220 protein-coding genes, 4 tRNA genes and 2 pseudogenes (2 of these 226 cut by a window edge) are annotated in these 229,624 nt (G+C 55.8%); 80 read left to right on the top strand and 146 right to left on the bottom strand.

Annotated features, from left to right (window positions below):
- The 6 genes from tolB to JOE34_RS24625 all read left to right on the top strand — a co-directional run.
- Positions 1–195, top strand: partial view of a Tol-Pal system beta propeller repeat protein TolB gene (tolB, locus tag JOE34_RS24650; RefSeq protein WP_210434907.1) — the final stretch only. It extends 1,056 nt beyond the left edge of the window; the window shows 195 of its 1,251 coding nt (coding positions 1,057–1,251); the start codon falls outside the window, past its left edge; it ends in the stop codon at positions 193–195.
- Between the two features lie 52 nt (positions 196–247).
- Positions 248–751 carry a peptidoglycan-associated lipoprotein Pal gene (gene pal / locus JOE34_RS24645; protein ID WP_003314369.1) on the top strand — a complete coding sequence of 168 codons (504 nt, stop codon included), beginning with the start codon at positions 248–250 and terminating at the stop codon, positions 749–751.
- A gap of 6 nt (positions 752–757) precedes the next feature.
- Positions 758–1,576 carry a tol-pal system protein YbgF gene (gene ybgF, locus JOE34_RS24640; RefSeq protein ID WP_004418664.1) on the top strand — a complete coding sequence of 273 codons (819 nt, stop codon included), beginning with the start codon at positions 758–760 and terminating at the stop codon, positions 1,574–1,576.
- Between the two features lie 171 nt (positions 1,577–1,747).
- The gene (gene queE / locus JOE34_RS24635) at positions 1,748–2,395 is read left to right on the top strand and encodes a 7-carboxy-7-deazaguanine synthase QueE (protein WP_011267001.1); all 648 of its coding nucleotides are present in this window, start codon (positions 1,748–1,750) and stop codon (positions 2,393–2,395) included.
- A gap of 1 nt (position 2,396) precedes the next feature.
- Positions 2,397–3,086, top strand: a complete 690-nt coding sequence (gene queC / locus JOE34_RS24630) for a 7-cyano-7-deazaguanine synthase QueC (RefSeq protein WP_003422119.1) — start codon at positions 2,397–2,399, stop codon at positions 3,084–3,086.
- Positions 3,087–3,149: 63 nt separating this feature from the next.
- Positions 3,150–3,225: transfer RNA gene (locus JOE34_RS24625), tRNA-Lys, on the top strand.
- 407 nt (positions 3,226–3,632) lie between these two features.
- On the opposite strand, the gene JOE34_RS24620 is transcribed toward JOE34_RS24625, so the two are convergent.
- From JOE34_RS24620 to JOE34_RS24610, 3 genes are all read right to left on the bottom strand, one after another.
- The gene (locus tag JOE34_RS24620) at positions 3,633–5,054 is read right to left on the bottom strand and encodes a site-specific integrase (RefSeq protein ID WP_046266426.1); all 1,422 of its coding nucleotides are present in this window, start codon (positions 5,052–5,054) and stop codon (positions 3,633–3,635) included.
- The gene (mobH, locus tag JOE34_RS24615; RefSeq protein ID WP_183132968.1) at positions 5,051–6,967 is read right to left on the bottom strand and encodes a MobH family relaxase; all 1,917 of its coding nucleotides are present in this window, start codon (positions 6,965–6,967) and stop codon (positions 5,051–5,053) included. Before mobH ends, JOE34_RS24620 begins: the two co-directional genes overlap by 4 nt.
- Before the next feature lie 417 nt (positions 6,968–7,384).
- The gene (locus tag JOE34_RS24610) at positions 7,385–8,077 is read right to left on the bottom strand and encodes an SOS response-associated peptidase family protein (RefSeq protein ID WP_046266428.1); all 693 of its coding nucleotides are present in this window, start codon (positions 8,075–8,077) and stop codon (positions 7,385–7,387) included.
- 113 nt (positions 8,078–8,190) lie between these two features.
- On the opposite strand from JOE34_RS24610, the gene JOE34_RS24605 reads away from it, so the two are divergent.
- A complete protein-coding gene (locus tag JOE34_RS24605; protein WP_046266429.1) occupies positions 8,191–8,625 on the top strand; it encodes a S24 family peptidase in 435 nt (144 codons plus the stop codon).
- Positions 8,612–9,892 (top strand): translesion error-prone DNA polymerase V subunit UmuC, encoded by a 1,281-nt coding sequence (umuC, locus tag JOE34_RS24600; protein ID WP_046266430.1) that lies wholly within the window; start codon positions 8,612–8,614, stop codon positions 9,890–9,892. Before JOE34_RS24605 ends, umuC begins: the two co-directional genes overlap by 14 nt.
- A gap of 160 nt (positions 9,893–10,052) precedes the next feature.
- Here the strand turns inward: umuC and JOE34_RS24595 are convergent, their stop codons facing one another.
- The 6 genes from JOE34_RS24595 to JOE34_RS24570 form a co-directional block, all read right to left on the bottom strand.
- On the bottom strand, positions 10,053–11,783 hold the full coding sequence (locus JOE34_RS24595; RefSeq protein WP_046266431.1) for a hypothetical protein: 1,731 nt from the start codon (positions 11,781–11,783) through the stop codon (positions 10,053–10,055).
- A complete protein-coding gene (locus JOE34_RS24590; RefSeq protein ID WP_046266432.1) occupies positions 11,780–13,633 on the bottom strand; it encodes a hypothetical protein in 1,854 nt (617 codons plus the stop codon). Before JOE34_RS24590 ends, JOE34_RS24595 begins: the two co-directional genes overlap by 4 nt.
- 532 nt (positions 13,634–14,165) lie before the next feature.
- Positions 14,166–16,202 (bottom strand): methyl-accepting chemotaxis protein, encoded by a 2,037-nt coding sequence (locus JOE34_RS24585; protein ID WP_007247619.1) that lies wholly within the window; start codon positions 16,200–16,202, stop codon positions 14,166–14,168.
- Between the two features lie 286 nt (positions 16,203–16,488).
- A complete protein-coding gene (locus JOE34_RS24580) occupies positions 16,489–18,015 on the bottom strand; it encodes an IS66-like element ISPsy43 family transposase (RefSeq protein WP_003317542.1) in 1,527 nt (508 codons plus the stop codon).
- 83 nt (positions 18,016–18,098) lie between these two features.
- Positions 18,099–18,434 carry an IS66 family insertion sequence element accessory protein TnpB gene (gene tnpB / locus JOE34_RS26020; RefSeq protein ID WP_004409766.1) on the bottom strand — a complete coding sequence of 112 codons (336 nt, stop codon included), beginning with the start codon at positions 18,432–18,434 and terminating at the stop codon, positions 18,099–18,101.
- On the bottom strand, positions 18,431–18,763 hold the full coding sequence (locus JOE34_RS24570) for a transposase (RefSeq protein ID WP_003317539.1): 333 nt from the start codon (positions 18,761–18,763) through the stop codon (positions 18,431–18,433). The genes tnpB and JOE34_RS24570 overlap by 4 nt, the downstream gene beginning before the upstream one ends.
- A 453-nt stretch (positions 18,764–19,216) precedes the next feature.
- Between JOE34_RS24570 and JOE34_RS24565 the strand changes: the two genes are divergently transcribed.
- A complete protein-coding gene (locus JOE34_RS24565) occupies positions 19,217–20,647 on the top strand; it encodes an IS1182 family transposase (protein ID WP_024665188.1) in 1,431 nt (476 codons plus the stop codon).
- Positions 20,648–20,974: 327 nt separating this feature from the next.
- Here JOE34_RS24565 and JOE34_RS24560 read toward each other — a convergent pair whose 3' ends face one another.
- A complete protein-coding gene (locus JOE34_RS24560; RefSeq protein WP_209996776.1) occupies positions 20,975–26,050 on the bottom strand; it encodes a hypothetical protein in 5,076 nt (1,691 codons plus the stop codon).
- Positions 26,051–26,696: 646 nt separating this feature from the next.
- Positions 26,697–27,245, bottom strand: coding sequence for a hypothetical protein (locus JOE34_RS24555; protein WP_046267054.1), 549 nt, complete (start codon positions 27,243–27,245; stop codon positions 26,697–26,699).
- A gap of 556 nt (positions 27,246–27,801) precedes the next feature.
- Here JOE34_RS24555 and JOE34_RS24550 point away from each other — a divergent pair.
- Complete coding sequence (locus JOE34_RS24550) at positions 27,802–28,749, top strand: site-specific integrase (RefSeq protein ID WP_046267055.1); 948 nt, start codon at positions 27,802–27,804, stop codon at positions 28,747–28,749.
- A gap of 705 nt (positions 28,750–29,454) precedes the next feature.
- Here JOE34_RS24550 and JOE34_RS24545 read toward each other — a convergent pair.
- Positions 29,455–30,693 carry a hypothetical protein gene (locus JOE34_RS24545; protein ID WP_209996775.1) on the bottom strand — a complete coding sequence of 413 codons (1,239 nt, stop codon included), beginning with the start codon at positions 30,691–30,693 and terminating at the stop codon, positions 29,455–29,457.
- A gap of 100 nt (positions 30,694–30,793) precedes the next feature.
- Between JOE34_RS24545 and JOE34_RS24540 the strand changes: the two genes are divergently transcribed.
- The gene (locus JOE34_RS24540; protein ID WP_046267058.1) at positions 30,794–31,051 is read left to right on the top strand and encodes a hypothetical protein; all 258 of its coding nucleotides are present in this window, start codon (positions 30,794–30,796) and stop codon (positions 31,049–31,051) included.
- Between the two features lie 160 nt (positions 31,052–31,211).
- Here JOE34_RS24540 and JOE34_RS24535 read toward each other — a convergent pair whose 3' ends face one another.
- The gene (locus JOE34_RS24535; RefSeq protein ID WP_046267059.1) at positions 31,212–31,832 is read right to left on the bottom strand and encodes a tyrosine-type recombinase/integrase; all 621 of its coding nucleotides are present in this window, start codon (positions 31,830–31,832) and stop codon (positions 31,212–31,214) included.
- A 465-nt stretch (positions 31,833–32,297) separates the two neighbouring features.
- The gene (locus JOE34_RS24530) at positions 32,298–33,182 is read right to left on the bottom strand and encodes a PhzF family phenazine biosynthesis isomerase (RefSeq protein ID WP_046267060.1); all 885 of its coding nucleotides are present in this window, start codon (positions 33,180–33,182) and stop codon (positions 32,298–32,300) included.
- Between the two features lie 528 nt (positions 33,183–33,710).
- Here JOE34_RS24530 and JOE34_RS24525 point away from each other — a divergent pair.
- On the top strand, positions 33,711–34,118 hold the full coding sequence (locus JOE34_RS24525; RefSeq protein ID WP_046267061.1) for a DUF3742 family protein: 408 nt from the start codon (positions 33,711–33,713) through the stop codon (positions 34,116–34,118).
- A gap of 59 nt (positions 34,119–34,177) precedes the next feature.
- Here JOE34_RS24525 and JOE34_RS24520 read toward each other — a convergent pair whose 3' ends face one another.
- The 6 genes from JOE34_RS24520 to JOE34_RS24495 all read right to left on the bottom strand — a co-directional run bounded on the left by JOE34_RS24520 (position 34,178) and on the right by JOE34_RS24495 (position 40,636).
- The gene (locus tag JOE34_RS24520) at positions 34,178–35,710 is read right to left on the bottom strand and encodes a conjugal transfer protein TraG N-terminal domain-containing protein (protein WP_046267062.1); all 1,533 of its coding nucleotides are present in this window, start codon (positions 35,708–35,710) and stop codon (positions 34,178–34,180) included.
- Positions 35,707–36,081, bottom strand: a complete 375-nt coding sequence (locus JOE34_RS24515) for a hypothetical protein (protein WP_004409749.1) — start codon at positions 36,079–36,081, stop codon at positions 35,707–35,709. The genes JOE34_RS24520 and JOE34_RS24515 overlap by 4 nt, the downstream gene beginning before the upstream one ends.
- Before the next feature lie 2 nt (positions 36,082–36,083).
- Positions 36,084–37,475 carry an integrating conjugative element protein gene (locus JOE34_RS24510; RefSeq protein WP_046267063.1) on the bottom strand — a complete coding sequence of 464 codons (1,392 nt, stop codon included), beginning with the start codon at positions 37,473–37,475 and terminating at the stop codon, positions 36,084–36,086.
- Entirely contained in the window at positions 37,472–38,410 is a 939-nt protein-coding gene (locus JOE34_RS24505; RefSeq protein WP_046267064.1) for a TIGR03756 family integrating conjugative element protein, read from the bottom strand. The genes JOE34_RS24510 and JOE34_RS24505 overlap by 4 nt, the downstream gene beginning before the upstream one ends.
- Positions 38,407–38,880, bottom strand: a complete 474-nt coding sequence (locus tag JOE34_RS24500) for a TIGR03757 family integrating conjugative element protein (RefSeq protein ID WP_011267009.1) — start codon at positions 38,878–38,880, stop codon at positions 38,407–38,409. Before JOE34_RS24500 ends, JOE34_RS24505 begins: the two co-directional genes overlap by 4 nt.
- An 808-nt stretch (positions 38,881–39,688) precedes the next feature.
- A complete protein-coding gene (locus tag JOE34_RS24495; protein WP_024648291.1) occupies positions 39,689–40,636 on the bottom strand; it encodes an AraC family transcriptional regulator in 948 nt (315 codons plus the stop codon).
- Between the two features lie 306 nt (positions 40,637–40,942).
- Between JOE34_RS24495 and JOE34_RS24490 the strand changes: the two genes are divergently transcribed.
- Together JOE34_RS24490 and JOE34_RS24485 are read left to right on the top strand one after the other, a co-directional pair.
- Entirely contained in the window at positions 40,943–41,338 is a 396-nt protein-coding gene (locus JOE34_RS24490) for a hypothetical protein (RefSeq protein ID WP_198708954.1), read from the top strand.
- 144 nt (positions 41,339–41,482) lie between these two features.
- Positions 41,483–42,202, top strand: a complete 720-nt coding sequence (locus JOE34_RS24485) for an autoinducer binding domain-containing protein (RefSeq protein WP_052738601.1) — start codon at positions 41,483–41,485, stop codon at positions 42,200–42,202.
- 6 nt (positions 42,203–42,208) lie between these two features.
- Here JOE34_RS24485 and JOE34_RS24480 read toward each other — a convergent pair whose 3' ends face one another.
- The 9 genes from JOE34_RS24480 to JOE34_RS24440 form a co-directional block, all read right to left on the bottom strand.
- Entirely contained in the window at positions 42,209–43,129 is a 921-nt protein-coding gene (locus JOE34_RS24480; protein WP_046265917.1) for a metal-dependent hydrolase, read from the bottom strand.
- A gap of 66 nt (positions 43,130–43,195) precedes the next feature.
- Positions 43,196–44,104 (bottom strand): acyl-ACP desaturase, encoded by a 909-nt coding sequence (locus JOE34_RS24475; RefSeq protein WP_003345778.1) that lies wholly within the window; start codon positions 44,102–44,104, stop codon positions 43,196–43,198.
- Positions 44,105–44,149: 45 nt separating this feature from the next.
- Positions 44,150–44,884, bottom strand: coding sequence for an SDR family oxidoreductase (locus tag JOE34_RS24470; RefSeq protein ID WP_046265916.1), 735 nt, complete (start codon positions 44,882–44,884; stop codon positions 44,150–44,152).
- On the bottom strand, positions 44,881–45,675 hold the full coding sequence (locus JOE34_RS24465) for a MaoC/PaaZ C-terminal domain-containing protein (RefSeq protein WP_046265915.1): 795 nt from the start codon (positions 45,673–45,675) through the stop codon (positions 44,881–44,883). Before JOE34_RS24465 ends, JOE34_RS24470 begins: the two co-directional genes overlap by 4 nt.
- Position 45,676: 1 nt before the next feature.
- Positions 45,677–46,948: a beta-ketoacyl-[acyl-carrier-protein] synthase family protein gene (locus tag JOE34_RS24460; RefSeq protein ID WP_024648295.1), complete on the bottom strand. Its 1,272-nt coding sequence runs from the start codon at positions 46,946–46,948 to the stop codon at positions 45,677–45,679.
- A 31-nt stretch (positions 46,949–46,979) separates the two neighbouring features.
- Entirely contained in the window at positions 46,980–47,216 is a 237-nt protein-coding gene (locus tag JOE34_RS24455) for a phosphopantetheine-binding protein (protein WP_003345784.1), read from the bottom strand.
- Complete coding sequence (locus tag JOE34_RS24450) at positions 47,213–47,905, bottom strand: flavin reductase family protein (RefSeq protein ID WP_024648296.1); 693 nt, start codon at positions 47,903–47,905, stop codon at positions 47,213–47,215. Before JOE34_RS24450 ends, JOE34_RS24455 begins: the two co-directional genes overlap by 4 nt.
- Before the next feature lie 624 nt (positions 47,906–48,529).
- The gene (gene fabF, locus JOE34_RS24445) at positions 48,530–49,789 is read right to left on the bottom strand and encodes a beta-ketoacyl-ACP synthase II (protein WP_024648297.1); all 1,260 of its coding nucleotides are present in this window, start codon (positions 49,787–49,789) and stop codon (positions 48,530–48,532) included.
- A gap of 436 nt (positions 49,790–50,225) precedes the next feature.
- Positions 50,226–50,882, bottom strand: a complete 657-nt coding sequence (locus JOE34_RS24440) for an acyl-homoserine-lactone synthase (RefSeq protein WP_024648298.1) — start codon at positions 50,880–50,882, stop codon at positions 50,226–50,228.
- A gap of 204 nt (positions 50,883–51,086) precedes the next feature.
- Here JOE34_RS24440 and JOE34_RS24435 point away from each other — a divergent pair, with 204 nt between their 5' ends.
- The gene (locus JOE34_RS24435) at positions 51,087–51,884 is read left to right on the top strand and encodes a thioesterase family protein (protein WP_046265914.1); all 798 of its coding nucleotides are present in this window, start codon (positions 51,087–51,089) and stop codon (positions 51,882–51,884) included.
- A gap of 167 nt (positions 51,885–52,051) precedes the next feature.
- On the top strand, positions 52,052–52,372 hold the full coding sequence (locus JOE34_RS24430) for a hypothetical protein (protein WP_032631769.1): 321 nt from the start codon (positions 52,052–52,054) through the stop codon (positions 52,370–52,372).
- Here JOE34_RS24430 and JOE34_RS24425 read toward each other — a convergent pair.
- The 11 genes and pseudogenes from JOE34_RS24425 to JOE34_RS24375 form a co-directional block, all read right to left on the bottom strand.
- Positions 52,284–52,981, bottom strand: a pseudogene (locus JOE34_RS24425) (thioredoxin domain-containing protein). The gene JOE34_RS24430 and the pseudogene JOE34_RS24425 overlap by 89 nt on opposite strands.
- Positions 52,978–53,277 (bottom strand): hypothetical protein, encoded by a 300-nt coding sequence (locus JOE34_RS24420; protein ID WP_020342652.1) that lies wholly within the window; start codon positions 53,275–53,277, stop codon positions 52,978–52,980. Before JOE34_RS24420 ends, JOE34_RS24425 begins: the two are co-directional and overlap by 4 nt.
- Positions 53,274–56,282, bottom strand: a complete 3,009-nt coding sequence (locus tag JOE34_RS24415) for a conjugative transfer ATPase (protein ID WP_046265912.1) — start codon at positions 56,280–56,282, stop codon at positions 53,274–53,276. The genes JOE34_RS24420 and JOE34_RS24415 overlap by 4 nt, the downstream gene beginning before the upstream one ends.
- Positions 56,282–56,737: a TIGR03751 family conjugal transfer lipoprotein gene (locus JOE34_RS24410; RefSeq protein WP_209996773.1), complete on the bottom strand. Its 456-nt coding sequence runs from the start codon at positions 56,735–56,737 to the stop codon at positions 56,282–56,284. Before JOE34_RS24410 ends, JOE34_RS24415 begins: the two co-directional genes overlap by 1 nt.
- The gene (locus tag JOE34_RS24405; protein WP_003425118.1) at positions 56,715–58,199 is read right to left on the bottom strand and encodes a TIGR03752 family integrating conjugative element protein; all 1,485 of its coding nucleotides are present in this window, start codon (positions 58,197–58,199) and stop codon (positions 56,715–56,717) included. Before JOE34_RS24405 ends, JOE34_RS24410 begins: the two co-directional genes overlap by 23 nt.
- Positions 58,189–59,112, bottom strand: a complete 924-nt coding sequence (locus tag JOE34_RS24400; protein ID WP_003425117.1) for a TIGR03749 family integrating conjugative element protein — start codon at positions 59,110–59,112, stop codon at positions 58,189–58,191. The genes JOE34_RS24405 and JOE34_RS24400 overlap by 11 nt, the downstream gene beginning before the upstream one ends.
- Positions 59,109–59,777, bottom strand: a complete 669-nt coding sequence (locus JOE34_RS24395; RefSeq protein WP_016567465.1) for a PFL_4703 family integrating conjugative element protein — start codon at positions 59,775–59,777, stop codon at positions 59,109–59,111. Before JOE34_RS24395 ends, JOE34_RS24400 begins: the two co-directional genes overlap by 4 nt.
- Positions 59,774–60,166, bottom strand: coding sequence for a TIGR03750 family conjugal transfer protein (locus JOE34_RS24390; RefSeq protein WP_003425113.1), 393 nt, complete (start codon positions 60,164–60,166; stop codon positions 59,774–59,776). Before JOE34_RS24390 ends, JOE34_RS24395 begins: the two co-directional genes overlap by 4 nt.
- Before the next feature lie 15 nt (positions 60,167–60,181).
- The gene (locus tag JOE34_RS24385) at positions 60,182–60,550 is read right to left on the bottom strand and encodes a TIGR03745 family integrating conjugative element membrane protein (protein ID WP_003392802.1); all 369 of its coding nucleotides are present in this window, start codon (positions 60,548–60,550) and stop codon (positions 60,182–60,184) included.
- Positions 60,551–60,569: 19 nt separating this feature from the next.
- Complete coding sequence (locus tag JOE34_RS24380) at positions 60,570–60,809, bottom strand: TIGR03758 family integrating conjugative element protein (protein ID WP_003425111.1); 240 nt, start codon at positions 60,807–60,809, stop codon at positions 60,570–60,572.
- Positions 60,806–61,168, bottom strand: coding sequence for an RAQPRD family integrative conjugative element protein (locus JOE34_RS24375; protein WP_025987077.1), 363 nt, complete (start codon positions 61,166–61,168; stop codon positions 60,806–60,808). The genes JOE34_RS24380 and JOE34_RS24375 overlap by 4 nt, the downstream gene beginning before the upstream one ends.
- 250 nt (positions 61,169–61,418) lie before the next feature.
- Here JOE34_RS24375 and JOE34_RS24370 point away from each other — a divergent pair, with 250 nt between their 5' ends.
- The gene (locus JOE34_RS24370) at positions 61,419–62,366 is read left to right on the top strand and encodes a DUF2971 domain-containing protein (protein ID WP_020314312.1); all 948 of its coding nucleotides are present in this window, start codon (positions 61,419–61,421) and stop codon (positions 62,364–62,366) included.
- 57 nt (positions 62,367–62,423) lie between these two features.
- On the opposite strand, the gene JOE34_RS24365 is transcribed toward JOE34_RS24370, so the two are convergent.
- Positions 62,424–62,738 (bottom strand): DUF4177 domain-containing protein, encoded by a 315-nt coding sequence (locus tag JOE34_RS24365; protein ID WP_004409778.1) that lies wholly within the window; start codon positions 62,736–62,738, stop codon positions 62,424–62,426.
- A gap of 167 nt (positions 62,739–62,905) precedes the next feature.
- Between JOE34_RS24365 and JOE34_RS24360 the strand changes: the two genes are divergently transcribed.
- Positions 62,906–63,337, top strand: coding sequence for a hypothetical protein (locus JOE34_RS24360; protein ID WP_017699417.1), 432 nt, complete (start codon positions 62,906–62,908; stop codon positions 63,335–63,337).
- A gap of 23 nt (positions 63,338–63,360) precedes the next feature.
- Here JOE34_RS24360 and JOE34_RS24355 read toward each other — a convergent pair whose 3' ends face one another.
- Genes JOE34_RS24355 through JOE34_RS24325 form a run of 7 tightly spaced genes read right to left on the bottom strand, consistent with a single transcriptional unit; the run spans position 63,361 to position 70,298 of the window.
- Positions 63,361–64,818 carry a UvrD-helicase domain-containing protein gene (locus JOE34_RS24355; protein ID WP_004409781.1) on the bottom strand — a complete coding sequence of 486 codons (1,458 nt, stop codon included), beginning with the start codon at positions 64,816–64,818 and terminating at the stop codon, positions 63,361–63,363.
- A 9-nt stretch (positions 64,819–64,827) separates the two neighbouring features.
- Entirely contained in the window at positions 64,828–65,577 is a 750-nt protein-coding gene (locus tag JOE34_RS24350; RefSeq protein ID WP_003317503.1) for a TIGR03747 family integrating conjugative element membrane protein, read from the bottom strand.
- 39 nt (positions 65,578–65,616) lie between these two features.
- The gene (traD, locus tag JOE34_RS24345; RefSeq protein ID WP_044311789.1) at positions 65,617–67,776 is read right to left on the bottom strand and encodes a type IV conjugative transfer system coupling protein TraD; all 2,160 of its coding nucleotides are present in this window, start codon (positions 67,774–67,776) and stop codon (positions 65,617–65,619) included.
- A gap of 11 nt (positions 67,777–67,787) precedes the next feature.
- On the bottom strand, positions 67,788–68,294 hold the full coding sequence (locus JOE34_RS24340; protein ID WP_011267028.1) for an integrating conjugative element protein: 507 nt from the start codon (positions 68,292–68,294) through the stop codon (positions 67,788–67,790).
- A complete protein-coding gene (locus JOE34_RS24335; RefSeq protein ID WP_011267029.1) occupies positions 68,291–68,848 on the bottom strand; it encodes a transglycosylase SLT domain-containing protein in 558 nt (185 codons plus the stop codon). The genes JOE34_RS24340 and JOE34_RS24335 overlap by 4 nt, the downstream gene beginning before the upstream one ends.
- Positions 68,833–69,579 (bottom strand): TIGR03759 family integrating conjugative element protein, encoded by a 747-nt coding sequence (locus tag JOE34_RS24330; RefSeq protein ID WP_011267030.1) that lies wholly within the window; start codon positions 69,577–69,579, stop codon positions 68,833–68,835. The genes JOE34_RS24335 and JOE34_RS24330 overlap by 16 nt, the downstream gene beginning before the upstream one ends.
- Before the next feature lie 8 nt (positions 69,580–69,587).
- The gene (locus JOE34_RS24325) at positions 69,588–70,298 is read right to left on the bottom strand and encodes a hypothetical protein (protein ID WP_044311788.1); all 711 of its coding nucleotides are present in this window, start codon (positions 70,296–70,298) and stop codon (positions 69,588–69,590) included.
- A 459-nt stretch (positions 70,299–70,757) separates the two neighbouring features.
- Here JOE34_RS24325 and JOE34_RS24320 point away from each other — a divergent pair, with 459 nt between their 5' ends.
- Genes JOE34_RS24320 through JOE34_RS24300 form a run of 5 tightly spaced genes read left to right on the top strand, consistent with a single transcriptional unit; the run spans position 70,758 to position 74,273 of the window.
- On the top strand, positions 70,758–70,934 hold the full coding sequence (locus tag JOE34_RS24320; protein ID WP_154292353.1) for a hypothetical protein: 177 nt from the start codon (positions 70,758–70,760) through the stop codon (positions 70,932–70,934).
- Between the two features lie 49 nt (positions 70,935–70,983).
- Positions 70,984–71,757, top strand: coding sequence for a nucleotidyltransferase domain-containing protein (locus tag JOE34_RS24315; protein ID WP_044311787.1), 774 nt, complete (start codon positions 70,984–70,986; stop codon positions 71,755–71,757).
- 2 nt (positions 71,758–71,759) lie between these two features.
- Positions 71,760–72,389 carry a cupin domain-containing protein gene (locus JOE34_RS24310; RefSeq protein WP_011267033.1) on the top strand — a complete coding sequence of 210 codons (630 nt, stop codon included), beginning with the start codon at positions 71,760–71,762 and terminating at the stop codon, positions 72,387–72,389.
- Positions 72,376–73,731: a hypothetical protein gene (locus tag JOE34_RS24305; protein WP_161937020.1), complete on the top strand. Its 1,356-nt coding sequence runs from the start codon at positions 72,376–72,378 to the stop codon at positions 73,729–73,731. Before JOE34_RS24310 ends, JOE34_RS24305 begins: the two co-directional genes overlap by 14 nt.
- Before the next feature lie 2 nt (positions 73,732–73,733).
- The gene (locus JOE34_RS24300) at positions 73,734–74,273 is read left to right on the top strand and encodes a GNAT family N-acetyltransferase (protein ID WP_044311785.1); all 540 of its coding nucleotides are present in this window, start codon (positions 73,734–73,736) and stop codon (positions 74,271–74,273) included.
- A gap of 218 nt (positions 74,274–74,491) precedes the next feature.
- On the opposite strand, the gene JOE34_RS24295 is transcribed toward JOE34_RS24300, so the two are convergent.
- The 13 genes from JOE34_RS24295 to JOE34_RS24235 form a co-directional block, all read right to left on the bottom strand.
- Entirely contained in the window at positions 74,492–76,750 is a 2,259-nt protein-coding gene (locus tag JOE34_RS24295) for a DEAD/DEAH box helicase (protein ID WP_044311784.1), read from the bottom strand.
- 106 nt (positions 76,751–76,856) lie between these two features.
- Entirely contained in the window at positions 76,857–78,308 is a 1,452-nt protein-coding gene (locus tag JOE34_RS24290) for a DUF6094 domain-containing protein (RefSeq protein ID WP_209996771.1), read from the bottom strand.
- A 29-nt stretch (positions 78,309–78,337) separates the two neighbouring features.
- Positions 78,338–78,937, bottom strand: coding sequence for a hypothetical protein (locus tag JOE34_RS24285; protein WP_011267038.1), 600 nt, complete (start codon positions 78,935–78,937; stop codon positions 78,338–78,340).
- A 66-nt stretch (positions 78,938–79,003) separates the two neighbouring features.
- Complete coding sequence (locus tag JOE34_RS24280; protein WP_074908139.1) at positions 79,004–79,528, bottom strand: hypothetical protein; 525 nt, start codon at positions 79,526–79,528, stop codon at positions 79,004–79,006.
- Positions 79,529–79,616: 88 nt separating this feature from the next.
- On the bottom strand, positions 79,617–80,228 hold the full coding sequence (locus tag JOE34_RS24275) for a DUF3275 family protein (RefSeq protein WP_074908140.1): 612 nt from the start codon (positions 80,226–80,228) through the stop codon (positions 79,617–79,619).
- Between the two features lie 95 nt (positions 80,229–80,323).
- Positions 80,324–80,659: a hypothetical protein gene (locus JOE34_RS24270; RefSeq protein ID WP_209996769.1), complete on the bottom strand. Its 336-nt coding sequence runs from the start codon at positions 80,657–80,659 to the stop codon at positions 80,324–80,326.
- Between the two features lie 476 nt (positions 80,660–81,135).
- Positions 81,136–81,291, bottom strand: a complete 156-nt coding sequence (locus JOE34_RS24265) for a hypothetical protein (RefSeq protein WP_005895444.1) — start codon at positions 81,289–81,291, stop codon at positions 81,136–81,138.
- A 70-nt stretch (positions 81,292–81,361) separates the two neighbouring features.
- Complete coding sequence (locus JOE34_RS24260; protein ID WP_080278512.1) at positions 81,362–81,934, bottom strand: STY4534 family ICE replication protein; 573 nt, start codon at positions 81,932–81,934, stop codon at positions 81,362–81,364.
- A 96-nt stretch (positions 81,935–82,030) separates the two neighbouring features.
- Positions 82,031–82,261 (bottom strand): hypothetical protein, encoded by a 231-nt coding sequence (locus tag JOE34_RS24255; RefSeq protein ID WP_003425076.1) that lies wholly within the window; start codon positions 82,259–82,261, stop codon positions 82,031–82,033.
- Positions 82,262–82,565: 304 nt separating this feature from the next.
- Positions 82,566–82,931 (bottom strand): hypothetical protein, encoded by a 366-nt coding sequence (locus JOE34_RS24250; RefSeq protein WP_074294742.1) that lies wholly within the window; start codon positions 82,929–82,931, stop codon positions 82,566–82,568.
- A gap of 184 nt (positions 82,932–83,115) precedes the next feature.
- Positions 83,116–83,664: a hypothetical protein gene (locus JOE34_RS24245; protein WP_003425071.1), complete on the bottom strand. Its 549-nt coding sequence runs from the start codon at positions 83,662–83,664 to the stop codon at positions 83,116–83,118.
- Positions 83,665–84,012: 348 nt separating this feature from the next.
- Complete coding sequence (locus JOE34_RS24240) at positions 84,013–84,279, bottom strand: hypothetical protein (RefSeq protein ID WP_017699420.1); 267 nt, start codon at positions 84,277–84,279, stop codon at positions 84,013–84,015.
- Positions 84,280–85,098: 819 nt separating this feature from the next.
- Positions 85,099–87,120 carry a DNA topoisomerase III gene (locus JOE34_RS24235; protein WP_020342662.1) on the bottom strand — a complete coding sequence of 674 codons (2,022 nt, stop codon included), beginning with the start codon at positions 87,118–87,120 and terminating at the stop codon, positions 85,099–85,101.
- 788 nt (positions 87,121–87,908) lie between these two features.
- On the opposite strand from JOE34_RS24235, the gene JOE34_RS24230 reads away from it, so the two are divergent.
- Positions 87,909–88,694: a hypothetical protein gene (locus JOE34_RS24230; RefSeq protein ID WP_003317526.1), complete on the top strand. Its 786-nt coding sequence runs from the start codon at positions 87,909–87,911 to the stop codon at positions 88,692–88,694.
- A 239-nt stretch (positions 88,695–88,933) separates the two neighbouring features.
- On the top strand, positions 88,934–89,896 hold the full coding sequence (locus tag JOE34_RS24225) for a tyrosine-type recombinase/integrase (protein WP_053932410.1): 963 nt from the start codon (positions 88,934–88,936) through the stop codon (positions 89,894–89,896).
- Between the two features lie 550 nt (positions 89,897–90,446).
- Here JOE34_RS24225 and JOE34_RS24220 read toward each other — a convergent pair.
- From JOE34_RS24220 to JOE34_RS24205, 4 genes and pseudogenes are all read right to left on the bottom strand, one after another.
- Positions 90,447–90,599: pseudogene (locus JOE34_RS24220) on the bottom strand (IS5/IS1182 family transposase); the annotation flags it as partial.
- Between the two features lie 377 nt (positions 90,600–90,976).
- The gene (locus JOE34_RS24215) at positions 90,977–91,222 is read right to left on the bottom strand and encodes a hypothetical protein (RefSeq protein ID WP_055007287.1); all 246 of its coding nucleotides are present in this window, start codon (positions 91,220–91,222) and stop codon (positions 90,977–90,979) included.
- A 993-nt stretch (positions 91,223–92,215) separates the two neighbouring features.
- On the bottom strand, positions 92,216–93,103 hold the full coding sequence (locus JOE34_RS24210; protein ID WP_003368156.1) for a GntR family transcriptional regulator: 888 nt from the start codon (positions 93,101–93,103) through the stop codon (positions 92,216–92,218).
- 111 nt (positions 93,104–93,214) lie between these two features.
- On the bottom strand, positions 93,215–94,531 hold the full coding sequence (locus JOE34_RS24205) for a CitMHS family transporter (protein WP_053932420.1): 1,317 nt from the start codon (positions 94,529–94,531) through the stop codon (positions 93,215–93,217).
- Positions 94,532–94,879: 348 nt separating this feature from the next.
- Between JOE34_RS24205 and JOE34_RS24200 the strand changes: the two genes are divergently transcribed.
- The 5 genes from JOE34_RS24200 (at position 94,880) to JOE34_RS24180 (ending at position 100,935) form a co-directional block, all read left to right on the top strand.
- Positions 94,880–97,486, top strand: a complete 2,607-nt coding sequence (locus JOE34_RS24200) for an aconitate hydratase (RefSeq protein WP_053932405.1) — start codon at positions 94,880–94,882, stop codon at positions 97,484–97,486.
- A gap of 31 nt (positions 97,487–97,517) precedes the next feature.
- Complete coding sequence (prpF, locus tag JOE34_RS24195; protein ID WP_003368160.1) at positions 97,518–98,666, top strand: 2-methylaconitate cis-trans isomerase PrpF; 1,149 nt, start codon at positions 97,518–97,520, stop codon at positions 98,664–98,666.
- A gap of 33 nt (positions 98,667–98,699) precedes the next feature.
- Entirely contained in the window at positions 98,700–99,113 is a 414-nt protein-coding gene (locus JOE34_RS24190; RefSeq protein ID WP_230855658.1) for a hypothetical protein, read from the top strand.
- Positions 99,110–99,844 carry a transporter substrate-binding domain-containing protein gene (locus tag JOE34_RS24185; protein WP_053932403.1) on the top strand — a complete coding sequence of 245 codons (735 nt, stop codon included), beginning with the start codon at positions 99,110–99,112 and terminating at the stop codon, positions 99,842–99,844. Before JOE34_RS24190 ends, JOE34_RS24185 begins: the two co-directional genes overlap by 4 nt.
- 179 nt (positions 99,845–100,023) lie before the next feature.
- Positions 100,024–100,935: an alpha/beta hydrolase gene (locus JOE34_RS24180; protein ID WP_053932402.1), complete on the top strand. Its 912-nt coding sequence runs from the start codon at positions 100,024–100,026 to the stop codon at positions 100,933–100,935.
- 184 nt (positions 100,936–101,119) lie between these two features.
- Here the strand turns inward: JOE34_RS24180 and JOE34_RS24175 are convergent, their stop codons facing one another.
- Positions 101,120–101,314, bottom strand: a complete 195-nt coding sequence (locus JOE34_RS24175) for a transposase (RefSeq protein ID WP_081004358.1) — start codon at positions 101,312–101,314, stop codon at positions 101,120–101,122.
- A 281-nt stretch (positions 101,315–101,595) separates the two neighbouring features.
- Positions 101,596–102,222, bottom strand: a complete 627-nt coding sequence (locus tag JOE34_RS24170; protein WP_053932401.1) for a hypothetical protein — start codon at positions 102,220–102,222, stop codon at positions 101,596–101,598.
- A 299-nt stretch (positions 102,223–102,521) separates the two neighbouring features.
- On the opposite strand from JOE34_RS24170, the gene JOE34_RS24165 reads away from it, so the two are divergent.
- Positions 102,522–103,484 (top strand): tyrosine-type recombinase/integrase, encoded by a 963-nt coding sequence (locus tag JOE34_RS24165; RefSeq protein ID WP_004415744.1) that lies wholly within the window; start codon positions 102,522–102,524, stop codon positions 103,482–103,484.
- Between the two features lie 125 nt (positions 103,485–103,609).
- Here the strand turns inward: JOE34_RS24165 and JOE34_RS24160 are convergent, their stop codons facing one another.
- The 3 genes from JOE34_RS24160 to JOE34_RS24150 form a co-directional block, all read right to left on the bottom strand.
- Positions 103,610–103,870 carry a hypothetical protein gene (locus JOE34_RS24160; RefSeq protein ID WP_003316225.1) on the bottom strand — a complete coding sequence of 87 codons (261 nt, stop codon included), beginning with the start codon at positions 103,868–103,870 and terminating at the stop codon, positions 103,610–103,612.
- A 258-nt stretch (positions 103,871–104,128) separates the two neighbouring features.
- Entirely contained in the window at positions 104,129–104,344 is a 216-nt protein-coding gene (locus tag JOE34_RS24155) for a hypothetical protein (RefSeq protein ID WP_003316224.1), read from the bottom strand.
- 192 nt (positions 104,345–104,536) lie between these two features.
- Entirely contained in the window at positions 104,537–104,995 is a 459-nt protein-coding gene (locus JOE34_RS24150) for a helix-turn-helix domain-containing protein (RefSeq protein WP_037008973.1), read from the bottom strand.
- A 96-nt stretch (positions 104,996–105,091) separates the two neighbouring features.
- Here JOE34_RS24150 and JOE34_RS24145 point away from each other — a divergent pair, with 96 nt between their 5' ends.
- On the top strand, positions 105,092–106,039 hold the full coding sequence (locus tag JOE34_RS24145; RefSeq protein WP_003173940.1) for an aromatic alcohol reductase: 948 nt from the start codon (positions 105,092–105,094) through the stop codon (positions 106,037–106,039).
- Positions 106,040–106,232: 193 nt separating this feature from the next.
- Here the strand turns inward: JOE34_RS24145 and JOE34_RS24140 are convergent, their stop codons facing one another.
- The 22 genes from JOE34_RS24140 to JOE34_RS24040 all read right to left on the bottom strand — a co-directional run bounded on the left by JOE34_RS24140 (position 106,233) and on the right by JOE34_RS24040 (position 126,532).
- Positions 106,233–107,000: a competence protein CoiA family protein gene (locus JOE34_RS24140; RefSeq protein WP_245227063.1), complete on the bottom strand. Its 768-nt coding sequence runs from the start codon at positions 106,998–107,000 to the stop codon at positions 106,233–106,235.
- A gap of 10 nt (positions 107,001–107,010) precedes the next feature.
- Positions 107,011–107,376 (bottom strand): hypothetical protein, encoded by a 366-nt coding sequence (locus JOE34_RS24135; RefSeq protein ID WP_024420428.1) that lies wholly within the window; start codon positions 107,374–107,376, stop codon positions 107,011–107,013.
- 162 nt (positions 107,377–107,538) lie between these two features.
- Positions 107,539–107,667, bottom strand: a complete 129-nt coding sequence (locus JOE34_RS26080; protein WP_255300967.1) for a hypothetical protein — start codon at positions 107,665–107,667, stop codon at positions 107,539–107,541.
- 109 nt (positions 107,668–107,776) lie between these two features.
- Entirely contained in the window at positions 107,777–108,457 is a 681-nt protein-coding gene (locus JOE34_RS24130) for a site-specific integrase (protein ID WP_209996767.1), read from the bottom strand.
- A gap of 166 nt (positions 108,458–108,623) precedes the next feature.
- Positions 108,624–109,064 (bottom strand): type IV pilus biogenesis protein PilM, encoded by a 441-nt coding sequence (locus JOE34_RS24125; protein WP_122255498.1) that lies wholly within the window; start codon positions 109,062–109,064, stop codon positions 108,624–108,626.
- 31 nt (positions 109,065–109,095) lie between these two features.
- A complete protein-coding gene (gene pilV, locus JOE34_RS24120) occupies positions 109,096–110,502 on the bottom strand; it encodes a shufflon system plasmid conjugative transfer pilus tip adhesin PilV (protein WP_209996764.1) in 1,407 nt (468 codons plus the stop codon).
- Positions 110,499–111,431, bottom strand: a complete 933-nt coding sequence (locus tag JOE34_RS24115) for an ATPase, T2SS/T4P/T4SS family (RefSeq protein ID WP_122255500.1) — start codon at positions 111,429–111,431, stop codon at positions 110,499–110,501. Before JOE34_RS24115 ends, pilV begins: the two co-directional genes overlap by 4 nt.
- Positions 111,432–111,433: 2 nt before the next feature.
- Positions 111,434–111,958, bottom strand: coding sequence for a type 4 pilus major pilin (locus JOE34_RS24110; RefSeq protein ID WP_054072906.1), 525 nt, complete (start codon positions 111,956–111,958; stop codon positions 111,434–111,436).
- Positions 111,959–111,995: 37 nt separating this feature from the next.
- Positions 111,996–113,087, bottom strand: a complete 1,092-nt coding sequence (locus tag JOE34_RS24105) for a type II secretion system F family protein (RefSeq protein ID WP_209996762.1) — start codon at positions 113,085–113,087, stop codon at positions 111,996–111,998.
- On the bottom strand, positions 113,077–114,708 hold the full coding sequence (locus JOE34_RS24100) for an ATPase, T2SS/T4P/T4SS family (RefSeq protein WP_122255502.1): 1,632 nt from the start codon (positions 114,706–114,708) through the stop codon (positions 113,077–113,079). The genes JOE34_RS24105 and JOE34_RS24100 overlap by 11 nt, the downstream gene beginning before the upstream one ends.
- Complete coding sequence (gene pilP, locus JOE34_RS24095; RefSeq protein WP_122255503.1) at positions 114,705–115,307, bottom strand: type IV pilus biogenesis protein PilP; 603 nt, start codon at positions 115,305–115,307, stop codon at positions 114,705–114,707. Before pilP ends, JOE34_RS24100 begins: the two co-directional genes overlap by 4 nt.
- Entirely contained in the window at positions 115,297–116,655 is a 1,359-nt protein-coding gene (gene pilO2, locus JOE34_RS24090; RefSeq protein WP_122255504.1) for a type 4b pilus protein PilO2, read from the bottom strand. The genes pilP and pilO2 overlap by 11 nt, the downstream gene beginning before the upstream one ends.
- 1 nt (position 116,656) lies before the next feature.
- The gene (locus JOE34_RS24085; RefSeq protein ID WP_209996760.1) at positions 116,657–118,393 is read right to left on the bottom strand and encodes a PilN family type IVB pilus formation outer membrane protein; all 1,737 of its coding nucleotides are present in this window, start codon (positions 118,391–118,393) and stop codon (positions 116,657–116,659) included.
- A complete protein-coding gene (locus JOE34_RS24080; protein ID WP_122255506.1) occupies positions 118,390–119,523 on the bottom strand; it encodes a TcpQ domain-containing protein in 1,134 nt (377 codons plus the stop codon). Before JOE34_RS24080 ends, JOE34_RS24085 begins: the two co-directional genes overlap by 4 nt.
- 151 nt (positions 119,524–119,674) lie before the next feature.
- Positions 119,675–119,965, bottom strand: a complete 291-nt coding sequence (locus JOE34_RS24075) for a hypothetical protein (protein WP_057426104.1) — start codon at positions 119,963–119,965, stop codon at positions 119,675–119,677.
- 82 nt (positions 119,966–120,047) lie between these two features.
- Complete coding sequence (locus tag JOE34_RS24070; RefSeq protein ID WP_099266530.1) at positions 120,048–122,000, bottom strand: DEAD/DEAH box helicase; 1,953 nt, start codon at positions 121,998–122,000, stop codon at positions 120,048–120,050.
- Positions 122,001–122,002: 2 nt separating this feature from the next.
- A complete protein-coding gene (locus tag JOE34_RS24065; protein ID WP_209996759.1) occupies positions 122,003–123,889 on the bottom strand; it encodes a hypothetical protein in 1,887 nt (628 codons plus the stop codon).
- Between the two features lie 103 nt (positions 123,890–123,992).
- On the bottom strand, positions 123,993–124,193 hold the full coding sequence (locus tag JOE34_RS24060) for a CrpP family ICE-associated protein (protein ID WP_122255508.1): 201 nt from the start codon (positions 124,191–124,193) through the stop codon (positions 123,993–123,995).
- A gap of 62 nt (positions 124,194–124,255) precedes the next feature.
- Positions 124,256–124,501 (bottom strand): hypothetical protein, encoded by a 246-nt coding sequence (locus JOE34_RS24055; protein ID WP_053932414.1) that lies wholly within the window; start codon positions 124,499–124,501, stop codon positions 124,256–124,258.
- Positions 124,502–124,705: 204 nt separating this feature from the next.
- On the bottom strand, positions 124,706–125,170 hold the full coding sequence (locus JOE34_RS24050; protein ID WP_024960749.1) for a single-stranded DNA-binding protein: 465 nt from the start codon (positions 125,168–125,170) through the stop codon (positions 124,706–124,708).
- Position 125,171: 1 nt separating this feature from the next.
- A complete protein-coding gene (locus tag JOE34_RS24045) occupies positions 125,172–125,756 on the bottom strand; it encodes a DUF3158 family protein (RefSeq protein ID WP_122255509.1) in 585 nt (194 codons plus the stop codon).
- Complete coding sequence (locus JOE34_RS24040; protein WP_003424989.1) at positions 125,753–126,532, bottom strand: PFL_4669 family integrating conjugative element protein; 780 nt, start codon at positions 126,530–126,532, stop codon at positions 125,753–125,755. Before JOE34_RS24040 ends, JOE34_RS24045 begins: the two co-directional genes overlap by 4 nt.
- Positions 126,533–126,716: 184 nt before the next feature.
- On the opposite strand from JOE34_RS24040, the gene JOE34_RS24035 reads away from it, so the two are divergent.
- Positions 126,717–126,863, top strand: coding sequence for a hypothetical protein (locus JOE34_RS24035; protein WP_175473349.1), 147 nt, complete (start codon positions 126,717–126,719; stop codon positions 126,861–126,863).
- A 176-nt stretch (positions 126,864–127,039) separates the two neighbouring features.
- Here JOE34_RS24035 and JOE34_RS24030 read toward each other — a convergent pair whose 3' ends face one another.
- Genes JOE34_RS24030 through JOE34_RS23985 form a run of 11 tightly spaced genes read right to left on the bottom strand, consistent with a single transcriptional unit; the run spans position 127,040 to position 135,844 of the window.
- A complete protein-coding gene (locus tag JOE34_RS24030) occupies positions 127,040–128,404 on the bottom strand; it encodes an STY4528 family pathogenicity island replication protein (RefSeq protein ID WP_209996757.1) in 1,365 nt (454 codons plus the stop codon).
- Positions 128,405–128,409: 5 nt separating this feature from the next.
- Positions 128,410–129,147, bottom strand: a complete 738-nt coding sequence (locus JOE34_RS24025; protein ID WP_003424986.1) for a DUF2857 domain-containing protein — start codon at positions 129,145–129,147, stop codon at positions 128,410–128,412.
- Positions 129,148–129,183: 36 nt separating this feature from the next.
- Positions 129,184–130,938, bottom strand: a complete 1,755-nt coding sequence (locus tag JOE34_RS24020; protein WP_122255513.1) for a ParB family protein — start codon at positions 130,936–130,938, stop codon at positions 129,184–129,186.
- Between the two features lie 2 nt (positions 130,939–130,940).
- On the bottom strand, positions 130,941–131,258 hold the full coding sequence (locus JOE34_RS24015) for an Arc family DNA-binding protein (protein WP_003317584.1): 318 nt from the start codon (positions 131,256–131,258) through the stop codon (positions 130,941–130,943).
- Positions 131,194–131,439 carry a hypothetical protein gene (locus JOE34_RS26015; RefSeq protein WP_122255514.1) on the bottom strand — a complete coding sequence of 82 codons (246 nt, stop codon included), beginning with the start codon at positions 131,437–131,439 and terminating at the stop codon, positions 131,194–131,196. Before JOE34_RS26015 ends, JOE34_RS24015 begins: the two co-directional genes overlap by 65 nt.
- A complete protein-coding gene (locus JOE34_RS24010; RefSeq protein ID WP_209996755.1) occupies positions 131,436–131,843 on the bottom strand; it encodes a hypothetical protein in 408 nt (135 codons plus the stop codon). Before JOE34_RS24010 ends, JOE34_RS26015 begins: the two co-directional genes overlap by 4 nt.
- Before the next feature lies 1 nt (position 131,844).
- Positions 131,845–132,186 carry a hypothetical protein gene (locus tag JOE34_RS24005; protein WP_122255516.1) on the bottom strand — a complete coding sequence of 114 codons (342 nt, stop codon included), beginning with the start codon at positions 132,184–132,186 and terminating at the stop codon, positions 131,845–131,847.
- A complete protein-coding gene (gene dnaB, locus JOE34_RS24000) occupies positions 132,183–133,529 on the bottom strand; it encodes a replicative DNA helicase (RefSeq protein WP_122255517.1) in 1,347 nt (448 codons plus the stop codon). The genes JOE34_RS24005 and dnaB overlap by 4 nt, the downstream gene beginning before the upstream one ends.
- Complete coding sequence (locus JOE34_RS23995) at positions 133,529–134,230, bottom strand: DUF2786 domain-containing protein (RefSeq protein ID WP_122255518.1); 702 nt, start codon at positions 134,228–134,230, stop codon at positions 133,529–133,531. Before JOE34_RS23995 ends, dnaB begins: the two co-directional genes overlap by 1 nt.
- The gene (locus JOE34_RS23990; protein WP_122255519.1) at positions 134,227–134,982 is read right to left on the bottom strand and encodes a hypothetical protein; all 756 of its coding nucleotides are present in this window, start codon (positions 134,980–134,982) and stop codon (positions 134,227–134,229) included. The genes JOE34_RS23995 and JOE34_RS23990 overlap by 4 nt, the downstream gene beginning before the upstream one ends.
- Before the next feature lies 1 nt (position 134,983).
- On the bottom strand, positions 134,984–135,844 hold the full coding sequence (locus tag JOE34_RS23985; RefSeq protein WP_122255520.1) for a ParA family protein: 861 nt from the start codon (positions 135,842–135,844) through the stop codon (positions 134,984–134,986).
- Positions 135,845–136,833: 989 nt separating this feature from the next.
- Between JOE34_RS23985 and JOE34_RS23980 the strand changes: the two genes are divergently transcribed.
- The 4 genes from JOE34_RS23980 to JOE34_RS23965 all read left to right on the top strand — a co-directional run bounded on the left by JOE34_RS23980 (position 136,834) and on the right by JOE34_RS23965 (position 141,476).
- Entirely contained in the window at positions 136,834–138,747 is a 1,914-nt protein-coding gene (locus JOE34_RS23980) for a methyl-accepting chemotaxis protein (protein WP_245227060.1), read from the top strand.
- Between the two features lie 385 nt (positions 138,748–139,132).
- Positions 139,133–139,399, top strand: a complete 267-nt coding sequence (locus JOE34_RS23975) for a hypothetical protein (RefSeq protein ID WP_010415193.1) — start codon at positions 139,133–139,135, stop codon at positions 139,397–139,399.
- A gap of 54 nt (positions 139,400–139,453) precedes the next feature.
- On the top strand, positions 139,454–140,035 hold the full coding sequence (locus JOE34_RS23970; RefSeq protein ID WP_024664582.1) for a DedA family protein: 582 nt from the start codon (positions 139,454–139,456) through the stop codon (positions 140,033–140,035).
- 115 nt (positions 140,036–140,150) lie between these two features.
- Entirely contained in the window at positions 140,151–141,476 is a 1,326-nt protein-coding gene (locus tag JOE34_RS23965) for a hypothetical protein (protein WP_046265895.1), read from the top strand.
- Positions 141,477–141,545: 69 nt separating this feature from the next.
- On the opposite strand, the gene JOE34_RS23960 is transcribed toward JOE34_RS23965, so the two are convergent.
- Positions 141,546–142,400, bottom strand: coding sequence for an oxidoreductase (locus JOE34_RS23960; RefSeq protein WP_044311757.1), 855 nt, complete (start codon positions 142,398–142,400; stop codon positions 141,546–141,548).
- Positions 142,401–142,723: 323 nt separating this feature from the next.
- Between JOE34_RS23960 and nadA the strand changes: the two genes are divergently transcribed.
- On the top strand, positions 142,724–143,782 hold the full coding sequence (gene nadA, locus JOE34_RS23955; protein WP_003345534.1) for a quinolinate synthase NadA: 1,059 nt from the start codon (positions 142,724–142,726) through the stop codon (positions 143,780–143,782).
- Between the two features lie 80 nt (positions 143,783–143,862).
- On the opposite strand, the gene JOE34_RS23950 is transcribed toward nadA, so the two are convergent.
- Positions 143,863–145,296: a M48 family metalloprotease gene (locus tag JOE34_RS23950; RefSeq protein WP_003409438.1), complete on the bottom strand. Its 1,434-nt coding sequence runs from the start codon at positions 145,294–145,296 to the stop codon at positions 143,863–143,865.
- A gap of 140 nt (positions 145,297–145,436) precedes the next feature.
- On the opposite strand from JOE34_RS23950, the gene JOE34_RS23945 reads away from it, so the two are divergent.
- Both JOE34_RS23945 and JOE34_RS23940 read left to right on the top strand, forming a co-directional pair.
- On the top strand, positions 145,437–145,688 hold the full coding sequence (locus tag JOE34_RS23945) for a sulfurtransferase TusA family protein (RefSeq protein ID WP_032658501.1): 252 nt from the start codon (positions 145,437–145,439) through the stop codon (positions 145,686–145,688).
- A gap of 35 nt (positions 145,689–145,723) precedes the next feature.
- Entirely contained in the window at positions 145,724–146,794 is a 1,071-nt protein-coding gene (locus tag JOE34_RS23940) for an AI-2E family transporter (protein WP_004406094.1), read from the top strand.
- A gap of 66 nt (positions 146,795–146,860) precedes the next feature.
- Here JOE34_RS23940 and JOE34_RS23935 read toward each other — a convergent pair whose 3' ends face one another.
- Positions 146,861–147,334, bottom strand: a complete 474-nt coding sequence (locus JOE34_RS23935) for a peroxiredoxin (protein WP_003317382.1) — start codon at positions 147,332–147,334, stop codon at positions 146,861–146,863.
- 9 nt (positions 147,335–147,343) lie between these two features.
- Entirely contained in the window at positions 147,344–147,907 is a 564-nt protein-coding gene (locus JOE34_RS23930) for a glycine cleavage system protein R (protein WP_003368263.1), read from the bottom strand.
- 325 nt (positions 147,908–148,232) lie between these two features.
- Between JOE34_RS23930 and dapA the strand changes: the two genes are divergently transcribed.
- The 7 genes from dapA to JOE34_RS23895 all read left to right on the top strand — a co-directional run bounded on the left by dapA (position 148,233) and on the right by JOE34_RS23895 (position 154,859).
- Positions 148,233–149,111 carry a 4-hydroxy-tetrahydrodipicolinate synthase gene (gene dapA / locus JOE34_RS23925; protein ID WP_003317384.1) on the top strand — a complete coding sequence of 293 codons (879 nt, stop codon included), beginning with the start codon at positions 148,233–148,235 and terminating at the stop codon, positions 149,109–149,111.
- Positions 149,112–149,129: 18 nt separating this feature from the next.
- Positions 149,130–150,248 carry an outer membrane protein assembly factor BamC gene (gene bamC / locus JOE34_RS23920; protein ID WP_003421238.1) on the top strand — a complete coding sequence of 373 codons (1,119 nt, stop codon included), beginning with the start codon at positions 149,130–149,132 and terminating at the stop codon, positions 150,246–150,248.
- Entirely contained in the window at positions 150,249–151,007 is a 759-nt protein-coding gene (locus JOE34_RS23915; RefSeq protein WP_011267088.1) for an MBL fold metallo-hydrolase, read from the top strand.
- A gap of 28 nt (positions 151,008–151,035) precedes the next feature.
- On the top strand, positions 151,036–151,746 hold the full coding sequence (gene purC, locus JOE34_RS23910; protein ID WP_003430849.1) for a phosphoribosylaminoimidazolesuccinocarboxamide synthase: 711 nt from the start codon (positions 151,036–151,038) through the stop codon (positions 151,744–151,746).
- 92 nt (positions 151,747–151,838) lie between these two features.
- Positions 151,839–151,928 (top strand) — tRNA-Ser (locus tag JOE34_RS23905).
- Between the two features lie 369 nt (positions 151,929–152,297).
- A complete protein-coding gene (locus JOE34_RS23900; RefSeq protein WP_209996753.1) occupies positions 152,298–153,029 on the top strand; it encodes a nucleoid-associated protein in 732 nt (243 codons plus the stop codon).
- A 360-nt stretch (positions 153,030–153,389) separates the two neighbouring features.
- Complete coding sequence (locus JOE34_RS23895; RefSeq protein ID WP_103712920.1) at positions 153,390–154,859, top strand: hypothetical protein; 1,470 nt, start codon at positions 153,390–153,392, stop codon at positions 154,857–154,859.
- 141 nt (positions 154,860–155,000) lie between these two features.
- Here JOE34_RS23895 and JOE34_RS26010 read toward each other — a convergent pair whose 3' ends face one another.
- The 6 genes from JOE34_RS26010 to JOE34_RS23870 all read right to left on the bottom strand — a co-directional run bounded on the left by JOE34_RS26010 (position 155,001) and on the right by JOE34_RS23870 (position 158,832).
- Entirely contained in the window at positions 155,001–155,291 is a 291-nt protein-coding gene (locus JOE34_RS26010; RefSeq protein WP_245227058.1) for a hypothetical protein, read from the bottom strand.
- On the bottom strand, positions 155,288–155,815 hold the full coding sequence (locus JOE34_RS23890; protein ID WP_209996750.1) for a DUF2778 domain-containing protein: 528 nt from the start codon (positions 155,813–155,815) through the stop codon (positions 155,288–155,290). The genes JOE34_RS26010 and JOE34_RS23890 overlap by 4 nt, the downstream gene beginning before the upstream one ends.
- A 19-nt stretch (positions 155,816–155,834) precedes the next feature.
- Positions 155,835–156,335, bottom strand: a complete 501-nt coding sequence (locus JOE34_RS23885; RefSeq protein ID WP_209996748.1) for a type VI secretion system tube protein Hcp — start codon at positions 156,333–156,335, stop codon at positions 155,835–155,837.
- 506 nt (positions 156,336–156,841) lie between these two features.
- Positions 156,842–157,153: a type II toxin-antitoxin system RelE/ParE family toxin gene (locus JOE34_RS23880; RefSeq protein WP_209996746.1), complete on the bottom strand. Its 312-nt coding sequence runs from the start codon at positions 157,151–157,153 to the stop codon at positions 156,842–156,844.
- Complete coding sequence (locus tag JOE34_RS23875) at positions 157,131–157,379, bottom strand: ribbon-helix-helix protein, CopG family (protein WP_209996744.1); 249 nt, start codon at positions 157,377–157,379, stop codon at positions 157,131–157,133. Before JOE34_RS23875 ends, JOE34_RS23880 begins: the two co-directional genes overlap by 23 nt.
- A gap of 331 nt (positions 157,380–157,710) precedes the next feature.
- Positions 157,711–158,832, bottom strand: coding sequence for an alkene reductase (locus tag JOE34_RS23870; protein ID WP_122242375.1), 1,122 nt, complete (start codon positions 158,830–158,832; stop codon positions 157,711–157,713).
- Positions 158,833–159,164: 332 nt separating this feature from the next.
- Here JOE34_RS23870 and JOE34_RS23865 point away from each other — a divergent pair, with 332 nt between their 5' ends.
- Entirely contained in the window at positions 159,165–160,094 is a 930-nt protein-coding gene (locus JOE34_RS23865; protein WP_161420776.1) for a LysR substrate-binding domain-containing protein, read from the top strand.
- Positions 160,095–160,163: 69 nt separating this feature from the next.
- On the opposite strand, the gene JOE34_RS23860 is transcribed toward JOE34_RS23865, so the two are convergent.
- Positions 160,164–161,132, bottom strand: a complete 969-nt coding sequence (locus tag JOE34_RS23860) for an LLM class oxidoreductase (protein WP_209996742.1) — start codon at positions 161,130–161,132, stop codon at positions 160,164–160,166.
- 297 nt (positions 161,133–161,429) lie between these two features.
- Between JOE34_RS23860 and gvpU the strand changes: the two genes are divergently transcribed.
- The 6 genes from gvpU (at position 161,430) to JOE34_RS23830 (ending at position 168,404) form a co-directional block, all read left to right on the top strand.
- Entirely contained in the window at positions 161,430–161,912 is a 483-nt protein-coding gene (gene gvpU, locus JOE34_RS23855; protein WP_003345567.1) for a gas vesicle accessory protein GvpU, read from the top strand.
- A 312-nt stretch (positions 161,913–162,224) separates the two neighbouring features.
- Positions 162,225–163,916 carry an NAD-dependent malic enzyme gene (locus tag JOE34_RS23850; RefSeq protein ID WP_209996740.1) on the top strand — a complete coding sequence of 564 codons (1,692 nt, stop codon included), beginning with the start codon at positions 162,225–162,227 and terminating at the stop codon, positions 163,914–163,916.
- Positions 163,917–164,147: 231 nt separating this feature from the next.
- The gene (locus tag JOE34_RS23845; protein ID WP_024664569.1) at positions 164,148–165,788 is read left to right on the top strand and encodes a phosphoethanolamine--lipid A transferase; all 1,641 of its coding nucleotides are present in this window, start codon (positions 164,148–164,150) and stop codon (positions 165,786–165,788) included.
- Positions 165,789–165,977: 189 nt separating this feature from the next.
- Positions 165,978–167,111 (top strand): ribonuclease D, encoded by a 1,134-nt coding sequence (gene rnd, locus JOE34_RS23840; RefSeq protein WP_003390935.1) that lies wholly within the window; start codon positions 165,978–165,980, stop codon positions 167,109–167,111.
- On the top strand, positions 167,108–167,401 hold the full coding sequence (locus JOE34_RS23835) for a YcgL domain-containing protein (protein ID WP_003317401.1): 294 nt from the start codon (positions 167,108–167,110) through the stop codon (positions 167,399–167,401). The genes rnd and JOE34_RS23835 overlap by 4 nt, the downstream gene beginning before the upstream one ends.
- 70 nt (positions 167,402–167,471) lie before the next feature.
- Positions 167,472–168,404 (top strand): D-2-hydroxyacid dehydrogenase, encoded by a 933-nt coding sequence (locus tag JOE34_RS23830; protein ID WP_003390934.1) that lies wholly within the window; start codon positions 167,472–167,474, stop codon positions 168,402–168,404.
- A 66-nt stretch (positions 168,405–168,470) separates the two neighbouring features.
- On the opposite strand, the gene JOE34_RS23825 is transcribed toward JOE34_RS23830, so the two are convergent.
- A complete protein-coding gene (locus JOE34_RS23825; RefSeq protein WP_003317403.1) occupies positions 168,471–169,064 on the bottom strand; it encodes a nitroreductase family protein in 594 nt (197 codons plus the stop codon).
- A gap of 210 nt (positions 169,065–169,274) precedes the next feature.
- Between JOE34_RS23825 and JOE34_RS23820 the strand changes: the two genes are divergently transcribed.
- Complete coding sequence (locus JOE34_RS23820) at positions 169,275–169,724, top strand: YcgN family cysteine cluster protein (RefSeq protein ID WP_003368281.1); 450 nt, start codon at positions 169,275–169,277, stop codon at positions 169,722–169,724.
- Positions 169,725–169,728: 4 nt separating this feature from the next.
- On the opposite strand, the gene JOE34_RS23815 is transcribed toward JOE34_RS23820, so the two are convergent.
- The 7 genes from JOE34_RS23815 to JOE34_RS23785 all read right to left on the bottom strand — a co-directional run bounded on the left by JOE34_RS23815 (position 169,729) and on the right by JOE34_RS23785 (position 176,606).
- Positions 169,729–170,109, bottom strand: coding sequence for a DUF2892 domain-containing protein (locus tag JOE34_RS23815; protein WP_003390932.1), 381 nt, complete (start codon positions 170,107–170,109; stop codon positions 169,729–169,731).
- A gap of 105 nt (positions 170,110–170,214) precedes the next feature.
- Positions 170,215–170,715, bottom strand: a complete 501-nt coding sequence (locus tag JOE34_RS23810; RefSeq protein ID WP_003317406.1) for an RNA methyltransferase — start codon at positions 170,713–170,715, stop codon at positions 170,215–170,217.
- Positions 170,716–170,781: 66 nt separating this feature from the next.
- On the bottom strand, positions 170,782–171,675 hold the full coding sequence (locus JOE34_RS23805; protein ID WP_280922947.1) for a copper resistance protein B: 894 nt from the start codon (positions 171,673–171,675) through the stop codon (positions 170,782–170,784).
- 11 nt (positions 171,676–171,686) lie between these two features.
- Positions 171,687–173,465: a copper resistance system multicopper oxidase gene (locus tag JOE34_RS23800; protein WP_032658531.1), complete on the bottom strand. Its 1,779-nt coding sequence runs from the start codon at positions 173,463–173,465 to the stop codon at positions 171,687–171,689.
- 86 nt (positions 173,466–173,551) lie between these two features.
- On the bottom strand, positions 173,552–173,926 hold the full coding sequence (locus JOE34_RS23795; protein WP_003317410.1) for a YajD family HNH nuclease: 375 nt from the start codon (positions 173,924–173,926) through the stop codon (positions 173,552–173,554).
- A gap of 66 nt (positions 173,927–173,992) precedes the next feature.
- Positions 173,993–174,469 (bottom strand): cyclic nucleotide-binding domain-containing protein, encoded by a 477-nt coding sequence (locus JOE34_RS23790; protein WP_003345583.1) that lies wholly within the window; start codon positions 174,467–174,469, stop codon positions 173,993–173,995.
- Positions 174,470–174,545: 76 nt separating this feature from the next.
- Complete coding sequence (locus tag JOE34_RS23785) at positions 174,546–176,606, bottom strand: S9 family peptidase (RefSeq protein WP_209996733.1); 2,061 nt, start codon at positions 176,604–176,606, stop codon at positions 174,546–174,548.
- A 132-nt stretch (positions 176,607–176,738) separates the two neighbouring features.
- Between JOE34_RS23785 and JOE34_RS23780 the strand changes: the two genes are divergently transcribed.
- From JOE34_RS23780 to JOE34_RS23770, 3 genes are all read left to right on the top strand, one after another.
- The gene (locus JOE34_RS23780) at positions 176,739–177,215 is read left to right on the top strand and encodes a hypothetical protein (RefSeq protein WP_010420532.1); all 477 of its coding nucleotides are present in this window, start codon (positions 176,739–176,741) and stop codon (positions 177,213–177,215) included.
- 76 nt (positions 177,216–177,291) lie between these two features.
- Positions 177,292–178,092 carry a class II glutamine amidotransferase gene (locus JOE34_RS23775; protein ID WP_024683809.1) on the top strand — a complete coding sequence of 267 codons (801 nt, stop codon included), beginning with the start codon at positions 177,292–177,294 and terminating at the stop codon, positions 178,090–178,092.
- A gap of 46 nt (positions 178,093–178,138) precedes the next feature.
- Positions 178,139–178,663 (top strand): DUF2937 family protein, encoded by a 525-nt coding sequence (locus tag JOE34_RS23770; RefSeq protein WP_003390926.1) that lies wholly within the window; start codon positions 178,139–178,141, stop codon positions 178,661–178,663.
- A gap of 37 nt (positions 178,664–178,700) precedes the next feature.
- Here the strand turns inward: JOE34_RS23770 and JOE34_RS23765 are convergent, their stop codons facing one another.
- From JOE34_RS23765 to JOE34_RS23755, 3 genes are all read right to left on the bottom strand, one after another.
- Positions 178,701–179,417 (bottom strand): WbqC family protein, encoded by a 717-nt coding sequence (locus tag JOE34_RS23765; RefSeq protein ID WP_032658539.1) that lies wholly within the window; start codon positions 179,415–179,417, stop codon positions 178,701–178,703.
- A gap of 201 nt (positions 179,418–179,618) precedes the next feature.
- Complete coding sequence (locus JOE34_RS23760) at positions 179,619–180,797, bottom strand: VWA domain-containing protein (RefSeq protein ID WP_003317418.1); 1,179 nt, start codon at positions 180,795–180,797, stop codon at positions 179,619–179,621.
- Positions 180,798–180,836: 39 nt separating this feature from the next.
- Positions 180,837–181,682 carry a MoxR family ATPase gene (locus JOE34_RS23755; RefSeq protein ID WP_024664563.1) on the bottom strand — a complete coding sequence of 282 codons (846 nt, stop codon included), beginning with the start codon at positions 181,680–181,682 and terminating at the stop codon, positions 180,837–180,839.
- 206 nt (positions 181,683–181,888) lie between these two features.
- Between JOE34_RS23755 and JOE34_RS23750 the strand changes: the two genes are divergently transcribed.
- Together JOE34_RS23750 and JOE34_RS23745 are read left to right on the top strand one after the other, a co-directional pair.
- Positions 181,889–182,119 (top strand): DUF4160 domain-containing protein, encoded by a 231-nt coding sequence (locus tag JOE34_RS23750; protein WP_074952281.1) that lies wholly within the window; start codon positions 181,889–181,891, stop codon positions 182,117–182,119.
- A complete protein-coding gene (locus JOE34_RS23745; protein WP_032658565.1) occupies positions 182,116–182,604 on the top strand; it encodes a DUF2442 domain-containing protein in 489 nt (162 codons plus the stop codon). Before JOE34_RS23750 ends, JOE34_RS23745 begins: the two co-directional genes overlap by 4 nt.
- Here the strand turns inward: JOE34_RS23745 and JOE34_RS23740 are convergent.
- A complete protein-coding gene (locus JOE34_RS23740; RefSeq protein WP_024683812.1) occupies positions 182,601–183,668 on the bottom strand; it encodes a DUF748 domain-containing protein in 1,068 nt (355 codons plus the stop codon). The two genes, JOE34_RS23745 and JOE34_RS23740, sit on opposite strands and share 4 nt — an antisense overlap.
- Before the next feature lie 126 nt (positions 183,669–183,794).
- Between JOE34_RS23740 and cysK the strand changes: the two genes are divergently transcribed.
- A complete protein-coding gene (gene cysK / locus JOE34_RS23735; protein ID WP_209996731.1) occupies positions 183,795–184,769 on the top strand; it encodes a cysteine synthase A in 975 nt (324 codons plus the stop codon).
- A gap of 175 nt (positions 184,770–184,944) precedes the next feature.
- Positions 184,945–185,883 (top strand): aspartyl/asparaginyl beta-hydroxylase domain-containing protein, encoded by a 939-nt coding sequence (locus tag JOE34_RS23730; protein ID WP_003317423.1) that lies wholly within the window; start codon positions 184,945–184,947, stop codon positions 185,881–185,883.
- A 66-nt stretch (positions 185,884–185,949) separates the two neighbouring features.
- Here JOE34_RS23730 and JOE34_RS23725 read toward each other — a convergent pair whose 3' ends face one another.
- Entirely contained in the window at positions 185,950–189,426 is a 3,477-nt protein-coding gene (locus tag JOE34_RS23725; RefSeq protein ID WP_032658544.1) for a PAS domain-containing hybrid sensor histidine kinase/response regulator, read from the bottom strand.
- A 242-nt stretch (positions 189,427–189,668) separates the two neighbouring features.
- Between JOE34_RS23725 and JOE34_RS23720 the strand changes: the two genes are divergently transcribed.
- Positions 189,669–191,543: an MFS transporter gene (locus JOE34_RS23720; RefSeq protein WP_003415632.1), complete on the top strand. Its 1,875-nt coding sequence runs from the start codon at positions 189,669–189,671 to the stop codon at positions 191,541–191,543.
- A 217-nt stretch (positions 191,544–191,760) separates the two neighbouring features.
- On the opposite strand, the gene JOE34_RS23715 is transcribed toward JOE34_RS23720, so the two are convergent.
- Positions 191,761–192,708, bottom strand: coding sequence for a bile acid:sodium symporter family protein (locus tag JOE34_RS23715; protein WP_003345603.1), 948 nt, complete (start codon positions 192,706–192,708; stop codon positions 191,761–191,763).
- Between the two features lie 96 nt (positions 192,709–192,804).
- Positions 192,805–193,725 (bottom strand): recombination-associated protein RdgC, encoded by a 921-nt coding sequence (gene rdgC / locus JOE34_RS23710; RefSeq protein ID WP_003317427.1) that lies wholly within the window; start codon positions 193,723–193,725, stop codon positions 192,805–192,807.
- A 171-nt stretch (positions 193,726–193,896) separates the two neighbouring features.
- On the opposite strand from rdgC, the gene JOE34_RS23705 reads away from it, so the two are divergent.
- The 5 genes from JOE34_RS23705 to JOE34_RS23685 all read left to right on the top strand — a co-directional run bounded on the left by JOE34_RS23705 (position 193,897) and on the right by JOE34_RS23685 (position 196,604).
- Positions 193,897–193,972, top strand: a tRNA-Val gene (locus JOE34_RS23705).
- A 21-nt stretch (positions 193,973–193,993) separates the two neighbouring features.
- Positions 193,994–194,070 (top strand) — tRNA-Asp (locus JOE34_RS23700).
- 374 nt (positions 194,071–194,444) lie between these two features.
- Entirely contained in the window at positions 194,445–194,840 is a 396-nt protein-coding gene (locus tag JOE34_RS23695) for a hypothetical protein (protein ID WP_209996729.1), read from the top strand.
- 125 nt (positions 194,841–194,965) lie between these two features.
- Positions 194,966–196,156: a CoA transferase gene (locus JOE34_RS23690; RefSeq protein WP_046266659.1), complete on the top strand. Its 1,191-nt coding sequence runs from the start codon at positions 194,966–194,968 to the stop codon at positions 196,154–196,156.
- Positions 196,157–196,211: 55 nt separating this feature from the next.
- Positions 196,212–196,604 carry a VOC family protein gene (locus JOE34_RS23685; RefSeq protein WP_046266660.1) on the top strand — a complete coding sequence of 131 codons (393 nt, stop codon included), beginning with the start codon at positions 196,212–196,214 and terminating at the stop codon, positions 196,602–196,604.
- 32 nt (positions 196,605–196,636) lie between these two features.
- Here the strand turns inward: JOE34_RS23685 and JOE34_RS23680 are convergent, their stop codons facing one another.
- Positions 196,637–197,155: a hypothetical protein gene (locus tag JOE34_RS23680; protein WP_046266661.1), complete on the bottom strand. Its 519-nt coding sequence runs from the start codon at positions 197,153–197,155 to the stop codon at positions 196,637–196,639.
- Between the two features lie 246 nt (positions 197,156–197,401).
- On the opposite strand from JOE34_RS23680, the gene JOE34_RS23675 reads away from it, so the two are divergent.
- The 5 genes from JOE34_RS23675 to JOE34_RS23655 all read left to right on the top strand — a co-directional run bounded on the left by JOE34_RS23675 (position 197,402) and on the right by JOE34_RS23655 (position 201,416).
- Entirely contained in the window at positions 197,402–198,811 is a 1,410-nt protein-coding gene (locus JOE34_RS23675) for a DUF4329 domain-containing protein (protein ID WP_046266662.1), read from the top strand.
- 206 nt (positions 198,812–199,017) lie between these two features.
- Positions 199,018–199,788 (top strand): FKBP-type peptidyl-prolyl cis-trans isomerase, encoded by a 771-nt coding sequence (locus tag JOE34_RS23670; RefSeq protein WP_003346532.1) that lies wholly within the window; start codon positions 199,018–199,020, stop codon positions 199,786–199,788.
- Positions 199,789–200,153: 365 nt separating this feature from the next.
- Positions 200,154–200,606 (top strand): YkvA family protein, encoded by a 453-nt coding sequence (locus JOE34_RS23665; RefSeq protein ID WP_003317434.1) that lies wholly within the window; start codon positions 200,154–200,156, stop codon positions 200,604–200,606.
- Positions 200,607–200,706: 100 nt separating this feature from the next.
- Positions 200,707–201,048: a helix-turn-helix transcriptional regulator gene (locus JOE34_RS23660; protein ID WP_024959867.1), complete on the top strand. Its 342-nt coding sequence runs from the start codon at positions 200,707–200,709 to the stop codon at positions 201,046–201,048.
- Complete coding sequence (locus JOE34_RS23655) at positions 201,045–201,416, top strand: hypothetical protein (RefSeq protein WP_024648617.1); 372 nt, start codon at positions 201,045–201,047, stop codon at positions 201,414–201,416. The genes JOE34_RS23660 and JOE34_RS23655 overlap by 4 nt, the downstream gene beginning before the upstream one ends.
- A gap of 17 nt (positions 201,417–201,433) precedes the next feature.
- Here JOE34_RS23655 and JOE34_RS23650 read toward each other — a convergent pair whose 3' ends face one another.
- A complete protein-coding gene (locus tag JOE34_RS23650) occupies positions 201,434–203,206 on the bottom strand; it encodes a GGDEF domain-containing protein (RefSeq protein ID WP_024663512.1) in 1,773 nt (590 codons plus the stop codon).
- 117 nt (positions 203,207–203,323) lie between these two features.
- Positions 203,324–205,405: a carboxy terminal-processing peptidase gene (locus JOE34_RS23645; RefSeq protein WP_003317439.1), complete on the bottom strand. Its 2,082-nt coding sequence runs from the start codon at positions 205,403–205,405 to the stop codon at positions 203,324–203,326.
- Positions 205,406–205,543: 138 nt separating this feature from the next.
- Here JOE34_RS23645 and JOE34_RS23640 point away from each other — a divergent pair, with 138 nt between their 5' ends.
- Entirely contained in the window at positions 205,544–206,506 is a 963-nt protein-coding gene (locus JOE34_RS23640; protein WP_046266663.1) for an NAD(P)H-quinone oxidoreductase, read from the top strand.
- Between the two features lie 19 nt (positions 206,507–206,525).
- On the opposite strand, the gene JOE34_RS23635 is transcribed toward JOE34_RS23640, so the two are convergent.
- The 6 genes from JOE34_RS23635 to JOE34_RS23610 all read right to left on the bottom strand — a co-directional run bounded on the left by JOE34_RS23635 (position 206,526) and on the right by JOE34_RS23610 (position 211,824).
- Positions 206,526–207,179 carry an HAD family hydrolase gene (locus JOE34_RS23635; protein ID WP_003409519.1) on the bottom strand — a complete coding sequence of 218 codons (654 nt, stop codon included), beginning with the start codon at positions 207,177–207,179 and terminating at the stop codon, positions 206,526–206,528.
- 78 nt (positions 207,180–207,257) lie between these two features.
- Positions 207,258–208,247 carry an ABC transporter ATP-binding protein gene (locus tag JOE34_RS23630; protein WP_024692266.1) on the bottom strand — a complete coding sequence of 330 codons (990 nt, stop codon included), beginning with the start codon at positions 208,245–208,247 and terminating at the stop codon, positions 207,258–207,260.
- Position 208,248: 1 nt separating this feature from the next.
- The gene (locus tag JOE34_RS23625) at positions 208,249–209,046 is read right to left on the bottom strand and encodes an ABC transporter permease (protein ID WP_003346546.1); all 798 of its coding nucleotides are present in this window, start codon (positions 209,044–209,046) and stop codon (positions 208,249–208,251) included.
- Positions 209,033–209,875, bottom strand: a complete 843-nt coding sequence (locus JOE34_RS23620) for an ABC transporter permease subunit (RefSeq protein ID WP_003421288.1) — start codon at positions 209,873–209,875, stop codon at positions 209,033–209,035. The genes JOE34_RS23625 and JOE34_RS23620 overlap by 14 nt, the downstream gene beginning before the upstream one ends.
- Entirely contained in the window at positions 209,872–210,678 is an 807-nt protein-coding gene (locus JOE34_RS23615) for an alkaline phosphatase family protein (protein WP_024662222.1), read from the bottom strand. Before JOE34_RS23615 ends, JOE34_RS23620 begins: the two co-directional genes overlap by 4 nt.
- 78 nt (positions 210,679–210,756) lie before the next feature.
- Positions 210,757–211,824 carry an ABC transporter substrate-binding protein gene (locus tag JOE34_RS23610; RefSeq protein WP_003317446.1) on the bottom strand — a complete coding sequence of 356 codons (1,068 nt, stop codon included), beginning with the start codon at positions 211,822–211,824 and terminating at the stop codon, positions 210,757–210,759.
- A 354-nt stretch (positions 211,825–212,178) separates the two neighbouring features.
- On the opposite strand from JOE34_RS23610, the gene JOE34_RS23605 reads away from it, so the two are divergent.
- Both JOE34_RS23605 and JOE34_RS23600 read left to right on the top strand, forming a co-directional pair.
- The gene (locus tag JOE34_RS23605) at positions 212,179–212,898 is read left to right on the top strand and encodes a UTRA domain-containing protein (protein ID WP_003390893.1); all 720 of its coding nucleotides are present in this window, start codon (positions 212,179–212,181) and stop codon (positions 212,896–212,898) included.
- Between the two features lie 458 nt (positions 212,899–213,356).
- The gene (locus tag JOE34_RS23600) at positions 213,357–217,379 is read left to right on the top strand and encodes an Ice nucleation protein (protein ID WP_209996728.1); all 4,023 of its coding nucleotides are present in this window, start codon (positions 213,357–213,359) and stop codon (positions 217,377–217,379) included.
- Positions 217,380–217,634: 255 nt separating this feature from the next.
- Here the strand turns inward: JOE34_RS23600 and JOE34_RS23595 are convergent, their stop codons facing one another.
- From JOE34_RS23595 to minC, 5 genes are all read right to left on the bottom strand, one after another.
- On the bottom strand, positions 217,635–218,924 hold the full coding sequence (locus JOE34_RS23595; protein WP_003368366.1) for a M18 family aminopeptidase: 1,290 nt from the start codon (positions 218,922–218,924) through the stop codon (positions 217,635–217,637).
- 167 nt (positions 218,925–219,091) lie between these two features.
- Complete coding sequence (locus tag JOE34_RS23590) at positions 219,092–219,727, bottom strand: RluA family pseudouridine synthase (protein ID WP_003317452.1); 636 nt, start codon at positions 219,725–219,727, stop codon at positions 219,092–219,094.
- Between the two features lie 90 nt (positions 219,728–219,817).
- Positions 219,818–220,072: a cell division topological specificity factor MinE gene (gene minE, locus JOE34_RS23585; RefSeq protein WP_003317453.1), complete on the bottom strand. Its 255-nt coding sequence runs from the start codon at positions 220,070–220,072 to the stop codon at positions 219,818–219,820.
- Positions 220,072–220,884 carry a septum site-determining protein MinD gene (gene minD, locus JOE34_RS23580; RefSeq protein ID WP_003317454.1) on the bottom strand — a complete coding sequence of 271 codons (813 nt, stop codon included), beginning with the start codon at positions 220,882–220,884 and terminating at the stop codon, positions 220,072–220,074. Before minD ends, minE begins: the two co-directional genes overlap by 1 nt.
- A gap of 231 nt (positions 220,885–221,115) precedes the next feature.
- Positions 221,116–221,856: a septum site-determining protein MinC gene (minC, locus tag JOE34_RS23575; RefSeq protein ID WP_063313567.1), complete on the bottom strand. Its 741-nt coding sequence runs from the start codon at positions 221,854–221,856 to the stop codon at positions 221,116–221,118.
- 120 nt (positions 221,857–221,976) lie between these two features.
- Between minC and JOE34_RS23570 the strand changes: the two genes are divergently transcribed.
- Both JOE34_RS23570 and JOE34_RS23565 read left to right on the top strand, forming a co-directional pair.
- On the top strand, positions 221,977–222,909 hold the full coding sequence (locus JOE34_RS23570; protein ID WP_003421305.1) for a lipid A biosynthesis lauroyl acyltransferase: 933 nt from the start codon (positions 221,977–221,979) through the stop codon (positions 222,907–222,909).
- A gap of 32 nt (positions 222,910–222,941) precedes the next feature.
- The gene (locus JOE34_RS23565) at positions 222,942–224,123 is read left to right on the top strand and encodes a patatin-like phospholipase family protein (RefSeq protein ID WP_003421307.1); all 1,182 of its coding nucleotides are present in this window, start codon (positions 222,942–222,944) and stop codon (positions 224,121–224,123) included.
- 67 nt (positions 224,124–224,190) lie between these two features.
- Here JOE34_RS23565 and JOE34_RS23560 read toward each other — a convergent pair whose 3' ends face one another.
- The 3 genes from JOE34_RS23560 to JOE34_RS23550 form a co-directional block, all read right to left on the bottom strand.
- A complete protein-coding gene (locus tag JOE34_RS23560) occupies positions 224,191–225,045 on the bottom strand; it encodes a pirin family protein (protein ID WP_003421309.1) in 855 nt (284 codons plus the stop codon).
- A 189-nt stretch (positions 225,046–225,234) separates the two neighbouring features.
- Positions 225,235–225,645: a PA2817 family protein gene (locus JOE34_RS23555; RefSeq protein ID WP_003317460.1), complete on the bottom strand. Its 411-nt coding sequence runs from the start codon at positions 225,643–225,645 to the stop codon at positions 225,235–225,237.
- A 76-nt stretch (positions 225,646–225,721) separates the two neighbouring features.
- On the bottom strand, positions 225,722–228,169 hold the full coding sequence (locus JOE34_RS23550; RefSeq protein ID WP_065093606.1) for an acyl-CoA dehydrogenase: 2,448 nt from the start codon (positions 228,167–228,169) through the stop codon (positions 225,722–225,724).
- A gap of 162 nt (positions 228,170–228,331) precedes the next feature.
- Between JOE34_RS23550 and JOE34_RS23545 the strand changes: the two genes are divergently transcribed.
- The gene (locus JOE34_RS23545; RefSeq protein ID WP_003346579.1) at positions 228,332–228,955 is read left to right on the top strand and encodes a glutathione S-transferase; all 624 of its coding nucleotides are present in this window, start codon (positions 228,332–228,334) and stop codon (positions 228,953–228,955) included.
- A 183-nt stretch (positions 228,956–229,138) separates the two neighbouring features.
- Positions 229,139–229,624, top strand: the 5' portion of a protein-coding gene (locus JOE34_RS23540) for an ABC transporter ATP-binding protein (protein WP_003317464.1). Its footprint extends 447 nt past the window's final position; the window shows 486 of its 933 coding nt (coding positions 1–486); it begins with the start codon at positions 229,139–229,141; its stop codon lies off the right edge, out of view.

Raw genomic sequence — 229,624 nt, 5'->3', positions numbered from 1 at the left:
GTAAAAATCCTCACAGATAGCAACCTTGATGAGTCGCCTACTGTTGCGCCCAACGGCACCATGGTAATCTACGCCACCCGCCAGCAGGGCCGGGGAGTCTTGATGCTCGTGTCCATTAACGGACGCGTAAGGCTCCCGCTTCCTACCGCTCAAGGCGAAGTCAGAGAACCTTCCTGGTCCCCTTACCTGAACTGACGCGGCGCTACACGATTTGCTTAACACACTGGGGTTCATTAGGAGTTTCAAGATGGAAATGCTGAAGTTTGGTAAATTTGCTGCGCTGGCTCTGGCCATGGCTGTAGCTGTAGGTTGCTCGTCCAAAGGCGGCGACAATGCCGGTGCAGGCGGTGCTGCTGTTGATCCTAACGCTGGTTACGGCGCCAACTCGGGTGCTGTTGACGGCTCCCTGAGCGAAGAAGCTGCTCTGCGCGCAATCACCACCTTCTACTTCGAATACGACAGTTCGGACCTGAAGCCAGAAGCCATGCGCTCCCTGGACGTGCACGCCAAAGACCTGAAAGCTAACGGCGCTCGCGTTGTTCTGGAAGGTAACACCGACGAACGTGGTACTCGCGAGTACAACATGGCACTGGGTGAGCGTCGTGCGAAAGCCGTTCAGCGCTACCTGGTACTGCAAGGTGTTTCCCCAGCTCAGCTGGAACTGGTTTCCTACGGCGAAGAGCGTCCAGTTGCTACCGGCAACGACGAGCAGTCTTGGGCTCAAAACCGTCGCGTCGAACTGCGTAAGTAATTTGACATGCGAACGTGCCGACGTGCTCTAACCGTTTTGGCCCTCGCCCTTCCGCTTTCAGCGTTGGGTGCGGCACCTGTGGTCGATAACAATTCTGGCTCTGGCAGCAGCAGTTATCCGCCAGCGGGTTATGGCACGTCCGGCGCCTATGCCGGGGGAGGGGTTACGGCCCCTGCCTCGGCACAAGGTCAGCTGTTCATGCAGCTGCAGCAAATGCAGGACGAAATCGCGCGTTTGCGCGGTGTTGTCGAGGTCCAGCAAAATGACATCCAGCGCATGAAGCAGGAAGCTCTGGAGCGTTATCAGGAACTCGATCAACGTATAGCCAGTGGCGCAGCCGCTCCGGCTACCAATAATTCCCAACCTGCTGGTGGCGCTATCGACGCCGGCGGGACGCCTTCGGCCTCAGCGGCTCAGCAGGCACCGGCAGCAGGCACTGAGCCTCCTGATCCGGCGAAGGAAAAGCTTTATTACGAAGCAGCCTTCGACTTGATCAAGGCAAAGGATTTCGACAAGGCTAGTCAGGCCTTCACCGCTTTCCTGCGCAAATACCCAAACAGCTCGTATGCGGGCAACGCCCAATACTGGCTGGGTGAAGTAAACCTGGCCAAAGGCGACCTTCAGGGCGCTGGTCAGGCGTTCGCCAAAGTCAGTCAGCAGTATCCGAAGCATGCCAAGGTGCCTGATTCGCTGTACAAGCTGGCTGATGTCGAACGCCGTCTGGGTCATACCGATAAGGTAAAAGGCATATTGCAGCAGGTCGTTGCCCAGTATCCGGGCACTTCAGCTGCACAATTGGCGCAACGAGATCTTCAGCGCCTTTGATGTTCTGACCCGCTGATCAAGAAAGCCGCGCTAGTCGCGGCTTTTTTCGTTAGAATCTCGCACCCGAAATTCCGGTACACCTTACGCTTTTCTGGATTCCGCGATTGCCGAGTCCCTTGAAGTGCCTGACGGAGGCGGACGGCCTGTTTAGCTGTTACGCCCGTGGCTGATATGCAAGACACATTACGCATCACCGAAATCTTTCACTCGTTGCAGGGTGAAACCCGTACGGCTGGCCTGCCCACCGTATTCGTTCGCCTTACCGGCTGCCCTTTGCGCTGTCAGTACTGCGACAGTGCCTACGCGTTCAGCGGCGGCACCATTCAGACGCTGGACGACATTCTTGGGCAAGTGGCCTCCTATCGCCCTCGCTACGTCTGCGTCACCGGCGGCGAGCCGCTCGCCCAGCCCAATGCCATTGCGTTGCTGAAGCGTCTTTGCGACGCGGGCTATGAAGTGTCTCTGGAGACCAGTGGTGCTTTGGATATCTCGGCGGTGGATCCTCGTGTCAGTCGCGTAGTAGACCTCAAGACCCCAGGGTCAAAAGAAGTCTCGCGTAACCGCTACGAGAACATGGAGCTGCTGACGGCCAACGATCAGGTCAAATTCGTGATCTGCTCGCGTGAAGATTACGACTGGGCCGTTTCCAAGCTGATTCAGTACGGCCTCGATCGTCGTGCGGGCGAAGTTCTGTTCTCGGCCAGTCACCACGAACTCAAGGGTCGCGATCTGGCGGACTGGATCGTGGCTGACAACCTGCCGGTACGCCTGCAGATGCAGTTGCATAAAATTCTTTGGGATGACGAGCCGGGGCGCTGATATGAGTGAATTGACCAAGACTGAAAAAAGAGCCGTGATCCTCCTGTCAGGTGGTCTGGACTCTGCGACCGTCGTAGCCATGGCCCGTGCCGAGGGTTACGTCTGTTACACCATGAGCTTCGATTACGGCCAGCGTCATCGCGCCGAACTGGATGCCGCTGCACGCGTTGCTGGTGATCTCGGTGCCGTGGAGCACAAGGTCATCGGCCTGAACCTCAACGGTATTGGCGGCTCGGCATTGACCGACAGCTCCATTGCGGTGCCTGAGTCGCCTTCTGAAGGCATTCCGGTCACCTACGTACCGGCACGCAACACCGTCTTCCTCTCGCTCGCCCTTGGCTGGGCAGAGGTCCTGGGCGCGCGGGATATCTTCATTGGCGTCAATGCCGTGGATTACTCGGGCTACCCGGATTGCCGTCCCGAGTTTGTCGAGTCGTTCGAGCGCATGGCCAATCTGGCTACCAAGGCCGGTGTGGAAGGGCAGGGCTTCACCATCAGGGCGCCGCTGCAGAATTTGAGCAAGTCGGACATCGTCAAGGCAGGCACCGCGTTGGGGGTCGATTACTCGCTGACGGTCTCCTGCTACCAGGCTGACGACCACGGCCGTGCCTGTGGCAAATGCGACAGCTGTCGCTTGCGCGCAGAGGGCTTTACTGCCGCCGGTATCGCAGACCCGACTCGTTATTTTTAAAGTTTTTTAAAAAAGGTGTTGAATTACTGATAAAAATCAGTAATATACGCGCCACACAACAGCGGGTCGTTAGCTCAGTTGGTAGAGCAGTTGGCTTTTAACCAATTGGTCGTAGGTTCGAATCCCACACGACCCACCATTTCGAAAATCTGGAAGGCCCATGAAAATGCGGATTTCCAGGTTTTTTTTTTGCCTTGCAGATTATCCGGCCTGAGGTGGGGTAGCTGATTGGGCTTCCGTCACGGCATTGAGGCAACGATCTGTAAGGCAGCTGGCTAGTCTTTCGAAGCTTAAGGCAGGCGATACCGTTTGAGCGCGATGCGCACCCAGACAAGCAGCCGTCTGTCGCGAAACATAGCGCCGGTAAGCCGTGATGTCAAATTGCAAGGCGGAGTGCAGCTTCAGAGCTACTGGAGGCCACGCATATTTTTCATCCTGACGCAGTGCGTGGCTGTTATCGGCTATCTTGCACGTTTACTGAAACTGAATACATGCTCTGGCGAGCGCTCATGATGATGGCATTTAGGGATCCGCCGCACCGTCGACTCACTTTACAGATCCACTGCTCCAAGGGATCCTGTAATAGCCGTCGGGCGATTGAATAGATGCTTTGCCTTCGCTGATTGTGCCTATGTCTTCTTCGGCTGCAATCTTAACAACCATCTCTCCAGCAGCATTTTCCCTGATCCAGCGAGCAATATCCTCCAATTCGCCGAACTCATATTCCGTCTCCGGTGCGTCCGATATCAAACTCAATGCCTGCGCTTTGGCCTCGTTTGAGGTGACGGGCTCGCTATGAACAGAAACTGGTGTGGATTTTAATACATTGACCAAAGGTGCGGTCGACATCAGTTCGAGACGCTCCGCTACAGGGGGATTGGAGGCCGTATCGTCGGCTTTTTTGGCCTCACTCGATTCGGTCGCCGCCGGTTGCAGCTCTGTCCCAGATACCAAGCTCACCCGCGGTACTGCGCTGCCAGCCGCAGGGCCTGAACTTTTGGGGATTATCGGTCTAACTAGATAATTGATTTTGACCTGTTGTTGACCTCTTTCATTCATAACTTCTCGCATCAGATCGTAGTCTGGTTCTATGTACTCCATCGTCGTTGCTATATTTGAATGATTCAGAAGATTCTTTGTGATGTGAATATTACGCTCGGGCTGCCTCATCAGTTCGCTGGCTATCGTGTGCCTGAAGCGGTGCGGTGTCATGCGCGTGCCAGTCATATTGGTCAGCTTTTTGTACATGGCCTCCACCTGATCAGAGTTCATATACTCCCGCGTGTAATGACCGGAGAATCTGTTGATATTGAAAACTTGGTCAGTACCAGAAAAGCCAACCTTCTTGGCTGTGTCCATCACCAGCACCAAATGCGGCATCAGTCCATCAGGTATTGGAATCATAAACTCCCGGTGCGTTTTCTCTGTTTCTCCCCTCACTCTTATCAGTCTCTGTCCCAGATCTACGTTTTCGTACCTTAAGCACAGCAGCGCGTTGAGTCTTATGCCTGTGTAATAGAAGGTTTCAAACACTGCCAGCCAGAACCATGCTGGAGTGATCTCTGATCGTTTTCCAGTCGATAGTTCCTCTTGTACGAGAAACCTTAGCCAGTTGCGTGCCCGAACAATGACGTCGTTGCCAATCGTCTTCTTCGGACGTTTGGTAGGCATGACACGGGTATCCTTTAGCGGATTTACTTTCAGCTCGACAAGCCCGTGCTCCATTGCGTACCTGTACACCGTCCGCAGATGGCTTGAGTAAGTATTCCAGCTCCGCTTGGAGATCCTTGCCAGTTCCGATCGGCGCCATTCGAGCATGTCTCGATGAGTGGTTTCGCAGGCTAGGCATTCGCCAAAAAAGTTCACGTACGCTTTCGTAGCCGCTCTGTAAATCTTTACTGTGTCAGGACGAAGGTCATGGGTGAGGATGTACTCCTGGGTCAGTTCCGGAAGCGTCATCGGTTTCATTCAGATGTGTCCTTGTCTACCAATTCTGCCAAGCTGATGACCGGGTTGTCATAGGGCACCTCGCTGAAAACGTCGGTAGGCTCTATGAGCAGATAGCCCCGCAGTTGCTTGCTTTTTCGTGGTCCTTTGACCAGGCATGTCCAGATGTTCAGGCCTGCGCCAGTCTTTCGATGTTTTTTCAGCTTCTCAAAAGAACGCTGAACGACCTGCCAAGCTTCCAGATCCCGCTCTTTAGCCTCACGCTCTATGTCTGGGTGCTCAAGTGCGTAACGTTTGAATATGTCCGGGCTCACCAGGAACGCAGTGCCATCCACGGTATGCACACGAGCCTTGGCGTCATTGATGATGATCCTGTGGGAGATCACGCCCCCCTTCAGCCAGGTGAGGAAATTAAAGCCGTGGCTTGAGCTACTTTCCGGCGAGACTTTTGCCGGCTCTTCGACCGGAGCTTTGTCGTTCGTTGCCTTGATACCCACAAGCTGCCGAGGTTGGCTAAGACTGATAGCTGCCGGAGGAGGGGGCAAAAATGGAATCTGATCATCATCGTCTACCGGCTCGGGTGCTGGTTGAGTCGGTGCTGTCGCTACCGGGTCGGGGAACAGATCCAGCAGCTCGTCCAGCGCATCAAAATCTTTTGCTGCAGCAGGTGCTTGCTTAGTTGCAGGACGCGCTCCTGATGCTGATGCTTCAGGCGTATTTTTGCTGTTCACCGGTTGAGATTCGTCGCCTCCAGTAGGAACTTGCTCGTTGTCATCCGCCATTGGTGCAGATTCCACGGTCAGCGTGCCGGTATACGTCTCAGGTCTATCAGTGGTGTTTGGCCAGATCAGTGCCGGCGCTATTTTCAGCACTGTGAACGTGTTCTTCCAGCCACGACCATTATCGATGCTGGCCTTCCAAATGGCTTTTCCCTCTCCGTTGGGCTGAATGATCGCTTGATCCTGGAGCAGATTGAACATTGGGGCGTTGGACGAGGGGATGTGTTCGATACCCTGAGACAGCAGAAGTGCTCTGAGCTGATCTACAGCTGGCTTACTGACGAGCCACAAGCCTTCCTGAGTCAGCCATCCGTCTGAGGGACCGTCCGGCTGATTCAACTTGAATTTATCCGCCACGAGCATCCTCAGGCCTTCAGCCAGTTGCCGTTGGATCGACTGCTTGGGCGCTGACATAGCTCGGCCAGGATTGCCTCCGAGTTCCTGTGCCACAGAAGCCTGGTCAGCTTGGGAGACAATTTCACCAAGGATATCGGCATGCTCATACTGACCTGCGAACGCGAACACGAGTTGAGACCAGAGCTCGGGAAACCCGCTGAGCCAGTCCAATGCCTTCGCCGGAATCACATTGGAGTAGATCAGCGACGAAGCTGCTCCATGCAACCGATAGTCTCGACCTTTCACGTACTTGAAGCGGTATGGCTGATCCAGAGGCCCGTGCCATGGATGCCAGATAGTGCCATCTGCGAGTTCAACCTTGACGTCTACCGCAATCTTGCCCAGGTCGTGGACGAGCGCACCATAGGCGGATGCTGCAGACCATGCTTCTGACTGGGCCGCCTGCGACTCGGGCGGTGCTCCAATGGGGAGCAGATACATTTGCCGTATCTTCAGCGCGTAGGCGACGATCTCAAGACCGTGATCCAGCATGCCACCATGATATGCATGGTGATGATTCTCAGAGGCAGGGAGATGCTGCACCAAGGCTGCATAGCTCTTGAATGCCTGCATGTAAAGGGTCTCGAACTGCTCACGCGGCAGAGAGGTCCGCTGCCAGATGTTTTCAATCAACTGGCGCCGTCGGGAAGTCGACAGCAACGCGTCGGGAGATTCTGGTTTGAAAAAGCCTGCAGCAGCATTGGACGATATCGGAGACGCTTTTCTTCGCGTGAAGAAACTGAGCATATAGGCACCTATGATGAAGTCATTGGTGGGCCTTTTGCTCTATATGGCTCAGCGTGACAAGTCGAAACCTATATCCGCACTGGAAAGGTTCTATGCATAAGACGCCACCTGATTGGGTGGGATCCAAGCAGTGTCAGTAATCGGATGTTGCCACGCTTGCGTGGAAAAATGTAGCCTCCAAGTATCTGTTAAGTAACATTTTTTATGAAATTCATTTTTATGGAGGCCGCCTCTCGTACCCTTTCGGCATCCATTTCCGGCGGACTCGCCGGCCTTTTCTGGTAAGGCACTTACCCTTATTCCCCCATTCCATTCAAACCCTTCGCTTTGCCATTTGCTTCAGCCCATTTCGCCCTTTCGGTGCGAATTACCTGGGGCAGACGAATACGGACAGCCGTTGGTCGGGTAGAAGTCAAAGGCGTGGGGCAGTCAAAGCTCAACGGGCTGGATGAGCTCCGGTCCTTGATTCCGCACGTTCCCCACTGCGCGATCAACCGGGAACCATTCAAAATCGTCAACAATCCTGCAGTGCTCTTTTGCCAACGCTTCGGCTTTCTGCGGTGTAGTTCTGGAATCAAGCCATGCCCGCGCATCTTCTGCCGTCAGTACCACCGGGCGGCGATCATGAATGTCCACCATGCCCGAGTCGCTTGCCGACGTGATGATGACAAACCCGTCGCCATCATGCGGCTCAAGCCCTCTGTGGACCTGGGCCAATGCCGCGAAGAACATAGGCTTTTTACTCTTGAGACGGATGAAGTAGGGCTGCTTTTTCTTGGGGTCATCCGGGTCCTTCACCCATTCAAACCAACCGTTTGCTGGGGCAACTGCCCGTCCGGTAGGCCAGAGCTCTTTGAAGAACTTTCCCGTCATTACGGTTTCGACTCGAGCGTTGATTGGGGCTGGTCGTTTGCCTTTCCCCCAGAAAGGCTCCCACCCCCAACGAACCTTGTCGACACTCAGACCCTCCTCGGTGGGACGGATGATCTCAACCCGAGTGCTAGGAGCCACGTTGTAGCGCTCTATGGGCAGGAGATCGTATCCATTGATCACGATCTGCTCTGGGGCAAGGTCCTTGAGATAGTGGTCCATGGATTCGTAGATCGAGTAGCGTCCGCACATGATGTCACCCCTAATGTCACTCGTCGAAAATGCCTTTCAGTACGATTGACCGCGCGCTGGCCAAAGAGTTAACTGTATATCTATACAGCTAACTTTATAGAAAGGTCTTCATCATGAGCGTAGTCATTCTTGGTCCGTTGTCTGAAGGGGGTATCAAGCTACCGCTCTACTCATTTCAGGTGCCAGCTGGGTTTGCTTCTCCCGCTGTCGATTACATCGAGAAGCACGTGTCTCTAGACGAACTGGCCGAGGTACGGGCACCGCATGTCTACCTGGCGAAAATTCTCGGAGACAGCATGATTGGGGCAGGTATTTTTGATAAGGATTTGATCGTCGTTGATCGCAGTCGCACTGCCGAGCATGGAGAGATCGTTGTGGCAGCGCTTAATAATTCGGAACCGATTTGCAAGCGGCTCTTCATTATGGATGGGGTTGTCAAACTTCAATCCGAAAATAGTGCCTACCCGTCCAAGCACATCCTGGAGGGTGACAACCTCGTCATCTGGGGCGTAGTGAACTACAGCATGCGCCGTCATGGAAAAGCATGAGGCTGTCTTCGCGCTTATCGATTGCAATTGCTTCTATGCCAGCTGCGAGCGTGTTTTTCGTCCAGATCTGGAGAAAACGCCCATCGTGGTACTCAGCAATAACGACGGTTGCGTCATCGCCCGTAGCTACGACGCCAAGCCATTTGTGAAAATGGGGGCTCCCTATTTTCAGATCAAAGAGGTGTTGCGCCGCAACGGCATAAAGGTGTTCAGCAGCAACTACGCGCTCTATGGCGACATGAGCGAGCGTGTCATGTCGATCATCGAGTCGATGGTGCCAGCCTCCGAGGTCTACAGCATCGATGAGGCGTTTGCAGACCTCACCGGGGTCCCTGGCGATCTCACAGCGTTCGGTCGACGCATCCGGGCGAACATTCTTAAATGCACTGGTATTCCTGTGGGTGTGGGTATCGGTCCTACGAAAACGCTCGCCAAGCTGGCAAACCACACTGCTAAGCGACTGCTATCCCATACAGGCGGTGTTGTAGACATTTGCGACCTGCATAACCGCAACTGGGTACTGCGTAATACGGCGGTCTCAGAGGTCTGGGGGGTAGGGAAGAAGATGAATGCCCACCTGGAGGCGATGAACATCCGCACCGCAATGGACCTTGCAACGGCCGACCCGCGTACTCTGCGCGACCGGTTCAGCGTGGTCATTGAAAAGACCGCACGTGAGCTGGCAGGTACTTCGTGCCTGGAGCTGGGCGAAGCTGCACCACCCAAGCAGGAGATCTGTTGCAGCCGAATGCTCGGAAAACGGCTAACCACCATTCAGCCTATCAAAGAGGCGGTGGCCACCTACACTCAGCGTGCGGCCGAGAAGCTCCGTTCTCAAAACTCGCTGTGCAAGAAGATCCGCGTCAGCATCCGTACCGGCATGTTCAATCCGGAAGAAGCCAAGTACGCCAACGGCGCTTTGGTTGAATTGCCATACCCCACCAACGACGTGCGCTTGATGACCAGGGCGGCGACTGAGGCAGTGAATCGTTTGTTTCGACCGGGGTTCAAGTACAGCAAAGCTGAGGTTCTGTTGCTGGATCTGAGACAGCCTGGCGAATTTACGGATGACATGTTCGCTGCTTCGCAGCCGGCATCTTCGGAGAAGGTCATGGGAGTCCTGGACGAGATCAATACACGCTGGGGCAGAGGGACCCTACGAGCTGGGAGTGTTCCTTCCAATCCAGAGTGGGCTATGCGTCGCGAGCTGATGAGTCAAAGTTATACGACTAGGCTCGATCAGCTGTGGGAGGTGAAAAGTCTCTAGTAGCTCTGTAACGTGCGTAATCGCATGGACTTGACCACCCATTTGCATTCGACTTGACCAATTGATTGCATCGGATCTGAGCCGCGCAATGGGCGCGCCTTGACCGGCAGGAGTCGACCCATAGCGGTCGTTCTCGGTGGACCGCAGGTAGTCTAAGAGTCTAGGGAGTAAGGAGCGGCAACCACAGGTGAGGCGGCAGTGGTAACCGGTAATGCCTACAAGCCATAACCAGAATTGGCCAGTGCCCATGTTTCACAGCTGACAGCGTCATTAGATGCCCATCTCTCGAAACCTCGGAGTTGAGCATTTTGATCGCCGCCGCGCCGTCCGCAGTTACGGGAATGTCGGTTAGTGCTAGGCCATGCCCCGATATACCTCTATACAACTTCTCCTCACTATTTCCCCCTGGCAACCAAGCCTGCATGGTGCAATGCTTGAGAGACTCCTTAGCGAAGGCTGCGAATTCTCTGGTTCTCTTTGTTTCGCCTCGCGATGTTGCCCAGACCATCAGGAGCGGGATCAAAGTACTACCTTTGGTTTGACCTTTACGATAGGTCTCAGTGGATTCTCTGGGGTGGCTGATCAGGTTTCGATAGCTCGCATCGATTGTTGGGTAACCACCATGTGTCCAGTAGGTGAATCGGTAGTTTTCGAGTAGGTGGTCACAGTAGTCGACTGCAAACGGCTGCCATTTTTCCATCATGGAGAGGAAGGTCAGCGCGACGCCTATGTCGATCGACTGCTCATCTGCGATCGGGCTTAGTAAGCTCCGATTGTTGCTGATCAGATGACTGATCTGTGAGGCCAGCTTGGAGGCCTCGTCGAATTTGGATGGGTCGCCTGCCTCAGTTTTCAGGCATCGCTGAGGGACTGTGTCATTACCGCTTATCTGCCAAAGCAACCAAAGGCCGCGCTGAGCGATCCGTCCCAATGTCTCGAATAGTTTGAGACTGATGTCGACTGATGTCGAGGTGTTCACCGCCGCAGAGATGCCATGTCGCACATGAACGTAGGGCAAAACCTTTTTGCCTAAGAACTCGTCCCAGATTTGGAAGTGAAGATCCACGAGCGCTGCGAACGTGCAACCCATGTCGTCCGAAATTTTCTTCTGCTGCTTGGCATCAATGTGCACCTTGATGTGTTCCCAGGCTAACAGGATGACGCGTTCGCTGGCCCGATAGGGGGCCTCCAGATTGCCCGCGGCACGTGCCCAGACGAATAGTACCCACAAGCAAATGTAGACCTGCCTCACGCTGGTTAGCCGTGACTGTGGTTTCAGGTCTTCACCGCCCAACAACCCCTTCGCCAGGTTGCAAAAATGTTGGTAGGCAATATCCGGCTCGTCGATCATCGCGACCGATTTCTGAAAACTACTGCGCAGGCGCTCGTCGACCAACTGCTGCTGTAGCACACCCTGGGTTAGCTTTCCGGCCAGTAAATCCCCGTTCCAGATCTGAAAGGAAACGCGTTCATTCGTCTTTATTTTGATGTACTGCGTTACAATATCCTGGATAGCCTCATGTATTTCCCCCCCGAAACACAGGCAGATAACCACTTTCATGTGCTTGTATTGCTCGGCAATCCGAACGGGAATATAGAAATCCGTGATTTCGTTGATTGAGCCCCTTAGCGCCTGCGTTGTACCGTCCCAATCGTTGCGAGTTAGATCACCTTGCTTGATGGAGAATAAAAATAGCTTCTCCTCCGAGATACCGGTTTGCGGGTCGAGTTCACTCCCCACAGCAGCGACGTCCACCCCGTATTGACGCGTTCCAACCGAGGGGCGCGAAATCACGTTAAAATCTAACTCGCTGAGTAAGTCAGGTAGCACTACGTCAAGCTCGCGGCGTTCTCGGAGAGAGGCGAGATATTCCCTGAATACGAGCTTCATTCTGGTTTACCTACGTTTTGAAGACTCAGCAACTTCATCTGCAAACCGATGGGTTCGAGAATCACTTCGCGCGGCAACTCAACGCTGTGGCTAATGCTTGCGAGTGGACGCTCCAAGCGCCTAGGTTGGCTATCGCCCTGCTCGTCGCCATCGTTGGAGCTCAGGCTGTCCTCGATCCATGTCACCATCCCGTTTCCATAAAGGAGAATGCTCTCGGCAAAAATGCCGGCAAAGGGTGAGTCTTTCCGACTCGCCCGCATCGCATCATTCATGGCGTCAGAACGACGCTGACCCTCTAACTGTTTTTCGCGCTCAGAGGGCCGGAGTTCGACGATAAACCCAACCTTCTCAATTTCATCGCAGTACTGCTTAAGACTGTTGAGCGCGCGCTTTACCATCGGAGCGGCTTTGTCATTGGTGTCGTCGGCAATGGGCTGAAGATGCTTTTGGGCACTGGTGTAATTGATTAGCAGCGGATCGAACAGTAGATCGCTCACTTCGGTATCCCAATCTTCAGATCCTTGCGATTCGCTTGGCGGCTCTTGAGTTTGCTCAGAACAGGGCTGATCAACGTGTGCGAGCGTGGAGTCGATGCTCTTACGCTGAGCGCATCGCCCTAAATTGACCAGAAAGCTGGCAGCGATTGCAGGGTTCATGAAGAAGACCGCCGTCGCTCTGCGAGCTATGAACGCATATTCGCTTTTCGTAAAATTGAACAGGGTGAATTCCAGCCGGAACGTGTACTCCTCCTTGTTACTAAAGAAGCCTTCATTCATTTCTCTGCACAGCGAGTTAGGTGCTGTCCTCAGCCAGTCGACAATCCAGGTCTCGAAGTCCTGGACAGGGCCGTCAATGAGATTTCGGATAGTTGAATCGAAAAGCTCAAACCGGAGATTGGAGCCCGGTTGCAGAAGCAGGTTAGTGATGAAAGCGCGAGCTTCATCGGCGCCGCCTGCTTTTACGAGGTTTGCCAAGCCAAGGTCCACAAGCTTTTGAGTTTGAACTTCCAGCTGGATGGCTCCGAGCTGCGCCAGCAGCATTGCCCTTAACGAAGGTGCAATGTCCTTGAAACTGAAAGCGAGTGCGTAGGCAAGATGGTGAGCAACCTTTGATGTGGTCGGATGAGAGGCCTGGCCAGCCAGCTCTTCAAGCTCCATTGCGAAATGCTGTGGAATCGACTCTGTGAAACTCAATAGCGTTCTTACCAGTGCACTACGAACCTCATCGTCAGACTCCGTTACAGCTGACTTCCCAAGCACATCCAATGCTCGGCTCCATTGGGCGTTATCGTGAAATGGCGGGGAGGATAAAGCCTGGATAACCTGAGCTTTCTCAACAGCCGTGCCATTCTCAATCAACGCGTAGGCCCGTTCAGTGAAGTAGGGCAGATCCGCTTTTAGGCCGTTGCGAATGGCAATGTGCAAGCTATAGAAGTCGCAGACATCCAGCTCTCCAGAGTCGACGAGAGCAATTAGCTCCCTCGGTCTGTTCGGCGAGGCACTGCACCACTTTCGAAAGGTTTCAGTAGCCTCGTGAGGTTCACCGTCCGCTTGGGCTGCGAGGATCCTGAGTGATGGCAGTAAAGCTGTTGCAGAGGTGTCTAGGCGCTCTATGGCTAAGCTGTAGATCCTTCGCCCTTGATAACCCTTAAAGCCACTAAAAGAGGCCAGGCCGCTGGTAGAGAGAGTGTCAAGTAGATCGAAACTCCCCTCGTTGTGGGCATCGGCAAGTAGTTGAGCAATCGCATCGAAGTGCTGATACCGACATTGCCAACGATCGCTGAAAACGGCCTCTAGCAGCGCTCCATTTTTAGCTAGCTCGACGACATCTGCGAGGGTGGGAAGGATCATCCGTGGCTCCTCAGTGGGGCGCAACTTGTTGGCAAATTCTATCGGTAGCGAGGGTAGGCTGGGAATGGCATTGCGTCGTCTGAGGTAGCGCGTCTGCGCCGCGACCACTCCATATATGCCAGCGCTGTGAAACGAGGACTTCAAAACGGAGTCTACGTTTTTTTACACGGCTTGGGTTAATAGCTGGCGGTGGCGGATGACCGCTTTTGGCCCAGAGTGTGTCAAAACCCTTGTTAGCGGCTTCCACTCTAGTGTTTTTTCCTACTCAGCCCAAGTCAGACATCAGTTGCTCAGATTCAGTATAAGATTCCGGAAATCAGCAGGTACGCCGACAACGTGGGCTAGAGGCTAGAAATCTGTAACCGTCCGGGCAAGTCATCTAGCGTAGCTGGCCCTATTGTTTTACGAGATTGCGCAACGATGAAGCTCAGCCCTCAATGTCGATCAGGGACTGCCGGGCATCATCACCCCAGTCAGACCCGATCAAAGCACTTTCTCGTGCTATCAACAATTGAAACGCTTGAGATTCCTTTCAAGCGTTGCTGGATAACTTAAACTTGCCGACTACGCTGCGAAGTTCATTAGCGAGCAATGAAAGCTCGTCAGCCGTTACGGCGTTGTCCTCTACGCCTTCCATGACGATTAAGCTGCTGTTTCGAATGCCGATGACGTTGCGATTGATATCCTCTGAGACCGAATGTTGCTGCACCGCCGCACTTGCAATCTGAGTGTTCATGCCCACAATTCCGTCTACTGCTTCATTGATCTGGTTCAGGCTGCCAGACGCTTGGCTCGCTGCCTGAATGCATTCCCTAGCTCGGGTTTGCCCAGCTTTCATCTGTTGAACAGCGGCATCAGTAGCGCCTTGCAACTGTTGGATGATCCGTCGAATTTCTTCTGTGGAGTTTTGTGTGCGCGAGGCCAGAGTCCGCACTTCGTCAGCCACGACCGCGAAACCACGGCCTTGCTCGCCAGCTCGCGCCGCCTCGATGGCCGCGTTGAGGGCCAGCAGGTTAGTCTGATCCGCGATGGTACTGATGACCTCGATGACACCACCGATTTCTTTGCTGTGTGTCGCTAACGCTTCGACTTTGCTTGCACTGAGCTCCACTTCGTTGGCCAACGCCTCAATAGCGGCACTTGTTTCAATCATAACTTTCAAGCCGTCGTTAGACGCACTGCTTGCAGATTCAGCGGCACGTGCTGCGCCCTCGGTATTCTGGGCCACGTCGGCAACGCTCGCGGTCATTTCGTTGATGGCAGTAGCAACCTGCTCGGTTTCAGCCTGTTGTGAGTTCATTGAGGCTTTGGCTTGGCCTATGGAGATCTCTAGTCGCTTTGCCGCATCTGAGACTGAATGCGAGCTACGCTCCACCTGGCTCAGTGAGCCAGAGAAGGCCGTTACCATGCGGTTAAGTCCCTCGCCTACATCACCGATTTCATCGTGGCTGTTGATTCGGACGCGCGCGCTCAGATCGCCTTGAGCAATACGTGCCGTCACAGCTAGGAGCTCATCAACCCCAATCCGCAGAGCCTTGTAGATGCCGACGAACGCATAGAGCAGCAGTATCGCAATGGCGATAAATAGCTCAGTGCCGAAAGTACGCTCATTACTCAGTGTATTCAGACGCTCATCAATTCGAATTCGCAGCGATTCCTGCATCTGATCCTGAGCTTTGTAAAACTGAGCAACGACGGCGTTTCCACGCTCGCCCAAGGTGTTGGCATTCACGTTTGAGCGCTTGCTCGGATCAAGGTAGTCCACCAGGTCTTTACGCAGATTTTCCAGGTCGGTAATGGCTGTTGTTACAGACGGCTGAACTACACCAGATAATTTCGGCTCTTCTCGGCGAAGCAGGGAAAGGCTCTGCTGCAACTCTTGACGCATTAGCAGCTCCTGTTTCAACAAAGTCTGGGCAAAAATACGAGTGGTGTCGTCCAGAGGACGGTCAGCGCTAAAACCGCTGGCCAGACCGCGAATCTGTCCGACCAGATTTATTTGCCGAGGCAGACGTATAGAGCTCAGATCGATGAGGTACAACGAACCTGCGTCTTCGTCCAAAATCATGCCGGAAGTGGCCGTAATGTAGTAAACGAAATTCATTAGGTCGGTTAACTGGTCGTTCCACGCGGAAAAGATCACCAAAGGTGCTTCGCCTGCTTTGGCGCGTTCAACCAGCTGCACACTAGCGGTACGCAACGTCTGAACTCGGTCTGTCGTTGCCAGTTGGGTGCTAAATTTTGCGTCCTGCGCAGCAAGAGTCGCATAGGCATCGTTAAGCTTTTCAGCATTGCGTGCTGCATTGGCTACTGCGTTGGTGTCACCGCTGAGCATGCCGTGTGTCAGCGCCCTCTGAATCATGGTTAGACGCAGGATAGGGGTGACGTCCAACAAGTATTGTTGACCCACCTGTTCATGCTTGATGCCCGTGATGCTCGTGTTCAGTGAAAGCATCGCCCGGGTGCCTAGCAGGAGCAGAGGAATCAGGACAATAAATCCCAAAATTGCGAATTTCATGGGGAATCGAACACGGTTGGTAACGAACAGGGCAGGCGCTAATAAATTCATCGGGTTCTCGATCACTCAAGGTCTGTGAGTGCTTTCTTAGGCGTTAAAAAGTGCCCATCTCTCATTTATGGTTATGAGGTAATGAAAGCATTCCAAGAGATCTTCCTCAAAAGCCGCTTACTCTCCTTTGTTACAGGATCGAATTGCCGCGCTTCTCTTGGTACGAAAACTATCGGCTGAACCGGGCGAAGCTGTAGGGAGGAATGCATGGATAACCAGCATAAAGGCTGAGTAGACCGGTAATGGCACCAGTTGGAGGTGCGTCCGGGCATCCCGTCTTGCGCAACTAAACCGGTCGCCACCTATGCGGTAGTAGCTCCGCAATCTCACTTGCCCGCTGCGTCGGCAGGCGCGTGAGGACGTCCTTCAAATAAGCATACGGATCATGGCCGTTGAGTCGCGCCGATTGGATCAAACTCATGATCGCCGCTGCACGTTTACCGCTGCGTAACGATCCCGCGAACAGCCAGTTCGAACGCCCAAGAGCCCACGGCCGGATTTGATTCTCGCACCAGTTATTATCGATGGGCACGGCACCGTCATCGAGATAGCGCGTCAGCGCTATCCAGCGTTTGAGACTGTAATCCAGCGCCTTGGCGATGGCCGAACCCTCAGGCACAAGCTGTCTTTGGGCGATCATCCAGGTATGAAGTGCGTCGGCGATTGGCGCTGCTTTTTCCTGCCGTATTCGCTGCCGATCACCCGGCTCCAGCTCTCGGACTTCTCGTTCAGCTTCGTACAAGGCCGCGATGTAGTTCAGCGCTTTTTCGGCGACCTGGCTCTTGTTGGTCACGTGCAAGTCGAAGAACTTCCGGCGGGCATGGGCCATGCAGCCGATCTCCGTAACGCCCAGTTCAAAGCCTGCCTTGTAGCCGGCAAAGTCATCGCAGACCAGCTTGCCGTTCCAACTGCCCAAGAAGGCTCGGGCATGTTCGCCAGCGCGGCTCGGGCTGAAGTCGTAAACGACCGCCGCCAGGTTGGAGAACTGACTGGTGGCATAGGCCCAGACGTAAGCGCGATGAGTTTTTTTCGCACCAGGCGTCAGCATTTGTACCGGCGTCTCGTCGGCGTGAACGACGTCGTGCGTCAGCACGGCTTCGCGCAGCGCATCAACCAGCGGCTGTAATTGCACGCCGCAGTTGCCCACCCACTGCGCCAAGGTCGAACGGGCGATGGGCAGCCCGGCGCGGCCGAAGATTTTCTCTTGGCGATACAGCGGCAGATGGTCGGCAAACTTGGCCACCATGATGTGGGCCAGCAGGCCTGCGGTCGGGACGCCTTTGTCGATGACGTGCGCCGGTACCGGCGCCTGGATCAGTGTTTCGCACTGTTCGCAGGCCCACTTTCCACGGATGTGGCGTTCGACTGTGAACACGCCGGGCGTGTAGTCGAGCTTTTCGCTGGCGTCTTCGCCGATGCGTTTGAGGGCACAGCCACATTGGCAGTGGCTGTTGTCCGGTTCGTGATGGATCAGTGTGCGAGGAAACTGCGGTGGCAGCGGTGCGCGCTTGGGTTGCTGGCGCACTTTGGCTTCGACAGGTGCCGGTTGCAGCGCCTCAAACTCGGCTTCGATAGCGGCGATATCCGTATCGATCAAGTCGTCGAGCAGGCTGGCTTGATCCGGGCTCAACTGCTCGCTGCGCTTGGCAAACTTGAAGCGTTTGAGCAGCGCGATCTCGTGGGCCAGCTTCTCGTTGACCGATTTGTGATGAGTGATTTGCTTGTCCATCGTCTCGACGCGCTGGATCAACTGCGCCGCCAAGGCACGCAGTTCTTCAGGGTTTAATTGATCGAGATTCGGATGCGAAGTCATGCCGCCGATTTTGCCAGAAAGGGCTAGTGGCGGCGATAGACTGATGGGCCAATTGCGCTGGCAAGCAGGCCATGGCAGGCGAATTAGAGCACCGTGATGGCTGCTCCGGAACCGACGCGTTGCCAAGGCAAGCCGAGCACCAAGGCTTGAAGTTGCTCTGCATCCAACTCGACTTCAGAGCCGTGCCGCACGCCCGGCCAAAAAAAACGTCCTTGATTCAAGCGCCGGGCAGCAAGCCAAATCCCCAAGCCATCATGCACCAGCACTTTCATGCGATTGGCACGACGGTTGGCAAACAGATAAGCACAGTGCGGCTTCGCCGCACCGAACACCGCCACGACCCGCGCCAGCGCAGTTTCAGTGCCTGCGCGCATGTCCATGGGCTCGGTGGCAAGCCAGATGGAGTCGATGCGGATCATCGCAGCAGGTCTCGCAGGAAAGCAGAACACGCCGCTGCATTTTCTGCCGGCCAACTCACCACGACTACGCCTTTTGAATGCGGCACTTCGATTCGGATCGTGGCAGGAAGGGCCTGATGCATCGGCACCGGCGGCGATGTCTTGACCGGGATGAAGGCGGTTTGAAGTGTCAGGTTTTTCTGTGCATGCACCCGAATCCATTTATGGACGAGGTTTGCATTGAGGTTGTGGGTCAAGGCGACATTGGCAATTGAAGTGTCAGGTTGGGCGCACTCAGCAATGACCTGGGCCTTGAAGGACTTGGAATAGGAACGGCGTTCTTGTGGCATGGGCGTCCGCTTAAAAAGGCTAAAAATGGTGTCCACCTATATTTGGGTGGACACCATCGCCTCAAGCGACGGTGTCAGGAAGGTGTGTTGCCCGGACGGTTACAGAAATCTGGGGGTTGGATGATTGCAAGCAACGTTTCATATCTTTGTCCGGTTTGTGGATACCCCGGGCTTGAAGAGCCTCCATACGATGAGGTTGGCTGCTCTTCGTTTGGCATGTGCCCGTCCTGCGGTACGCAGTTCGGCTATGATGACGCAACATCTGCTCATGCTGATTTGCGGAGATTATGGATCTCTAAAGGAATGCTTTGGTGGAGCAAAGCTCAAGCTTCGCCGAGTGGTTGGGACCCGATAAGGCAACTACAGGCAGTTGAAAAACGCATCAATATCTGAACAGAAACACCGCTCTTAGCCCTGCTATGATTTCTGAGGATTTCATCGAAGGGATCGCCCATGAAGCGCTTTATCCAAGGTGAACATCGAGGCCAAGAAACCTTCCTTCCCGCGAGCCTCGACGATTACGTCACGGATGCCAATCCGGTGCGCGTAGTCGACATCTTTGTCGACGAACTGGACCTGGTCAAACTAGGTTTCGAGGGCGCCTTACCTGCTGATACAGGCCGGCCGGCTTACCATCCCTCGGTCCTGCTGAAGATCTACATCTACGGCTATCTGAACCGCATTCCATCGAGCCGGCGTCTTGAACGAGAAGCCCAACGCAACGTCGAGCTGATGTGGCTGACTGGGCGTTTGATGCCCGATTTCAAGACCATCGCCAACTTCCGAAAAGACAACAGCAAGGCCATCCGAGGTGTCTGCCGCCAGTTCGTGGTGCTGTGCCAGCAGCTAGGACTGTTCGAAGAAAATCTGGTCGCCATCGACGGCAGTAAATTCAAGGCCGTCAATAACCGCGACCGCAATTTCACCAGCGCCAAGCTGAAACGGCGGATGGAAGAAATTGAATCAAGTATCAATCGGTACCTGACTGCGCTCGACGAAACCGATCGGCAAGAACCCTCGGTCGCTCAGCCCAAGGCTGCTCGTCTGCAAGAGAAAATCGACAAGCTCAAAGCTCAAATGAAAGAGTTGCAGGCCATTGAAACTCAGCTCAACGAATCACCAGATAAACAGGTCTCACTGACCGATCCAGATGCCCGTTCCATGATGACGCGCGGCACTGGAATCGTCGGTTACAACGTGCAGACAGCGGTCGATACCCAGCACCATTTGATCGTTGCCCATGAGGTTACCAACGTCGGTTCCGACCGCGATCAACTCAGTTCGATGGCCAAGCAGGCCCGCGAGGCTATGGCGTCAGATACGTTGTCGATAGTGGCTGACCGAGGTTACTTCAAAAGCGAACAAGTCCTGGCTTGTCACGATGCAGGTATCACGGCCTATGTGCCCAAGCCGATGACCTCTGGAGCCAAAGCTGACGGGCGTTTCAATAACGATGCCTTTCTCTATGACGCGGCAAAAAACGAATATATTTGTCCCGCTGGAGAGGCGTTGATCTGGCGCTTTTCCAGCGTTGAAAAAGGCCTGAAGTTGCACCGTTACTGGAGTTCTAACTGCCAGGGATGCGTGCTGAAATCGAAGTGCACACCGAGCAAGCAACGGCGAGTTCGGCGATGGGAGCATGAAGCCGTATTGGAGGAAATGCAGAACAGGCTGAGCAACGCGCCGGACATGATGCGAGTCCGCAAGCGTACGGTCGAGCATCCCTTCGGGACACTCAAACAATGGATGGGCGCCACACATTTCCTGACACGAAAGCTGAACGGAGTAAGTGCGGAGATGAGCTTGAACGTCCTCGCCTACAACTTGAAACGAGTCATGAAAATTCTCGGTACCAGCGGTTTAATGAAGGCGCTGTCGGCCTGAAGAGGTCTGTACTTTGGCCACCCAGCAAGGTAGAAGCGGCGCTAGGGGCTCCCAGACCCTCGTGATGATCCGCAGGACTTGTTGTGAGCAATTACTCAGCTAACAACCGTCAGCGCTGCGCGCCGACAGTGCATCAGCGCGTTTTTACACACTCTGGGCCGAATGCGGCCATTCGTGACGGGCAGCAATCGGCCAAGAGCGGACGCTTAGAGGTGCATAATAAATCTGCCCCATTTTCAACGATTGCTCAATCAGTGCTTGCTCAGCGCATCAACATATTTAATTACACTAAGGAATGCGTCGCGAGCATTCGGAGATTGGATAGTCCTACCGGCTGCTTTGAATACAAACCGCTATAGGCGAAGTCGCCAAATAGTCCCGAAGCTGGAATCCGAGCGACGACCCGGCGTCAACAAGCCGATCGAGTATGTCGAGTGTCGCCCTTCGCAGGTTGATGTCTCGAATCAGCATCTCTCGATGATCATGCACCGCTATTCGGCATATAGTCTCCGCGTGCCACAAGCTGTTTCCATCGTCGAGTAAATCGGCGGGAGCTCTGTCTAAGGCGTCTCGCAGTTGGGGTAGTGCAGAAGGAATCGCGGATTTACGACCGACACCCGCCATCAGTTGTAGCAGGTGCTCTAAGCCTTTCCGGCTATCGCCCACAGCAGTTAAACAGCTTGAGATGAAATGTGGGCGGGATCTGAAGAGCGCTAAGTCATGCCAAGCCTTGGGCCAAGGCGTTGAGCACAGTAAAAGCGTCCTTAGTATGTTGTCGAATCGGCTATAGAGTCTCCGACTCTTGGTTCTCAGCGAATCATCCCCGAAGACCCTAGCTGTCGCGCGATCCCATGCACGCCAAAAACTTGCGACGTTTGCGAACTCCTGCTTCATGCACTCGCTAAGTATAGATTCCAGAACCCTTTCGCTGAGTTCAGGTGCACTCTCGATACAGTGGTCAAACATATCAAAGAGCGGTGAGTTTTCATTTGACTGCGCCATAAGCTCGACTGCGATCAAGTCCCCAAACTCCCACCGCCCCTCGAAGTCAACATAGTCGGGGTCATGCCGCTGACCCCTTGGCCCTTTTTCATGTTCCATCATCAGTCTGGTAAGCGTCATGAGTGTTTTTACTCGCCACGTATCGGGCATCTCGCCACGCGCAGCATCAAGAGCTATTGCCCAGTCCTTGAGGGCCGCCAAACTTTTTGGTGAAGGCCGCTGGGCAGGCGCCAGCTTTCGCAGTGCGGTATTAAGTGACTCGGCCGTAGCTGCGCGGGCTTCACTGACGACATCATGAGCCCTTCTACGTGGGTGTTGGATAGTTACGTCCAGTGCCTCGGCGTACTGAGCAAGACCATTAGTCAGCACTTCGGCCAGCATAGGCTGCTTGGACCTCAGCTCGCTTGAGATTGCTTTGGCTGCAGCCCGGCGTATTTTCCACATCGGCTCAGTGACGATGTTGACTAATGCTTCAACCACCATGGGTAGAGATGGGGCGACTGCTGCAAGTGAGACAACCGCTCGCGCCCGCACTTCCCCCACCAGGTGGTCTCGGCTCAGCCATGCATCATTATCTTCGATAACGGCAGTGTGTTTGAGGACAAGAGCCCGGGCCCACTGTAGCGCCTGTGAGGTATCGGCGGGCCACTTGTATACCAGAGCGCAGGCAAGCTCATCCTCGAGGCCGGTGAGCAAATGGACTTCCTCTTCTTCAATCTCATCACAGAGGCGAAGGAATTCTTCATAAGGCTCAGACGGCGACGAAAATCGGTCTGTCGTTCCTGGCTCTGCTGTGGAAAATCTTTCCGTGATTGCTGCAGCCCAAGCACTCACGGCACCAAAGCGGTTCATCCGCTGCATACCGGCCTGAGCTTTGTAACTGGCTTGCTGCAATTCGGGTTCTAGGTTGGCAATCTCCAGGGATACTCCCTTGCCATCGCTAGCAACTTCCCCAAGCTTTAATTCACGGATGTCCATACGTTTCAGCGCCATGCGCCAGCCAGCTGGTACCGCCTCCGTTCCATTCAGCGCTTTCGAGTGGCTATCCAGAATCCTGTGGATAGCCTCGAGAAGGTTGGGATGGTTGAACTGCAGCTGAAGAACTAGATCTTCCAGGTGCCGTCGCCTGTGTGGCAGCCGATTGCTTGCTAAGCGCTCCTGCTGCCTAGAATCGTCCAGCCCGTCGTGGCCTCCGTGGATGGCCAGCGCACCTGCCTCATGTACTCTGCGAGCAATGTCGTCGGAGAAGAATTGCGGGCATTTGAAGATGGAAAGCATCTTCTCGGTTACGAGCTGAGGGTGGGCCATCAAGACCCCTGCCACCATTCCTGTAGTGAAACTCGACTCTCCCAGCTCCAAGATAATCTCGAGTACCTCCGAGATAACCATGGGCTGCCCTTTAGCTTCTATAAGCAGGCGTTCTTCCAGCGCCATCAAAGCCGCATTCAGGAGGTAGCTGGTGACTGAAAGACTGCGATAGGTTGCCCATAGACGATAGTCATGGATGTGTGGTCGATCATTGGGGCTTTGCTCTAGCGGAATAATTGAAATTTCATTCGGACGCATCGTGGCAAACGCCTTAGCGGCGTGGTTGCATAGATCAATCACGAAGCGCACGCTCTTTGGCCAGGCGTAGAGCAGCAGTGATCGGAAGGGTCCCTGTAAGACCGACGGTGGGAAGAATTCGTGATCTGCTAGCTGACTCAGTCCCATTGCGGACTCCCACCCGATCATGCCGAAGTCCTGTTCAACTTCCGGTTCAGACTTCGTATAGAGATTCCAGAAGACCTTCCACACCAAGTCGGGAACGAAAAAGCTCACCTCGCGACAGTTCTTGAAATTGACCAAGAACTGAAGACGTTCCTCCGCATAGGAGTCGCGCATATCGGCCCCAGCCAGGAAGCGCCGCAAGAGCGCCTCAGTGAATGTCGTGAACCGGCAAGAGTCTGCACCTGCGCAGCGACACAAAAGCGCGTAGAAGCGCTTGCTAATCGATTGCTCACGGTACCAATCCTCTTCATCGCGCAAACAGAAGTGCTCAGCCATGTTGAATACGTCAACCACTCGCTGGGTGGGCTTGTGCCAGCTCTCGTCGTGAGACGTGGCGTCTTCTGCGAGCTGGACAATCCAGGAGTAGTTTTCCGACGGCAGACCGGGAAACGCCTTTGCGACTAACCCGATTACTACATCCCAAGCTTTGCCAACGGGGGCAGCCATACCGATCCGTAGCATGATCTCTCTGTTAGCAGGATCGTCTGCAAGGTGGGAGTAATCGATAGAGGTTGGCCCTTTGCATGCAATGCGCAGCAAGTGGCTTAGGCGCTGCAAAAGGTTTGCGCTGTTGAAGAAGACACTGTTACTCAGCTTTGCGACTAAGTCTTCCACACGCTCGGAGCGCAGTAATCCAATGGCCACCTCGTCTCGCCAAAGCTGTGGAATGGTCGAGTCTAGTTTGAGAGCGGCTTCGAGCAGTGCATAGGCATCTGTGTCACCTTCAGCTGAGCGCTGCGCTGTCCAAGTGCGCAGTGCCCGGCGCATGCCCGCGTGTGAGCCAAGCTTGCCGAAGAGCACACCCCATGCCCTCTCGGCACCGCGTACTTCCTGGTCGACCCGGAAGAAGAGCGACCAGTCTTCCAAGACGTCATGAGTGGGAGCCACACGGAGCGCGGCGTCTTGTGTTAGCACCCCATCTTGCACGAGAAAAGCCACTGCCTCAGCGTCCGGTGGTGCTTGTACGAACTGAGCAAAGCGCTCTGTACGCTCGTAGCAGACTTGGTTAAAGGCTAGTCGACGGCGTTCGGCCATCCCAGCTAGCAAGCCCCTACTAGGAGCGATCAGCTCTGTCCACAGCCGCAAGCGCAAGTCATTGCCAGCAGCTTGTGGAAGAATTGCCCCAGTCGCGGTGTAGTTGAACGCAAGGCGCAGATAGTAAGGTGCTCGGAGAACTTCTCGCACACCACCGTCCCTAGCCGTAATGTCTTCAAGAGCCGTTCCGGTCACTGCCGAAGATATCTCCGCATCTGTCAGCAAAGGGACGTCTACAACTTGGTACGAGAAACCGGCGAGGAAGATGGAGTAGAGAGCGTTGAGAGCATAGGAGCGGGTCGTCACGCACAACCTCACTCCTTTGTGCTGGCGAACAAGCACCAGCAGCTCTTCAAGCGCACCCGGGCTCCTGGCTTCGAGCACTTTTTCCAGCGAGTCGATGACGACAGTTGGTGTGCCGCAGCGCAATAGACTCTCCATGCTGAGCACAGCATCCGGCATGCTACTAAGTGACTGAACTGCGGCTAGGCTTGGCTGGTTGAGCTCGTCGGCTCGAAAGAAGAAAAGCGGGCCAGACTCATGAAGGAGTGGTGCGAGTTCTGCGATGACTGCTGACTTACCCGCACCAGGGCCACCTGTGACGATGACGAGCTGTCGCTCATCGAAGCCCGACAGCACTTGGGCAACGCACTGGCCGCGGGGAATGTGGGTGCCGTTCGGAAGCTTCGTTGAGATTAGCGAGAGCTGATGTCTAGCCCGATCTCTGAATTGCTCGGCAATGCTGCCAAAGCCAACTCGACGAGTGAGGCGGCTGACAGCTTCTTGGATGCCAACTTGCGCAGTCGTTTTCCAAGTCTCAGGTGTAATAGTACCGACACTGATGCCTTGTTCTAAGACATAGGAAAACAGCCCGTTCCATACCTGCTCGCCGGAATCTCCAGGCTGGTTTGAAGCCAATAGGGCTTGAACCAGACTTAGCTCTTGCGAGCTCTCGGTTCCGAGGTCATGTATGTCGACACGTAGCCGTAGCAATAGGTCGAAGACAAGCTCGTCGGAGTATTTGTCGGCTAGCGTGTTCCTTGACACCTCCTTGAAGGCACTCCACGTACGCTTGTGCTGTGCGTCAAAAAGCTTGGAATCGAGCTTTTGGAGGAAGTCGGCCAAGTTCAGTGAAGATCGAGATAACTCACAGAGCCGTTTGGCTGCTTGGTTGGCGGGTGTCGCTGGTGCCACAGTAGCAAGGACCAGGACATCACATGCTCGATCAAAAGGGCTGCCCTCTACTCCTAGATAGTCGCGCCAAGCCCCCTGCAAACCATCAATGAAGTCTTCGTCGCTAGCTGTCGCATTAAGGCCGCGCTTGCACTGGATGAGCTGAAGTCGGGACTGCCCAATGTCAATAACCTGGCAATAGATATCGTCGGTGTGAGCGCCCATGTAACGTGCCTCAAAGCGAAGGGTCTCTACTCGGGCACCGTGCAGCCCAAAGGCACTCGGCACCCCTGTTAGCATGTTTGCGAGATACAAGGCGCCAACTCGCGCTTGGAATACCCCGCCGCCGCCGCCAGTAGCAATGGTGCTAATGAGCTGGGTGCCCTGAAGGGGCGCACGTTTCGGTTTTTTTTCTTTGCTCATCCGTAAATACCTTCGCCGCTCCTAGGCACATCCGTATTAAGCATAAAGGTTCTGTAACCGTCCCTGCTAAAATGTCTACTCTGTGTGCCCAGCAGGTATTGGCTGCAGATCTTAGCAAGGTCCGCTTCTGGCCATCGTACACGGTCCACCGTACGGCACAGAGGTAGCGACAGCGTTACACAATTCCGTATTGTTACATCACATACACAGAAACTCACAGCGAAGTGTTAAAACTATTTTATTCTTATTTTTCATATAGTTAAGTATGATCGCTACACCTGAAACACCAGTCACACCGCATTTGAAGGGTCTGTCCCACGCCCCCCTATGAAGTTAGCCCCATCAGCGAATGGAATCCGGCATAAGCCGGGGGCCCCTGAGGACTTCCGCTGCATACGGGCAGGGAACCCGCGCATCTTGAGTAGCCGACGTTTTCACAGCTTAGTGAACTGGTGAACCCGGTGAACTCACCCAATCAGGTGGTGAACCCGGATGTTCATTCCTTCAGCTACTGATCTGCTGCCGTCAACCTGTCAACCAACGTCAACCGATCAGCAGCTACCAAATCCACGCGGGTTTCATGCCCCGTGTCCCTCGAATGCCGCCAGGGTCCCCGGCGTTAATCCTCTGGGAATGGTGAGAGTGACTAGCCGACGTCAAGTGTCTCGAAAGCTCCTCCTATAACCTCTCCGGAGGAGATTAAAATTTTGAACGGGGACCAGGAGTCCTCCATGTACCATCCTTCCCCCGTAACGAACCCATCCGCGAGCGAAACTTGGATATTCCTAATTCCATCTAAAGACAAACGCTCAGTGCACCAGACCTCAGCCTCTCCTTTGAAAAGCCTAAGCCACAGCCCATTTGAAACGAGGGTGCTACCCAGCTCTGGGATGCTGATCAAACTCTCGATATCGCCACCGAAGTGCTTTAAGAGCAGTCCGTTACGAACGTCCACGATGTAACCCTGACCACCGGCAACTACGATCACATGAAAAGTTGATTCGACTTCCAACACGCAGTTGAAGCGGCAAAACCCGGGTTGGAAGTTCCCCACCCAAGAAGGCATCCCTTCCGGCATGAACCTGATAACGATCCCCTCACTGTGCTGCCCTTGGCCGGTTGCACTGAACTGGAGAGGAAGAGGGCCATCACCTGGCAGCCCAGGAAGAAGCTGATGATGCGGCGTATCGGTCATAAATTTGCCCGGCTGCGGAGTTTATTTCAGTCGAATCATGACACTACCTGCCCCTCCGTTACAGAGGCGTGACCTTCCAAAGGTGGGGCAGCTATCGAGGAGCTGTCAATCTGGGTTGAACACAGAGGGTCTACAGAAGTGGCACAGAACATTTGAGTAGCACTGGATACCCTGGATGGATGCAGATTCATCACTCTTGCTCTCGCCTCACTGGCGGCAGAAGGCAGCGCCGTGTATGCCCAACCGAAGCACCACCAAAAAAAACCAGTAAATACGGGGCTTTTACTACCCAGTTCAAACGACGCTTGGCACCATCTTCTATCCCTTGTATTACAAGGGGTTAGCTCCACTGCCAGAAACCTGTCCTAGTCCTGAAAGTCGTTTTTGCTGCGATCTCCCATTCTCAAGTATTGCGGGAATGGTCGAAATGGCAACGATCATAAGTCGCGGCCCAGGCGTTGGATGAGTACAGTGGGAAGCGCAAATTCGTCGTAAGGGCTATCCAGCCCAGCGAAAAATCTTCGAAACCAAATCCGATGCCCAAGCCTGGGCACGCATGATCGAAAGCGAAATCGACCGTGGGATTTTTGTCTCTCGCGTCGAGGCTGAACGTACCGCCTTTCATCAACTCATTGATCGCTACATCTCCGAGATCGCTCCAAAGCACAAAGGCGCGTACTCGGAAATCAAACGCCTGGAAGCGCTAAAGCGTCATCCGCTAGCAACATGCATCGTTGCCACCCTCACGTCTTCAGATTTTGCTCGTTACCGTGACGAGCGCCTGAAGATCCGCAAGGGCAATACGGTGAAGCGTGAGCTCGCGTTGTTTCAGTGCGTGATCGAGGTCGCTCGGCGCGAGTGGGGAATTCATCTCGCTGAAAATCCGGTCAGTCGTCCAAGCTATAACGACGAGCGCTCGCGACGGCTCGACCCAATTGAAGAGCAATACATGCTCGGCGCGTTAGAGCTTCGTGAGCGACGGGCTGATGGGACGTACGCAGATGCCTCACACAATCCATGGATACGGCCCATCGTCCAACTGGCGATTGAAACCGCCATGCGCCGTGGCGAAATTTTCGAGCTGCGCTGGAAACACGTGAATTTGGATCGTAGGACCGCGCACCTTCCTGCGACCAAGAACGGACTGCCCAGAACTGTTCCGCTTTCGCCTAAGGCCATCCAGCTGTTGAAGGACCTGCCGCGCTCGCTGTGCGGTCGAGTCTTTCCCACCACCGCTGATGCGCTCAAGAAGGCCTTTGTCCGAGGTCTGGAGCGTGCGAGGCTGAAATACTTGGGAGATTGCGACGTAGCGCAGGTCAGGCCTCAGGAAGACTTCCTGATCAATCTGCGCTTTCACGACCTGCGGCATGAAGCGACCTGTCGGCTGGCGACCAAACTGCCGAATTTGATTGAGCTTGCCAGTGTGACGGGGCATCGGGAGGTAAACATGCTGAAGCGGTATTACAACATTACGGCGGAGGAGCTGGCGGCGAAGCTGGCCTGATCGGACCAAAACCATCTGTCGCTATTGCTCAGACGGGGCCCCCTTTGCATTCGACCTTGCAGGCCGTTTGCATCGGACCTGACCAGTACGGTTAGGAACCTCAACTGGTTCGTTTGCATTCATGCGATAGGTACTTGTCTGGTTAACGATTGGGGAGGGGATGGTTCGAACTGGCGAAAGATGAGAGGGACCTGGTGGCCACCTTCGATGACGTCTAGCACGCCTCCCACAGCTTGAACCCATTTAGTATTCCAAACGTGACCAAAGCTTTGGTTTTCCTCAACGGCTCGCAACACGGCATCCTCCATCAGCCTCAAGGCGCTTTCGCGGCCTATGGAATCAATCAGTGATTTCCGCACACCAGATACCTCATTGGCTCTAAGAGCACATTAGCACGTGGCGGAATGCTGTCACCGACACATTCAACGCCCGGGCAGAGTCAGCCGCTCTGGATATTCATGCTTACATCATCCAATGCAACAACCGCCGCTTCGGCGATAGCCGCATCCGCTTAGACCCCACCGATCACGCTGGGCTTACGGTAATCCAAAATCGCGCCTAATTGCGCAACCCCTCTGAACTTCATAGGGCAGCAGTGCGTAGCGCAAAATTCGTCTGCTTTTGGCTGAAAGCCGCCGGTCGCGAACGGCTGCAGTCGGCCAGAAGCAGCCGCTCAACAGTGTCTAGGAAAACCGGGGCTATTCACTATTTAATCCAAGGGTGGGTCTTGGGGTCATAGGCCTCGATCGCCTTTTTGATTATTTCGTAGCGCTTTTGTAAAGCGCTGTCATCAAAGTTACGGGTCTTGGCTTCACTCAATTCTTCTTTCTTGGCGGATACCTCTGTGAGCAAGTCACTCATCGCTGCTGCTGATTTAGCTTTAGAAACCTTTTGGCAAGGTCGATCCCAGACGTAATGAGAGTGGAATCTGAAATCATGGTAGTAATCCCAGAAGAGGATTCCCTCAAGCAATGGCGCAATGCTATCGGCTCTAGTAAACAGCCTTTCGGGCTGCACATGCTCATTTCTTACAGCAATAGCCAGCCCCATACCGGCCGTAGTGCCGCGTTTAGGGCTTTGTATTAGCTCTAACCATCGGAGATCATTTTCATGCTGTACTCGCTGCTCTGCCGTCATTTCGCTCGGGTCAATTTTAGGAACCGCGATAATTTTCAGTGCCTCGGGATCAGGGTCTTCCCAGTCGCCAAACTGCATGGTCAGTTCTAGCTCAGATGCAGAGGGGCGTGTTACTGATCTGGGTATGACCAGCACTATCGAATCTTCTATCAGATGGCCGTTAATGATTATTTCGTCATCAAGAGTCCTCGCAGCATCTACCCGTGATTTGCCACACTTCATGGGTGTAGCGACGGGGCAGCTATAGAAGGTGATTGTCTTCATTCCCTCTTCGTTCTGATGAGGTCGGCTTCTACTACTGTATGGATCATCTTCCATGAAATTTTCGGCGCGGAAAGTGTCGTCCGATAAATTGCTCCACCAGCTATACAGCGCCAGCATGTCCCTTCGTTTTACGAAAGAACGCCATATAAAGCCCAGGTAGTAGCCTGCAAACTCACCACGCAGCTCTTCCTGCTCTGATCTATGCAAGTCAGCTATTTCGGCAATTTTTGATTTGGCTTCGTCGCTTGGGTTCCGCGACGCAAGCCAGTCATTTCCGAAGATAATCGTGTCGAGAACGAAATCAACCTGTTCATCCTGATCCCAATACTCATCTATGAAAAAGCTGCCATCGTCTTCGTGCGGCCTAAGCTCAGGAAAGGCCACATCTACTGCATTTTCAATGGATTGCATTGATAGGCTGAGCCGAGCGAATTGCTCAGGCTTCTCTAGGAAGGCAAGCCTTTTGGCGTATTCCATGTAAATGATCAGTGCCAATTCGGACTTGTTGAATTGGCCTGATTCGGTCGTTTGCGGTGAAGGCATGTATCTACCCCATTTCGGAATTTCCTAGTTGGGATAGTACCTGAGCCGTTCGGAAACTAATGTAGCGGTGCCATTTGGCAATCACTAAAGGAAAACGGAAATGCCACTATTAGCACCTGCATTTAGAGAAATTAACTACAGCCGCATCAAAAAGATCAGCGCTACAAGCGGGAATGAGACAGCTGCCGCCGCAATCAACCACAAGCAAGGTGAAGGCTCAAACGTAACGGCTGACCAGGTTGCTGGTTACTTGACCATTCAAAGCATTGCCAGCCTAAAGATGGCCGTTTCAAAAAAAAGCCATGACGCCATAACAGGTACAGATACGGATGATGGCTTATTGCCAGCTCAACCGTAGTGAGTGCTTTCCCACGATGAGAGGCGGCGAGTGCATGCCTCTCATCAACCACCTCCAGTTGCCGGTAACAACCGACGGAATCGCCCCTAGTTTCGTAGACATTCAATGACTGCTTCTGACCGAAAGCGACGGGGTGACTGCCCCCGTCGCGGTTGCTCGGTCATACTTCAGTCTGCTCGGCCATCTCAAGCGCGTCGTCCACTTCGATGCCAAGATATCTGACAGTGCTTTCTAGCTTGGTGTGACCAAGAAGTATCTGTACGGCTCTGATGTTTTTCGTTCTGCGATAGATCAACGATGCCTTGGTCCGACGCATCGTATGAGTACCATATGGCACTGGGTCGAGGCCGATTGAGCTGACCCAGGCTTTCACTATGCGTGAGTATTGACGCGTAGACAGGTGCTCGGAAGTTTTTAGCCGACTTGGAAACAGGAAGTCTCCATTTCTGAGTCCAGCCTGTAGTAGCCATTCCTCCACAGCGAGTCGCGTCTGCGCAGTGATCTCGAACTGGACGGGTCGTTTTGTCTTCTGCTGCATCACCATTGCCCTAGCTACAACGTGATTTCCGTGCGCGACATCACGAACACGCAGCTTCGTCAGATCGCATGCACGAAGCTTGCTGTCGATTGCTAAATCGAAAAGCGCTAGATCCCTCACGTTTTGCGCAAGCTCAAGCCTGACTCTGATGCCCAAGATGTCGCGCAGGCGGAGCGGTGATTTTTGACCAACCAGCTTGCCTTTATTCCAGGGCTGGTACGAGATAGCAGTATTTGCGTTCATGTCATTACCTCCGGTGATGGAGGCTTAGCATGACCCTGTGCAGGAATGGCCGCAGTCGACCCAAAGCGGACGTTATCCGCAGGCAAAAATTGGCGGAAAGCTGCCTTGCGATGCTGGCCGGGAATATTTCATCAACCGTCCATTGAGCGCGGCCGTGTGCTGCGCTCAAGTCGGAGTAATAGAGCAGGGCACAAACGTAGCGTAACAGGCGACTGCCGAGCTACGAATGCAGGAGGCTGAAATCGGCGATCTGGAAGATGCCAAACAGATGTCGTGGGCTTGAATGACCAGATATTTTGCCCGGTCGGCTGATTACTGAGAGCCAGTTCCGCTGGGCTGGCGTTATCAGCTTGATGTGCTGGGCAGGTCATCAGAGATGGAGGCTATCTAACTGCGACTACAAGCCTTGGGGAACCGGTGCCTCGGGCAATCGGAGATCCAGAGCTTTCAGCTTTTCTCGCATGCTCATACATTTATCTCTGCAAAACTTACTGTACCGCCGAGCCAGCAACCCTGAACCTGACCCTCTGTATCCCGCCGAAAGCGCAACGAAATCTCGGAGGGGCGGCCCATTGCCCAGCCTTGGCGAACCCGGACAGGACGTTCGTCTGCGGTCACCAAGCCGTTTTCCAACAGCCCAAAAGCCAGTGCGGTTGCGGCGATGCCGGTGGCTGCGTCTTCGGGATACCCAGATGATTTAGGGAACTGCCGCGCATTGAATTGCCGGGCGTCAAGATCTGATGTCGCGTAGGGATACAAACCAGTCGAACCGATCCTTTCGCACAACTGCTCAATTCGGCGAAAATCTGGTTTCAAACCATCCAGCACCTCAACGCTTTTGAGTGGAATCAGGGTTTTGATCCGACTGGTGGCGGCATTCTGAATCGGCAGGGGAGCCAGTTCATTGGAACTGATGCCCAGGACTGAAAGGATATCCGCTTCGACCTCCAGTGCTGAAAGCGTTTCGACTTGGCCTTGAGGCTGGGTGATCTCGACTTTCACCGCTTCGGAGCAGTTGCGCGACACTCGTGCGTCTACGCGACCGCTTAGGGTCCAGATCGAGAGTTGATCCTTGGATAGCATCCCCAACTGATCCAGCAGCCACACTGCACCAACTGTGGCATGTCCGCACATTTCCATTTCGTGGTTAGGTACCCAGAAGCGAAAGGCATAGTCGTAATCGGTGCCAACAGGCGGTGAGCATACGAAGCCGCATTCATGGCCATACGTCTTGGCTACAGCCTGCATGTCTGTTGCGCTCATGCAATCGGCACAAGCCACGGTAGGTGCTAGATTGCCGCCGCTGCGAGCGGCAGGGAAGACGTTGACCATGTGAACTTCTGGTCTCATTTCGTAACTCCTTGAGCGTCCGATAATGCCGGTGTAGCTGCGTCGACGATTGCATTGGTGAACACCGCTTTCGGGTCGAGGCTGACTGGCTCGGCCTCAACGGCATTCATGAAACTGATGTTTTTTCGATGCCCGACAATTCGACCCTTGGATGGCCGGATAAGATGGCAATGAAGCTATCCATGCCGCATCGAAGATCGCTGCCTCGGTGTGCGCGAAATACGGCCGCACGGCTTGACGGGCCTTGCCTGGATCTGTTGCGATCAGATGCTCGGCACGCCACAGGGCTTTAACCATAATGCAAATGGCTGGTCAAGTGGGGTAGGGATCAAGGTGCGGATGCACTTGTATCACTGGAACAGTATTTCATTTGAAAACACTGTCGAATCAAAGGCCCAAGCGGTCTGAATCAGTTGGTCAGCTGTTCGTCGGAAGCTTGATTTCTAAGGGGAAGTAGGTTGAATATGGGGCTGGATAAGTCTATAAATGATGTCAGAACGACATGTTTTACTGAGTCACGAGGTGGCTATGAGCACAGTTAAAGTACCAGGCAGCGCTGCAATGCGGATCGGGCAAAGCCTGGGACGTGGTGTGGCTGCAGTTTTTCGCTTGGAAAAAGCATTGTGGTCATCGTTGCTTCGTGCCGGTTTGCCTCGGCCGATTATTAGCCCTATCAAGTGGATCGTTCGCGTTGCAATGATCGGTGCTGGTGCATTCTTCGCTGCGTGGGGGCTTTTGTACGTTTTGGCGATCGTGTGCTTTCTTGCAATAGCTATTGGTTTTGTCACCAACCCTGGGATTGAGCGCGCGTTGCGTGGTTCACAGCTCGTTCATTTTGACCAATCCTCGGAAGATGCATCCGGTGCTAGTGAGTCGGGTTGGATGAGTGGGCCACAAGGTTATGGCTACTACGAAAATGGTTTGAAACAGCAGTGAGCTAATAAATAGGAGCCCAATGCCAAGTGCTGGTAACTCGGCATCGATGATCCTCATACCTATTTCTTCATCTGCGACATGATTATATTTGCACCGCCTCCTCCAGCCGATTTTGCGTCCCTTGTGCTTTCGGTCAAGCCTTGCATAAGGCCGCCGATAGTCGCACCTCCCCATCCCAACGCGAGTACCCAGAAACTTGGGAGCACAATGAACATTGCGCCCATCACAAAGTCCAGCAGTAAGTCTCCTTGGGCATTGCTGGCCCCAAACACTGGGTCAAAATTGGAGTGGGGGACGTTGTTGCCGATCCCGTTACCATAAAGGGCGTCTAAAATTGTACTGTCCACCCAGCGTGCTAGCTGGAACCAGAAGTCGACAAAGATTAAAGCGAACGCAGCAAAAGTAATCGTCATCACGACTTTCAAGTCGAACGCCCCGATCACCAGTACAAACGGAATGCAAATGATGAGAGCCATCTTTAGGAAGGCCATCACCATGGGCGCTGCTTGCCTTACACTGTCCATGGCTGGATACATCACAAGAGATCCTGCTGCCTGACCAGCTGTAGCTGCAAGGCGTGTAAAGTCATTTAGCACAGAGCCACCGACTTGACCGCCATAGTCTGAATAAACCTGACCCTGGGTCAGTTGCTGCTTCCTCGGAGAGACCAGATCCCGGATGACCGAGTCGCTCACTTCGGTCTGGGTCATGAATTTTGCCCACTGAGCAAGCTTGCTCAGCAGATCTGGACTGACCTGTTCCAGCAGCCTGGCTCTGAGCCCGACGGTTCCATCCGACCACCATTGAGTGCATGTAGGAAACCCACCACCACCAGTGGTTTGTGGCAGGCCTGCGTCCCGGGTTGCGTCATAGGGCCATTTGGTTCGGGGAGTGTGCGACCTGAACCCAGAGAAACCATCGCTGTAATAGCCAGATGTTTGCAGGAAGAAGTGCGAACCGATCCAGTTGACGTCGTTGAGTTGATCATTGCTGAGGGTAGGCTGGGTCATGAACAGCTTTGCGCGCGCACGTGCGTAGCAATCGTTCGTGAAGTCAGCGACCTCCTGGGCAAGCAGCGGATCGTTGATGCGGGCCTTGTTGACGTCCATCCGGACCTGTTGCAAATCCACTCCACAGGGAATAGCTGCGACTGAGGCAGCAGTTGCTGCCTTGGACATCGCATGCACAAACAGCCACCAGACGGGCACTGTGGCGCTTTTACCGTTCAGCGTACTGAAGGATGTTTCCCAGCCTGTATCAGTCGGATTGGGTATTGAGTATTGGCATTGCTCTGAGCGGCTTCGGTCGAACTGGATGGTATCAATGCTGACGTTTACCAGAGGCATGCAAGCCAGGATGATGACTAGGATTGCCGTGTAGAACCGGTTTTCTACTCGGGCCAACGAGAGGACGCCCTTGTTGCCCTCATCAGCTCCCTCACCGCGGGCTCTGAGCCATTCGCTGATGACAATGGCGGCAAAGGGCGCTGCGAAGAGTCCGCTGTCCTCGACCATGTTCCAGATGCCGCCGTTTATGAGCCATCCGACCAACGTCAGGTAATACTCAAGGTAGTCATTCGTGTGCAAGATCATGGCAAGTCAACTCCCGCTACAGTGGCGGCGCGCCGAAGCTCGAAAAGGAGAATGACGAAGATGGCCATGACCTCGCAGCGACGAAGTCCCGAGGGGAATAGGTTTGTGTCTGATGCTCGCTGTTTAAGGGTGCGCCTTAGCCTGTACCAGCCGAGCCCTATCGCCGCATAAAGCGACAGCCGCCAGGCCAGCATGTAGTTGTAGTGCGCTTTTTGCCATTCCCTGAACTGCTCAATATCTCCAAAGAAATGTACGATGGCTGTCATGAAAATCACAGCCAAAACAATGGTCAGCAAGACCGGCCAGGTGAACGATACAAGCGCCTTTGCGCCCCTACGTAGCCATCCCTTGGCAACCGGCAATGAACTCATGATCAGTTACCTTTCGCAGGGTTCTGCAGCTGATCGAGGCGGTCGGGCGTTGGATCTCCTTGAAAGATGCCTTTGGAGCTGTCCTTCCGGCTCTGAGCCCTCTGTAGGATGGCTGTCGGTGAGTTGCTGGCCAAGCTGCGACGCATATCCAACTCGGTCTTGAGGTTGTCAATTTCCTGTTGCAGGCTGCTGTTCTGCTGACTGACCGCCTGCAGGGCCACATCGTTGGCGGCAATGTTCGGCTCTTTGCTGCCGGTGAACATGGTGCGCTGAAGCAGTAGCGCTTTGCCGAGAACCTCAGATAGCGCGACCTCTGAAGCAAGACGTTTTGCCAGGATATCCTGGTCATGCTCAGTCCTGAGTGCCTCGACCACACCACGGGTAACAGGCAGAGAATCGCTACTCGCTGCAGTCAAGTTTTCCGAGGTGAGCGCTTTGCTGCCCGACATCAATTCCTGCAGCGCCTTGAGCTTGGAGTCGTAGGATTCCTGGATGAGAGGTGTGAGGCCAACGCCGGCAGTGGAGGTTGTTTTGGTGCAATCCTCACAAGTGCGTTGTTGTTGCTCTCCCAGTACCCGGTTGGCGAACGTGGTAGCTGCCTGAGGCGAGGACCAGGTGGAACACACCATGCCGTTGTTGCAGGCCGAAGGACTAATGGACGATGTATCGGCAGCGCCGCGTCCGTTCAGCAAGTTGTATCCCGCACGAGTAACGTCACCTACGACCTTGATAGGTTGCTGGCCAGATCCGCCGGCCTTATTTCCTCCGAGCCAGGTGATACCGTCATTCCCTCCCTGCTTTTCGACCTGTGCAACGGCTGAGACAGCATCTGTGTTCCCGTTTTTCACCGCCTGACTCATAGCCTGGCCCTCGGCGATCTTGTTCCAGCCCATCTGTCCTCCAGCGACATCGAGCATCTTGTCAGCAATGGCACGGCAAGTGCCTTTGGAGCGGTCGAAGTCAAGACGACCCTGCAGAATGCCGTTGGTGAGCAGGTTGTACAAAGCCGGGTTAGCCCGCTGGATAATCAGTCCTGGTAGTGATGAAACGGCGCTGGTAGCGTTCGAGATCATCGACCCCATGATCGTCTGAAATCCGGAAGTTGCTCCATTCAACTGATTCTGGAGCGTGTTATTCATACTCATGTTTCCGCAGACCAGGTTGCTGTTCCAGCCTCCGCCGATGCTGATGCTATCCATATTCCCCGCCGTACCCATCGTCACAGCGTTGCCGCCTCCAACGCTGTAGAGCACGTCGTCACCGATCACGCTGCCCGATGAGCTTGCATTGATTCCCGGGATTTCGGCGAGAGCAGTATGGGCTGTCAGGGTGCTCATGAATGCAATAGTCAGAAAGGCAGCGCGGCGCATAGTTGAAGTCCTCTTGATCATCATTGAAAGTCCGTACTGCCAAGAAAGGTTTGTCCTTCCCGCTTGCAGCAGGAATACGGGCGCCATAACGCCCAGGCGTAGCCACCATCTGTTGCCTGCACACGGGGCTGGGAGTTTGGAAATACCGCGCAGCTTTGACTGAGGGTCGGCGTGAGCTCTTGCCACTTACCGGTGGTGGCGTCGGTCTCGATCAATTCTCCTGCCGGCCAGTACCCTGGTTGCGGCTGTGCCAGAAGCGGTTGATAGACATGAACCTGACCGCTGCGAGTGACCACGTCACCTGCACGCTGCGCGATCACGGATGCCGCCTTGTAATCGTCGGCTTGATGGATAAAACCACTGCGAGGGTAGACGCTTCCCCACATGTCCCCCGACGTCAGACCACCCACCTCTCGACGGCCGGGAATCAGTGCTTCTGGATACACTGATTCTGGAACGCCGTAACGCCAGGCGACAGTGTCCAAAGTGCTCAGCAGGTAGGGCATGTAGGGCGTGGCTGCACCCTGGCAGGCATAGCCCGAGGCGCTGGCAAACTTACTGAATGTTGCTCCTCCGGGGTGGCCTATGACGTCAGCGTTTTTGAATTTAGCCAGGCTATCTTCGTTGCTGTGATTGGTGGTTCCGTCACCGCCATCCTGGGCGAACGAAGTTGATGAGCTCAATGAAGAGACCTCAATCCACGGGTTTTCACCGGTATTCGAGTAGCTTGAGACCAAGGCGTCTGGAACGAAGTGACGAACCTTTGTCGACGTCTTTACCTTGCATCCAAACGGGGTGCAGAGCAGCCAGTAGCAGATTCCGACCACCTTGTACTCCAGGCAGTCAGGCGACAGGGTTGAGGCGACCAGGGTGGCAGATGTCACCGTGCCTGCTGCTGCCGGCCAGGTTGAGATCGACAAGGCCAAGGCTGCCCACGCTCGAGGCTTTCGCAGGTTCATCGCGGGTCGTCTCCCTGGCCAGATGCGTTCTGATGTTGGGCGGCGGCGCGCCACTGGGCAACGCGATTTTCAGCCGCCGTAGCGTTAGTTTCCCCATACACAACAAACTTGCGGTCGACCACCACTGCAGGCACCTTCGTTACCCCCATGCTCCAAGCGTCTACGAGATCTTGTTGAGCTAAAGCCAGATCTCGTTGCAAGCGCCGCGCATCGCTGCTCTTGAGGCGTTGCTGCATGATTGCGATGGCTTGTTGCTGATTAGCCGGCAGTCCTTCAGAGAGCTTGGCCTCAAGCCTTTCTGATTCGTCCAGGAGGATCAGCCGGACACGTTCCGGTGCCTGAACTGGGTGGTTCCGGTCAGTAACGATCCACGTCTCCGCGTTCGCGAAGGGGACCTGTATGGCCGCAATCAAGATCAGGGAGGTCATGCGGTTCTTGCAGCTGAAGCGATAGTGGCTGGAGGGGGACATTAGGCAGTACCTGCAGGTGGTGTCAGGTACAGAAAACGCGATTAACGAACTGTCGTCTGTAGGAAACCGTTATCGGGACGGTTGGGGTTTGGGGCGTCTGCTTGGATCGTGCGCTCGCCATCCTGCAGCAAGGGCGGAAGCTTAATCCGGGCAAAGGTCGAGATGTTGGCATGCGACTTCACTGGGAGGTACGGAATCCTGTAAGAGGATGGGCTGTAGATCTAGCAGAAAGGCCGGAAACAGTAGAGCAGATTGAACAAGATGCCGAGACATGTTGGGGTGCTACAGGTTTTCCTATCAAGTCAATTTATTGAAAATGAGGGTGAGTAGAAACTTGATATTTACCTAGGAAGCATCACAAAGGATGGTGTTAACTTCATCGCAGAAATAGCTAAAGCTGTGGCATGGCCTTTCGCCGCAGTTTTGCTATGTGCGCTTTTTCTAAAGCAGTTAGCGGATCTGTCAAAAGCGCTTAGTTAAGCAAGATTTAGCAGTTTGGAATTTGAGTTCGCTCGACGTGTGGCGGACTTCGCTGCCTCGTGCACGATTCACCATCATCTTCGATGTCTCCTACCTCTATCCGTCATGCGGCTGTGAACCCACGTGGAGCAATATTAGAGGCATGATTAGCTGTAGACGAGTATGCAATAACGTTAGCGCTTTCGCACAGCCTAGTGCAGCCAACGGCTCGCCGCCAGCCGGAGGCCATGAGTGGGCTGAGAACGCTAACAATGCGTGGAGCAAGATGCCAAGAGGTGAGCTTTTTAGCGTACTAATGAGTAAGGCGGCATAGTAGGCGTAACGACCGTCAGGATTCAGCCCCAGGCGGATGGCCGAAATAAGCCTTGTAGGCATGGTTGAAGTTTGCAGGGTTGGCATAGCCCAGATGGTGGGCAATCTGCGCCACGTGCCATTTGCGCTGGCGCAGCAGGTTGCGCGCCAGTTCCAAGCGATGTTGACGGACGTAATCGAGCATCGACTGGCCGTACACTTGGTTGAAGGCACGTCTTAGGGTGGTTTCACCCACACCCAGTTCCCGTGCCAGCGCTAGAGTGCTGGGTGGGGCAATCAGGTTGGCATCGAGCTTAAAGCGTGCTTCGTGTGCCAGGTCCGAATGGCTGCGCAACGCGGCCACAGGCTTGACCGACTGTGGCGCAAGATGCGTCGCCAGCTCGACCAGTACGGCCACGCTCAGACTTTCCTGATTCAGCCGTTCCAACGCCCCTTGGTAGGGTGAGTGATAAAGGCGCTCGAACAAACTCCCGACGACGCGACACCCGTGCAGTTTTGAGAAGTGCATGCCATCGTCGAGCAGCCTGGCCAGCGATTGTAGTGCCGGGTCTTCTTCGGCCAATTCGCGTAGATAGTCGCCCCCGATACGCAGCCCGGCCATGCGCGCACGGCCGCCGGCAGGCATCTGGTCCATGGCTTCCATGCTTTCGCTCAAGCCCAGAACTTGGGGCGCGCCGGGAGTGTATTTATTTAGCCGACTGTCTATACGATGCTCCCATTGCCCGCCTAGTACATGCACGATGCACACACTGTCGGGCAGCACCTTGTGGATGCGTAACGGTTCGGGAAACTGCAAATCGCAGTCGAAATACTGCAGGTGCGACCGCACCGTATGCGCGCGGTAATGGCCGATCGCGCTGCCCATGACCTGCCGCGCGCTGGCATCGAATACGCCGGCTTGGTCTAGTGCCTCTGGGTGATCGAAGCAAAAGTGGGTGTCCAGATAGGGATTGCGGCGGTCCATTGGCAAAAGCTTCCGTCAGAGCTGGTGGGCAGCGTTGCATAATATCGACATTTGGCAGCCCAATCAGTTGTTGTGAGTCATGGCCTCATTGTTGTGCGCCACAGCCGGACTGCTTGGCAGGCGCCTGAGTATAGATTTCAATGTTCGGCTTTGAAAAGTCGAGAAAACCGTAAATGTTGCTGTATCGCAAATGGGCATCGCTGCTGGAAGTGGTCCTGGCAGTGATCGCGGGGGGGGGGGGGCGCCCATTCTGACAACCGCCCGGAGGTCGCGGAAAAAGTCCTGGCCTATGCCGGCGAAGGCGGCGTGAAAGTCTGGACACTGCGCATCGGTGCGCGCACTGACAATCGGGCGCTGATGCAGGTAAAGGGAGTGGACCATGACGGGAACATGAAGAACCAGAAGATGGCCGTGGAAAGGACCAGCACGGACACCCGCTATTCAACCACCGATGACGGCCAAAAAGTCGTGGTGCTTGTGCTGCAAAAAGGTTGGGGCGAGCTGTACCTGCCTGGAGGATCGCATGCGCTGAATATCGACTATGACGAATCTCTGTCCGGCCGAGGCAATGCACAGGCTTTTTTGACGCTACGCGTGGGATCCCAAAGGACAAAGCTTCTAGACTCACGAATTTCAAGCGCACTGAGGCCTGCTAGCAATGTGTGGTTACCTGGGCAGTTAGCGATAATTCGAGCTTCGTAAGGTGAGCACGATTGGCCCAAGAATCACAAATCGCCCGAGGTATATTCAGGCCGAGATTCGGGCTTTGAGAGAATCCACCAGGTCTACCAGCCCCAATACGCTGGTCCCTGCAGAGCACGTTGACACGAAAAGAAAGGAGTTTTAATGATCTCAATAGATGAGCTTTTGACCATGTCCGGGCTGGGATGTCGTCGGAGCTGGTTTGAAGCACTCAAGGCCAATACCTGCGCCTTAGGTTGTGACGGCCTCCTTTTCGCTTTGAAATCGGACGTTAATGCTGACAATTCTCAGGCTGCACTATTGAGCGATTACTCGCAGGCTTGGAGAGCAATCTACGACGCCAACGATTATTCTCGAATTGACCCAGTTGTCTCGCATTGCATGTCCTCGACGAGTCCTATTGTCTGGAACGACAGCATCTTCAAGACCCCCCTCCAATTGGAGTTTCGAGAGGAGTCAAAGGGGCACGGGGTTGTTCAGGGTGTTAGCCTGCCGCTGCATGGTATGGCAGGACAGGTAGGGGTGCTAAGTGTAAGGCTGGACTCGATCCCTCAGCATCAATTGAAATACCATATAGCGCGTATTCTCCCAGGGCTGGCGCTGATCAGAGATTATGCGGTCGATACGTTTCTGTCACTGGCCGACGAGCGTGAGCCCAATAATATCGTCCAACTTTCGCACCGTGAGTTGGAAGTCCTCAAGTGGAGCGCGTTCGGCAAAACGACGTGGGAGATCGCACGGATACTAAGCTGCTCCGAAGCCAATATCAATTATCACTTTGCCAAGGTTAGGAAAAAATTCAATGTAGGGTCCAGGCGTATGGCAATCGTCAAAGCCCTGCAGACTGGCCTGTTAGAATTCTAACCACGCCTAGCCAGCAGCGGTCGTTCTCAGCTCGATCTGCTTTAGCACCTGCTGGCGGAGCGCCGGTTCCCAGACCTCGTCCCATTGACGTACATAGGATCGGCGCTGCTCCAAGACAGTGCCAGTGTTGAGATCAAAGTTTTCATTAATCAACTCAAGTTGCCTAGCCTTTGTGAATGTCATGAACGGGGAGTTGGAAAGGCGTTCAATGTCGGTTCTTACGCCAAGTTGATGTGCGCAGTGTAGCGCCGCTGCAAGAGACTCCTGTTCGGCGTGATGAGGATCGATTATCTGGGACTGCACCCGCGGAACGCTCCAAACCGATTCCTGGAAGATGTGCTGATAAACGTCCACAGCAATATCACAATGCTCGATTTCTTCGGCGAAATGGTACGCGAGTAGGTAAAGAATCCCAGTATTTCGCGATGAGGCACAAGTGCGTGCGAAATTGGAACCAGAAAATAGTTGTTCGAAGAATATGAAGCTAGAAACACAGTTTTTGCTTTCGAATACGGCTATTTTCAATAAAGCCTCTTTAAGGGCACTGAGTGTTCCTTCCCCTATCTCTTGCATTATCGATTTGTAATGGGCCTCATGAAAAAGTTTTAGACAGGGATAGATTCGTGGATGAAAACGGTCACTGACGGCGGGAGCCGCGCTCAAGAACGAATTCAAATGTTTGTGAGCCTTGGCGTGATGCATTTCTTGGGCTAAGAAAGTCTGCTCATGGGCTAGCAGCGCCTGATCGCGCATGTGCGGTCGCGCGAACCTGCTGACAAAGTTGCAGAAGTACTCGATGTACTCCAAGTAGAATGAATACCCTAGTCCTACCAGCGACGTCTGATCGTCATAGGCCCAGCGGAAGTCGAAATCTGCACCAATGCCCATCGCCTGCCTGAGGTCGAAAGGTATTCTTCGTATTCTCATACTGTTTCCTTATTACGCTTCGGCGGAAGGCAGCTACTGCCAGCAGTTGCCTTCATGAAATGTGCTCTACAAAAATAGGATGTTGTCTTCCGTCTCTGCGGAGTAAACGGCCCTTGTCTTACCCATACCCTTAACTAGGAACGAAACGTGCTGGGCACGGATTTCTTCCATTGTGTAGGGATTATCTTCCCCGAAGATTAGCTCCATTAGATGGGATTTCTTTCTTACTATACGGTCTATCGCGCCTTCGCCTCGTTTGGCCGGCAAGAAAAGTTGCATGAGTTTATTCTGGCCCTCGAAGTAAGTCTCGTGAACCATTGCGTTGTGATAGGTTAAACCCGTGTCAATCTCTGCAAGGGCTCGTCTTAAATGATCCGGATCTGACTTGACGAGCTCCTCAATTACAGCGGCCCAAGCCTGGGTATGTCTTGCTTCGTCCTTCATGATGTTGGTGATCACCTCCTGCAGCGCCGGGTGATGCACTTGGCTTCGCAGGTCCCGGTACAATTCGGTGTTAACAACCTCGCCGAAAAGGTGAGCAAAGGTGTAGCCGTAGAGGCCCCAGAATTTCCGATCCTCGTAGCACCAGACGTACTTCTCCGTGTAGTCGCGAGTAGACAGCGTACTCACGTAGTCCAACTCACCGGTGGTCACATAGTGATAGGCCGTAGAGAGTGCAATACCATGGCGCATCTCCTCATATGAAATGATGTTTACGTAGGCCAGAATCTGACCCCAGTCGTTGGCAAGTCTCTTAGGATAGCCGTTGCGGATCTCGGTCAGCAGAAGATCGTGAAACTGGGTTGCGGAAGCTTGGCCTGAGTATTCTCCGTCCGATAGGCAGTCGAGCAGTTTGACCAAATCCCTATCATGATCGTCTAGCTCTTTAAGCCAGGCCCAGTCGTAGCGCTTGGCATCCCAGCGCTGCTCGTCCGACAGGCAGCCAAAGTGGACAATGGTACTGATTCCAGACATACAGATGCTCTCTATAAAACGGATGGAAAGGGTGGGGGCATTTTTTCAGCAGCTCATGCCGCCATCGACGACCAGCGTTTGTCCCGTGATGTAGGCCGCGCCATCACTCAGCAGGTACCTCACCAACGAGGAGACTTCGCCAGTAGTCCCAAGTCGCCTGAGCGGGATGCGCTTGCGCAATCCCGGCAGAGCCTCCTTTAGCTGGCTGGTCATATCGGTTTCGATGTAGCCCGGTGCTATGCTGTTGACACGAAGGTTGAACCGCGAGACTTCCAGTGCGAGCGAGCGCGTCATCCCGATCAGCGCCGCCTTCGTTGCCGAATAGACGGTCTGTCCGACATTGCCCTTCAATCCGGAAACAGAGCTGATCGTTATCAGACAGCCGTTGCCTTCGCCCATCATGGCAGCAAGGAAGCCCTGCGAGACGCTAAAGGCAGAGAAAACATTACTGCCGAACATCCGGGTGAGCTGCGCTTCACTCACACTGGAGAACAGCGTGTCTTCAGCGATGCCGGCGTTGTTGATGACTGCGTAGGGCGGGCCGAAACGGTTAACCAGCTCCTGCGTTACGTCGCATACTTGGTTGGAGTCTGCAACATCGCAGTGTACTGCCTGTACGTGCCTGCCTGGTTCGTTCTTAATCTGCGCGACCAAGAGCGCTGACTCATCTGCGCTCGACTTGAAGGTGAACACCACGTCATAGTCGGCACTCATTTCACGCACGATTTGCGCACCGATGCCGCGCGAGCCGCCCGTTACAAAAATCCATTTACGCTTCATGTCTGCTGCTCCAGCAAGTTGGCGATCAATCCCATCTCAACCGCCACCAGCGGCTGGTCGTGGTGGTAGAGCATGAAGACAACTGATCCAAAGATGGAGTTATTCACGCGGATCAAGTCCTTGCCGGTGACGCTGTAGTGGATCGATTCAAAATCTTGACTATCCAGCCCCTGCCATTGCACTTGTATCAACGAAAGCGTGTGTGATACCTGATAGACGATGTAGGGCTGTAGTTCCGAGATGCCTTCGCCGGCCAGAAAACGCTGTACGTCACTTGCCAAAGCCGTTTTACGGTTGTCCTCAATGTAGATCGAGAACAGGATTGCATCCCAGTACACTGCGGGATGAACTTCGCTGTCGATGGTGCGTTGCAGTAATGCATGCTGTTCATGCAGAGCTTGAGCGCTGAAACGCTCAAGTATCGGACGTTTCCTAGCCTGCGCGGCAACAGCCAGAATGTCGGGATTGATACCAGGCTTGGCGCAACCGCTGTAAAGCGTCTTGCCCTCAGCTGAGACCTTCAGGCGCTGAGGTGGCGCGGAGGTGTAGCTGACCTGCTGATTGAGCCCGATAGCATGCTTAAGATGCAGTTTGATTTCTCTAGGCTGGTCGCATTCGGTAGCTTCGTTGGCCAGATGGTTCTTCAGCGGCATCATCGCCAGCATGCCATGCACGATTCGTCCTGAATGTCCGTTTGCGATGGCGAAGTCCGTATCGAAGTGCACCGGGTTTCGATCTGCGGAGAACCGTGCCCAGTTTTCTAAATCCGTTTCATTGAATTGGCGGTGCATATCAGTGATACCTACTCACGACAAGGCAACTGTTCGCGCCGCCGAAGCCGTAGTTGATGTTCAAGACGTGGTTGACGTCGTCCAAGTACCGGTGTGTATTGGGGATGTAGTCCAGGTCACAGTCAGGGTCGGCTTGGTTCAGATTAATGGTGGCGGGTGCCATTTTTGTGAGAATCGTCTTGATGCAGAAGACGGTTTCGATTGCTCCAGCCGCGGCGATTAAGTGACCGGTGTAGGACTTGGTGCTGGAAACGGGAATGCTGTGGGCTTGTTCGCCAAACACTTTCTTAATAGTGTTAGTCTCGTTCAGATCATTAAGTTGGGTCGACGTGCCATGGGCATTTATGTAATCAATATCCGCCAGACCAAGGCCGGCATCCTGGATAGCTCCTTGGATCGACATTGAGCGGCCCAGCAGGTCTTCGGCAGGCGCAGTGATATCGTATGCATCTGAATAGTTGGCGTAGCCGCCAATCTCGGCGTAGATAGTGGCGCCTCGCTTGAGAGCCTCGTCCAACTCCTCAAGCACCAATACCGCGCTACCTTCCGAAAGCACAAAGCCGCTACGGCCCAGGCTGAACGGGCAGCATGCTTTCACGGGGTCCAGTTGTTCTTTGCTCAAGGCCCCCAAAATGTCAACTGACCAGACGTTGTATGCCCCAGTGATGCTTTCGCTCCCACCGGCCAGCATGCATTTCGCGCGGCCGTTGCGAATCAGCTCGCAGGCATCCCCGATGGCGATGTTGCCTGTGGCACAGGCGGCAACTAGGGTGTTCTGATATCCACGCATATTCCAGGCCATCGAGGCGGACCCGGTCCACACACTGTGCATCGAGAAAATCGTGCTAAGCGGCGATGCTAGCCCCGTATCCACGTAGATATCGTTGTTTTCGATCGTGGAGTCGACGCCCCCCCAACCGGTACCGAAGACCACCCCCCTTTCGAACGGTGAGTAGTATTTATCCATGGTATCGACCGGGTTGTCGCCGAATGCCATCTGAATTGCCTGCTCCGCAGCTACCATACCAATCCTTGCGTAACGCGGCAGGTTCTTCGCGATACGCTTAGGGACGCTGTTAAGCGTTATCGGGAATTTGATCTTGCCGTAGAACTTCGCAGTGACTGATGGGTCGGCCATCGGGTGCAGCGCGTAGCCAAGTTGATAGTCCTTGATCGCTTCCCAGATCTCATTAGTGTTTCCTCCCAGAGCACATATCGAGCCAAAGCCAGTTACCACGACTCGTTTCTTCCGTTGCACATCGACCTCCTTCAAACATCAGTTCCGTGCGGTGTTGTTAACAGGACTAAACGCTAGCTTCGCGGCAGAACTGGTAGAACTCACCAATGGTATTAAGGTTGGCAGTCGGTAGCTTGTTAACGTCAATGCTAATGCCGAGTTCTTTTTTCAGAGCGACCTGGATGCTCACGTAATCGAGGCTAACCAAGTGAATATCACTGATCAGGGTTTGCTCGGTGATGCGGTCGATCTCAAAGTCGGTAAGTTCTCCGATGACACTGTTTACGACAGTTGCGATGTTCATTTGTCTTTTCCTGTACTAATGGGTTGCTTGCTGCTGCCGGCCATGATTTCATTCATAATCTTGCGAACGTCGTCGGTCATTGGTACCTCCATAGAGAAGGTATTGTTGATAACGGTGTAGTCTATATAGCCCATGCGCGCGATGGGGCGGACGCTCTCGATATCCATGCGTCCGTCGGGTGTTATGTAGTTGTCATTAATGTGTACACGGATCACTTCTCCAATGATCACGTCCACAGTGCCTAGCTCACCGTTACCCTGAACGACGGTAGTTGATACGTAGCGGCACTCCAAGTGGCATGGACTGGCTTTCACCATGGGAACATTGGAAAGGTCGGCTTTCACCTTTTCCAAACCGGCCAATTCGAACTCGCTTTGATCTGAAGGCACGATCATTGCTGAGATGTTGACGGCTTCTTTCAGTGCTTCGGTGGCCATGTTCCATACGAACCATCCAGTTTTTTCCGCATTAACCGCTGAATCTTTTCGTTGACCGGTGGGATAGTGGTTGGCGGAAAACATGACCATGGGCGGATCGAATGTAATTATCCCACACTGACTAAAGGGAGCGAGATTCTCGTTACCTTTTTCGTCAATAGAAGAGATCCAAGCAATGGGTCTCGGTACCACGCAGCTTCGAAACGGTGTAAAGGGTAAAGGGCAGTTTTTGTCCTGTGGGTCATACTTCATATGATGTCTCCGAAATGTCGGTGTGTATATTTCCAGTCGTTAAGATTTGCGTCAACTATCAATTTCCTTGCCTATCTGAAATGGTAGCTAGAATGACAGGTGCGATACTCGCTGCCTCATATATCTGTCGCTATTGATAGTAATATTAAATAGGGGCGCAGGGTCCGTGTCCACGCTGCATGCGCTAATATAACTGCTAGTATGTTCGTTATTTTATATGAATAGATTGTCTAATTGACACCTGACTGTTTTTTTTTTACGTGCATCCGTTTGGGATACCGCTGGGCTTTAATATTCAAACTGATGGAGAGGGTTGGGCAAGCCATTTGACTAGACGGGATAAACGAGGATCTAGAACACCTGAACCTAAGCTCCCTTGAAACAGCCGCTGCTCGGTGATCCTTCGCGCGTGATCCCTAGCCTAAGCTTGCTCGGCTAATCAAAGCTTGGGCAGACACGACGAAGCGTCAGGCGTCGTCGCGGTAGGAAGACTGACTTTATATTGGCAAAATTCACCAAGTCCGGATGTATCTTCAAGCCGGCAGCGGGTTTAGGCGCGATGTACGCCCTGGTCCCGCCAGTGTCTAGGTGGATAGTTCACGTTTCACGGTGGGAAATCCGCAATCAGCGGCGCCAGACCTTGAGCAGCAAACTGGCATTCACGCCGCCAAAACCAAAGCCGTTGCAGAGTGCATAGTGAATTGGCATGAAGCGCGGCTCACCCAGCACAAGATCGATGTGCTCAGCGTCGTCGTCCGGCTTGTGGCAGTTTAGATTGAATGGCGCTACCTGATCGCCGAGCGACTTGACGGTGAAGATACTTGCCAATCCGCCAGCGGCACCTAGTAGATGGCCGGTTGAAGACTTAGTGGATGAGACGGCAACGTTATTAGCGCCGAACACCGCTTTAATCGCCGCCAGTTCACCTTTGTCACCAACTGGTGTCGACGTCGAGTGGGCATTGATGTACCCAACCTTGCTGGGTTCAATGCCTCCCTGAGCAAGTGCGGCGCGCATGCACTGTTGAGCGCCTTCGCCATCAGGAGGAGCGGCGGTGACATGGTAGGCATCCGCACTGGTGCCGTAGCCAACTATCTCCGCAAGCGGCGTTGCGTTGCGGGCTAAGGCGTGTTCTAGCGTCTCGATCACCATTAACCCGGCACCCTCTGCGATCACAAACCCATCCCGATCGGCATCGAATGGGCGGGAAGCTTCAGCAGGACGGTCGTTGAAGGATGTGGCCATGGCCTTCGCTGCTACAAAGCCACCAATGCTGACTTCGTTGATGCAGGCTTCGCTACCACCGCAAATCGCGACATCGGCTTCGCCGTTCTGAATCATGCGCACTGCATCGCCGATGGCCTGGACGCCAGCAGCACAAGCGGTAGCCGGTGCCCCTAGCGGTCCCTTGAAGCCATATTTGATAGAAACCTGCCCTGCTGCCATGTTCACCAAAAAGCCGGGAACAGTGAAGGGAGAAATACGTCGGTGACCACTGGCGTTGATAGTGTTGACGGTGTCCCGGACAAAATGCAATCCGCCGATTCCCGACGCAATAACGGTCGCGGTGCGTTTCTTCTGCTCCTCAGTTGGGCTCCATCCCGCTTGCTCGATCGCCTCGCTGGCGGCCGCAAGGGCGAAAATAATGAATCGGTCCATGCGTCGCGCCTCTTTAGGCTCGACGAATTGATGCGCGTCGAATCCGGCTTCGGAGTCGTTCTTCTTGTCCTGTACGGTACCCGCGATGCGCACGGGAAGTTCGCCGAACGGTTCAATGGCGCGGACACCGGACTTACCCTGCAGTAGGCGCTCCCAGCTCCGCTCGACACCCACGCCCAGCGGCGAAACCGCACCCATTCCTGTGATTACAATTCGCTTTGCCATAAGTTATTTCCTCTATTCTCGATGTCTGACCTTTGGAGAGCTTTTGTCAGGCCTACCGTGGCGTGATCAAATCGGGTATTTGATAGTTACCTCCACCTTGGGTCAACCATTCGGAGCGTCGACTATCAAATCTGATAGTCGACCTCGAGACGTTTTGGAAAAGCCCGACTTTCCTCAAGTCGCTCCCAGCTGCGATTCACACACGTCGACACCCACAATTACGTTCAGATTTAGTTCTTGTCTCATCCATACGGCTCGAGTGAGCACTTCGAGGCATCGAGTTTCTCGTCGATTGTGCGCTGTAATATGGAGCCAGCTAATATTCGTCGGCGCACCCTCCACACGTTCCTCGTCGCGATGTTCTGACTTATCAACTTAGGTCGCATTAGCGACGTTGGCCTCCGCATGGCAGTTCACGTTTAAGCGTTTAAGCTCATCACAGTAGGTTAAAGGTTGCCCGGTCACCGTGCTCCAAGCTATACCTATTCGGGCGGTGCAAGCACTGGTGATCGCTGCCAGTCGGGATGCCCAAACTTTCGCATGTCGTGCGGTTAAGCTGGATGCGTAGGGCAATAGCGTTTTCCACGCCAATGCGTATAGCTGGGCCGAAACGGCTGATGTCTAGCCCTTTTTTTCTCAGGAGTTTTTCGACGCCCAAAGTAGTCACAGTCACAAACTCATCTACGTCATGTGCGATTGCGAATTTAATCACCGCCCTGATTGCCAGAAGCGAGTCGCGTGACAAATCATGGCATTGCTTATCGCGTGCAAGGATGGCAAAGCGGCTTAGCTCCCAAATATGGGTTGAGTGCGGGGCATCAACCCCATGCAATAGTTCCGGAAAAGTGTTCTTGAGCATGTAAGGGCCGGTCGTTGGCAGGATCCGCCAGCAACCGAATTGCTGTTGCGGCGCGTCCTTGTCTTCAAGTATAAGATAATAGGGATCAAGTGCGTCATACCCGTCGATTTCCATATCGGCTATGATCGAAACATCCCAGCGCTTTCTGTCTTTAAACACCTGTGCACGGAGTTTATGCATGCGCATAAGGCAATCTTTGTCAAGGGTGGTGCGTGTGCCAACTTCGATAATCATATAGCTTCCTCGCAAAGCGGTAATTATGAAGTTTGCACAAAGATATATTAACTAGCTAAACTGCTAGTTGCGCTACCTAAGCAAAGACGCTACATTTTTTTTAGCAGGATGATCGCCGACTATTGCTTTTGCTAGTGGGCGTTTCATTTTATTCAGAAAACAGGTTTGTTATGAACTCTACTATTCCTTCCACGGTAGACCACTATGAAACTTCACAGCCTTATTGAAGCTGTTCGCCTGCGTTCTCGCCCACTTGTTATCGAGAGCGAATGGTCGCAGGGTCGAACAGTATTTGGAGGGGTCTTGGTTGCTTTGGCTCATGAAGCCATGCTTACGTACGTTCCTTCAGAACGGGCTCTGCGATCACTTTCAGTTGCGTTCGTTGCGCCAGTGATTATTGGTGAGCCCCTGATCTTCAGCACAGAGGTATTGCGCGAGGGACGCGGCATCACCTATCTGCAATGCCGGATCATTCAGCACGGCCAGACCGTCACTACTGTAATGGCCTGCTTTGGTGCAGCGCGGCAGCAGGCATTCGCCTTAGCGGCTGATGCCCGGTTCGAGGTGCCTTTGATCGAAGCGTGCGAGCCGTTGCCTTTCCTGCACGAGGTGACACCGTTATACCTGCAGAATTTTGATGTCCGCTGGGGGATTGGTGAAATGCCTTTCACAGGAGCTACATCCAGGCGTACGGGAGGGTGGATTCGGTTTAAAGACGGGTCCGAAACAGCAAGGCCGAGCGAGTCATATTTGCTGGCGGTGATGGATGCCTGGCCACCCTCAGCCTTGTCACTTTTCGATGGGCCGGTCCCAACTAGCACTCTTACTTGGAGCATCGAGTTAGCCCAGCCCTTTCGGCATCAGCCCACAGACACCTGGTTTGCCATTCAGCTTTCCAGCGAATATGCGGAACAGGGATACTGCGCCTCCTCTGCAAGCGTGTGGTCAGCCGACGGGCAACTGATGGCTCTCGGGCGTCAAACGATTGCCGTGTTTGGCTAGGGCGTTCGTCAGAGCTGGTGGGCAGCGTTACATGATATCGACATTGGCCACCTTGATCAGTTGTTGTGAATCAAGGCCTTACTGTTGTGCGGCCACGGCCGGGCCGTTTGGCTGGGGCGGAAGCATTGAGTTCAATGGTCGGGATTAAACTGTCGAGGAGGCCACAAATGTTGATGTATCGCAAATGGACATCGTTGCTGGGCTTGGTTCTGGCCGTTATCGCGGGATTCGCCCATGCTGACAACCGCCCGGAGGTCGCGGAAAAAGTCCTTGCCTATCCCGGCGAAGGCGGCCTCAAAGTCTTGACCCTGCGCATCGGTGCGCGCAGTGACAATCAGGCGCTGGTGCAGCTAGGTTGGTGTGAGAGGACCAATACTTCGCTCATGAAGACGTTTGCGTTCACTGGTGATCACCAGCGGCCGGCCTCGAAGCCAGCCAGTCCATTGCGGAGAGCAGCACGTCACCGTCAGGTGCTCCCTGCAGCTTGATCGAGCGGCCAGATTGTTTGTCCTTGATGACCAGCGTAGGGGTGGCTGTGATGCCGTCCTGGCTCGCCTTGTGAGCCTGGCTAATGACGGCCTGTTGCACAGACGGGTTACTCGCAGCGCAGTTATCAATGAAGTGCTGTCGATCTTCGAGGCCAGGGATCTGCGGATTGCCAGCAGTTCCAGCACCGTTCGACCGAGTACGCTGATAAATGAGCTCGACTGCGAGCCAAAAAGCGTCATTGCCTCTCTCAATCCCGCGCACTCAGCCCACCGAGCCTCATAGCTCGCTGCAGGCTCATGCATAGGTAGGGGCAGATGGTGCCACTGAAGATTCACGTCTGGATGCTGATCAACCCAGGCTTTGAGATGTGGGAAGTAATCCTTGCAGTAGGGGCATTCCAGATCTGCATATTCGACGATGGTGAAACGGGCGCCACGGCTCCCGTATACCCATCCGCCACTATGTCTCTTCTGATCGGCTGCCGGCGCCACGGGGTCACCTGTGACGCCAGGCTGATACTGCATCACCTCGGTCAGCAGAAAAGGTGAGATAGCCAAGGCGACCGCACCGATGCAGTAGAGGATTTTCCGGCGCGTCGGTCGCTTCATGCGGAGGCCTCTTTGTCGAGAAGCTGTTTTGCCAGCAGCTCCTGATCCAGCAGCGTCAGAAGAGCTTTCTGGGCGCTTTCGGGCTGAGGGTGATGCTCAAGCCACTGGTCCAGAGCTTTGTGCAGTTGGGATTGGATCTCTCGACGATCAACCGCTACATGTTTGACGACTTGTAGGTGCTCGATCAGTACCGGCGCGCAGATCTTCAATGCAATCAGGGATTCTTCCTGCGGGTTCGTAAGAATTTGAGTCAGACTGTCGATCAGATTTTGAGTCAGGGCATCCATGGCTCTCATGCCAGGTTCTCCAATGCACGGGGTGTTGGGAATGTAATGTTCAGGGGCTCAATACCTCGTTTCCGGTCGAGATCTGCAGCTACTTCCAGGGCAGCTCCCAACTCGTCGACACCCATGGACTGCATCAGGTCGTAACGCTGTTTTTTCTCTTCAGGCTCGGTCATGGCCAATGCCAGGTACAGGCTCGGCGGAACAGCGCGAAACAGGACTTCCATCGATTTCGAAAGAACCACGCCTTCGGTGTATTTACCGCTCTCTTTGCGTGCTGACAGCATCAAGCCCTTCTGTGCAGGTGTGAGCTCACGGAAACGGGAGATCTTCTCCACTTCGTCAGGCGGCATGTTCAAGCAGATCCACCACTCGATCATGTTGAGCATTGGTGCAGTTGAGGGAGGAAAGTCATCCATGTTCTGTGTTGCCAGCCAGAACCAGGCCCCGAGCTTTCGCCACATTTTGGTGATCTTCATAATGTAAGGGGCGAGGAGGGGGTTTTTGGTAATGATGTGGCCTTCGTCTGTCACGTTGACCAGAGGACGGCCCTTGTACTGATCACGCTCCGCTATGTTGTTCACGGTGTTGATCAGCGAGATGTAAGCGATCGACAACTGGGCGTTGTAACCCTCACGTGCGTAGGTGGCCAAGTCGACGATGGTCAGATCTGCCTCAGGCCAAGGCGTACCGGTACGGTTGAACATCTCCCCGTCGGCGCCCATGCAAAACATGTCCATGGCTTCGGCCATTTCAAGCATCCGATTGCGTCTGCCCTCCGGGATGGAGGTGTCTTCCCCGGCCGCGCGCAACGCATTACGGACATCTTCCGTCAGGACGGTGCGATCGGCGTCGGAGCAAATTCTGGCCGCTGCAAGGATGCACTGTCGGATTACGCTGCGGTCAGCCCGGGTCAGCCGAGCTTCCTCTTTTTCCTCACCGCCGGTGATCATCAAACGGGCTACGATTTCCATCTCGCCGAGGACATCCCGTTCATCATCGTCTTCATCGGGCTTGGCATTCATGTCCTCGTCAGAGCTCTCTAAGTCATCAGCGTCCAAGGTCTTGACCTGGCTCGGTGTGTTTACCAAGCGAATAGCGTCGGCGAACGGAGCCAGGCTAACGCCTGAGTTCGGGGCCAGCTTGATCCTGTTGACTGTCAACCCAAGCTTTTTCGCGAAATCCCCGAGTAGACCGAAACTGTTACCCGCCTCGACGATGAACAGGCGGGGAGCGTAAACCGCAATGAGCTGGTTGAGCAGGTTATTCAACGTGGCGGACTTACCTGCCCCTGTGGGGCCGAACAGAAACATGTGGGCATTCATCTGACGATCCAGCTTGTTGAATGGATCAAATGTCAGTGGAGCCCCACCACGGTTGAATAGCGTGATGCCAGGATGCCCGGTACCACTGGAGCGACCCCACACAGGGCACAGGTTTGCAATATGCTGGGCGAGCATCATCTGCACGTACCAGTCCATGGCTCGCTTTTGATTTACGTCGAAGTTCCCGGGAAGCCAACGGAGGTAGCTGTTGAGTGGGGCCACCTCGTCGTCAGATGCTACGGGTTCCATACCGGCACCCAGCAATGCGTTGGTCAACTGCATGCTGCGCGCGGTGAGCTGTGCTTCGTCATTTCCCTTGAGGTAAAAGGCGATGCTGCCTCGGTACAGCTTGTGCTCACGACCGATCAGTTTCCTGGCATCGTTTACCGCTTCGCGGGTCAGTAGTGAAGCTTGGTTGTCACCCACCGACTTGCGTGCCAGCTTCTCAAGATGAGCCTCCAGCACGTCCTGAGGGGTGATGACCAGGGTGATGGCCAACACAGTGTCCTCAGGCAACTTGTCGAACAGGGCATGCAAGGCATCACCGCCTTTACGTGTTTCGCCAGTCAGGTGACCGGTCTTCGGGGCTTCGCGCAGCCGATCCAGCATGATGACTCTGTGAGGCTGGCCATCGAAGTACCACAAGCCTTTTTGACTGTCGGATTTTGGCTCTCGATAAAAGAGTCCCTGTGCGAAGTCGTCGCCAGTGAGCAGTGGGAGATCCTCGCCGGCATCCTCTGTGCGTTTGTTCACCAGTTGAAAGAAGCGATCAAAGTCTTTGAGCGTCGTTCCCAGGTGATCGGGGTGAGGGTTGAACCACTGCAGGAGCCAGTGTCGGATGTCGTAACCGTCCATCCGTTTGCTTTTAATGCCGGCGTTGGCCAGACCTCCAGTGAAGCGCTGACAAATGTTGTCCAGGTGCATGGCAGGGGTTTGGCCACGGAACGCTGCATCACCGACTACCCGGCGATACACGACTACCCGCACTCGGCGCTGCTGGCCACGCCAAGGCAATTTTGAAACTGTGGTGTCTTCAAAAAGACCACCAGGTTTGGCGATTGCATCGAGGTGATGCTTGAACAGATCCAGATACAGCTCCGAGAACGGGCTGCCTTTAGCCTGTGGTCGGATGTATTCACGCAGGTTCCGAAGGTAGTCATCCCAGCTGGTTTCGTCCTTCGCGTAGAACTGCACAACCCAAGGTGAGGTATCGAGCTCGTCAAAACTATTTTGCAGCGCGTTCTCCAGGGCATCGCGCACCTTGCGAAGCCATTCGGGATCACGGCCTTCAGTGCCGATCGGAGTCAGTTCGAAGAATGCTGCCAAGGATTTGCCATCCTCAAGCAGCATCGCTTGCTCCGCTGGCAGGTACTCAATCCATGGAAGGAGGTCTACAAAGCTCGGCTTGACGTCGTACAGCGCGGCGACGTCGCCAACCGTGGCAGGCTTCTGCTTCGGGTTTCTCCAATCGCCAGGCGCGGGTATGCCCTGATCCTCAAGTCGCTTTAGGTAACGCTCAAGTGCCGCATCCACATCGTTTTGATCTGAGGCTTTCAAATCCTCAACCAGATCATCTTCAGGCTGTTCAAGTTCGACCGCTGCAGGCTCGCTCAGCAGAGGGTCGCCCGCTATATCCGTTTGCGTAGCTGAATTGAGGGACGCGCGGCTTTTGAGCCGTTGAAAAAGAGTCATCAGTAGTCCTCAACCCGCTCGCCAGGCATGGCGTACTGCACACGCTGATAGAGCGGGAAAACAGTGGTGTAGCCAGGGACTGGTGCTGGATCGGAGCCCGCAAGGTGCGGAAACACGTACATGACAAGATCCGGATTGGGTAGTCGTTTGAACTGGCTGTAGATCTCGTTTTGAGCGGTACGGGTGTAGGCCGCGCTGTCCTGCAAGGGCTGGGTAGCACGTACATCGATTGGACGGCGCAACTCCGAGCGAGCATCGAGCAACTGCCGGCCACTAGCGCTTCCCGCCGAACCGGTCGTTCCTTGGTTCCAAACGTCCATCATGGTGTTTTGACCATGCGGCAGCATTTGCTCTTTGTTTGTCGAGCATCCAGCCAGCAAGCCCGCCGTGAAAAGGCAATACATCAGCGCGCTGCGCGCTGAGCCCAAGTGATCAATCCAGGTTGGCATTGGCATGGTTCGCTCCTGAGGCGTACTTGACCTTGCGGCCTTTGAGTTCGTAGTCAATTTCCAGCTCTTGATCGATGTGCAGTGAGACTTGCGCACCAGGCAGGACATAAATGGCCGCGAACGCTTGTCCGTAGAGTTTGTTAACCCAGCTCGAAACGTCCGTGACTCCTTGGGTCAGGATCTTCCCCATCGCCTCGTTACCAGACAAACCGGTGCTACCAAGCGTCCCAGAAGCGTTTGAGACGTATGAGGAGGTGCTTCCCTCGGTCTTGATCAACGATGCTGCTCCAGCGCCTGCTGCGGTGATGAGGGCTTGTGAACCGATGTACTGCTGCGCATTGCTGCGTCGCTCGCCCGCAATACATGGAATGCCGTATGGATCACTGATCCAGCCAAGGCCACCCTGGATGGGTTGTTGGTCTCCAGAGTTGTTCTGGTTGTTGTTCTGTTGATTGCCACCCTGAACCGGTGCCGGCAACGTGCGGACAGTGCCGTCGGTAAACACGAAGGTCAGACTTTTGATCTGCCCCCGCACGCATGAGAGGGTCCAGTCGCCGGACGCTGTACCGCTGGCCACCGCACCGGCTACGTCAGGAAGGTCGATGCCATTGGCAGTCAGGTTGTCCGGACCGATCAGCACCTTGAACGGGTAGGGGTCATTAACCGTCCCATCAACAGGAACCCGGCCGATCAACGCGGACATGGCCACCGAGCCCATCAACGTCGAGTTTTGAGGGAGGGTGTAGGCACGTCGTACCTTCTTACGCTCCTGTTGCTGGCCACCCATGTCATCGCGGACAGACTGAGCACCTGTCGTGAGCGCTTTCTGTCCTCGGTCCACGGACTCGCCGAAGGCTGTAGGAAAGCTGTAGGCGCTCGCGGGGACGCTATTGCCGGCAGTGATCGGTTTGCCATTGCTATCCAGGGCCGTCGCGTCCTGTGGATCGATCCACACGATGTCTGAACCGTTTGTTTCCGATTTGAACTGTTGGCCATCACCTGGCTGAACACCCAACCCAATTGGTAAATCCGAATTGGAATTATTGTTTTGTCCCATTCGGGTCAGTTCATCCATCTGTTTGCGCAAGCCCTCCAACACGCTCTGCTGTTGCTGCTGACTATCCAGCTTGAACTGCTCCTGGGCGTTTTTAAGGCGCTGGTCGACGGTCTGATCAATGTTTGCCAGTCGTTGTTTGAGGGTCTCGTTATCCTGTTTGACCGCAGTGTTCTGTGCGATGACGTCGGTGATCTGCTGCTTGAGCTCGCGTCCTTCAGCGACGACCGTGCGCAGCGTGTCGCTCGGCGTGTCGCCTTCCACACCAAGGGCTTTGGCTTGCTCAGCCGTCAGTTTTGGAGCAGGGGTTTCGGTACTTGGTGCGGGGGCACTTCCCAGTGATTTGATGCCGACGAAAATCACAAGCAGGAGGAATGGAATCACCAGGTACTTGAGCAGCGGATTACCTTTCATGCTTCGCTCCTTGCGCTGCACGCGGATCTGCTTGGGTCGCCGAGAATACGGCCGCCTGTGTCAGCCCGTGTCCCCGCGTGACCAGGTACAAGGTCGTGGTGTCACTGGCATCGCCGCGTGATCCAAGATACGGATGTTGAAACGCTGCAGTGACGAATTCACCCATGAGCTCGCGAGGGTCAAGCGTGATGCGCTGCGCCGTCTGATTCTGCAGCTTGACGGCAGTCACCCAAAAATCATCCAGACGCCATGCGCCTAAGGGTGTGGATTTGACAGGTAGAGTGGGAAGCAGGGTGGTCAGATCCAGGCTGCGCTCAACCTTCACCTGGGCAATGCCGTCCACAGGCTCGACGGTGCGCAATGGTGCATAGAGCATCTGGGCTGCATAGCGTGTGAGGACAACTGGGACGGGCGTTTCTCGCTTGACCACTTCCTCTGGTTCATCCTCTTCATCGTTCGATCGGCTGGTTGAATCCGTGCTCTTTGTCGTGGCCTTCGCCGAGCGTGCTGTAGCAGCCCCTCCGTAGCGTGCGGATGATGTTTCACCTTCCACAATCTTCACCGGCTCCAGCGCCGGTTGATCGGTCGGTGCCTCTGTAGCAGCGATGTCCACCAGAATGATCTCGCCGGTCTTGGCATTCTGCAGCTGGAGTCGAGTGGGCTCTATAGCTTCCTTCGCAAACAGGTAGATCGCGCCGCCCGTGCTCTGCACCCGCAGCTTTTCAGTCAGCGAGCGCGGGAGTCCAACACGAACATTCTGATCAACGAAGACGATGCGTTCCTGATTGATGCGCAGTGGAATTGCCAGCGGCAACCGCTCCCACCGGAGAATCTCGACCGCCGAGGCGACTTGGGCGTTGCCAGCCAACACCATCAGTAATGTCGAGCATGTGAGTACTCGCAAAACACTCATTTGAAGACTCCTTTCGACGGAGTTGCGGGAGCTTCAACATTGCCCTCGATACGCTGTGGTGCGCCGTTGTAGCAATCCCAGGCCAAGCCGAAGGGATTGGTTTCAGGGTCGACGTCCATACGTACAACGTGGAGCGGGTATCTCGCGAGGGCACGCTTGACCAACTGCCCGCCGTAATACTCGTCGGCTGTGATGTCGAGCGTGACAGTCCAGTCGTCGATAGAGTTGGTCACCGTCCTGATCTCGGGCGAATCTCCATAGCCTCGACCTGGAATTTCGTACACGCCCCGGACGCGCTTGCGTAGCTCACCGCTAGACCTGCGCAGTTCAAAATCACTCTGCAGGTAATGCTTGCAAGATGGCGTGATGTAAGCATCCAAACGGGTGATATTTGCTTGGTAGTCCTGCTCGCCGTCGACCGGCCACCGGTTCATTTGCTGAAAGATATACAGGCCGAATGTGTATACCGATTGGGGAGGGACATCCCACCACATTCGCGTGCTTCCAGACCGCAGATCTGGCGGAACGTGAACGGTCAATTGCTTCGGCGAACTCCACCAGCCGAAACCAAGGCCTGCTGCCACTAGCGCAATCAAGACAATCGCTATCCTCAAGCTATTGATGTGGGCACGTTGGGAGTCGGCCAACTTCAAGAAACGGCTCATTGTTGCTCGCTCCGGCGGCAAGTCCAGTTGCCTGATCGAAGGACCAGGTTGGCTTTGTTGAATGAGGTCGGGCCGAGCATTGCCGTCTGCAGCTGCAACCTGCGGTAGACCCATGTCTCCGGTCTACCGCGTTTGAGGCGTCGCAATACCCGAGATGCGATGAGCAGTCCCAATACTCCTCCTATCAAGGCGCATACCACGGGCATTGATGGTGTGATGATGAAGGCCAGCGGCAGACCAATCACAAAGCCTATGCCGCTGCAACCGAATACGGTCGCCCACATCTCATCCGCCGTAAGGCCACCAATCACCACGGGCTGATTGTTCAAGCGACTGGGCAGAAAACGCAGGGTGCCGTCTTCATGCTGATCTTGCTGGAGCTCAGTCATGGAAGCCTCTAGGACTCAAAGAATGTTGGTAGCGGTGGTGACCAGGTAGATCGTGACGCCGATCAAGCAAACACCGACTACCGCGGTACTGCCCAGGTCAGCCCATTTGGCCTTGCCCATGTGGATCTCGTGGTAGACGCCCAGCGCATGTCGCCCCACCAAAATGATGCCGAACGCGCACATGCATAGACCCAGCAGCGTGAAGCCGTCGAAGGCATAGTTTTGGAAGGTCTGCAGGAAGCTGGTCCCAGTGCCGCGTGTGGGTGCTTGTGCACCCGGTAGAGCCGCGAAACTAGTGCCAGGTGTGGCAGCCGTCAGCAGCACCGAAAAAGGCCGGCGTTTCAAAAAAGCACGTGCCTGAGTGAACAGTGAATACAGCGTCATCTTTATCTCCTTGGAAAAATCAACTCAACAGCATGAAAGTCATAATCATGAACAGCACGGCCCAACGAGCGGCAGAAGCGGCAGCAGCCGATCTGTCGAGGTTTCGGGTTGCCCAGCCGCGATAAATGCTCAGAAGTACCCAGACGCCCCACAAGAGGAGGATGCCCATCGCAATTCCGGTCCACAGCGTGTTGCTGTTGGCCGGTGAAAAGCCGGCAGCGGCCTGAAAGGCACTGATCTGGGTTGAGGACATCGTCATGGCGTGTGATCACCGCTGACGTTGTATTGGCCTGAAATCTCGACGGGGTCTCGGGGCTGTGCCCGGGAGGGAGTCAGATAATCCTGCAGGCCCTGGCGAATGCGTGCGATATCGCTGACTAACCTGGAGTAATCCAGGTGATAGCGCTGGGCCGATTCACTGGGCAGGTCAGCGCTGCGCTGGGCGACGGCCTCAACCGCATTGAGCTGGCGAATCATTACTTCCACGTTGGCTTGCTCGGAAGCCGTGCCGGCTGCTCGGGCATGTGAGGAAAGCAGCGGTGTGCATATGAGGACTGCAGACAGGCAGATCTGCATGCTTGAAAACGCTGGTTTGATCGCGTGGAGTTTGATTTTCACGTCGCGGGCCTTGGAAGCTGTAGGAATCTATGCCCACAGCATGACCAACGGCCCGTAAGGAATCAGTACGAAACCCTTTTTAGGTCTGAGGGGGTTTAGGTTGGCGTGCTAACTGCTCATCCGGTCAGAGATTCATTGAAGAAAGTCGTTTGGCGAGGCTTTAATGCACAGCATGCAGCGCTCTCAATGGTGGGTCGGAGCAGACATGCTGCTGAGAGCTTCATAGGGAAGGATTGGAGTTATTGATGTGATGGGTAAAGCACCAGCAAGCTTGTACAAATATTTAAGTTTCAGTGATCGTATGGTAGAGCAGCTGTACCACGGAAAAGTTTTTTACGCTGATCCAGGGACGTTCAACGACCCATTAGATTGCCGGCCTGTCGTAATCGCTGGTGACCAAAGCATTGAAAGACTGAAATTGCTTCTAAAGTTAATGGTCATTAGGCGCGTAGAGAAGGAGTCCTCTGCAGCGCTGAAACGCTTAAAGTTGAAGGGGCAGAAACTCGACTTGCACCGAGCACGACTCGGGGAGACCGAGGTACAGGATGCTATCCGTGGAATAGAGTACATGGCGACGGATCCAGAGATCACCGATCAGGCAGGCTATTATCAACGTGAGCTGTTAACGCTGATTCAGAGTGAAGTAAAAGACACACTTGCCACGGGCGTTCTTTGTCTCAGTGCGAATGCGACAAGCCCATTGATGTGGTCACACTATGGGCAGCAGCATCGAGGTGTGTGCATTGAGTATGACACTTCGGATCTCAAATCGACGCGTATCCATAAAGTGGTGTATGGCCAGAGCCGTGAAATACTAGCCGACTCAATTCTCCGGTGGTTGCAGGATGGCGACGTACAGTCACAGCTCGAGGTCGAGAGGGCCTCTCTACTCACAAAGTCGGGCGAGTGGAGATACGAGAAAGAATGGAGGTTACTCGCTCCCATCGGGTTAGACCGTAGCCCATTCCCTGTCAAATCCGTCACATTTGGTATGAACTGTCCTTCAGCAATTTTTGAGTCGACCATGTCGATGCTGGGAGGGGAAAAATCGACCATAAAATTTTGGAAAATAACCGAGCCTACGTCCAACTTTAAGCTCAAACGCGCGAGAATTCATTTCGACGACTCGATGAGACCTATGCTTGATCAAGATTATTCATGGCTTCTTGACGACTTGGACGATGCTCATGACGTTTAGGAGGCCAGCGACACTCCCTTCAAGTCATTTATCGCCAGAAAGCAGGTCGAAGTCCCATTATTCGACTTGCTGAATTCTCACGCAGCGTTTGAAGAAGAATAGGAAGCCCGTACTGAGTGTGTAGCCAAGCGCCCAGCCCTGTGCGTTTTGGTTGCCAATCTGTTCACGGCCACGATTTATCTGCTGAACGCTCACCAGCTCCCATCCTTCTCTGCCATGTCGATTCAATACGGCCAGAGTTTCTGGGTCGCTCATATACCTCTCAACATCCGGCTGGGTCGTCTCATCTATCGACTTGAACATCAACATGCCGCTGGTCACGGTTTTGTAGGGCAGGGGGACGAAGGTCTGGGTGTATTCATAGAGTGTCATCGGATACCTACTGCAAGCAGATGGGGAAGGGCAGGTCATTTTTGCAGTCTCTAAGCGCTGGGCGAAGCGCCAAACCTATTCCATTTGGAAAATGGTATAGGTAGTGAGATATTTACTACGCCGGTCATGAGCCGGTCCACGCAGTTATTTTCAAAGGAAACGTAGGGATGCAGACGCTGGACTACCGCAATTTTGAGTACAAAGGCTTCCACTCCATGGGAGCATGTTTTGTTCGTGTGCGTATCAAGGATGACGGATCCCTTGTCTGTCTGATAGCTCAACTTCGTGACTACAACGGCACGTCCGTTACAAACGTTATTGAAGACATCATGTATGGTGTTGTTAAGCGTCTTGATTCTGAAAAAGCCCTTCCCAAGGCGCTTTCGTCAATGGATAAAATTCTTGAACGTTCTGTTTGGATCGAACGATATGCCCCCGGTCTTGGCATCTCACCAGACGGTTCGTGGGCAATCGTTACCCTTGATTCCGAACGTAAACCGGATTGGACACACGCGAGCTTTCAAAGCGTAGTAGCTCATTGCGGTGTAGAGCCCGCCTTCTTAGATCTGACCGAAGAAGACTTGCGTCATAAGAGGTAGTTGATTGGGAATGGGGCAGCGCATCAAGGTTTCGAGCGCTGCTTCATGTCTTTGAAGCGCTGCATGATGTCGATCACAAGAGAGTTGACGGCCAGAATCTTCATGGCTCGTGTGACAGCTACGTACAGAAGGTTCAGCTCATCGTCGCGTTTGCCGGCATCGATGTCAGGGGAAAGCGGATCTGCTGAAAAGTCGTCATAAAGCCCAACGAAGTCCCACTCCAGACCTTTGGCTCTGTGCGCAGTGGTAAGGGTCACGGTTGCATCGAGCTCCGACGTGACAGATGCAGCACGCAGCTGCTCGATTCGTAGGGGCAGATCCGCATAGTTTTCGATGATTTTGATCGAGCGCAGCATCTCAGGATCCTGCGTGGCCTTCGCGATCACGACATACTGGTCGTAATCGGCATAGTCGGTCAGCAATTTGCGCTGCTGGACCTGGTCATTCATATGCCGGCTGAAATAGAACAGGTCCTCCAGATCGCGCAAGGAATAGCTGTCGATCCCTCCGATCCACTGCATGCGGTGGTTTTGGTTGACCAGGCGCAGCGCGTTCTCGATCACACCGCTCACAGTACGGTGCAGGTAGGTGCGATGAGGAAGATCGTCCGGTAAGGCTCGTTTCACCAGCGTCGGCTGTCCCAGGCCTTGCAGGGGGATCTTTTCACCCTTGAAGGAAAGGATGACGTTGGCCACGTAGGCAACAGCCGGTCCAAATCTGAAGCTCTGAGTCAGGAAGTGCTTCTCGGCGTCCTTCATCGCCGGGCTGTTTAAAGCATCCACAGCGCCTCTGAACCGATACAGCTGCTGATGCCGATCACCTACAGTGACTTGAGTTATTGTTTGGATCTGGACCAGATTCGCGATGACCGGGTTCACGTCCTGCCCTTCGTCGAGCAAAATCGCACCGAAACGCTGGCTCAGATCTGGCTGGCTCATCTGGTACAGCTTCAGATAGCCATCGTGCGTCATGGGGACTGAGCGATCGTTGATATCGACCATCTTCTGCCAAACGTCTCTGGTCAGGTTGAGCGCTTTACTCATGTACTGCTGCTGGACCGAGGTCAGTGTGCGGTTGCTCTGGAATCGCACAAAGTGGTCTTCCAGCAGCTCCAGATCCTTGCTGGCCATGAAGGCATTGAGGGTAGAAACGATATCTTTGGCCAGCTCCCAATCCTGGGTATTGATCGTCCTCGCGATGTCGGTCAAACGCAGATTGCCAGCCTGCTTGTGTTTGTACTGGCTGCCATAGACAGCGTAGGCGAGGCCGTGAGCTGTTTTGCAGGTCACATTGCGTGGAAAACGATTCTTTGCCGCGATCTCAACGGCTTTGTTGTAGCAGAGGTACAGCATTTTGACCGACGAGTTGTGCGTGGCGTAACCGACGAGTGTCGTTGTCTTCCCGGTACCGGCAAACGCCTGGACCAGTAGCTTCTTTGCGAAGGAGTGAATAGCTGGCAGTTGTTCTTCTGTCCATTGCATGGAGGGCACCTAAAGGTATTTTTTGAAGCTGGACGCCGTAATGCTGACCGCCAGGCCGAGCAGTGCCGCGCATGGCAGGAGCACTAGCAAAGGGCTCACGCTGAATGGCAGAGCCAGGTAAAGGCTCCAGGGGACTATCACCAGCGGCACCATCGTTGCTCGAGCTTTGTGATAGAGGTAGCTGGACTCGCGGCCGGCACCGAACCGCCGCAAGTCTCTGCGCACCAGCCCGTCCACAAAACCAACAAATGCCGTCATCACAAATAACGGGATTGCGAGGGTCAGGATCACCAGACGCACGCAAAACACCAGTGTCGTGTAGAGCGCCGCAAGGCCGTAATCCTGAAACTTGCTGACTCCCACGCCTAGCATGTAGCGCATATCGAAACCGCGTGATCGTTGTCCTGTCGCAGCATAATCAGAGGTGTGTTGAACCCAGTCCTGAAGCCCAGTCTTGACCACCAGCCAGTCATATGTGGTTTGAACCAGCCATGTCGCCGTTCGGCCTGGCTCTTGAACAACCACACTCTGCAGGAACCCCTTGGAGAGCCAGCTGAGTTCATGATCGAGCATTGCACGAGCATGCTGCCAACCGGCCTCCGGCCAGAAGAAGTACATGCAGATCCATTCGACGATGATGGCTCCCCCCAGAGAGAGGAACATCACTGCAGCGAATCGGAATGGCAGGGTGAAGAGAGATCCTATGAACGACTGTTCGTGGTCTTGCTGCTGTTTCGCGCGATCGGCAACGTCCGCCATATCAGATGCCCCCTTGCCGATCGCTCAACCCGCCGAGAGTCATGCCGCATCCTCAGGTGCAACAGCGATTTTTTTGAAGTCGTCGAGTAGATCTGCAGGCAGCGACTCGTTTAGCGTCTGATAACCGGGCGCTGACCACCAGCCAGTGTCGTCGACCTTGCCCACCTGATACGTCTGACGCATGCTTTCCGCCAAGGCCTGCAGATCTGCCGGCATTACTTCATCAGGATCATGGCCAGGCAAAGGCATTCTGATTTTCCACAGATTGCCGCCTTCCATGAGCGCAAAGCATTGTCCCTTGGGCAGGCCGACGACATGCGCTGGCTCAATCATTGGCACGCTGACCTGCTGCACCTGGTCATGACTGGATGATGTGAACGCGGTATTGCCCGTTGCACTGTCATTCGCCGAGCTGGCCGGGGTGGATGTGAAAACCTGAACCTTAGGCAACTGGTTTGTCAGCAGCTCGGCGGTGGACGTTTCGCGGACGCGCAGCATGAACACGTTGTTGAAGTTACCGATCACCTGGCCAGCCTTGGCCTTGTTGCCGATCTTCGCTTCGATATCGCTCATTGTCTGGGTGTAGGCAGTCACCTGCATGCCGGCACCGCCGCCCTTGTTGATCATCGGAATGAATTCCTCACCCATCAGCTCGTTGAACTCATCGGCATGGAGGTTGATAGGCACTTTGGTGCCAGGGACGCCGCCCGGTAGTCCGTCGTCGACACCGAACTTGTAGATATGGCCAGCGACCGAGACCAGGTCGGAGAACATAGAGTTGCCGACGGCAGCGGCGACCTCTGTGTCCGACAAGGCGTCCAGGCCGATATAAACCACGGCCTTTTTGCGGACCACCTGCATCCAGTCAAAGATCGGTCGAGGATCGTTCACGTCCTGATAGTCCGGCGAGATCAGTTCCGCCATGCGGCCTGTTGTCAGCTTCTCAAGCAGTGGCAGCAGCGAGGCGACGATCTTGTCGAAATAGGTCTTGTCGTAGCGGACCGCGCTGCGCAGTCCATCCATCACTGGATCTGCCACGCGCGTCTGAGACAGGTATTGATCGATTGCCACCACACGGAACGGCCGGCCCTTCATGTTGAACGGTACGTTTTTTTCGTTGAGCTTGCCTTCAATAGCGACGATCGCCTCCCAGGCCTTTGGATCATATTCATCAAAGTATTTGGAGGCATACTCCTGGAAGATCCCTTCGATGTTGATCACGTGCTGCTGGATCTGCAGGTAGTCAGGTCGACGGCCCAGCGCGACGAGGGCTCTTGCGATGATGTTCACGAATCGCCAAGCGAATTCACGGAATGCTGCTGAGTTACCTTCCCCGGAGAGTTGCCCAGCGATCCTGGTGGCCACTTCTGAAATCCGCCCAAAACGCCCAACGGCGTTGTAGCGTGCCGAGTGGTCTGGCCAGCCCAGGTGGAACACATAAAATTCGTTCAGGCGGCCGGCGCGTTTGGCTTCGAGATACATGCGCTTGAGCAGATCGGCGTCGCCCTTCGGGTCGAAGACGATAACGACTTCATGCTGGCCGTGTTTTTTACGCCGAATGTCCTGAGTGATGAACAATTCAGCCAGGCGCGTTTTTCCGACACGGGTGGTGCCCAGAACAATCGAATGGCCTACTCGCTCGCCCAACGGGAGAGAGACGTTCTCCTCGTATGGCTCGATGCCGTGCAGCCTTGGCAAGCCGCCTACGGGTGGCAGAGGTCGCACAGGATTGATGGGCACGTCCCATGATGTTGCTCTGGCCAGAAGCCGGACAGGGTATGGAGCGAACTCAGCTCTCTCCTCAAAGCGACGCGCTGCGCGGAACAGTGAGGTGGCCTCAACGTAGCTGGCGTACTTCGGCAGGTAAGTGTCCATCAGCCGCTGGGTATGGCGCTGCTGCCAACGGAAGCCAAGACCGATGAAGAGACGTTGATTGCTCACCGGCACTTCTTTACTGGTCATCGTGTAATGAGGCAGTCGACGGATGTTTAGACGATAGCGCAGCACCTGCCAAGCTTGTTTCAGACGCACTAAGCCCAAAGCGAGAAAGCCCGCGGAGGTCACGATGCCGAACAGCGGAGTAAGCGCAAACGCCCAGGGAGCGAACACGCACAGGAATGCACCTGCAGCGCACACGTACACGGTGTACAGCTCTACAGCGGGTCTGAGAAGTGATTCAATGGCGTAATCGTGAGCCATAACCCGACCTCCTATTGCTCGATGGCGGTTGGGGTGATCAACACCGGATAGTGATTCAGGCCGAGTCGTTGAGAAAGCTCGTCACCTGATGCGGGGGACACCAGCGCGTCGGGCAACCAACTCCTGACTACGGCAAGTCGTTCTTGTGTGGCCACGTTGACCACCAGTCCTACGGCCTGCATCTGCTTCAGCACCGCACCGCGTTCTTGTAGCCATCGGCGTGAAGTTTCATCGTCCCCGACCAGGAACAAAGGCTGCAGGCCTGGCGCGTTGATGATTCGGCCCTGAACTGTCCCCGGAGTCATTCGAGTGGTGCGTACCGGCAATCCCTGTGCTGCTACAGGATCCAGTTGCGAGGTCAGGTCATTTGAGACAGAAGAGGACGGCTCGGGATTGAGAGATCGATAGTAAGGCAGCGCTGAGTCACCACCTTTGTCTTCAACCACGGTGAGCTCTGCAGCTTGGCAGATCATAAATGGCAGGCAGAGCGCTGCGCCGAGGATCACTGATCGGGTCATGGATTGGTCACCAGCATTTGGATGCCGGTTACCCGACTGAGATGTTTGGCAAAGGCCTTGCGGTAATTGGCTGCTGGAGCGCCGCCGGCAGGGCGGTGATAGCGTCCGGCTACGGTGATCCAGTCACCGCCAAGCGCGCGCAGTTCGGCGAGCATTTGTGCAGCTACATCGAGGTTCTTGTAGGGATTGAGCGCGTCGCACGGATTGCTTGATTTAAATCTCTGGCCGTTCCAGCCCATGTTGACCTGACCTAATCCGACGTCGACCCGCTTGGGACCCGCCTGCGCGAGTGCGATGATAAGTGCGGTGCAGGCATCGGCACGGGTTGCAAAACGATAACTAGCGCCGGCAACGTTCAGCGTCCAAGGCCACGGGACCAGTTGGCCCCGCAGTGGGGTCCCACTTTCCTGCAGTGCCACCGAGTAGAGCACTTCCGACGGAATGTTCGCTGCGCGGGCAGCCAACTGATAAGCCGGCGGGGGAAGCTCGGCTGCATGGCTTGTCAACACGAAGCACAGCAGGGCAAGGCCTGCCCACGTCACTGACGCAGCCATTGCCCATTCACCTCTCGCACAACGGCCGGTAACTCGCCACCCAAGCTCAGGCCAAGCCAACGTCCACCGTCATGGTTGAGGGTGATTTGTCGGGTTCTGACATTCGCAGGGTCGATCCCCGAGACAATCGCCCAGTTGCGAATTCGCTCATCGTCGTTCTGGCTACCCACCATGTACACGTCAAACGGCTGCTTCTGAGCTTGAAGGGCCTTAACCCGAACTGAGCACTCCGGGCAATCGTCCTTGACGAACACTGCCAATCGGCCATTGCCCTGGTTAGCAGGGCTTGCGGTCGCCCCTTGGGGCGCCGAACTGGCGATGGGCATCAGATTGGGATAGAGGCGTTTAAAGGCATCGTCATATGCGCGTTGATACGCCAATTCTTTTGCCGTGCGCTGCGCCTCGGCTTTGACCTGGAGCTCTGCATACCGCCGGCGCTCTTCATCATTGCGGGCTTCGATACCCAATGCAGTCAGCGGATCCAGCCCGGGGGAATACACACCTCGTGAACTCTGCATCAGCGTTTGATAGCGCTGCCATTCCTGAGGACTCAGGTTCCAGTCTCGTGCCAGCATCTCGTCGCTCGATTGCGACTGGCTGTCCAGCAAAGCGCTCTGGTGCTCTCTACTGGTGGACTGTGCGGAGGTGTTGGTTGCAGCGTTGGCCATGCCAGCTGCTGTGATCAGGATGACTCCCGTCATTGTGAACATTCGCAGGTTGTAAACGGTCATGTGAACCTCTAAAGGCGCAGGGGCAGAATGCGGGTTGAGCCGTTGATGCTGAACAGGGCGCGCGAATCATCCAGGCTGTTGAGCTGCCAGTTGCTCCCCGCGACCATGTCGCCCGGGCGTATCAGGTTCAGTTGACTCAGTTGAGTGCTGCCAGGCGGGGCAACTGACAAGAAACGTTCGCCTCCGCGATACTCCACACCCACTACCGAAAACGGTGGAGGAGCCTCCGGAACTTTGCTTTGTGCTGTTGATTTGCGGGAGGGGGGTGGAGTCTTTGGCTTGGCTGCCGAGATTTGAACAGATGCTGGTTTAGCCGCACGCAGGTCCTGAAGTTTCACCTGCAGCTCCTCGATCCGAGCGTTCATGACCACAACTTCTTGCATTGAGGCACCCTGTTGGGCAGCGTCCTTCGCCGCCTCCTGCACCTGCTTCAGGAGGGCTTGAACGGCATCGATGCGGTTGGAAAGAGCCTGCTGGCCAGCCCTGAAATCATCGATGGTCACGGACTTCAGCTGGCTGGCAGCATCGAGCCGGTCATCCACGCCATTGATGCGTTGGGTAATGGCGTTGACGGTTTCCAGGTTCGCAGCTGATTCAAAACCTGTCTTCAGGTGGAGAATCTGCCACTGCTGGTAGACCAGCATGCCGATCAGGACGATCAGGGCCAGGATTTGCAGTACGGTGGCGCGGGAAAGAGAAGGGCGCAGTGGCAGCTTCATGGAGGACCTCACTCAAGATGTGAGGTACGTTCGCAAAAACCATGATTTGAAGCATTAGGAAACCCTTTTCCTATCGGATGGGGTTTCATGAGGGGCAGGTCTGGCTTTGAGCATTGACACCGTTTTGATGTATAGCCGAAGAGTGTTTGCTATGAATCGCGGACTCGTCAAAGCCATCTTCAGAAGACTCCAATGGATGAGTTTTCCCCTGATAGCACCTCGTAAGGTCCCGCGGAGAGCCGTCACACTTAATCGCCAAGTCTGGCAGTCAAAACCAGCACCTACAACGGATTGGAAGAAGCACAATGGACTGCAATTCAAATTGTAACATTTTGTAAAGAAAACAGACATCAGTAAAAGGTATTCTGAAGTTCTTGAATCGCTCATTTTCTTAGAGGCTTAATAGCAGATGAGTGTTTTCAAGAACAACCAATCAATCAATCGATAGAGGGATTATCTATGAACGCTGATATGGATGCAAAAAAACTGACACTCGTGCCTGAAGACACTTTGACAGCCGATACGGTCTCCTACCCTTCAGAGGAAGAGATGGAATTATTCCAGCACGCTACAACCATGATGATTGATCGTGGTGACAACGACTGGATGGGTAACGGCATACAGAAAGCTGCATAATTTCATATGCAGGCGCGTCACCCCACCGGGTGACGCGTTGGAGATAAATATGAATAATGCAGAATTAATAGCTACTGATTTTTGTGACGAAATAATACGTACGCTACACGGTTTGCGTTTTTCAATATATGTAGGTGGGTCGATAGCTTTAAATAAACATGACAAGTTTTCGGATATAGATATCTGCATCATACATGATGGGGATATTAGCATTGCGGATATTCCAAATGCAGAAAGGATTTTAAAAACGCCACAGGGGATTCAATCAAGCGTTAATTTTAAAGGTGAGAAAATTGATTTAAGGCTGGATTGTTTAAAAACCTTGACTAATAGCGTTGAGGATTTTATATCCCGAAATGACCTAACGCCCCGAGGTCAGCTCTATTTGTCTGCATTGAAAGCAGGGCGTTATTGCAAAGACGATCTGAACGTTAAAGGGCTAACCAGAAACTTGAGTATTGACGAAGAAGCCAGATCTAAGGTTATCGAAGATAATTGTCGATTTATTAGAGATTACGGATTTTTAATATATCTTGAGCGAGGGGATTACGCAACATTGGCAGATACGTTGCTGTTTACTTACCGTGCTTTCATTCATGTGTATTATGCTCTTGATTTCAGTCTGTTTCGAGGTTACAAACACGCAGCAGCCTTCGAGACGAATAAAAACAAAGGTGGGCAAGCAGTTATAGAAGCGTTTCAAAGTATATTTATGCAGCCAGAGGCAGGCAAGCTTAAAACTCTTTCACGCCATTTAAATTCTTTTTTTCAGCTTCACTTGCCTCAGTTGGAAATGAATTTTGACTTCCAAATCGGTCGATAACTATGATGGACAAGGAAACGCCAATAGTAGTAATAAATAGAGCCGAATGGAGTATTCCATGTATTTCCATAGATTGGCTTAAATTGATTCTTCAACGAGACTGGGACTTAAGGGATTTTTTAGTTATAAAGAAAGGCAGCACATGTAAAGAGTCTGTTTATATCAGGCCTTGTAAAAAAGAAATGCTTTCCTTGATAGATAGACTTTACCTTGCCGAAGGATGTACGCTTTACTTGAGGAAAATTGAAAATTACGACCCTTCTTTCTTTAAATTCAAAACAGAGCTGGAAAAAGAATTTCCAAACTGTGCAATACAACTAAATGCATTCTTCACACCCCCTTGGTCGTGTGCATTAACTGCCCACGCAGATGACCATGATCTTCTAGCAATACAAATCGCAGGCAAGAAAAAATGGTCTTTCTGGCGACCTCTGTCTGAGGTAGCTTGTAAGGGGCTAGATGCTCATCAAATAAGTGTGCTTTCCATGGAGCATGCAGGCAATTTTTCAGAAGAGCAAGAGCATGTTTTAGAAGCCGGCTCGTACTTTTTTATGGGTAAGGGCACCATTCACAAGGCTCAATGCTTCGATGAGCCATCTATTCATGTAAGTGTATGGCTTGAATATGATTAACTTTTATTTGTCTCGAGCAAGATTTGCAAATGAGAGGCTAGATTTTATCAGCCACATGAAAGTCTCCTCGCCGTTACTGTTCGCAAACTTGATTTCTAGCACTCAAGCATTTGTGCTACTTGCAATATCCATATCACTACTTTCACACCAAGCAATTATTTTTACTTATGCTGCAAGCATCGGGTTATTTTACACCTCGATGGTGCTAGCGGTCACTAATCCTGTAGGATACCGAGTAAGCTCGCATGTCGCTAAAAAAGACCATAGAGCTGCATTGATAACAATTGCGCGAGCTTACCCTTACTTGTTAATACTTATAGGTATTCTATGGCTTGCATTGGTGTATTGTCACGCATACACTATAAAGCCCATATCGGCTAGTGTTGATTTGGCTGTTTCAGCACAGTACATGAAGATTTACTGGGCTGACTCTGCTATCCTTACACTTTCTGTACCACTATACTTACTAGCACTTGCGCTCAAGAAAAATTTACTGATTTTGATGATTGCTATCTTTGGTGCGGTGGTAACATTAGTATATGCCTTTTACCAGGTATTCATCTTGCACGCACAGATACCCAGCCTGGCTGCTGCATCGCTTTATGGGAGAATCGTAATGGCTTTGGCTTACGCCATTATTTTTCTTACATATCTGAAAAGTGTTTGGCATGACCTAACGGTCGACGCAAATAGAAGTGATGAGAAAAGCAAAGACTTATTTTCGGACATAGTTGATTATGTTTCTGCTTCTCTCGCTAGTAATGGCTTGAGCCTTACTCAAGCTCTGGTGCTCTCTTTGACGCCTACGATACTTATTGTTAACGCAGCAGTTAGTAGCGTGTCCAATATTTTCAACTCGCTGGGACTTGCTTTGGGAACATCCGGCGGCATAGCTTTGGCGAGAGCAAATGCAATCGGCGAACCGTATTGTCTAGAAGTTTCAGAAGCGATAAAGATATATGCAAAAATATTTACTATAATTGTTTTTCTTTGTGGCCTTGTCATCTTAATTGTTCAACTTGGCCTGACAAAGTATTTTGATGGTCTTAAGTTGATTTATATAAGCGTTGTAACTTCGCTTATCGTATGTACGGCTTTTTTTACTAGCTACACTTCCAAAGCTATTTTAAGGGGGGACGCTCGCTTTCAAAAGAACCTGACTTTTCGATTTGTTAAATTCAGAGCCGTGGCGCTCGTTTTTTTCTATGCACTAACGCTCAGCGACATGCTTACTGAAGTTGTTTATTTCAGTTTGATGCTGCTTATGGCATTCTACTATGCACTAGCTATTTCAAAACGTATTGACAGTGGCTTGTGGGTGGAGAAATTCAAAAGGATATAAAAATGAATATATTACGGCCTACGCTAACTACACCTAGATTGAAGATTCGAGCGTTCCGTCCAGAAGATTTTGAATCGTTTTACACTGCGATCAATGAACCGAAAATAGCAACCAGTATGGGGGCCTTAAGCTACCCCTACCCAAAAGAAGAGGCTATTAAATGGTTTGAATCTCACGAGGAGATGGAAGTGTCAGGGCGGTCTTTGGTAATGGCTATTACCTTTGAAGAAAAAGTTATTGGCGCAGTGAGTTTGGTAGGTATTTCTTATCAACATTCGAGGTGCGCAGTGACATATTGGATTTCTACGCCGTACTGGGGGAACGGATATTGCACTGAAGCTCTGGAAGCCGTAATCCAATTTGCGGCTAATGAACTGTCGATTCACCGGATATTTGCACAATGCTTTGAAAGAAATTATTCATCGAGAAGAGTGCTCGAAAAAGCTGGCATGACTTTTGATGGGCTTTTTGTCGACGACTATAAAAAAGACGGTGTATTTGAAAATATTGTGCAAATGTCATTGATTAATAAAAAAGACTGACGCATTCATTAGCTGGCAGTCCGGCTAAGGCGTCTCGTAAAGCCTATAACGCAAATAGATGTGTCATACGCACGATGATCTTGGAGCCACCTGAAGGTTGATCCATCTACATATATACCAAAAAATGTAGGAGGTAGTGCGTTCAAAAAGCACATCAGGTCGTCGATGCGGTACCTTGCACAGCGCGGTGTGAAAAGGCCACCCGAAGGTGGCCATGTTCAAGCGTTGATGAGTTGTCTGGCGAGTGCCATCTCTACGGAATCGCCATCCTGGTTCAGTGAATCCAATCCAGACTCTGGAACATCCCCTGAAGTGCTCTGCGATACGGCGATCTTCTTGGCCATCAGCTGCAGGCAGGTGATCTGAGAGCTGCCGATGTAGCCGAAAAAGATCACTCGGACGTCCTGCTTCTGTCCGATCCTCCATGAGCGCCTTGCCGCCTGTTGCACCGTGTAGACGTTGTAACCAGTCTGCATGAAGGCAATGGTCGGAAAGTCGAGCAGATCCAGACCTGTTTTTACGAGCTCCGGGTTGGTGATCAGTACGTCGACACCTCGATCAACCTGGTCGAGGATCCAGTCCTCGCGCCTGGCGGTGTCCACTGATGCACGCAGCACTGCCACCTTCAGCCCCGATTGCTCGAGCACCCGCTTCATGCGGCTCGTGGTGTCTCTGGTACCCGTGTAAACCGAGTAGGCCAGAACCTTGCGGTTCCGGGCGTTTTCAGCAAGACATAGGTCCAGAAGGGCCTGTTCCTTCGGCATGAGCTCGTCGTCATCGAAGACCGACGGCACGAAAGCCAACGTGTCTCTGGATCGAGGATGTTTTACCACCTCAGGTCGAAAGCAGCAGTCCGGCCATGCCAACAGCACGTTCAACACCACCCCTAACAGCGTTGTATCTCTTCGGGCCAGCGCCTGCCGAAGCTCGACGGTCAATGTCTGGGCAAGCTTACGGTGAGCCGCCTCCTGGTCTGGAGACATCGGTACGTCAATGAACTCCTCCCGGTAACCAGGTAGCACGTTGCCGCCGATATCCTTGAGTTTCAGGAACACAGTGAAGGGTAGAACGAAGCGGTGAATGCCTTTCGGGCCGAACCCCGGAGCTTTGACCGTCCGCACTGAGAGTTTCTTGCCTTTGGCAGTCTTGTGAGAACTGCCATCACGCTCGGTGTAGATATCCTTCAATACCCCATGATCTCGCATAAAAGACATCGCCGCCGGCGCCATGCTTCCTCGCACGTTGGGCTGATAGCCGTCCTCGATCATACGTCTGGTGAGGATCCGGAACAGTAGGTAGAACAGATCGTCCGCATAGCCGCCCATGAGAGTGCCGGTCAGCAGCACAGTCTTTCGTGCTTTGGCTGCGAGCACGCCCATAGCCTGACCTTGTGCCGATCCACTGTTTTTGTACTCATGCCCCTCGTCCACGACCAGTAGGTCGAAGCACCCATCAGGCAGGTAGCGCTTGATGAACTCGGTGGGTTGGTAACCCCCCTCGCCGAACCCGAACTCGATGTTGGCCATCGCACGCTCCATGCGCTTGGCTTGGCGGTCGCTGAAGATGAAATTGCCTTTGGCGTCCATCAGGTTGATGAACTCAGAGACATTGTCCAGAAGCATCGAGGCGAGAAAGTCTTCGCCGAAGTCAGATAAAAGCCGTTCTGCACGAACAGGTCCGATTGTAGGGATGCGACACATCGACTTTAGGATCGTGTTACGGCGGCTGCCGCCATCCGATTTGCCCGGACGCATCAGCGTCCATAAAGCGGCATCACAGTGGTCGCAGCGTCGACGTCGCTCTTCACGCTGAAATTCCTCAGCAGTGATCAGATTGCCTTCCTGGTCCTGGAGCAGACGCCCACAATCTGGACACGCTGCCAGGCTCCTTCCACCGCCGGCACGTCGCTGCCAAAAGGCCAGACGCCAGTGGAACCCCATCCGCATCCGCACACGGCCGAGAATAAAGAACTCCTGACGTCCGTCGTAGGTATCACCCAGTTGATCGCGCAGCTTCAGCAGCTTGACCAGGGTATCCGGTCCGTTGAGCACCCAGACGCGAGCGTCTGGGATGGTTTCGAGGATCTCGCGCCGCCACTTGTAGACCAGGTGCGGAGGCGCGATGACCATCGTCCTGCGATAACCAGCTCCATGCATGACTGCAGCGAGAGCGATGGCCATCATTGTTTTGCCTGTCCCCATCTCGGCATTGATGATGCCAGCCTGCTCATTCTGATCGAGCAAAAGCGCGGCAATTGCCTGGACCACTTGAGCCTGGGCAGGGAAGGGCTGTCGTTTGAGGCCGTCCAGCACCCACTGTCGAGCCGGATTGTCGATTCCTGCGTAGACCGGTGGGTTGGAGCGGTTGAGTGACTCTAGGAGTTCGTCGCCAAACTCTTCGATAAACTCAGTGAGCCCGATGTTCAAAGTTGGCACACAAGGGTGGCCTGCAGGCGCAGCCAAAGGCAGGTCGTTCATGATGTTTCTCCACTATTGGGTTAAACAGGGCATGCACGACACCACCAAGGGTATTGTTCATACCCTGATGTGCGGTTAGATGATTGAAAGGTGTTGGTAAAGTTTCTTAGTAGTCAGATGGCAACATGACTGTTGTTGCTGAGCGATCAGACTCGGTAATGATCCAGAGTCTGGTCTCATCCTCTGCGTCGATGTCATACCCGGAAAACAATCGGCCATCAGCACTCAGTGCTTGCTGGTTGCTGTCCCAGTCGTCGTTCGAAATCTCGCCCCAATCGCCCGTCGCGTGACGCCGCAGGTACTGCCTCACGTCGAGAGAGCTATTTTGAAGCAGACTTTGAACGCTGTGCGTGAGCATCACACGGCCCAGTTCAATTGAAGCGTTCTGACTACGTGCAGCAGTGTTTGAGGTGGTTTCGTGTGTAGCTGGTGTTGTCGCATCCGAGCTGATGGTCAGTGCGTACCCTAGATAGGATGAGCCTGGCGTCATATCCCATGCCCGAATCCTGGGCACAAAACGATCAGTCAAGATCCGTGTCTCAAACACGTTGCCGTCCTCGTCCTCAGTGAATTCGGTCTTGGGAACCTTATCCTTGTAAGTGTCGCCCTTGAGCACCAAGACACGCCCGGAACGAGAGGTCACTACACCAGTTATGGCTCCAGCAGCGAGTGCCAGTGCCAAGTGCCACCGTGAAAGTGCCTTCACCGGGGCCCGCGGTTGAGCGCCAGTCTGGCCAAAGTGCAGCGTGAAATCAGGCCATAGGCCTCTCAGACGAAGAACCTCTTCACTGAATTGCTCGGGTTCAAGAGTGATTCGGTAGAAGTGTTCCAGGTCATTAGCGATCGGTAGGACAGCGTATTGCTCCCATGGCCAAGTGGCCGGTAGCAGATCAGCAGCTTTTTCCCCGGATCCGATTGCCCGCAGATACTCACGCATCGCCGCCAGTTCCCGGGATCTTGCCAGATCCTGACGCCGTACCCTGATTCCGAAAATCACGACCTGTTTGAACGTCCGGTCTACCGCGGCGCAGATCCGCAGCCCGGTAAAGTGATTGGTGAGCCAGCCACACAGCTCGTCGTCCAGCACGTAGTGAGGAACGATGAATACCATCACCCCTCCGTACTGAAGCAACGGCAGTGACCGTTGGTAAAATGCCTTCTCCAGCCTTTTGCGGCCGCTACCCTGGTACTGTGAAGCGCCAGAGTGATCAGCGACCAGATCCCCGTAAGGAGGGTTGAGCCAGAGCAGTCCGAAGGACTGTCGAGAGATCATGGTGTCCATCAAGTCACCCTGCAGCACTCGGTCCAGCAACCTTTTCGAGTGATCAGCGCGCTCTTTGTCGTACTCAACCGCATACGTCTCTGTTCGGTCTCGCTCCAGCCGGTGTGCGACCTCAGCTAAAGCCACTCCTTCTCCCGAGCACGGATCAAGAATCCGCATCCGTCCGGAGGTCGCCGGCAACAATGCCTGCAGAGTGCGCTCCAGAGTCAGTTCGTCAGTCGGGTAATAGCCGTTGCGTGCAAAATTACGGGCAAGCCGTGAGAACATCAAAGCCATGGTTGGCTCCTTGGACTGGTGGGCGTGAACTACGCCGTAACTTCAGTAGTGAGTTTCCCTGCGCGAATGAGTTCGCCGAGAGCTTTTTCGAGCACGTCCAGCTGCAGCGACAAACGCCAGGCTGTCACCGAGCCAATAGCTCCCGGTAGCGGGTGCAACATGTTGTGCGCAGTAAGGACCTCCATCACCGGCTCACGCCAATGTGGAAGGAACGGAAGAGGGCAAGTGTCTACGATCAGCGGCCACAACCTATCGAACGGGTCTTGGGCTTGATTGATGAGCGCGTAAGCAGAATGGTTTGCTCTATCCGGCTGCGAGCAACGCTGATCGAACAGCCATAAGTGCAGCAGGCTGCCGAAGAGCGTTCCGCGAAGCTGGCGAGTGGTGCGTTTTTCCAACAGATCCGTATCAGGGAACACCGGGATGCGTTGGTCATTCATGACGATGTGGAACTGGTCCAGGCCGTTCTCGGTGGTACCGAGTGTGAGTCTGGCCAGAAACTCCTGCATGGCCGTGTCGCGGCCCCAGGCTGATAGAAATATCAAGTTTCGCTGCTCGTCACAGACGCACGCGTCGACGTACAGATCCGGGCATTCTTCGATGTGAAAGAGTTGAGTGCGGTTTGGCATTAGGTCCTCCAAAACAGGAGGGGAACCGCCCTGAGGGGCGGTGATGCCCCTCGGGATTCAATGTGTTTAGCGGATAAATTCGGGTTTATCGATTGCCGCCCGAGTTTGTTCTTCTGTCTCGTACTGCCAGCGACCATCAACGAACGCATCGCGGTCGAAGTCGTAAACTTCAAACATGACGTTTTTGTCGCATGGGTTTAGATGGGTGCAATACAGCTCACCCTCTGAATTCAAACCGGCTGCCCAGTGAGCCCCCAGTTTGAGTCGGTAACCCGGTCGACTCTTCAGCAGCATCGTGTATATCTCTAAGATCTGATCGAAACTCAAAGGCTCAGCAGCCACGAGTTTTTTCTCAAGCGGATCGAAGGTTACGGTGTTTGTTTGATACAACGGGCTTTGCCCAGCAATGAATATCTCGCATCGGAATCGCGGTCGCATTGCTATGGCCGCGTCTGCCTGTTCTACGGTCAAGTCAAGTTCGTCGACCAGAATGTTCCGGATTTCTGAGTCAGGTGCTTCTTCGTTGTTGGTGAGTTGATCCTCAATGATATCCAGGATCGCTTTCTTGATATTTATGAAAAGCGGATGCATGTGATGCTCCTTCAGTTAGTAATGAGGAGCACCCATGAGGGAGCCCTCAGGGGATGTAAAAGTAGAAAACGCTCAGTTCTGAGCAAGGTCAATAAGTGCTGAGATTCCAAATCTGCAGCTTGAAGTCAAGCTCATACCCGAGCTCGCCAAGGCGAACACATTGTTGCCGCAGACGCTTACGGTCTACAGTTGTGTCCAGCTTGACTGAACGTCCAATCGGCCAGATCGTGCCGAACAGCTCTGCATCAGCCTCATGTGCGGTGACCTGTTTCTCAGGCTCGGATCTCGACATCCCGAACGGTGCGTCACTGCCAGCAGAAACTGATCTTTTCGGAGTTGTTTGAATAGTCGGGCGAGGTTTGGTTGACGACGAGCCTCCCGAGGCTTCTTCGTCGAGTGGGTCAGTTTCGTTGTTGGACAGCCTCTCAGCCTCGTCTGCGCTCAGGTTGGCCACATCGTCCAAAGACATGCTGTCCAGCCTGGCGCGGACTTCGACCACCAATCTGCCGCCGTTTGTGTAGTAGGAGGGACGAATTTCGGTGATAACAAAATCACCTCGATATTTGCCCTCGTGGTACTGGTCCAGCAGCGCGTCCTTGATAACGAACTCACCGATGGACGTCGAAAGTCGCCCAACGTTGAAAGCGCCGTTGCGACCGCTGATGGTGCGTATGGCCAAATAGCCGGGCAGGTTGATCATGACTACTCCGGATTATCGGGCAGGCCACTAATATGGGAGCCCGAAAAAAAGCCCGAATATTCGGGCTTGTTCGTGGTTGCAGGTTGCTAACTGGGTCAGCAAAGATAGAGCGGCTTTTCATCCCTCAGCGAAATACACAGGTACGAATTACCGTGTACTGCATCAATGCGATGGAGTTTTAGCTCCAGCCATTCACGCCCTGAGCGGTCACCGTTAGGTGGGAAACGATAGATACCGAATTCTATCTGGGTTTCATCGGGTTGCAGGTGGAGTTCGCGATACGCTTCGAGTACGACGTCGCCTAGGCGAGTGCCGACTTCTGCAATATGTGATGGGGCTTCCAGGTGAACTGATTCATTCCATGCGGAAGGCGTCAGCACAACTGGCAATTTCAGCAAAGTGGATGGCAAGTGGTTTATGGCGGTGGACATAGTAGTTCTCCAGGTGCGGGTAATCACCTGGCCCGACCGGGTGGTGAATTACCCGGTCAGGTTAGTTTTCGTTCTTGAGAACGTTTGGTTAGAGTCTTTCTGTTACAGCGGATGGGCTATCAGGATATATATCTATCCCGCACCATTCCCGAAGAGTCCAGTAAGACCTGAGGAGTGCAGCATCTTCAATATAAGATCTGTGGTCCGGTGTGAAATTCTCAACGTGGTCCAATAGGGCCAAGTCTTCGAGCTTGTCCAGGACATCCTCCCAATACAAACTGGAAAAGCGATCCGGCGGCGTATCCTTGTTCAAAACCTGTTGATAGATACTATCTTGAGTGTGTGCTTTTGAGATCAGCAAAGCGAGCTCAAGTCTCAAGGTAAGTCTATTAGTATTACTGTCCATAGGAGCTCCAATATAAGGGCCCCGGTCCCTTAAGGGTGGGGGCCTTAAGGGTAAAGTAGAAGATTTAGTGTCAAGAAGTGATCACCATACCTGCCATTGCAAGAAAAGTGGCGACCAGTCCTCCTGCGCCGATCTGTGTCAGTAGTTGAGCGGAGAGCTGTTGTCCAAATTCCAGAAAAAATATGCTTAGCACTGTAAGCACGAGTGTAGCGATAGCGAATTTCATGAAGTCGTTACCTACTTTGTGGAGAAAAGAAAAGGCGCCTGCAGGGCGCCTTGAGGTTGTAAAAAATCTATCAAGCGGCTTGTTTCTCTCCTCGTCCTGCGCGAGCTGGTTTTGCTCGTGTTGGCTTAGGGGGAGTAGCAGCTGGAGTAGCCACATCAGTTGGTTCGCTGGAGGCAGACGCCTCGGATTGAACGACTGGGGTCGCTTCGGACTCTGAACTATCAGAAGAGGCAGGTGCTTCTTCTTTCTGCGGAGCCTGATAGACGTATTCACCTTCAACTTTGATCCAGGCAAGGTACAAGAGACGGCCTTTGAGGCTGACACCTGCTTGGCCCTGCTTAGCACCACTGCTGTAAGTAAAAACATCAGCCCAGATATCGCCGATCCGGAAAGAGACAAGAACCTTCTTCTCGGCAGCAACAGCTTCCTGGCAACGGCGAATCAGCTTGTCAGCTTCAGCACCAACCACGTTGCAGTCAATGTAGGCGTACTCAGGTTTCTCAGATGTGCCTTTGAGGGCAGCTACTGTCACAGCCATGAAAGGAGCGCCCTTACGAGGCTTCACTTCACGAATGCGGTTAAGATAGCCAATGCCGACGGTGTGCAGGTCGAAGTATTTGGTTTCGTTGGTAGAATTGCTCATGATGTATCTCCAGTTTTGAGTGTTCAAAGCGGAGATACACTTCGCCCAGGGGAAAGGTATTCCCCGCATGGGTGGTAAAGCGAAATTTTACGACAATCAATGCATGAATCTGAACGCAGTAAGCATAACGCCTACAGCAGCAGTCAGCATGACGGCCATACGAATGGTGAGTTTCAGTTCGAGTCTAGACTCGAGAGTGTCGATGTCGGCTTTTGTCGCGAGTTGCGTTTGCATATCCGACTCCAGAGCATCGACGACTGCAGCGGCGCGGTCTTCCGGAACATCGATTGAAATCAATGCTTGGTACAGCGCAATACTGCTTTTCATGAAGGTCTCCTGCTGGGCACGAGACCAACCCTACGGGAAAGGTCCCGATGGGGTGAGAGAATCATTGTGCATCCATCAACCAGATAAACTGATCAACCGTTCGCGCTTCCGAATGCTTTGCGAACTGGGGGTTGGATTAATGCGAAAAACGCATCGTAGTCATGAAATCCAGACTACCTCGGGCATGTTGCTGACAACGTCAGCGGTACATGGCTTTAGAATCCTTTAAGGGCGATTCGTTTGTCAACCCTCCAAATGAAAAAAGCCCCTCAATACATGAGGGGCTTGCCAAGGGTGGGGAGTATTAGGCAATGAGCTGGTCCAAAGGACCCATGACAGGGGCCTTGACTGGTGGTTCAGCATCCTGCTTTTGGGATGTTTCAAGCGCCTTCGATGCGCGAGATTTCCGGGGTTTCTTTACGGGTTTGGCTTGAATTTCTTGCATGTGGTGATCATACCAGCCAGCAAGATCGACGTGTTTGCATCGAGCCAATGCCGGCAGGCGGTATTGTTCCCACTGTTCGTTGGACATCACAGGTTCAGGCATTGTCCTGACTTGCTGTGGTGCGACTTGCACTGGTTCAGGATTAGGCTTATGAGTGACTGCACGGATGCATTCACGCAATGCTGTACCAACCATAACGCCAAAACGAAAGCTTGCTGTACTCATGATGTTTCTCCAGGGAAAATTGCGGAGAACACCGCCCGAGAGGGGAGTGATTCCCCGCTGGGTGAGTGACGCGTTTAATGTGCATCCATCGGCGTTTGAAACACCGATCGTTCGCGCCTCCGGAAGCTTTGCGAACTTTAGGTTGGATCAATGCGTAGAACGCATCGTAGTCGTGAGATCCAGACTACCTTCGACGAATAGTTGATAACTCCAACGCCTTAATCCACAAAGCTTTGAGGAGGTTACGGATAGGTTTGCTTGCGTATAACATTTCTTGTTGACGCCATTGTTCATTCATAAGCTCCCATTCCTCATCACTCATCGCGAGGGCTGGATCACTTATTTCAAAGACTTCAGCATCAGTAAGGTCACAATCTTCAGGTCCATAGTGCTCATAAACCTCTGGCCCAGTGAACTCAAAACAACCGCATGGGCAGGTGTCTTCAGTAAGACCGTGACTGCAGATTCCATGGCTTCGATTAATTTCCCTTGCCGCCTTGATTTCTGACGGGGAAAGATAATCATAGTCCAAGCGTGCATAGGTAAACGCATCTGCTGCTTCAAGCGCCAGTTCGTCATCGCCGAAAGTCTCAATCATCTGAGAGCAGAAATGCTCAAAGACCATCGTTTCGTATGTCGGAAATTGACGGCATGCCTCGCCATAAAGCATATCAACGCGTTTCGTGATTTCAACATTCTGAGATGCTGAGTGCATAGCCGTGTGATTCGACATGGTCAGTCTCCGTTCAAATAGTAGAAAACGGAGAAACTTGTCCCTAAGGGAAAGTATTCCCCGAGGGCAGGTGAGTTGTATGACATGACTCAGCCAAGCCGAGTGCAGCGTTGCGGGCGATGTGAAATATGCATCCATCGGTAACCAATACCGATCGTTCGCGCCTCCGGAAGCTTTGCGAACTTTGGGCGGGATCAATGCGTGGGACGCATCGTAGTCGTGAGATCCTGACTACCCGGGCATGTTGCTGACAACGTCAGCGGTACATGTCTTGAGAATGTGAATTCTTTGAAGGCTTGTCAAGCACGAGCTGTCGGGTTTGGCCACGACCAGCGTGAGATGCTTGTGTCAGAGCTCTCTACGACAGTATCTTCCTTCTGCTTGACTTGGTTCGCAGGCAGCAACCACGGCATTTGTCGCATCAATCACGGACTGCAGTCGACGTGTGATCATCGGGATCTCATCATGCTCCAAGGCTCCCCCTACTCTCAGAATCGCAGCGAGTTCTAAGGCTGCCTGAGCCGCTTGGTTCTCAACTGTTTCTGGTCTTACTGGAGATTGCTTAGACGCAAGTTTAGTGATCATCCAGTCAAGCACTCCCTTCAGCACACTCATGTTAATTCCTAATATTGATGAACGCAAAATACAGCGTTCCTTACTGACTCAGCCCCGCAAAAGCGAGGCGTAATTAGAGCTTGTTTTGTTCACGCGAAAGAACAACCTGTTGGAGGAATTTCACGCGAACAGACGCTTTATCTGGCTGGAGAAACAATGTTGTTCTAACGCTGACTCAATGAGAATCGTGCTGAGAGCTATCTCATTGAAGACGCTAGCTCTCAGCCGATGTGTACTTTGCAACAACTTGTAAAGTTTGCCACCTGTGAGCGCTAGCTCAGCGAGGATCCCTGGGCATTGATCGCACGCATTGCTACATCGACATCACCCGGCCCGTTGTCGTGGCTTGGGCCAGTTATCAAAAGGCACGCATTCGCGCACAAAGGGAACCCGTTTTTTCACCGGTGGGCGCCGGCAGCGAAAAGTGGCTACCTCGGAAGGTAACCTGGTCATCCAGCGTTGCGAGATGACCAGGTTACCTGCCGAGAGAGTCGGAAGCGTTTTTAAAAAAAAGTGGACCGCAACACCAGTGCGGCCCTGAGACGACTATGCATCGAACCTTCTGTGAACTCTGTGTGCCTATGAACCCGCTTTCACGAGTTAGACGGCTGCGTGTCTGCTACTGAACAGGGAGACACAGGGAGAATTCACAACAAGATCTGTACGCCCCTCCCGATGCTTTGCGTACTTTGGGGGAGGAGAATGAAGGCAAGGCCGACTTCTCCAGGGTGTCACTGATGACCGTCAGTGACCAGCGGGGTGGAACTGGTAGTAGCCCCATTGTGGCACATCATTTGTAACCCCGCTATCACCAGCCTCTCAGCTGCTCTTGACAGTAGCGGCTCGGGGCTTGGCTGACTTGCCAGGTGATTTTTTCTTCCCTGTACCAATGTTCACCGTACCTTTGCATTCGGGGTAGCGGGAACACGCCCAGAAAACGCCTGAGGATCCTTTACGCTGCGAGGTTTTCGCACTGCACAAAGGGCACTTGGGACCTTCGGGCACTTTGATCGACAAGGTGGTGCCTTTGTATTGTTCGACGAGCCTGGTGATCCAGCTCGATTGTCTGGCGATAAAATCATCGAGCGTCAAGGTGCCTTGCTCGATCATCGTAAGCGCTTGCTCCCATATCGCAGTTGTGCCGGGATCGGCCACAGCAGGAGGGACCGCATCAATTAGCGAGAATGCTGCTTCAGTTGCTCGCAGCGCGCTACCTTTCTTGATGAGTGACCCTCGGTCTATCAAGCCCTGAATCGTGCCTGCGCGAGTTGCTTCAGTACCAATACCGGTGGTTTCCTTGAGCTTTTGAGCCAGTCGTGGATCCTTCACCAGCTTGGCAATGGTTTTCATCGCTTTGATCAATGTACCTTCGGTGTAAGCCTTGGGCGGCTCAGTTTTCAGCGATTTGAGATGCAGGTCCTGAACGTCACACCGAGTGCCAATTTGCAGCACTGGCAGGATCTGAGAGCGGCCGCCACTGTCATCAGCCTCTTCTTCGGACGATGCAGAAAAAAGAACCTTCCAGCCTGGGACCACGATTCGCTTGCCCACTGCTTGCAGTAGAACGGCATTGCATTCGAAGGTGGCCACGGTCCGGTCGTACTCATGGGTAGGCAGGAACTGCGCAAGGAAGTGGGCGCGGATCAATTCATAGACCTTGCGTTCCTTCTCAGACATTGCTGAAAGGTTTGCAGGTTCAAGCGTGGGGATTATCCCGTGGTGGGGACCAGTGATTTTTTTGTCATTCCATGCCCGGGAACGTTGCTCCGGGTCGATCAGTTGCAGCGTCTTGCCGATGGATGGATCAGTTCGATTCAGAGCATCGAGGACCATCGGCACTTCGTCAAACATGCTCTCCGGCAGGTACCCGCAATCGGTCCTTGGGTAGGTCGTCGCCTTGTGAGTTTCGTAAAGTGACTGTGCTACGTCCAGCGTCTCTTGCACACCCATCCCAAACTTTGCAGAGCACACCTCCTGCAGGGTGCTCAGATCGAACGGGAGCGGAGCTGGATCCTTGCCACGCTTTGTATCAACAGAAACTGTTGAGGCAGCCTGACTACTTTTCAGCGCGGTCAGTGCAGCAGCTGCAGCAGCTTGATCAAGGCAACGGCCTTCCTCATCTACCACGTACTCATCGGCGACCCATTTCGCCAAGAACGATTGTCCTGCCGTCCAGAGCTGAACCTCGACGCTCCAGAACGGTTTGGGTATGAAGTTCGAGATATCCCGGTCGCGGTCGACCACCAGGCGAAGGGTCGGTGTTTGGACACGGCCCACGGAGAGCACACCGGTGTACCCGGCCTGTCGGCCGAGCAGGGTGAATAGCCGCGAAAAATTCATACCGATGAGCCAGTCCGCTCTGGAGCGAGCGAGCGCCGAGAGGTACAACGGGTAGGTTTCTGAGCCTTGCTTGACGGTGTTGAGCGCTTGGCGGATGGATGCTTCATTGAGCGCAGACAGCCATAGCCTCTGAATCGGTCCTCGGTACCCACAATACTCGATCAGTTCGCGCGCGATCATCTCCCCCTCGCGGTCAGCGTCTGTCGCAATGACTAGCTCGGTAGCCTGCTTGAGAAGCTGCTTGACGATCTTGAACTGACTGGAGGTTTTCGGCTTTACGAGCACTTTCCATTCAACAGGCAGGATTGGAAGTGTATCCAGGCTCCAGTTTTTCAGGTGATCGCCATAGGCATCCGGTGGAGCCGTTTCCAGCAAGTGCCCAATTCCCCAGGTCACGGCCACACCATTGCCCTTGATGCAGCCGTCACCTCGTGTCTTGGCCCCGAGTACGGCGGCGATGTCTTTACCCTGGCTGGGCTTCTCGCACAGATACAAACGCATAAGGACTCCGATGAGGTCGTTTTACTCAAAGGAGAAACATTGCCTGCTTGAGAAGTTATGCGCCTTAGAAAACCCTTCATTGATCCCGTGGGGTTGGAAGGTTGGGGTTAATTCCAGACCGAGTTACCTGATGTGCTCAGGGCGGTTGTAAAAAATGCGTGGGCTTGGTAAACGGGTACGAATCACATTCGAGGCTTACTATGACTATCTCAAACCGGCTGCTCGCTGAACTATCCACATGGCCCATCGTGCCAGTCCCGAGTCGTTTCTACCATGGTTGCTGTTTAGGCGATCGGGGGTTGAACGTGCGCGCGAATGTGATAAGGGGAAATAAATGGTTCTCGGTCGACCGTCGCTATGCAGGGGAATATGCCTGGCATTGGAGCCGGCCAGCGAATGCGCAGAGAATGAGGCTTGAATTGGTGCTGACTCATCCTCACTTGGCGGTCTCTCAACCTAGACATATTGGCGGCGAAAAATGGGCGCCATTCCTTGCAGAGTGTTTTCCAGGTGTAAGCGGTTACGATTTAAGTCGCGAGTTTCAAAACAGTCTAGAAACTCACCTTGTTGCATTAGGGAATCCTGACGTCAAATCTTACTACAGCAACGGAGGACGAGAGCTTTGCATTCCCAGAGTTCAGAGATTTGTTAAGGTGGTCAGCGTTATAGGTTTGCCGAATGATAAGGTTGTTTATCAGGCCTCAAACATATAGGTAGTGTTGAGAGTGCATGCTTGGATATGTATGGGGAACTGGTGTTTTGATCAAATAGTTCAGGATCGTTAAGCTATGGATATTTACAGGGTCCTACCATATTTGGGGCGTGCCAAGGAACTATTGAAGGCCTCTGACGAGCACTCCAAGAGGTATGCTGCTCTGGAGTTGCGTTTTGCGTTGGAAAATGTCGTGTACAGACAGATGCGTCAGTACGGGGATGTCTTGCCTGGCAAAGTGCTCAGTATGTGGAAGCCTGATCAGATGCTGAAGGCGCTGATATCATTCGATCCTATCAATGAAAACGGTGGTGAGCTGGCATTTGCTCTGAGAAACGGCGATGAGTTGCCGGCTGACTCAGATTTCAAAGACATAGGTTCTACCAAGGCAATTCCGTGGAAAGAGTTCCGGAAGTATTACAACAAGCTCGGATCCTATCTTCACACCCCCGTAAATCAAGAGGCTGCGCAGAAGGTCAAAAAGATTGCAGAGGAAGACTTTGCGAAAATAATAAATTGCCTGGAGGAAGTTGCCAAGGCAACAGCCGTATTTGCATTTAAAGCTGTGGTGTTCGGTACGTGTCAGTGTGGAAATGTTCTTTATGTTGGTCAACGTGAATTCGATAACGAGGATTTAGTTCTATGCAGTAACAGAAGATGTAATCTGCTTTGGAGCAAATGGACGGAGAGCGATGGGACTCAGCTGCTTGTCAAAGTAGAGACGATCATCTTTGAATGCGCTGATTGTCAGGCAGTGATTCCAGTCCCTCCAGCCCAAATGTGGCAGCCCATCCGCTGCAGCAACTGTTCCAGTCGCTTCAGGGTTGAAGTCAGACTTTCTAAAGTCGAGGAGGAAGACTGACAGCGTGAGATCCTGCGAGGACAGACGAAGCATAAATTTTGGGATCGATCCCCTGCTCCGGAAGCAGCCAATTTATCGCGAAAAACGCACACGGGGCGATTTCGCAGAAAGGGGTGATAAAATAGGTTATCACCAATTATTACCGTTTATCGGTTTCGGCCACACAGGCTGTGTTTGGCGTTGCTTTCGTGACCGAATGCACAGCAAATGATTCAAAACGATCCAACGATGAGAAACTTATGCAGGAACTGACGAAATCCCAGCAGAATGATCAGCGTCGGCTCACATCGGTCGAATTTCAGACGTTGGCCCAAGTTCCGGCCGCGGTCGAGTGGTTTGCCAACTTGGACAATCCTCGAACACGCCGTGCCTACCAAAATGACCTGGAAGACTTCTGTGGTTTTGTCGGATTGGCTTCGGCCGATGAGTTTCGCGTGGTGACCCGATCACATGTTTTGGCCTGGCGCGCCCAGCTCGAGCATCGCGGTTTGGCGGGCGCCACGATCCGGCGCAAGTTGGCAGCACTGGCCAGCCTCTTTGATCACCTCCTGGAGAGCAATGCAATCGCCGGCGGCAATCCCGTGCATGGGGTCAAACGCCCGAGGATTGAAAGCAACGAAGGCAAAACCCCGGCACTGGGCGATCACCAGGCCAAAGCGCTGCTCGAGGCCCCCGATGAAACAACCCTTAAAGGGCTGCGTGATCGGGCGCTATTGGCTGTTCTGCTTTATCACGGGCTGCGCCGCGAAGAAGCGGCGCTGCTGCAGGTGAGCGACATCCAGGATCGCCGCGGGATTCAGCATCTGAAGGTACACGGCAAGGGCGGCAAGGTGCGGTATCTACCGCTGCACCCGGTGGCGGCCGGGCGCATCCATCAGTATCTGGAAGGCTCAGGGCATCATTGGGCGGACAGGAAGGTACCGCTGTTCATACCGTTGCGCGGCAAGCTAACCGGTGCCGGCATCACAGCCAACGGCATCTATATGGTGGTGGCGGCTTACGCGAAGAAAGCCGGGATCCAGGTGGACGGCCTGGGGGTGCATGGACTCAGAGCTACTGCGGCCACCAATGCCCTGGAGCATGAGGCCGATATCGCCAAAGTCCAGGCCTGGTTGGGTCATGCCAATATCAGCACAACCAAGATCTATGATCGCCGGGAGAACCGGCCGGAGGATTCACCGACCTACAAGGTGAAGTATTAGTAGAAGGAGTTCGGGGCTGTGCGGCAGCTCACCCCCGGGCATCGTCAAGAATGTCGTGCAACGCTACCCAGGGATGATGGTCTTCAAAGTCGTTGGCTGGACAGGTTTCGGCGTGTAGGAATGGGGCTTCGCAGTCTTCCAGTGCTTGGCTTTCCATGCAGCCAGTGCATACAGCACGTCCGGCAACGATCGACCATCGACCGTTCCATTCTTCAATACCTCGTTCAGTCTCCACTGTTTCGACTTCTCAACATACGTTTGTTAGATGCTGAAGGTAGCGCTGTGCGGGCCGGTTTGATACGCCCAAAACCATACCCCTGTTTGAGTTGTAAGCCATGCGCACCAACCAATAAAGCGACGCCTGTTGATCGGCTTATTAACGGCAGCTTTCGGCCCAGAGTGTGTAAAAACTCTTTCTTATAGTGCGTGCTACAGCCCATTGCCGGTGGGCGGGGCGATTCCCGACTATTTACCAGGATCAGCGTCGGTAACGCTTCAGAGCACGTATGAAGCGCTCTGGCGCCTTTCTGGGGCAGTAAAAGCCGGGCTTTTACGCCTCCATCGCCTTCAACAAGCCTTCAGTCCCGATGATTTTCATCACCCGCTTCAAGTTATAGGCGAGCACATTCAAGCTCATTTCTGCGCTCACCCCGTTCAGTTTTCGAGTCAGGAAGTGCGTTGCCCCCATCCATTGTTTGATCGTCTGCCCAGCGTGAGAGCTGTTTAGTGAAGTACCTGCCAAGAGTCCGAGGACCCATGCAGGTTTTTCCTGAGCAGTGCTGAGTCAGCCCTACGTCGGCAAATGGACCAATGAGCGCCATCAGGCTTCTCGTCACTGGATTGGTTTCGTTCACTTTCGGGCAGCCGGCGTCTGCCGCTTCGTTCACTGCAGCCAACAGGGCATCAAATTGCGCGTCAGTGATGATGCCCAGGTTATGCACCTGCTTGATGTACCCGACTGTCACCGCTGCATTGTGCTCGGCAATCTCACCACCTAGCCCGCCACGGATCGAACGGATCAGCGAGTCGACGCGCTCGGCCACACGCTCAGGTGTCGCCACTGTTTTGTTGCCTGCGCTTTTAGTCATTTAAAAGGCCATCGGCATTCATGCCGGCGTGATGGGTTTCCCAGTCGTTCAGCGCTTTGACGTTCGCCGCCATCAGCTCGTCGAACTGGGGTTGGTCCAGTAGCCCCAGGTCGTACAGCGAGGCGATGTAGAACCGAGCTTGGGCCGCATTGTATTGGGCAAGCCCGTCAGACAGCGAACCAATTGTGTTAATCATGTCCCACGCGCGCGCCACGGCGTCGGCATTGGTCATTGGCATGATTGGGGGGCCTTTCAGTCCATTGCGGTTAGGAGATGTTAGCCACTACCGGCGCGGTTGCGTCGGTGACTGCCAGCGGGCTGGCTCGGCGTCTGCCTCGGATAAAAGCACGTTAAACTGCGCGGCGCTGATCACCCTGATGCGAAACAGCGTGCGGCAAAGCACATGGATGGCAGCATGTTGATTGGCACAACTGCTTTGGGTCGGTGCTGCGCGCAGGTGGGCAATGTCCTCGCGGACCGCGCACAGGCTCTGTTCGGGCGCCATGCCGAAGGCATATCAAGACTCCGGTATTTAAAGGGCTATGCTGGGAGTGTAGTAAGCGTCCAGCCAACACACCTTCCGAACTCCAGCATTGAGGGTTGCGGTGTTGACGCAGTTGTTGTCAGCAAATGAAATCGAGCGATTCCCTTCTCGGCGGCTTTCGCTTCAATGAGGGAAAGAAGCCGGTGATGCTGCTGATGCTCACTTGACGTGTAAGCCCAGAACATGACCTGTTAACCTAGATGGTTTACTGGTCATTTTTCTGGTTTACACGCTCTCCAGGCTGGGGTGTGGCAAGCCCAGAATCAAGGCGTCGTGATTAGCGAGTAATGCGCAAACAGTGAGCGATAGAATCCAATGAGTACCTCCTCGGCATTGGACTGCTGAAGCTTGTGAGCACCAAAGCGATACACCTCATAACCTACCAGCCTCAGAGCCCTGTCAGCTCCCATCAGCTCAGCGTACAGCCTAGGGGTTGAGCGTCCGTCTAGGTCGGAATAGTGATGGTTGCCATCAATCTCGCATGATCGAGCTGGGTACAAACTGGGCACGAAAGCGATCGCTCGTAGATCTTGGACGGAATGTTTTATACAAGAATATAGGTCAGTCAGCGCGTCGCAGGATGCGAGGGAGACCGCAAGCTCGGAGAGCGCCATCTAAACTCCAGGAGTGAGCGCACGCGACTAGGTTGATCGCGTCAACGCTCTAGGCGCGATTCAAGTGGAAATTTTATTCAAACAAAGCTGGATCGACTTTGTGTCGGCGAGCTTGTTCAAGGTGGCGCCGCATCTGGTCAGCAGCAGCCAAACGGTCGCCACGCTCCAGGCAATCGAGAATCGCTAAGTGCTCTTCTGCTTGGCCTTTACGTGGTGTTCGCGCACTGGCCTGGCGGTACTCGACCAGGCGCCGTAATTGGTCGAGACGGCGGACTGTCTGCTGCAGGAAACGGTTTCCTGAAGAGGCAGCCAAGGTCTCATGGAACTGCGAGTTGGCTTCAAAAAGCTCTTGCGGCGTCATGGTCAGATAACCGCCGTTGGCAATGAATTCCTGCTGCCGACGGCAGGCAGCCAAAGTCTCACGATCAATCTGAAAGGTCGGTGACAGAATCCCTGAAGGCTCGATGGTTGCCCGGAAGGAATAGCTTTCCTCATAAGCCTCAACAGAATCAATCATAGGCAGCAGACGCCACCCCTGACCAGCGCGCTGTTCGACCCAGCCTTCCTGCTGGATACGAGACAATACAGCTCGCAGCGCTGCCCTGGAGACGTCGAACTGACGCATGAATTCGATCTCTGTAAACAGCTCAGGAAGCTGTCGGCTGAGGCGAAGCTCCGCGAATTTGAGGTACAAGGGATCGTCAGTTTTCTCCATGACCTCAGAGGCAAGATCACCGAGATCATCGCTGGCTCGCGCCAGAAAAAAACCCCTGTTGCGGTCGTATGTCAGCATGCCCTTTTCGACCAGATGTCCCATGGCGAATTTGACTGGTGTGCGCGACACATTGAGCGCCGTAGCCAATTGGGACTCGACCAGGTGATGACCAATAGCGAAGCGCTCACGACGTACGTGAGAAACGATGTCACGCGCTATGCGTGCTTGCAGCGGGCTTAGAGGCATTAGGTCGGAAACCACAGAGATCTGAACCGAAGAGCACCCATTCTAGCGCGTCATTTTACACTTCGGCAGAGACCATCTGGCCTCCGCCTCAATTACAACATCCAGAGGGTCTTAGCGAACCTGATAGAGGGGAAATGCCCCAAACAGAAGGCCGCCCACCAGCAGGCCGAGGCTGGCCAAGATAGCCCATTTGAGAGCGAAGCGTTGATGATCTCCAAGATCTACTTTGGCCAAGGCAACTAGCAGGTAGAGTGATGGCACCAGTGGGCTGAGTAGGTGGACGGGTTGACCTACAACCGAAGCCCGCGCGATTTCCAGTGGTGTTATCCCGTATTGGGCTGCAGTCTGTGCGATCACCGGAAGGATGCCAAAGTAAAACGCGTCGTTAGACATGAAGAATGTAAATGGCAGGCTAACGAGGGCGGTGAATACAGCCAGGAACGGGCCGAAGCTTGGTGGGATAACATGCAGCAAGCTTTTCGCCATTGAATCCACCATACCGGTTCCGGAAAGGATCCCGGTAAAAATACCCGCAGCAAAAATGACCGCTGTAACTGCCAATACATTCGTCGCATGAGCGGCAATACGTGTTTTTTGCTGCTCAATGTTGGGGTAGTTGAGCATGATGGCAATGGCGAAGCCGACCATGAACAGGATCTGGATAGGCATTACGCTAATGATCAGGCAAGTGATGAGGCCTAGCGTCAAGATCAAATTCGGCCAAAACATTTTCGGACGACGATTTTCATCACATTGTACTGCTGATCCATTGCCCAGCGACACAGGGCCTTGATGAAGACCGTCCATATCAAGAATGCCAATGCGCGCACGCTCTTTGCGCCCGATGATTACGGCAGTAAAGATGAGGCAGGCGCAACCTAGCAGCATGCCAGGAATCATGGCCAGGAAAATCTCCATTGCATCCACATGCAGCGCTGCTGCTGCGCGAGCGGTTGGCCCACCCCACGGCGAAATATTCATGATACCGCTGGCAATGTTCACCAGACATGTCATGCCCAGCACGCTCATCCCCAGTCGCTGATACAGCGGCAGGAATGCCGCGCAGGCAATCATGTAAGTAGTCGAACTGTCACCATCCAGCGATACCAGCATTGTCAGTACCGCAGTGCCTACCGAAACCTTGAGAGGGTCGCCTTTCACCACTTTCAAGATGAAGCGGACGAGCCCGTCGAAAAGCCCAGCGTCGATCATTATGCCGAAGTAAAGAATTGAGAAGGTCAGCATCACACCGGTTGGAGCAAGTGTTTTGACGCCGTCGAGCATCATGGCGCCGAGGCCTACGTAATGGCCTCCGATCAGCGCGAAAACGATAGGTATCAAGATCAACGCGATGAGCGCAGAAAGGCGCTTCGTCATGATCAAGTACATGAAACAAATAACCATTGAAAAGCCAAGGACTGTTAGCACGGTCGAACTCCCATTTTTCAAATCTATGTGGCTTTGGTCGGCCATGTGGCCTGGATAGCGCAATGGGTCTCAGGTCGAGACCGACTCGATCCAAATGGGAGTGGTGGTGGAGGTGGGGCAAAAGAGCTTGATCATGGCGGGCCTCGATTTTTCTTATCTTTATTTTTTCTACCGTACCTGACTGAGCGCTACGTCGAAGGAGCGAGCATGCGCAGTAGAAATCGTTGGTTGGGTAAGTCCGACACTCAAGCGAGATGGATCGGATGAGTCAACATTGACCTATATCATCACAAAGTGCAATATGCGACTCATAAGAACGTTACCCGTGCTGTTTGTGAGGAATAGTCAATGCCTAAGTCAAAGGGTCAAATCGTTTCCGCCAACGGAATCGAATACCGTGTCAGCGACATCCGTGGGGTCGTGACCGACCTGGGTGGTGATTACGCGAAGCTGCCCTACAGCTTGCGAATCCTTGCCGAGAACGTTTTGCGTGGAGAGGCTGACCCTGAAGCCGCGCTCAAAGTCATCTGCGCCCGCTCTAAAGAATTCGACATTCCTTTCCGTCCAGCTCGCGTCGTTTTGCAGGATCTGCTCGGCACGCCGGCGCTGGTCGACCTCGCGGGTCTGCGTGACGCCGTCGCTGCTCAAGGCGGCAACCCAAGGCTGGTTAACCCTGTTACACCGACCCACCTGGTAGTGGATCACTCGCTCAACGTAGAGCGTTGGGGCGACGCCAGCGCACTCGCCGATAACGAAGCCATTGAGCGTGAGCGCAACGCCGAGCGTTTCCAGTTCCTGGACTGGTGCAACAAGGCATTCAGCAATCTGTCGATCATTCCTTCGGGCAAAGGCATCCTTCACCAGATCAACCTAGAACGCCTGACCACTGTTGTAGGTACTCAGCGCCGTGATGGCGAGCTGTGGGCATTCCCGGATACCTTGGTTGGTACCGACAGCCACACCACCATGATCAACGCTATTGGCGTGCTGGGTTGGGGGGTAGGTGGTATCGAGGCCGAAGCCGCGATGCTGGGTAAATCTCTGATGCTTCGTCTGCCTGAAATCGTCGGTGTACGCCTGGAAGGCACCTTGCCTCAGGGCTACCTGGCAACGGACATCGCTTTGGCTCTGACCGAGCTTCTGCGCAAGGCTGGCGTGATCGGTTCGTTCCTCGAGTTTTTCGGCCCAGGTGTACCTCAGCTGTCGCTGGCCGACCGTGGCACCTTGTCCAACATGGCGCCTGAGTTTGGTGCGACAGCAGCGATGTTCGCGATTGATGATCGCACTCTGCACTACATGCGCATGACTGGTCGCGGTGGTCAGATCTCCGGTCTGACGGAGGCTTATGCGCGATCTCAAGGCTTGTGGCATGACAGCCTTGGTGCCGCCGAGTACAACCGCGTCGTAACGCTGGATCTCAGCTCTGTGGCACGTTCGATTGCGGGGCCGAAGCAACCACATCAACGGATTGTATTGGGTCAAAAAGCTCCGGCTACCCACCTACCAGTTGGCTTGGACAACGGCTCGGTTGTGCTCGCTGCTATCACTAGCTGCACCAACACTTCCAATCCGCGCGGTGTCATCGCTGCCGGCCTGGTTGCTCGAAACGCGCGCAAACGTGGCTTGAAGCGTGCCCCTTGGGTCAAGACGTCCTTTGCACCAGGATCGATGGTTGTTTCTGATTACCTTGAACGTTCCGGGCTCAACGAAGATCTCGACGCATTAGGTTTCAACCTGGTCGGCTATGGCTGCACCACCTGTAACGGTATGTCGGGCCCACTGCTGAGCCCTGAGATTGAAGAAGAGATCCGCACCCGCAAACTAGAAACCGTTGCTGCGACCTCCGGTAACCGTAACTTCGAAGGCCGTGTTCACCCGCTGGCTCGCGAAGTCTTCATCATGTCGCCGCCGCTGATCGTTGCTTACGCCATCGCCGGTACGTACCTGATCGATCCGGAAAAAGACGCGCTGGGCGTGGATGACAACGGTGTGCCTGTATACCTGCACGAGCTGTGGCCAAGCGACGAGGAACTGACCTCTATCGAGGCTGAAAACCTCACCGCCGACCTGTTCGACAAGGCATATGAAGACGTCCCTCGCGAAGCCGGCCTGATTGCCAGCGACCTGCGCGCCGGTGTCAGCGACCAGTACGCATGGCAAGAGAAAAGCACCTACATCCGCAAACCTCCGTACTGGAGCGATGCGGTGACGGCCACTGACACCACTAAAGACCTGAGCAACATGCGCGTCCTCGCCATGCTGTCGGACAACATCACTACCGACCACATTTCTCCATCGGGTGCGATCCTGCCGGAAAGCGATGCTGGCCAATATCTGCAATCGCACGGTATCGCGGTGCCTGACTTCAACTCCTATGGCACACGTCGCGGCAACCACGAGGCTGCGCAGCGCGCCACCTTCGCCAGCCCGCGCCTCAAGAACGAGCTGCTCGAAGATGGTCGTGAAGGCCCATGGACGCTGCTGCTGCCTGAGAAAGAGGTCACCACCATCTTCAAGGCTGCCGAGATCTACGCCGATCGCAAGCAATCCCTGATCGTTGTCGCCGGCAAAGAGTATGGCAGCGGCTCGTCTCGTGACTGGGCGGCTAAAGGCCCACGTCTGCTGGGGGTGCGTGTCGTAGTGGCTGAAAGCTTCGAGCGTATCCACCGTACCAACCTGGCGGGTCTTGGCATTCTCCCGCTGCAGTTCGAGCAGGGTGTCTCGCGCCAAAGCCTGGGTCTGAATGGTCGCGAAACCTTCAGCGTGGAAGGCATCACCGATGACTTCCAGCCGGGCGCCAAGGTCACTCTGGTGATCGAGCGCGAAAACGGCGAAACCGATCGCGTCTCTGTCGTGAGCCGTCTGGATACCTTTGAGGACGTTCGTTACTTCCGCAGCGGTGGTCTGTTGCCGCAGTTGCTGATCGAAAGCATGAAGAACGCATCCGCCAACTGATGCGCCGCTGATTTGTCGTAGGAGATATCAAATGACTCAAAGACGTATTCCAGCCGTTTACATGCGTGGCGGCTCCAGCAAGGGTGTGTTCTTTCTCGACAAGGATCTGCCGCCTGCAGGCCAAGAGCGAGATGCCATCCTGCTCCGCGTGATCGGTAGCCCGGATGTGTACGGCAAGCAGATCGACGGGATGGGTGGTGCGACCTCCAGTACCAGCAAGGTGGTGATCATCGGTAAATCCAGTCGCGAAGATTGTGACGTTGATTACCTGTTCGGGGCTCCGGCCATTGAGACGCCAGTGATCGACTGGTCGGGCAACTGCGGCAACCTGAGCTCGGCTGTCGGCCCATACGCCATCTCTGAAGGTCTTGTAGATGCGCCTCGCGATGGCATCGCCGTCGTCCGTATATGGCAGGCAAATATCCAGAAACGCATCATTGCGCATGTTCCTATGCGTAACGGCGAGGTTCTGGAAGAAGGCGATTTCGTGCTCGACGGTGTGGCTTTCCCCGCAGCTGAAGTAGTGCTGGAGTTTCTCAAACCAGGTGGCTCGGGGGGCAGCATCCTGCCGACGGGTAACGCCATCGACGAACTGGATATTCCAGGCGTTGGCAATATGCCCGTCACGTTATTGAACGCTGGTAATCCTACCATCTTCATTGAAGCTGACAGAGTGGGCCTGAAGGGCACCGAAACTCAGGATCAGGTCAATGGCGATGCCGAACTTTTGGCTCGCTGCGAAACCATCCGTGCTCACTGCACCGTTGCCATGGGGCTGGCCGCTACCGCCGAAGAGGCAACTCGTCTGCGTCCGCACACGCCGAAGCTGTGCTTCGTGGCCAAGCCTCAGGCCTATCAGGCTGCAGGCGGCAAACTCGTTGAGCCTGGTGATATCGATGTGATCGCCCGGATCTTGTCGATGGGCAAGCTGCACCATGCGATTACAGGTACTGGTGCAGTCGCTGTTGCCGTCGCGGCAGCTCTTGATGGAACGCTGGTGAATCGTATCGTTGGTGACATCGGGGATCGTCAAGTTCGTATGGGGCACACCGCCGGCAGCGTCGCGGTGGGCGCAAAAACTGTGCTGGAGGATGGTGCCTGGAGCGTGGACAAGGCTGTGATGAGCCGCAGTGCTCGCCGGCTGATGGAGGGCTTGGTACGGATTCCTGAAGTTCTCTGATCCAGCCCGTGCTCATGTGGGCTTCCGTCCGGCATGAGCACAACCCTGTTCAATAATAAAAACAGCAGAGAACCACACCATGAGTTCATCCGAATTCCCCCGTCACTCGCTGCTCCGCCGTCTGTGGCGGGGGCGTCCAACGGCCAACTAGAGCTCGTGATCTTCGGCATCGTCATCAGCATTCCGATCATCATTTGGGGTAGCAAGCTGGTACTGCATTTAATGGATCTGTACCCAATAGTCATTACGCTGGGAGCGGCACTGCTGGGCTGGATCGCGGGTAGGATGGCAATCACCGACATTAGCGTGCCGGCAGTGCCGACATGGTCTCATTACGCCGCTGGAGCATTAGGTGCGCTCATAATTTTGATTATCGGAAAAATGATTATCCATTGGAAAGAGGCAGGCGCTAGCCAGTCAGAAGCAGAAAGGAGCGAGCGATCGTGAAACTTGAACTTGCCAACGTGTGTAGGGATTTGGCTCCTCACGGGACACTGCGGGTGGCCATTAACCTTGGCAATCCTGTCTTGGCGAAGCGAGATGACCAAACTGGAGTTCTTTCCGGAGTGTCAGTTGCGTTGGCAAAGGCCCTTGCCGATGAGCTTGGCATCCAAATTTCGATGGCGACTTACGATGCTGCTGGCAAGGTGTTCGCTGCTTTAGAAGAACAGGCTTGGGATCTTGCATTTCTGGCAATCGAGCCAGTTCGTGCCGAGAAAATCGCGTTCTCGAACCCCTACGTTTGTATCGACGGAACCTATCTCGTGAAGACCGATAGCAAATTCCATCGAGCCTCTGCTCTGGATACAGGCGGAAACCGTATCGCCGTAGGAAAGGGTGCCGCCTACGACTTGTTCCTGTCCCGCACACTCAAGAATGCTAACCTCGTCCGAGCGGAAACCTCGTCTGAAGCTGTCCACACCTTCCTGGAGTTGGGCCTAGATGCAGCCGCTGGTGTTCGCCAACCATTGGAGCGTTTCGCCAAGTCGACCACTGGCGTGAGGGTGCTAATGGATAACTTCACAGAAATCCGTCAGGCACTGGCAGTGCCTAAAGGCCGCGATATTGCGGCGGAATATGTCCAGGACTTCGTTAACCGCCAGTTGCGAAGTGGATTCGTAGCTAAGGCTCTTGGTGACAGTGGCGAGTTCGACGCCCATGTCGCCATGCCCGCTTGAATCCTCAAGAGAAAAAACCAGATCTGCACTGGCTAAATGAGGCGACAACCTCTCTCATGAGCCTATGCCGTTCTTGGACGTCTCTGCTATGGCAGTCTGAATTGGCAATCTCCGCTTCCCGAGGATGAATCTAATTGATCAGATCAACAACTTGGCTGAACCCCGAGACTGAGCCTTCAATGGTCTATAAAGATCTTTTCCCTGTGATGGAGAAAGTGCTTGCGAGCGGCGTTACGCTTCTCGGGGGGGTGCAATATCATAGAGTTGATGGCTACCGTCCCCTGACGCTCGACCTCTACTCCCCGTCGAAGAAAGGGCAGCCTCACCCAAGGCAGTTACCCCTGCTGATCTATATCCACGGAGGAGGTTGGAGGCGTGGTGACAGTCACCGATGCGGTGTTTTCACTGACTTTCCAAGATTATTGGGCGACATTGCGAGCAGGGGTTATGTCGTTGCAGCGGTGAATTACCGACTTAGCTCAGAGGCGAAATGGCCAGCGCAAATTGACGATATTCGAACTGCTGTCAGTTTTCTGCTGAGCCAAGCTGATGCATTCGGTATAGATCCGCAAAGGGTCTACGCTTGGGGCGTGTCAGCAGGAGCTCAGTTAGCTGCCTCGCTGGGCAATCCAACTGAATCCGTAAGTAGTCAAGATCAGCATTGTCCGGTCACGGCAAGCGTTCATGGCGTAGCGGCTTGGTATGGAGTTTTCGACTTCACCACTCTTGGTGATCAAGCGCTACAATTGGGAATTGAAATTCCAGATGATGCGCCGGAGTGGAGGCTTATAGGGGCGGAGTCAGGCCAGGATCGCACTGCTCGTATTCGCTCAGCCAGTCCCGCTTTTCACACCACATCTCGAACATCGCCGATGCTGATTTTAGCCGGGAAAAAGGATCGGAAGGTTCCATATCTTCAAAGCATGCAAATGAAGGACGCGCTGGATCGTGTGGGTGTGCCAAATTTTATATATATATATGAGGAAGTAGGGCACAGCTTCATTTGCGAAGATGAACCTGCGGAGACTAATCGAGTCAATCTATCGGCAATAAATAAGACTATTGATTTTTTCGATGCTCTGGCCTTTTAGTTTCGACTGAGCAGCAGCATTGGTGCCCAACATTAACAGCCAGCGCAGGCGTCGCCTGAGCTGGTGTCACTATTTGCAATGCATGGTCAGCATGCTCAATGATGGCCCAATCAAGAGCGTCAGTGCGATTGATCAATTACTACGCCATTCCTCGGCACCGGGCTTCTAATACGCTGTATGTCAATCAGTCAGACGCTTCTGAGCCTAATGGTGTCGATGTGCGCTGAAGTTGGCAGCCGCAAGCGCATTGATACTTTCGAACTAAATTGGCGTTGATGCCATGACGCAAGGCTACGCTTGCCATAGACACGCCAGGTTGCAGGCATTCTTGGACGACCTGGGCTTTAAAGGGTTTTGGATAGGAAGTTCTTTGGCGCATGGTAATTCTTACAATAAGGGTGATGGTGTCCACGTATTTTTAGGTGGAGAACATCGATCCAAACAGCGCCTGGCGCATTTCTGCTTCGGTTAGTTGGGTAACCATAAAATACTCGACGCTGATTCGCAAAGGGATAAACAAACGTAAAACAGGTATGAAATAGCGCTAAAGCTTGAGTGTAGTCCGAGACTAAAATGGCGGGGCTCAAGACATGCTTGCCGCGCATTTAAAGCGGACTACAGAGCTAAAACGACTTGGCCCACCTGCTGTCCTGCCAACACCTACTCTCCCCTGGCCCATCGATAGATTGGTAAGTGAAGAGGGAAAAGCTTGCGTTGCGCATCCAGCTCTCTCCCAGCAATTAGGCAATGTTCCTTTAGCCGCTCCATTGTTAGTTCATGCTTCTCGGCAACGAGGTGCGCCATGTAAACACCACCACTTACACACACCTCGGTAAAGAGCTGGTGATGGTATGCCACATTACTCGAAGTATCTGGGTAAGCATGGGCGACTGCATCCGACGGCTGCTGATAACCGAAAAGGTTAGCGAAGAACTGGCACAGGTCGTGATGGATACGAGGGCTATGAACTGCGAGTCCGTATGGGCCTGCGCCAATGCCCGACTTAGGCATTCTCAGCTTCCTGCCAGAAGCAAGCTTGTACAGCTTGCGAAGGGCCTGAAGCAACGCATCGCGCTCCGCGTCTTGATCGGTAAAAGGCACATGAGTGTCTTGGACGATAGTCTTGCGTACGGGAATGCCACATGCGTTTGGCTCCGCCAGGACGCAGTTGGTACCGCTGCAGACTTGACCGTCCAAAGTCAGTTCGATGACGAAAACTTGCTCGCGATTGGCGCGGAGTACGTCAACGTTGACTGTTTCATATTCTTCGATCAGGAACCGACTCATTGGCATTCCTTTGCTGTTCTCAGTCGTACGTACGCGGGCGTAATGGTCATGCGACTGGGGATTACTCAACGAGGACTTGGATGCGAGCCAATACATCGTCCATCACGACCTCAGGGACTGTCCCCACTCGCTTGGCGACTCGGGTGTTTATACAAACGTATCTACAGAAACCCGCTATAACGAGCGTTATCACCAATTATTGACGCGTATTGTTATGGTGTACGCTGCTCACTAGCAGCGGCGTTTTGGTGACTGAAATCTTTATCTGTGATCATTTATAGTCCTATCGAGGGATTTACATGCAGGATGTGACGAAAGTCGTCTCAAGCGACTCGAGCAGGCTGACCGCCGTCGAATTTCAGCAATTGGCCGCAGTACCGTCAGCAGTCGAGTGGTTTGCCAACCTCGACAACCCGCGCACACGCCGTGCTTATCAAAATGACCTGACGGATTTCTCTTCCTTTATAGGGCTGGCCAGCGCCGACGACTTTCGCCAGGTCACCCGGTCGCACGTGTTGGCCTGGCGCGCCGCTCTGGAACAACGCGGCCTGGCCGGGGCCACCATCCGGCGCAAACTGGCCGCGCTGGCCAGCCTCTTTGATCACCTCCTGGACAGCAATGCAGTCACGGGCGGTAACCCGGTCCATGGCGTCAAACGACCGAAGATCGAAAGCAACGAAGGCAAGACTCCGGCCTTGGGCGATCACCAGGCCAAGGCCCTGCTTGATGCACCGGATGAAAGCACGCTGAAGGGACTGCGTGATCGGGCCATGCTGGCCGTGCTGCTCTACCACGGCCTGCGCCGCGAAGAAGCCGCGCAGTTGCAGGTCAGCGACATCCAGGAAAGGCGCGGTATCCAGCACCTGAAAATCCATGGCAAGGGCGGCAAAGTGCGCTACTTACCACTGCACCCTGTTGCGGCCGGGCGCATCCACCTGTACCTGGAACGATCAGGGCATCACCTGGACGACAAGAAGGTTCCGCTGTTCATACCGCTGAGAGGCAAACCGACCGACGCCGGGGTTTCGGCCAACGGGATCTATACTGTGGTCGAGGCTTATGCCAAAAAGGCCGGGATTGAGGTAGCCGGTCTGGGCGTGCACGGACTACGTGCGACTGCTGCCACCAATGCCCTCGATCATGAAGCCGACATTGCCAAGGTCCAGGCTTGGCTGGGCCATGCCAACATCAGCACAACCAAGATCTATGATAGACGGGAGAACAGACCCGAGGATTCACCAACCTATAAGGTGAAATATTGACTTTCACCACATGAGCCACACAACGAATTCAGAATCCCGGCCCGGATGTTTTTATGAGAGGAGGCTTTTTACGGCGAGGTTACAGCCGCAGGCGATAAGGCTGCGGCTGTGAGCTGACGGCGACGTTAGCGGCATTCCTCCGGCCAGTACTCGCAGGCGTTGTAGATTTTTCTGCCACTTCCTAATGTGAGGCGCGCTTGTAAAGGAAGTGCTTTGGTACTACCGGTTTGGTTTTTTTCCGCGTCCTTGACGACTGAGTAATTAACGCCTGTAACAGATGCAGGGGGCTTGGCTTCGATCGCGAACGCGGTGCCTTGAAGGCCGATTGTGGCAAAAGTTGTCAAGGCAAGCACTTTCAATGCCGATTTTTTTGTGACGCTGTTCATGGTATTTCCTCTTTAGGCGGAAGACTGAAGCATGAAATACAAATATGTTACGCATGGCGAATGGCGGCTTATATGCCACCTCAATAATCTACAGAGTTTGTGACAGTAGCGGTATGACATAGCTAATGAACAAAGTTTCACTTAGGGAGCTTATTATTAGGCTAGGTACGAAGTGGCTGCGCTCGGTGATGCAGTGTTTAGAACAGGCTGGGTGAACGCTTTCCAGTGCAGCCCCGTAGGGCGATCATTTCCGTTAACTCAGTAGGGGTAGCGTCTACGGGGTATCTCCTGGACCTGGTCTTGCTCATCGGCATTTTTAGTCATTGGATGCCAACGCTTTTCCTGCTCCGGGATCTGGCTGATTAGAAAGCGCGTTCTGCGCCACTCGGCCCAGCAGCGGTAGACGCTGGGAGAGACTGCCAACAGAACAATAAACACTGCTGCGGCAAGGTAAGAGTGCAAGACATCTTCCATGGGATTTTCCTAATCAATTACCGCGCCTGGCGAACGCGTTCGTAGACGACACCCAGCAAAAACTGGCCGTGCAGCGTGTAAGTTGCCGAGACGCTAGAGCGCTCCGCTTCATCCGCAGCGTTCAGGCCACCATTTTTCAGAGCTTTCGCGTCAAGAGCCTTCCAGCGTTCCAAGGCACGCTATGAGCTACATTCAGTCCGACGCGTCTGAATCTAATGGTGTCGATGGAGGTATTTGCCATGCGGGTTTTTTGTCATCCTGACTGTCGAAAATACGCCGCGCCTTGCGGAAATCCTCAACGTTCTCGACAACCCAAGTCCAGATAGGTGACATGCGGATCAACAGTCCCATACCCAGCGGCGTCAGCTCATACTCGACACGTGGCGGAATCTCACCGAACTCCCGCCGAACCACTAGCCCATCCCGCTCCATGGAGCGTAGCGTCTTGGTTAACATCCGCTGAGTCACCCCAGCCATCTGCCTTTTTATTTCGGCATGGCGCATCGTGCCGTAAACCCCCAGGGCATGCAGAATACCTAACGACCAGCGGCTACCTGCGTGAGCAAGCACTTCTCGTCTGACGCCATCATCGTCTTCTCTAAGCGTTCGGCAAATTGTTTCTGCCTGGCTGAGAGCCTCCTGATCGGTCATTTCATTCTCTGGTATCACAGGTGTGCCTTCTTACGAACGTTGCCTAATCGTGCAAGCATTTGTTCATCTTACAGGCAACAGGTCTCAGGAGAAATCATGACCGAAGTGACCCAGCTTTCCCCCCAATCCATTCTCGTTCTAGGCGCCGGTGAGCTTGGGCTGCCGGTTCTGCGCAATCTTGCGCGAGTAGCAAAGCGCGCGCCCGGCTCCACAATCAGCGTCCTGCTCAGGGATTCGACCATCAACACTCAGGTGCCCGAGAAAAAGGTCGAAATCGATGAGCTTCGAGATCTTGGCATCCAGATGGTGGCCGCAGATCTCGTGAATAATTCAATCGATCAGTTGGCTGAAGTGTTCGCACGGTTCGATACCGTAATAGGCTGCGCAGGCATGGTTGCAGGCCGGGAAACCCCGATGAAGCTGGCTACAGCAGCTCTCAAGTCCGGTGTGAAGCGCTACTTTCCTTGGCAGTTTGGTGTCGACTTCGAGGTAATCGGTCGGGGCAGTCCTCAAGATCTGTTCGATGCTCAGCTTGATGTACGCGAATTGCTTCGCGCCCAGGATAAAACTGAATGGGTAATCATCTCGACGGGTATGTTCACCAGCTTTCTATTCGAGCCAGTATTCGAGGTGGTTGACTTCGAAAACGATACCGTGAACGCGCTAGGCAGTCTTGAGACCAGCGTGACGCTCACGACTCCAGAAGACATTGGTGCGTTGACAGCGGAAATTGTTTTCTTCGAACCTCGCTTCCGCGATCAGATTGTGTACCTCTCGGGAGATACAGTGACGTACGGAGAGGTTGCGAGCCTCCTCGAACGTGTACTGGGTCGCCCGTTCAAACGTAACGTGTGGACTGTTCCGTACTTGCTCCAAGAATTGGAGAGAGACCCAACGCATCACATCAAGAAGTACCGCGCTGTGTTCGCCCAGGGCAGAGGCGTGGCCTGGCCTAAAGCAGGCACTTTCAACGCGCAGCAGTCGACTCAAGTCACGACCGCTGAGGAGTGGGCCCGTGCAAATCTGGCAACCTCATCAGCATAAGGGCAGTAGCTGAACGAACGTTCTCGCGCTCGGAGTTGACCTGCTAAAAAGCTCCTCAGTCTGATAATGGGCGCTGATAACCGAAGCTAAGGCGCGGAGAATGGGTCTGGTAATCCAAGACGACCGAATCTTTATCTTATCCGCACCATCTGCCGAGGTCTGAGGCGTCCCACTTCACTATCTATTGAGTTTTCTAAGCGCGAATTCCGAACCACGGTGACTTAACCAAGCGCTTACTAAAGCCTTGCAAATGAGCGTGGTTTTGAGGAGCACGGGGGAGAATGGTGTGGTCAAGGTGTGTCTGCCGGACGCTTACGCCATTTCTGCTGAAATCTGACGTCCCTTGAATCAACGCAGCGGTGAACAGTAAGCGATCTACCAGAAGCGCGACTCCCTCTTTGCTTTTAGGATCGAATTTACACACTCTCCAGAAACCGTACTTGTCACCAAAATCGATGAATACCGGCGTTGTTGTGTGCCAACGGTGAAACAATTTGCTCCTGCCGTACCATCGAAAAAATGCAAATCCATCGGCATCAGGTCGGCTTCGCATGTTGGAAAAATTTACGGAGTCAAACTCACTTTTTGACCCATCGATTACCCACACCATTCGCTGGTAGAAACTCTCACGAGCGTTTACTTCTGCTGGGTCGATAGTGGAACGTTGAAACTCGACAACCACTCCATGCTCGGTGCGGACGTCGGCGATGTGTTTTTCGCCCGTAAGTGCTTCGTATTGGACGACTTCCTGCCAGTCCTCCGGGAACTGATCCTTCCACTGTCGATGCCATTCTGTTTCGGCCTCCCACCAGCGATCACAGGTGCCCAAGGACAGATGAGACCAGTGCCAAATGACATGCTTTCCACATTTGGCAACAACCTCCCCATCGCAGGCGCGGCATACCCCTCGCATTTTGGGCTGTGCCTCAGACTTAACTCCGTTGACGTTCGCATATCGCATTTAGGAATTCCTATAAGACTTCAGCGACTACAAACTGCGTAGCGGTTTCGAACAGCCCCACAACAATCTCTCGATCCTCGCGGGCGAGCTTATAGGCGTCGGCAAAGTGCTCGAACCGCTGCGCAAGCCCCGGACTCTTTGTCCAGCTTCGGGATGTAGCGAGCGGGCTATCCTTAAAGTCCGCTAGAAATTCATCGCTCGCTGGAATGTGGACGACATACCCGAGAAAAGGAGCATCCTGGGGAAGTCTCAATTCCTCACGAACGTCATTCAAATCGCGCCGGACTAGGCCAAGCGACTCGGCGGTTTTACGCTTTGCTTCAGCGGATTGGGCCGAGCGCTCTGCTTGAGTACCACGTTGCTTTGCTTCTCCCATTTGGGGCTACTCCTTCCCTTAAGACTGCGCTTGGGCGCGGGCCTGTTGCTCCAGCTCCATGCAACGCAGACCTGGGCCAATCCGGCACTGCCGACGCTCACGAAAAAGCCCCATGATCCAATGAAAAAAGCTACCGTCATGGTAGCTTCTGTCAGCTAAAACCTATTTCTTTGAGGACTTGCTAGGCTTCAAATCGGGATTATTTCCTTGTGTATCTTTATTGTCACGACGACGCTTATCTACTTCGCCGGTTGATTTAGCAATTGGCTTTGGGCCTGGTTTAATAGCCATAAGACTTCTCCTTAAAATTAAAATCGCTTACCCCTATAGCCCACAATATTGCAGGCTAAAGGAAGGTTCGACCCCGGGAAAATGGATCCAATCAATACTACTGATGCCACTATGCCAGCGCAATCGCAAAAGCATGTCGGATTGTTGCTTGATCCACAGTCAAATAGGGTTTGCTGTGATCAAGGTAAGCATGACCGAGGATGGTCTGTACCGTCTCCACGTCGCCAGTCGCAGCCAGCACCTTTGCCGCCAACGAGCGCCGTCCGCTGTGCGATGAACCTTGCTTTATGCCCGCCTGCCGATAAAGCCTGCTGATTGTCTGTTGGAGCGAATCACAGGCCCGGTACACCTCTGGCCCACTGTCCAGCTGGCGGTGCTTGAACGCCAATTCAAATGCTTGGCCCTTGTGTGTAGTGACCAGTTTTGAACCTGGGCCCAGGCCTCGGTATTCTTCAATGCCGGAAAGGCCCCAGCGGCGGTGCAAGCGGACTGAGATCCAGCCTTCCAGGGCGGCAAGGCATCGTGGATGAGTCAGGTACACATTGCGCGGTCGACAGCCCTTGGTGATTTCTGCGCGTAGGTACACTTCGGGCTTGATAGCCCCGCTGCGATACAGCACATCAGCGACCTCCAGCAAGGCCAATTCGGTGACGCGAACCCCAGTGGTATGTGTGAGCCACAAGAGCATCACGTCGCGCTCTGGTAAACGGCCAGTCACAGATGCTACGCGGATTAAGTGTTTGAATTGTCCAGGGCGAAGGGATGTTGCTCGGCGGATGCATGCAGTCATGGGGCTCTCTGTCAGGATTGGTGACGAATCGCGAGCGATCCTGAGAGAGTTAGCAAGGGGCCTCCTGAATAGCTTACAGGCCCGCGTGCCGAGGTGTTCACGGAAAATGCTACCGCGCCTGCAGCTTGGAGGCAGATGACCGCCAAGGCGATATGTCACCCTTTCCTCATTGGTAGGCGACAGCTGCTCCAGTTGGAACTGCCGCAGGCAGCGTGACTCCCACATAGCCTGAACTTGGTGTGAGCAGGCTACCGGAGGACGCGGTGCCGATAGCCAGCGATCCCCCAGTCAAATTGATCATCTCCGAAACAAGACCGGGAGGAGGGGATCTGAAGAACGCGTAACTTCGTCCAGCATCGATCACTCCATCCACTCCAGGGTAACGAGCGTACCAGGTGGGCAGATCCAACTGGTTATCGGCCACCGGTCCTGACGAACCTTTGTGAGTGTATGCATACTCGGCCAAGGCATTTCTGTAGACGAGGACGTTATGAGCAATCAGGGAGATTTCCACGGTCTGAGAGCTCTGTTCTGCCTGATGTGACTTCTCGTAAACCATTCCGAGCACTGCCGTAATCACCACCATTGCAAGCCAGTAAATGTTCACTCTACTTCCTCGATGACTGCTATGCGCCTGGTCAGAACTGGCAACAGAAAATGGTGGCGTAGTCGTTCTGGCCGACCACGATTCCTGGGGTACTGCTGAATCGTTGGCTGGAGCCGGCCGTGTCCCAACCAACTTTCGTGTAGCCGACTGGGCATGCATAGGTAGTGACGTCGTTTGCGTCGTAGCCGGGGATGGTTTTTGCCGTACAGGTAGGGGCACTGGAGCCATTGACCACCCAGACCTGGTTATCACACGAAAGCGATCGCCCCGTGCTGGTACGTCCAACCATACCGTTTGCAGCACAGGCTGTGCCGGCAGTTGCCACGCCATTAAGCTGCAGGTATTCACCGACGGTCGCGCGACCTTCTGAAGTCACTGTCCCTCCTCGGATGTTCCCGGCTGTGTAGACGTTCTTGTCGCCGTAGACCCGAACCCAGTCCGAGTCACTCATGTACCAGCCACCACCCCATTTTTCGTTGTACCAGCCGTTGTCGCCCTGGGTGCGAAACCAACCGCCTGTGACAGTCTCTCCTGATATTCGGGCAGCAGCGCCCGTGAGGTTGGCCGAGGCATTCACCGACTGTGCGTATACATCACCTGCAGCGACAACGTTGCTCTGGACTGTGACGCTCCCCGACGCACTCACATTGCCCTGGGCTGTAACGGATCCCGACGCACTCACATTCCCAGTGGCGTTGACTGATCCAGCAGTGTCGACATTCCCTCCAACCGTCACTGTTCCAGAGGCGTTCAATGCAGCCACATCGTTGACATTGTTTCCTCCCATACTGAGCGCCGTGTTCATGCGATTGAGTTCAGGCTTTCCTGGGATCGCGTTGCGGTACAGGTAGTCGTTGGCGAGCGTGCCATCCTGGAGGAACAAGGCACTCGCAGTGTGGCCAACGCCTGGGTTGATCCCATAGTTGCTCAGCGCAAGTTGCCAGCCGCCTCGCACTCCTTGGATAACGCCGGTGTTGTTGAACGGGATGAAGCCACCCGGCGCACCCATATTTTCCGCAATCGTCCGGGTACCGATCTCATCGATAGCCTGTCCACCGGTAGTGATCACGATGGATTCGAGCTGGTTGACGTTGACCCTTCGAGCAAGCACCACGAAGCTCTGACCGAATGCATTTGTGTCACTGAAGCTGGCTGGCAGATAGTTGGTGTTGCGTAGCATCTGAGGGGTAATCGTCGCGGGCGTGGTTGTGCCCGCCGATCCATAGACCGTTGCGAAATTGTCCTTCAGGTATTTAGAAGCGGCCTCTGCGATCTGCTGCTGTTGCTGAGCTGCGATTTGATAGTTCTGCGCATCCATCCTGTCGGCCATCATCGAGACGCCTACGGCCGACGCAATGGCGAAAATGATCAGGCCGAAGAGCAGCTCGATCACCACAAAACCATTATTTCTGGTCTGGCCATGCTTGAGAGCATTCATCCCCAGAGGCTCCTGTTCGATTGTTGATCCACATCCTGGCTAATCATTGCGATTTGATTTGATCGGATCTTCTCTCGAATACCAGGGCCGTCAGGTCCAGTCAGTGAAAGGCTCTGGATCTTCAGATGTCGCATTTCGCCTTCACCTTCGAGGGCAAGCGCAGCTACAGCTACCAAGCCCTGTGACAGAATTGATCGGACGTTGCTGATGGCCGGCTCCGCAAGAGTCGCTACTCGCTCGATCGCCTGCGGTACTGTTCCCGCGTGAACTGTGGTGATGATGAACAGGCCATTGATCGCCGCTCGGACTGCCTGAACTGCCGTCGGGGTGTCTCTGATCTCACCGATAAGCATCATGTCCGCGCCAGAACGGAGGCCTCTCATCAAAGCCTCTTCATACCCCCCATTGCGTCTTGAAACCTGCATCTGGATGCAACGACCAGGTCCGTGACGACCGTTCAAATCTGTCTCGGCTGGATCCTCTGCAGCCAATGCGATCCCACCGCACGCAATTAGCCTGGCGATGATCAGCGAAGCCGCGCTTGATGTCTTACCGGTGCCCATTTCGCCGCAAAAAATCACCAGGCCGCGCACATGCTTCGTCAGCAACGATTCGACGAGGTCTTCCGGAAAACCCAACTGGTCGAACTGGCGCACCTGCGCATTTGATTTCCGCACTACGAACACAGCCTTGCCAAAGGCATCAGGTATCTGGGTAACGCGCAGCACAGTTCCCTCTTTGATCAACGAGAACTCAGGATCCTGATGCTCTTCAAAGTGCTTGGAGCATTCTTCCCGTAATAGCTGGGCGCTTTCTCTCCAGCTTTCCGGAGCTTCGACACGTCCGCTCTGGCCGTCCAGGCCTTTTACGTCCGTGAAATCCGACCCCAGATAGAGATCCACAAAGGGCGTGTCGATAATTGGGTTCATGCTCAGTAGGCCGTCCAAGCGACGGTGTTGCTGTCTGTAGTGCAGCCACTAGTAGCCGTAGCAGAACTGACTTCGCCGCTCACAGCCGTGCCGCCATTGATAGAGGTAGTGACCTTCTGACCGCGTCCGATCTTCGTGGCCAGCGTCACACAGGCATCTTGAGGCAAGCCTGCCTCGGTGACGGTGTAAGTCATCCCGTTGGCAACCACAGTGACCTGGCCACTCCAGGCGTTGTAAAGCTTACCGCCGGAGAACGACATATTCGGAAGTCCTCTTATCGAGCTGAGCTGGGCGATCAGATCGGTCCCTGACGCTCCGTAACCGGCACTGCCCTTGAGCTTGCGAGTGTTGGCGATCAGTTGACCGACGTTACCTTGCTCGTTGTTGACGTCCGAACTGCCCATCGCGCTCCAACCGTTGTAGAGGGCATAGCCCATCCCGATCAGGATAACAATGAGAGCGAATAACAATTCAACCGAGATATAACCGGTCTGGTTCGCCCGAGCCGAGTGGGTGGTGTTGTGCATGTGTGTAGTCCTGGGTATGTGGATTGCGGTGTAGTGTTCAGTGCGGCATGCCCTGAGTGGCATTGCCGGTCATGCTGTAGGCCCCGACCATGACCAGAATCATCAACAGGCCGATCAGAACCATGGATACGAGAGACAGTGTCTTTGCGTAACCCTCGACCTGTTTCAGTGATATCTCTAACCAGCGAAGGCTGTAGCGATGCACTGCAGCCGAGAAGCTCTGTGTTGTGGAGAGAACAATCAGGAATTGAATGGCTTCGTGGTCTGGAAACTCATGCCCGGAAAGATCCAAAGCCTCCCCAAAGTTTTTACCCATCCGAACCCCGTAGTGGGCGGCTTCCAGGCGTTCACGCAGCCACGGGTTCGCCCCTCGCTTTAGCGTGTCCAGCGCTCCGAGCGGATCGATGTTTGCTCGCAGCATGACCGCGATATTGAGGAGGAAAGTTGACCCATGCAGCGCTTTGTAGATTGACCAGGGAGGCAGTATCTCCAGCCTCGTGCGCCAAGGCCCCCGGAAATAAGGGAGAGTGACGATACTGGTGACAATGAGGGCCACTACAAGGCACAAAACCAGCGTCCCCCAGTTGGTCACAAAGGTGGCGATCATGTGCAGAACCATCGGTGCGCCGGTCCAAGCTTCGGGGTTGGATGAGCGGCTCATGGCAGGCACCACCCGAGTGGCCACTACGTTCAGCAGGTAGGCCATCAGGCTCCAAACAAAAATCGGGTACAAGGCCGTGGAGAGCACCAGCTTCATCACTTTTTGCCGAGCCTCGATGATCCGCACGCAGTCGCTGAATGCCTGGATCAAGTTCCCTGACTTCTCGCCGGCGCTGATAACGGCGTGTTCCTGATAAGGCACCCAGTTCAGGCAGGCCTGGGCCAGCGTCTTACCACCGTCCACAGCCTTGCCTATGCCATAGCTGGCAAGGGCAATCGGATGCCGAGCTCGACGGCCTCCATCACTGTAGATTGATCCAATACGATCGAGCGCCAGGTCAAGCGGCACCCCGTTCTCCAGCAGGGCGGTCATGCTCTCGTACAGCCGGATACGCTCATTGCCTCCGAACTGTTTTCTGTAAAAGCCATCTACAAGCCCAGACCAGGCATCCATCACCTTACTGAGCATGGACTTCTGCCTCAGGTGCTTCGGCATCCAGCATGTAGCTGTCAAAATCCAATGGACCGACTACGGCCTCTGCCATGCGCGGATCAATCAGCCCCGCATTGATCTTGATGAGCGTGTGGGCAACTTTTGTGATACCCCCCATGTGCTTGACCCAATACTGACGCGCAGGGCTTGGGCCATTCTTTCGGATCTCCTCCATGAACCGGTGGGTCGGGAGAACAATCTCGGCGACAGCGACCCTGCCGTTCACCCCGTCGCGGCATAGAGAGCAACCCGGCCCGGTCAGATAGACCTGATCCAGCACGGTCATCTTTTCAAGCCGCTCGACCAGTTGCGGATCCAAGGTACCGATCTGGCTGCGCGCAGGCACGCGACACTTCTTGCACAGCGTTGGCAGCAGTGACTGGTTGATAAGGCCGACAATGAGTGTTGGGTCGGTGACCAGGCTTGTATCAGCCCCCATGTCGATCAGACGAGGAATTGCTGCTACAGCGTTGTTGGTGTGCAGAGTCGATAAAACGAGGTGGCCGGTCATCCCCCCGCGTAGTGCTCCCTGGGCTGATTCAAGGTCTCGAATCTCCCCATACATCAGTATGTCGGGGTCGAGTCGCACGGAGTTTGTAATGGATTCTCCCCATGACTCATTGCTGCCAAGAGGGGACTGATTTGCACGCATCGGATATTCGGGCGGGTCCTCAACGGTCAGGATATGTTTTGTGCCTTTGCACTCTTCAGCCAGAAGGTTGATCTGCACCTGGAGCGACTTCGATTTCCCTGATCCGGTCGGACCGGTCAATATGATCACGCCGTAAGGAAGACTTCTCAGCCGCTTGAACAGCAAATTCTGTTCTGGCAGAAATCCCAGATCGTCGACGGACTGTTTCTCCTGATCGTCATAAATCAGTCGCAGCACCATCAAAGGCCCTTCGACCAGGGGGCGTGTAGCTACACGGGCCCCTGACAGTCCCAATTGATCGAGGAAGGTGCGAGCCATGCGCGCATCTTGTTTCAGTTCCGGTTGATAGTAGCCCTCAGATTTGACGTCACACATTGAGTTGAAAAGTGAAGAACAGAGCTCGTTTCCTACGGCGCTCTGGATCTGCCCGTACTCCCGCAAGAGACCGTCCTCACGGAACTTGATGTAGGTGATTTCGTGGCCAACGATGAAGTGAACGTCGGAAGCACGTCGTGCATGGGCCGCGCCGATGATACGAATGACCTCTTGTTGACGCTGGGTACTGTCTATAGATCCGGCGAAAGCTTTACCCGCATTCTGATACAGAGACTTGATGTCGCTGAGCGTGCTGCTGATGGTCTGAAACGGCACGCCGGCTCGGTCCAGGCGGTCCATAAATGCCATCACATAAGGGTCGTGCATGTGCTGAGACGACACGAGCAATTCTGCTTCTTCAGCCTCTGAGGCAGGTGCTAACAAGGCAACGAGCTGACGCAACTCGCTGGTGATGTCCCCCCACCGATGTCCCTCCGCAGTCAGGACGGTTCCGACCACGTCAGATTGCATGGCGATGGTGATCGGTTGCACGACTGCGGTCGGCCGGGCGACCTGGCGTGCCAACGGATCAGCCTCAATGTCTGGCTCAATTCGTACCGCGCCGCTCATCGCTGAAACTCCTGCGACACGCTGGACAGCGGACTCATAGCCGAGGGCTGCCCCGGAGCTACAGGCTTGAGTGTCTGCAGTGACATTTGGGGCGCGTCAACCGAGCCACTTGGTGCCCGTGTCGAGAAACCTAATGGATATCGGCGTCCGTCATGGCCTAGTACCACGCTGTCGAGTGACACGCTGATTACCTTGAACCCTCCTGGCAGCTCAGCATTACCAACAGATGCATCGACCTCGAAACCACTTCCGTACAGCAACGTTGTATACAGAGCGTTATTCATCCTGAACACGGTCTTGACCACCGGCAACTGCGGTGTGCTGTTGCTGGCCGGGGCGGGCGTCGTGTAAGCGTTCTGCGTAGTCTGAACCGGCACAGACGTGGTTGTTTTGGCTCCGTTTACGATGTCTTCCTTGGCACGAGCCCGCGCCGCCTGTGCTGTGAAGAGCAGGGTTTCACTCTGCACCTGGGACAACTCACCAATGTTGATCCGGCTCAGGTCGGTGGGAGATGGGTCGGCAGCGACGGCCATGTTGCCGGCAGCCACGCAGGACAATAGAAACGTCAGCAGAATGGAGGCGCGAGGGTTAATGCACATAGAGGTCACCTATGACGTTCCAGGTTAATTTGCCGTCTTGAAAGTCGGTTTTGATTTCACGCAGGCGCATGCCCGTGCTTTCCACGCCTTGAAGAACAGTCGCTGGCGGTAACAGGCTCGTGTAGCGGATCTCGAAGTGTCGATAATCCGGAGGCGGTGGTGGTGGAGGGGCTGGCTGGCCAGGCAAAGCTGGTGGCTGGACAACCGTCACAGGTACTTCCGTGATCTTGGGCTGGACGTTCTGGGCTTGCAGCCATGAAGTGATGCTGTCCAAGGCCTGCGTTGCCGGGTTCAGAACGTCATCACCCGCCAGCGGCAGCTCGAAGGTGAGCTTCACCGCGGCCATATTGCCTTCGTCGTAGAACGCGGGCGTATCAGCAAAGTAGCCCGCCGTAGCGGCGCTGAAAGCGAGCGTGGTGCTGTTGCCGGTCCGGTTGTAGTTGGCCGACATCAGCGTTCCGTCGCATTTAGCTGAGACGAACAGCCATCCTTCGATTGCCGGTGGTAACTGGTCAATTGCGCCGTTACAGCCTCTAAGAAATACTGGGACAGAAGGCTGTTTTACCCACGGATGTACAAGCGCCTCGATCACAACTGGGGAGTTTGTTCGCTGGTTCAGGGCATCCAATTCGGCTTGCCTTGCAGCTTCTGCCGCTTGCTGCGCCTGACGAGCAAGTTGCAGCTTATGTTCATTCCACTGGTGCCACCCAATCAGGCCGGCCACGACCAAGGCACCAATCACCCCGGCTTTCAGCAGTTCCTGTCTGGACAGGCCGAATGCCAGCGGTGTCAGTTTGTATTCGCGCTTGAGATTTGATGGCTGCAACAATGCTTCAGGGTCGAATTGTTCGCCACCGCGACCAAACTCCGGCGGGAGAAAAATCTTGTCGAAGCTCATGGAGCGGCTCAGCTGCTGAGCCACTTTCTTTTTTATTTCCTCACTGCTACCTACCAGGTCAGCGCCCGGGATGACCGCGCCTCGGTACACTGCGACCAAGGCGTATCTGTCCTCGGTGTTTTCGATCTTCCAGGCAGCCAGCCACGATGCGCCCAGCTGCCCAGCGAGTGCGGCTGCAAGTGAGTACATGCCTTTGACTGCACCGTCATTCTGCGAAACGAATCCAGCCTGAATCACAGACTCGGTATGCCTGATGGCAACGATGTCCATTTGTTGGGTGCGACCGAACTGGCGTGCTTCTTTCATGTAGCCGGTAAGGCTGCCCAACGGGTGCCACAGCAGGCCTGTCACGAAAGATCGACCGTGATAAGTCAGAATCTGAACTTTGCCGTCACTGGGCATTTGAGCGCGCGGCGCGCGTCTTCGTAACAGGGAGAACAGGTTCGCCATGTCAGTTGGTCACAATCGGGGTGATCAACACCACCAGAACGCTTTTTGACGAGGTGCGTTTACGCCCACCTCCAAGACCGAAGAATCCGGGTGAGCCTGTGCCGATCTTGTCCGTGTTGTCGCTGAGCTCCTCAAAGCCCGACAGGATCAATGTCTGGCCGCTGCGTAGTTTCACCTTCGGTGACAAACTTTTCGCATCGTAGTTGGGGATCTGAACGCTGGAGCCGTTGCTAGTGAATGGCTCGAATGTAGGTTTGGAGCTCATATTGATCGACACCATGAGCAGCATCTCATCGTCGTCCATCAGGCGCGGTTGCAGCGTCATGTTGAAACCGGAGGTGATCGTGCCAGGAGTAATTGCTGTGCTGGAGCCTACTGATGCCGTGGTGTTGGTCTGAACCGATGGAATGTAGCCTTGAACGTTGCCGATCTGCAGCGGAGCAGGCTGCAGGTTCAATGTGGTTACAGACGGTGAGCGAACATTCGAGATCCGGGCCTGTTCTGCGATTGCCTGGATGATCGCGTTGGAACCTGCCCAGGCGGAGTTGGCTGTATCGACAATGCCGACAGAGCCAGAGATTGCGCTGGAGCTGATGCCTGGCACAGTATTCGAGAGAGACAGGCCCCACTTTGTGCTCAGCGAGTTGTAGACGGCCGCCCAGTTCAAAGCCAGCTGATCGGTGTCGGTCAGCGTCGCCTCAAACACCTTCACATTGAACAGCACTTGTTGGGTGATCGCGTGGTTGGTCTTGGCCAGATAGGTCTCAACTTTCGAAAGCACGTCGGGCCGGTCAGTCACGGTCAACGTCCCGGTCGACGGTGACAGATACATGCGACCAGGCGGCGAGGTACTCAGCATTGCCCTCACGTTGCTCTGGATGTCAGTCAGGATCGATGTGTTGAGAGTGACTGTAGTGCTTTGGTTGCTGCCCGAGTCACCCGAAACGCCTGAGGAACTGCTACCTGACGATGATCCGCTCGACGAACCACTTCCCGAACCTGAGGAGGTGGTCATACCGGATCTGACGGTGCTTTTGATTTCCTGCACGTCTCCAAATGCGTAGACGTCAAACACCTTGGTGTCGAAATAGCTGACCTGCACTGACCGTGAGGTGGGATTGAATCGATAGGTGAGTCCCAGCCGCGCGGTGACCTCATCCAGCAGACCCGAGGCTTTCCCTGTGAAGCGCAACCCACTGACGAGGTTCGGTGTCAGCATGGATGCGAAGTCAGAACTTCTCCCCTGAGAGGGCTGCGCCAGGTTGCAGCTGCCTGTAATGCCAGCAGGCAGCAACCCAGCGAGACTGTCAGGGTTTGGGGCCGTGCTGATTGGAGGCGCATTGTTGCCCGGGGCGGGTGCATTAGCGTTCAGCAGACCTGGATTCAGGGCATCGGGCGAGACCAGTACAGGGATCTCGCACTGTCTGGAAATGTACTGGGCAATTTCAGCAATTCCGACACTGCCAGCAGGCCGATATGCGACCTCACAGTCATACTTGGAGGGGATGCCTCGTCTCGCAACAACTGGCTGCGTTGAAACCCAAGGTTTGTCGCTGAATATCACTGTGTCCCGACGTTCCTGTTGCTGCTTGTTACGCTGTATAGCCGCGTAACGGCCGGCAGAATCGGCGGTAGCCTCTGCCCGTGCAGCAGCTTCATCCACCCGTTGGACTGAGCAGGCTGATGCCGATAGAACAGCGAGACTCAGAGCGGTCTGACGCATGAAGGGCATGCTCATTTTTTCCTCTCCGATACGTGCAGAACCTGCTGACCATTGCCCTCATTACCGTCCACCACAAAGGACCGTTTGGCGTTGTCGTACAGTGGGAATATCTGCCTGACCGCCGAACTGAAGGAGCCTGTAAAACTCAGCGGTGCTTCGATGGGGTAGTCCAGTTCCTCCGGTACCCAGATAACCTGCCAGCCGGCCCGCTTGGCCCAGTCTTCAACCGATTGACGCAAGGTACTGCCCACAGGTGCATTCCACGTTTGCTGTGGCGCAGCGGTTGCTACGGGTTTCGCTGCTGGTTCAGGCTTCATAGGAGCCTGGCTGGTCGAAGCGATGCTCTTGGTGACGGTGGTCTGAGATATGGCCTTCGCCGGAGCCGCGCTCACAGGAGTCGGCTTTTGCTGTGTAGGGGTGCCTTCCTTGGCTGGGGTGCTGATGGATGCAGCTGGTTGCGCTTTTGCCTGCGTGACGACCGTGGTTTGCGGTTGCCCTGCAGGCGATGTGTCCTTGCTGAATGGGGTTCCGGTTGCCGGGGCAGTTACAACGGTAACGGCAGGGGAGGTGCTGGCTACCGAGGTTGATCCAGTGCTGGCCGGTTGCGCAGGTTGAGCCAGTGCCACGGGCTTAGACGTCTCCGGCAGTTGGTAACCTGGCCGCAGTACAAAACACACACCGCGCGTTACTTCGTTGACCTTGACCTGCCATGCCGGACCGGCCAGTACCTGCAGAGTGTTGCGCAGGCTCATTGGCCCTAGCTTGTACTGGGCAGCAGGAAGAGGGCGTGTGAACAAGATGTTTACGTGACCGGTGCTCGGTGGGCACAAGGTGTAGCCTGAGCGGCTGACCACGTACTGCATCGCATCCTGGACGGACGGGTGCATATTGGCCGGAATGCTGACATCGATGATCTGGGCCATCAGGTCCCGCTGTTCGGCCTCTGGAGCGGTATTCACCAGGGCGTATCGACCGTAGCGGACCATCGGCTCCTGACCGGACTTTGCGCCACTTGAATACAGGTCTGGCGACAGCAGTTCAGGATTCTGACTGCTGTCGAAAGCTGGTCCAACCGGTTTGTCCGCAACAGCCGTGCATCCGGCGAACAGCGCGAGTATGGAAAGTGTGGAAAGCTGCCTGATCATGTGTGCCTTGACCCCATTTCTTGATGGTGGCCAAGGTGCCAGCGCTCAGGTTGCAAAGCACTGCTAAACCCTTAACGGATCGATTCAGGTTATTGGGGAGGGACGCATTACGCAAAGGAGGGCAGTAGCGGCCACCCTCCAGGAAAATTGATCAGTCGATCAACTCTTTCAGCTTTTCATCAATGTGATCATAAAAGTCTTCGCGCTTGCGAGGATTTGCAACGAGCTTGCATGCAGAGTGAAGAATATCGATTGCATCCTGCTCAGTTATAGCCTTTGCATCAACGGACTCCTTGAGCTTGGTTTTATACACGGTTTTGAGCTCGTTATAATCGCCGTGCTGTCCGCAAGAAACCAGCTTCCCGTCGTTCGTTCCGTTTGGAACTTCATCTTTGTAGGAGTACAGCGCGTTAACTTCGGCAATAGTTGTAGGCTTGGCCATCGTCGTTCCTTGAGAGTACATCCGCCTGGATATTCAGGCCTCAGCAACATAGCTCAAATGCATGGCAACCCGCCACAGTGAATCAGAGGATCTCGGCAAGAGCCTTTTTGCTCGACTCCTCCGCTTCCGGATCGATCAGATCGCTGGCCAGGGCACGCTTGTCCATGAGCATCTGCCACAGCTGCTGGTCGATGGTGTCCTCAGCTAGAGGGATTTTGACGACAACCATGCGCAACTGCCCGTTGCGATAGGCTCGATCCTCAGCTTGGTCCTGCAGCCCCGGTGTCCATGGAAGCCCCAGAAAAAAGACATAGTTCGCAGCAGTCAGGTTGTAACCTGTTCCGGCGGCCGACCTGGTCCCGATGAACACCCTGCAGTCCGGGTCCTGCTGGAAAGCATCAATCGCCTTCTGGCGCTTCTTGGGCGAGTCACTTCCCACCAACGTCACGCACCCGACGCCCAACTTTAGGCAGTGCTCGCGCAACGTGGCGACGGATTCCTGGTACTCGCAGAAGAGGATCACCTTGTCGTCGACGTCCAGCTCGGCCATCAGATCCGCAAGGATCCGTACCTTCACGCGCTCGAGCAGCTGACGCAGTGCGCCCAGCCTTGCGAATCGGTGCTGGTCGCTGCGCATGATCTGATTGTACTCGTCACGTTCTGTCTGGCTGAGTATCACCGGCACAGTCTGCCGCTGCTTCCCCTTCAGGTTGGGCAGCACATCCTTGCGGCGACGAAGCATCCAGTCGGATATTTCATCTCTAAGCGTCTTGCGAAACTCAGGACTGCCGGCGAATCGCTCGCAGAACTCATTGAGGGGCAGTTGTCCGATTGGATGGCCTGAAAGCCTGAGGAGTGTGTGCAGCTCGGCTTCGCGATTGAGCACAGGCGTGCCCGTCAACAAGTAGCGGTTTTGTACCTGAGCCGCGATGTCGAAGCCGTGGCGTGTCCATGCAGCAGTGGGTTCCTTGAGTCGGTGAGCCTCGTCAATGACCATCACCGCGAAACGATTCGCGTGCATGACAAAATCACCCAGCCTCTCGTAGTTCACGATGATCCAGCCAGCGTTCGCATCAAAAGTTTGCATTGCGATTTGAGCCTGAGGAAACACCATCAGGATCTCACGCTGCCAGTTGATGATCAGGCTGTTGAGCACAATCACCAGAACCGGTTTACCTTGCGCGCGTATGCCAGCGGCGATCACAGCCTGGCGAGTTTTGCCCAGTCCCATGTCGTCGGCCAAAAGCGCGCTCGTGCGCTGCAGCAGGTGCTTGATTCCTGCTGGCTGATGATCCATCAGCGAGAATCCTTCCAGCGCCTTATCGATATCGGCACTGGTCAACTCGGTGTTTCTGATGGATGGGACAGATGCCAGGTAGATACCTGAATCTGAAACTTCCTCTTCGCTTTTGGTCGACTCCGGAGAGTGGCCACCCAGACTGATACTGGTGACCTCATTCACCGCCTTGACCGACCCGTCAGCGAGCAACTCCTGCAGCGTGTCCAGAATTTCGAACTGATCTTCGTCCAATCCCAGTTCCAGAATCAGGTTACTGCGAACCAATTCTGGTGTGCCCTGCACTCGCCAGGCTTTGCCCGCCGAGAGGAACACCCCACGCATGCGCTTGGCGATCGCTACAGCACCAGGATGAAAATCTCCCGACAGGATCACACCGCCTTCCGCCAGCGGCGCGAGCCTGAACTTCATCCCCCAGGTGAATGCGTCACGGTGCACGTCGGACTGGGCAGAGGTAATCCTGTCTCTGAATGCTTGCCAGCTTTCGATGTGTTTGCCATCTGCGAGCTCTGCCAGCTCCCGATAGAGCACATCGAGGTCATCGAGTAGCTTGTCTTTGGGCACACGCCAAAACTGGTTCAGTGGGTGATCAGACCTGCGTATGAAAAAGCCCCTCCGGCGAAGCAAAAGCTTGTTTGCACCCTGTAGGTAACTGAGGGACAGCCCGAAGTCGTAGCCATCGAAAATGGCTTTGCGAAGTAATACCGGACGCTTGTTCATCAATTGGGCCGATGCCATCTTCAGAGCCCCTTGTCCAACAAACTGTTAGCCCAGCCCACGATCTCTTCCCCAAAGCGGATGTTGAACATCGATTTTTCATCAGCGTAACGCGCCATCTTCATCGCCATATTTGGCCATTCCAGGAGCACGGGCATACGACCGCTTCTGACTGCGGCCATGAATAACTCAAAAGCGTTCATCACTGCCGAGTGAGCATCTGGGGTTTTGTTTTCGTGTTCTCTAATCTGAGCGATATGCAAATGCTGAGGTGTAAAATCGCCAGTCACTCGCTCATTGCGGCCTGTTCTGAGTGTGAGCTCGACCGATGCCAGCGGCAGCCCTTCAGATCGGATGGATAAGAGTCGGCAGTTGCCCGAATATGCACGGAAGTCGTATGTGTCGATGCAGTGACCCAGAGAGCGATGCTCCTGGTCTAAGTCTGCTGGGCAGCGTAATTCGACGATCTGCAAACCGGTCGTACTGCAGGCGATTGGGTCACTGCCCAGCAGCAGCCCCGGCCACCTTGTGAAACAGTCAGATGGCTCAGGCGGGAAATCCCGCTCCAGCCCCGCTCTGATGTCTGCGAGAGCTCCATGGAATGCATCGACCACATTTGATATTTGGCGGAAGTTCAAACCGCTTACAAACGCGTACAGGCGCCGCTTGGTGTTACGAGCCTCGCAACTACCAGCCCGTTCTAGGTTGTCGAACAGCTCTCTTAAATCAACAAGTTTGGCCGCCATGCCGGACCAGGCAGGGTCTGCCCAGTCAGTAGGGCAGCCCACCAAAAGATTGTTCATATCACGCAAGGGGCGGAGTAAATCCCATGGAATCGCTGATCTGAACGCATAGAAAAAACGCCATTCTGCTTTGGTTCTCGGGCGACGATTGCCTAGCACAGAGCCCGCGATCAGATGCTCCCAGCCTGCCTCAAGGCCCTCGGAATTCAAACGACTGAGCGCGCTGCCGGTATCGTAGACCCGCTGGTGGCCTAGGAAACGGATCGAGGACGTCGGTACCGAGAACAGCCATGCCAGAACCCTGTTAAGCGGCAAGCCAGTGTCGACTGCCCTTCCCACGAACCCGGCCCCGTCCATGATGGTTTCACCCTCCCAGGAGCAGCAAAACTCCTGAAGTTCGAACCATGGGCATTCCACCAGCAGTCCACCTGCAATCATGGGCCACGGCATCCCAACCCCAACGATCAACACCGGCACCAACACCGGTTGTGCTTTCAAGGCCTGTAGTCGACGTGTGCGATCGCCTTGAGCGAGCCAGTTGTAAAGTTTGGCGGAAGGGCACTGCACGGAACGCACTGCATGCAACAGCTCTTGGTCGAGGCTCTGACAAAACCTCTTCACTGCCGCGCCGATACAGGTGATGTAAAAGCGGCCGCGTGGCGCGTAAAAACGTTTGTTCCGGCCCTCTGAACTAAGCGCGCCCATATTGAATTTCACCAGCGGTCTTATACTAAGTTCCGCTTCATCCCGAGCCAGGTCCCGTGCTGGTTTGCAGAATGATGTCAGAAGTGCATTCGCACTATCATGAGTAATCAATTCATGAGCCAGCTTCAAAGCTTGGCTCGGAGTTGGTGCGTGGCCGGGGACTTTTCTCGTCTCATCAAATCGCACAGCTGAAATCAGCTGGCCATCGAAGTATTGCAGCTGCCTGCCGATCCGCGCCACCGTTGGACGTGCAACCGAGCCATCGTTATGGAGAGCAACGCACCAGCATCGAGTTGAGGAAGTGTGAGTCAGGTAGTGCAGTATGAACTCGTCACGTGCTTCCGCCGGTACGTTGAAATGATCAGCCCAAGTGTTGGCAACAGCACGATGACGTTCTGGGAATTTCGCAATATCGAGAAGAGTTTGGACGAAAGTTGTTTCGCAAATAGGCTCGGCGGTCATGAATCAATGAGCTCAAAGTGACTTGAGGCAGCACTGTCCTAGACCTGATCTTCGCTCGCCATGCGTAACCGTAAACGTGGGGGAGTGGGTTAATCGCCCTGAGTCAAAACTTGAAGCTTTGCTGTTGCTCCTGGGCAAACCCCTTTAGCCACGATGCGCGCATGGCTGGATGCCGGTAGGGGCATTCGTGGAGAGGGATGCTCTTACGCGCTGCTTCAGCCCCGGCGAGCATCACGGCATGGTGTGGGTTGTTGAATCGACGCCGATCCGAAGTCTCGTGCGTCGCTATAGGGGCTGTTCTCACAACTGAGGAATCCCGTGGTGTAGATCGGATACATCCAAGACTTCACGAACGAGGCGTTTTTTTCAATCTTCGAGGTATTCAGCTGTCGCCAGCTCCTTAGCTGCCCGCCGGGCTTCTTGGACATCCAGGTCGTTCATGCGTGCTTCAAATAGCTCATTGAGCGTGATTTCATCCTCTAGTGATGTTCCGGTCAACTCCCCTCCATTTCTGATAACCGCCTCAGTCAATTCAGTAGTCAGGGCGGTCCTTAACGCGGTGTCGTTTGGCATGCGGATGACATAGGTTACGAAGTTGTTGATGTCACTCATTGGATTCGACCTGTAAGAGGATAGTCGTAAAGTGGGCTTCCCGATCCGCTGATTCATTTCACCAGTAGATCCACGAGGAGGGCGTTTTTTGCTCCATCGGGTGAACAATTTAGAAGTACCTGCCTGCTGATGGAGAACAACGTTGATCAGTGTCGTTTCCACCAGCAGCTTCACGCAGAGGGCGCGATTTTTCGCACAGATTTCCTACACAGGAATATCGTCGTCGAAATGCGGAGCTGCATCATTTTGAGTTGAACTCCGGTCGGTATTCTGTTGCTCGCTTTGCGGCTGGTTGTATGACTGGGAAGGTGCCAATTGCACCGCTTCAACCCGGTGGGGAAGGATTGCGACCCGCGATGCCTGCACTTTCAACGCGGAGAACTCCTTACCCTCCTTGGTCCAGTTATCAATGAGCGCTCGCCCTTGGATCATGACCCGCATGCCCTTTTGGAACAAGTTGGCATAGTGTTCCGCATCGCGGTGCCAATATTCTACGTTGGCCCAGAAACCGCCTCTGTCCTCAAAGCCTGATCCATCAGCTTTCGGAATTGAATTGTCAAAGTAAACGTTCAGCCGCAGCAAGCGGCGCGGATCTTTGTTGCCGTTGGCGAACTCCTTAAATTCTGGAGCAGAGCCAAGGTTACCTTCCCAGTCTACTGATGTGCCCATGTTAGGACTCCTTCTGCGTGTGCGGTGAAATGCCGCTGGATTGTGAGATCTGTTGCAGCCGTCCTGAGTAAACGGCATCTGCCTGGGCCATCTTTTCGGCACATTCGGCGGCCTGCCGGCCGATGGTATGGACCAGACTGATTTGCATATTCAAAGCGACGCGTTGCTGTTCCATGGAGTGCAGATCCTGGAGCAGTGATTCGGGTGTTCTGGGATCGGCCAGCAAGCTGGACCAAACATTGACGCCCATCTGCCGCGTTCCCATTTCCTGCCAGCGGAGAAAAACTGTGCCAGCGCTTGTTCTTTGCCGGACCATCCGAACAGGCAGAAGAGTGAAGGGATGTCTGTTGGCCTGGGCAAGCACTTGATCCTCGGCCAGCGCGTTCAGATCACCTTCAAGGGACCGGCATAACTCTGCCAACTGGAGCATCCCCCCCTTACCTTTAAAAGGTTTTAAAAGGCCTTTTAGGAAGGGCGCATGTTGCAGTGCTAAGAAGGCATCCTGTTGCAGGGGTTGGAAGGCACCCTGTTGCAGGCTCTGGCGCTCTTGATTCTGGTGCGCGGGGTTGGCCGTCACGTTAGTCACTCTGCGGACTCAGGTTCAGGCTTGTCAGGGTGCGGCTGGCCCAGCGTGATGGTCTCCTCGAAGCCGTCGTCATCACCGTCTTCACTGACCGCGGCATTTGATGCCGAAGAGGGGGACGGCGCGAAGCTTGATTTGCGAGTTCCTTCCAAAATGTCTTGGGGGATTTCACCAAACGATGCGTACATCTCACGAGCCTGCTCGGAACGTGCGTTCTTGGCCGCAAAATCATCTCGGCTTGCTCCCGAGAACTTCCAGCGCTGACTCAAACCGAAAAGACGACGCAGGATTGCAGCCCCCTCATCGAGCCACTGGCCTTTGGCGTTGTTGTCTATAAGGCCGACGTGGCTGGCCAGAAGAATGCGCCGCACCAGCTCGTCGTAGGCAGTGAGCAAAAAGACCGCTTTGAACGCCAGCGGCGTGGACAGGAACAGCGGCAGTGTCACCGGCTGCACGGATAGGTTTTGACCTATTGAAAGCATCGGCGGCAGTGAGGCCATAACTTCGTCCAGCCTGGCGTCGATATCTTTCATTTCCTGTTCAGAGGCTTCGATCTTTTCTTCTATAAGGATCAGAAACCAGTCTGAATAAGGATCGTCCTGTTCACAGCCACGCTTGATGCGGTTGAGGATGTTGGCAAAGCCGCTCAGGCCGATCATGCCAGGCTTGCCTTCGGTACGTTGACGCCCAAACCAGAGGCGCGAGGCATGGTGGGTGTGCAGGGTCAGGTTGACGCTGCTTCGCAATGAACCGAGGTTGAGCTGAAAGTTGTCAGCCATGCTGAGCGCTTCCTTTATAAGAAATGATTGATAGGGCGAGGCAAGACTGCCTGCTGGTACAACTCAGGGTCAGTAACAAACCGTTTCTTGATCGGAATGGTTTTTTGGCGGAGACCCTGATTTTCGTGGGCTTGCGTGTTGAATGACTCAGAGCGGTGCTGGAAGTGATTCCCGGGGAATCACCGTGGTCGGTACTCAAAGTGATTCCAGTGGAATCACCCTGATCGGCGCAGAAAGTGATTCCAGTGGAATCACCTGGTCCGGCGCTCGCAGTGACTTCCGTGGAATCACCGTGGTCGGTGTTGGAAGTGATGCCAGTGGCATCACCTAGACTGGTGCTGGAAGTGATTCCAGTGGAATCACCTGGTCCGGCGCTCGAAGTGACTTCCGTGGAATCACCGTGGTCGTTACTCAAAGTGATTCCAGTGGAATCACCCTGGTCGGTGTTGGAAGTGACGCCAGAGGCATCTAAGTGCTTGCCTGGATGGCAGCATTCAGCTGATCTGTTCAACCCTGTGATCTCGGTCGAATTATCCGCTTGATGTCCATCATTGAGCTGCGCCCGGCAGCCAGTGAAGACTCGTCACGATCTTGCGGCGAGACTTTTTTGACGGGAGGCGGGGGAGTTGGCTTTGGTTGATCAGGCGCGTTGCTGAGATGTTTCGGCTGGGGGGAATGCGCCTGTGGGTTTTGAGCTGACGCTCTAGGAGCCTGCCACTGGGCGTTGAATTCCCCACTCAGGGCTTTCTGCATGCAGCTCAACAGATAACCGAATGGGTTCTTCACGGAACCGCTATTGCAACGATGGCGCCATTGATCAAGCAACGGTTCTCGCAGTGTCGGCTCGACGCTCTGCAATGCGGTCATCGCCCTGAAGCGTTGATCCTCAGTAAACCTTTCAAACCCTGGAGGTAGATCGACTGGAGCGCTCACAGCCTCGCGCGGTACAGAGCTTTTACATACAGATGTATTTGTATTCGTATACGTACTATATGAGTTCGGAATCCGAACTGTGCCGTATGATGCTGATTTTAGACTGAGTTCGGATTCCGAACTCGGTCTCTCGATATTCGCTTTCTCGCTGATTTTACTGAGTTCGGAATCCGAACTCAGTACTGAGGGCCCGCTTTCTTGCTGAGTTCGGATTCCGAACTCAGGCTGGTTTTCTTCGCGATCCACGGCATTCGGTGCATCATGCCAACCCTGACTACGCCATCTACCCTCAATAACATCAAGCCGCGTGGGCAGCACACCTGTCGATTGATTAGGGTCGGCTGCGAATTCTTTGAATGCCAAATCTGCCACGGTCCTGACAGCTTTATTTGCATGCTCGAGGGAATGGCCTACAAGCAACAGGTAGTCGCGATCAAGCTCCATAGCCTCAACACACCCGACCGGTTCGTCATGCAGGATGTAGACGTTTCCCTGCATTCGACCGCTCAGAGAGTCTCTTACTCGCCGTCCAAGACTAAGCCAGCGCGTCAAGCGAAGCACTGTCAGAGCCTTCGCCACAGTTTCTCTGGATGCGAATTTTCCTGGGACTGAGCCAAGGTAGGGACGAAGTTGTTCATAAGTCGGAAAGGCTGTGATGCCATCTGCGTTAATAAGCAGTCTGAAGACTTGCCAAGCATTGCGCTCAAGCGGTGAAAGTCGATCATCAAGCAGAAGGCTTCGCGGCACCGTCTCATGTGGATTTCCACTGAAAACGATACCGTCGAGTGTGTCCTCAGTATCTGAGCCAGCAACCGACTTTCTATTATCTGAGCCAGAGCTCTGCTGTTGGGCCAGCTTTAATTGCTGGAGCAGCAGATGATTTTGTAGAGCCCCGGCAGCGGCATTAATGGCTCCCCCCAGAGAAGGGCGCCGGTTCATCCTTATCACATCCGGTCGCCTTCTACCTTGCCCACGGGCTTGTTCGCCTGGCTTTGACCCGGCCGGCTCCGATTAGCGTTTGCTTTCGACTGTTGCCGCGACTCCCCAAGCATTACGAGGCTTGCCGATTTACGCTTCTTGCCAGTCGGGTATAGGTCCTGAGCCAGCCATCCTTGAATCTTGTTCCAGACGAGGCCCAGGGTGATCTGATCCGGAGGCACGATGTGGGGCTCTTCAGGAGGGATGTTTACCTCCTCCGTCAGCATCATCGCGATATCAAGTAATGCGACACCATCCGTATGATCCACGTTGTACTCTTCCATCAGCTGCACAAACCTATGCCACAGAGGTGCGTCATCGGGAATGTCTCTGAATCGTCCAGGGCGTCCAGGAACACCTACCAATACCCGTTGCAAAGACACTTCTTGAGGGGACATGCCGAAGAACTCCTGCAGCATTGGAGTAGTCGCCCCTAAGCGAAGCGCGCGCTGCACGATTCTGTTTTCCTGATCGGTGCGCTCCTTGTTCGCTAGCAGACGCTTCACCATGTCCGGATCAACTGCCACCCGGCACCAGATAACTGCAGAGTTAAGCAACACACTTTGTGATGAGGGATGCTGGAGCAGTGCCAGAATTTCTGGGTCCAGTCCCATATCAAGGCAACGCCTCACTTCACCATTGCGCAAGTGATGCAGAATTTGCGCGACCATGGCTTCGTTGAGGGGGTTATGTTTTTTCGACATGACCAAACTCCTGTCTCACAACGTCGGAAAAAAACCTCATGGGGTCTGAACCACGCTGACGCTTCCCATTTCCAGCTCCACCAGCCGTCGGCCGAGGCGAATGAGTCGGAAAAGCTTCACGATGCAGGTATCGTCCAAGCGTCCCTGGAGAATTGCTTCACGGTCTTCGTATCTCGGGCTACCTAACAGCAACTGGGCCAGCGCGGCGGTGAACTGAAACTCGGACACATCCAGTGGTTGCTCGGGGGACTCTTTGATCAAGGCAATTGCGTATACGCCACTAATCGACTGGAGAAGGGTCAGTACGTTATTGGCCAGATCGCTGAGGTCTACATCTTCAGGAGGGTCTTGGCAGAGGAAGCCCAAACCACCTGGTACATCAATCACGCTGTCTGGATTGATGCCTGACAGGTGGGCGATTTCCCGGGCGAGCTGAGCGATTACCGGCCGCAATTCATCCGGCTGATCGAGGATACGTTCGATGTACCAGACGTCAGAGATAGGATGTAACCCACCCGCTTGGACTGGTATCGAAATCAGTGCATTTGTCTTGAAGTCGGGCAGATTTTCCCCATCGAGGGCTGCCAACTGCCGCTTTACATCCTGCACACGTTCAGTGGTGGATATCGGGCTAACGATATGCCCGGCAAGCCTTGCTGCGCGCTCCTCCTCGGTGAGTTCAGGAGCCTGAGGCGGCGGCTTGTCAGCTTCGTTTTTTGAGGACTTCGGTGAGACGTCCTGTTTGCCCTTGGTTTTGTCAGCCTCAGATGGGGGAGCCTGAATGCCTGGTTCCTGTTGCTGATCGATACCCGGAACGTCACCCTGAGGCGGAAGACCTTCAGGTCGAGGCTGTTGAGCTGGCGTCAAACTCACTGGCGTGTCGATCACAGATGAACGCCGTGCTTGGTTCTGATTTTCACTCAGTGTGAGCAGGAGCTGCTCGTAAGATAGCCCCGTTCCCGACTGCATGTGACTGATCAGCTCATCCTGAACCCGCTCGTATACAAACTCGCTTGCATCTCCATCGAACAGCGAAAGTACGTCCTGGAACAAACCTTCGAAGTCAGGGATGTGTTCTTTCCCCTCTGTATGCGTGAGCCAGGTCTGGCCAGCAGCCTTGCGTAGCGAAAGGAGACGCTCGATCTGAGGTTTTCCTAACCCTGAATAAAGCGCACTGGGTATTACTGGAAGAAGGCAGCGAACCGTATCCTGCATCTTGCTGATATGTGACTGGGAAACCGGATAGCCGTCGGCACTTAGCCTTCGAACCAGCTCCCTTTGAGATATGGACTCACCGGCTTCTTTCTCATAAATGGCACGAGCATTTTCTATGCCCACCGCCCTTTCGATGAACATCAGAGAACCGCGAAGATCGTTTTCCGAAAGGTGACCTGTGAGAGCGATAATCTCCCCACGTGCTGAGTCCCAGGGCCGAAACAGAACATTGTGCCGATAGAAACGGTCTTCACCGGTTTCGCTGTACAGCTCCCGAAGAATCTGCAGACGTGTATTGCCGCCGTTGTTGATGGTGAATTTAATTTCGCCAGGTCGACGCGTCACTGTAGGGCGGTGATCCAATCCGCGCTGCCTGATGGAGTTTTTGATCTCCTTGTACTTCGCATTGGTTACGGTGCGAGGGTTTTGCTCGAAGGCTTTCATCTCGTCCAGGGTAAGAACCATGGGCGTATCTACAATCGGGTCCGGCAGCTGATCAACCGTCGGGCCAGAACGACTGAATGAGCCTTGTAACAACTTGCCCGAGATTTCATCTGCAGTCAGTTTGCCAGCCATGATTATTGGCCCGCCTCAGGAAGTTGGATGACGTTGCTGGTGGGTGTTCCGCCTTTGAGCAGCACATCGATCACAGCCGTAAGCCTCGCAATCTCCTGCTCGTGACGGAGCGTCGCTTCAATACGGCTTATGATTTCTGAGTTCATCGAGCGATGGTTTGCTTTTGCAGCCCCACGGACCCGGCCCCTCATTCCGGTAGGTAGGCGGATGACGAATTTCTCGTCTTTGTCGTCCTCACGAATATTCACAGCTTCGTTATTCAGCATGGCGATCTCCAATCTGGCTTTGGTTTTGTGCGCGGCGCAATTGAGCGCGAGCATTGAGGCCGGCCCTGTGGTCGCTGGGTGTGAAAGAAGTGAAGATGGGTGAACACCCACCTTTGGTGAGCTTGATATGTCCACCATGAGTGCGATGCACTGCCCATCCCTGTGAGATGGCGAAGTCAGCCAAGTCCTGCAGGGACTTTTTCCTGCCTCGAAGAGAGGTAGATGTATTGCTCATGACCGCGCCCTCGCTTTTGTAAAAGCAGCAGAGCGGAAGGGGATCTGATAGCGACGAGCTATGGCTTCACAACGCTTCCGCGTTTGATTGAGCGTCGCAGCGGCGGACGCCAGTGATGCCCCTGCTGTGCAGTGGGCTTTCAGCAGTCGCGCCAGCTCTGTGTCGGTCAGATCGTTTGTTTTTTTCCGCCCACGAGCGCTGGTATCCGCCTTCAACTGTGCAGTTTTTTCAGCGTTGATAATGAATGAGCTGTCATTCGAGCGCTGGCTCGCTTCAACCTGGTTGATAGCGCCCCCACGACTTAAGTAATCAGTCATCGCTTTCTCGATATCGCTCCGGAGGCGCTCTTTTTCCCGGTCCGACTGGACCGGCAGATCTTCTTCAGTGGTGTGATATAGCTGCATGTCACTGGCCTCCCGATCCGCCGAGCTTGTCACCCGACTGGATCTCTAGGATTTCAACCTCGTGGTCGACAAAGGTGTCAGTGAGTTTTTTCATGAAGGCTTTTCTGGAAGTACCTGGGTTCATGCGGAACACGACGGTGTACTCCTTGCTGTCTGGTGCCTTACTGGAGGCCACAACGCTCCACTGTGGGTGCACCAGCTCCAGTTCTACGACTTCACCGCTATGGCACGAAGGGCACTCGGGCGCACGTTTTCCTGCTGGCATGACCGCGGTGAAAGGGTGGTGGTGGCCGCACGTGCGGCACTCATGAGTTATGCAAAGAGGTTTATTGCGCGCGCTCATGATCGAGCTCCTTGCCATGCGGCGGCCGAGAGGTTTTCGAAACGAGTGTGTTGGGGGATGAAGGCCGTTCGGACGGTGCCTAGCGCGCCGTTTCGATGCTTGCTGAGAATGAGCTCGGCGATCCCTTTTTGCTCGCTGTCGGGGTTGTAAACTTCGTCCCGATACACGAACAGAATCAGGTCAGCGTCTTGCTCAAGCGCGCCCGACTCACGGAGGTCTGCATTGATAGGTCGCTTGTTCGGACGCCGCTCAAGTTCTCGGTTGAGCTGAGAGAGCGCCACGACAGGACAGTCGAACTCTTTGGCCAAAGCCTTTAGCGATCGAGATATCTCACTGATTTCATTGGTCCGATTTTCTTTGCCTGGACATTTCATCATTTGCAGATAATCGATCAATATCAGGACTGGCTTTCCGAAACGCCGTGCGCCTCTGCGAGCCCGCGCACGGATTGCCGAGGGAGTGAGGTCAGCTTGATCATCAATTACAAGGCGATCGCCATACGAGTTGATCTTTTGCACTGCCATCGCGAGCTTCGGCCAGTCCTCATCCTCCAACTGCCCACGTATCAACTTCTCCAGGTTCAGGTGCCCCAGGATCGAGATGAGCCTGTAAATGATCGCCTCAGCCGGCATCTCGAGGCTGTAGACCTGAACAGTGGCCTGAGTATCTTTTTGAAGCGCAGCGTCTACCAAGTTGAGCGCCAGGCTGGTTTTGCCCATGGAGGGTCTGGCCGCAATGATGATCAGATCGGCTGGTTGTAGTCCGCCCGTCAATTCATCAAGATCGGAAAGCCCTGTGGGCAATCCAACGACCGACCCCCCAGCGTTGAAGCGAAGATCGATCTTGTCGACCACCTGCATAAGCATCTGGTTGACGTCCACAAAGTCGGAAGTCTGCCGTCCTTGCCCCAAAGCAAAAAGTTGCTGCTCGATGACGTCCTGAACCTCAGACGCATTCGCTTGAGGATCTGAAGCCTCCCGGGTACATGCATAGCCGTGTGAAATAATCCGGCGTAGATGAGCTCGGTTACTCACTGTTTCTGCATAAGCCTTGATATTGGCTACAGAAGGCGTGTTTTTGGCGAGCTCACTGAGATAAGCCAAGCCCCCAGCAGCATCTATTGCTGTAATGGAGTCGGAAACCGTGACCACGTCAAATGGGCTATTCGATTCAGCCAGCCCAGCAATGCTCTGGAATATCAGACGGTGCTCGGCCCGGTAGAAATCATCGGCTTTGATACGGTCTGCGATCAGATCCCAGGACTCGTTATCAAGCATCAGTCCGCCAAGCACAGCTTGTTCGGCTTCCACGGAGTGGGGAGGTGACATATGAGAAATGTCCATCAAGCCCTCCCGATTCTTGCCGGGGACTGGGAGTGCTGATCGACGCCTCTGTGCAACGCTGCTCTAGAGCCTTGCGTCCATCCCTGATGTTGAGATTTCAGGTCGTGGCCCTTAACAGAGGTAGGCTCAAGCTCTTTTTCGACTACGGTGGGGTGGTGCAGGCTGAGGTAAGCGCTTATCGCTTGCTGAGCTTCAGCATTTTGTCGACCGGCGAATTTGTAAACGTTGGTGGCCACAGCATTGATCCATGCTTCGGCAAAAATCCGTCCACGTCGTCTTTTGGTGGTTGGATTGCAGCGTTTGAGCTGCGAAACGTGCTGACGACGCGCCGAAACAAGCTGCAGATGAAGCGCGGAATAGGCATAGCACGCCAGATCGGGCGATACACCTAACCCGACGAACTTGAAATGCCAGTCTCCAGGCCGTGAGGGGAAAGCAAAACAATCGCAGTCGAAAGCGCTCGCGCACGTGCCTGCCAGGCTGTGCAGCCAACTCGCTGGCGCTCGCTTTGTGCCGGCAGATACTGACGCCTCACGTGCGAGGTGGGCGTCCACCTCAAGCTCTTCGAACTGGTACTGCTCCATAAGCTTGCGGCCTTGCCGCAGGGCTGTCTCAGCCTCATTAGGAGAGGCACCCGCAGAACGTGCCAGTGCGAAGCATTTGATGACTTTGTCGATTATCCGTTGGCGGTCAATGCTCATGGCCGTACCTCCGGTACTGCCTCAACTGCCAGAGCCTCTTTCCAGAGTCTGAGGGTTTCATGTTCTTCAGCTGTGAGCGCAGCTTTAGCATTCGCATCACGGACTTTTGACTGCAGAGCGGCTAGCCGATCCTCGACCTCAGATCCATCGTCGTAAGAGATGTCATTAGTCAGTGCCTCAACGAGCCGGATACGAAGCGAGCCTAGGCAACTGAGTCGGTAAGCGGTCAGGCTTCCCCAACCTATCAGTCTGCTGAACGGCGTCAGTAAGGTGCTTCGGATCTCGCTATTAAGCTCGACTGCGGAGTAGAAACTGTCATATGCGCCGATGCGGTTGAATAACAGCGCCGTTTTCAGGAGCTCAAGTTTCTGGTCCAGGCTCTCAGTGGGCAGGGGATATGTGGCCGCAATCAGTAGTTTCGCTCTTGCGTTCCGAGCCTCCTGCCGACGTTTAACCGCTTTCTCGTCGCGTACACGTTTTTCCTTGGCATGCTCGACATGAGAGTTCACTGATTCAAGGAGCTGCGCGGCCTGTGAGAGCAGTTCACGCTGTTCCACGCTCAAGTAATCACCCAGTCGACTAATCAAGCCGCGGCCCATCTTATGGCCGGAGCTTAAATTGCGGAGCTCACGTGACGTGTTCGTAAGCTTGGTCTGAGCGGCGCGCAGTCGTGATGAGTTGTACTGCTCGTTGAGCTTTTGCATCAACTGAGGAGTAATGCCGGAAGCTTCCGTGAGATTTGTCTTTGCCATCTCATTGACCCCCTTTTACCAGGGCCTCTACGGCGGATTCAGTCACCACCTCGAAACGGTCGGTCCACTGCGGAAAAAGCTCAACCACAAGCTCTCGAATGACCTGAAGCGCGCTCGGCGCGCGTCGATTGGAAGGTTTTTTGTATTCGAGCCGATGTGCCGACATGCCTGCTGTAGATCCCTCGCGGAAAATTACTGAAGCAGGAACTGTGCTGTTGAGGACATCGACTTCCATGTTGTCCGCGAAGGTCTTTCTGATGGCGTCATGAATCCCGCGAGCGTCGACGGTCTGGTCGAGGCAGTTGACTACAACCTTGATTGGAGGGACGTGCAGGCCAAGCCTCGAGTAAGGACGCAGTCCATCAAGCATTTGCAACGTCCCACGGTTAAACTCGCGGGCGCTGAGCATGTTTGGTGGCAACGGGGATACAGCAAGATCTGACGCTAAAACCACCATCTCCAACATGACGCTTCGTGCGCCCTGGGTGTCAATGAGAATCAGGTCGAATTGACCCTCGAAAGCTTTCAGCAGAGAAGCCAATCGCAGACGACCATCCGCAGCCTGAAGCAGGAGGCTAATCAACTGGTTGTTGGGGTCGTTCGACAAGATCAAGGACAGGTTCGGGATGCTTGTCCTCGATATGATTCGCTCTGGATCAGTCAGGTTATGTGCGATGAGGTCGAATATGCCGCCGCTGACTTCCTGTGCCATTGGGTAATAGGAGGACAGTGAAGGCTGTACAGGGTCCATGTCGATGAGGAGGACCCTCAAGCCGGCGTCGGCGCAGAAGCCGCCGATGTTTGCAGCCAAAGTGGTTTTACCGACACCACCTTTGGTGGACAAAAGCGAGGTTATGTACATGATTTAAAGCCTCTAATGGGGACATTAGAGACTGCGGTTTGGGATACTGAACGATCTCAAGCGGGGTCCTGCCTCAGCGCTACGACCAATTGGCTTTTAACCAATTGGTCGTAGGTTCGAATCCCACACGACCCACCATTTCGAAAATCTGGAAGGCCCATGAAAATGCGGATTTCCAGGTTTTTTTTTGCGTTGCGGATTGTCATGTTCGGATAGCTACTCTGGGCTTCCGTCATGGGGTTGATGCAGCGATCTGTGAAGCAGTTGGCAGGTCTTTCGAAGAAGACCGTTCAAATGTCGCGCACCCAGACACGCAGTCACCTATCGCGACACATGCGCCGGCAAGCGGTGATGTCAACTGCCATTTCTGATCCGTCCGATATCAAACTCAATGCCCGAGCTTTGGTGTCGTGGGCGCTGATAGTCTTGCCAAAGCCAACGGCGAGCGTGCCAAACGACAGCAGCGTTCCTTACGTCTTTTTAAAATGAGTGCGCCAGCGATGGCAATAATGCAAACGGTTTGTTTGATAATAAAGTTAATTGTCGCTGCCTCTCTGTGTAACTCATAATTATCATGAGCTGTGGCTTTCAGCATTGAGATGCATGTGCCGAGACGAATTTTATTCGTCCGTTCGTCGACATGCCTCAAAAAAATTATAGAAAATGAAAAGTGTGACGACATAATGGCTTATAGCCATGGACCGGCCTTTCATCTTTAATTCGAGATCCTCGGTTATGAACAGGTTTATCCTGCCTCGGCACCTCTTTGTCCAGAAAACACATACAGTTCGAGTATTTACTCAAGTACTTCAATGGCCCTCCGGATGACGCCCCAGTGAGTTCAGATCTGTGACGTGACCTTTTTACCGAGCGTGTCGAGGGTTTCAGCAGATTCACATTATCAATTCATCCTGATGCGTATCGGACTCTATGTTCCGCTACCTGTCCGGCGGACTTTTGTTTTCAAGAAAATCAATGAGTAAAGATATATGTCCAGCGCAACATCTGGTGTGTTAAGTAATATGACGGTTCGGGCGAAGCTATTGGTGGGTTTCGGATTGTTGATTTTAATGATTTTGTTAATGGCTTACACGGGAAAGGACGCCACCGATACATTGAAGCGTCGAGCTGATTTGTCTGGAGACATTGCTCAGTTCAGTTCAATCGCACGAGACATGCGTATCGAGCGTTTGGTGTATTTTTTAAAGGCGGATGATGCACAGGCTTCAAAATGGCTGGAGGCACTCGAGCGAACGGAGCGCCAGTTGGTGAGTATCTCGCCACGTTTCAAAACAGCCAATAACATCGCGCTGCTCAAAGAAGCCCAAACGACGATGCAGCTTTACCGTGGGTTCTATACTCGATCAGTCGAGGCTACTCAAGAGCGTGAGCAACTGCGGACCCTTGCCGGCGCTTCGGGCGAAACGATTAACGGTTTGTTGCTGAAGATCGCAGACGCTGCCAACGACGAGAGCGGGAATGCAGCGGATCGTCAGAAACTGCCGGCACTGTTTATCTCGGTCCAGAAGATGCGTACCGCGTTTCGCTCTTATACGGCATCCCCGAGTAAAAGCGGGGAAGACACTGTTCGTCAGGCGATAGCGCAGGTCGTGGCCAGTATCGATACGCTCAAAAATACCCGTTTGCCCAGTGCTGACGTTCAAGCGTTGGCGGCAGGAATGGCCACCTATAGCGGGCAACTGGAAACATTAGTCGCCGCTCAAGCCAAAGTTGATGAGGCTCAAGGCGGTATCACAGCGTCGATCGCTACCATTCTTGGCATTACGGACAAGATGACCGCTATCCAGAACGAGCTTCGTGCCTCCGATGCAGAGAAAGCACAGGAGAAGATTTTGCTCTGGCTGGCCCTCTCTGCCCTGTTGGGTGTTCTTGCTGCCTGGTTGATCACCCGATCAATTGTTCATCCTCTCAAAGAGACTGTTGAAATCGTTGAAGTCGTTGCAGAGGGAGACTTTACGTACAGAACAGAAGTGACTCGAAACGATGAACTTGGCGCGTTGCAGGGCAGCATGTTGCGCATGACGTCCGGGCTTCGAAGCTTGATTGGGGAAATGAAAGACGGAATCGTGCAGGTGGCAAGCGCGGCAGAGCAGCTTTCAGCCGTAACGGAGCAGACCAGTGCGGGCGTGAACGCGCAGAAACTGGAGACTGAGCAGATTGCCACTGCGATGCAGCAGATGACAGCCACTACTCATGAGGTATCTCGTAATGCAGCTCAAGCCGTAAATACTGCGCAAATCGCCAGTCAGCTGGCCCAAAAAGGTGGGCAAGTCGTTGACAGGACTCGTACCCAGATAGAGACCCTGGCGCGTGAGATGAACATGACCAGGACGGCGATGGCGGCGCTTAGAGGGAATACTCAGAGCATCGGTGGCGTACTGGATGTGATAAAGACGGTGGCTGATCAGACGAACCTTCTGGCGTTGAACGCGGCCATTGAAGCTGCGCGTGCCGGGGAGGCAGGACGTGGTTTCGCTGTCGTCGCGGACGAGGTAAGAGGCCTGGCCGTGCGCACCCGCACGTCGACAGACGAGATCGCGCTGCTTATAAACGAACTGCAAACCAGTACCGATCATATGGGCCAGGTTCTAGAGCAAAATCTGGCACTGACGGACAGCAGTGTCGAACTGTCCACGCAAGCCAGTGAGGTGCTGCAGAGTATTACCGCATCTGTTCATGAGATTGAGGTGATGAACGAACAGATCGCCGTTGCCACTGAGCAGCAAACTAACGTTGGTGAAGAAATAGGCAGGGGCGTCACAAATGTCAGGGACATTTCAGACCAAACGGCTGCCGCCAGTGAAGAGACAGCGACATCAAGCGTTGAATTGGCCAGAGTCAGCGCCAGGCTGCAGGAGATGACCAACCGATTTAAAGTCTAGCTTGAAGGTCTGGCCCAATGCGGTTGTGGTTTGGGTCAGGCCTCAACAAGGCCAGATCGAGTTCATACCGCGTTGCGACACTCAACCGCCATGCATGGGCTTCCAGTACGGCTGAAAAGAGCGGCCGCACAAGAGAATTGGCCATCTACAAAGACGAGTACCTATCGAGTCATCCGGGCGACGGGGGGGAGGTGGGACTGATCTGAAGCAAGCGTTCCAAGCGCTGGAAAACTTATTGAATGTTGCTCTCAAGGGGTGATCTATAGGGGCGGCGTTTTTGAATGTTGCGAGGCTGTATTCATTGTCGTAGTGGGTGGTCACGGTGCCGCCATTCCGGGTGCCAATTGGGTTCACCACCCCATCAAAAGATTCAGGAAAAGTGGAAATGGAAAAAGAGGCTTTTTTGCAACTGCTTGCTGCCGAAGGGTTCGGCACCGTTGTTGAAGTTGAGCGCGAAGCGTTTGGTACGCTCGATTCGCACGCCCATAACTTCGAGGCTATGGCGCTGGTTTTGTACGGTAGTCTGGTCATCCGTAAATCCGATGGCGATTTCACCTACAACTCAGGAGATATTTTTCACCTGGAATGTAACCAACCCCATTCGGAAGTGTTTGGTGAGCATGGCGTACGGTACCTGGTGGGAAGAAAGTGACGAAGCTGGCATTTCAGCCTGGATTCAAGTGATGTCAGACGTACAGGAAAGACCATGTTCGAACATCTCGACCTCAACGCGCTGATCGCCGCCTACGGGTATTGGGTGATTTTCCTGGGCTGTTTGCTGGAAGGCGAAACAGTGTTGATCCTTGGCGGTATGGCGGCGCACCAAGGTGCTCTGCAGTTGCTGCAAGTGATCGGCTTGGCCACGTTGGGCGGTATGCTCGGCGATCAGTTGCTATTCTGGACCGGACGTTATTCCGGGGAGCGTCTGCTGCCCAAGCTCAAGCGTCACCAATCTGCCATTAAGCGGGTCGAGGGTCTTATCCAGCGTTACCCCACGACCTCGGTATTCGCTGTTCGCTTTCTCTACGGCATGCGCCTGGTGGGGCCTATGGTGATAGGTGCAAGTCGCCTGTCGCCTTGGCGTTTCGCGCTGATCAATGTGCTGAGCGCGGCAGTCTGGGCGACCCTGTTCGTCTGCGCCGGCTATTGGGCTGGAGAAGCGTTACAGCATTTATTCGGCGACCTGAAGCCCTATCGACTGCCGATCTTCCTCGCGGTGGTAGCACTGGTGACTGTTGCGGCGTTGGTGCGGTATCTGCGCCGCCGATCCAGGGCGACGCATGATTGAGGTGGTGGAGTCGGTGTAACAGCAAGACATCCTTCAGTGACGGACAGAGGCTTGCCTGCATTGGAACCGCGGTCTGCGTCGGGTCCACCAAGGGGGGTTAGCCATGAGACCCGCCATGAACCCGATTCGTAATTCTCCGTCTTTCATCCCGCCCGCTCATTCGACAGCAACTCAAGCGCCATCGTCTGGCACTGCGCTGCATTCTGCAGTGGTCAGTCGCGATAGCAAGGCCGTAGCGCGCCTGCGCAATGAGGGCGCGCGCGCCAATAAACTGGACGCACAAGGGCACTCGCCTCTGGACGTCCTCGACACCATGCGCGATATCGACGAGCGCAGCCGTTCCAGTCTGCGCATGGCATTACTGCAGTCACTCAACCCCACCGCGCCACTGGGCTATACCAAGCCCGAGGCTCTGCACGGAACGCCCTGGGGTCTGGAAATCCTGCAATCGGGAGCGCTCAGGGGCGGTGTCAATGATGCAAAGGGTGGAACCCAGTCTCTTGAAGGCAAGGTGTTTTTCTCTGATCGAACGCGGGAAAGTGCGAGCGCTGAAACCACTCGTGCAGACTTGCGCAGCAAGCCCCGAGTCTATGCGAAAGGTGAGGGGATGCATCCCAGCAACGCGTACTCGCGCGCTCAGCAACACCGCATGGCACAAGTGATCCTGCATGCGCTGGACAACGGCAGATCGCTCTCCACCAATGAACTCGCGCCATCGATTGAAGTGAGCAGCCCAGAGACGCTGCATATCGAAGGTGCTGCGTGGCTGCAGCGTTTACTGCATGCCGGGTATATCAATAAATTAGGCGGGCTCCCATTCATCAATGCCCCACTGGGCGAGCATCTGGACACACTGAAGTTACCGGGCTCGATTGAGTTGAGAGTCGATGGGCAGGTAAAGAAGTTACGGGGTGAAGAGCTGAATCGCTTTTATCATCAGGCAGCGAGTGAACTGCAGCGTTCTCTGGAAAATGGCAAGGCCCCCTACCTGGGTTTGTTGAACAAGGGGGCTATTGTTCCACTGGTGTTCGGTTTCGAGAAAATCAACAACCTGTCTACGCATGAAATCAAATTACGCTCAAAAACCACACAGCACTCTTATCAGGATACCGAGCACCCACTTGCCGGAAGTCCGGAGAATGGTGGAAAACTGAAAGAAGTGGAGGTGCGTAGCCTGGGTGATTTCGCCACATTGTGCCTGGGGTGCGCAGTCAAGGGCTTTGAATTGCCTGCCAATATAGTCGTGCGTGTTAAAGGCCAAAAAAGCGAAAAAGCTCAGTATCTGGACGCGCAACAAATACAGGCATTTCGGCAAAACCTGGCAGCTCAAGTGGCCGAGCAGGCAAAGGGGAAGCCTCTGGGAGCACTTCCTTTGCATCAGTTGCAGGACATCAATTCTCAACTGCGGGCTGGCGATTTAAGGGCCTGGACCAAAGTTTGAGAACGGGCAGGCGATGCGTGCCTGACAGCATCATCGTCCCTGCCTGGCAGCCGTGCAGTGCTCAGCACCTCACTCTTTCGGAAAGTCCGCGCCGATGCTGATGTCACGAACCTGCTCGATCTGCTTCAAGCGTGCCTGACGATCAGCCACCACGGCGTCATATCCCCAGCTGCCCAATACAAGATGACGTGGCGCATTGGCTTTTTGGGTCAGGGCGATCATCGCCTCTGCGGCGCGTACCGGATCCCCGGCCTGATTGCCGCTCGATTGCCTGGTCGACTCCAGACGCTTGGTGGCAGTGTCCTTGTAGTCGTCGATACGCGATGGCGTCTGGCGTAGTGAGCGTCCCGCCCAGTCGGTGCGAAACGGCCCCGGCTCTACGCACGTGACGGAAATCCCCAGTGGCTTGACCTCCGCGAGCAGCGCGTCGGAAAAACCTTCGACGGCGTGCTTGGAGGCTGCGTAGTAGCCTGATCCTGGAAAGCCGATCAGGCCGGCAACCGAAGTGATATTGATGATGTGGCCGCTGCGTTGCTCACGCATGATCGGCAGCACGGCGCGGGTGATGGCGAACAGACCAAACACGTTGGCATCGAACTGGGCACGGATTTCAGCGTCTTCGCCTTCTTCGATCGAGCTCTGATAACCGTAACCTGCGTTGTTGACCAGCACGTCGATTTTGCCGAACTGCGACTTCGCGGCGGCCACGGCGGCTTCTATCTGGTCTGCCTTGCTGACGTCGAGGTCGACAGCCAGTACCTGGCCTTGCGTGCCCTCGGCCAGGTCAGCGACTCGCGACTTGTCCCTGGCCGTTGCGACGAGACGCCAGCCGCGAGCGATGACGAGTTTGGCCAGTTCGCGGCCGAAGCCGGTGGAGCAGCCGGTGATGAGCCACACCGGGGTATTGGTCGATTCGCTTGCCATGTCATTTTCTCCTTCATAAGGGGGACTGATGCTTGTGACAGGGCATAACGGGTGTCGTTTCATTGAGTCGCCGGTCGGAATCACGCCTCGGCAAGCGGGTTTTCAGGAACGCTTCTCATCGCTGCCTGCTGAGCCAGAAACAGCTGTTAAATCAGTTTTTTGGCGCTAGAATCGGCGCGCCTTAAGAAGTCTGGCCGATATCCACCGGATATCAGCCATAAGCCTTGGTGCAGATGGCGCAGCCTCTGTCAGGCTTTTTTTATTGCCTGTATTTCGGGTGTAAACTTGCCTTTCGCGCACTGGCGCTTTCAGGTCCCGTGAACATGACACAGATCTCCGAACGTTTCCTGGTGCAGGCGCATCTTGATGCCAAACAGCCCAGGACGTTGAGCCCGGCAGAGCAGGCGCGTTACCGTGCCGACATTGCAGAGGAACTCAAGAAGCAGGACGCCGTGCTGGTCGCTCACTATTATTGTGATCCGGTTATCCAGGCGCTGGCCGAGGAAACCGGTGGTTGCGTGGCCGACTCTCTGGAAATGGCGCGCTTCAGCAATAACCATGCGGCCAGCACTGTGCTGGTGGCGGGTGTACGTTTCATGGGCGAAACCGCGAAAATTCTCAACCCGGAAAAACGCGTGTTCATGCCGACACTCGAAGCCACCTGCTCGCTCGATGTGGGGTGCCCGGTCGACGAGTTCTCCGCTTTTTGCGATCAGCACCCGGAGCGTACCGTGGTGGTGTATGCCAACACCTCGGCAGCCGTCAAAGCCCGTGCGGACTGGGTGGTGACCTCTGGCTGCGCGCTGGAGATCGTCGAGAGCCTGATGGACAACGGTGAGAAAATCATCTGGGCGCCAGACAAGCACCTGGGTCGTTACATTCAGCGTGAAACCGGTGCCGACATGCTGCTGTGGGACGGTGCCTGCATCGTCCACGAAGAGTTCAAATCCAAGCAGCTCGAAGACATGAAAGCCCTGTATCCCGAGGCGGCGATTCTGGTTCACCCGGAGTCGCCGGAAGCAGTCATCGAGCTGGCTGACGTGGTCGGCTCCACCAGTCAGATGATTGCCGCAGCGCAACGCTTGCCCAACAAGACGTTCATCGTCGCCACTGACCGGGGCATCTTCTACAAGATGCAGCAGCTGTGCCCGGACAAGATCTTCATCGAGGCGCCTACGGCCGGCAACGGCGCGGCGTGCCGGAGCTGTGCACATTGCCCGTGGATGGCGATGAATACGCTTGAGCGTACCTTGCAGTGCCTGCGTGAGGGCAGTAACGAGATAGTCGTCGACCCGGCGCTGATCCCCAATGCCGTGCGTCCATTGCAGCGCATGCTGGACTTCACCCAGGCTGCGCGCTTGCGACAGGCAGGCAACGCCTGACAGCAGTGATGAAAAAGCCCGACTAAAGTGTCGGGCTCTTTCATTGCCGGTCGTATCGGGCGCCTCGTGGCGCCGGACGATCAGTTCATCATGTCCTTGACCATCCGCTCCTGCTCGATCAAATCCTTTTGCCGCGCATCGATACGTGATGCCAGCTGAAAATTATTGGCCGCACGGCGTTTAGCGAAGTCCAGTTGCTGGATCGCCTGACGGAAATCGCCGACCAGCGCAAAGTATTCGGCGCGCGCCTGATGCAGGCCGATGGTGTTGCCGTTCAGGCCACGCGTTTCCGCCACGACGTACCAGATGTCCGGATCATCCGGGCGGGTCTTGAGCAGCGCTTCAAGGCTTTTCTCGGCTTCGGCGGTGCGGTTCTGCTTGAGCAGCACGTCGATACGCACGTCATTGAGCGGATAATTGCCGGGGTACAGCGTCAGCATGCGATCGACACGCTGCTGCGCATCGGCCAGCCGGTTATTGGTGATGTCCAGGTCGATCTGCGTCAGGTTATAGGTAATGTCGTTCGGCGCTTTTTCGAGCAGTGGCTTGAGGGTCTCCCTGGCCTCGTTCAGTTGTCCGCCCTTGATCTGCGCGATGGCCAGGCCATAGCGCGCCGGATCGGATTTCGGGTTTTCAACCAGTTGCGCACGGAAGCGTTTGGCGGCGATGCCTGGGGTTTCTTCGTAGATCAGTGCCACACGGGCGCGCATCAGTTGGTACAGCAGGCTGTCTTCCTTGCCGCCCGGTTTGGCCTGCTCGGCACGGTTGCGTGTGTCGGCGATCCGCGACTCGCTGACCGGGTGAGTCAGCAAAAACTCCGGAGGCCTGGCGTCGAATCGATATTGGCGCATGAGGCGTTCGAACATGGTCGGCATGTTGCGCGGGTCATAACCGGCCTTCTCCAGGTTGAGAATGCCGATGCGGTCGGCCTCCTGCTCGTTCTGGCGCGAAAAGCGCCGTTGTTCCTGGATCGCGGCAGCCTGTGAGCCGGCGATGGTGGCAATACCCGCATCACCGGCGCCTGCGGCTGCCATGACGATACCCGCCAGCATCGCGGCCATGACTGGCACTTGCATGCGCTGCTGGGCCTCGATGCCCCTGGCGAAGTGGCGCTGCGACAAGTGAGCCAGCTCGTGAGCCAGTACCGAAGCGTACTCACCCTCGGTCTGCGCGTTGAGAAACAGGCCACCGTTGACGCCGATGATGCCGCCGGGTGCGGCAAAGGCGTTGAGTTGCGGGCTGTTGATCAGGATGAATTCAAGCCGCCGGTCCTGAACCTGACTGGTCTCGGCCAGGCTGTAGACCGAAGTTTCGACGTAGTCCTTGAGTTGCGGGTCCGACAGCTGCGCCACTTGGCCGCGCAGCAACCCCAGCCACGCACGGCCCAGACGGTGCTCCTGTTCGGGGGAGACAATCGAGGAGCTGGCGTCACCAAGCGAGGGGAGGTCATCCGCCATGCCGTGTGTAGCGAACAGGCAGGCTAGGGTGAGCAGTGTAGGACGCAAAAAATTCATGCACGAAGCTCTGGTCAGAAGAACCTGTACTGTAGCTGGCTCGATGGCGTGCTGACCAGAGTGAGGTATTCTTGCCGCCTTGTTCGTCCTGCCTTTTCGGACCTGCTTTGTAATTCGATGTGTCCGCCTGGAGATAAACGATGTCTGACGCTGTAGTGCGCCCCGAGGCCTGTGACGCCGAATTGGATGCCAGTGGTCTCAACTGTCCGCTGCCCCTGCTGAAAGCCAAGATGGAGCTCAACCGCCTGGCCAGCGGCGCGGTGCTGAAAGTAATTGCCACCGATGCCGGTTCGCAGCGCGATTTTCGAACTTTTGCCAGGCTCGCCGGGCACGAGTTGCTGCATGAAGAGTTCGATGCCGGCATTTATCGTTACTGGCTGCGCAAGGCCTGACCCACAGCAGCGTTTTTTTCCGAAAAGGATGTTTGATGTTCAATGTGCTTCGCAATTGGGTGCAACGCTACTTCTCTGACGAGGAGGCGGTGGTCCTGGCGGTTTTGCTGTTTCTGGCGTTCACCCTTGTCCTGACGCTGGGCGGCATGCTGGCGCCGGTCATCGCCGGTCTGGTGCTGGCATTTCTGATGCACGGCCTGGTCAGTGTTCTGGAACGCCTGCGCATGCCCGAAATGGCCGCCGTCGGTCTGGTGTTCACCCTGTTCATCGGCGTATTGCTGGTGTTCCTTCTGGTATTGGTGCCACTGCTCTGGCACCAGTTGATCACTTTGTTCAACGAAGCCCCGGGTATGCTCGCCAAATGGCAATCCGTGCTGTTACTGCTGCCCGAGCGTTACCCGCATCTGGTGTCCGACGAGCAAGTGCTACTGGCCATTGAGGTTGCCCGTGGTGAAGTGGGCAAGATCGGTCAACTGGCGCTGACGTTCTCGATCTCCAGCCTGCCTCTGCTGGTCAACCTGATGATCTATCTGGTGCTGGTGCCGATTCTGGTGTTCTTCTTCCTCAAGGATCGGCACATGATCGGCCGCTGGGCGCGTGGCTATCTGCCCCGTGAGCGCGCTTTGATCAACCGGGTGGCGGATGAGATGAAGCGCCAGATTGCCAACTATATTCGTGGCAAGGTCATCGAGATTTTTATCTGTGGTGGCGTGACCTACATTGCTTTCGCCGCGCTCGGGCTCAATTACGCGGCGCTGCTGGCAATGCTGGTCGGCATATCGGTGGTCGTGCCTTATGTCGGCGCGGTAGTGGTCACCGTGCCTGTGGCGTTGATCGGTCTGTTCCAGTGGGGCTGGGGCGATCAGTTCATCTACCTGATGATCGCTCACGGCATCATTCAGGCGCTGGATGGCAACGTGCTGGTGCCGCTGCTGTTTTCCGAGGCTGTCAATCTGCACCCGGTCGCAATCATCTGCGCCGTGCTGCTGTTCGGGGGACTGTGGGGGTTCTGGGGGATTTTCTTTGCGATTCCGCTAGCCACGCTGTTCAAAGCCGTGCTCGACGCCTGGCCGCGCAATGAGCCGACGGTAGCCCCATTACTTTGACGGTATAGCTGCGACAGCAGGGCTGAATCGCTGCGGCACCTTGCGCGCCGCAGCGGGGCACGCTGATCAGCCTTTGTTCAAGGCTTCGGCCTGCGCCAATACTTCAGCCACATGGCCAGGCACTTTCACGCCGCGCCATTCCTGACGCAGTACGCCTTCCTTGTCGATCAGGAAGGTGCTGCGGTCGACGCCCAGGTATTCCTTACCGTAGAGCTTCTTGAGCTTGATGACGTCGAACAGCTGGCAGACGGCTTCGTCCTTGTCCGATATCAGCTCGAACGGGAAAGACTGCTTGGCCTTGAAGTTTTCGTGGGTCTTCAGGCTGTCGCGGGAAACACCGAGCACAACCGTGTTGGCTGCCTGAAACTGCGCGATATGGTCACGAAAGTCCTGGCCCTGCGTGGTGCAGCCGGGCGTGTTGTCTTTCGGGTAAAAATAAATCACCACCTGCTGACCCTTGAGCGCAGACAGTTCGACAGTTTGTCCGCTGGTAGCGGGTGCCTGAAAATCGGGAACCGGATGATCTACTGTGACAGTCATGAGGACTCCTTACATTGGGGCTTGTGGGCGCCAGGGTTCGATCAGTGCGTCCAGATTCAACGCGTCGGCGAAATCGAGGAATTGATCGCGCAGCCAGCTGATCTGTGTCCCGGCAGGCAGTGTCACCGTGAACGTGGCATTGAGCATGGTGCCGCCGGTCTGCGGAGCCTGATAGGTGTCGCAGATCAGGTTCTCCAGCTCGACGTTGTGGTCGATGAAGAACTGGCACAGCTCATTGATGATGTCCGGGCGGTACGCCGAGCTGACGTAGGCCACGTAGGGCAGGGCTTCAGGGCGGTTCTCCAGAGTGGCGCTGCGCACGACGCTGGTCGTGAACGCATGCTTCTTGGAGAGACTCGCCAGGCCGGTTTCAAGGCGCGCCAGAGCGTCCCAGCTGCCCGACACCTGAAGAATCAGTGCACTGCACTCGCCGTGGCGGGTGAGGCGCGAGGTGACGACCGAGCAGCGGTTTTCATGGCTGGCGCGGCACAGGACGTTGGTCAGCTCCATGGGGTTTGCGCCAAGGGCACTGATGACAAGGAATTGTTCGCGAACTGTGGGGGTGGACGACATGCAGCATTCCTAGACGATGAGCGGTCGGTACTTTTTCGGACTTGCGGGGCTGTTTCGACAATCGATGGCGCAAGATTACTTGCCGGGTCCCTCGGCGCCTGGCTCGCATGGATATACCATGACTGGGCTGGAGTGCGCTGGGGCGGGGCTTCTGGCGACAAATTCGACCGATTGAGCGAGGTGCGCAGGTGACCAGTACCGATCAAAGGACGAAGGGTAGCGAAAACCATCGCTCAGGGGAATGCTCAGAGCGCGGTACTTCGCTTGTACAAGGCTGATAGCGCCAGTACCATTACGGCTCTCTTTTTCCGGCAGGAGCGGTTGCATGATTGCGGGCAGTATGGTGGCACTGGTCACACCAATGGATGCACAAGGTCGTCTGGACTGGGACAGCCTGAGCAAACTGGTTGACTTCCACTTGCAAGAGGGCACCCACGCCATTGTTGCCGTAGGCACCACCGGTGAATCGGCGACGCTGGATGTGAACGAACACATCGAAGTCATCCGCCGAGTGGTCACTCAGGTTGCAGGTCGCATTCCGGTCATCGCCGGTACAGGCGCCAATTCGACGCGTGAAGCCGTCGAACTGACCACCAACGCCAAAAATGCGGGTGCCGACGCGTGCCTGCTGGTGACGCCTTACTACAACAAGCCGACTCAGGAAGGCCTGTTCCAGCATTTCAGCCACATCGCCAATGCTGTCGACATCCCGCAGATCCTCTACAACGTGCCGGGCCGTACGGCCTGCGACATGCTGCCAGAGACCGTTGCGCGTCTGTCGACGGTAAAAAACATCGTTGGTATCAAGGAAGCCACCGGCAACCTGCAACGCGCCAAGGACATCCTGGCCAGCGTCAGCAGCGATTTTCTGGTGTACTCCGGCGACGACGCTACAGCAGTCGAATTGATGCTGCTGGGCGGCAAGGGCAATATTTCCGTGACCGCCAACGTTGCACCGCGCGCCATGAGCGATCTGTGCGCAGCGGCCATGCGTGGCGATGCGCAAACGGCCCGGGCGATTCACGAAAAGCTCATGCCGCTCAACAACACCCTGTTCATCGAATCCAACCCTATCCCCGTGAAGTGGGCATTGCATGAAATGGGTTTGATGCCAGACGGTATCCGTCTGCCGCTTACCTGGCTCAGCGAAGCCTGTCATGAACCGCTGCGTCAGGCCATGCGCCAGTCCGGCGTCCTGGTTTAATTGAGGAAGTATCACGCAATGAAGCGATTGGCCGGACTTTCCGCACTTGCTCTTATTATCTCCAGCACCAGCGGTTGCGGTTGGCTCTGGGGCGAAGATGGTTACTTCCGTGATCGCGGCAGTGATTACCTCCAGGCGACCCAGACCCCACCCATGCAGTTGCCTGCCGATGTTACCGGCGTCAAGCGTCTGGATCCTTTGCTGCCGATCCCGCGTAACGTGGCTGACAGCACCCAGAAAGACGGCGAGTACATCGTGCCCCGTCCTCAGCCGCTGGGCACGACTTCCGAGTCGAGCGACTTCAGCCTGCAGAAGAGTGGTGATGCGCACTGGATCCTGGCTCAGCGTCAGCCAGCCGAAGTCTGGCCGGTGGCCCACCAGTATTTCGAAGACAACGGTTTCCGTATCGCCGAAGAGCGTCCACAGACGGGCGAATTCAGCTCCTCGTGGCAGCGCCTCGATGAGCTGTCCGCTTCGGTGGCCAAGCGTCTGAGCGCTGCTGGCGTCTCGGCCGACTCGGAAACCCGTGTACGGGTTCGCATCGAGCCGGGCGTGCAGCGCAATACCAGTGAAGTCTACGTGGTCAGCGTCGAGCGTCCTGCCGGCAGCACTGCCGACGTGGCCTTCCCGACACGCACCACTAACCTGGGCCTTGATGCCGCACTGACCGACGATCTGCTGGCCAGCATGGGCCGCAACGCCGAGAAGGGCGGTTCGATTTCCCTGTTGGCGGCACGTGACTACGACACCCCAAGCCGTGTTGCCTTGAGCGAAGACGGCAGCGGCAACCCGGTCTTGAACCTCGGTGCCGATCTGGACCGCGCATGGTCGAGTGTCGGCCGTGCGCTGGATCAGGGCGACTGGCGTGTCGAGGACATCAACCGCAGCCTGGGTCTGTACTACATCAACCTGGCTGAAAAAGCCAAGACGCCTGAAAACGAGCCTGGTTTCTTCGGCCGCATGTTTGGCAGCAAGTCGACCAAGGAAGAGATCGATGCCCGCGCCGAGCGCTATCAGGTCCGCCTGAGCAAGGTCGGTGACAACGTTCAAGTGACCGTCGAGAAGAACATCAACACCGTTGCACCTGCGGATATCGCACGTCGGGTGTTGAGCGTTATTCAAGACAACCTGGGTTAAGTGCGTTTCGCGGTTCTCGGCAGCGGCAGTCGTGGCAACGGCACGCTGGTCGCAAGCAACGATACGTACGTACTGGTCGATTGCGGTTTCTCCCTGCGGGAAACCGAGCGGCGCCTGGCTCGTCTGGGCGTCTCGGCAAGCCAGCTGAGCGCCATACTGGTGACCCACGAACATGCCGATCATGTGCATGGCGTGGGTTTGCTGTCGCGGCGCTACAATGTGCCGGTCTACCTCAGCAGCGGGACTTTGCGCGGAATGCGCAAGCCGGTGGAGATTGCCGGCCTGCTGGCAGGCGGGGAGAGTCTGCAGATCGGCGCACTGGACATCGACGTGGTGTCGGTCGCTCACGATGCACTGGAACCGACGCAGTTCGTCTTCAGTGACGGCAAGCGCCGCTTTGGCCTGCTGACCGACCTTGGCTCTTACTGCTCCAACGTATTACAGCGTTATCAAGGCCTGGATGCCTTGATGATCGAGGCCAATCACTGTCGCGACATGCTTGCCCGAGGCCAGTATCCGGTCTTTCTCAAGCAACGCGTTGGCTGTGAAACCGGTCATTTGAACAACCATCAGGCTGCCAGCCTGGTGAGCGAACTGGGATGGCAGGACCTTCAGCACCTGGTGCTGGCGCATCTCAGCAGCAAGAACAACCTGCCGCACCTGGCCCGGCAATGTTTCGTCGACACCCTCGGGTGCGACCCGGACTGGCTGCAACTGGCCGATCAAGATTCAGGGCTCGACTGGCGACATATCGCCTAGCCCAACTACTTAGCAAGCGGAGCCCATCATGGAAAAACGTGAAGAACTCTACCGCGGCAAAGCCAAATCGGTTTACAAGACCGACGACGCTGACCGCTTGATCCTGCTGTTCCGCAACGACACCTCGGCGTTCGACGGCAAGCGCATCGAACAGCTCGACCGTAAAGGCATGGTGAACAACAAGTTCAACGCCTTCATCATGCAGAAGCTCGAAGAAGCGGGTATTCCCACCCAGTTCGACAAGCTGCTGGGCGACAACGAGTGCCTGGTCAAGAAGCTCGACATGATCCCGGTCGAATGCGTTGTGCGTAACTACGCCGCTGGCAGCCTGGTCAAGCGTCTGGGCATCGAAGAGGGCACCAGGCTCAACCCGTACACCTTCGAACTGTTCCTCAAGGACGACGCCAAGGGCGACCCGTTCATCAACGAATCCCACGTTGTGGCGTTCGGCTGGGGCACCGCCGAGCAACTGGTTCGCATGAAAGAGCTGTCGATCAAGGTCAATGACGTGCTGACCAAACTGTTTGACGACGCCGGCCTGCTGCTGGTCGACTTCAAACTCGAATTCGGCGTATTCCACGGTGAAATCGTCCTCGGCGACGAATTTAGCCCGGACGGCTGCCGCCTCTGGGACAAGGACACCCGCAAGAAAATGGACAAGGACCGCTTCCGCCAGGGTCTGGGCGACGTCATCGAAGCCTACGAAGAAGTCGCAAACCGTCTGGGCGTGCCGCTGTAAGCGGAAAAAACACGCAAGCGCTTGATAGCACGAAAAAAAAACAGCAGAAGGGCTTCGCCTTCTGCGTTGATGCTGTTATGATGCGCGCCGTTGGAGAGATGCCAGAGTGGCCGAATGGGACGGATTCGAAATCCGTTGTACCTTCACCGGTACCTAGGGTTCGAATCCCTATCTCTCCGCCATTATTTGAAAAGCCCCGCAGATTGAGCTCTGCGGGGCTTTTTCGTTTATGGGATGTACATAGATATTGTACGTAAATCCTATCCCAGTATTGGGCCTACAACACCCCATATGCCATCTACTGAGTCTGGTCGGTTGCTGCCCCTAGTTCTCTCTATCAGAAGCTCCTCACAAGCCTGTCGTCGCCTTTGCGTAGGCCAAGCCGATTGATTATGGCAAGCTCGTGCTTCGATAATGTTTTTTTAAGGTAAATTTGAGCGAGAATACTTGAAAAATCGTCGACGATGTGGACACGTTATGTTTCATTGATTATTGTGAAGGGAATGTGTCATCAATTTTTTGATGGTCGCTCTTGAAAGGGAATTTTGATAGTGAGAAATCGTGTCAGTGTATTGACTGAGGCGCAGCGAAATGAGCTCGTTGTTGAGAACTTCATTTATCATATTCTGAAATCTGGCGAGGAAGAGCCTGAATGTCTGGATGAGGTTCTTCTTTCAAGCGATACACAAAGGGCATTCTTCAAAAAAATCATATCGGAAACAGGGCAAGGTACTCAGTACACTTTTGTCGATAAAGAAACTTCGCATCTAGTGACAGCATGTAATGCAATTATTGATAATCCCGATAGTCAGTTTGTCGAACAGTCTAAAGAGATAGCTAGATTGTTTTTGGGGCAACATTCAGCTGGGCAAACAGCCGATGGGGTCCTAATAGTAGCAAGGGTGACAATAATTTCTGGAACTTCAAGGCAGTCCCTAGTCGCTTTAATTAAGCTGGATTATAGTACCGTGCTGCGTCAGCAAAGAGATGCAGTGCAGAACACGAGGGTTAGATTGGAAGAAATTATAGAAGCTCTTTCCGAGCAGGCTGCTGCTGTTCAAAAGAAAGCTCTAATTCAGCTCGGAGACGATTTTGCCTGGGATGTACTGGCAGTAGAACGGAAAAAAACAGGTGCGGTGCTCGATACGGAAGACGCTATTACCGATTATTTTAAGCGATTCCTTGGCGTCCGTCTTAGAGTAAATGATTCTACCTTGACTAAACAGATGGTAGTGGCTTGCCATCGATGGGCAAGAGCGTACGGCGGGGACTTGGGGGGGTAAAACTCCTTCAGACGTTAGGCATTCAGTAATCGGTTTACTTGACGCTTTTGCGGATGGTGAAATTGCGTATAGCGATATTAAAGATCGCGTCTGTACTCATACTGATCCAGTAGAAGTTGCTCGGATGAAAAGCAGCTTTGACTCGCACATGGGGGAGCTTGGGCTTGGTGGAGTATCTTTTTCACCCAAGCCGGGGTCAATTCCGAACAAGGATAGGAAAGGCGAGTGGGTCACTGATGCGGGGGTCAAAGTAATCTGGCAGGGAGAGCGTAATCCAAGCATTTTGGACAAGAAAAAGCAGGCTGATGGTTCATACATAATTACCATTAGAGCTACTACCGTGGAAGAGCGAGAGTAGTTATGGCTGTCGATCTAGGATTGTTTTCCGAGCTTTTAGTTCGTTTGCAGCGGGAGGCTGATATTTCTTGCAATGAGAATACGTTTGGAGCTAACTACTCTGGTCTTCTTAGGCCTCCTTCTCGGACTGTGTTAGGCGAGTTATCTAAGTTGATTTGTGAGCATGCTATAACGAGCATTCGCTTGCAGGTCGATGGGCAAGATGAAGCTTGGGATGAGGTGGATTTTACTGACCAGCGCATGCTCGATTGGGTTGTATCTGTAACTGATAAGGCTGCTTTGCTGCGAGATTCCCTAGCAACAAATGTCGATATAGATGGATTATTGTTTTTTGACAAAGCCTACTTTTTAGATAGTTGGCTTCCAAAAGTATCTTGTTTGCTAGGTGGTGATCTACACCAGAGTCTTCAATCTGAAAGACCGCTTAAAATATTTGTATGCGGTATCGATGCTCCGTTTGGAGGGCCTAGAATTGCAATAGTTCCGACAAATAAGTTCGATCAGGTTTTACCTGTTGAGTGGATGATGTCAACAAAACTTCCCAATCTGGAGAAGCTTCTTAAATCGGTGCACTTTGTTACCGGAAATGCCATGATGGTGTCCCCTGAGCGCTTTTTTTTCAATTGGGGAGACATTGATAACGCTATCGCAGTCTACTTTAATAAAGCTTGCGTTGTTTACTCCATGATCTCACTAGTTCAAGAATTTTATAGTTGGAATAAAGTTACCTTGAAGGGGCGCAGAAAGCTTGAATTAAGTGTTTTTGATGGCGAATTGCAAGAGTTTTCGAGACGGGATGTCGATGTCGTGATCGGTTGCGTTGAATGGTGCTACGCAGAAAGCGATGAAGAAACTAGAATATTACTTGTTGTCGATAGGCTGACTCTTGATTTGAAAGATAATCAGGCTTTAATCGGTGCGGTTCGTCTCGTATTTGCTGCCTTTACAGAGGCAAAGTCCAGGTATAAATATGTAGTTTTGGATAGGAAAAAAGATTATACGAAGGAACTATCCGATATACAGAAAGACTTGTCTGGTGTAGTTGATAAGTATGTTTCGGCAAGTCATCAATTTACGGGAAGCTTACTTGCAGATGTGTTGGCTTTGGCGTTTGTGCTGACTGCTGGGGTCGTATCTCGCAGATTTATTGCTGAGGATGCATTAAAGAGTCCAGAAGCTGTGGTGTTGTTCAAGTCGTTTTCTATTTATTTGGTTGTGGCCATGATTTTGAGGTTCTGGGGGGCAGTTTCTGTAAGTCTAATTTCTACAAAGCTGTTTAGAGATTGGAAAGGTATAGTTAGGTCACATATGTCGGCAGATGAGCTTCAGAGAATCGTTGATAATTCTTTGTTTTCGGTTAAATTGAATTTTTGGATTACGTGCGTTGTTGTATTTATTATATATGTAGTTATGGCGTTGTCTTGTTGGAATGTTGAGTTGACACTGAGTTTGTTTGGAGTCCTAGAACGATAGTGAACGGCTTTTTTGTAACGTCTATTCTCCGTAATTGGAATGAATTCTGTAGGGTGAGGTCTGCGTTTTTTGGACAATAAGCAGCGTTTTTCGCTGCCTATTACAAAAGCCAAAGGCGTGTTCAGTGTAGTGGTATAACTCCTATTTTTTAAGTTTTCTTTGATATAATCTTGAAGTGATAATTGAAGCCAGCCAGCCAAGTATAGTTACAAAAACTAAAGAAGCGATGAGCAGTACGCTGATTATCAATGTTTCTGCCTGCTCGGATCCATTGACGTTGAAGAGATTGGAGAGAGTTGTATACAGCGCGTTACCGATAGAGGTTTCCAGTACTTTTCGAACCAGTCCGCTTCCAATAAGGTATCGGGTGAGGAACGACGCTATCAAAAAAATCACGAAAGATTTTATGATTACTTTAACAATACTCATCATTTTCTTTCTCTCGGGTCTATTACGTCTAGAATGCCGAAATATTTCTGTCCGGATCCTTGAAGTCTATCTCCTTCCATATTGTGTAGGTATTTGCTTAGCTGATCAAATGCTATTTTAGATGTCATGGTGACACACCCTTCGCTCCGGCCCAAGGGGCCGACAGGATGTATTCTGAAATTCGCTCTTGTTACGTCATTGACGGTTGTTTGATCATCAATGCGCCCATCATCTCGGTAAAGTGACAACCAGCCACTACGATCAGTTTGCGCATAAAAATCCTTGATTGGATCTCTGATCCAACCCAGCATCCCACCACTCTCCCTGTCTAATATGTAATATCTGCCGGGCGGCAGCGGTCCGAACTTAGCGTTGCTAATCTCGGAGGGGTCATTGACAAAGCCTTCCCTTCCTGAAAAGGCCTCATAGCTCTCATTATTGCTGCAGTGCATTATACTGGTTGTCTGGCCATTCAGCTCATAGGTGCAATATGCAATCTTGTTTGTATCAACAATTGGAGAAACCATGAACGTAGTCCTCTTGGTTTCAGGCGTATACTTTATTAGCTATGCCATCCCAACCACCTACAACCTGGCCACCACCCTGACCATCGATACGCTTTTGTTGCGTATAGGTCATTTTCATACGGCCATAATTCAAGCGTATTGTTTCAGTGGGAAACCCACCCTCGAGGCTGCCATTTCCGTTTAAATTTACAGATGAAATAATCACTTCTTCAAGAGTTATTTCCAAATATTTTAATTTTTCAGCGCCTGCTCTATTTACGGCAATGATAACTTCTTTGAAGTGTTTCCCGCTGCAACAGGCTTCATGAAGCTTAGGCGTTGATTTGTCCACAGTCTTGCGAAAAAAAAGATCGCTCATACGCGCTCGGCCACCTGTTGCTCCACCAGCACTGTTGGCAGTTGCTGAGGCTGATTGGCTTGCTCCTACATCGAAATCCTCCATCTCGATCCAGCCCTTGAATTGAGCATCAAGCGCCTCGCCGGGGATGCCTTCTATTTTCAAATAAGCGTCAAAAGCCATGAGTTTTTCTTCCTTCCATGTTGGGTGTTTATTTTTCAGTGCGGTACGTTAGAACAATAATGATTGTGTGCGCAAAAAAATAATTGAATTGAACCGTATCCTGGATGGATCATATGTCACGTTCTTGTTTGAATTTAGCCGCCGGTCAACTGGTTGACTGATTCGATTGCCCATACTGGATCATACCTAGCCCTTTTTATGTAAGACTAATCTGCTAGCAGTGTGCGTATTTTCTTGTTTGAACATCTTGTCCGGTGTCGCCCAACAACCTGCACCGTAATCACAGATACCAAGATTCGAGGTTTGCGACTCCAGCCGTGGCTGTGCGGAGCATCGTCACATATCCGTAATTAGTCGGCTCCGCATGGCGCGCGGTAGCAAACCCTCGTAAGAAATCTCTGAGAAAGATGACCGCTTACCAGTCGATGAAGTGTCTATCAACAAAGGTATGCTCGATTGAGCCCTGCGTGGCAAGGGCGCAAGACGCAGGGCTGCAGGCTCGGGGCCTAGCGGAATTGATCTGGAATGTTTGCAGTGTTCAGGCGCTCGTTCCGCTCATGCAGCACACGAACGATGAATACGACCTGGGTGCGAACCACATAGCTCACTACGAAGGGGTAGCGGGTAAGCACAAGCTCGCGCACGTCCGGGGTTTGGGAAGGGCGTCCCATTCCCGTAAACGTCGCGAGCTGCTCAACGGATTCCAGAATGGTATTTACGGCTTCGTCAGCTCTCTGGTGGCCCATCAGCCCCGCGTAATGCTCATGAATCGCTTCCAGATCGCTATCGGCTTTTTCACTTAACTCGATTTGCGGCACGTGTTACCCACTTGGCTTTAACGGTTTCCAGATCGATCGTCTTCCCTGCATCGATGTCGGCCAAGCCTTCATCAATGGCTTTCAAATGCCACGCTTCTGCTTCAACGTAGCGAGACAGAGCACGTTTCAGGTGGTACTGACGATCACGGTCCGTGGCAAGGGCAAGCTGGTCGAGCATTTCGACCAAGCCTTCTTCTACTCGGAATGACAGAACAGGCGATGCCATATTGGCCTCCACGGCTGCTAGCTGTAAACAATGTATACAAAAAATTAAACGGTATACTCAGTGTACTTGCTCACGCACGGGGTCTGTCAATGTTCAGTCAAAACAGATTTTACTGAGAGTTTACTTTTATCGGCTTCTCATCCGTCTAGCGGTTCAGTCAGATGCCGTACAAGCCTATCCCTGAGGACTTCCAACTCGTCGTCATTCAGACCCAACTACTCACGGCAAGGATATGGCTGCGCTGACACAGTTGCCCGTGCCCGGCTGAAAGGCAGCTTTCACCGCGAGACCAGCCGAGACACCGCTCGAACGCGGCGTCCCGGCCAGTAGATCAAGCGCGGTAGGGCGCGTAGTCGATGTAGCCGTGCGCATCGCCACCGTAGTAGGTGTCACGGTCCGGGGTCGTCAGTGGCCAGCCGTTTTTCAGGCGGGCGACCAGGTCGGGGTTGCCGATGAAAGGCTGGCCAAACGCAGCAAGGTCGATCAGGTTTTCTTCCAGCAGCGCATCAGCGCGTTCACGGGTCATGTCGCCGGCGAGGATCAGCGCGGTGTTGCCCAGTTCGGCCTTGCAGTGCTTGAGCAGTTTGCGTAATGCCTGCTCCTGCGCGGCGGAGCTTTCGCCGGCCATGAAGAAGTGCGTCTGGTCCATGACGTGTACATAGGCGATGCCGCGTTCGCGCATGCCTGCACACAGCGCCGAGTAGGTTTCGTCGATCTCCGGGTAGAGCGGCATATCGAACAACTGACCATAGGGCGAGATGCGAATCCCAACGCGGTCGGCACCGATTCTGGCACAGGCGGCATCGACCACTTCGAAGACGAAGCGCAGGCGATCTTGCAGGTTGCTCGCGCCGTACTGGTCGGTGCGATCGTTGACCAGCGGGTTGAGGAACTGCTCCAGCAGGTAACCATTGGCGCCGTGAATTTCCACGCCGTCGAAACCGGCGTCGATCGCATTCTGCGCGGCCTGGGCGAAATCCTCGACGACTCGCGCCACTTCTTCGGTGGTGAGTGGGCGCGGCACGGAGGTAGGCACGAAGCCGGGTTCGCCGTCTTCGTCATAAGCGAATGCGACTGCGCCCTGTGCTTGTTTGGTGGTGGCGCTGACCGGTGCTTGGCCGTCGATCTGGATCGAGGTATGGGACACGCGGCCAACATGCCAGAGCTGCGCGAACATGTGACCACCGACGCTGTGGACCGAGTCCGTCACCAGCTTCCAACCCTGGATCTGCTCCGGTGTATAGATGCCTGGATTGAACAGGTAGCCCTGGCCTTCACGGGAGATCGGCGTACCTTCCGACACGATCAGGCCGGCGGTGCCGCGCTGGGTGTAATGCAGCGCGATCTGTTCGGTGGCGATGTCCTCGGGGGCACGCGAGCGGGTCATGGGCGCCATGACGACGCGGTTGCTGAGGGTCGTGTTGCCGAGTTTGAATTCGTTGAACAGAGTCAAGGCAGTCTCTCCTGTGGAGGGGGAATTAAAAGGACAATGACGGCAGCAGCCTTGGGGAAGGCGGCTGTCAGGGGATGACTGGCGACGCGTCAGCAGCAGCGCAACGATCACTCCGAAGCCCATTAGCCACCCGCCAACTTGCCCAGCAGGGATGTTGCGAACGCCATCATCAGGACTGATAGTCCGAGCGTTAGGTGTTGTCCGGGGCCAGTGCAGCGCTGTATGAGGCTTAACTCCGAACAGGTTTTGACATAGTCTATTGGAGAAATGGCGTTTTATTTTTGCTGGTTTCTATCAAGTGAGTGGAATGGAATTCAATAATCGGAGCGTTTATGTTTTCCTCTGAGCGACTCAAGGGTATCGATGTGTTCGTCATCGTCGCCGACATGGGCAGCTTCACGGCCGCAGCTGAACGGTTGAACCTGACCAACTCGGCGATCAGCAAGAGCATTGCGCGATTGGAAGGGCGTCTGCGCACCCGGTTGTTTCAGCGCACCACGCGTCGGCTGTCGCTCACCGAGGCAGGGGAAACCTTTTACCGTACCTGCACAACGGTCCTTTCGGATCTGGAGGAAGTCGAGATTGCGCTGACCTCAACCCAGACCGAGCCACAGGGCAAGGTGCGTATTGATTTGCCAGCTTCGTATGGGCGTTTACATGTCCTGCCGTTGATTCTTGATTTCATGAAGCAGCACCCCAGGTTGCAGCCCCATGTGTCTTTTTCCGATCGCTACGTCGACCCGGTGCACGAGGGCATCGATATCGTCGTCAGGATCGGTGGTTCAGATGCCTGGCCAGCCGCCATGGCTCACCAGTTTTTTGGAACGCAGAAGCTGATTTTCTGCGCGTCACCCGAGTATGTGAACCAACACGGCGAGCCCAAAACGGTGTCGGACCTCGATGACCACCAGTGCATCGGCTATGGGCAAAATGACGGTATGGCGATCCCCTGGTATTTCAAGGGCCGCCAAGCGGGGGACATGGAGCGCAGGATCATGCATCCGCACATTGCCGTGGGAGACGGAGAGGGTGAGGTAATGGCAGTGTTGGCGGGGCTTGGCATCGCTCAGCTACCGACCTGGCTGGTCCAGTGTCATCTCAATAGCGGCAGACTGGTGGAGGTGCTGCCGGATCTTGCTACCGAAGGCCTTCCGATGAATCTTGTCTGGCTTCGAAGTCGCGAGGCGCTGCCAAAAGTCAGCGCGCTGGTCGCCTACCTGGGAGCCAATCTCACGCCTGCCGGGCGTGTTGAGCGGGCTTGAATAATCATCGAATCGGGGATGATCGCAAAGCCGCTTACAACACAGAAGCGCGAAGCTGTCCCTGTCTCCTCAGCCTGACGTAATGGAAAACTGGGGGAGGATGTGCTCCTGGAGTTCATCGATCACCTCCACAGAGGGACGCCGCGTGGGCTTGAGGTTCAATGCGACATGATTGATCCCGGCTTCGCGTTGCCGTGAGAAGAAGTCTTTCAACGCCTTTCGACCGCCCTTCAGCACTCGACCCGTTTGTAGCGGCGCGTCAGGATTGGCGTCGAGATCGAACATCGCGCCGTAGCCGAAAGGGACGAATCCCCTGGAAGCGGTTGCCTCACGCCAATGCGGCACAGCCTCCGGCATGCGCAGCGCGTCGCCATGCCAGATCCAGGCATCTACATTGGCCGCGAGCCACTCCAGGCTCTGTCCAGCGCGACCGATAGCAATGATAGGGACCCGTTGAGCTGCGGGTTTGGGTACCAGATCGATATCGCCCCGCAACTGGCCGAAATGCTGTGTCTTCAGGCGCGGAAATGACTCTGAAATCAGCGTTTTGATCAGCGTTAGCGCTTCCCGATAGCGTTCCGCTCGGCTGGCAAAGTCGACCCCGAAAGCCGGGTACTCTGTTGCCCGGTCACCCGAAGCCATGCCAGCGAGAAAGCGGCCTCCCAAGAGTTGGTCCGCCGTAGCGATCTGCTTGGCAGTGATGACCGGCTCTCGCAACGGGCTGACGATGCCGGCAGTGCCGATGGCGATTCTATGAGTGAGCGCTGCCAGCCAGCCTGCGTACACCAGCGGATCGAGGACCTGGCCGGTATCGCCGAATGACGGGTCGTAAAACGGCACATCGCGCAGCCACAGTGCCGCAGCATCGCTCTGATCGAGGCGCTGCACGATCTCGGCCTGGTCCTCCAGGCTGGGAAAAGGGCCGTCAGGATAGCCGCGCGCGGGCGAGATGAATCCGATGGTCAACTGATCGGGCTGGAATGTACCGCTGAACACCGTATGGTTCTCCAGGCCGAGCGATTGATTGTTCTGAGTCATCGTTTTACTCCGTTTCGGAAATCGATCATTCGATTCTATAGATGACCTTTAGGCGGATCTCCGATCTTTTGGATCAGTCATTGTGAAAAAAAATCACCAATATTCGGTCTGCAACACTTAACCGAGCCACTGGCATCCCGCGCAGATTAGAAACACTGTCATCATCCTCCTGCGAAATCGTCTGGTTTCACACGTCCCCCTTGGCGATTCGCAAACTAATCCTGCCTCCCGGTTTCGCTTTCGCCCGATCTGATCTATACCTTGGGTTCAACGTTTTGTGAGGCGAGGAGCTTTCAGATGTCAGACGCAGATCAGGTACAAAAGTCGCAACCTTCTCCCAGCCAGAGCCACGATGACGTGATTGCTCAGTTCAAGTGGCAGGGCAAGCAGATCGACTGGTTGCTGCAATGGCTGGTCAAGTTTGTTGCCAACACCAAGGTTGAGATGGGCGTGACGCTGTCGGTGGGCGGGAATCTGGTTTCCGGGCATCTGATTTCTCACGATGCGTATTTCGAGCAGTTGGCCGACGATATCTCGGCACCGTTCAGCTCGTTCGCCAACGGTACTGACGCGACCATGAAAGAGATGATCCTGTCCTTCAAGCCCGGTGAGTCGTCTGAAGACACTCCGGCCTTCCATTTCCTTCACCTGAAGGACTGCCGCACCTACTCTACTGACGGCAACCCGATTTGTGATGCCGGTGTGCTGTGGCGGGGCCGGATCTCGGCCGTCGATGGGTTCACCATCGGGCTTATCGCCGAAAAGCCTGACGCAGCCTGACCCTTTGAAGCCTCGACGTCCGTCGGGGCTTTTTCACTCAGTCTCATGATCGCTTCCGGAGTGCTGAATGCACTGGCTGGTCATGGGACGCTGCGTCTGTAATAGCGTCACTTAGCCACTCTTTGCGCGACAAAATGTCGCAAGCCGAGGTCAGGCGAGTAATATGTTCGCCCTGACCTTATCTGCCGAATGGTTTTCGGCATGGCCTGATAGAGAGCTGGCGACAAGAAAAAACAACAAGAACTGAGCCAGGCTGCCCGCCCCGGTCGACATAAAGAATTAATGAGTAGACGAAAAAGGCGATTAGAGAAAATGACCAAAACTTCGCGACCTTTGTACATTTCCTACGCAGGACCCTCACTGCTGGAAATGCCCCTGCTGAACAAAGGCAGTGCCTTCACCCCGCAAGAGCGGGTCGAATTCAATCTGATCGGGCTCCTGCCGCAGAACGTAGAGACGATCGAAGAGCAAGTCACCCGGGTCTATAGTCAGTACAAACAGTGTGCCAGCGACCTGGACAAGCATATTTACCTGCGCTCCATCCAGGACAACAACGAAACCCTGTTTTTCCGCCTGCTCGACTCCCACCTGGACGAGATGCTGCCGATCATCTACACGCCGACGGTGGGGCAGGCCTGTCAGGAATTCTCCAAGATCTACCGCACGCATCGCGGCCTGTTCATTTCCTACCCTGAGCGCGACCGCATCGATGACATTTTGCGCAGCGCGACCAAGGACCGGATCAAGATCATTGTCGTGACCGACAGCGAGCGAATTCTCGGTCTGGGCGATCAGGGCATCGGCGGCATGGGCATCCCGATCGGCAAACTGTCGCTGTACACCGCGTGTGGCGGGATCAGCCCGGCGTACACGTTACCGATCGTGCTGGATGTCGGCACCAACAACCGTGAGCTGCTGGACGACCCGATGTACATGGGCTGGCGTCACGAGCGGGTATCGGGCAAGGAATACGAAGACTTCATCGCGCTGTTCATCGACGCGGTGCAGCGTCGCTGGCCGGACGTGCTGCTGCAGTTCGAAGATTTTGCCCAGTCCAACGCCATGCCGCTGCTCGAAAAGTACCGCGACGAACTGTGCTGCTTCAACGATGACATCCAGGGCACCGCGTCGGTTGCCGTGGGGACGTTGCTGGCAGCCTGCAAGGCCAAAAATGAAACCCTCGGCCAGCAGAAGGTGGTGTTTGTCGGTGCCGGTTCGGCAGGCTGCGGGATTGCCGAGCACATCATCGCAGCGATGCGCATCGAAGGTCTGAGCGAAAGCGAAGCGCGCAAACGTATCTTCATGGTTGATCGTTTCGGCCTGTTGATCGAAGGCATGGACAATTTGCTCGACTTCCAGAAACGACTGGCGCAAAAGACTGCCGACGTGTCTGGCTGGACTGCCGGCTCGGAAGCCTTCCCGCAATTGCTCGATGTAGTCACCCACGCCGGGGCCACCGTGATGATCGGTGTGTCCGGGCAGCGCGGTCTGTTCACCGAGCAAGTGATTCGCGAACTGCACAAGCATTGCGCCAAACCCCTGGTAATGCCACTGTCCAATCCGACGTCCAAAGTGGAAGCCACTCCGGAAGAAATCCTGCGCTGGACCGACGGCAATGCACTGGTAGCCACCGGGAGTCCGTTTGCGCCAGTGGAAATCAACGGTCGCACGGTGCACATCGCGCAGTGCAACAACTCCTACATCTTTCCGGGCATCGGCCTCGGCGTGGTGGCCTGCAAGGCATCGCGCATCACTGACCGGATGCTCATGGCGGCGTCCAATGCGCTGGCCGAGTGCTCGCCGATGGTGACAGGGAAGGGTGATGCGGTGTTGCCGCCGCTCAAGGAAATCCAGCAGGTCAGCCGCAAGATCGCCCTGGCTGTGGCCAGGGAAGCGCAAGCCGAAGGGCTGGCACTGGAAACCACCGAAGAGGCGCTGCTTGAGGCCATCGAGCGCAATTTCTGGTTGCCGGGCTATCGGGCCTATCGTCGTCGCTCGGTCTGATCAGGCGCGTTTGAACGGCTGATGTCTCCGCAAGCTTGCTTGCGGAGACACGTTGCTCGCAAATGCGTTAATGCTGCAACGCATTTCTTTACAGTGAAATAAGCTTCATTCAACCCAATCCTCTCACCGTTTTCACATAAAATTGATGATGCGCTGCCTACAGTGCGCGCCATTGGGGCGTTCACTGGCTCCTGAATGCCCGATGCATATTAATTCGATAAGCAGACCACGATGCCGACACCCAGAACTGTTCGTCCAGAGGTTGTAACCCTACTTGCCAGTGCGTTTCTGTTACTGGGTTTCAATATCAATCTCTGGCAGCATCTTTTCTCGATTACCAGCGCCGATAGCAAAGGGTTGGCCATGCGCTTTGCGTTTGGCTTGATGATTTTCTGCGTGTTCAATATCGTTTTGACGCTGTTGGCATTCCGTCGTGTGTTTAAACCGGTGTTGATCAGTCTGTTTATGATCAGCGCGGGGGTGGTTTATTTCATGACCGAATACGGGGTCATGATCGACGCCGGCATGTTTCGAAACTTCGCCGAAACCAACGTGACGGAAGTGCAGGGGCTGCTGTCTTTAAAACTGGCCTTGTATATCCTTCTGCTGGGCGTAGTGCCCTCGTTGATCCTCTGGAAACTGCCGATCAGCTACCGTCGCTGGCACCTTGAACTGTTCAGCAAACTGTTGGTGACGGTGGCGTGCTGCGTGGCAATCGGCGGCGTTGCACTGGCCAATTACCAAGGACTGTCGTCATTGTTCCGCAATCACCATGAATTGCGCCTAATGGTGGTGCCAAGCAATTACATTGGTGCGTCGCTGGGCTACCTGAGTGAGCAGGTAATCTCCGCAAGGCGCCCGTTCGTGAAGATCGGCGAGGACGCCAAACGCTCCGCGGACTGGGCCACGCATGCCCGCAAATCCTTGACCGTGCTGGTGGTGGGCGAAAGTGCCCGGGCCGAGAACTTCGGAATCCTTGGCTACGGTCGTAACACCACGCCCAACCTGAACAAGGAAAGCGGGCTGGTGGCGTTTACCGATGTGTATTCCTGCGGCACCGAAACCGCCGTGTCGGTGCCTTGCATGTTTTCCAACATGGGACGCAAGAATTACAACGCTACCCAGGCGCGCAATCAGGAAGGCTTGCTGGATGTACTGAAGCGCGCGGGTATAGACGTGATATGGCGTGACAATCAGGCTGGCTGCAAAGGCACCTGTGATCGAGTGACCTTTCAGGACGTGAGCAATCTCAAGGATCCGCTGTTGTGCAACAACCACGAATGCCGGGACGAGATACTCTTGCAAAACCTGCAGACCTTTATCGACAGCCTCGACAAGGACACGGTGCTTGTTCTGCATCAGATGGGCAGCCACGGGCCTGAATACTACAAACGTTACCCAAAAGAGTTTGAAAAGTTTACCCCGGTGTGTGAAAGCAATGCGTTGAACAATTGCAGCCGGGACAGCATCGTCAATGCGTATGACAATACGTTGCTGTACACCGACCATGTACTGGCCACGCTGATTGATCTTTTACGCGCCAATCAAAACAAGGTCGATACCGCCATGGTGTATCTGTCGGACCATGGCGAGTCGCTGGGCGAGTACAACCTGTTCCTGCACGGCACGCCTTATGTGCTGGCCCCTGATCAGCAAAAGCATGTGCCGATGATGGTCTGGTTGTCCGATAACTATCAGAAGTCCTTTGCCGTCACGCCGGAGTGTCTGGCCAAACAACGTAATGCCCCCTTGAGCCAGGACAACCTTTTCCATTCCATGCTCGGCCTGTTAAAAGTCGATACCAAGGTTTATGACCCCAGCCTCGATATGTTTGCCGGATGCCGCAGCGAGTTGGCGGCCACCGACAAGTAACCACGTGCGCGGCGTTCCGGGTATTGATCGTCCTCTCACGTTATGGGGACGATCATCGGCAGCGCGTCTGCCCGGCAATAGCTCCTCCTGTCCGTCATTTGCATGAAGATGCGCCAGACCCGGACGACAGACGCGCGATAATCTCCCATGACGATATATACTGCGCGCCATTGTTGAAGGGAGAGCCGTGTGGCCATCGATATTCACTGGATTCGCGACGACGACAGCCTCGCCCGGCATTGCGCACAATGGCAGTCACTGCCTTTCGTGGCGCTCGACACCGAGTTCATGCGGGTCGACACTTTTTATCCGATCGCCGCGCTGCTGCAGATCGGCGACGGGCAGAGCGCCTGGCTGATTGATCCGTTGCTGATCAACGACTGGCGGCCGCTGTCTGCGTTGCTCGAAAACCCCGACGTCATCAAGGTGGTGCATGCGTGCAGCGAAGACCTCGAGGTGTTGCTGCGCCTGACCGGCAGCCTGCCGGTTCCGCTGTTTGACACCCAGTTGGCAGCTGCCTACCTGAACCTGGGTTTTTCCATGGGTTACTCGCGTCTGGTTCAGGAGGTGCTCGACATCGACCTGCCCAAGGGCGAAACCCGCTCCGACTGGCTGCAACGCCCGCTGTCGGAAACGCAGATCAGCTACGCAGCCGAAGACGCCGTGCACCTGGCCGAGTTGTTCACCATCCTGCGCCCGCGCTTGTCCGACGACAAATACGCCTGGCTGCTGGATGACGGCGCCGAACTGGTCGCCAACCTGCGCCGTGAGGTGGACCCGTACGAGGTGTATCGCGACGCCAAGCTGGCCTGGAAGTTGTCCCGCGCCCAGCTAGCCGTGCTGCGCGAGTTGTGTGCCTGGCGCGAGCGCGAGGCGCGTGCCCGCAACCTGCCGCGCAACCGTATAGTGCGTGAGCACTCGCTCTGGCCATTGGCCAAAACCCAGCCGGACAACCTCGGCGCACTGGCACGGATCGAAGACATGCACCCTCGGACGGTCCGTCATGACGGCGAGTTTCTGCTCGAGCTGATCAAGACCGCGAGCGTGCTGCCGCCGGAAGAATGGCCACCTGCGTTGCCCGAGCCGTTGCCCATCGATGCGGCCGGGTCGATCAAGCGTCTGCGTGTCATCGGTCAGCAGTACGCCGAGCGACTGGACATGGCCCCGGAGCTGATGCTGCGCAAGAAGACCCTCGAAGCCCTGCTCAAGAGCGGCTACCCCGACGGTCCTTACCAATTACCCGACTCGCTGCGTGGCTGGCGTCGCGAGTTGATGGGTCAGGCGCTGCTGGACAGCCTGGCCACCCCCGGAGAACCGTCTTGAAGCGCATCTGCTCGATTTATCGCAGCCCGAAAAGAAACGAGATGTACCTTTACGTCCTGAAAAGCGACGTCCTCAAGCGTGTGCCGCCCGAGCTGATGGTGGCCTTCGGCAAGCCGGTTCATGCGTTCGATCTGGTGCTGAGTCCCGAGCGGGCGCTGTCGCGCGAAGATATCAATGTGGTGCTGGAGAACCTCGACAGCCAGGGCTATCACTTGCAGATGCCGCCGGCTGAAGACGATTACATCGAGCACTTGCCCGAAGAGCTGCTGCGCCGCAACGATCCTATGTAATCGTTGCTCACGTTGTAAAGCGGCCCACATCGACGTGGGTTGCCTGTCCTGTTTTTAAGGTTTTTGAAACATGCGCGTTCTGATTGCCGAGCACGATTACCACGTTTACACCCAATTGTTGCGCAAGGCTGCGCCTGATCTGGAAGTTTTCAGCACTGGCGATTCTGCCGAGTTGTCGCGCATGGCCAGCGACTGCCCGGTCTGGCTGGGACAGCCCGACCTGATGGCCAATCTGCTGCGGCAGGGGCACACGCCGCAATGGCTGCAATCCACCTGGGCGGGCATCACACCGCTGCTGGCTGACAGCCTGTCACGAGACTATCGCCTGACCCGTGCAGTCGGGATTTTCGGCCAGGTCATGGCTGAGTTCGTTTTGACCTATATGCTCGGCCATGAGCGTGAGGTGTTGGCGCGCCTGATGAGTCAGGTCGAGCGCAAGTGGGACAACCGGACCGGGCAGAGCCTGTCGGGCCGCAAGGCATTGATCGTCGGTGCCGGCGATATCGGTCAGCGCGTTGCCGAGTTCCTCCTGCCGTTCGGCGTGCAGGTGTACGGTGTGGCCTCCAGTGCGCGCACTCAGGAACCGTTCATTGAAGTGACAGCGTTGTCAGACATGACGCGCCTGCTCGGCGACATGGATTACGTCATCAACCTGCTGCCCAATACGCCCGAGACGCACGACCTGTACGACGCCAAGTTGTTCGCCAGCTTCAAGCCCACGGCGCTGTTCATCAACGTCGGACGCGGGGTGGCTGTTGTCGATGCAGATCTGGTCGAGGCGTTGAAGGAAGGGCATCTGGCTGGCGCGGTGATTGACGTCTGCCGTCAGGAGCCTTTGCCGCAGCGCCATCCGTTCTGGACTGCCTACGGTCTGCTGTTGACCGGTCACAGCTCGGCGCCTACCTCGCCAGTGGCCATGACCGAGCTTTTCGTGCATAACCTGAACGCTTTTCAGGCGGGAGAAGCGCTGCGCGGAGAGGTCGATTTTTCGCGAGGTTACTGACGCCCTTACCAACGAGCCGACGTTTCAGGCGTCGGCTCGCAGACATTGATTACAGCAGACAGTCGGTTATAGCGAAAAATCACCTTCGGCGGCCAGTTCTGCCAGCGGCTTGCGCGGGCTTGGCACTTCGCGGCCTTGCAGGTAGTCCGGCAAGGTCGATTTGTCCCCCAGCTTGCCAATCGCGATGGCCGCATGCACTGCGTAGCCTTCGGGAATATTTAACTCCTTGCGGGTCAGATCCTGATCGAAACCGGCCATGCCGTGGGTGTGCCAGCCGCTCAGGCTGGCCTGCAGTGCCAGGTAACCCCATGCCGAACCCGTGTCGAAGGTGTGCCACAGAGCCGGGCTCTCTTCGCTTGCGCCGGGGGCGACGAAGGTGGTCTTGGAAATGACGATCACCAAGGCCGCTGCGTGTTGTGCCCAACTGCGGTTGAACTCGTTCAGCAAGCCGAGGTAACGCTCCCAGTTCGGCGTATCGCGACGTGCATAGAGAAAGCGCCAGGGCTGCGAGTTATACGCTGAGGGCGCCCAGCGTGCGGCTTCGAAAAAGCTCAGCAGGGTTTCCTGGTCGATGCTTTCGCCGCTGAAGGCACGTGGCGACCAGCGTTCGGTGAATTGCGGGTCGATAGGGTGATCGGCGATGCGAGGGTTCGTGCTCATGAGAGTCCTTGATAGCGAAGGTTGAAAACGAGCGTGGCTTGATGGGCCGTGGTCGGCAGGCATCGCTTGAACGCACTGAAAACCCGTTAACGCTACTGTTTTGCCCCGTCGCTGACAAGTCCCGGCTACCGGCAGTCGCAAGTGCTTGGCCCGCACCCCGTGTACCTCTAGACTGGCGGCCTTTTCATTATCGATACCGTTGTCCGAACCATGGCCGCTAAAGTTGAACCCTTCTGGATTCGCAAGACCCTTGACCAGCTCGACACCCAAGAGTGGGAGTCGTTGTGCGATGGCTGTGGCCTGTGCTGCCTGCAGAAGCTTGAGGATGAGGAAGACAACGCGGTTTATTACACGCGAATAGCCTGCAAGCTGCTGGATCTGAAAACCTGCCAGTGCTCCGACTACGCAAACCGTCGTGCCTCGGTGCCCGATTGCATTCAGCTGACGCCTGGTCAGGCAGATGAATTCAAATGGCTGCCACCGACCTGCGGCTATCGTCTGGTCAGCGAGGGCAAGGATTTGCCGCTCTGGCACCATCTGGTGTGCGGTGATCGCACGGCCGTGCATCACGAACGCATCTCCCAGTCAGGCCGCATGCTCAGCGAGAACAATGTGGCCGAGGACGACTGGGAGGATTACCTGATTTTTCGCGCGGGTTGAACGCTTAAATGACCGGCTTTGGCTCGGTCAGCGCTTCCACGCCTTTGGCAGCCGCCGTCTTCACGGCATCTTCAGCGTCGTCCTTGAGGTTATTCAGTTGCGCGCCGGCACGTTCGATGGTCGAGCGTGCGCTTTGCAGATCGCTGCGGCCTTTTTCCATCAGGCTCTTGGCCGAGCAGTGGCCACTGATGCCGCGCGCCAGAGCCGCGCCGCCGATGGCCAATTGGATCAGGCCCAGAAAGCCGCCACGACGGACGCCTTTACCCATCAGCAGTACGCCGCCAGCCAGCGAGCCGATACGCTCCCAGCCGTTTACGTTCTGCTCGGGGTTGCGTTGGAGCAGTTCAGGTGTGTCGATGCGTTCGATGATTGGGGTGTCGCGCATGATGGCTCTCCATGAGGTAGTAGGTCGGAGTTGGCAGATTGGAAGCAGTTGCTCGATTCAGAGAAACTGACTGCCCGTGCGCGACACAGGTTCAATGCTTTTCCGTCAGCGGTCGCTGGCCGGATCAATTTTCTCGCGACCGAACTGCGGGCCCGAACGGGTATTGATACCTTTGGCCATGCGGTCATAGAGGACGACGTTGACGGTCGCCGCCAGATTCATGCAGCCCTCGGTCGGGATATAGACCACGTCTTCACACCAGTCGCGAATCTCCTGATCCAGCGAGCCATCTTCCGGGCCGAAGATATATAGTGCGCGATCAGGGTGCGTGTATTCGGGCAGTGCGCGGGCGCCGTCGACCAGTTCGACAGCCACCGGAATGCAACCCAGCGGCAGAATGCTTTTGAGGTCTTCGATGCCGATCAGCGGGATGTCCTGATGGATTTTCTTGGTGTCGGTTATGAAGTCCCGCGCGCGCTCATAGCGTTTACCGGTATAGAACACCGACGCCACGCCGTAACAGCCGGCGGCACGCATGACGGAGCCGACGTTTTCCGGGGACTTGGGGTTGTAAAGACCGATGCAGGCGTACCGTTTGTTGGCCACGGGGAGGGTGCTCTGAAGAAAACCGGGGATTATACGGCAGCCTCAGAGCAATGCCATTGACTGTGTTCAGAACCACATGCGCACGCCGACCACCAGTCGCGCGTCCTGGGTGTCTTCGTCGTCTTCGCGTGCGTAATCGGCGGTCTTGCCGTAGGAGCGGTCCCAGCTCACCCCGACATAAGGGGCGAATTGCGGGGTGATTTCGTAACGCAGTCTGAGGCCGAACTCGCTGGTCGACAGGCCCGAACCGTTGCCGCGCTGCGGGTCGTTCTTGCCATAGAAGTTCAGCTCCGCGGTGGGCTGCAGCACCAGATTGCTGGTCAGCTGGAGGTCGTAGTCGGCCTCCAGGCGAGCGGCGGTCTGTCCGGCTTCACCGATGAACGCGGTGGCCTCGATATCTAGATCCGAAATGGCTTGGCCCTGCAGGCCGAAGGCGGCCCAGGTTTGCGGTGCGCCCGGCTTGAAATCCTGACGTGCTCCGGCGACCACGTCCCACCAAGGGCTGATCGAGTGGCCCCACAACGCCTGGATTTCCGCTTCTTCGGTCTTGCCGTTGGTTCGCTCACCTTCGGAGCGCAGCAGCAGGCGGTCGATATCACCGCCAATCCAGCCGGACATGTCCCAGGCCTGCGCGCTGCCGTCATTGGCGTCCTGCCATTCCAGCTTGTCGGCCAGAAAGTAACTGTTGATGGCGCTGTCATGGACCTGATGGCCCGCGTGGCTGGTGTACACCGCAGCCCGGTCCGCATCAGTGATCGGCGGGATCGGGGTTCGGCTCTGGGTGGGCGCAGTCTGCGTCGAGGTCGCGTCCTCGCTGTCGCTGGCGTCCATGTGCATTTCGTGGCTGCCGTGGTCCATGCCTTCCATTCCGGCGGCCATGCTCGAGGTCCACGGTGCAGCGGTCAGCCCGGCGGCCAGCAACAGCATCGGCAGGCGGGGCGAATTCAGCGTTCTGCTCAACATCAAGGTCCTCATTCTTCCACCCGCACTTCGCGGAACATGCCCATTTCCATGTGGTACAGCATGTGGCAGTGATAAGCCCAACGGCCCAGCGCATCGGCGGTCACGCGGTAGCTGCGGCGTGACCCCGGTGGCATGTCGATGGTGTGTTTGCGCACCATGAACCGGCCGTTTTCATCTTCGAGGTCGCTCCACATGCCATGCAGATGGATGGGGTGGGTCATCATCGTGTCGTTGACCAGCACGACACGCACCCGCTCGCCGTATTTGAGCATCAACGGTTTGGCGTCCGAGAACTTCACACCGTCGAATGACCAGGCGTATTTTTCCATATGCCCGGTCAGGTGCAGCTCGATCGTGCGGCTCGGCTCACGGCCGTCCGGGTCTTCGAAGGTGCTGCGCAGGTCGGCGTAGGTCAGGACTCTGCGGCCATTGCCCCGGAGGCCGATGCCCGGATCATCGAGCTTGGGCGAGGTGCTCATGGCTTGCATGTCGACCAGTGGGTTGTTGTTTTCGCTTTCTGGGTGCGATTGCGGGGTCGGCGTTTTCCTGGCCGGCATCTGCGCGTGGTCCATTGCGGGCATCGCGTCGTGGCCCATCTTGCTGTGGTCCATGCCTGACATGTCGTGCGTTGCCGGGGCTGCGGCGTGGTTCATGCTGCCATGCTCCATGCCCGCCATACCCATATCATCCATGCTCAACAGCGGGCGTGGATCGAGAGGCGGCACGACAGCCTGCAGGCCGGGCCTGCTGGCCAGGGTGCCACGGGCGTAACCGGTGCGGTCCATCGACTGGGCGAACAGGGTATAGGCACCTTCCGCCGGTTCGACAATCACGTCGAAGGTTTCCGCCACTGCGATGCGCAACTCGTCGACGGTCACCGGCTTGACGTGCTGGCCGTCGCTGGCCACCACGGCCATCTTCAGGCCCGGAATGCGCACGTCGAAGTACGTCATTGCCGAGCCGTTGATCAGCCGCAGTCGGATCCGCTCGCCAGGCTTGAACAGCCCGGTCCAGTTCATGTTCGGCGCCTGACCGTTCATCAGGTAGGTGTAGGTCGCACCGCTGACATCCGCCAGATCGGTCGGGTCCATCCTCATCTTCGCCCACATCCAGCGATCCCTGGTGGTCTCGCTCCAGCCTTTTTCACCGACGTCGTTGATGAAGTCGCCGACGGTGCGCTGGTTATTGTTGTAGTAATCGGACTGTTTCTTGAGCGTTTTCATCAGCTGGACCGGCTCTTCGTCGGTCCAGTCGCTGAGCATGATCACGTGTTCGCGATCGTACTCGAACGGCTCCGGCTCTTTCGCATCGATCACCAGCGGCCCGTAGACCCCCGACTGTTCCTGGAAGCCGGAGTGGCTGTGATACCAGTAGGTACCGTGCTGCCTGACCTTGAAGCGGTAGACATACAGGCCATCCGGCGCGATGCCGTCAAAGCTCAACCCCGGCACGCCGTCCATGTTGGCCGGCAGGATGATGCCGTGCCAGTGGATGGATGTGGCTTCGTCGAGCCGGTTCTTGACCCTCAGCGTCACGTTGTCGCCTTCGCGCCAGCGCAGCAGCGGGCCAGGGATGCCACCGTTGATGGTCTGCGCAGTCTTGGCATTGCCGGTGATGTTGACCTGGGTTTCGCCGATATACAGATCGAACTCGGTGCCGGACAACCCGTTTGGCTGACCCGGATTGGCCACCGCCCACGCCGGGCTGCGCCATAGCCCCAGGCCGCCGAGCAGGCCACTGGCGGCCAGCCCTTTCACAAAGGTTCGTCTTGAGGTTCGGGTGGGCATGACAAAGTATCCGGTCGGTCGGGTGGCCGCAGGCCAGGGGAAGTGCGGGTCGGGCGGGGGAGCGTGGCTGGTCGGAGGTACCGGGGTCACTCGTCCTTTTTCATCAGCCCGGCCAGTGCCGCGAACGGGTTGTGGGTGGCCTTGGCGGTTTTCGGACTGCCCAGAGAGCCATCGGCGAAGTACTGCTGATCGGTGTAGCGCGAGTGCTCGTTATCGTGGCAATACAGGCACAGCAGCTCCCAGTTGGAGCCGTCCTGCGGGTTGTTATCATGGTTGTGGTCGCGGTGGTGTACGGTCAGTTCGCTGAGGCGTTTGCCTGCGAACTCGCGCGCGCAGCGGCCGCAAACATGCGGGTACATGCGCAGCGCTTTGTCGCGGTAGCCCATCTCGCGGTCGCGCTGGGCGTCGGCCAGGATGCGGTCCAGCTTGGCAGTATGGGAAGGGGGATTGGCCGTGCTCATGGTGTCACCTGTGCGTGTGCGCATTGAAAGCGGAATGTCGGCAAGTTTAGCGCCAGATGGGCAAACTCACACCTGCTGGGAGAGTAATTGACCATCGACCATGCGCAGGCGCTTGGACAACGAGATGGCCAAGGCGCGAATGATCTTGGCGGCGATTTTCGGCGCGTCCTCGAGCATCTTGTCCAGTGAATCACGGCCCAGGTTCAATAGCTGGCAACTGGTGGCTGCGATACAACTGGCCGAACGGCGCTCGCCATCCAGCACTGCCATTTCCCCAAAGGCGCGTCCGCGCCGCAGAACGGCGATTTCCACCTGTTGGCCGTCTGCAGCAAGCTTCTGCACAGACACGGTGCCCTGATGGATGATGCACATGAAGGTTCCGGCATCGCCCTCGGCGAAAATAGTCTCGCCCTTATCGATATCGGTAATGCTGAAATAGCCGGCTACGGTAAAGAAATCGCCCGGCAGCAGCGTGTCGAACAGGCCGCAATCCAGCAGCATGTCGCGTATGGCGTTGTTCAGGTTGGACAGTGGTTCTGACATGTGAGGTCTGGTAATCCTGACAAAGGGGCAACTCCGCTGCCCCCGGTCCTAGTAAGACAGGTGTTTCACACCAAGTTCATTCAGCGATCTGCAATACCTTGAAGATAAACGCGTACTCCAGCGCCACATCACGCAAGCCCTGATAGCGACCGCTCATGCCACCGTGCCCGGCACCCAGTTCGGTCTTGAGCAGCAACGGATTGTCGTCGGTCTTGGTGGCGCGCAACTTCGCGACCCATTTGGCGGCTTCCCAATACTGCACGCGGCTGTCGTTGTAACCGGCGATGACCAGCATGGCCGGGTAGGCCTGGGCCGTGACGTTTTCGTAGGGTGCGTAAGCCTTGATGCGCGCGTAGACCTCGGGCTCCTGCGGGTTGCCCCATTCGTCGTATTCGGTGACGGTCAGCGGCAGGTCCGGGTCGAGCATGGTGTTCAGCACGTCGACGAACGGCACTTCGGCAATCGCTGCCTTGAACAGCTCGGGCCGCTGGTTGAGCACTGCACCGATCAGCAGGCCACCGGCGCTGCCACCGCTGATCACCAGCTGTTCAGCGCTGGTCAGACCCTGGGCGACAAGGTGTTCGGCGCAGGCAATGAAATCGCCGAAGGTGTTCTGTTTGTGTTCCTGCTTGCCGTTGCGATACCAGGCCTCGCCCAGCTCGCCGCCGCCGCGCACATGGGCAATGGCGAACGCTACGCCACGGTCGAGCAGGCTCAGACGGGCGTGGGAAAACCACGGGTCGAGGCTCTCGCCATAGGCGCCGTAGCCGTACAGATACAGCGGGGTGGCCTGTCCGGCCAGTTCGCGCTTGACCACCAGGCTGATCGGCACTTGGGTGCCATCGCTGGCCGTGGCCCACAAACGCTGGCTGACGTAGGCATCGGCGTCGAAGATGCCCAGTACCGGGGTTTCCTTGAGCACCACCTGCTCGCCGCTGGCCAGGGTCAGTTGACGGACCTGGGCTGGCCGGTTCAACGACTGGTAGCGCAGGCGAATTTTGTCGCTGTCGAATTCCAGCGTGTCCTGCACGTACAGGCTGTACGCGGCATCAGGCAGCTGCACGCGATAGGTCGGCAGCGCCTGAGGACGTACTTCGATGATCGGCAGGCCGCCCTCGCGCAGGCTCAGGCTGATGCCTTTGGCGTTGAGGCTGACGCCTTCGAGCATGACCTTGTCGTCGTGCGCGACCAGCGTCTGCCAGTCCTCGCGCACCGGTACGCCACTGGCGTGTTGCGCTGCTTGATACAGCGCGAAGTTGATGCCGCTCTGATTGCTGCGGATGAACCAGGTCCAGACGCCATCGAGCAGTCCGTGGTCCGGGTAGTATTCGTGACCTTCGCTGCGCGGTGCGAGGCAGGTGAAGGCCTGTTGCGGATGATCGGCGTCCAGCACCCAAGCTTCGCTGGTGGTTTTGCTGTTGAGCAAAATGATCAGTTGGCGCTCGGAACTGCTGCGGAAACAGTGCAGGAAGAAGCGGCCGTCCGGCTCATCGAACACCTGCTCGGCCGATGCCGTGCCCAGGGTATGGCGATGTAGCTTGCCCGGGCGATGGGTTTCGTCCAGCTCGCCGAAAAACAGGGTCTGGCTGTCGTTGGCCCAGGTCATGCTGCCGTCGCAGTTTTCGAAGGGCAGGCTGCTGATCTGACCGGTGCTCAGTTCCTTGACGTAAAGCTCGTACACCTCGTCGCCACTGGTGTCCAGGCTGTAGGCCAGACGCTGGTGGTCAGGGCTGATGCTGAATGCACCCAGCGAGAAAAAGCCGCCATCGGCCATCTCGTTAGGGTCGAGCAACAATTCCTCGGCGCTTTCATCCACCGTGTTGCTGTCGTCGGCCGGGCGCGGGCAGCGGTAGTGACGGGCGTATTCGTCGCCTTGTGTGGTGCGGGTGTAATAAAGGTACGGGCCCCAGGGGGAGGGCAGCGACAGGTCGGTTTCGAGGATGCGGCCCTTGATTTCCTCGAACAGGCTTTCGCGCAACCCGGCCTGCTCTGCCAGTTGCTGCTCCTGCCAGGCGTTTTCGGCGTTGAGGTAGTCGAGCACTTCGTCGGTGTCGCGGTTCTGCAGCCAGGCATAAGGGTCGGGACCGTCGGCCTTGCGAGCGATCGGGGCGCTGGAGGTTGCATTCGAGAAGGACATGCTGGGCTCTCTGTTAAGGCATCAATCAGGAAAATATCGGTACACGCTGAACCGAATACTGAAGCGAGGCAAGCCGCGTCAGGCAAAAGCCGTTATCATAAGCGCCTCTTTACCTGGCTTACCACGGACGTCATGACCGAAAACGACTATCTGATCGCCTGGAGCGTCTACGCCTTCGCCGCGTTGGGTTGCCTGCTGGTATGGTTTCTGATGACCCGCTGGATGTGGCGGTATCTCAAGGAGCCTTTGCTGGTGGCGGTCGCGGTGCTGCTGTTTACGCCGACCATGGTCGACCCTGCCAAGGATGCGATGGCGCCAGCCGTGGCGATCACCGCGCTTGACCTGATGTTCAAGGTCGGCAGCAACGTCTGGACCGCCGTGTCGGACCTGGCCATGTATGGCATGTTCGCCTTCGCTGCGTATCTGCTGTTCGTGCTGATCCGTTGGCCGATCGAACGCAGCCGCAAGGCTCGCCAGCCCAAGCCTGCGGCCCAGCCCGTCGAAACAGACCCTGCTGACGAACCTTTCGCCGAAGACGATCACTACGCTCGCAAGAACGCTGCGCCTCTTGCGCCGACCAGGGCTGCGCGGGTCGAGCCGCGTTTGTAGATCCCGCTTCGTTGGTAAGCGCCGCGACCTGCGGCGCATGACCTGCTGCAAAACGTCTTGAAGCGAGAACCTGAGCATGTGTGAACTACTGGGCATGAGCGCCAATGTCCCGACCGACATAGTCTTCAGCTTTACCGGGCTGATGCAGCGTGGCGGCCGCACCGGTCCGCATCGCGATGGCTGGGGCATTGCCTTCTACGAGGGCCGTGGCCTGCGCCTGTTTCAGGACCCGGCAGCCAGCAGTGAATCGGAAGTCGCCCAACTGGTGCAGCGTTATCCCATCAAGAGCGAAGTCGTGATCGGCCATATTCGTCAGGCCAACGTCGGCAAGGTCTGCCTGTCCAATACCCATCCTTTCGTGCGTGAGCTCTGGGGCCGTAACTGGTGCTTTGCCCATAACGGCCAATTGGCGGATTTCACCCCGGGCGTTACTTTCTACCGGCCGGTGGGCGATACCGACAGCGAAGCGGCATTCTGCGACTTGCTCAATCGCGTCCGCGAAGCGTTTCCCGAGCCCGTCGACGTCGAGGAATTGCTGCCCACGTTGATCCAGGCGTGTGCCGAATACCGCAGTAAGGGCGTGTTCAACTGCCTGTTGAGCGACGGTGACTGGCTGTTTTGCTTTTGCAGTACCAAACTGGTTCAGATCACCCGCCGAGCTCCGTTTGGTCCGGCAAGGTTGAAAGATGTCGACGTGATTGTCGATTTTCAGGCTGAAACCACACCGCACGACGTGGTCACGGTCATCGCGACCGAACCCTTGACCGAGAACGAAAACTGGAACCGCTATGAACCGGGCCAGTGGAGCCTGTGGCGCAAGGGCGAGAGCGTGGCGCAAGGTTCGGTCGACGCCGTCACCGAGACGGCCAGGTCGTAAGACACCATCACATCGGCTTAATGGATAAAAAAGAAGAGGGATATTAATGCTGCGAAGTTATCTGCGATTGGTCCTGTTCACCATGGGCCTGCTGTTCGGGGTACAGATCCCCGGCTTCATCAGTGATTACAGCAAGCGTGTCGAAGCGCATCTGATCGAGGCGCAGCAAGCCGTGAAGGGCTATACCGCCACCGCACAGCAGTTCTTCAAGGGCGATATCCAGGCGCTGATCCAGCACTATCGCAGCAGTGAAGACCCGGTTTTTCGCAGTGATGCGGACACCATCGACACCCTGATGAACCGCACGCACATCCTTGAGCGTCAGTGGCTCGGGCTTCAGGGACCTTGGTATTCCAAAGCCATCTTCGTGGCTACCTCTTCCGATCCGGATATCCGTCGCGAGACCTTCAATGGTTATACGTGGCAAGTTCTGCTGGCCCCGGAAGTGATTGCCTGGGGCATCATCAGCGCATTGCTGCTGGCGCTGGTGATCGAAAGCTTCGTGCTGTTGCTTGGCTGGGTGGTCCACGGCGGACGACGCAAGCCTCAGCTCGAACGCGACTGGAATTGACTCTGGGTCGGGGCGTAGCGAAACATTGGTGGGCAGTTCATATGACTGCCCGTGTTTCATTGCGTAGATAGGTGAGTACTGTTTCAGGTGCGTTCCACATCAGCACGTCGATGATTGAAAGGTTTTCGACGAAATTCATAGGTCCCGTCGAATAACTGAATGAAGCGGGCTCGAGAAACCTCAGTTCTATGCCTCTTTCCTGCCACTCGCCGGGTATGAAGATTTCGCGTCCACCTGTGGCATTGATGTACTGGCGCGCTTTCAGCACGGTGCTTATTTCCAGCGCCCATTGGCCCGCATATTCAATGGGCGGCAGATCAAGGTTCATCGCTGCACAGCTTTCCCAGTTAAAGCTCATGCCTAAATACTCGCAGACCACTTTCAGCGCGCGTGTGTTGAGTTCACACAGGTGGGTGGCAGGTGTGCCGAATGTCTGTTCGACCACCTGCAAGGTTTCCCGAAAGTAGGGTGCCTTGCTTCGATAGTGTTCGAGCTGATTCGTGATTCGTCGGTGGGCACAGGCAAGGTCGATGATGGTCGCGTCCTTGATCAGTGCGCCCTCGCTGACACAGACCGGAACATTGATGTATTGCCAGTCGCCTTTGCTGCCCAGTACCCGATTGCGGTTCATCCAGCTTTTGCGTTTGTATTTGACGATGTCGAAGACCAGCCCGCGCTGGACCGCCGCAATGAGCTGGAAGTAACCGATGTAGGGGAAAAAGTAAGGCTGCATGATCCCGAGCGTTTCGTTCATAAGTAACCCGCGACGTCGCGACGGCTGCTCAGGCAAAACGATGGAGTAACTGCAAAACGACCTACTCAATCAGCACTTTTGCGTCTGATTGGTTGTGTGGAACTGTCAGCGTAGTTCGGGTGTTCAAAATGATCATGCTGCTGGTCGGGTGGTACCGGCCGGTCGATGACCGGCTTGTACAGCATTGGCAGCAGCCTTATTTCATTTCGCCAGGTAACGCATGCCTTCTTCCAGACCGCTAAGGGTTAGTGGATACATCTGCCCCTCGATCAAATCACGCACGATATGCGTCGAGGTGGTGTAGTCCCAGGCATCTTTCGGGTAGGGGTTGATCCAGATGATCTTCTTGAATTTGGCCATGAAGCGCTGCATCCATACATAGCCCGCCTCTTCATTCCAGTGTTCGACACTGCCGCCGGGCTGGGTGATTTCATAGGGCGCCATTGAGGCGTCGCCAATGAAAATCACTTTGTAGTCCTCGCCATACTTGTGCAATAGGTCCTGGGTGGCAGTCCGCTCCGAGCTTCTGCGCTGATTGTTCTTCCACACCGATTCATAGATGAAGTTATGGAAGTAGAAATACTCCATATGCTTGAACTCGGTCTTGCACGCGGAGAACAGCTCTTCACAGACCTTGATGTGCGAATCCATCGAGCCGCCGATGTCGAACAACAGCAATAACTTGATGGTGTTGCGCCGCTCCGGGCGCATCTGAATGTTCAGCAGGCCCGCATCGCGTGCGGTGTGATCGATGGTGCTGTCGATGTCCAATTCATCCGCAGCACCCTGACGAGCGAACTTGCGCAGGCGACGCAGGGCCACCTTGATATTGCGTGTCCCCAGTTCAACCTGATCGTCCAGGTTTTTATATTCGCGCTGGTCCCAGACTTTGACGGCCTTGCCTTTGCGCTCGCCTGCATCGCCGACGCGGATGCCCTCCGGGTTATAGCCACCCGAACCGAACGGGCTGGTGCCACCGGTGCCGATCCATTTGTTGCCACCGGCATGGCGTTCCTTCTGTTCTTCCAGGCGTTTCTTGAACTCCTCGATCAGTTTGTCGAGGCCGCCCAGCGACTGAATCTGCGCGCGTTCCTCGTCCGTCAGCGAACGCTCGAACTCTTTGCGCAGCCAGTCTTCCGGGATCAACGCCTGCAAATGCTCGTCGAGATTTTCCAGGCCATTGAAATATGCGCCGAAGGCCCGGTCGAACTTGTCGAAATGGCGCTCGTCCTTGACCAGAATCGTGCGCGCCAGAAAGTAGAACTCATCGATGTCGGCGAAGACGACCCGCTGTTTCAGCGCATTGATCAGGTCCAGCAGTTCACGCAGAGACACCGGCACTTTGGCCGCGCGCATTTCGTTGAACAGGTTGAGCAGCATGGCTGTCGCCCTTTTACATGGCAGGTTGGATAGACACGATCAGCGGTTGCCGCGACGGCTCATGAACGCCAGACGTTCCAGTAAGTGCACGTCCTGCTCGTTCTTGACCAGCGCGCCGGCCAGTGGCGGAATCGCCTTGGTCGGGTCGCGTTCGCGCAGCACGGCTTCACCGATGTTGTCGGCCATCAGCAGCTTCAGCCAGTCGACCAGCTCGGAAGTGGAGGGCTTCTTCTTCAGCCCAGGCACTTTGCGCACGTCGAAGAATACGTCCAGCGCTTCGCTCACCAGTTCTTTCTTGATGTCCGGGTAATGCACATCGACGATGCGTTGCAGCGTGGCCCGATCCGGAAAGGCAATGTAGTGAAAGAAGCAGCGACGCAGAAAGGCATCCGGCAGCTCTTTCTCGTTGTTGGAGGTAATGATGATGATCGGTCGCTTTTTGGCCTTGATGGTTTCATCGATCTCGTAAACGTAGAACTCCATCTTGTCAAGTTCCTGCAACAGGTCGTTGGGGAACTCGATATCGGCCTTGTCGATTTCGTCGATCAGCAGAATCACACGCTCCTCGGACTCGAAGGCTTCCCAGAGCTTGCCCTTTTTCAGGTAGTTGCGTACGTCGTGGACCTTGTCGACGCCCAGTTGCGAGTCGCGCAGACGACTCACCGCATCGTACTCGTACAGACCCTGATGGGCCTTGGTCGTGGACTTGATATGCCAGGTAATCAGTTTCGCGCCGAAGGACTCGGCCAGTTGCTCGGCGAGCATGGTCTTACCAGTGCCGGGCTCGCCCTTGACCAGCAGTGGACGTTCCAGCGTGATGGCCGCGTTGACCGCCAGCTTGAGATCGTCGGTGGCAACGTAGGCCGGCGTACCTTCGAACTTCATTGATCCATCCTTTTCGCGTGGGCGCGCGTAACCGGTCGGCACGCACGCCGTAAGAGGGGCAAGCAATGCCCTGACTATAACGTGGCTGCCCGAGTGCTGTGAACGAAGACGCCTCATTCAGTTCTTGAATGGCGCGTCACGCTGTGACCGGGTGTAAATTGTAACGCTGCTTCTGGTATGGCTAATTTGGCGATACCATGCGTGCCATGTCGACCAAATACAGATTCAGGGATAAATACAGGATTCAGCTGAGAGAAAAAGACCACCTGCCGCCGCATGTTCACCTGACCGGTGGAGGGCTGGACGTGCTGATTTGCCTTGAGCTTGTAGAGCCCATGCGCGGAACCGCACCGGCTGTTGTGTTAAGGGAAGCTCTTGAATGGATACGAACTCACCGTAACGAACTGATGGAGGAATGGAAACGATGGCATCCATGAAACGCCCACGGCTCAAGGAGGTTCAGGCCCAGTCCGGATATCGACTAGCCTTGACGTTCATCGACGATCAGCAATTCGTGCTCGACATGAGCGCGGATGTGCAGACTTTTCCTGGGTTACGGCCTTTGATCGCTGCCGATGCCTTTGCCCAGGCCCAGGTGGGCGATGATGGCTGGACGGTTGAATGGCCGGAGCCGGATATCCAGATCGGTGCCGATACCTTGTACCTTGACGCTCAGGCTCAAGCGGCCACCGATGAAAACACGCGTATTTTCATCGGGTGGCGGGCCCGCACGGGTTTGCCCCTGGCTCAGGCCGCAATAGCATTGGGTGTGAGCCCGCGCAGCATCACCCGCTACAGCAACTCCCGCGAGCCGACACCACGCACCCTGGCGCTGGCTTGCCTGGGCTGGGATGCTTTGCAGCAACAGGCACAGGCCGCCGAAGAGCGGGGCGTCTACGGCAAAGACAAAAAAGCACGCTAGGAACCCTTGCTGCTCTCATAGCGCGCATTGAATGCCTGCACGAAAGCATTGCGCAGGATCTGCAGAAACGCCTGGAAGCCGCTGATGTCCTGCTGATGGACACTGCCGCTGAGGTCGACGCGTGTGGCGAACTGGTTTTCCCGCTGGTTTTTCAATACGGTTTCGCTGGTGCCGACCAGCGCTTCCCAGATAGATCGGAAAACACCCTTGTCCTTGTTTTCCACATCCTGATGCCAGTTGAACACGTCCACGTTGCGCAGCAGCGGTTTTATGTAGCCCTTGAGCTGGCCTTTATCGGCCTGCGCTTCAATCACCACGTCGCCATCGCCAGCGTTGAAATCGAACTTGCCGTAGGCCGACGAGAAATCGTTGAGTTTCTTGAGCTGGATGCCGGTGGCGCGCAGTTTGAAGTCGAAGTCTTCAAAGTTGCTGAACGGGTCGAATCTGGCTGAGCTTTCCAGATCGGCGTGGCCCAGCAGACGCGCCTTGCCCTTGAACTCGGCATCGCGATTGCCTTCCACGTCGACCACGTTGGTCAGGTTGTAGATGCTGGCATTGACCTGGTCCGCCTCGATTTTTACCTTGGGCTTGGAGTTGAAGTTATTGAACGTGATACGTCCGTTGTCGATGCGCAATTCGTTGAGGGTGATAGGCAGCAGCTTGTTCATCTGGGTACGCCAGTCAGTGCCCTGACCGGTCTGCGAGTCCTGCTTGCTGCCGCCGTCCACGAAGTTGATTTGCGGATCGGTGAACAGGGCTTTCGCGACCACCGCATGGTCATACCAGAGTGAATGCCAGCTGACTGCCAGTTCGATCATCGGTGCATCGAAGAAGGGCACCGGGACCTTGCCGTCGGTCTTGACGATCTTCAGCCCCTTGATCCGGTACGCGCCTCGCCACAGTGCCAGGTCCACATCGGTAATCTCGCCTCGGTAATCACCCATGTCGGCCAGTTTGTCGTTCAGATAGTCACGCACCAGATAGGGCAAGGCGATATTGACAGCGACCAGCAGGACTATCAGAGCGGCCAGGGTCCATAGCGGCCAGCTGTAGCGACGTTTCATGACATGAGTCTCCTGTTTCAATGATGGATTGACTGCTCGCGCCGTCATCCGTTCGGTCAGACTGGACGCCCCACAGTTGGCGGCATAGGCTTTGGGTCTTTAACCGATGTGCACAAGGACACCCTCATGAGCCGTATCTACGCTGATAACGCCCATTCCATCGGTAATACGCCGCTGGTGCAGATCAATCGTATCGCGCCACGCGGTGTCACCATTCTGGCCAAGATCGAAGGGCGTAATCCGGGTTATTCCGTCAAATGCCGTATCGGCGCCAACATGATCTGGGACGCCGAAAGCAGCGGCAGGCTCAAGCCGGGCATGACCATCGTCGAGCCAACCTCGGGCAACACCGGCATCGGTCTGGCCTTCGTTGCCGCTGCCCGTGGCTACAAGCTGATGCTCACCATGCCTGCTTCCATGAGCATAGAACGTCGCAAGGTACTCAAGGCCCTGGGCGCAGAACTGGTGCTGACCGAAGCGGCCAAGGGGATGAAAGGTGCGATTGCCAAGGCCGAAGAGCTGCTGGCAGGTAACCCCGAGCACTATTTCATGCCAGCGCAGTTCGAGAACCCGGCCAACCCGGCCATCCATGAAAAAACCACTGGCCCGGAAATCTGGGCAGACACCGACGGTGCCATCGACGTCTTGGTGGCAGGCGTAGGGACTGGCGGGACTATCACCGGTATCTCCCGGTATATCAAGCACACCGAAGGCAAACCGATCCTGTCGGTCGCCGTCGAGCCGGACGGTTCGCCGATCATCACCCAGGCGATGGCCGGTGAAACGATCACCCCCAGCCCGCACAAGATTCAGGGCATCGGCGCCGGCTTCATCCCGAAAAACCTCGACCTGTCGATTGTCGACCGGGTAGAGCGTGTCACCGATGAAGAGTCCAAGGCCATGGCGCGGCGTCTGATGCAGGAGGAGGGCATTCTGTGCGGTATTTCGTGCGGCGCGGCAATGGCAGCCGCCGTCTGTCTGGCTGAAAAGCCAGAGATGCAAGGCAAGACGATCGTTGTGGTCCTGCCAGACTCCGGCGAACGTTACCTGTCGAGCATGCTGTTCAGCGATCTGTTTACCGATCAGGAGCTTTCCCAGTAACACATCTTCGCAAGTGCGCACTTCATGCGGGCAACGCAAGGGTTTATGATGGCCAGCTTACGACTCGCCGGACGATCAGCGCTGTCCGCCCGGCGCTCCAGTCATTATTCAGAATCATGCATCAGCACTGCCCGCGTGACGTTTGGCGTTATCTGTCCGCTTCAAGGAGAGCTTCATGACCCTTTCATTTGTTGCCAAGGCATCGATCCTGATGCTGTTTCTGGGCAGCACGCTGTACGTTCATTTGCGCGGTCGTGCCCGATTGCCCCTGTTGCGGCAGTTCGTCAACCATTCGGCATTGTTCGCACCGTACAACGCACTGATGTATCTGTTTTCCCGCGTGCCGTCCGAGCCGTATCTGGACCGCAGCAAGTTCCCTGAACTGGACATCCTCAAGGACAACTGGGAAACCATTCGCGACGAAGCCATGCACCTGTTCGACGAAGGCTATATTCGTGCGGCGGAGAAAAACAACGACGCCGGTTTTGGCTCGTTCTTCAAGAAGGGCTGGAAGCGCTTTTACCTGAAGTGGTACGACAAGGCCCTGCCGTCTGCCGAGGCGCTGTGCCCGAAAACCGTCGAACTGGTCAACAGCATTCCCAACGTCAAGGGCGCGATGTTCGCGCTGTTGCCGGGTGGCAGTCACCTCAATCCGCACCGCGATCCGTTTGCCGGTTCGCTGCGTTATCACCTGGGCCTGTCGACACCCAACTCCGATGATTGCCGGATCTTCGTCGATGGCAAGGAATACGCATGGCGTGACGGTCAGGACGTCATGTTCGATGAGACCTATGTTCACTGGGTCAAGAACGAGACCGACCAGACCCGTGTGATCCTGTTCTGTGACATTGAGCGTCCACTGACCAACCGCTTCATGACCCGTATGAACCGCAGTGTCAGCGCGTTTCTGGGTCGCGCCACCGCTCCGCAGAATCTCGACGACGAGCGCGTCGGCGGAATCAACCAGGCGTATGCGTTCAGCAAGCGTTTCAGTGATGGCTTCAGTGGCAAGGTCAAGCAGTTCAAGCGCGCCAACCCCAAGGCTTATCGCATATTGCGCCCTGTTCTGGCCGTGGCGGTACTGACGCTGCTGGGCTACTGGTTGTTTGGTTAAGCGACAGTGTTTCCGGTTTTCCCCTGATCCGGTTGTTCGTGGCCTCTGCGAACAATCGGCATTCCGTTACCCGTCCAGACTCACATGCCGGCTCAACAGTGCGCGCAGCGCTGCAGGCTTGACCGGCTTGGGCAGGTAATCGAGCCCCGCCGCGTGCACCTGAGCGATCAACTCCGCACGCCCATCGGCACTGATAAGCACGCCCGGCACCGGTTGACCCAGTCTGGTACGCAGCCAGGCCATGAGTTCAGTACCGGTTTCGCCTTCATCAAGATGGTAATCCACCAGGGCAATCTGCGGCCGGACGCCATTGTTCAGCAGCGCTTCGCATTCCTGTCGATTGCGCGCGGTCCAGACCTGACAGCCCCAGCGTGACAGCAGGCTGTGCATACCGATCAGGATGCTGTCTTCGTTGTCGACACACAGTACCTGCGTACCGTTCAGTGCGGGGCGGCTGACCTCAGGCAGTGTTGCGGGGAGTGCCGCCTGGGGCGCGGCCAGCGGCACCCGTACGCTGAACACGCTGCCTTTGCCGGTCCAGGAGCGTACCTGCAAAGGATGCTCGAGAATGCGGCACAAACCATCGGCAATCGCCAGCCCCAGACCCAGCCCCTTGGCCGCATGAGTCTTGTGGCTGTCGAGGCGTTTGAATTCTTCGAAGATCACCTTGCGCTTGTCTTCGGGAATGCCCGGCCCCCGGTCCCAGACTTCCAGACTCAGGCTCTCACCGTAGCGCCTGACACCCAGCAGAATGGGGCCTTTGGCATAGCGGAACGCGTTGGTCAAAAAGTTCTGCAGCACCCGGCGCAACAGCTTGATATCGCTGTCGACGCGCAGTGAACTGCCCCTCACACGAAAACTCAGGCCCTGCTCCTGAGCCAGCGCCTTGAATTCGGCACCGAGGGTGTCAAACAGCGCGCTGAGCGGAAACGGCTGGCGGTCCGGGGTGATCTTGCCGTTTTCGATGCGGGAAATATCCAGCAGGTCGCTGATCAGGTCTTCGGCAGAGCGCAGCGAGCTGTCCAGGTGCCGAACCAGTTGCTGAGCGTCGCTGGAAATCCCTTCCTGCTGATGTGACAGCGCAGCGGAGAACAGCCGTGCAGCGTTCAACGGCTGCATCAGGTCATGACTCACCGCGGCCAGGAAGCGGGTTTTCGATTCGTTGGCAGCTTCAGCGGTACCCTTGGCTTCGGTCAGCGCCTGGTTGAGCCGGGACAATTCGTGAGTACGTGCGGCTACCCGCTGCTCAAGGCTTTCATTGACGCCTTTGAGGGCGTGCTCGGCGGCGCGGAACTCGGTGATGTCGGTGAAACTCATGACGAAGCCGCCGCCCGGCATCGGGTTGCCAATCAGTTCGATCACCTGGCCATTGGGAAACAACCGCTCCGAGGTGTGAGCGCGGCCCTGGCGCATCCAGTGCAGACGCCGCGCAACGTGAACTTCTGCCTCGCCCGGTCCGCAGAGTCCGCGCTCGGCGTTGTAACGGATGATGTCGGCAATCGGCCGGCCGACGCCAATCAGGCCTTCAGGGTAATTGAACAGCTCAAGGTAGCGACGATTCCAGGCGACTAGACGCAAGGACTGGTCGACCACGCTGATGCCCTGGGTAATGTTTTCGATAGCACCCTGCAGCAGCGCGCGGTTGAACTGCAGTACTTCGGAGGCTTCGTCGGCGATGCGTACGACGTCTTCCAGCTGCATGTCGCGACCTTCGATAGCAGCCTTGACCACCGCGCGGGTCGAAGAGGTGCCGAGCACGCCGGCCAGCAGTCGCTCGGTATGCGCGATCCATTCTCCGTCGGCATTCAGGCTGGGGTTGAAACCCTTGCCCTGTCGTTGGGCGAAGCGGATGAAACTCTGCCGCGCGCGGTCCTCACCGACGAAGCGTGCCGATAGGCTGAGCAGGTCCTCGATCTGTACCGCAAGCAGCGGGCGGCTGAAGTCGCGTCCCTGGGTTTCCTGGCCGATGAAACGACCCGCCTGCCAGTGCTCGGCCACTCGCGTGCGCGACAGCATCGACACCCAGGCGAACAACGTGCAGTTGCCGGCCATCGACAGCACCACGCCCTGGGTCATCGGCGAGATAGGCAGGTCGAACGGGTTGCTGTGCAGCCAGGAGAGCAGTGGGAAAGTGCTCAAAGACCAGCCCATGCCATGCGCCGCCACCGGCAGCACGAGGGTGTAGAACCAAATGAAGATACCGGCCGCCAGGCCTGCAAATACACCACGCCGATTGGCCTGCTTCCAGTACAACGCACCGAACATGGCGGGAGCCAGCTGGGTGATCGCGGCAAAGGCGATCTGGCCGATGGTCGCCAGACTGGCCGTCGACCCGAGCATCCGGTAGCTGACGTAGGCCAGCAGAAGAATCATCACGATGCTGATGCGTCTGACGGAAAGCATCCAGTGACGAAACGCTTCGAACGGCCGTTCGGTGTTTTTGCGTCTTAACAGCCACGGCAGCAGCATGTCGTTGGAAATCATCGTCGACAGCGCTACGCAGGCGACGATCACCATGCCGGTTGCCGCCGATGCTCCGCCAATGAAGGCCAGCAGCGCGAGTGAAGGGTGAGCGTGAGCCAGCGGCAGGCTGATCACGAACGAGTCGGGCAGCATGGAGCCCGGCAGGAGCATTTGTCCGGCCAGTGCAATCGGCACCACGAACAGTGCAGCCAGCGCCAGATAGGCCGGGAACACCCATTTGGCGAGATTCAGGTCTTGAGGCTCAATGTTCTCGACCACCGTCACGTGGAACTGGCGGGGCAGGCAGACAATCGCCATCATCGCCACGCCGGTCTGCACGAACATCGACGGCCAGTTGATCGTGTCTTTCCAGTATTCCTCGAGACGTGGCGCGAGTTTGGCCTGATTGAACAGGTCGTCGAATCCGTCATACAGGCCGAACGTGACGAATACGCCGACCGCCATGAACGCAAACAGCTTGACCAGCGCCTCGAAAGCAATGGCCAGCACCATGCCGCGATGGTGTTCGGTGACATCCAGATTGCGTGCGCCGAAGACGATGGTGAACAGCGCGAGAATCAGCGACACCACCAGCGCGGTGTCCTGCGCGCGGGTGCCGGTGGAGTCAGCCACGGCACCGATCAGGATATTCACCCCCAGCACGATGCCTTTGAGCTGCAACGCGATGTACGGCAGCATGCCGATCAGGCAGATCAGCGCCACCATCACCGCCAGGGACTGGGACTTGCCATAGCGAGCCGCGATGAAGTCGGCTATCGAGGTGATGTTTTCCTGCTTGCTGATCAGCACCATTTTTTGCAGCACCCAGGGTGCCAGTACCATCAGCACGATGGGCCCCAGATAAATCGGCAGAAACGACCACAACTGCTCGGCGGCCTGACCCACTGCGCCGAAAAATGTCCAACTGGTGCAGTACACCGCCAGCGACAGGCTGTAGACCCAGGCACGCATGGTCGGGCGCAGCGACGCGCTGTAGCGGTCGCCGTAGAAGGCGATGGCGAACATGATGGCCATATAGGTAAGAGCAACGGCCGCAATCAGCCCGCTGGACAGCGACATATCAAATTCCACACTGTATCGATAACGCGCAGTCTCGCACGATGGCCGCGCTTCGTCTTTGTCGACCAAGGTCGAGCGTGGCGCGGTGTCGCAGCGGTCCCGGCCAAGCCCGAAGTGATAAAAATAGCGACACAGGTTTTGTAAAAGAAAATGTCCTATCGACATTCGGCGGCGTTACGTCTTCAATGTGCCTCGGATTGGCCGCTGCGTCAGTTCTCCCCAGCCTCTCAGGACCACGGACGATGAGCCAACAGTCACAATTCAGCCTGCTCGGGAAACGCCGTTTCCTGCCGTTTTTCATCACGCAGTCCCTCGGGGCATTCAATGACAACATCTTCAAGCAGTCATTGATCCTTGCCATCCTTTACAAGCTGAGCATCGACGGGGATCGCTCGATCTACGTCAACCTATGCGCCTTGCTGTTCATCCTGCCGTTCTTTCTGTTCTCGGCGCTGGCCGGGCAGTTCGGTGAGAAGTACCCCAAGGACAAGTTGATCCGGATCATCAAGTTCGGCGAGATTGTCATCATGGTGGTCGGCGCCGCAGGCTTTCTGTTCAATCATCTGGAGTTGATGCTGGCCGCGCTGTTCGCCATGGGTACGCATTCGGCGCTGTTCGGGCCGGTCAAGTATTCGATCCTGCCCCAGCACCTGCGCGAGAGCGAACTGGTCGGTGGCAACGCGCTGGTCGAGATGGGCACTTTTCTGGCGATTCTGGCCGGCACCATCAGCGCGGGTGTGATGATGTCTTCTTCGCACTATGCCTGGGTGGTGGCGGCTGCCATCGTGCTGGTCGCCTGCCTGGGGTTCCTGGCCAGCTTCGGTATCCCGCGCGCCGATGCTGCCTCGCCGGAGATGAAGCTCAACTGGAACATCTTTACCCAGTCATGGGCGACCTTGCGCATGGGGCTGGGGCAGACGCCCGCGGTTTCGCGCTCGATTGTCGGTAACTCGTGGTTCTGGTTCGTGGGCGCTATCTACCTGACGCAGATCCCGGCCTATGCCAAGGAATGGATGTACGGCGACGAAACGGTCGTTACGCTGATTCTGGCCGTATTCTCCATCGGCATCGCGCTGGGCTCGTTACTCTGCGAGCGCTTGTCCGGGCATAAGGTCGAGATCGGGCTGGTGCCGTTCGGCTCGATGGGCCTGACGATTTTTGGCCTGCTGCTGTGGTGGCATTCGGGCGGTTTCCCGCAGAACGTGCAGGCCAACGACTGGCTGGCGGTGCTGTCCTCAGGGCAGGGCTGGCTGGTGCTGTTCGATATTCTGGGTATCGGCGTATTCGGTGGCTTTTACATCGTGCCGCTGTACGCCTTGATCCAGTCGCGCACGCCGCTGAAAGAGCGCTCGCGCGTCATCGCCGCCAACAACATTCTCAACGCGCTGTTCATGGTGGTCTCGGCGATTGTCTCGATCCTGCTGCTGAGCGTTGCCAAACTGTCGATTCCGCAGCTGTTTCTGGCCGTGTCGGTGATGAACATCGCGGTCAACATCTACATCTTCAAGATCGTCCCCGAGTTCACCATGCGCTTCATGATCTGGCTGCTTGGCCATTCCATGTACCGCGTCGAACACCGCAATCTGGATCGGATCCCGGACGAAGGCGCGGCGCTGCTGGTCTGCAACCATGTGTCCTTTGTCGATGCATTGCTGATTGCCGGTGCAGTGAGGCGCCCGATCCGCTTTGTCATGTACTACAAGATCTACCAGCTGCCCGTGCTCAACTTCATCTTTCGCACGGCCGGGACCATCCCCATTGCCGGGCGTAACGAAGACATGGACATCTACGAGAAATCGTTCAAGCGCATCGCCCAGTACCTCGCGGAAGGCGAACTGGTGTGCATCTTCCCGGAAGGCAAACTGACCACCGACGGCGAAATCAATGGCTTCAAGAACGGCATGAGCCGCATCATCCAGGAAACCCCGGTACCGGTCATTCCACTGGCACTGCAAGGCCTGTGGGGCAGCTTCTTCAGCCGCGACCCGAGCAAGACCCTGTTTCGCCGACTCTGGTCTCGCGTCGTGCTGGTGGCCGGTTCGCCCATTGCCGCCGACGTGGCAACCCCCGTGGACGTGCGCGAAGAAGTGAAAGCGCTGAGAGGGAAAGTGCAGTAGCGTTTACGCTGCGTACGACTGACGTGCCAATCACTCGTGTTGGCACGATGGCCAAAGGTGACCTGAGCTGGAACCCCAATCCACCTGATCTCGCAGAACCGCCGTGTGACGCAGAGCGTCACGAACTGCATTCCCACGCGGAGCATGGGAACGATAGTCAACCGTCCAACTTTTTGGGGTCAGTTCACTGGGGCGTGGGGACGACAGTCAACTGGCATCAACGAGCGGACGTATTCTCTTCCTCCGGCATCTTCCTGAAATAGGTCGACAGCAACGCCCCGGAAATATTGTGCCAGACACTGAACAGCGCACTTGGCACCGCCGCCAGCGGCGAGAAATGCGCACTGGCCAGCGCAGCGCCCAGCCCCGAGTTCTGCATACCGACCTCCAGCGCCAGCGACTTGCGTTGTGCTAATGGCAGCTTGAAAACCTTGCCAGTGAAATAACCCAACAGAAAACCGAACGTGTTATGCAGAATCACCACCGCCATGATCAGCAGGCCGGATTCAGCGATTTTCGCCTGACTGGCCGCGACCACAGCACAGACGATCATCACAATACTGACCACCGACACCAGCGGCAGCACGTCTACCGCATAGCTGACCCGCGCGCCCAACAGACGCTGGGCAACCACGCCCAACACAATCGGCAGCATGACCAGTTGCAGGATCGACCAGAACATATCGAGGAAAGACACCGGCAGCCACGCCGAAGCGAGGAACCAGATCAAGGTCGGGGTCAGCAGCGGGGCGAGCAGGGTAGTGACCGCAGCGATCGCCACCGCCAGCGCCAGATCACCCTTTGCCAGCCAGGCCATGACGTTGGATGAAGTGCCGCTCGGACAGCAGCCGACCAGAATCACGCCCACGGCGATCTCCGGCGGCAGTTGAAACACCTGACACAGCAACCAGGCCACACCGGGCATGATCACGAAGTGCGCAATCACACCCAGCGCCACTCGCCACGGGTTACGCGCCACTTCGGAAAAATCGTCGAGTTTCAGGGTCAGGCCCATGCCGAACATGACCAGCCCGAGTAGCGGCACGATCCAGCTCTTAAGGCCAATGAATGCCTGCGGAAAAAGGAACGCCAGAATGGCGAACAACAACACCCAGTAGGCAAACGTGTTGCCGACAAAACGACTCAAGGCTGCCAACGCACGCATGGCCTGTTCCTTCTGGTTGAATAACCGGGATGAAATGAATGCGCCGTCTGACGAGACGGCGCGGTGTTTCGAGCGGCAGTGTTGCAAAAGCGCGTATCAGATGCCTTGCGGAATCTCTTCGCCGCCCAATGCCTCGAACAGCTCCGGCAGAAACTCGCCGAAGGTCAGCATCATCAGCGTGAAGCTGGCGTCCAGTTGCCCCAACGCTTCGTCACCACCGTCCTGTTCGGCCTGATCCTGCAGCAGGTCCTCGAACTTCAGACGCTTCACCACCAGCTTATCGTCCAGCACGAACGACAGCTTGTCCTGCCAGGCCAGCGACAGCTGGGTCACGACCTTGCCTGTGCTCAGGTGCAGCTGGATTTCGTCGCCGGTCAGGTCCTGACGCTTGCAGCGCACGATGCCGCCGTCTTCATGGGTGTCGCGCAGCTCGCACTCGTCCAGCACGAAGAAGTTGTCGGCTGCTTTCTGGGTCTTGACCCAGTCGGTCATGGTCGCACTCGGTGAAACCTTGACCGTCAGCGGACGTACCGGCAGCGAGCCGATGACCTCGCGCAGGGTGGACAACAGGTCCTCGGCGCGTTTCGGGCTGGAGGCATTGACCAGGATCAGGCCCTGTTTCGGCGCGATGGCGGCGAAGGTGGCGGAGCGGCGGATAAAGGCGCGCGGCAGGAAGGCCTGGATGATTTCATCCTTGAGCTGATCGCGTTCCTTCTTGTAGACCTTGCGCATCTGCTCGGCTTCAATCTCGTCGACCTTTTCCTTGAGCGCGTCACGCACGACGCTGCCCGGCAGAATGCGTTCTTCCTTGCGTGCAGCGATCAGCATGAAGTCCTGACTGATGTGTACCAATGGAGCGTCTTCGCCCTTGCCGAAAGGAGCGACGAAACCATAGGTGGCTACCTCCTGGCTGGCGCAGGCGCGCGCCGGCTTGGTCGCCAGTGCTGTCTCCAGCGCTTCGGCATCAAAAGGCACGTCCTGGGTCAGGCGATAGACAAGCAGGTTTTTGAACCACATGAGGTGAATCTCTCTTTCTATACAAAGGCGGGCATTATTCGCTCCTCAGCCGCTGGGGCCAACCCTGTACAGAGCGTTTGTAAGCCTTTGGAAGGATTATAAAAATTATTTAAAAAAGTGCTTGCCAGAGTACAGGTCGCTCCGTAGAATGCGCGCCACACCGAGAGTGAAGGGTGATTAGCTCAGCTGGGAGAGCAGCTGCCTTACAAGCAGCGGGTCGGCGGTTCGATCCCGTCATCACCCACCAAACTCGCTTTTAGTGTTACGCGCAGCGGTAGTTCAGTCGGTTAGAATACCGGCCTGTCACGCCGGGGGTCGCGGGTTCGAGTCCCGTCCGCTGCGCCATATTCCGCTTCAAGGCCCTTGAACTCCTTGAAGCAAACAGAAAGCCCGCCTAGTGCGGGCTTTTTGCTTTCTGTCGTCTGGAAATCCCGCCCCCCTCGTGCAACGTGCAACGTGCAATGCCCCGCTGCAGTTCTATTGAAGTTTTGTAAGAATTATTCTGCGCGGATGTCAGTAACATCCTTAATTGTTGAAGTTTAAACCAGGCCTGTTAGTTAGCCTTGGTGAACGCTTGATTTATTCTCTTTGCTGGTATTAGCTGAATGGGTTGATGGGGTATTCAGTCATCAGAAGTTCTCTTGATGACCCCAAATAATTAATCCAGACCGACCGCAGAATCGAGGCGGTCTGACACTTCAGTGAGTAAAGGGATGACTATGAAAAATCGTTTTAAACTGTTTATAGGCACTACGGCCTTGATCCTGTCTGCGAGCGCGCTGGCCAAGCCAGTGCTGCACACCGCGACCATCGACCAGCACGGTAATGTTGTTGCTCAGTCGTCCCCTTGGATCAAGTCTGTAAGTTACAGCAGCCAGAAAGACTACTTCGCAACCTATAAAGTGTTCTTCAAGGAAGGACAGTTTAAGAACTCTCCAGGTTTCTGCTCGGTGTCTTCCATTGATACCAGTGATCATGAACGGCTGTTCTATGGGCACGCCAAGTTGGGCGGCGCGGCAAATACGGAGCAGGTCAATGTATTGGGGCTTATGGTCGGTAAACGGGGGGCCTCGGGTGATTCCTCGATGAGTTTCCAGTTAGCCTGCAGCAATTGATTCAATGAACCCCGCCTGGTGCGGGGTTTTTACGGCGGTCTGGTCTGGCAGCGCACCGTCCGGCTTTCCATCCAGCGCATTTGCGCAGATCATTCCTCCACCTCCCAAACAAGAAAGGACGTGTCATGAGCCTACCTCTTCAGGGCATCAAGGTGGTGGAGCTGGGTCAGCTCATTGCCGGTCCGTTCGCGGCGAAGATCCTCGCCGAGTTCGGTGCCGAGGTCATCAAGGTCGAGCCACCGCTGACCGGGGATCCCCTGCGCAAATGGCGTTTGCTACATAACGGCACGTCCGTCTGGTGGGCGGTGCAGTCCCGCAACAAACAGTCGGTGACCCTTGATCTGCGCCAGCCTCAAGCGCAGGAAATGGCACGACGGTTGATCCGGGATGCCGATGTACTGGTCGAGAACTTTCGCCCCGGCACGCTTGAAGGCTGGGGGTTGAGCTGGGAAGCGCTGCACGCCCTCAATCCGAAACTGATCATGCTGCGTGTCTCTGGCTACGGGCAGACCGGGCCGTATCGCGACCGGCCGGGGTTTGGCGTGATCGGCGAGGCCATGGGCGGTTTGCGTCATCTGTCGGGCGAGGCAGGGCGCACGCCAGTGCGTGTCGGCGTATCGATTGGCGATTCGCTGTCTGCGTTGCACGGTGTGATCGGCGTTCTACTGGCGCTTCGTCACCGTGAGCAGAATGGCGGCGAGGGGCAGCAAATAGATGTCGCGTTGTACGAGTCAGTGTTCAACATGATGGAAAGCCTGATTCCCGAGTATTCGGTGTTCGACACTGTCCGCGAGCCGGCTGGCAGCAGTCTGCCTGGCATCGCTCCTAGCAATGCCTACCGCTGCAATGACGGCAAGTACGCGCTGATCGCGGGCAATGGCGACAGTATCTTCCGGCGCCTGATGGAAAAGATCGGTCGCATGGATCTGTCCAGCGACCCCGAGCTTCAGCACAACGACGGGCGGGTCCGGCATGTGGCGCGCATCGATGCGGCCATTTCGACCTGGACCGCCGAGCGCTCGATGGACGAAGTCCTTGCGGCGCTCAACGAAGCACGTATCCCGGCAGGCAAGATCTACGACGCTGCCGACATCGCCAGTGACCCGCATTATCAGGCGCGAGACATGCTGTTGCAGGGCACGCTGGACGACGGAACACCCGTCACCCTTCCGGGGATTGTGCCTAAACTTCAAGACACGCCGGGTCAGGTACGATCGTCTGCGCCGACACTCGGCCAACACACCGATGCCGTGCTTGAAGCCCATGGTATCGATGCTGGCACACGTGCCGAGTGGCGTCGGCTTGGCATTATCTGATCCGAAACGTGGCCGTTGTCGTAAACAGAACTCTATTCCAAACGGAGCTGATCCCGTGATTGATCATCTGGACCACCTGGTACTGACCACTGCCGATATCGACGCCTGCAAGGACTTTTACGTACGCGTCCTGGGTATGACCCCTGAACGCTTTCGTCAGGGACGTCTGGCATTCCGCTTCGGCAATCAGAAAATCAACGTCCATGAACGCGGCAAGGAATTCGAGCCCAAGGCTCATTTGCCAGTGCCGGGTGCGCTGGATCTGTGTTTCATCGCCACCATCCCGCTCGAGCAGGTGATTGTGCACCTGCAGGAGCAGGACTGGCCGATCGTCGAAGGTCCAGTCGAGCGCACCGGTGCTACCGGGCCGATCTGGTCGGTATATGTGCGTGATCCGGATCTGAACCTGATCGAAATTTCCGAGCCAGCGGTTGATGCGTCGATGTAATCAAGGTCGATGAAGGCGGCTGCATCACTGCATCAGCAGCCCTTCGCAGACGCTCCGTCCTTCGGCACGAACGCGCCCTTGTCGCCTGGCTTGGTGATGACGTACGCACGTCGCCAAAGCTGATCGTCGATCAGCTTCCAGCGATGGCCGGGGCCTGTGGTGTCCTGCGCCAGCAATACTTCCCCGGGGTGCAGAACAAAGTTTTCGCCGCCAGTGGTGGAAAATTCCAGCGTGCCGGACAGGGTGATCACGTACTGCTCTTCGGGTGCCGGGTGCCAGTCAAAGGTCGAGTGCGCCGGGGTCTCCTTGAAGTGCAGGGCGCTGACATCGGTCATGGCCTGTTGATCGATCGAGCCTTCGATGACGTGTGAAAGCTTGTCGGAGCCTGTGCACAGGCGGTAGGCCTTGATGCCCTCAGTGACAACCAGAGGCGGTTTCTTGGCGGCATAGGCTGCGCTGACCGGCAACATGGCTGCTGCGGCGATCACGGCCAAGCTTGCCAACTGGCGGGCTGTCGTGCGCTTTGAACGAAAACGAGTGGTCGATTGCATAAAACGTTCCTGAACACGACAAACTGCATGAGCCCTGATCGCCAGTCGCGATGGTCGACGCAGGGGCTGGGCAGACTCGCCCACGCCGCGGATCGAAGCACATCCCGAAATGCTTAAAAATTATCTTTAATTTCATGTTGTCCGGCGCCGGCAGACCTACGTAAGGTCATATTCATCTATGTCACTTGCCGTTTGGGGTTTCCTTAAGCTCATGACTCAATCAGTCAGGCTTTCAAGGAGCCCCGGATGTACCCCAGAAAAAGACTCTACAAACGATCCATCGATCAGCACCCCGACATGCCGACGCTCAGCGCGCCGTTCGATCATCCTGACGATGCCGCGCGTTATGCCCATGAGCGGATCGGCGACCGGCGTGATCGCGAATACGGCGGTTTCATCCTGGTTCGCAAGGATGGCAAGTACATTGCGACCGAGCCCATGAACGGCAGCCAGTTCAGCTTCGATCCCAACGAGGTTTTCCCGCGCAACGAGCAGGAAGGTTATGTGCTCTACCCGCAAGGGTATGAGGACTATGCGGTCTACCATTCTCACCCGTCACTGCCGGCCGGGCTGGACGAGTGGCCGGACAGTGAAAAGGTCACTTACCCGAACAGTTTTTCAGTCGGCGACATTTACGCGGTGATCGACGATCAGGAGGTGTGTGCGGCGACCTATCTTTCCGGGCCTGACGGCTCCCTGATCAAATACACGCTGTCCCGCTCTGCTGCCGAAGACGCTTTGTTTGCGCGCGTTTCTGGTCCGCGGAGCATGCCGCACTTGTGTGAACTCAGCCAGATCCACAAGGCGTTGCAGAACCTCAGCATGATGCCCAGTGATGTGGTCCGCCTGTTGGCCGGAGCCGGGGATCTGCATGTGATAGTGCCCAGCCGACTGTGGGGGCGGTCAGGCAAAGTGCCGGCCGACTGGCAGCCTTACCCGGACGACGCTGCCGCTCGTACACCTCCCGCCAAATCGCCTGCAAGCTGCGACGCGCAATGGCCACCCCGACCCCTGAGTCTCAGCGCGCCGTTCGACAGCGCCGATGAGGCTGCACGTTACGCACATGGCCGTATCGGCAGTCGTATTCATTCGCAGATCATCGGTTTTCTTCTGTTCAATCCGGTCGAGCGAGCCTATCTGATTGCCGAGCCGATTCTCGATGACGGCATGCCAGTGTATGCGCCGTGTTCGGCGTTCCATCCCGATGCGTATTACCGGCCTGCATTGCCTGACGGCTATCGTGTGGACGGTATGTATTTCTGTTCAGCCAATCTGGCCGTCGAGGGTGGGCGTGAAGTGATGAACGATTTCTTCGAGCCGGATGACCTGCACCGGATGTTCAGCTATCGGCACAAACCGGCACAGCGCCGCAAAGGCTTGCCAATTCGCTATGGTTTCGAGATGTCCGCCGTCTATTTCTCGGCAGCCGACGGCGCGCTGCTCTGTTACACCCCCAGCCAGTCCGCCGAGGAGTTTCAACTGTTGCAAAGCGTATCGCGCGTGTACTCCGGGGCCGAGTCCATTCAGGCGCAACTCGAAGCCGGTACCCTCAGCGTGCAGGATTTTGTCCGTCGGGTGGCGCGGGCCGGGCTTCTGCGCGTGCTACAGACCAGTGTGCGCTGGCCGGATGCCGGTGTGATCAGTCCCGTAGCCTGAGCCCTGTGCAGCGAGCCAGCGCCTTGCCTGTGCGAATCACAAACTGAACTGCAACTGAACAATGCGGTACAGATCCGGGAAAACCTTTGGATACCTGAACTTATCGGCGTTTTCTGCCTCTCATGCCGGTAGCCATTGATCGCGGCGGCCTGATAAGCTCGCGGCTTTACTCGTTTGCCCTTTTGGCGCATGAACAAGGAATTAGCATGAAACAGCATCGGTTGGCAGCGGCGATTGCCCTGGTCGGTCTGGTACTCGCAGGTTGTGACAAGCAAGCCAGCACCGTAGAGCTGAAAACCCCAGCACAAAAAGCGTCTTATGGCATCGGTCTGAACATGGGCAAAAGCCTGGCTCAGGAAGGTATGGATGATCTGGATTCCAAGGCTGTGGCCCTGGGTATCGAAGACGCGGTTGGCAAGAAAGATCAGAAACTCAAGGACGAAGAGCTGGTTGAAGCTTTCTCCGCGCTGCAAAAGCGTTCCGAAGAGCGTCTGGCGAAGATGAGCGAAGAAGCTTCTGCCGCTGGCAAGAAATTCCTCGAAGAGAACGGTAAAAAGGACGGCGTGGTCACCACCGCTTCCGGCCTGCAGTATCAGATCATCAAGAAAGCCGATGGCGCTCAGCCCAAGCCTACCGATGTTGTGACTGTTCACTACGAAGGCAAGCTGATCGACGGCAAGGTCTTCGACAGTTCCGTTGAGCGCGGCAGCCCGATCGACCTGCCTGTTGGCGGTGTGATTCCGGGTTGGGTCGAAGGTCTGCAACTGATGCACGTCGGCGAGAAGATCAAACTCTTCATCCCGAGTGATCTCGCTTACGGCGCACAGAGCCCGAGCCCGGCGATCCCGGCCAACTCGGTACTGGTGTTCGATCTTGAACTGCTGGGTATCAAGGACCCTGCAGCGGCACCAACGCCTGGTGCTGATGCCGACGAAGAAGAGGCAGCTCCTGCCGCTTCGGCTCCGGCCAAGAAGTAACGCACCACCTGGCTACAGAAAACGCCCTGTCTCGACAGGGCGTTTTTGTGTCCGGCTTATTTCCCGAACGCTTGGCCATTCGGGCAGTCCCACTATCATGGATGCATGCAAAAGCATTGTCCGACAGTCCGGCAAGATCAAGGCACTCGTTTCATCGAGGGTGGCGGGTTCACACGTTTGTAGTTTTTTTGTGAGTAAAAAACGCCCGATCTGACTATGGTCCCCCGAAAACGGGGTGTTGAGGCTGGAAAAAAGCCACTGTTCACAAGGTTATCCACAATTATTGTGGATAACCTTATGGCGCTGGCCAGGCAGGTTCAGCGAATCTGCTTTACCGAACGACATTTTGCTGAACGGGAGTGGGTATGAAAGCACCGTGGAACTTTATCCGTTATCTGCCCGGAGCCCGGCGTCTGCTGGCCGCTGGACGATTGCCAGGATTGCTGTTCGCTGTCGCGCGCAAAGGCAACAGTGAAGGCAGTCGTCTGGGCAAACTCAAGGAAGACCTGCGTTTGCTACAGGCCTTGTGCCTGGCTTACTGGCGGGGCGAATACCGCGCCATCAGCCCTAAAGCGATCCTGTCCATCGTCGCCGGCCTGATGTACTTCCTCAGCCCGCTGGATGCGATCCCCGACTGGATACCCGGCCTCGGCATGCTCGATGACATCGCCGTGCTGGCGTGGGTTACCAAGCACCTGAGCAATGAACTGGACGCCTTTCGTGCATGGCGCGCGCAGCAATCGCCCGAGAAACTCATCGTGGTCGAGCAACTGCCGAAGACTCAGGCACTGCTGGAGCAAGAGCGAGGCAAGGTGTAAGTCTCACGGATTGAACACAAGCCCTGGCGTTCCGCTGTTAAGATGCCTGCCTATGGATCAAGCCTGATCAGTCTGCAGTCGTGTAGTACAAGGTGACTCTATGGATCTTCAAGTGATATCCCGTGACGGGGAGCCTGAATACGCAGTGCTGCCCTGGGCGCAGTATCAAGCCCTGCTCAAGGCTGCCGGACTGGCCGGCAAGCCTTCCAGCGAGCCGGCTGCATCGACTTCCGGCACAACCGCCAGTGAGCTTCCCGGCTTCGATGAATTGCGTGCCCTGCGCGAGGCCAAAGGCCTTGAAGCGGCGAGCCTGGCGCGTACCGTCGGCATCAGCCCGTCCTACCTGGAGCTGATCGAGAACGGTACTCGTGAGCCGGACGGTGCCATCAAGCGCAGCCTGGCGTGGGAGCTTGGGGTGTCGGGCTGGCGAGGTGAGTCGTGAGCGTGCGCATCAGTCGTCAGCATTGGGATGGGCTGCTCAATGAGCTCGATCTGGCCCGTCGCCAACGGCATCTGCTGACCTATCGCGCTCTGGTGGAACGCCTGCAACTGCCCAGCCCGGCCATGCAGACCCTGACCGCCGCCCTTGAGCACCTCGCCGCCATGGATGCCCGCGCTGAACAGCCCTTGCGCAGTTCGCTGGTCATCAGCCAGGGCGCAAGCCGCCTGCCACGTCCCGGTTTTTTCGAGTGCGCTGAACGGCTGGGCCGCTTCACCGGACCTTCGGACGGCGTCGCGGCAGCCTCATGGCACGCCTCGGAAGTGGTTCGGGTGTTTGAGTACAGTTATCCTGAAGCTGAAACGCAGTAGGCGTATGGCGCCGGCCCTCACGCCTGCATCAACAAATCCAGCCGCGTCGAATCGATGACGTGAATGCTGGCGCCGGCGACATCCTTGGCGAAGTGCTTGGCCTGTGAAGCGAGGTCGGCCAACTGGCTGGCATCGACCAGCGTGCAGCTTTCTTCATGCAGGTGCACCACGCCAATCGACAGCGATAGCAGGGGAAATTCCTGGCGTTGGCCCTGACGGTTGAGGGCGATGAAGCAACCGGCTTCCAGGTGTTCTGCGCGGTAGAAACGGCGGCATTGATTCTGAAAATCATCCAGCAGGGTTTTCAGGCGTCTTTCCCAGTCCTCAAAGCCCAGCACCATCAGAAAATCATCCCCGCCGATGTGCCCGACAAAGTCTCTGGCCGGATCGATGCGGTCGTTCAGGCATTGCGCCAGACACAGCAGCACCTCGTCGCCACGGGCATAACCGTAGATGTCGTTGAAGGGCTTGAAGCTGTCGATATCCACGTAGCAGATCATCGACGCACGGCCTTGCTGCAGCAGCCGAGTCAGGCATTGCTGAATCGGAACATTGCCGGGCAGCAGGGTCAGCGGGTTGGCGTAACGTGCCTGCTGGATCTTCATTTCGGTAATCAGCTTGAGCACGTCGATCACCCGGCCCAGCCCCAGATAGGCACCGTTCGAGGTGATGATGAAATCCTCCTCGATGCGCTGCCGGGCACGGCTGGTCAACAGCCGGCTGACCTGTTGCAGCGACTGGCTGACTTCCACGGCCAAAAAGTCACTGCTCATCAGGCGGCTGATTGGTTTGCGGGCAAACAGCTCGGTGCCGAAGGGCTTGAGCAGCGCCTCGGACAACGAGTGCCGGTGGACGATGCCACACGGTCGGGCGTCGTCATCCAGCACCGCCAGCGAGTTGAGGTTGGCCTGCCTGCGAAACGCTTCCAGCACTTCAGCCGTGGGGGTGGACTGGCTGACCGATGGCTGTGGGTTGAGCAGCGCAGACAGGTCGGCCGCTTCTTCGTTGAGCGGCACCACTGTGATCTCTGTTTTTGGCAACATGGCGCGGGTGTCGCGCGGCGGGCGCTCCTGAGGACGCGCCAGCAGATAGCCTTGAACCAGGTTCACGCCCATGTCTTTCAGGGTCGCCAGCTCTTCCGGCAATTCGATGCCTTCGGCAATCACCGTCGCCCTGGAGGCCTTGGCCATCTGCAGCATGGAGCCGACGAACTCGCGCTTCACCGCATCCTGGTGAATGCCGTCGATGAAGTGCCGATCGATTTTCACGTAGTCCGGACGCAGCTCCGACCAGAGTCGCAAGCTCGAATAACCGGCACCCAGATCGTCCAGCGCGATGGAAAAACCCATGTCGCGATAGTGGTGCAAGGCGTTGTATAGCAGGTCGAAATCATCGGTGGGCATCTGCTCGGTCAGTTCGATGACTACGTCCTTGGGCGCGATCTGGTAGCGACGCAGCATTTCCAGGGTCCGGCCCGGAGGGTGAGAGGTTTCGAGCAGCGATTCGGGGGAAACGTTGAGAAACAGCTTGCCCGGTAACTTCTGCTGACTGAAACGTCGGCAGGCGCTGTCCCGGCAACTCAACTCCAGCTCGCTCAGGCGACCGGCCTGGCGGGCGATGGCGAACAGGTTCAAGGGCGAGTGCAGGGCGCTGTTGGAGGGGCCGCGGGTCAGGGCTTCATAGCCCAGAATCCGGTGCTCCGACAGCGAGACGATGGGCTGGAACAAACTGTGCAAATCACCACGAGCCAGAATGGAACTCAGTGCGCTCAGCTGCTCTGTTATGGTCATGGTCGTCTCGGAGAGAATGAAAAAGGGCTGAACGATTTCGCGTTCAGCCCCGTATTTCACGACAGCTTCATGACTGTTTGATGACGTTGAAGCTAAATAGCCATCAATGAGCCTGCGTTACTTTTTCGCGACAGCGGCACTCAGGCCCAGGTAGTCGATGAGAATGCGCCCGGTCTCTGCCAGATAGGCATCGTCTTCGGGTTTGGTCTTCTCGTCTTCCACCGGCAGCGCGTCTTCGTCTTCCTTCTTCAGCTCTTTGAGCGGCTCCTCACCCTTGGCCTTGCGGCGGGTGTTTTCCAGCGCAAGTTGCTTGCTTTCGATCGAGGCATGCTCGGCACGACGGTCGGCTTCATTGAGGCTGACGGTCTTCTCGTTCATCAGCTTCTTGGCCAATGCCAGACGATCCTCGATGAACACGAACTCGGCGTCTTTGGCCGAGCGTGCTTCGTGACGTGCCTGCAGCTGGGCAAGGAACGGCTTGAACGGATCAATGGCCGGCTTGATCGCCGGTTTGATGCTGTCCCACGGCATGGCCTCGGGCAGCGCGCTCTCGCCGATTTCCTTGGTGTCGATCAGCGACGGGTAAGTGATGTCCGGTACCACGCCCTGATGCTGGGTGCTCTGACCGGAAACCCTGTAGAACTTGGCCAGCGTCAGTTTCAGTTCGCCGTGATTGAGCGGCTGAATGGTCTGCACGGTGCCTTTACCGAAGGTCTGACCACCGATCACCAGCGCGCGGTGATAGTCCTGCATCGCCCCGGCGAAAATCTCCGAAGCCGACGCAGACAGACGGTTGACCAGCAATGCCATCGGGCCTTTGTAGAACGCGCCCTTGGCTTCGTCTTCAAGCACATCGACCTTGCCGTCGGCATTACGCACCAGCACGGTCGGGCCCTTGTCGATGAACAGGCTGGTCAGTTCGGTGGCTTCCTGCAACGAACCGCCACCGTTGTTGCGCAGATCCAGTACCACACCGTCGACCTTCTCGGCCTGCAATTCGGTGAGCAGTTTCTTCACGTCACGGGTGGTGCTCTTGTATTCCGGATCGCCGGCACGGTAGGCCTTGAAGTCCAGATAAAAGGCCGGAATGTCGATGACGCCGAGCTTGTAGTCCTTGCCATCCTGCTTGATGTGCAGGATCGACTTCTTGGCCGCCTGTTCTTCAAGTTTCACCGCTTCACGGGTGATGGCAACGATCTTGCTGGTCTGGTCATTCGGCGCATTGCTGGCCGGGATGATCTCCAGGCGTACCACCGAGCCTTTCGGACCGCGGATCAGCTTGACCACTTCATCCAGGCGCCAGCCGATCACGTCGACCATTTCCTTGTCGCCCTGGGCAACGGCCACGATCTTGTCGGCCGGCGCGACCTGTTTGGTCTTGGCCGCCGGACCTGCCGGGACCAGACGCACGATCTTGACGTTGTCGTTATCGCTCTGCAACACGGCGCCGATGCCTTCCAGCGACAGGCTCATGTTGATGTCGAAGTTCTCCGCGCTGTCAGGTGACAGGTAGTTGGTGTGCGGGTCGTAGGACATGGCGAATGTGTTGATGTAGGCCTGGAAGATATCTTCGGCACGGGTCTGGTTCAGACGCGCCTGCTGATTCTTGTAGCGCTTGGTCAGGGTTTCCTGAATCTTCGCCGGGTCCTTGCCTGCAATCTTCAAACGCAGGACTTCATCCTTGATGCGCTTGCGCCACAGTTCGTCGAGCTCGGCCGTATCCTTGGGCCATGCGGCGTCCTTGCGGTCGACCAGCAGGGTTTCCTTGGTGTTGAAGTCGAGCTTGTCGACACCCTTGCCCAACTCGCCCAGCGCAAAATTCAGACGCGCGTTGACGCGGTCCAGATAGCGCTTGTAGATGATGAAGCCGGCGTTCAGGTCGCCACTTTTCAGAAAGTCGTCGAACTGGAACTGCCATTTATCGAAATCGGCAATGTCGCTGGCCATGAAATAGCTGCGCGAGGGGTCCAGTTGCTTGATGTAGCTCTGGTAAATAATCGCCGAACGCTTGTCGTCAAGGGGCGGCTTGCTGTAGTGATGTCGTTTGAGCAGCTCAACCACGTTGAGGCTGGCAATCACTTCGTCGCGGTCCGGCTGAAGATTATCCCAGCTGTTGGCGGCAAAGGTACTGGCTGACATCGGCAAAACGCTAAGGCCGACAAACAGTGCGAGGGCAGTGCTGGGGAATAATTGCTTCATGCTGATTCGACGCGAGGACAATTGATAACGCATATTAGGCCGTCTTTGAGGTCGCCGGTTCCTTTGGACCCGGCCGCATAATGCAAAAGCCCGGGCAAAACAGCCACGGGCTCAGTCTGGACTCACTATGGAGGCACCGTGAAGGCATTGCAAGGCGTTGAAGGACATGTGGAATGGGTCGAGGAGCCGAGTCCGGCCCTTGATGTGGGGCAGGTACGTATCAAAGTGGCAGCTGCAGGTTTGAATCGTGCCGATCTGTTGCAGCGCGAAGGCAAGTATCCGCCGCCGCCTGGAGTCACTCAGACACTGGGTCTGGAGTGCTCCGGCGTGATCGCCGAAGTCGGTCCGGGTTCGTCCTGGGTGGTCGGAGACCGCGTCTGTGCGCTGTTGGCGGGCGGGGCGATGGCCGAAGAAGTGGTGGTCGATGGGCGACACGTGCTGCCGGTCCCGGAAGGTCTTTCGCTGCACGAGGCGGCGGCCATTCCTGAGGTCTATGCCACGGCGTGGTTGAACCTGTTCGAACTCGCCGGGCTCAAGCCTGGCGAGAAGGTTTTGCTGCACGCTGGCGCAAGTGGGGTTGGTTCAGCCGGGATTCAGCTTTGCAAGGCGTTTGGTAACCCGGTGTGGGTCAGCGTCGGCTCGGCCGAACGGCTGGCCTATTGTGTCGAGCTGGGGGCGCAGGGCGGTGTGGTGCGCAGCGAAAGTCTTGAAGGGCTGAGCGATTTTGCACCGTTCAACGTCATTCTCGACCCGGTGGGGGCGAGCTACGCCGAGCTCAACGTCAAACTGCTGGCCCTGGACGGTCGCTGGGTGCTGATCGGCATCATGAGCGGCCGCGAGGCGCAGGTGGACCTGGCTCACGTACTGGGCAAGCGTATCCAGGTGATGGGTTCGACCTTGCGTAGCCGCGACGACACGTTCAAGGCCGACCTGCTCAGCGATCTGGGTCAGCACGTCTGGCCGCTGTTCACTGAGGGTCGCCTCAAGCCGCAACTGGCGAAATCCTTTGCGATCAAGGATGCCGAAGCGGCGTTCGAAGAGCTGGCGACCAACACGGTGTCCGGCAAGATCGTGCTGGTCATCGACGAAAGCCTGGTCTGATCAGGCGGTGCCTCTGGACTCAGCTCCAGTCGTGCACCGGCCAGCCAGCTTTCTGCGCGTGTTCCAGTAACACGGCATCGGGGTTGACCACGTTAGGGTGGTCAACCTTGAGCAGCAGCGGCAGGTCATTGCGCGAATCCGAATAGAAACTCGCACCCTCGAGATTTTCCCCCTCGGCATCCAGCCACTCCATCAGGCGCGTGATCTTGCCTTCCCGATAAGTCAGCACGCCGACGGTGGCCCCGCTGTAGACGCCATGCTGCACGTCCAGTTCGATACCCAGCACCTCGTCGATGCCGAGGCGTTCGGCGATCGGCTTGACCAGATGCACACCCGACGCCGAGATCACCAGAATGCGGTCACCCTTGGCGCGGTGCTTTGCAATGCACGTGCAGGCGTCGCTGTAGATAATCGGCTCGATGACGTCCTCGACCCAAGGGCCGACCAGATGATCGATTTCTTCGGGGGTACGGCCAGCCATGGGTTCCAGGCTGAAGGCCATGTAGTCTTCCATCGCGAGCTCGCCCGCGCTGTAGGCGGCCATCAGTTCGTCGTTGCGTTGCATGAACGACGTCGAGTCAACCCAGCCCAGGCGACCCATCTGCTCGCTCCAAAGCGTGGCGCAGTCACCACCGATCAGGGTCTCGTCCAGGTCGAAAATTGCCAGGGGCATGTGTGCTTATCCTCAGTGTTGGTTACGTTAGCTTCAAGCTTCAAGCTTCAAGCTTCAAGCGAAAGCTCGGCGGTTGCGTCAGTCAAGCGCGCACAGCGCCGACGGTTCGATGTTCAGTGTTACACGCCTTCCGTCCGGGTGCAGGTCGTCGGCGCTGCGGTTCAGTACGTCGACCACAAGGTCTACGCCACGCGCCTGCACCCGATAGCGGATGACGTTGCCGAGCAGACTGTGACTGCGTACTTCGCCTTCCAGTTCGCCCGTCAGGCTCAATTGGATCGACTCAGGGCGGATCGCCACACGGCTGTTGATCGGGCGCTGCATCAGGCGAGTGGCGTCGTCGGCTTCCAGCAGGTTGTAGTTGCCGATGAAGCCTGCGGCGAAGACGTCCACAGGCGCGGTATAGAGGGTTTCGGCGTCGCCGCTCTGCACTATGCGGCCCTGGTTCATCAGGAAGATACGGTCTGACATGGTCAGCGCTTCTTCCTGGTCGTGGGTCACGAAAATAGTGGTCAGGCTCAGCTCGCGCTGAATGGCGCGGATCTGTTCGCGCAGGTTCTTGCGAATCCGCGCATCCAGCGCTGACAGCGGCTCATCGAGCAGCAGTAGACGCGGGCGAGTGACCAGTGAGCGCGCCAGCGCCACCCGCTGGCATTGCCCGCCGGACAGTTGATGTGGGTAACGCGTGGCAAAATCGTGCAGCTCGACCATGCGCAGAATCTCGGCAACGCGCCTTGCGCTCTCGTCGGTACCGACTTTCTGAATGCGCAGCCCGAAGGCAACGTTTTGCTCGACGGTCATGTTGGGAAACAGCGCATAGCTCTGGAACACCATGCCGATGTTGCGCTTTTGCGGCGTGAGCGGCACCAGGTCGCTGCCATCGAGCAGAATGCGCCCGCTGTTGACCGGGGTCAGCCCGGCGATGCAGCGCAATAAGGTGGATTTGCCGCAGCCCGACGGGCCCAGCAAGGTAACGAATTCGCCCTTCGCGATGCTGCAGTTGATGTCGCTGAACACTGACGTGCTGGCGTAGCTTTTCTGCAGGTTTTCAATGCTGACAAAACTCATCTCAGTCTTTGTCCTTGTTCAGTCGATTGGCGGCCCAGGTCAGCACCAGCACGAAGAGGAAATAGGAAATCACCAGCGCACTGTTGAAGTGACCGCTGCTGTTGCGCATGTTGTTGAGGTAGACCTGCAGGGTTTCATAACGCGTACCGACCAGCAGGTTGGCGAACACGAATTCGCCGAACAGGAACGAGAACGACAGCAGCAGGGCAATCATCAGACCTTTGCGCAGGTTGGGCAGCACGACCATGAACGCCGCCTGCCAGGTGCTGGCGCCGAGCAACTGGGCGGCGTCCATCAGGTCTGTCAGGTTGATGGCCTGCAGGTTGTTGGTGATGGCGCGGTACATGAAGGGCAGGGCGACCGTGAAGTAACAGCCGATCAGAATCCACGGTGTGCCGACCATCGCCATGGGACCTGAGCCATATAGCTGTAGCAGGCCGACCGAGGAGACCACAGGCGGCACGGCGAACGGCAGCAGGATGAGGATGTTCATCAGCCCGTCGAGGCGCGGAAAGTAGTAATGCACGACGAACAGCAGGGGCAGAATCAGCACCACCGAAAGAACCAGTGCGCCGATGCAGACCAGCAATGACTGGCCGAATGCCGTCAGAAAGCGTGGGTCGCTCCACAGCGCCACGTACCATTTGAAGGTCAGGCCGCTGGGCAGAATGGTCGCCGACCAACTGGTCGCGATCGAGTACAGGAAAGTGCCGGCCAGCGGCAGCAACAGGATCAGGAACAGCAGGTAGACCACCGTCTTGTGATAAATGCTCGCAGGCCCTCGTTCAACGCGTGACATGGTAGCTCCTTCTCAACAACCACTGATGGACCACGGTGACCAGGGTCATGAGCCCCACCAGAATCATCGCCAGCGCGCTGGCCATGTTCGGGTCCAGCGTGATATCGCCCGCGACCATCGCCGCAATACGGATGGGCAATACGTTGAAATTGCCGGTGGTCAGCGCGTAAACCGTGGCATACGCGCCTAGCGCATTGGCCAGCAAAATGACGAAAGTGCCGAGCAGCGCCGGGGTCAGCACCGGCAGGCCGATGTAGCGCCAGAACTGGTAGCTGCTGGCCCCCAGCAGCGCTGCCGACTCGTTCCAGTCTTCGCGGACGGCATCGAATGCGGGGTATAGCAGCAGCACGCCGAGGGGGATCTGGAAGTAGGTATAAAGGATGATCAGTCCGGTCTTGGAATACAGGTTGAAGTCATCGATGATCCCGGTCTGCTTGAGGATCAGGGTCAGCGCGCCGTTGAACCCCAGCAGGATGATGAACGCGAACGCCAGTGGAACGCCGGCGAAATTGCTGGTCATGTTGGCGAACGAGTTGACGAAATCGCGCAGCCGCGAATCCACCTTGCGCAGTGAATAGGCGCCCAGAACGGAGATGATGATGCCGAACAGGCTCGACCAGAAGCTGATCTCCAGGCTGTACTGAATGGCCTGCCGATAGAACTTCGAGCTGAACGCCCGGGTGAAGTTTTCCCAGCCCCAGCCGGCATCGCTTTGCAGGCTGTGGATCGCGACCCACAACAGCGGTGCGATCTGAAACACGATGAAAAATACGGCGAACGGCAGCAGGCACAACAGCCCCAGCCACTTGCCTCGGGAAAAGGTCGTCAATTGAAGATCTCCCGGCAGACCGGTTTGTCGTGAGGGATACCCAGCAGCTCGCAAACGGTGCCGCACAGATCGGTCTGGCGCGGCGCGGCGTCGACATTCAGGCTGAAGGCATCGCCGATGACGAACAGCGGTACTTCACGCTCTTCCGGCAGCAGCCCGTTGTGCGAGCGGTCATTGTTCATGCCGTGGTCGGCCGTCACCAGCACTTGATAACCCGCGTCCAGCCAGCGTTGCAGGTAGTCAGCCAGAATGATGTCGGCGCTGCGGGCGCTGTTGCGGTATTGCGCAGTGTCGAGGCCGTGCTTGTGCCCGGCGTCGTCAATGTTCATGGGGTGGATCAGTAGAAAGTTCGGGGCGTGCCTGAGGCGCAGACTTTCGGCGTCGGCGAACAGGTGCGAATCAGGGTAGTGATCGGCCCAGTAGAACAGCCCGTGCTGAATAGGCAGGTCCGCTGCCTCGGTGTGGCGATCGCGTGCCGGGTCGAACGGCGTGCGGTTGTACAGCTCGCTGACCCAATGATAGGCCGCCGCTGCTGTGCTCAGCCCGGCGTCGCGAGCATAGTGAAAGATGCTGCGCTGATTCGAGAGGCGCGAGACGTTGTTATGCACGATGCCGCTGTCGATGGGCGCGACACCGGTCAGTATGCATTCGTAAAGGGGGCGGGAGAGGGCGGGCAGTTCGCATTCCATCTTGTAGAGCGCGGCCCGGCCTGCAGCGTGCCAGGCTTGAAGGTGGCCCATCGCATGGCGGGCGACTTCGTAATTGAGGCCGTCTAGCACGATCAGGATGACGTTGTGTTTCATGGGCGACTCGCTTTGAAAGAACGGGCGAGACTGGCTCGCCCGGTGTACACGACTTCATCCCTGAGCCGCAGGAGAGAATCAGTTCATCTCGATGATGACCTGCTCGTTCCACATCTGCGGCAGCGCTTTGGAGGTTTTCTCCCACGCGTCTGCTTTCTCGATCGGCTTGGCATTTTTGTACTGGTCTTGCGGCAGCAGTTTGGCTTGAACGTCTTCAGGCAGTTTGATGTGCTCTACGCGAATCGGGCGTGCATTGCCTTCTGCCAGCCTGATCTGACCCGCATCGCTGAAGGTGTACTCACGCGCCAGCTTGGCGGCGTTCGGGTGCTTGGCGTATTTGTTGATGATGGTGGTGTAGCCGGAAATCACCGAGCCGTCCGACGGGATCAGCACCACGTAATCATCGGGCTTGGTCATCTTGGCTTTGTAACTCAGGCCATTGAAGTCCCAGACCACACCGACTTCGATTTCGCCTTTCTCGATGGTCTGAATGGTCGGGTTGGCCAGTGACAGACGCTTCTGTTTGGCCAGATCGGTGAACAGTGCCAGGCCCGGTGCGATGTTGGTTTCGTCCCCTTTCATGGCGATGGCGGCTGCCAGTACACCATTGGCAGCCTGAGCCGCAGTGCTCACGTCGCCGATGGAAACCTTGTATTTGCCGGTTTTCAGGTCAGCCCAGCTTTTCGGGATTTCAGAGCCGTGCAGCAGGTTTTTGTTAACGATGAAGGCGATGGTGCCGGTGTAGGCCAGCGCCCAGTGGCCGTCCTTGTCCTTGGCCCAGGTCGGGATTTGCTCCCAGGTGGTTGGCTTGTAAGGCTGGGTAACGCCTTTTGCTGTGGCGATAGGGCCGAACGCTGCGCCTACGTCGCCAATATCACCGCTGGCGTTGTCTTTCTCGGCCTCGAACTTGGCGATCTCCTGGGCCGAACTCATGTCGGTGTCCATGTGCTTGAGGCCATATTTGGCTTCCAGGTCTTTCCAGATGCCGCCCCAGTTTGCCCAGTCATCCGGCATGCCGAGGCTGTTGACCGCGCCTTCAGCCTTGGCAGCAGCCTCCAGCGTTTTAAGATCTGTGTCCGCAGCCATGACCAGCGAACTCATTGCCATGGCTGAACCGAGGAGTGATGCCAACAAAAGATGTTTCATTCGGAGCTCCTAGTGCACTTCTTGAGAGAAGTGTTCGTTGCGGATTGTTTGGTCTAGATCAGCAATACCTGAGCCAAGTTAGGCGTTTTGCATGACATTTTCGTGTCGTGTTACGCGAACAAAACCGTTTTTCACGGGCTCCGGCAGTGCCTGGCGCTAAGCGTAGACCATCGCAACGTGCCCGCTGAGCAGGGGTTTCAGGGCTGTTTTCGGCACAGTTGGCATGGAACGTGATTTGTCCTGTAACAGGACAGTCATCTACCCGGCCTAGGCTCATCGCAAAGGAGCCAACGACGTTGGCCGCACTGATGTACGCCTCGTAACAGGGCTGGTCTAGTCCAGATGGATACCGGAATGCGCGAAGATGTGCCACGGGCGGTAACAACGATTTGCCATGCGCTGCAGGAGCAGATCGAACATGGCCTGTTGCCGCATGGCAGCAAGTTGCCCGCAGAGCGCAAGCTCAGCGAGGTATTCGCCACCACCCGCATTACCTTGCGTGAAGCGCTGTTGCAGCTCGAAGCGCAGGGGCTGATCTATCGGGAAGAGCGGCGCGGCTGGTTCATCTCCCCGCCGCGACTGGCCTATGACCTGATCAGGCGCAGCCATTTCCACGCGATGGTCTGTGCCCAGGGAAGGGTGCCGCACACCCAGCTTCTGTCAGCACGCCTGCAACCTGCTTCAGCGCTGATCTGCGAAATGCTGGAACTGCCCGCGCTGTCGAGCGTGATCCAGATCTGCCGTGCGCGTCGTATCGATCAGCGCCTGGTGCTCTACGTGGAGCATTACCTGAGACCGGAGTTGTTCCCCGGCATTCTCGAGCATGATCTGAACGAATCACTCACCGAGCTTTATGCTCGCAGTTATGACGTGCATTACGGGCAGGTGCGTTTCGACATGGTGCCGACCGCGTTGCATGCCGATGCGGCTGCCGCCCTGAAGGTTTCGCTTGGCAGCCCGGGCCTGCGCATTGCACGTGTCAATTATGATCGCAAAGATCGGTTGATCGACTGTGACCTCGAATACTGGCGTCATGATGCTATTCATGTGCGCGCCGAGGTGCATGGAGACTGAATGCCGGTGTGGCAAACTGGCTTTGTGGGCACTGACCTGCAACTCGTTAGTTGACTGTTTTTTATAAGTAAATACTCGTTTCGTTGATAAAAACTTGCGCAGTCCACCGCCTCTTTAATAGGTTTTGTATAAAGCCTACGTTTGATTAACAAAAAAAATCAATGAGCGTTATTCTATTGCTTCTGGCGACGCAGGGTTAAATTAGTGGGTTTTTTTCATGAGATTTTCCAGAGTAATTATTCTAATTTTTAGCGAGCTGTAAGAAAAATCTCAATCTTAATTAATACTTCTTAATAGGGTGTGGTAGGTTTTTAGTGTGGAAGGGGGTGCGCTGCTTAGTTGGTGTTATATGCACCATCGTTCCACTTTAGGATTAAGGCTGACATGGCGGTTGTCCTGTAAAGCAATGCTTGATAAGTGCAGCTGCTTTTATTTAAAGGATCTATGAGGATGCTGTAATGAATCTCGACAAGGCGTTGGTGCTGCGTACCTGTGCAAATAACATGGCCGATCATTGCGGCCTTATATGGCCCGCTTCTGGCACGGTGGAATCCAAATACTGGCAGTCAACCAGGCGGCATGAGAATGGTCTGGTCGGTTTACTGTGGGGCGCTGGAACCAGCGCTTTTCTAAGCGTGCATGCCGATGCGCGATGGATTGTCTGTGAAGTCGCCGTTGCCGACATCATCAGTCTGGAAGAACCGGGAATGGTCAAGTTTCCGCGGGCCGAGGTGGTTCATGTCGGCGACAGGATCAGCGCGTCACACTTCATTTCGGCACGTCAGGCCGACCCTGCATCAACGCCAACGCCAACGCCAATGACCGCGCCCACGCCCACGCCCGCGACAGCAAATGTCACGTTACCGGTGGCCGAACAGGCCAGTCATGAAGTGTTCGATGTGGCGTTGGTCAGCGCGGCTGCCCCCCCGGTAAATACCCTGCCGGTGACGACGCCGCAGAATTTGCAGACCGCCACTTACGGCAGCACTTTGAGCGGCGACAACCACAGTCGACTCATTGCCGGTTATGGCAGTAACGAGACTGCTGGCAACCACAGTGATCTGATTGCCGGTTATGGAAGTACGGGCACCTCCGGCTCCGACAGCTCGCTGGTAGCAGGCTATGGAAGCACCCAGACCGCCGGTGGGGACAGCGCGCTGACGGCGGGTTACGGCAGCACCCAGACCGCCCGCGAAGGCAGCAACCTGACGGCAGGGTATGGCAGTACGGGAACAGCTGGCTCGGATAGTTCGTTGATCGCCGGTTACGGCAGTACTCAGACTTCCGGAGAAGACAGCTCGCTCACAGCGGGTTACGGCAGCACGCAAACGGCTCAGGAAGGCAGCAACCTGACGGCCGGGTACGGCAGCACCGGCACGGCGGGCTCCGATAGCTCACTGATCGCCGGTTATGGCAGTACACAGACCTCTGGAGGTGACAGCTCGCTGACGGCGGGTTACGGCAGCACGCAGACGGCCCAGGAAGGCAGTAACCTGACGGCCGGGTACGGCAGCACCGGCACGGCGGGCTCGGACAGTTCGTTGATCGCCGGTTACGGCAGTACTCAGACTTCCGGAGAAGACAGCTCGCTCACGGCGGGTTACGGCAGCACGCAAACGGCTCAGGAAGGCAGCAATCTCACCGCAGGGTATGGCAGTACCGGCACTGCGGGCTCGGATAGCTCGTTGATCGCCGGTTACGGCAGTACCCAAACTTCGGGCGGCGACAGTTCGCTGACCGCAGGCTACGGCAGCACGCAGACGGCTCAGGAAGGCAGCAACCTGACCTCCGGGTACGGCAGCACTGGTACCGCAGGTGCCGACAGCTCGTTGATCGCCGGCTATGGCAGCACGCAGACTTCGGGAAGCGACAGCGCCCTGACCGCAGGTTACGGCAGCACGCAGACGGCTCAGGAAGGCAGCAATCTCACTGCTGGGTATGGCAGCACCGGCACGGCAGGTTCCGACAGCTCGCTGATCGCCGGTTACGGCAGCACGCAAACCTCGGGCAGCGACAGTTCGCTCACGGCGGGTTACGGCAGTACGCAGACGGCCCAGGAGGGCAGCAATCTGACGGCGGGGTACGGCAGCACGAGTACAGCAGGTGTCGACAGCTCTCTGATCGCGGGATACGGCAGCACGCAGACCTCGGGAAGTGACAGTGCGCTGACAGCAGGTTACGGCAGTACACAGACGGCTCAGGAAGGCAGCAACCTGACTGCGGGTTACGGCAGCACTGGCACAGCAGGTGCCGACAGTTCGCTGATCGCGGGATACGGCAGCACGCAGACCTCGGGAAGTGACAGTGCGCTGACGGCAGGTTACGGCAGTACACAGACCGCCCAGGAGGGCAGCAACCTGACTGCGGGCTACGGCAGTACTGGAACGGCAGGTGCCGACAGTTCGCTGATCGCGGGATATGGCAGCACGCAGACATCAGGCAGCGAAAGTTCGCTCACCGCAGGCTATGGCAGTACCCAGACTGCCCGTGAAGGCAGCACCCTGACGGCCGGGTATGGCAGTACGGGAACAGCTGGCGCTGACAGCTCGTTGATCGCCGGTTACGGCAGCACACAAACCTCGGGCAGTGAAAGCTCGCTCACGGCAGGTTATGGCAGTACCCAGACCGCACAGCAGGGCAGCGTACTCACCTCAGGCTATGGCAGTACGCAAACGGCCGGGGCTGCCAGTAACCTCACCACCGGCTACGGAAGTACAGGCACCGCAGGGCATGAAAGCTTCATCATCGCGGGTTACGGGAGTACACAGACAGCGGGCCACAAAAGTATCCTGACCGCTGGTTATGGCAGTACCCAGACGGCCAGGGACGGTAGCGACCTGATTGCGGGCTATGGCAGTACGGGGACCGCAGGCTCAGGCAGTTCGCTGATCGCAGGTTATGGCAGCACCCAGACCGCGAGCTACAGAAGCATGCTGACCGCCGGTTATGGCAGTACCCAGACCGCCAGAGAACACAGTGACCTTGTCACAGGCTATGGCAGCACTTCGACGGCAGGGTCAAACAGTTCGCTGATCGCCGGCTACGGCAGCACTCAGACGGCGGGTTTCAAAAGCATACTGACCGCAGGTTATGGCAGTACACAGACAGCACAGGAGCGCAGCGACCTGGTCGCAGGCTACGGCAGCACGTCGACTGCGGGCTATTCCAGTTCCTTGATCGCCGGCTATGGCAGCACGCAGACGGCAGGCTACGGGAGCACCTTGACGACCGGTTATGGCAGTACGCAAACCGCTCAGGAAAACAGCTCGCTCACCACAGGTTACGGAAGTACCTCTACTGCGGGCTATTCCAGCTCGCTGATCGCGGGTTACGGCAGTACCCAGACGGCGGGCTACGAGAGCACGTTGACCGCCGGTTACGGCAGTACGCAAACCGCGCAGGAGCGCAGTGACCTGGTGACAGGTTATGGCAGTACTTCCACTGCTGGCTACGCGAGTTCGTTGATTGCGGGTTATGGCAGTACGCAGACTGCGGGTTACGAGAGCACCTTGACCGCCGGTTACGGCAGTACGCAAACCGCACAGGAAAACAGCTCGCTCACCACCGGCTACGGAAGTACTTCCACTGCCGGCTTTGCCAGCTCGCTGATCGCCGGTTATGGCAGTACGCAGACAGCCGGCTATAAAAGTACCCTTACGGCCGGTTACGGCAGTACTCAGACCGCAGAGTACGGAAGCTCGCTTACTGCGGGCTACGGCAGCACTGCAACGGCCGGGCAGGACAGTTCATTGATAGCCGGTTATGGCAGCTCCCTGACCAGCGGAATCAGGAGTTTTCTGACCGCAGGCTATGGCAGCACGCTGATCGCCGGACTTCGCAGCGTTTTGATCGCCGGTTATGGCAGTAGTCTTACATCGGGCATTCGCAGCACATTGACTGCGGGTTATGGCAGTAACCAGATTGCAAGTTACGGCAGCTCGTTGATTGCAGGCCATGAAAGCATTCAGGTCGCCGGAAATAAAAGCATGCTGATCGCCGGCAAGGGCAGCTCGCAGACAGCAGGTTTTCGCAGCACGCTGATTGCCGGTGCGGGCAGCGTACAACTGGCGGGTGATCGCAGCAGGTTGATTGCCGGTGCAGACAGTAATCAGACCGCGGGTGACCGCAGCAAACTACTGGCCGGTAATAACAGTTATCTGACTGCCGGCGATCGAAGCAAACTGACCGGCGGACATGACTGCACCTTGATGGCGGGAGACCAAAGCAGATTGACCGCTGGAAAGAACAGTATCTTGACGGCAGGCGCGCGTAGCAAGCTTATTGGCAGTGAAGGCTCGACGCTCTCGGCGGGAGAAGACTCCACCCTTATTTTCAGGCTCTGGGACGGGAAGAGGTACAGGCAATTGGTTGCCAGAACGGGTGAGAACGGTGTTGAAGCCGACATACCGTATTACGTGAACGAAGAGGACGATATTGTCGATAAACCCGACGAGGACGATGACTGGATAGAGGTCGAGTAGCCCGCGTTATTCCAGCACTCCACGACTGAATCATCGACAGGGTGCGTCGATGGAATTCGGGACATGAAGTCCCTTTATAAACTAACGACTTGTTGTTGCGTACCAGGTGGGTATGCCTGACGCAGGCAAACGCATCTTTTTTATCGTTGTGATTAGAGAAAGTTTTATTTCTTTCCATGGGCATTTTAGCGGGCGTCAACACCAACATGCGGGAGCAGCAGGCCGCTCCCACGTTATCGGTGATCGCCTCAGCCGTTATGGCAACTCGTGGCTGGCATAGAACGCGCTCAGTACCTTGACCAGGTGCGCCAGGTCATGGCTGCCTGCCAGTTCGCGAATCGAGTGCATGGCGAACGTCGGCAAGCCGATGTCTACCGTGCGAATACCCAGATGACTGGCAGTGATCGGTCCGATGGTCGAGCCGCAACCCATATCGCTGCGCACCACAAAGCTCTGCACCGGGACTTCTTCGGCCATGCACAGATGGCGGAAGAAACCGGCGGTTTCGCTGTTGGTGGCGTAACGCTGGTTGCTGTTGACCTTGATCACCGGCCCGGCGTTGAGCTTGGGACCATGATTGGCGTCGTGCTTGTCAGCGTAGTTGGGATGAATGCCGTGGGCGTTATCGGCTGAGATCAGCAGCGACTTCTGAATCGTGCGCACGTAGTCTTCGCTGCTTGGCAACAGGCGCTGGACGATCTGCTCGAGCATCGCACCGTCTGCGCCACAAGCGGAAGACGAGCCGACCTCTTCGTGATCGGTGCACACCAGCAGGGCGGTTTCGTCGCTCTCGGTGTTGAGCAGTGCCTGCATCCCGGCGAAACACGACAACAGGTTGTCCAGGCGTGCACCTGCCAGGAAGTCCCCGTTGAGGCCGACCACGGCGGCGCCCTGAGTGTCGTAGAAACTCAGCTCGTAATCGAGTACCACATCGGCATTGAGTCCGTGTTCGCGGGCCAGTTGGTCGGTCAGCAGCGCCCGGAAGTCCGCTCGCTCGTCACCGGCAACCTGCGCCAGAATGGGGGGCAGTTCGTTTTGCGCGTTGATCGCCCAGCCTTCGTTGGCCGTGCGGTTCAGGTGAATCGCCAGATTGGGAATCACGGCGATCGGCAGCTTGAAGTCGATCAGTTGGCTTTCCACCTTGCCATCACGGCGGAAAGTGACACGACCGGCCAGCGACAGATCACGATCGAACCAGGGAGCCAGCAAGGCGCCGCCGTAGACTTCGACGCCCAATTGCCAAAAACCCTGACGTTGCAGTTCCGGTTGCGGCTTGACCCGCAGGCACGGGCTGTCGGTGTGTGCGCCGACCATGCGGATGCCGCCAGTGAGTGGCGACTGACGACCCATCCGGAAAGCGACGATAGAAGAGTCATTACGGGTAACGAAGTAACGACCGCCGGTTTCTACCGCCCACGTGTCACGTTCGTCCAGCCGCTGAAAACCTGCGGCTTCGAAGTGTTGCACGAGTGTGGCAGTGGCGTGGAAGGGGGTAGGAGAGGCCTTCAGGAAATCAATGAGGCCTTTGTTCAACTCTGCGCGCATAAATAGCTCCAGACAACAATGGCGCGAGTTTACCGTATTGGATGATGTGCTGCCTTGGGTTGCGCTTATCGCGATACACAAGCCCGACGGGCTCTCGTGCCGACGCTCTATGTTGCATGCATTTCGTGACGCGGAGCATCTGCAAGATAGTCAGCGCATCATTCAGATCAGAACGGCGCAGCACACTCGAAGGTCATTCGCTCGCCAGTCCCAGGATGCGTGAAGCTCAGCATGCTGGCATGCAGACACAGACGCGGATAGGCCGCCAGTGCTTCCGGATGCGCGTACAGACCATCACCCAATAGCGGATGCCCGATCGACAGCATATGCACACGCAACTGATGCGAGCGGCCGGTGATCGGTGTGAGCTCGACACGACAGTGAGTATCATGCCGCTCGACAACCTTCCAGAACGTCAGCGCGTGTTTGCCACCCTCGTGATCCACCACATGCCGGGGCTTGGTGGGCGGGTCATAGCGCAATGGCAGATCGATACTGCCGCTGTCCAGGGACGGTTGCCCCCAACACAGCGCTGTGTAGGCTTTCTCGGTTTCGCGGTCATGAAACTGACGCGACAGCTCGCGATGCGTATCGGCATCACGGGCCAGCAGAATGATGCCCGAGGTTTCCCAGTCCAGGCGATGGACGATACGCGCTTCGGGGTAACCGTTTTCCTGCAGGCGGGTAATCAGGCAATCCTTGTTATCGTCGGCACGGCCGGGAACGGAAAGCAGCAGGGTAGGCTTATCGATCACCAGAACGGCGGCGTCCTGATGAATGATGCGGATGTTCGACAACGGCATGCAACGGCCTCGAAACGCTAGAAACGCCAACGGCGGCAAGGGCGCAGCTTCCGTAGAAGTGCGCCGATACCGCCGCGAGCGACTGCCTGATCAGCGATCGGGCAGGGTGATATTGAGTTCCAGAATCGAACAGCTGCCCTGGCTTTCCAGAGCAACCTGTACCTGATCAGACTCGATATTGACGTATTTACGGATCACTTCCACCAGCTCTTTCTGCAGCGCAGGAAGGTAGTCCGGAGTACTGCGTTGGCCGCGTTCGTGAGCAACGATGATCTGTAGACGCTCTTTCGCTACCGAGGCCGTGCTTCCTTTTTTGCGGTCACGAAAGAAGTCAAAAATATTCATTAATTACCCCCGAACAGGCGTTCAAAGAATCCTTTCTTATGCACATCCAGAAACCGGTGCTCAAGTGTTTTGCCCAGCAGGCGGTCAACCGCATCGCTGTAGGCCTGACCCGCGTCGCTCTGGTCATCGAGAATGACCGGCACACCCTGGTTGGAAGCTTTCAGTACAGCCTGGGATTCGGGAATCACGCCGAGCAGGGTGACGGCAAGGATTTCCTTGACGTCTTCCACACCGAGCATTTCGCCCTTGCTGACGCGCTCAGGGTTGTAGCGGGTCAGCAGCAAGTGTTCCTTGATCGGGTCTTCGCCACGTTCGGCGCGACGCGATTTGCTGGCCAGCAGGCCCAGCATGCGGTCGGAGTCACGTACCGACGAGACTTCAGGGTTGGTCACGACGATGGCTTCGTCGGCGAAGTACATGGCCAGGTGAGCACCGGTTTCGATGCCGGCCGGCGAATCGCAGACGATGTATTCGAAGGATTCCTTCAGTTCCATGAGGACTTTTTCAACGCCCTCCTTGGTCAGTGCTTCCTTGTCGCGGGTCTGGCTGGCGGCCAGCACGAACAGGCCTTCGATCTTCTTGTCCTTGATCAGCGCCTGTTGCAGGTTGGCTTCGCCATTGACCACGTTGACGAAGTCATACACGACACGACGTTCGCAACCCATGATCAGGTCGAGGTTACGCAGGCCGACGTCGAAGTCGACGATGACTGTCTTGTGGCCGCGCAGTGCGAGACCGGTACCGATGGCGGCGCTGGTGGTGGTCTTGCCCACACCACCCTTGCCGGATGTAACAACGAGAATCTTGGCCAAGGTGTATCACCCCTAGAGGAAAAGGACATTGAGTCCCTGAAAGGCATCTCTTGGCGCCGCGTCCGCCGAAGCATTCTGGAAATCCTGGGGTCTGATTCCGGAAAGCTAGCACTAAGCTACTACTTTCGACTCATATACCCGCTGAAAAGCAGTGCTTTTCAGAACTTCCTGCCGCCTTCACGACAATTTCGCGACGAATCAGAGATGCTTTGAAAATTGCGGCAGTATCCGTTAAAGACGAATGATGTTCAACACATCACCTGACAAGCTGATCTGGACCGGCGAGCCCCATAACGGGTCCCTGCGCAAGTCCTCGGACACCTTGTATTGCCCGGCAATCGAAATCAGCTCGGCACTCAACTGCTGACAGAAGATCCGTGCCTTGGTATCGCCCTTTATTCCCGCCAGTGCCCTGCCACGCATCGGGCCGTAGACATGGATGTTTCCATCGGCGAGAAGTTCCGCACCGGGACTGACCGGAGCGACTACCACCAGGTCGCCGCCCTGGGCGTATATCTGCTGACCGCCGCGTACTGGAGCGGTAATCACGCGGGTCGGCTTGATCAGGGATTCGGGCGGTTTTTCCGGAATTTTTTTCGGTGCTTCGGCTTCAACCGGTTCGATCACGCGTTCACGTGCGCCGGACGGTGGCAGGACCGGGAGGTCGACGGCAATCGCCGCAGCAATGTCTTCGATACGGTTGGCGCGGATCGCCAGGGTGCGCAGGCCGTGCTGGCGACAGATACGCACCAGGCCCGGGAGGTCCACCGGACCCTCGTGCGGTGCGAGTTTGTCCAGAGCCAGGATCAACGGCGTATTGCTGAAGAAGTTGGGGGCTTGTGCAACCTTGGCCGCCAACTGCCTGTCGAGCGCTTCAAGGTTGGTTCGGGCCAGCTCCATCACGGTGATGGCGAGCATGCTGCCCTTGAGCTGAAATACAGGTTCCGGGTTTTGCGATTCAATCTGGCTCATGGTTGATATACACAACAGCTTGTCGCTAAAAGTGCCGAGACTTATAGCGAGAACGCCCGCGAGCCGCAAGCGGCTAGAACCGTTGTAGAATGCGCGGCCTTTGTTCTGACGGAAGCCCAAATGGATCGCCCGCGCTTTAAAGCCAGTTTCCTTCACCCCCGTTTCTGGCCGCTATGGCTGGGACTGGGGCTCTTGTGGCTGATTGTCCAATTGCCATTTCGCGTTCTGCTGGTCATCGGTCGGGCACTGGGCGCCATCATGTACCGTGTGGCCACTGATCGAAAAAAAATCGCGGCACGCAATCTGGAGCTGTGCTTCCCGCATTTGTCCGCGGCCGAGCGCAAGCGTCTGCTCAAGGAAAACTTCGCCTCCACCGGGATTGCCTTCTTCGAGATGGCCATGAGCTGGTGGTGGTCGAAAAAACGTCTGGCCAGGCTTGCCCACGTCGAAGGGCTCGAGCATTTGCAGAATGCCCAGGAAAAAGGCGAGGGCGTGATTCTGATGGCGCTGCATTTCACCACGCTGGAAATCGGCGCGGCGCTTTTGGGCCAGCAGCACACCATCGACGGCATGTATCGCGAACACAAGAGCCCGTTGTTCGACTTCGTCCAGCGTCGCGGGCGTGAGCGCCATAACCTTGATTCGCTGGCTGTGGAGCGAGACGACGTGCGCGGCATGCTCAAGTTACTGCGTGCCGGCCGGGCGATCTGGTATGCGCCGGATCAGGACTATGGCGCCAAGCAGAGCATTTTTGTGCCGCTGTTCGGCATCCAGGCCGCCACCGTGACCGCCACCAGCAAGTTCGCCCGACTGGGCCGTGCGCAGGTCGTGCCCTTCACTCAGCGGCGTCTGGCAGACGGCAGCGGTTACCGGCTGGTGATTCATCCGCCGCTGGACAACTTTCCGGGTGAGAGCGACGAAGCCGATTGCCTGCGCATCAATCAATGGGTAGAAAGGGCTGTCACTGAATGTCCGGAACAGTATCTTTGGGCCCATCGACGCTTTAAAAGTCGACCAGCCGGTGAACAGAAGCTATACGAGAAGCATAGATAAAAAGCGTCGTTGATCACCGAGGTCAGTCGTAGATGCAGGATCGCGCAGTAACGAGCAGTGCAGTAAGCGGTGTCGAGCCTGTAACCGGGCTGATTTTATCGGGTGGCGGGGCGCGTGCGGCCTATCAGGTCGGCGTACTGGCAGGCATTGCCGATCTGCTGCCTCCCGGTTCGCCCAATCCCTTTCCGGTCATCGTCGGTACGTCGGCTGGCGCGATCAATGCCGTCAAACTGGCCAGTGGCGCGCTGCATTTTCGAATCGCCATCCATCAATTGACCGAGTTCTGGCAGTCATTTCGCAGCCATCAGGTGCTGCGCAGCGACTGGTCGGGGGTGATTCATCAGGCCAGCCGTTTTTTCGGTCGCAGCCTGTTGGGTTTCGGACGCAATATCCCGGTCGCCTTGCTCAACAGTTCGCCCCTGCGTGACCTGCTCAATGATCGGCTGGACCTGTCCGGAATCGAAGCGGCCATCGATGCTCATCATCTGCGTGCAGTGGCGGTGACGGCCTTCGGTTACGAATCGGGTCAGGCGGTTACGTTCTATCAGGGCCGCGGTACGATTGAACCCTGGCTGAGACATCGCCGCATCGGCCGTCCGACGCAACTGACCGTGGATCACTTGCTCGCCAGCTCAGCCATTCCCTTGCTGTTCGCCCCCGTGATGCTGGACGAGGAATACTTTGGCGACGGGGCCGTGCGCCAGTCGGCACCGATCAGCCCGGCGCTGCATCTGGGCGCCAATCGTGTGCTGGTGGTCGGCGTCAGCGGCAACCCGCGCGGCCTCAAGGCCGAAAGACCGGCACCCCGCGCGCCACGCGGCGCTCAGCCAAGCCTGGCGCAGATCAGCGGCCACATGCTCAACAGCACCTTCATCGACAATCTGGAAAGCGATATCGAACTGCTGGAACGCTTGAACACCGCCAGTGCGTTGCTGCCCGAGGATCAGGCCCGGCAGCCGGGCATGGAGCCGGTGGAAGTGCTGGTGATTTCGCCGAGCCGTCCGCTGGATGAAATCGCCGCTCGTCACCGCCGCGAGCTGCCCCCCGCGCTGCGCACCTTTCTGCGCGGGCCGGGTGCGACCAAGAGCAGCGGGGCCAGTGTGCTGAGCTATCTGCTGTTCGAGTCAGGTTATTGCAGCGAATTGATCGAACTGGGGCGTCACGATGCGATTGCTCAGGGTGCCGAACTTAAGCGCTTTTTGCGTCTGGATTAACGCGGCCAGACAGAGGCGGGGCCCCTGTCTGTTGAACGGCGGGCGCAGGGCCCAGTGACCGACGTCGTCACGCCGTCAGACGATCTTCCCGGAAGTCACGAATCGCCTGCTCGATCTCTTCCTTGGTGTTCATCACGAAGGGGCCGTATTGCACGATCGGCTCACGTAACGGCTTGCCTGCAATCAGTAACAGCCGCGCACCGGCGGCGCTGCTGATCTGCACTTCACCGCTGTCGGACAGGCGTGCCATTTGGCGTTTACCGATCGGCTGGGTGCTGCCTTCCAGCTCGACACTGCCTTCATAGACGTACAGCAGCACAAGGTGCCCTTCGGGTACGTGCGGGCTGATACAGCTGCCGGCAGGCATGTCAAAGTCAAAGTACAACGGCTCGGTGTCCGGGCGCTGTACCGCCCCGGCCTGGCGAACCTGGCCATCGTCGAAATGACCGGCCAATACCACCACCTGCACACCGGCCTGAGTGGTGACACTCGGAACGTTTTCCGGCTGGATGTCCTGGTAGCTGGCATCGCTCAGCTTGTTCTTGCCCGGCAGGTTCAGCCAAAGCTGAAAGCCGCGCATGGTGCCTTCTTCCTGTTCAGGCATTTCGCTGTGAATGATCCCGCGTGCCGCAGTCATCCACTGCACACCGCCGCCCTGCAGAAGGCCGACATTGCCCATATGGTCTTCGTGACGCATGCGGCCCTCAAGCATGTAGGTCACCGTTTCGAAGCCCCGGTGCGGGTGCGGTGGAAAGCCGGCGATGTAGTCATCCGGCTTGTCCGATCCGAACTCGTCCAGCATCAGAAACGGATCGAACTGCTCCACGCCACGCCCGCCGAAGACACGCGTCAGTTTGACGCCCGCGCCATCGGACGCTGGTTGACCCGCTTGAATGGACAGGACTTTACGAAATTGAGTCATGGGAGAGAGGGCACTCCTTATCAGGTGATACGAAGTGTCATGGTATACCTGTTTATTCGATAAATTTATTCGAATGGCAGGACAGAATTATCGTATTAATCGATGGTTGGCACGGTGTGGCGTATTGGCGCGGGTTGACTGGCCACCTGCCCGGAATGACCTCCGGAGCAGGCTTGAAGTCGGGGATGCTCAGTGCTTGCTACCCTGTGTCGACATGCTCAGCAGCTGTTTCTCCTGATTCCAGTCGAACGGTTCTTCGTTCTGCTCGGCTTCGTAGCGGCGTTCTTCCAGCGCCTGATACAGCTCGATTTCATCATCCGGCATGAAATGCAGGCAGTCACCGGCGAAGAACCACAGCAGGTCGCGCGGTACCAGGTGCGCGATTTGCGGGTAGCGCTGGATGACCTGACAGAGGATGTCCTGACCCAGGTACTGGCTTTCGATGGGATCCTGCGGCAACAGCTCGACCAGTTCGTCGAAACGCTCCATGAACAGCGCGTGGCTTTCTTCCGGAACCTGCTCGGCCTCGCCCAGCGCGACCAGAATGCTGCGCAGGTGTGCCAGCAGGCCAAGTTGGTGATCGAGAGTGGCGTCGGCCATTGGGTAATCCTCAAATACAAAAACAGGCGCGAGAGTATAAAGCTCTACGCGCCTGCTGTGTGGTGCGACCTGACTATCAGCGAATCTTGCCGGCTGCCAGGGTCAGTTCTTCCTTGTCGAAATCATCCACATCGATCACCTTGCGGCGCGCTGCCTCGGCGGTACGCAGGGTCTGCGCTTCGTCGGCCTGCAACACACCGATGCGCAGCGCGGCGTCAATGACCGGCTCGCCGGCGTCCGGCTTGACCTGACCACTCTTGATGGCCACTTGCAGCTTCTTGTGCAGCGGATACGCAGCGCTGAGCAGATCGATGGCTTGTTGCAGCGCGCCGACCGGATCGTCTGCCGATTGCGGGCGATAGCAGCCTGCCAGCAGCTCTTCCAGCGTCGGATCGCCCTTGGCGCGGCCCAGTACCTGAGCAACTTCGGCATCCAGTTTGTCCGACGGTCCCTTGTGCCGGCGACCGAACGGGAACACTACGGCACGCAGCACCCCGCCCAGTATGCGGTTGGGGAAGTTGCTGAGGATCTCGTCCATCGCACGTTCCGAATGCCCCAGGCTTTCTTCCATGGCCCAACGGAACAACGGACTCATGTGGTCCGGTGATCCGAGGTCGTGATAACGCTTGAGCGCCGCCGAGGCCAGGTACATATGGCTGAGCACGTCACCCAGGCGGGCCGACAGGCGTTCGCGACGTTTCAGTTCGCCACCCAGCAGCATCATGCTCAAGTCAGCGAGCATTGCGAACGCTGCTGCTTGGCGGTTGAGCGCGCGGAAATAGCCCTGGCTGAGGCCGTTGCCCGGCGCTCTTTCGAAATGACCGAAGCCCAGGTTGAGGATGAAGGTGCTGGCGGCATTGCTCACCGCAAAACCGATGTGTTTGAGCAGCAGGCTGTCAAACTCGATCAGCGCCTGCTGTTTGTCCTCACGCCCGGCCAAGGCCATTTCCTTGAGCACGAACGGATGGCAGCGAATCGCGCCCTGGCCGAAGATCATCAGGTTGCGCGAAAGGATGTTGGCGCCCTCGACAGTGATGAAGATCGGCGCACCTTGCCAGTTGCGACCCAGGTAATTGTTCGGGCCCATGATGATGCCCTTGCCGCCATGCACGTCCATGGCGTGACCGATACACTCGCGGCCACGCTCGGTCAGGTGGTACTTGAGGATCGCCGAGAGCACCGATGGCTTCTCGCCCAGGTCGACCGCATTGGCCGTCAGCATGCGCGCACTGTCCATCAGCCAGGCGTTGCCGCCGATACGCGCCAACGCTTCCTGGATGCCTTCGAATGCGGAGATAGGCACATTGAATTGCTCACGCACCTTCGCATACTGGCCGGTGACCAGGCTGGTGTACTTCGCAGCGCCGGTGCCGACGGCCGGCAGCGAGATCGAACGACCCACCGACAGGCAGTTCATCAGCATCATCCAGCCCTTGCCCAGCATCGGTTGACCACCGATCAGGTAGCTCAGCGGGATGAACACGTCCTTACCCGAGTTGGGGCCGTTCATGAACGCCGCGCCCAGAGGCAGGTGACGGCGGCCGATTTCCACGCCGGGCGTCTCGGTCGGAATCAGCGCGAGGCTGATGCCCAGATCTTCTTTTTCGCCGAGCAGGTGCTCAGGGTCGTGGGCCTTGAAAGCCAGGCCGAGCAGGGTCGCGACCGGGCCGAGTGTGATGTAGCGTTTTTCCCAGGTCAGGCGCAGGCCGATGACTTCTTCACCCTGCCACTGGCCTTTGCAGATGATCCCGGTGTCGGTCATCGCACCTGCATCGGAACCGGCCAGCGGACCGGTCAGCGCGAAGCAGGGAATGTCTTCACCGCGTGCCAGACGTGGCAGGTAATGATTGCGTTGCTCGTCGGTGCCGTAGTGCAGCAGTAGTTCAGCCGGGCCGAGGGAGTTGGGCACCATCACTGTGGAGGCCAGGTCGCCGCTGCGAGTGGCCAGCTTCATGGCCACCTGGGAGTGGGCGTAGGCGGAGAAGCCCTTGCCACCGAATTCCTTGGGGATGATCAGCGCGAAGAAACCGTGCGCTTTCATGTGCGCCCAGGCTTGCGGCGGCAGGTCCATGGCCTGGCCGATTTCCCAGTCGCTGACCATCGCGCAGAGTTCTTCGGTCGGCCCGTCGATAAAGGCCTGTTCCTCTTCGGTCAGCTGGACTTTAGGGTAGGCCAGCAGCTTGTCCCAGTCCGGGCGACCGCTGAACAGCTCGCCATCCCACCAGACCGTGCCGGCATCGATCGCATCACGCTCGGTTTGCGACATCGGCGGCAGGACTTTTTGAAACCAGCTGAACATCGGCGCAGTGAAATGCTTACGGCGCAGATCGGGCAGCATTACCGGTATGAACACTGCCAGCCAGAGCAACCAGAACACCGTCAGCAGCCATCCTGGCGCGTGACTGAAAATACCCATGGCCAGCATGTAGGCAGCTACCACGCCAAGCGCCGGGAGCGGGGCGGTTCGCCGATGAGCCAGCCAGGCAATGCCGACGACCAGCACAACAATCCACAACAACAGCATAAGTATTCCTCCGTGATGACCGCCGCCGTGGCAGCGATCAAGAACTGGTCGCCAGGCAGTGGTGGGGCGACATCGATAGTGACCCCTGGTTGACGAGTAAGTTGCCGCCGCTTCGGGGTAGACTGTGAGCCTTTATTTATCAGCGACTGCGAGGGGAACGCAATGCTCAAGATCTGGGGGCGGAAGAATTCCAGCAATGTGCGCAAGGCACTCTGGATTGCCGAGGAAGTGGGCGTGCCCTACGAGACGCAGGACGCCGGTGGTGCATTCGGCCTGGTCAACGAAGCGGCCTATCGCGCGAAAAACCCTAACGGCCGGATTCCGATGATCGAAGACGGCGACTTCGTGATGTGGGAGTCCAACGCCATCGTGCGCTATCTGGCCGCCCGCCATGCCCCCGATTCTGATTTATACCCCGCAGATCTGCAGGCCCGCGCCAATGCAGACAAGTGGATGGACTGGACCACCTCGACCATCGCCGCGCCGTTTAGCCCGGTGTTCTGGGGCGTAGTACGCACGCCGGCCGAGAAACAGGACTGGCCGGCCATCGAGCAAGGCATCAAGACGCTGCACAGCCTGCTGCTGGTGGCCGACGAGGCGCTGTCGCGACAGCCCTATCTGTCTGGCAATGCGTTCGGTATGGGCGATATTCCCTTGGGATGCTTCGCCTACGGCTGGTTTGAAATGCCGATTGAACGTCCGCCGCTGCCTCACCTCCAAGCCTGGTATGAGCGTCTCAAGATGCGCCCGGCTTATCGCAAGGCGGTCATGACCCCTTTGACCTGAGCATGTGATGTGAGCAGGAGAAAGGGCTGATCGGGTGCATGTCCGGTGCTCGATATTTACTATTAACAGATGTGTCTGTACTTGAACGGCGCAGCCGAGCACCATTGCGCGGCTGGGTCGTCACGGCAGGCGGCTGGTGACAGTCATCTTCAATTCCTTTTTCTGATGAGTACCTTTCCCGATATGTCTTCCGCTCTGTCCATTCGGCAGTTAACCAAAACCTACGGCAACGGTTTCCAGGCCTTGAATGGCATCGATCTGGACGTCGCCGAAGGTGATTTCTTCGCCTTGCTGGGCCCCAACGGCGCTGGCAAATCCACCACCATCGGGATCATCTCGACACTGGTCAACAAGACCAGCGGTACGGTGAACATCTTTGGCCACGACCTGGATCGCGAGCCTGCTGCGCTCAAGCGTTGCATCGGTGTCGTGCCGCAGGAGTTCAACTTCAACCAGTTCGAGAAGACCCTGGACATCGTCGTCACTCAGGCAGGCTACTACGGCATCCCGGCGAAAATCGCCAAGGAGCGAGCCGAGCAGTACCTGACGCAGCTGGGACTGTGGGAAAAGCGCGACGTGCCTTCACGTTCGCTGTCCGGCGGCATGAAGCGGCGTCTGATGATCGCCCGTGCGCTGATTCACGAGCCGCGCCTGCTGATCCTCGACGAA

The organism is Pseudomonas sp. PvP028, assembly GCF_017832255.1.
Classification (GTDB): Bacteria; Pseudomonadota; Gammaproteobacteria; order Pseudomonadales; family Pseudomonadaceae; genus Aquipseudomonas; species Aquipseudomonas syringae.
This window is presented reverse-complemented; position numbering and strand designations above follow the sequence as displayed.

Coding starts and splice junctions, on each gene's coding strand:
- JOE34_RS24560 (WP_209996776.1), bottom strand. CDS start 26,050: ATGAGCAAAGAAAAAAAACCGAAACGTGCGCCCCTTCAGGGCACCCAG.
- JOE34_RS24140 (WP_245227063.1), bottom strand. CDS start 107,000: ATGCGATATGCGAACGTCAACGGAGTTAAGTCTGAGGCACAGCCCAAA.
- JOE34_RS24465 (WP_046265915.1), bottom strand. CDS start 45,675: ATGCACCGCCAATTCAATGAAACGGATTTAGAAAACTGGGCACGGTTC.
- JOE34_RS24070 (WP_099266530.1), bottom strand. CDS start 122,000: ATGGCATCGGCCCAATTGATGAACAAGCGTCCGGTATTACTTCGCAAA.
- JOE34_RS24570 (WP_003317539.1), bottom strand. CDS start 18,763: ATGCCACAAGAACGCCGTTCCTATTCCAAGTCCTTCAAGGCCCAGGTC.
- JOE34_RS23550 (WP_065093606.1), bottom strand. CDS start 228,169: ATGCTGTTGTTGTGGATTGTTGTGCTGGTCGTCGGCATTGCCTGGCTG.
- JOE34_RS24495 (WP_024648291.1), bottom strand. CDS start 40,636: ATGGACCGCCGCAATCCCTATCTGGACACCCACTTTTGCTTCGATCAC.
- JOE34_RS23565 (WP_003421307.1), top strand. CDS start 222,942: ATGCAGGATCGCGCAGTAACGAGCAGTGCAGTAAGCGGTGTCGAGCCT.
- JOE34_RS23590 (WP_003317452.1), bottom strand. CDS start 219,727: ATGCCGTTGTCGAACATCCGCATCATTCATCAGGACGCCGCCGTTCTG.
- JOE34_RS23725 (WP_032658544.1), bottom strand. CDS start 189,426: ATGTCGCTGTCCAGCGGGCTGATTGCGGCCGTTGCTCTTACCTATATG.
- JOE34_RS24065 (WP_209996759.1), bottom strand. CDS start 123,889: ATGACCGCCGAGCCTATTTGCGAAACAACTTTCGTCCAAACTCTTCTC.
- JOE34_RS24565 (WP_024665188.1), top strand. CDS start 19,217: ATGAAGCGCTTTATCCAAGGTGAACATCGAGGCCAAGAAACCTTCCTT.
- JOE34_RS24130 (WP_209996767.1), bottom strand. CDS start 108,457: ATGACTGCATGCATCCGCCGAGCAACATCCCTTCGCCCTGGACAATTC.
- JOE34_RS23650 (WP_024663512.1), bottom strand. CDS start 203,206: ATGACCATAACAGAGCAGCTGAGCGCACTGAGTTCCATTCTGGCTCGT.
- JOE34_RS24610 (WP_046266428.1), bottom strand. CDS start 8,077: ATGTGCGGACGCTACTCGATCTACGAATCCATGGACCACTATCTCAAG.
- JOE34_RS24355 (WP_004409781.1), bottom strand. CDS start 64,818: ATGCAATGGACAGAAGAACAACTGCCAGCTATTCACTCCTTCGCAAAG.
- JOE34_RS24050 (WP_024960749.1), bottom strand. CDS start 125,170: ATGGGCACATCAGTAGACTGGGAAGGTAACCTTGGCTCTGCTCCAGAA.
- JOE34_RS24150 (WP_037008973.1), bottom strand. CDS start 104,995: ATGACCGATCAGGAGGCTCTCAGCCAGGCAGAAACAATTTGCCGAACG.
- JOE34_RS23560 (WP_003421309.1), bottom strand. CDS start 225,045: ATGACTCAATTTCGTAAAGTCCTGTCCATTCAAGCGGGTCAACCAGCG.
- nadA (WP_003345534.1), top strand. CDS start 142,724: ATGACACAGATCTCCGAACGTTTCCTGGTGCAGGCGCATCTTGATGCC.
- JOE34_RS23645 (WP_003317439.1), bottom strand. CDS start 205,405: ATGAAGCAATTATTCCCCAGCACTGCCCTCGCACTGTTTGTCGGCCTT.
- prpF (WP_003368160.1), top strand. CDS start 97,518: ATGACTCAAAGACGTATTCCAGCCGTTTACATGCGTGGCGGCTCCAGC.
- JOE34_RS24395 (WP_016567465.1), bottom strand. CDS start 59,777: ATGAGCCGTTTCTTGAAGTTGGCCGACTCCCAACGTGCCCACATCAAT.
- JOE34_RS23845 (WP_024664569.1), top strand. CDS start 164,148: ATGCCGACACCCAGAACTGTTCGTCCAGAGGTTGTAACCCTACTTGCC.
- pilV (WP_209996764.1), bottom strand. CDS start 110,502: ATGAATGCTCTCAAGCATGGCCAGACCAGAAATAATGGTTTTGTGGTG.
- JOE34_RS24265 (WP_005895444.1), bottom strand. CDS start 81,291: ATGAAATTCGCTATCGCTACACTCGTGCTTACAGTGCTAAGCATATTT.
- JOE34_RS24235 (WP_020342662.1), bottom strand. CDS start 87,120: ATGCGTTTGTATCTGTGCGAGAAGCCCAGCCAGGGTAAAGACATCGCC.
- JOE34_RS24550 (WP_046267055.1), top strand. CDS start 27,802: ATGATCGAAAGCGAAATCGACCGTGGGATTTTTGTCTCTCGCGTCGAG.
- JOE34_RS23995 (WP_122255518.1), bottom strand. CDS start 134,230: ATGAGCATTGACCGCCAACGGATAATCGACAAAGTCATCAAATGCTTC.
- JOE34_RS23940 (WP_004406094.1), top strand. CDS start 145,724: ATGTTCAATGTGCTTCGCAATTGGGTGCAACGCTACTTCTCTGACGAG.
- JOE34_RS23875 (WP_209996744.1), bottom strand. CDS start 157,379: ATGGCATCGCCTGTTCTGTCATTCCGAGTAGAAGAAGGCTTGGTCGAA.
- JOE34_RS24110 (WP_054072906.1), bottom strand. CDS start 111,958: ATGCACAACACCACCCACTCGGCTCGGGCGAACCAGACCGGTTATATC.
- JOE34_RS23615 (WP_024662222.1), bottom strand. CDS start 210,678: ATGAAACACAACGTCATCCTGATCGTGCTAGACGGCCTCAATTACGAA.
- JOE34_RS24585 (WP_007247619.1), bottom strand. CDS start 16,202: ATGAATTTATTAGCGCCTGCCCTGTTCGTTACCAACCGTGTTCGATTC.
- JOE34_RS23885 (WP_209996748.1), bottom strand. CDS start 156,335: ATGGCTTTTGACGCTTATTTGAAAATAGAAGGCATCCCCGGCGAGGCG.
- JOE34_RS24230 (WP_003317526.1), top strand. CDS start 87,909: ATGGATATTTACAGGGTCCTACCATATTTGGGGCGTGCCAAGGAACTA.
- JOE34_RS23610 (WP_003317446.1), bottom strand. CDS start 211,824: ATGAAACATCTTTTGTTGGCATCACTCCTCGGTTCAGCCATGGCAATG.
- JOE34_RS23950 (WP_003409438.1), bottom strand. CDS start 145,296: ATGAATTTTTTGCGTCCTACACTGCTCACCCTAGCCTGCCTGTTCGCT.
- JOE34_RS24325 (WP_044311788.1), bottom strand. CDS start 70,298: ATGAAGCTGCCACTGCGCCCTTCTCTTTCCCGCGCCACCGTACTGCAA.
- JOE34_RS24030 (WP_209996757.1), bottom strand. CDS start 128,404: ATGAACCGGCGCCCTTCTCTGGGGGGAGCCATTAATGCCGCTGCCGGG.
- JOE34_RS24115 (WP_122255500.1), bottom strand. CDS start 111,431: ATGAACCCAATTATCGACACGCCCTTTGTGGATCTCTATCTGGGGTCG.
- fabF (WP_024648297.1), bottom strand. CDS start 49,789: ATGGCAAAGCGAATTGTAATCACAGGAATGGGTGCGGTTTCGCCGCTG.
- JOE34_RS23860 (WP_209996742.1), bottom strand. CDS start 161,132: ATGACTCAGAACAATCAATCGCTCGGCCTGGAGAACCATACGGTGTTC.
- JOE34_RS24545 (WP_209996775.1), bottom strand. CDS start 30,693: ATGCCTTCACCGCAAACGACCGAATCAGGCCAATTCAACAAGTCCGAA.
- bamC (WP_003421238.1), top strand. CDS start 149,130: ATGAAGCGATTGGCCGGACTTTCCGCACTTGCTCTTATTATCTCCAGC.
- JOE34_RS24210 (WP_003368156.1), bottom strand. CDS start 93,103: ATGCCTCTAAGCCCGCTGCAAGCACGCATAGCGCGTGACATCGTTTCT.
- JOE34_RS24105 (WP_209996762.1), bottom strand. CDS start 113,087: ATGCTCAGTAAGGTGATGGATGCCTGGTCTGGGCTTGTAGATGGCTTT.
- JOE34_RS26015 (WP_122255514.1), bottom strand. CDS start 131,439: ATGAGCAATACATCTACCTCTCTTCGAGGCAGGAAAAAGTCCCTGCAG.
- gvpU (WP_003345567.1), top strand. CDS start 161,430: ATGTCAGACGCAGATCAGGTACAAAAGTCGCAACCTTCTCCCAGCCAG.
- JOE34_RS23960 (WP_044311757.1), bottom strand. CDS start 142,400: ATGGCAAGCGAATCGACCAATACCCCGGTGTGGCTCATCACCGGCTGC.
- pilP (WP_122255503.1), bottom strand. CDS start 115,307: ATGTGCATTAACCCTCGCGCCTCCATTCTGCTGACGTTTCTATTGTCC.
- ybgF (WP_004418664.1), top strand. CDS start 758: ATGCGAACGTGCCGACGTGCTCTAACCGTTTTGGCCCTCGCCCTTCCG.
- JOE34_RS24310 (WP_011267033.1), top strand. CDS start 71,760: ATGATGGACAAGGAAACGCCAATAGTAGTAATAAATAGAGCCGAATGG.
- JOE34_RS24340 (WP_011267028.1), bottom strand. CDS start 68,294: ATGACCCGATCAGTGATCCTCGGCGCAGCGCTCTGCCTGCCATTTATG.
- JOE34_RS23605 (WP_003390893.1), top strand. CDS start 212,179: ATGCGCGAAGATGTGCCACGGGCGGTAACAACGATTTGCCATGCGCTG.
- JOE34_RS24255 (WP_003425076.1), bottom strand. CDS start 82,261: ATGAAAAGCAGTATTGCGCTGTACCAAGCATTGATTTCAATCGATGTT.
- JOE34_RS24215 (WP_055007287.1), bottom strand. CDS start 91,222: ATGCCAATGACCAATGCCGACGCCGTGGCGCGCGCGTGGGACATGATT.
- JOE34_RS24085 (WP_209996760.1), bottom strand. CDS start 118,393: ATGAGCATGCCCTTCATGCGTCAGACCGCTCTGAGTCTCGCTGTTCTA.
- JOE34_RS24475 (WP_003345778.1), bottom strand. CDS start 44,104: ATGTCTGGAATCAGTACCATTGTCCACTTTGGCTGCCTGTCGGACGAG.
- JOE34_RS23695 (WP_209996729.1), top strand. CDS start 194,445: ATGAAAAATCGTTTTAAACTGTTTATAGGCACTACGGCCTTGATCCTG.
- JOE34_RS23890 (WP_209996750.1), bottom strand. CDS start 155,815: ATGGTTTCTCCAATTGTTGATACAAACAAGATTGCATATTGCACCTAT.
- JOE34_RS23545 (WP_003346579.1), top strand. CDS start 228,332: ATGCTCAAGATCTGGGGGCGGAAGAATTCCAGCAATGTGCGCAAGGCA.
- JOE34_RS23570 (WP_003421305.1), top strand. CDS start 221,977: ATGGATCGCCCGCGCTTTAAAGCCAGTTTCCTTCACCCCCGTTTCTGG.
- JOE34_RS23990 (WP_122255519.1), bottom strand. CDS start 134,982: ATGGCAAAGACAAATCTCACGGAAGCTTCCGGCATTACTCCTCAGTTG.
- queE (WP_011267001.1), top strand. CDS start 1,748: ATGCAAGACACATTACGCATCACCGAAATCTTTCACTCGTTGCAGGGT.
- JOE34_RS23635 (WP_003409519.1), bottom strand. CDS start 207,179: ATGCCCCTGGCAATTTTCGACCTGGACGAGACCCTGATCGGTGGTGAC.
- JOE34_RS23760 (WP_003317418.1), bottom strand. CDS start 180,797: ATGCTGCTCAACCTGTTCAACGAAATGCGCGCGGCCAAAGTGCCGGTG.
- JOE34_RS24620 (WP_046266426.1), bottom strand. CDS start 5,054: ATGAAACCGATGACGCTTCCGGAACTGACCCAGGAGTACATCCTCACC.
- JOE34_RS23775 (WP_024683809.1), top strand. CDS start 177,292: ATGTGTGAACTACTGGGCATGAGCGCCAATGTCCCGACCGACATAGTC.
- JOE34_RS24555 (WP_046267054.1), bottom strand. CDS start 27,245: ATGACCGATACGCCGCATCATCAGCTTCTTCCTGGGCTGCCAGGTGAT.
- JOE34_RS23930 (WP_003368263.1), bottom strand. CDS start 147,907: ATGTCGTCCACCCCCACAGTTCGCGAACAATTCCTTGTCATCAGTGCC.
- JOE34_RS23795 (WP_003317410.1), bottom strand. CDS start 173,926: ATGAGCACGGCCAATCCCCCTTCCCATACTGCCAAGCTGGACCGCATC.
- umuC (WP_046266430.1), top strand. CDS start 8,612: ATGGAAAAGCATGAGGCTGTCTTCGCGCTTATCGATTGCAATTGCTTC.
- JOE34_RS24020 (WP_122255513.1), bottom strand. CDS start 130,938: ATGGCTGGCAAACTGACTGCAGATGAAATCTCGGGCAAGTTGTTACAA.
- traD (WP_044311789.1), bottom strand. CDS start 67,776: ATGGCTCACGATTACGCCATTGAATCACTTCTCAGACCCGCTGTAGAG.
- cysK (WP_209996731.1), top strand. CDS start 183,795: ATGAGCCGTATCTACGCTGATAACGCCCATTCCATCGGTAATACGCCG.
- JOE34_RS24580 (WP_003317542.1), bottom strand. CDS start 18,015: ATGACTTCGCATCCGAATCTCGATCAATTAAACCCTGAAGAACTGCGT.
- JOE34_RS24145 (WP_003173940.1), top strand. CDS start 105,092: ATGACCGAAGTGACCCAGCTTTCCCCCCAATCCATTCTCGTTCTAGGC.
- JOE34_RS23750 (WP_074952281.1), top strand. CDS start 181,889: ATGTCGACCAAATACAGATTCAGGGATAAATACAGGATTCAGCTGAGA.
- purC (WP_003430849.1), top strand. CDS start 151,036: ATGGAAAAACGTGAAGAACTCTACCGCGGCAAAGCCAAATCGGTTTAC.
- queC (WP_003422119.1), top strand. CDS start 2,397: ATGAGTGAATTGACCAAGACTGAAAAAAGAGCCGTGATCCTCCTGTCA.
- pilO2 (WP_122255504.1), bottom strand. CDS start 116,655: ATGGCGAACCTGTTCTCCCTGTTACGAAGACGCGCGCCGCGCGCTCAA.
- JOE34_RS24430 (WP_032631769.1), top strand. CDS start 52,052: ATGTTGATGTATCGCAAATGGACATCGTTGCTGGGCTTGGTTCTGGCC.
- JOE34_RS23820 (WP_003368281.1), top strand. CDS start 169,275: ATGGCCGCTAAAGTTGAACCCTTCTGGATTCGCAAGACCCTTGACCAG.
- JOE34_RS24075 (WP_057426104.1), bottom strand. CDS start 119,965: ATGGCCAAGCCTACAACTATTGCCGAAGTTAACGCGCTGTACTCCTAC.
- JOE34_RS24015 (WP_003317584.1), bottom strand. CDS start 131,258: ATGCTCGCGCTCAATTGCGCCGCGCACAAAACCAAAGCCAGATTGGAG.
- JOE34_RS23865 (WP_161420776.1), top strand. CDS start 159,165: ATGTTTTCCTCTGAGCGACTCAAGGGTATCGATGTGTTCGTCATCGTC.
- JOE34_RS24010 (WP_209996755.1), bottom strand. CDS start 131,843: ATGCAGCTATATCACACCACTGAAGAAGATCTGCCGGTCCAGTCGGAC.
- JOE34_RS23970 (WP_024664582.1), top strand. CDS start 139,454: ATGTTCGAACATCTCGACCTCAACGCGCTGATCGCCGCCTACGGGTAT.
- JOE34_RS23660 (WP_024959867.1), top strand. CDS start 200,707: ATGGATCTTCAAGTGATATCCCGTGACGGGGAGCCTGAATACGCAGTG.
- JOE34_RS24455 (WP_003345784.1), bottom strand. CDS start 47,216: ATGAACATCGCAACTGTCGTAAACAGTGTCATCGGAGAACTTACCGAC.
- tnpB (WP_004409766.1), bottom strand. CDS start 18,434: ATGATCCGCATCGACTCCATCTGGCTTGCCACCGAGCCCATGGACATG.
- JOE34_RS24250 (WP_074294742.1), bottom strand. CDS start 82,931: ATGAGTACAGCAAGCTTTCGTTTTGGCGTTATGGTTGGTACAGCATTG.
- JOE34_RS24510 (WP_046267063.1), bottom strand. CDS start 37,475: ATGATGATCAAGAGGACTTCAACTATGCGCCGCGCTGCCTTTCTGACT.
- JOE34_RS24515 (WP_004409749.1), bottom strand. CDS start 36,081: ATGAGTTCATTGCCGGTTGCCAAGGGATGGCTACGTAGGGGCGCAAAG.
- JOE34_RS24135 (WP_024420428.1), bottom strand. CDS start 107,376: ATGGGAGAAGCAAAGCAACGTGGTACTCAAGCAGAGCGCTCGGCCCAA.
- JOE34_RS23675 (WP_046266662.1), top strand. CDS start 197,402: ATGTACCCCAGAAAAAGACTCTACAAACGATCCATCGATCAGCACCCC.
- JOE34_RS23830 (WP_003390934.1), top strand. CDS start 167,472: ATGCGCGTTCTGATTGCCGAGCACGATTACCACGTTTACACCCAATTG.
- JOE34_RS23680 (WP_046266661.1), bottom strand. CDS start 197,155: ATGCAATCGACCACTCGTTTTCGTTCAAAGCGCACGACAGCCCGCCAG.
- JOE34_RS24165 (WP_004415744.1), top strand. CDS start 102,522: ATGCAGGATGTGACGAAAGTCGTCTCAAGCGACTCGAGCAGGCTGACC.
- JOE34_RS23980 (WP_245227060.1), top strand. CDS start 136,834: ATGTCCAGCGCAACATCTGGTGTGTTAAGTAATATGACGGTTCGGGCG.
- JOE34_RS23555 (WP_003317460.1), bottom strand. CDS start 225,645: ATGGCCGACGCCACTCTCGATCACCAACTTGGCCTGCTGGCACACCTG.
- JOE34_RS24390 (WP_003425113.1), bottom strand. CDS start 60,166: ATGACTGAGCTCCAGCAAGATCAGCATGAAGACGGCACCCTGCGTTTT.
- rdgC (WP_003317427.1), bottom strand. CDS start 193,725: ATGTGGTTCAAAAACCTGCTTGTCTATCGCCTGACCCAGGACGTGCCT.
- JOE34_RS23740 (WP_024683812.1), bottom strand. CDS start 183,668: ATGAAACGTCGCTACAGCTGGCCGCTATGGACCCTGGCCGCTCTGATA.
- JOE34_RS23825 (WP_003317403.1), bottom strand. CDS start 169,064: ATGAGCACGAACCCTCGCATCGCCGATCACCCTATCGACCCGCAATTC.
- JOE34_RS24440 (WP_024648298.1), bottom strand. CDS start 50,882: ATGATTATCGAAGTTGGCACACGCACCACCCTTGACAAAGATTGCCTT.
- JOE34_RS23715 (WP_003345603.1), bottom strand. CDS start 192,708: ATGCGTGCGTTGGCAGCCTTGAGTCGTTTTGTCGGCAACACGTTTGCC.
- JOE34_RS23850 (WP_209996740.1), top strand. CDS start 162,225: ATGACCAAAACTTCGCGACCTTTGTACATTTCCTACGCAGGACCCTCA.
- JOE34_RS24420 (WP_020342652.1), bottom strand. CDS start 53,277: ATGAGAGCCATGGATGCCCTGACTCAAAATCTGATCGACAGTCTGACT.
- JOE34_RS24300 (WP_044311785.1), top strand. CDS start 73,734: ATGAATATATTACGGCCTACGCTAACTACACCTAGATTGAAGATTCGA.
- JOE34_RS23945 (WP_032658501.1), top strand. CDS start 145,437: ATGTCTGACGCTGTAGTGCGCCCCGAGGCCTGTGACGCCGAATTGGAT.
- JOE34_RS24385 (WP_003392802.1), bottom strand. CDS start 60,550: ATGACGCTGTATTCACTGTTCACTCAGGCACGTGCTTTTTTGAAACGC.
- JOE34_RS23600 (WP_209996728.1), top strand. CDS start 213,357: ATGAATCTCGACAAGGCGTTGGTGCTGCGTACCTGTGCAAATAACATG.
- JOE34_RS24365 (WP_004409778.1), bottom strand. CDS start 62,738: ATGACACTCTATGAATACACCCAGACCTTCGTCCCCCTGCCCTACAAA.
- JOE34_RS23730 (WP_003317423.1), top strand. CDS start 184,945: ATGACCCTTTCATTTGTTGCCAAGGCATCGATCCTGATGCTGTTTCTG.
- JOE34_RS24200 (WP_053932405.1), top strand. CDS start 94,880: ATGCCTAAGTCAAAGGGTCAAATCGTTTCCGCCAACGGAATCGAATAC.
- JOE34_RS24400 (WP_003425117.1), bottom strand. CDS start 59,112: ATGAGTGTTTTGCGAGTACTCACATGCTCGACATTACTGATGGTGTTG.
- minC (WP_063313567.1), bottom strand. CDS start 221,856: ATGAGCCAGATTGAATCGCAAAACCCGGAACCTGTATTTCAGCTCAAG.
- minE (WP_003317453.1), bottom strand. CDS start 220,072: ATGAATATTTTTGACTTCTTTCGTGACCGCAAAAAAGGAAGCACGGCC.
- JOE34_RS23670 (WP_003346532.1), top strand. CDS start 199,018: ATGAAACAGCATCGGTTGGCAGCGGCGATTGCCCTGGTCGGTCTGGTA.
- JOE34_RS24260 (WP_080278512.1), bottom strand. CDS start 81,934: ATGAGCAATTCTACCAACGAAACCAAATACTTCGACCTGCACACCGTC.
- JOE34_RS24530 (WP_046267060.1), bottom strand. CDS start 33,182: ATGAGACCAGAAGTTCACATGGTCAACGTCTTCCCTGCCGCTCGCAGC.
- JOE34_RS24520 (WP_046267062.1), bottom strand. CDS start 35,710: ATGATCTTGCACACGAATGACTACCTTGAGTATTACCTGACGTTGGTC.
- JOE34_RS24240 (WP_017699420.1), bottom strand. CDS start 84,279: ATGAGTGTGCTGAAGGGAGTGCTTGACTGGATGATCACTAAACTTGCG.
- JOE34_RS24270 (WP_209996769.1), bottom strand. CDS start 80,659: ATGTCCACCGCCATAAACCACTTGCCATCCACTTTGCTGAAATTGCCA.
- JOE34_RS23790 (WP_003345583.1), bottom strand. CDS start 174,469: ATGTCAGAACCACTGTCCAACCTGAACAACGCCATACGCGACATGCTG.
- JOE34_RS24360 (WP_017699417.1), top strand. CDS start 62,906: ATGCAGACGCTGGACTACCGCAATTTTGAGTACAAAGGCTTCCACTCC.
- JOE34_RS24470 (WP_046265916.1), bottom strand. CDS start 44,884: ATGAAGCGTAAATGGATTTTTGTAACGGGCGGCTCGCGCGGCATCGGT.
- JOE34_RS23965 (WP_046265895.1), top strand. CDS start 140,151: ATGAACCCGATTCGTAATTCTCCGTCTTTCATCCCGCCCGCTCATTCG.
- JOE34_RS23800 (WP_032658531.1), bottom strand. CDS start 173,465: ATGCCCACCCGAACCTCAAGACGAACCTTTGTGAAAGGGCTGGCCGCC.
- JOE34_RS24500 (WP_011267009.1), bottom strand. CDS start 38,880: ATGTCCCCCTCCAGCCACTATCGCTTCAGCTGCAAGAACCGCATGACC.
- JOE34_RS24505 (WP_046267064.1), bottom strand. CDS start 38,410: ATGAACCTGCGAAAGCCTCGAGCGTGGGCAGCCTTGGCCTTGTCGATC.
- JOE34_RS24450 (WP_024648296.1), bottom strand. CDS start 47,905: ATGAAGTATGACCCACAGGACAAAAACTGCCCTTTACCCTTTACACCG.
- JOE34_RS23935 (WP_003317382.1), bottom strand. CDS start 147,334: ATGACTGTCACAGTAGATCATCCGGTTCCCGATTTTCAGGCACCCGCT.
- JOE34_RS24005 (WP_122255516.1), bottom strand. CDS start 132,186: ATGAGCGCGCGCAATAAACCTCTTTGCATAACTCATGAGTGCCGCACG.
- JOE34_RS24225 (WP_053932410.1), top strand. CDS start 88,934: ATGCAGGAACTGACGAAATCCCAGCAGAATGATCAGCGTCGGCTCACA.
- JOE34_RS24245 (WP_003425071.1), bottom strand. CDS start 83,664: ATGTCGAATCACACGGCTATGCACTCAGCATCTCAGAATGTTGAAATC.
- JOE34_RS23770 (WP_003390926.1), top strand. CDS start 178,139: ATGCTGCGAAGTTATCTGCGATTGGTCCTGTTCACCATGGGCCTGCTG.
- JOE34_RS24605 (WP_046266429.1), top strand. CDS start 8,191: ATGAGCGTAGTCATTCTTGGTCCGTTGTCTGAAGGGGGTATCAAGCTA.
- JOE34_RS24590 (WP_046266432.1), bottom strand. CDS start 13,633: ATGATCCTTCCCACCCTCGCAGATGTCGTCGAGCTAGCTAAAAATGGA.
- JOE34_RS23690 (WP_046266659.1), top strand. CDS start 194,966: ATGAGCCTACCTCTTCAGGGCATCAAGGTGGTGGAGCTGGGTCAGCTC.
- JOE34_RS23625 (WP_003346546.1), bottom strand. CDS start 209,046: ATGTCACGCGTTGAACGAGGGCCTGCGAGCATTTATCACAAGACGGTG.
- JOE34_RS24175 (WP_081004358.1), bottom strand. CDS start 101,314: ATGCGCCAAAGAACTTCCTATCCAAAACCCTTTAAAGCCCAGGTCGTC.
- JOE34_RS24080 (WP_122255506.1), bottom strand. CDS start 119,523: ATGATCAGGCAGCTTTCCACACTTTCCATACTCGCGCTGTTCGCCGGA.
- dnaB (WP_122255517.1), bottom strand. CDS start 133,529: ATGGACATTTCTCATATGTCACCTCCCCACTCCGTGGAAGCCGAACAA.
- dapA (WP_003317384.1), top strand. CDS start 148,233: ATGATTGCGGGCAGTATGGTGGCACTGGTCACACCAATGGATGCACAA.
- JOE34_RS23720 (WP_003415632.1), top strand. CDS start 189,669: ATGAGCCAACAGTCACAATTCAGCCTGCTCGGGAAACGCCGTTTCCTG.
- JOE34_RS24295 (WP_044311784.1), bottom strand. CDS start 76,750: ATGAACGACCTGCCTTTGGCTGCGCCTGCAGGCCACCCTTGTGTGCCA.
- JOE34_RS24415 (WP_046265912.1), bottom strand. CDS start 56,282: ATGACTCTTTTTCAACGGCTCAAAAGCCGCGCGTCCCTCAATTCAGCT.
- JOE34_RS24330 (WP_011267030.1), bottom strand. CDS start 69,579: ATGACCGTTTACAACCTGCGAATGTTCACAATGACGGGAGTCATCCTG.
- JOE34_RS24025 (WP_003424986.1), bottom strand. CDS start 129,147: ATGTCGAAAAAACATAACCCCCTCAACGAAGCCATGGTCGCGCAAATT.
- JOE34_RS24380 (WP_003425111.1), bottom strand. CDS start 60,809: ATGACGATGTCCTCAACCCAGATCAGTGCCTTTCAGGCCGCTGCCGGC.
- JOE34_RS24280 (WP_074908139.1), bottom strand. CDS start 79,528: ATGCATCCGCTTTTCATAAATATCAAGAAAGCGATCCTGGATATCATT.
- JOE34_RS23745 (WP_032658565.1), top strand. CDS start 182,116: ATGAAACGCCCACGGCTCAAGGAGGTTCAGGCCCAGTCCGGATATCGA.
- JOE34_RS24190 (WP_230855658.1), top strand. CDS start 98,700: ATGAGCACAACCCTGTTCAATAATAAAAACAGCAGAGAACCACACCAT.
- JOE34_RS24040 (WP_003424989.1), bottom strand. CDS start 126,532: ATGGCTGACAACTTTCAGCTCAACCTCGGTTCATTGCGAAGCAGCGTC.
- pal (WP_003314369.1), top strand. CDS start 248: ATGGAAATGCTGAAGTTTGGTAAATTTGCTGCGCTGGCTCTGGCCATG.
- JOE34_RS24480 (WP_046265917.1), bottom strand. CDS start 43,129: ATGAGAATACGAAGAATACCTTTCGACCTCAGGCAGGCGATGGGCATT.
- JOE34_RS24540 (WP_046267058.1), top strand. CDS start 30,794: ATGCCACTATTAGCACCTGCATTTAGAGAAATTAACTACAGCCGCATC.
- JOE34_RS24100 (WP_122255502.1), bottom strand. CDS start 114,708: ATGAGCGGCGCGGTACGAATTGAGCCAGACATTGAGGCTGATCCGTTG.
- JOE34_RS23815 (WP_003390932.1), bottom strand. CDS start 170,109: ATGCGCGACACCCCAATCATCGAACGCATCGACACACCTGAACTGCTC.
- JOE34_RS23595 (WP_003368366.1), bottom strand. CDS start 218,924: ATGCGCGCAGAGTTGAACAAAGGCCTCATTGATTTCCTGAAGGCCTCT.
- JOE34_RS24055 (WP_053932414.1), bottom strand. CDS start 124,501: ATGAGTGACATCAACAACTTCGTAACCTATGTCATCCGCATGCCAAAC.
- JOE34_RS24525 (WP_046267061.1), top strand. CDS start 33,711: ATGAGCACAGTTAAAGTACCAGGCAGCGCTGCAATGCGGATCGGGCAA.
- JOE34_RS24170 (WP_053932401.1), bottom strand. CDS start 102,222: ATGAGTCGGTTCCTGATCGAAGAATATGAAACAGTCAACGTTGACGTA.
- JOE34_RS23785 (WP_209996733.1), bottom strand. CDS start 176,606: ATGTCCTTCTCGAATGCAACCTCCAGCGCCCCGATCGCTCGCAAGGCC.
- JOE34_RS23780 (WP_010420532.1), top strand. CDS start 176,739: ATGACCGAAAACGACTATCTGATCGCCTGGAGCGTCTACGCCTTCGCC.
- JOE34_RS24275 (WP_074908140.1), bottom strand. CDS start 80,228: ATGATCAACCTGCCCGGCTATTTGGCCATACGCACCATCAGCGGTCGC.
- JOE34_RS23895 (WP_103712920.1), top strand. CDS start 153,390: ATGGCTGTCGATCTAGGATTGTTTTCCGAGCTTTTAGTTCGTTTGCAG.
- JOE34_RS24315 (WP_044311787.1), top strand. CDS start 70,984: ATGAATAATGCAGAATTAATAGCTACTGATTTTTGTGACGAAATAATA.
- JOE34_RS26010 (WP_245227058.1), bottom strand. CDS start 155,291: ATGATGAGTATTGTTAAAGTAATCATAAAATCTTTCGTGATTTTTTTG.
- JOE34_RS24410 (WP_209996773.1), bottom strand. CDS start 56,737: ATGCCAATGCCAACCTGGATTGATCACTTGGGCTCAGCGCGCAGCGCG.
- JOE34_RS26080 (WP_255300967.1), bottom strand. CDS start 107,667: ATGGCTATTAAACCAGGCCCAAAGCCAATTGCTAAATCAACCGGCGAA.
- JOE34_RS24370 (WP_020314312.1), top strand. CDS start 61,419: ATGGGTAAAGCACCAGCAAGCTTGTACAAATATTTAAGTTTCAGTGAT.
- JOE34_RS24435 (WP_046265914.1), top strand. CDS start 51,087: ATGAAACTTCACAGCCTTATTGAAGCTGTTCGCCTGCGTTCTCGCCCA.
- JOE34_RS24350 (WP_003317503.1), bottom strand. CDS start 65,577: ATGGCGGACGTTGCCGATCGCGCGAAACAGCAGCAAGACCACGAACAG.
- JOE34_RS23985 (WP_122255520.1), bottom strand. CDS start 135,844: ATGTACATAACCTCGCTTTTGTCCACCAAAGGTGGTGTCGGTAAAACC.
- JOE34_RS24535 (WP_046267059.1), bottom strand. CDS start 31,832: ATGAACGCAAATACTGCTATCTCGTACCAGCCCTGGAATAAAGGCAAG.
- JOE34_RS24180 (WP_053932402.1), top strand. CDS start 100,024: ATGGTCTATAAAGATCTTTTCCCTGTGATGGAGAAAGTGCTTGCGAGC.
- JOE34_RS24320 (WP_154292353.1), top strand. CDS start 70,758: ATGAACGCTGATATGGATGCAAAAAAACTGACACTCGTGCCTGAAGAC.
- JOE34_RS23630 (WP_024692266.1), bottom strand. CDS start 208,247: ATGAGTTTTGTCAGCATTGAAAACCTGCAGAAAAGCTACGCCAGCACG.
- JOE34_RS24405 (WP_003425118.1), bottom strand. CDS start 58,199: ATGAAAGGTAATCCGCTGCTCAAGTACCTGGTGATTCCATTCCTCCTG.
- JOE34_RS23755 (WP_024664563.1), bottom strand. CDS start 181,682: ATGAAGTTCGAAGGTACGCCGGCCTACGTTGCCACCGACGATCTCAAG.
- JOE34_RS24160 (WP_003316225.1), bottom strand. CDS start 103,870: ATGAACAGCGTCACAAAAAAATCGGCATTGAAAGTGCTTGCCTTGACA.
- JOE34_RS23765 (WP_032658539.1), bottom strand. CDS start 179,417: ATGAACGAAACGCTCGGGATCATGCAGCCTTACTTTTTCCCCTACATC.
- JOE34_RS23975 (WP_010415193.1), top strand. CDS start 139,133: ATGGAAAAAGAGGCTTTTTTGCAACTGCTTGCTGCCGAAGGGTTCGGC.
- JOE34_RS24290 (WP_209996771.1), bottom strand. CDS start 78,308: ATGGCTTTGATGTTCTCACGGCTTGCCCGTAATTTTGCACGCAACGGC.
- JOE34_RS24155 (WP_003316224.1), bottom strand. CDS start 104,344: ATGGAAGATGTCTTGCACTCTTACCTTGCCGCAGCAGTGTTTATTGTT.
- JOE34_RS24595 (WP_046266431.1), bottom strand. CDS start 11,783: ATGAAGCTCGTATTCAGGGAATATCTCGCCTCTCTCCGAGAACGCCGC.
- JOE34_RS24335 (WP_011267029.1), bottom strand. CDS start 68,848: ATGGCTGCGTCAGTGACGTGGGCAGGCCTTGCCCTGCTGTGCTTCGTG.
- JOE34_RS24485 (WP_052738601.1), top strand. CDS start 41,483: ATGATCTCAATAGATGAGCTTTTGACCATGTCCGGGCTGGGATGTCGT.
- JOE34_RS23665 (WP_003317434.1), top strand. CDS start 200,154: ATGAAAGCACCGTGGAACTTTATCCGTTATCTGCCCGGAGCCCGGCGT.
- JOE34_RS24285 (WP_011267038.1), bottom strand. CDS start 78,937: ATGCCAAACCGCACTCAACTCTTTCACATCGAAGAATGCCCGGATCTG.